Genomic DNA, 226,636 nt, shown 5'->3' with positions numbered 1-226,636 from the left:
TCGGTCATCGGGCGTTCGGCTTTTGCGGGGGCGGACATGGCGGGGGTTCTCCAGGCGGGAGATATCTTACGATCCATGGCTCAAAGTGCATGCACATTTTTTGAACATTCGAGCGACCTAAGTGCACACAATCTGGAGCTGCCTGCTTCTCCAGCTTCGGCTAGGTTGCCAAGGCTGAATTGGACGCCATGACCGCCGAGCCCGCCTTCGACCTGATCTTCCGCAACGCGCTGTTGCGCTCATCCGCCGCACCCGTCGATATCGGCGTGAACGGCGGCCGCATCGCCGCGATCGAGCCGAAGCTGACCTGCGAAGGGCTTGGCTGCGAGGCCGTCGAGGTCGAGATCGGCGGCCACCTCGCCCTGCCCGGCTTTGTCGATACCCACATCCATCTCGACAAGGCCTGCCTGCTCGGCCGCTGCGGGCACAATCACGGCAGCGTCTCCGAGGCAATCCGCGCCGTCGCCGGGATGAAGAAGGATTTCACCGTCGAGGACGTCTACGCGCGCGGCGCAAGAGTGCTCGAACGCGCCATCGTGCACGGCACCACGCGCATGCGCACGCATGTCGAGATTGACCCGCGCATCGGCTTGCGCGGTTTCGAGGCGGTGAAGGCGCTCAAGCGCGACTACGCCTGGGCGATCGATCTCGAACTCTGTGTCTTTCCGCAGGAGGGCCTGACCAACGATCCCGGAGCCGAGGAACTGCTGATCAAGGCGCTCCGCGAGGGCGGTGAAGCCATCGGCGGCTGTCCCTACATGGACACCGACCCGAACGCGCATCTCGCGCGCATCTTCGATCTCGCTGAGGAATTCGACGTCGACGTCGATCTCCATCTCGATTTCGATCTCGACCCCTCCTGGTGGCATCTCGACGAGGTCTGCCGCCAGACCGAGCGGCGCAACTACGGGGGACGCGTGGCGATCGGCCACGCTACGAAGCTGTCGGCTTTGCCGCCGGAGCCGCTCAAAGCCGCCACCGCGCAGCTGGCAAGAGCCGGCGTTGCCGTCACCGTGCTACCCGCGACCGATCTCTATCTGATGGGGCGCGAGGCGACCCACAACGCGCCGCGCGGACTGACACTCGCCCACAAGCTTGCGGGCGACGGCGTCCTGTGCTCGGTCGCGACCAACAACGTGCTCAATCCCTTCACGCCGTTCGGCGACGCCTCGCTGCTGCGAATGGCAAATCTCTATGCCAATGTCGCGCACGTCTCGGTGAGCGATTTCGACACCTGCCTCGATCTCGTGACCGAACTGCCGGCCCGGCTGATGAACCTTGGTGATTACGGCATCAAGGTCGGCAATCCCGCCGACCTCATCGTGCTCGATACGCAAGACAGCCGCTTCGCTGTCGCCGAGCTACCCGATGTCCTGATGGGCTTCAAGGCCGGCCGACAGACATTTGCGCGGCAGCGGCCTACCCTGTTCAGTCCCAGGAGCTGAGAGCGGTTCCGCCCTTCCAGCGGTAAGATCGTCGGGAGACCCGTCTGGCCGTGGAGCTACTCAGCACCGGCTCGGGGCCCACCCGAGATCGGTAGAATCCCGGACCGTAGCCAAACGCGTTGCGAGGCCGGCGACGCCGACCATAACTGCGGACCGCACTGACCATCTGCGTTCAGTGGGGAAGTATCGGTATGTTCAGCGCATTCAGCAGCATTGATGATGAAACCACCGATACGGCGGTGAAGCGGCTCGACGGCATCGGCCACGTTCTTTCGGGTCTCGATATCTTGGCGATCCAGACGCAGGACGACATGAACCGCACGCTCTGGACGCTCGACGCCGCCACAAAGTGCGTTCGCGCCGTGCTGGCGGAGTTCCGCACGCAGCCGGCCACGGAGCAGTTGGTCCGCAAATCCAGAAATCTGATCGACCTGATCGAACGCGCCCGCGATCAGGTCGTGAGCTTTCAGACCAGCGGCGCGGTCCTGAGCTGATTACTTGGTGCGGTTGATCTTTGCGAGGATTCGGTCCGCCTCGGTCCGCCAATCCGTGCTGCGGGCGAACTCTTTCGTGCCCCTGGCGCCGAACAGCCCTTCATCGGCGAGATCAGCCACCCAAGCCTGCCGTTCGGCAGTGCCTTGCGCGGACCATGGCGTCAAACCCGCCTCGCGCACGGTTTCGGCGACCTCACGCACCTCCTCGGCGCGGCGACGGCCGTGCTCGATCACGCGCTGGAAGCAATAGGCGCCCTGTTTCTCCCAGTCGATGCCGGGGAACGTCTCCGCGAGCGAGGCCAGCACCGCGTCCTCGACACCATAGGCGCGCGCGGTGGTGAAGCTTTCGATCACCATCGCCTCCAGGCCCTTGATCATGATGCTGCGGCACATCTTCACCGCAGAGGATACGCCGAGCCTGTCGCTCGCAACCTTCGCGGCAAAGCCGATCGCGTTCAACAGCGGCTCCAGCTCCCTCGCACCGGGCCCGCCGAGCAGCAGCGGCACCTTGATGCGATAGGGCGGCACCGAGGTCATCACCGCGCCCTCGACATAGCGCCCGGCAGCGCCGTCGATCAGGGCGGCGGCGCGCTGCTTGGCGCCCGGAGAAGCCGAATTGAAATCGAGAAACCAGGTGCCCTGATTGATCGCCGCAGCACAGGCCTTTGCGACCGGAACGGCCTGGCTTGCGGTGACGGCGGAGATGATGAAATCGGATTTCGCGGTCAGTTCGGCGTGCGAATCCGCGAGCGCCACGCCGAATTTTGCCGCATGCTCCTTCAGCAACGCGCCCTGCTCGTTTCCGAGCTTGATATCGTAGGCTGACACCTTGATATCTTGCTGGCGCAAATCCTCGGCCAGGATCCGCCCGACCTCGCCATACCCGACCAGCCCGATCTGCCAGCGCTTCGGATCCGCCATCAGTTCAATCCTCGTGTCGTCTCGTCGAACAGCTCCTCGACCGCATAGCGGCGCGGAATCAGCGCCTGTTGGAATGCGTAGTCGATGATCAGCTCGAGCGGCCTCCTGTTCGCTTCGATCCCGAACGGGATAAGGTCGGGCGTCGCCGCGGGCCCTGCCCGCTCCTTGCTCCGCTTCAGCAGATCATAGACGCCCGCGACCACGTCGGGCCGCGATTTGGCAAGCTGCTCGGTCACGACCACGAGATGGTTGACCGGCACGACGCCACGACGGGCGTACCATTTGGCGGCCTCGGCGGCGGGATCGGGGAATAGCGGCTTCAGCTTGGGATTGTCAGAGGTTTCGCCGAGCACGGCATCGAGCTCGCCGTCGATCAGCATCTGGAGAATGTTCTTGTCCTTCGGCGCGCGCTCGGTGGTGTCGACATATTCGGCCACGTGCGGATCCTCGAAGGTCACCCAGCGGATCCTGTCGAGATTGACGCCGTAGTCGTTGGCGAGGATACCCCTGATCCAGGCGCCCGTCGTGGTCGTGAAGGAGCGGATACCGACACGCTTGCCTTCGAGATCGGTCGGCCCGAGCCTCCCCCTTTCAGGATTGTAGAGCGCGTAGGCATGCTGGAAGCGTCCGAGCATGGCCGCCGGCAGCAGTACCAGCGGCTTGCCGTGCGCCTTCGCCATCAGGTAGGTGACGATCGCCATCTCGCAGACGTCGAAGGCCTGCTCGCGCACCATCGGCTTGAATGCCGTGTTGGTCGGCGTGTACGTGATGAAGTCGAAATCGAAGAGATCAGAGCGGAGCTCGCCGCTCTTCACCGCCTGGACATGAGGGTGGCTGCCGAGAACGGCTTTCAGCTTGAGACGATCCATCCGCCCGCTCCGCTTCCCTGTTGCTTCAGACGTCCTCGGGATTGTCGACATACACCAGTCCGGCCTTCGTCAGCGCCTCGCGCATGCCGTACATGTCGAGGCCGAGCTCGCCCGAGGCGAGCCGCTTGCGCTTGCCGCCCTCGTCCGCGTTGCGCTTCTTCGCCCTCTCGGCCACCTCGGCCGCATAGCGCTTCGGCACCACCACCACGCCGTCGTCATCGGCCACGACGATGTCGCCGGGATCGACGTTGACGCCGGCGCAAACGACCGGGATGTTGACCGAGCCGAGCGTGGCCTTCACCGTGCCCTTGGCCGATACCGCGCGCGACCACACTGGAAAGCGCATTTCGTGCAGCGCTTTGACGTCGCGACAGCCGGCGTCGATGATCAGCCCCTGCACGCCGCGCGCCTGCAGCGACGTCGCAAGCAACTCGCCGAACATGCCATCGGTGTTGTCGGTGGTGCAGCCGACGACGAGGACGTCGCCCGTCCTGCATTGCTCGACCGCGACATGGATCATCCAGTTGTCGCCGGGTTGCGCCAGCACGGTAACCGCAGGCCCCGCAATCGCCGCGCCCGGCCAGACAGGACGCAAGTAAGGCTTCATCAGGCCGATGCGGCCGTACGCCTCGTGCACGGTTGAGACGCCGTACACCGCCATGCCGGCGGGGTCGGCGCGCTTGATGTTGCGAACGACGATCGGCCTCATGCCAGCACCTCCTCGACTGTCGGGAACAGGCGCTGATAGGCCTCGCCATAGGTCATGGGCACGCCGGTATTGCGGCTGCCCTGGATGCCGCGGTTGAGCGCGACGCGCTCGTAATAGCCCCAGAGATGCTTTTGCGCGGCCAAAATCTGGAACGCCTCGTACTTCTCCTTCCAGACCTCGTCGATCTTCAGGATCAGGTTGGGCTTGTAATTGCACTGCTCCGGCTGGTGCGGCTCGAACAGGAACACCGGCGGCGCGGAATATTTGTACTGCGCGCCGGGCTTGTGGCCCATCGCCTGCGCGACCACGCGCGTCTCCTGCGCGAAATGCGCCGCATTCGGATGGTCGAAATTATAGGGATCTTCCAGCGCGTGCGTCAGCACGAAGCCCGGATTGAGCTCGCGGTAGATGTCGACCATGCGGTCGAAATGCGCCTCGGTGAGCTTGAGCGGATAATCACCGCAGTCGAAGAACTCGATCTCGGCACCCAACAGCTTTGCGGCCCGCTCCGCCTCATCCTTGCGGCCGGCCTTGACCGATTCAAGCGTCGCGCCTTTCTCCTTCCAGGCGAACTGGCTCTCGCCGCGCTCGCCGAACGACAGGCAGACGATTTTGATCCGATAGCCCTTCTTCGCGTGCAGTGCGATGGCGCCGCCGGCGCGCCAGACGAAATCGCCGGGATGCGCGGTGACGACGAGACCTGTTTTCATGGGTTACTCCTTTCGTTCACATGCATTGGCCGGCGCAGCGCCGGCAACGGATTCCCGCACAGCCTGTCGATCGCGAGAACGCCGTCACGCCTCGAACCCGAACAAGCGCGCCGGATTCTCGACAAGGATCTTCTCCTGAAATTCCGGCTCCGGCGCAAACAGCGGGATCAAATCGACGAGGTCGCCGTCATTCGGCATCACCTTGACGTTGGGATGCGGCCAGTCGGTGCCCCAGATGACGCGGTCGGGCGCGGTCTCGACGATCTTTCGCGCGAACGGCACCGCATCCGCAAATGGCGGGCCAGCCGAGGAGACCCGTTCCGAGCCGCAGATCTTGACCCAGCACTTCTCGTCGCGCTGCATCAGCTCGATCAAGATCCTGAACGGCAATTGATCGAGCCCGTTAGCAGCCTTCACACGGCCCATATGATCGATGGTGTAGCTCAGCGGCAGCTTTGTCAGCATGTCGGCATAGTCCGGCAGGTCGATCGCATCGAAGTGCAGATCGATGTGCCAGCCGAGCGGCGTGACCATCGCGACGATGCGGTCGAAGACGCGCTTGTCGGGAACACCGCCGAGATGGCGCACGAAGTTGAAGCGGCAGCCCCGGAAGCCGCCGTCGTGCAGCACGCGAAGCCCGCGTTCGGTGATGGTGTCGTCGATATTGGCGACGGCACGGTAGGCGCCGTTGCTCTGCGCGATGGCATCGAGCGCCACCGTGTTGTCGGTCCCGTGCACGCTGGCATTGACGATGACGGCGCGCTCGACGCCGAGCTTGGCGTGCAGGATGCGGAAATCCTCCAGCGGCGCGTCGGGCGGCGTGTAGGAACGATCCGGCGCGTAAGGGTATTTCGCGCCGGGCCCGAAGATGTGGCAATGCGCGTCGCAGGACAGCTTCGGCAGCTTGAACTTCGGCGTGCGCGTGTTTGGATCGGGCGGCGGAATGGTCGGCGTGTACATCATCGTCATCAGGTGAACCGCCGAAGCGAGACCGCGTGCTTCAAGTCTTGCTGCTGACGACCGGCCGCCGCCGCGCCGGCGCGACCTGGTCCAACGCCGGCGCCTGCAATGCGGCGACAGTCGCCTGCACCAATTGCTCGATGGCGCCTGCGGCATCGCTGCCGTCGGCCTCGCCGCGCGACAGGCGCGAAACGCGTTCCGGCGTCACCAGCGAATAATAGAGCGCACCGAGCAGAAAGTGGCTGCGCCAGACGATATCGGTACGCGGAATATGCGGCAGGCTCTCGTGGATCGCGTCGACGAAGGCATGGCTGGTGTCGTCGAAGGTCTGCGCGATGATCTTTCGCGCGACCTCGTTGCCTTCCGCCGACATCACCGCGCGCAGCCGCGTGAAGCGCGCCCCCCCGCCGGCAAGGTCGCTGCCCGAAGTGAAGGCCGGCACCACATAGGCGCGCACGATCGCCTCCAGCCGGTCCTGGAGATCGCGCACACGCCTGGCGGCGGCAAGCAGTTCAGAACGGCGCAGGTTCATCGGCCCGCAATGTCGCCGGTAGATCTCCAGCAGCAGACCGTCCTTGGTCTTGAAATGATATGTCACGCTGCCCGGATTGGCCCCGGCGGCATGCGCGATATCACGCACCGACACGGCATTGAAGCCGTTGGTGGCGAACAGCTCCTCGGCCGCGGCGAGGATCGCCTCGCGCATGTTCGGCTTGCGGGCCGTTTCCTTGCTGGTGGGCTTGCGTATCATGTGATTTGTACTATCGTACAAAAGATCAGGTCTCGTCAACAACAACGATGGCAGGGTTCAGTCGGGCTGTAAGGAGCGCCGCTGGAACGCGCATGCCGTCTATCATGCCGTCTATGGAGTGCTGGAAATATGCTGGGTTTGAACAAGAAGATCGGCCGCCTGCTGCTGGGCACCACTCTGCTGCTGGCAGCGAGCGCCGCTCGAGCCGACAACTATCCGAGCAAGCCGGTCCACATCTTGGTGCCCTATGCAGCGGGTGGAGCAGTCGATGTGCTCGCGCGCACGCTGGGCCAGGCGCTGGCCAAGACGTGGGGGCAGCAGCCCGTGATCGACAATCGTCCTGGCGCGGGCGGCATCGTCGCCTCTCAGACGCTGACAAAGTCTGCACCTGACGGTTACACGCTGATCCTGGTCGCGAGCGGCCATCCGCTCAACCAGTTCATCTATCCAAGCGTGCCTTACGACACGTTCAAGGATTTCACCGCGATCACCGAAGTCGCCTCGTCCCCGCTCGCGATCGTGGTGGCCAAGGACAGCCCGTACAAGACCCTCGGCGATCTCCTTGCCGCCGCCAGGAAGGAGCCGGACAAGCTCTCCTACGGCATGTCTGGCAATGGCACCTCGGCACATCTCGCGGGTGAGCTGCTGAAATACATGTCCGGCACCAAGATCGTCGCGATCCCCTACAAGGGCGGCGCACCGGCGCTGACGGCTGTGATCGCCGGCGAGATTCCGCTCAGCATCAATCCGCTTGCCGAAGCGATCGGCCAGCTCGAGGGCGGCCCGGTGCGCGCGCTGGCGGTAACCTCCGCCGAACGCTCGAAGGCGCTGCCGGATGTTCCGACCATCGCCGAGGCCGGCGTGCCCGGCTACGACGTCTCGGTCTGGTGGGGCGTTCTTGGGCCGGCAAAAATGCCGCCGGAGATCGTGTCCAAGCTCGAAGCCGATCTGAAGGCCGCGCTGCGGGACCCCGGCGTGCTATCGACGCTCAGCAAGATCGGCGCGGCACCGGTCGGCTCCTCCGCCAAGGAGTTCGACGCCTACATGCACGCCGAGGCGACCAAATGGGAGCCGGTACTGAAGGCCGCCAACATCCGCGCGCAGTAAGGCTCTGCACCCTTCCAGGTGCATCGCGCGCACCGCCCTGCTTGCATCTTAAGTCGTTGCTTCGCTTGCTGCGCCCGCCCGCGCTGACGGCGAAGCAAGGCGCCTGGCGGCGGACAGCAGGCCGGCTTGACCAAGGCAGAACGCGAATAGGTCGCATTCGCTAGATGCTCCACCAGTAGCTGGAGATGTCAGATGACATCCGGCCAGCTTGCGCGCGGTTGCTGTAAATCAACGCAACAACATGGACAAAGCGTCATTTGTCTTCGCCATGCTGCACGAGCACGATCGCAGGATGAAGGAGATGACGAATGAGCAAGCCCGCAATGCTGACTCTGCATCGCTGGATCACCTTGGTGTTCGCGCTGCCCCTGCTTGTCATCATCGTCACCGGCTTGATCCTGTCGTTCGAGCCCATGGTGCAAGTCAGTCGCACCGGCGGTCCGGCGATCGAGTCTTCTCGCGTCATCGGACTGATGAAGCGGTACGATCCCGACAACAAGGCGCGCGGCCTCTCGTTCGATGCATCCCTCCAGCGGATGACGCTGCAAGGCGCAGGCGTGCCGGCGATCGACCTCGCGACCGGCGAAGCTGCTGTCAGCGGCTCCGCCCTCTCCGATCTCTTCCTTTGGGCACGCGTCACGCACGAGCGGTTGCTCGGCCGGGCCTGGCTGGTGACGACGTCGACCGTTGCCCTGGTCGTCATCATGCTGCTGGGCATTCTCATGGGACTGCCGCGGCTGCGCAACACGCTGTCCGGATGGCACAAGGGCACCGCATGGTTCGCGCTGCCGCTGATCCTGCTGAGTCCTTTGACGGGCCTGTGCATGGCCTTTGGGCTGACCCTGCAGGGCGGAGCCGCTCCGGCGGACGGCGGACGTCCCGTTGCCCTGCCGGAGGCGGTTCGCATGGTCGCAGACCAGCACGACCTCTCGCATGTGATCTCGATCGGTACGCGCGGCGGTCGCGTGATGGCGCGACTCAACGAGGACGGAGAACTGCGCGCTTACGCCGTCAATTCGAGCGGGGTCGCGCCGTTGCCGCGCAACTGGCCACGGCTGATCCATGAGGGAAACTGGTCGGCCTTGATCGCTTCGCCTCTCAACGTCATCACCTCGATCGCCCTTCTGACGCTGCTGTCGACGGGGCTCCTGATCTGGGCCCGGCGGAAGCTGCGCAAGCCGAGCCGGCGCGCGGATCGGCCAGCCGACGCGGCCGTGGTCGGCGCCGGCTGATCGCGGAGTCAATTGCGCCCGCCTGCCCGCATCTTCTCCGGCGGCGTGACGCGCCGCGCGAAATCAGCATCATCGCCGCCAGACGGGATCAGGATCGCGCGTTCGCGCGGCAGCGCCTCCGGCATCTCGTCGCGGATGAAGGCCACCAGCTTCTCCCTCATCTCGCAGCGGAGGTCCCAGGACTGCGGTGCATTCCTGGCGCTGACCAGCGCCCGAAGCTCGATGGTGCGCGCATCGGCATCGATCACCTGGAGATTGACTACCTCGCCGTCCCACAGCTTTGACTGCTTCACCGCCTGCTCCAGCCAGTTCCTGATGCGTTGGACGTCGGCACGATAGTCGACATGAAGCGCGATCACGCCGATGAGGGATGCGGTGTCGCGCGTCCAGTTCTGGAACGGCTTTTCGATAAAATAGGACAGCGGCACCACCATGCGGCGCCAGTCCCACAGCCGGATCACGACGTAGGTCGAGGCGATGTCCTCGACCCAGCCCCATTCGTTCTCGATGATCACGGCGTCCTCGATGCGGATCGGCTGGGTGATCGCGATCTGCAAACCCGCGATCAGGTTGCTCAGCAGCGGCCGGGCGGCAAGACCGACGATGATACCGGCCGCGCCGGCCGAGGCGAACAGGCTGACGCCATACTGCCTCACCGAGTCGAACGTCATCAATGCCGTCGACACCGTGATGACGACAATGATCGTGTCGGTGACGCGCTTGAACACGCGCACCTGCGTGACATGCTTGCGTGCGATGAAATTCTCGGTGACGTCGCGAAAGTTCTGGAGATAGCGCGCCGCACTCATGTCGACGATCCGGATCGAGATCCAGCCGATCAGCGCGATGAAGGCCACGACGAACAGCCGCATCAGCGGCGTGCGGATCGCATCGTCCAGCGGCGCGAGCGGCAGCACCAGTGCGACGGCAGCCAGACAAAGAGCGAGCTGGGCCGGGCCCGCGGTTCGATCGATGAACACGCTCAGAATGGAAAAACGGGTTCCGAATGCGCGGCCGAGCAGCCATATGGCAACCCGATAGGCCAGCAGTGCGAGCAGAATCGCGCCGGCAACAAGGCTAAGGCCGATGAACCATGAAGGTATCCAGCCGAACATCCTGTCGATGTCGGCCATGAGGCCCTGCCAATTCATTGCCGTCCCCGTCATTGCATGCGTACCACGGCGCTCAACGCCTTCCGGCCGGCTTGGCTCCCCCGTTCAGTGCAACGCAGCATTCCGCTGATGCAAACGTCCCCGAATTGCGCTAGATTCGGCAGTCCATGACTCGACGAACCGGCAGCGCCGATCTCCCTCTTCACACCGGACGGGTTCCGCCGTGGCTGGCGAGTCGCATGTCCTCGCTGGGCGCGATCGTCACCCAGGCGATCGTGCATCATTACGGCCGCGATGCGTTCCTCCAACGGCTGTCGCATCCGTTCTGGTTCCAGTCGTTTGGCGCCGTGATGGGGATGGACTGGCACTCCTCCGGCATCACCACCTCGGTGATCGGCGCACTGAAGCGCGGGCTCGGACCGCTTCAGGACGAGCTCGGAATTTATGTCTGTGGCGGCCGAGGTCAGCATTCGCGCAAGACGCCGGACGAGTTGTTGCAACTCGCCGAACGCGTCGGCTTCGACGGCGCAAAGCTGACGCGCGCCAGCCGTCTGGTGGCCAAGGTCGACAGCGCCGCGGTCCAGGACGGTTTCGACCTTTACCTGCACGGCTTCTTCGTGACGGCCGACGCCAAATGGACGGTGGTGCAGCAGGGCATGAACGGCGACAAGCGGCAGGCGCGACGCTATCACTGGCATTCCGAGGCGCTGAAGAGCTTTGTCGATGCACCGCACAGCGCAATCGACGGGCCGCAGCAGGGAGAGATCGTCAATCTCACCGATCATCGCGCCGACATCTCTCGGACAGCGCAGCTCGAACTGCTCTCCGGTCTCGGCCCGGATCGCATCGTCTCCGAATTCGAACGGCTCATCGGGACCGGGGCCACGCCGGCACAAGGCACGCTGCCGCATCTGATCATGCCTGCCCATCACGACGTCCGTCCCAAGGACGTCTTCGCGCGCCGCCTGCACGGCACGCTGGCCGCAGCGGCCGAGCGGGGCCCGGTCGATTTCCCGGAGCTGCTGCTGACGCCGGGCGTCGGCGCGCGCACCGTGCGCTCGCTCGCGATGGTCGCAGAGGTCGTGCACGGCGCGCCCTATCGTTTCAGGGACCCCGCGCGTTTCTCGCTCGCCCATGGCGGCAAGGACCGGCATCCCTACCCCGTTCCGATCAAGGTCTATGACGAGACCATCCGGGTACTGAAGGGCGCGATCCAGAACGCGAAGCTCGGACGCGAGGAAGAGATGCACGCGATCAAGCGTCTTGACGAACAGGCGCGACGGCTGGAGCGGACCGCCCGCGGTCCCTCGGTTGAGACTTTCATCGCTGGTGAGCGTGCGGCCTCCCCGGATCTCGATGGCCGTTCGGTGTTCGGCTGGGAGCGCGATCTTGCGCCCACAAAAAAGCGGACCGGCTGAACACCGGTCCGCGAGTTGGCGGGAGGAACGTCCCTCTCAGGTCTCGTCGGTCTCCGGCGTCCCGTCGAGCCGGTTCGCGGCGTGGTCCTGATATTGTTCAGTCTGGATCGACTTTCCGTCCATGCCACGAATGTCCGAATGCTGTTTCTTGTCACGGTTGGACAGCACCATGTTGTCGCCGATCATATCCTTGGGTACGTCGGTCAGTCCGCCGGTGCCGTCGCCCTTGCCGTGCATGCCCGATCTGAAATGCGTTTTGCTGCCATGCCCACTTGGCATTTGTCTCTCCTCTTGCAGTGACCTTCCAAAGACTTAGTGCTTCTGTTGCGCCGGCATCGGTTTCGGCTTGTGCCCGCTCTGACCGGGATCGTTGTGCTTGTCGTGATCGCGTTCCCGGCGGCTTCTTAACCCTCCAATGGCGCCTTGGCTTTCTCATGCGAGGCCCCGGGTCCGCCCTGACGGATGCTGTTCGGGGTCGTGGTGGATGTCGAATGGAATGTCGCTCTCCTCAACGATCCTGCTGGTAGCCTTGATTGGTCGTGTTCTGCTTGATGTTGCCCTGCTGTCCCTGCTGGTCCGGATTCTGAGCACGTTGCTGGCCGTGTGGCGCCTGATCGGCGGACGTTTGCTTGCTGTCGCCAGTTCCCTTGCGGCTCTGATTGTCCGGCGGAACAGGTGGCATTTTGCTGGTCATGATCTTGTCTCCCGTTAAGACGTCGATCTGCGACATGCACGGCCAAGGAATTCACAGCCGCGCGTCCAAGAGACAACAGGTCCAGCGGCACACCGTTCCTGACTGATCGCGCGCGGCAAAGTTTTCCGAAGGAACGCTGATCTCAACTCGTCGCGGTGAGGGAACGCTCAAGGCTCGCTCCTGCCCGCCCCGGTGTTCCACGGCTCTCAGCCGTGACGGGAAGTTTCGCGATCGCGCGCAAGCCCGGCCGCCTGCGCCAATGGACCTCGGCGGGATCGACGGCAAGACCGAGTTTCGGCCATCGCACGAACAGCGCCTCCAGCGCGCAAGCCGCCTCGATGCGCGCGAGTTGATGGCCAAGACAGAAATGGATTCCCGTGCCGAACGAGATATGGCGGTTCGGCTTGCGTTCGAGATCGAGGCGCTCGGGACGATCATGCACCGCCGGATCCATGTTTGCAGCGGCAAGCATCACCATGACGCGGTCGCCCTTCTTCAGGCGCACGCCCTCGACCTCGACGTCGCGGCGCACATAGCGGGGTTTGGAGAATTGCACCGGCGAAACGAACCGCAGGAACTCCTCCACCGCAAGCCCGACGCGGCTCCAGTCCTGTTCCAGCCAGTCACGCAAGCCGGGATTCCTGAGAAGCTCATGCACCGAACCGCTAATGAGATGAGTGGTCGTCTCGGATCCCGCCGCGAGCAACAGAAACACCATCGAAACCATTTCGTCCGGCGTGATCTGACCGCCCTCGCGCTCGACCTGGACCAGTTCGGCAATCAGACCCTCGCCGCCATGCGCGCGTGCAATCTGCAACTGCTGTTCGAGGTAGACTCGCATCTTGCGGAACGTGAACAGCAAACGGAAGAAGCTGACGACATTCGTCAGCGAGGACATCTCGTTGGCCCAGGCGATGAACTTCGGACGATCGGCCGGCGGCAGGCCCAGGAGCTCCGAGATTACCGCGAGCGGCAGGATGCGCGCGTAGCGCTGGACGAGATCGGCCGGGCTTCCCGCTGCGAACAGCTCGTCCGCAAGCGTGTCGGCGATGGCACGGATGCGCGGCTCCATCGCAACGATCGCGCGGCGGCGAAACGCCTCGTCCACGATGCTGCGCAGCCGCGTGTGATCCGGCTCGTCCATCGTCAGCATGTTGTTGGCGATGGTCCTGACATATCTCGGCATCCACCAGCGCAGACCCGCGACGTCGCCGTCCTCCTTGCGCAGCGTGAAGGTCGCGCCGTCCTTCAGCACCTGTGCTGTCGCGTCATGGGTCGTGGTGATCCAGACATCGCCGACGATGGGGAATCGCGTCGCAACCACAGGGCCGGACATGCGCAAGGTAGCGATCGCCTTGGGCGGATCGCGAAAGAAGGCCTCGTTGGTGAAATCGAGCCTTGCTGTCATGGGATCACCGGGGCGATTGGTGGCGTATCACCGAGATGGTGCATGGTGCGGCCGCCGCAAGGGGCCGCCTCCTCATCGACCGCAGACGTGGAGAGATGCGCCTATCCGCCCCCGGGCGAACGCTGGCCAGTCTTGCGCTGCTGGGTGTAGGCGTCCCAATGGCTCCAGCTGCCATTGCTGAGGCTCTGCAGGTCGGTTGCGAGCGGACGGCGTGTGCGCTTGTCGTGATCGGCGATCGCGCGCTCCGATTGCGCGATCTTCCGCTTGAGTTCCGCGACCGCCTTCTGGGTTTGGCCATTCCGCTTCGATGAGGCGATCTCGCCCATCGTGAAGCGCGCGGTCTCCAGCGCCTTCAACTCGGCGCGGTTCTTCTTCAACTGAACCCGGTGCCAGGCGATGTTGCTGTCGCTGTCCGCAACCATGTGGGAACTCCGCTGATTCGCTTCCACATAGTATCAAGCGCCGAATCGGCGCCGCAACGGGCTCCAGGCGGCGAAAATACGATCTTATTGCGCAGGAATTCCGTGATTACCGCTCGGCGAAGGCCTTTTCGACCACGAACTGGGCCGGCTCGCCGTGATTGCCCTCGACGAAGCCGCGCTCGCCCAGGAGCACGCGGGTGTCCGCCACCAGCGCCGGGCTGCCGCAGATCATGACGCGATCCCGGGCTGCTTCCAGCACCGGCAGGCCGATATCGGTGAACAGCTTGCCCGACGTGATGAGGTCGGTGATACGGCCGCGGTTGCGGAAGGGATCGCGGGTCACGGTCGGGTAGTAGATCAGCTGATTGCGAATATACTCGCCGATCAGTTCGTCCTTCGGCAGTTGCTCGGTGATCATCTCGCCATAGGCGAGCTCCTTCACGTGCCGGCAGCCGTGCAGCAGCACGACCTTCTCGAACCGCTCATAGGTCTCGGGGTCCTTGATCACGCTCAGGAAAGGCGCGAGGCCGGTGCCGGTGCCGATGAGGTAGAGGTTGCGCCCTTCCTCCAGATTGTCGATCACGAGCGTGCCGGTCGCCTTGCGGCTGACGATGATCTCGTCGCCTTCCTTCAAATGCTGAAGCCGCGAGGTCAGCGGGCCGTCCGGCACCTTGATCGAGAAGAACTCGAGCGTGTCCTCGTAGTTGGCGCTGGCGACGCTATAGGCCCGCAGCAGCGGCTTCTCGCCGACCTTGAGCCCGATCATGGTGAATTCGCCGTTGCGGAAACGGAAGGTCGGGCTGCGAGTGGTCTTGAAGGAGAAGAGCGTGTCGGTCCAATGGTGGACGCTCAAAACGCTTTCCTGATTGAAATTGCTCATCACACCTTCCCTGTCGCGTCATTGCGGTTACGAGGCGGGCAGCTATGCGTCGTTAGTACACGATCATTCGTATACTAATGAATAATCCTGCTTGATCCCGCGGTCAAGGCTGCCCAAGATCGAAAGCGCTGCAATTAAGGACAAGGACCTCTTCCATGGCGCATGACGCACCCCAGGCCACCGGACCCTCCAAGCTCGTGATCCGAAATATCGGCCTGATCCTGTCCGGCGCTTTGGAGAAGCCGATCCTGGACGGCGACACCATCGTCGCCGAGAACGGCAAGATCACCGCGATCGGCCGCTTCAAGGACGTCAACATTGAAGGCGCGACCACCATCGTCGATGCCCACGGCACCACCGTCGCGCCGGGCCTGATCGACAGCCATGTCCACCCCGTTGCGGGTGACTGGACTCCGCGCCAGAACCAGACCAACTGGATCGACAGCTATCTCCACGGCGGCGTCACCACCATGATCTCCGCCGGCGAGGTCCATATGCCCGGCCGGCCCCGCGACGTCGTCGGCCTCAAGGCCATGGCCGTGTTCGCCCAGCGCGCGTTCTGGACCTTGCGTCCCGGCGGCGTGAAGGTTCACGCCGGCGCGCCGGTGATCGAATGCGAGATGGTCGAGGAAGATTTCAAGGAGATGGCTGCCAACGGCGTCAAGTTGCTCGGCGAAGTCGGCCTCGGCGGCGTCAAGGACGGCCCGACAGCACGCAAGATGGTCGGCTGGGCCCGCAAATACGGCATCCAGAGCACCATCCACACCGGCGGCCCCTCGATCCCCGGCTCCGGCCTGATCGACAAGGACGTGGTGCTGGAGGCCGACACCGACGTCGTCGGCCACATCAATGGCGGTCACACCGCACTGCCCGATGACCAGATCCGCTGCATTTGCGAGGGCTGCAAGCGCGGTCTCGAGCTCGTCCACAACGGCAATGAGCGCTCGGCCTTGTTCACGCTGCGCACCGCGCGCGAGATGGGCGATCTGCATCGGGTCATCCTCGGCACCGATGCGCCCGCCGGCTCCGGCGTGCAGCCGCTCGGCATTTTGCGCATGGTCTCGATGCTGTCCTCGCTCGGCGATCTGCCGGCCGAGCTCGCCTTCTGCCTTGCCACCGGCAACACTGCGCGGATGCGGCAGCTCGATTGCGGCCTGATCGAGGTCGGCCGCTCCGCCGACTTCGTCATCATGGACAAGGCGCAGCACTCGCCCGGCAAGAACATCCTGGAGAGCGTCCAGCTCGGCGACCTCCCCGGCATCGGCATGACCATCATCGACGGCATCGTGCGGACGCAACGCAGCCGCAACACGCCGCCTGCCGGGAAGGTGCCGGAGGTGGTGGCGAAGTGACGCCATTTGCCGCCATTCCGGGGCGCGCGTGAGCGCGAACCCGGAATCCCGAGGTTGTGGTGCAAGATTCCGGGTTCACGCGCGACGCGCGTGCCCCCGGAATGACAGAGACATTCACCTCAACTTATTCAGGAGCACCATCAGCAGCTCGCGCTCCTTGGGCTCGAGCGGTGCCAGCGTCTCGCGCGTGATCGCCAGCGCATTGGGCGCCAGCTTCTCCGCAAGCTGCTGACCCGCGCGCGTCAGGCTGACCAGGAGCCGCCGTCCGTCATCGGGATCCTGGCTCGTCTCGGTCAGGCCGCGCGCGGTGAGACGATCGATCACGCCCTTGATGGTCGCGACGTCCATCGCCGTCAGCCGCCCGAGCTGATTCTGCGAGCACGACCCGGTCTCAGCCAATTTCGACAATGCCGCCCATTGCGTCGGCGTCAGATTGGTGCCGATGTCGCGGGCGAAGATCGAGCTGTGGCGCTGCCAGACCTGGCGCAGGATGAAACCGACCTGCTCGTCGAGCACGTAAGGCGGCCTGTTAAACGCTTTGGCCGGTTTGACGTTCTTCTTCGCCGTCACGCTTCTCGCCATCCGTTCCCCGCCCTCACAACGACAGATGCGCGTCGCGGATATCCGGACGCGCGTCGAGCTCGGCCATGGTGCCGCCGAAGCAGATGCGACCGCGCTCGATGATGTAGGCGCGATCCGAAATCAGCCGCGCGAAATGCAGATTCTGCTCGGAGACGACGATGCTGACGCCTTCCTTCTTCATGGTCAGGATGGCATCGACCATCTGCTCCACGATCTTCGGCGACAGGCCCTCCGAAGGCTCGTCGAGCAGCACCAGCGAAGGATTGCCCATCAGCGTGCGCGCGATGGTGAGCATCTGCTGCTCGCCGCCGCTCATGCGGCCGCCGGGCCGGTTCTTCATCTCGCCCAGATTTGGAAACAGCGCGAACAGTTTTTCGCGCGTCCAGTGCGGCGCGTTCGGGCGCTTCGGCTGGCGGCCGACTTCGAGATTCTCCTCGACGGTCAAGTCAGTGAAGATGCGGCGCTCCTCCGGAACGTAGCCGAGGCCCTCGCGCACGATCTCATGTGTCGGCTTCGCCGAGACATCCTTGCCCTCGAACATGATGCGGCCGGAGCGCTGCGCGACGAGGCCGACGATCGAGCGGAACGTCGTCGACTTGCCCGCGCCGTTGCGCCCAAGCAATGCCACCACCTCGCCCTCACCGACTTCGAAGCCGATGTCGAACAGGATATGGGCGGGACCATAATGGCTGTTGAGGTCTTGCACCGTGAGCTTCATGCAGATGTTCCCTCCCGGTGGCGGGCATCGTAGACGAGGCCCTCGCCGAGATAGACCGCCTGTACCTGAGGATTGCCGCGCACCTCCGCCGGCGAACCTTCGGCGATCAACGTACCGCGGTTGAGCACGATGATGCGGTCGGCATGCTCGAACACCACGTCCATGTCGTGCTCGGTGAAGAGGACGCCGATCGATTTCTCCCGCGCGATGCTCGCGGTCAGCCGCATCAGATCGACGCGCTCGCGCGGCGCCATTCCCGCCGTCGGCTCGTCCATCAACAGCAGCTTCGGCTGGTTGGCGAGCGCGACCGCAAGTTCGAGCCGCTTCAGATCGCCATAGGCAAGCTCGCCGCAGGGACGGTCCGCGTAGCCGCCCATGCCGACCAGCTCGAGCAGGCGGCCGGCCTCCCCGCGATCGAACTTCGGCGCGGAGCCCCAGAGGTTGTAGAGCTGCTTCTCATGCGAAATCAGCGCGACCTGGACGTTCTCACGCACGGTCATGGTTGCGAAGGTCGCGGTGATCTGGAACGTGCGCCCGACGCCGAGCCTCCACACCTCACGCGGCCTCCTGCCTGTGATCTCTTCGCCGAGCAGGCGGACATGGCCGGTATCCGGCTTGTTCTGACCGTTGAGCATATCGAAGCAGGTGCTCTTGCCGGCGCCGTTAGGGCCGATCAGCGCCAGGATCTCGCCCGCGCGCAGCGAGAACGAGACGCCGCGCACCGCATGGATTCCGCCATAGGACTTGGTCAGCCCTTCAACCGCGAGAAGTGGGGGTGCAACGCTCATTCGGCAGACTCGATCGGCTTGGCAAGCAAGGGAGAGCCCGGCGGCGAAGACTTTCGCCGGCGCTGCGCCAGCATCTCGAGCATGCCGACGATGCCCTTGGGGAAGACGACGACGATCAGCATGATGAAGCCGCCAAGCACGAGCTTCGACAGATCGGTCTGGCTCACCAGCCAGATGTTCAAGGCCTTGTAGACGATGGCCCCGATCACCGCACCGGACACCGTCTCGACACCGCCGAGCAGCACCATGACCAGCGCGTCAACCGACAGCGAGATGCCGAGATTGTCGGGGAAGACGCTGCCCTTGAGGTAGGCGAACAGCGCGCCGCCGATGCCGGCGGTCGTGCCGGCGATCACGAAAGCGGTCCACTGGATCCGCTTGGCATCGATGCCGATCGCTTCGCTGCGCAACAGCGAGTCGCGCGTTGCACGGAGCGCGTAACCGAACGGCGAGAACACCATGGCCCGCAACGCGATGGTCACCAGCGCCGCGACGCCCAGCGCAAGCCAGTAGAAATGCGACGGGCTCGCCGCCCAGCTCGACGGCCAGAGGCCGAGGATGCCGTTGTCGCCGCCGGTCACGCTCACCCATTGGAATGCGATCGACCACACGATCTGCGCGAAGGCGAGCGTCAGCATCGCGAAATAGACGCCGGAGAGCTGCACCGCGAAGAAGCCGAACACGGCGGCGCCCATGCAGCCGAGCAGCGGGCCGAGCAACAGACACACGATCATCGGCAGCCCCGCCATCTTGGCGAGGAAGGCGATGCCGTAGGCGCCGAGCCCGAAATAGGCGGCATGGCCGAAGGACGCGAGGCCGCCGACCGACATCAGGAAGTGCAGGCTGACCGCGAAGATCACGAAGATCGCGATCTCCGAGCCCACGGTCAGCAGATAATTGCCCGCGAACAGCGGCAGCGTCGCGGCGACGACGAACGCCGCAAGCGCCGCAAGCCGTTCGTTCGACGTCAGCGGCCGCCAGGGATTGACGGTGAGGCCAGGCGTCCTGCGCGCGGCCGCCTCCGGCTTTCCGAACAAGCCCCAGGGCCGCACGATCAGCACCGCCGCCATCACCAGGAAAACCAGAATGATGGAGATCTTCGGGAAGATCAGGATGCCGAATGCATTGAGCTCGGAGACCAGCACGGCCGCGACGAAAGCGCCGACGATGCTGCCGAGGCCGCCGATCACGACCACGACGAACACCTCAACGATGATGCGCAGATCCATGGCGTGATGCACGGCATCGCGCGGGATCTGAAGCGCGCCGCCGAGGGCTGCGAGGAAGACGCCGACCGCGAACACTGACGTGAACAGCCATTTCTGGTTGACGCCGAGCGCTGCGACCATGTCGCGGTCCTGCGTCGCCGCGCGCACCAGCACGCCCCATCGCGTGCGCTGGAACAGCAGCCAGAGAATGCCGAGCACGACGGGTCCGAGCACGATCAGAAACAGATCATAGCTCGGGATGTTCTGACCGAAGAAATCGATGGCGCCCCTGAAGCCCGGCGCGCGGCGACCGACGAGATCGTCGGGCCCCCAGATCAGGACCACGAGGTCCTCGACCATCAAGGTCAGGCCGAAGGTCGCGAGCAGCTGGAACAGTTCGGGTGCATGATAGATGCGGCGGAGCAGCACCATCTCGACGATGACGCCGATCAGCGCCACCGCGAGCGCCGCAAGCACGATCCCGCCCCAGAAGCCAAACGCGCCCGAAAACCGCTCGGTGAGCGTGAAGGCGATGTAGGCGCCGATCATATAAAAGGCGCCATGCGCGAAATTCACGATTCGCGTCACGCCGAAGATGATCGACAGGCCCGAGGCCACCAGGAACAGCGACGCTGCGCTGGCGAGACCGGTCAGAAACTGTACGACGTAAAAGGCCATCGGCGGTCCGGGTTGGTTGGAACTCAGTGCTGGGCTTCATCCTTCGAGACGGCGCTCCGCGCCTCCTCGGGATGAAGTCCGGGACCCTCATGGTGAGGAGCGCGGCAACGCCGCGCGTCTCGAACCATGGAGGCCCCGGTCTCTCTTGCATCAATCCTTCGGGCGCAGCTTCGCGACTTCGGCATCGCTCGGCAGATAGTCCGCGCCCTTCTTGTAAGACGAGTCCACCATCAAGCCCTTGCCATCCTTCAGTTTGGTCTTGCCGACAAAGGCTCCGAGCGTCGACTGGTGGTCGATCTTGCGGAAGGTGATCTCGCCGAACGGCGACGGCATCGAGAGCCCCTCCGCCGCGGCGATCAGCTTCTCCGGATCTGTCGAGCCGGCCTTGGCGAGAATGGCGGCTGCCGACTTGATGGTCTGGTAGCCGACGATCGAGCCGAGACGCGGATAGTCGTTGTACTTGGCCTGGTAGGCCTTGAGGAACGCGTCATGTTCGGGCGTCTTGATCGAGTACCAGGGATAGCCGGTGACGATCCAGCCCTCCGGCGTCTCGTCCTTGAGCGGGTCGAGATATTCCGGCTCGCCGGTCAGGAACGAGACGACCTCGCGCCCCTTGAACAAGCCACGGGTGTTGCCTTCGCGCACGAGCTTGACGAGATCGGCGCCGAAGGTGACGTTGAGGATCGCTTCCGGATTGGCGGCGGCAACCGCCTGCACCACGGGACCTGCGTCGATCTTGCCCTGCGGCGGCCACTGTTCGTCCACCCACTGGATGTCGGGGCGCTTCTCCGACATCAGCTTCTTGAACACGGCGACTGCCGACTGGCCGTATTCGTAGTTCGGCGCGATCGTGGCCCAGCGCTTGGCCGGCAGCTTCGCAGCCGCCTCGACCAGCATCGCCGCCTGCATGTAGTTGGAGGGACGCAGGCGGAAGGTGTATTTGTTGCCCTTGGACCATGTGATGGCGTCCGTCAGCGGCTCGGCCGCGAGGAAGAACACCTTTTTCTGGTTGGCGAAGTCGCTGACCGCCAGGCCGATGTTCGACAGGAACGTGCCTGCGAGCATCGCAACGCCCTCGCTCGAGACGAGCTCGTTGGCCGCGGTCTGCGCATCGGCCGGCTTGCCGCCGTCGTCCTTGGAAATGACGACGAGCTTCTTGCCGTTGATGCCGCCTGCCGCATTGATCTCCTCGACCGCAAGCTGCCAGCCCTTGCGATAGGGTTCGGTGAACGCCGGCAGCAGCGAATAGCTGTTGATCTCGCCGATCTTGATCTCCTGCGCCAGGGCCGAATGAGCCATGCCGCCCGCCAGAAGCGCGAAGGCCGCGCCGACGAAGTAATTTCTTGCTCGCATCCCAACCTCCAGTTTGAAACTCGCTTGCGTCTACTATCTCAGACCGTCTTCGCCCTTGATCTCCGCGACCGTCAGCCCGCCGACGCGCGGCAGCGGACGGCCGCTGTCGGTGACGGCGACCGCGACCATGATCTCGTTGGCGCGCGGCGCGTCGTTGATCTGCACCTCCATGCCGTCGAAGTGACTGCGCACGAAGGCAGCATCCTTGTGCCCGAGCGGAATGTCCAGCGTCGTGCCCGGCCCGCTACGCTTCTTCGAGGAGGGGATCAGAGCTGCGCCCTTGCCCAGCACCTTGCGCACCGGCGCGCCCATCTTGGGGTGGAGGATGGCGGCGGCATGCTCCAGTTCGCCGTTCTCGCCGACGGCGGCGGCCTTGCCGTAGCTCTGCACCTTCGCGCCATCGATACCGAGCGCGGCCACCGCGCGCTTCGACAAGAGCTCGCCCAGCTCCTCGCCGATCGCGATCAACGGCGACAGATCCTCGACGTATTTTCCGGCAAAAGGATTCTCGATGACGGCAATCGCAGCCGCACGCCGGGTCGGCGGCGAGACCTGCCGGCCCATCTCCATCTGCGTCTCTTCGACGACGGTGACGATCTTGCGGATGATCGCGCTCATGATTGTGTCCTCAGGCTCTTCCCTGTTCAGGCGTGAACCGCGTTCTCCGGCTGACGCGGGCGCGCTTCTTGCCGTTCAATATCTTTCGGTCCAATGACAAGCATATCACCACAAAGCTGCAACACGGCACCCTCGATCAGTCCGCGATCGAACAATTGCCGTGCACATTCCGCGCCAGATTCGAGCGCGGCGACGATCTCATCGTGAGACAGCTCGCCGACATCGCAGGTAACGAGGCGCGCGCCCAGATCGCTGTCGGGTTGAAGCTCGTTCGCAGGCTTGCGGATGATGGCGGGATGCCCGGGCAGATCGACGGCATTGGCGATGATCGTCGCTGCCGCGTCGGCTCGCGATGCAGTCGCCGCCAGCACCGTCACGCCATCGGCGATGCCGAGCGAAAAGCTGCGGCCGTGGCGTCCGCTGGTCGCGACGCCACGCACAGGGTCATCTGCATCGATCCTCATCGTCCGCATCACGCCGTCGCGGTCGGGCCGATCCATCAGGCCGACCGAAAAATGCGCACCTTCACCGAGATGAAGCGCGATGTCGCCACCATTGTTGACGTAAGCGCGATCAAGTGTCGCAACGCGCAGCATCGCCCCCAGAATCTCCTCGGCCACGCTGCCGGCAACAGCCGCCATCGGCGTGATGAAGCAATCAGCGGCATAAGGCGCTACAGCAGCGTGCATACGACGCGCGACGGCGCCGGTCAGCGAAGTCCGCGTCGCAGCATCCGTACGCAGTTCAGTCAGTTCCGCGCAGAGCTCGTCGAGAAGCCCGGTGAACCGGCGCGCCGCAGCCTCATAGGCCGCGCGCACCTCGTCCGCACGTCCCCTCGCCTCCACGATCAGATCAATCGGTCCATCCTGCAAATGCAGCCGCCGGCCATCAGACAGCAATGCGATTTGCGGGCGCCTCGTCATGTCCGGCGCCCCGGAATCGGGTGATGCCAGGGCAACTGGCGGACATCGTCGCCGTTCTGCACCTCGGAGAGCGGCTTCACATAATCCATGTGGCCGCCGAGCGCGGCATAGTCGGACAGCGTCATGGTGAACTCGATCGGCGCGACCAGGGCCGGTGTCGGCACATAACCGAACGCGCCTGACGGCATCTGCGTCACGTCGACCATGTAGGTGATGCCGCCGCCGGGCCAGACATAGACCGGCGCGCCGCCGCTGGTGACGCGCGTCAGCGCATCCTTCACCGAACGCGTCAGTCGCACCGGATTGTCGGTGACGCCTGCGCGCAGCGAACCGCCGGCGCCGGCCATGAACAGCACCGTGCACAGCGCAGGCTCGCAGTTTTCCTGGATCCGCTCGACCGAGAATTTCAGGTCGGCCGGCATCTCGGTCTCGATCGGCTTCAAGGCTTCGTCGAGCACGTAATACGACGAATGCTCGCCCGTGGTGGAGACCATCAGCATGGTCAGACCGGGCTTGGCTTCCTTGGCATCGAACGGCCCGAGGATCGACAAGGGATCGGAAATGTTGGTGCCGCCCCAGCCCGTGCCGGGATCGGCGACCTGGAAATAACGACCGGGCGTCGAGCGCCGGCCCTTCATCTTGATGCCGGTGTCGGCGATGTCGAGAAGCTTGCCGGCCTGATGCTCCGAGAGCACGCCGGTGATGTGGTCGTCGACCACGACGACCTCGTCGACCTTGCCGTGCCATTGCTTGGCGAACATGCCGATCGTCGCCGAGCCGCAGCCGACGCGCATGCGCTCTTCTTTCATGCCGTTGACGATCGGCGGCTGCCCGGCCTGCACCACCACAGTGGCGCCGCCGTCAATGGTGAGCTCGACCGCCTTGCAGTTAGCAAGATCCATCAGCGTGTCGCAGGTGACACGGCCTTCCTTCTTGGAGCCACCGGTGAGATGATGCACGCCGCCGAGCGACAGCATCTGCGAGCCATATTCGCTGGTCGTGACGTGGCCAACCGCCTCGCCCTGCGCCCGCACGGTCGCAGTCTCCGGACCAAGATAGCGATCGGTGTCGATCTTCACCTTGATCCCGCAATAGGAGAAGATGCCCTCGGTGACCACAGTCACCATGTCGACGCCGTCGACCTCCGCGGAGACGATGAACGGCGCCGGCTTGTAGTCGGGATAGGTCGTGCCCGCGCCGATCGCGGTGACGAAGGTCGAGGGTTCGTGGACGATCTTGCCGTCCCAGTCTTCGGTGCGACTGAACGGGACGAGCTTGCCGCCATGCGAGACCGTGCGCTCCAGGATCACATGCGGATCGACACGGACGAGCTTGCCGTCGTGATTGGCGTAGCGGTCGCAGGCGCCCGCTGCGCCCGGCTTGATGTAGCACATCACCGGACAAGCATCGCAGCGGATCTTGTCGATGACGGCGCTCGTCGTTTCAGTCACCATGTCGGAGCCGGCGGCCACTGCAGTTATCATTCGTATACGAACAATGTTGCGCGCGGTCCCCTGGCGCTGTCAAGCGGCGGTGCAGCGCAAAAGATGCGGCTGCCGCATAAAACCTCATTTGCCTATCGGCTCTGTCCACAAAGAAGGCAGTCGCGCTGCAGTGCGGCATGCCCGCCTTGCACGTTTGTGTACAAACGGTATCGTCGCGACGTAGAGTTATACGCGGGCTTGGGAACGAGGATGATGCAAACACCGATCCGCCTCACCGTGAACGGCAGGATCCACGAAGTCACGGCGGAGCGCCAGACGCCGCTGCTTTATGTGCTGCGCAACGATCTTGCGCTCAACGGCCCGAAATATGGTTGCGGCCTTGGCGAATGCGGCACCTGCACTGTCCTGATCGACGGAGTCGCGGCGCGCTCCTGCGTAATTCCAGTGAGCGGGTGCGCCGACCGCGACATCGTGACGCTCGAAGGGCTTGGCACCCGCGACAAGCCCGATGTAGTGCAACAGGCGTTCATCGACGAGCAGGCCGCGCAATGCGGCTATTGCCTCAACGGCATGATCATGACCACCAAGGCGCTGCTCGCGATCAATCCGCGGCCGACCGAACAGGAGGCGCTGGCGGCGCTGCGCTACAATCTCTGCCGCTGCGGCACCCACGTCGAGATCCTGCGCGCGGTGATGCGGGCATCCGGCCAGCTCGCCGAGGCCGCGGACTGATGGCCTCCCCTGTTTCGAACGGAGCTGAGCGGCCATCGGGTTCGCTCGTCGTCGCCCGCACGGTGGATGAGATCACATCCGAGACCTTCGTCCGCATCACCGCGGACGGCTCGGTCACGGCCTACAACGGCCATGTCGATCTCGGCACCGGCATCCGCACCGCCCTCGGCCAGATCGTCGCCGAAGAGCTCGACGTCTCCTTTGCGCGCGTCGTGGTCGTGCTCGGCGACACGTCGGTGGTGCCGAACCAGGGCGCGACGATCGCCAGCGAAACCATCCAGATCACCGCCGTGCCCCTGCGCAAGGCCGCGGCGCAGGCGAGGCACTTCCTGATCGCGCGCGCGGCCGAGCGGCTGGAGCTGCCGGCCTCCGAGTTGCGGATCGAGGACGGCCTCGTGCGCGGGCACGACAACCGCAGCGTCAGCTATGGCGAGCTGATCGGCGGCGAAGAGATCCGGCTCGAGCTTGCCGAAGATGTCGCGGTCAAGCCTGTCGGCGACTACGCGATCGTCGGCCAGTCGATGCCGCGCGTGGACCTGCCCGCCAAGGCTACCGGCGAGCTGACTTTCGTGCACGACATCCGCGTGCCCGGCATGCTGCACGGCCGCGTGGTGCGGCCACCCTATGCCGGCGTCGATGCCGGACCGTTCGTCGGCACCAGCCTGCTCGCGGTCGATGAATCCTCGGTGCGCGACATTCCCGGCCTGATCGCGGTGGTGCACATCGGCGATTTCGTCGGCGTTGTCGCCGAGCGCGAGGAGAATGCGATCCGCGCGGCAGAGCGGCTCGAGGTGCGCTGGAAGCCGACGCCCACCCTGACCGACCTTGCCGACGTCGAAACCGCGCTGCGCGCCAATCCGTCGACGCCGCGCACGCTGATCGACAAGGGCGAGGTCGACAAGGCGATATCGGGCGCGGCCAGGCCGATGCAGCGCACTTACGTGTGGCCGTATCAGATGCATGCCTCGATCGGCCCGTCCTGTGCCGTCGCCGACTATAGCGACGGCAATATCCGGGTCTGGTCGGGCACGCAGAACCCGCACGTGCTGCGCGGCGATCTTGCGTTCCTGATCGAACGTCCCGAGAGCGAGATCGAGGTGATCCGGCTGGAAGCCGCCGGCTGCTACGGCCGCAACTGCGCCGACGACGTCACCGCCGACGCGCTGCTGCTGTCACGCGCGGTCGGCCGACCCGTGCGCGTGCAATTGACACGCGAGCAGGAGCACGCCTGGGAGCCCAAAGGCACCGCGCAGCTCATCGACGTCAATGGCGGGCTCGATGCCGACGGCGGCATTGCCGGTTACGATCTCGCCACGCGCTATCCCTCGAACGCCGCACCGACGCTGGCACTGCTCCTGACCGGCCGCATCTCGCCCGATCCCGCGGTGCTTCAGATGGGCGACCGCACCGCGATCCCGCCCTACGACTACGACCACCTGCGTGTCGTTGCCCATGACATGCCGCCGATCGTGCGCGCCTCTTGGTTCCGCGGCGTCTCGGCACTGCCGAATACCTTTGCGCATGAATCCTATATCGACGAGGCCGCGACCGAGGCAGGCGTCGACCCGATCGAATATCGCCTGCGCTATCTCAAAGACCAGCGCGCCGTCGATCTGGTCAATGCAGTGGCCGAACGCGCGGGCTGGACGCCGCGGCCGGTCCGTGAGGAGAAAGACGGCGAAGTCGTGCATGGGCGCGGCTTTGCCTACGCGCTTTATGTCCACAGCAAGTTTCCCGGCTATGGCGCGGCGTGGTCGGCCTGGGTCGCCGACGTCGCGGTGAACAAGACGACCGGCGATGTCAGCGTCACGCGCGTCGTCGCGGGACAGGACTCCGGCCTGATGATCAATCCGGACGGCGTGCGCCACCAGATCCATGGCAACGTCATCCAGTCCACCAGCCGCGCGCTGATGGAGGAGGTTTCGTTCGAGCGCGGCGCGGTGGCGGCGCGCGAATGGGGCGCCTATCCCATCATCCCCTTCCCCGACGTGCCCAAGATCGACGTCCTGATGCTGCCGCGTCAGGATCAGCCGCCGCTTGGCGTCGGCGAATCCGCCTCGGTGCCGAGCGCGGCCGCGATCGCCAATGCGATCTTCGATGCCACCGGCGTGCGCTTTCGCGAGCCGCCGTTCACGCCTGAGCGCATCCTGAAAGGGCTGCACGGCGATGCACTGGCGACACCACAGGCCCTGCCCGCTCCCGCGGCGTCGCAGCCGGCCCGCATCTGGCAAAACCCGTTCGCAAAACGCACCGGCATCTTCGCGACCATTGCGGCTCTCTGCACAGCTGCAATCGGCGTCGGCGCGGCGCTGCTGCCCGGACGTGCGATTGCACCCATCGCGCGCCCCGACGCGTCAGTCTATTCCGCGGCGACGATCGCGCGCGGAGAGCTGCTCGCCGCGCTCGGCAATTGCGCGGAGTGCCACACCTCGACCGGCGGCGCGCTCAACGCCGGCGGTCGCGCGCTTGAAACGCCGTTCGGCGCGATCTACGCGACCAACATCACGCCCGACGTCGAGACCGGCATCGGCGCCTGGTCCTATCCCGCCTTCGAGCGCGCCATGCGTGACGGGCTGCACCGTGATGGGCGGCAGCTCTACCCCGCCTTTCCCTACACGCATTTTGCGAAGACCAGCGACGCCGACATGCAGGCGCTCTACGCTTACCTGATGGCGCAACCCGCGGTGCGCGCGACCGCGCCAGCAAATGCGCTCACATTCCCGTTCAATCTTCGCCCGCTGCTCGCGGGCTGGAACGCGCTGTTCCACCAGAGGCGCGAGTTCAAGCCCGATCCCGCCAAATCCGAGCTTTGGAATCGCGGCGCCTATCTGGTCGAGAGCCTCGGCCATTGCAGCGCCTGTCATTCGCCGCGCAACGCGCTCGGCGCCGAGCAACGCGAAGCCTATCTCGCCGGCGGCTTTGCCGAGGGCTGGGAGGCGCCGGCGCTGACCTCAGTCTCGCAGGCACCGATCCCGTGGAGCGAGGATGAGCTTTTCGCATACTTGCGCACCGGCCATTCGCGCTATCACGGAGTCGCGGCCGGCCCGATGGCACCGATCGTCCGGGACCTCAAGGCGCTGCCCGACCACGACATCCGTGCGATGGCGGTCTACCTCAACTCGTTCAACGACGCCGCGCCCGACCGGCAGGCGCAGGATGCGCTCGCCACCAGGCTCGAGAACGCGACACGGGTCGCCGTCGCATCCTCTACCGGCGCGCGCCTCTACCAGGGCGCCTGCGCCGTCTGCCATGAGGTCGGCGGCCTGCCGCTGTTCGGCACGCGCCCCTCGCTCGCGCTCAACAGCAACCTGCACAGCGGAACGGCAGACAATCTCGTGCAAATCGTCCTGCACGGCATCGCCGAGCCTGTCTCGAGCGACCTCGGTTACATGCCGGCATTCAAGAACAGCATGAGCGACACGCAGGTCGAGGAGCTCGTCACGTTCCTCCGCAGGCAGTTCGCATCCGACAAGCCGGCATGGACCAACGTGCGCGAGACGATCGCGCGCGTGCGTGGGTCGACGGAAGCGGGTCATACACCTCTCCCGTAGGGAGAGGTCGGATCGCATCGAGCGATGCGATCCGGGTGAGGGGTTACAGTCTCACTGATTGTTGCGGCCCCTCACCCGGATTGCTTCGCAATCCGACCTCTCCCCGCTGGGGAGAGGTGGACCCAGCCGAATGACCATGCCCTCATCTGGCTCCAATCAGCCGTGCTTCTTCACCTCCACCGGCGGCGTGCCGTGGGTATGGAAGGACTCGATCGTCTTCAATCCCCAGGCCTGGCCCTTCTTGCGCTCCTCCTCGGTCCACACGATCGGCTTCCAATCGGGCGCGAGAATGAGACGCGCGCCGGCATTGGCGACCTCGACGCGGTTGCCGCCGGGCTCGTAGACGTAGAGGAAGAAAGTCTGCTGGATCGCGTGCTTGTGGGGGCCGGTCTCGATGTGCACGCCGTTCTCCAGGAAGATGTCGGCAGCGCGCAGAATCTCCTCGCGGCTGTCGAGGGCGTAAGTGACGTGGTGGAAGCGGCCGGGCACGCCAGAATGGTCGAGCGAGTAGGCGAAGTCGTAGCTCTTGTTCGACATCGTCAGCCACATCGCAGCCTCGCGGCCGTCATTGAGCACGATCTGCTCGGTGAGACGGCAGCCGAGATAGGTCTGGAAGAACTCGCGGTTGGCCTTGATGTCGACAGCGAGGCAGTTGAGATGGTCGAGACGGCGGACGTTGACGCCGCGGGCAGGAAAGCGCTGCGCCTGGTTCTTCAGCGCGGGCTTGAGCTCCGGCGGTGCCTGATACCATTCGGTCTCGTAATAGAGCTCAACGATGTGGCCATCGGGATCGCGGCAGCGGAAGGTCGGCCCCTGCCCCATGTCGCCGTCGATCCAGCCGATGTCGAAGCCGGATCCTTTCAGCGCGGCGACCCGGCGCTCCAGCGCCTGCTGGCTGCGCGCGCGCAACGCCATGTGGCCCATGCCTGACGTCTTCGACGCCGTGAGCTTGAGCGAATAGCGCTCGTAATCGTCCCAGCCGCGCAAGTAAACCGAGTCGCCTTGTCGTCCGCTGACGGTCATGCCCATGACATCGACGAAGAATTTCAGGCTCTCGTCGGGCTTCGGCGTCAGCAGCTCCATGTGGCCGAGATGGGCGAGATCGAGGATCGGTTCGGGTTGCATGATTTCCTCCAGGGACGTCGCTGCGATCCGCCTCACCGGACGGCGCGATTTGGACGCGGGGCACAACGACGCGCGCCCCGCATGGCGGCGATGGCAGTGATTTCATTTGCACTAATGTACAAATGATTAGGTCCCGTCAACAAATCAAGCCGCCGCGCCCGCTGCAAATGGCGGCCCGGCCAGGACCGGCCCACTTTCCAAACGGACGGTAGCCCGCCTGAATGGTAAACTCTTCCTTAAGGTCGGACCGGCGCATTAGCCTGGAAAAGCAGCAATTTCCCGGCGATTCTGCCCATAAGTATGCATCAGGAACAAACTTGGCGGCCGGATTGTCGCGGATTTAACGGAGCGGGCACGCCCGGCGTTTAACCCTTTGTCCAGCGACGGCCGCGCATAGTCCGGAGCAATCCCTTGCTCTCGCCGGGTTCATTCATCGTGACATCCTTTGGACGCGTGATTTCGGTTCGCGGCTCGCTCGCCCGGGTCGGGCTATTGGCGGCAAGCCAAATGCCGATCTCGGAGGTTCGGGCGACCGTCGGCCGTTTCGTCAGCATTCGCTGCGCCAGCTCGGTCATCGTTGCGATGATCACCGAGGTCTCCTGCGAGAATCTGTCGAGCTCCGACGGCTACATCGCCATCGCCTCGGTCGACCTGCTCGGCGAGATCCTCAACGCCGCGGACAAGGCCAAATTCCAGCGCGGCGTCACCAATTATCCGACCATCGGCGATGCCGTCGACCTGATCACCAGCCAGGAGCTGCGCACGATCTACGCGCCGACCGGGTCGGATCAGATCAATGTGGGTTTCCTCCAGCAGGACCGCTCCGTCGTCGCCTACGTCGATGTCGAGGAGATGCTGTCCAAGCATTTTGCCGTGCTGGGCTCGACCGGCGTCGGCAAATCGACGGGCGTCTCGCTCCTGCTCAACGAGATCCTGAAAGCGCGGCCGAACCTGCGCATCTTCCTGCTCGACGTGCACAACGAATACGGCCGCTGCTTCGGCGACCGCGCGCTGGTGCTCAACCCCCGAAACTTGAAGCTGCCGTTCTGGCTGTTCAACTTCGAGGAAATCGTCGACGTGCTGTTCGGCGGTCGCGCCGGCGTGCCCGAGGAGCTCGACATCCTCGCCGAGGTGATCCCGCTCGCCAAGGGCGTCTACACCCAGTACCAGAACGCCGACCGCATCGGCCTCAAGCGCATCGACCCCAAGCAGATCGGCTACACGGTCGACACCCCGGTACCCTATCGCCTGGTCGACCTGTTGTCGCTGATCGACGAGCGCATGGGCAAGCTCGAGAACCGTTCCTCGCGCATCATCTATCACAAGCTGATCTCGCGCATCGAAGCCGTGCGCAACGACCCGCGCTACACCTTCATGTTCGACAACGCCAATGTCGGCGGCGACACCATGGCCGAGGTGATCAGCCATCTGTTCCGCCTGCCGGCCAACGGCAAGCCGATGACGGTGATGCAACTCGCCGGCTTCCCGGCCGAAGTCATCGATTCCGTCGTCTCGGTGCTGTGCCGCATGGCCTTCGACTTCGGCCTGTGGAGCGACGGCGTCTCGCCGCTGCTGTTCGTCTGCGAGGAAGCGCATCGCTATGCCTCCGCCGACCGCAACGTCGGTTTCGGGCCGACCCGCAAGGCGGTGTCGCGCATCGCCAAGGAAGGTCGCAAATACGGCGTCTATCTCGGCCTCATCACCCAGCGTCCGGCCGAGCTCGACGCCACCATCATCTCCCAGTGCAACACGCTGTTCACGATGCGTCTGGCCAACGACCGCGACCAGGCACTGCTGCGCGCCGCGGTGTCGGACGCGGCCGCGAACCTGCTCTCCTTCGTGCCGTCGCTGGGCACGCGTGAAGTGCTGGCCTTCGGCGAAGGCGTTGCCCTGCCGACGCGCCTGCGTTTCAAGGAGGTGCCGCCGCACCAATTGCCGCGCGGCGAGGCCACCATCAGCAGCGTACCCTCCGTCACCTCCGGCCACGACATGCATTTCGTCAGCGCCGTACTCGAGCGCTGGCGCGGCGCCACCTCGCAGCGCGACGTGCCGAACGACCCCGTGTTCTCGGCACCGCCGGCCAAGACGATGTCCAGCGTCGAAGCCCCGATGCTGCAACCATCGATGGGTCTCGATCCAGACCGCTTCTCGCTGTTGAAGAAGCCGCTGCGGTAAGCTTCGCTCCGCCCACATCGTCATGGCGACGCAAGATCGAGCGTCGTTCACAACTGGCGCTTCCGTCGCAGCCAGCTCGGCCCGCCAGATTGAGCCCGCCACCCGCATCGACTATGGTTGCCGGCCCCAAGCCGGAACCATGCCCATGACAAAAGCCCCGCAACGCTTCCCCGCACCCGCCCTCGACACGCTGCCCGAGGACATCCGCACGCGGCTTCTCGCCGTGCAGGAGAAGAGCGGCTTCGTGCCGAACGTGTTCCTGACGCTGGCCTATCGTCCCGACGAGTTCCGCGCCTTCTTCGCCTATCACGACGCGCTGATGGAGAAGGACGGCGGCCTCACCAAGGCCGAGCGCGAGATGATCGTGGTGGCGACTTCGGCGGCGAACCAGTGCCAGTATTGCGTGATCGCCCACGGTGCGATCCTGCGCATCCGCGCCAAGAACCCGCTGATTGCCGATCAGGTCGCGGTGAACTACCGTAAGGCCGACATCACGCCGCGGCAGAAGGCAATGCTCGACTTCGCGATGAAGGTCTCGACCGACGCGCAGCGGATTTCCGAGGACGATTTCGCCGCGCTCCAACCGCACGGCTTCAGCGACGACGACGTCTGGGACATCGCCGCGATCGCCGCCTTCTTCGCACTGTCGAACCGGCTGGCGAATTTCACCGGCATGCGCCCGAACGAGGAGTTCTACCTGATGGGACGACTGCCGAAGAGGTGACGGGCAAGACATGACCGAGCTGGACTGGTCCGAAATCCTGCTTCGCCTCGGCGCAGCGACGCTCGCCGGCGGCGCGATCGGCCTCAACCGCGACCTGCACAGCAAGCCGATCGGGCTGAAGACGCTCGGCATCGTCGGGCTCTCCACCGCAACCGTCGTGCTGCTCACAGTCCAGTTCGCCGAGCCCGGCAAGATGACCGACGCGGCGAGCCGTGTGATCCAGGGCATCCTGACCGGCATCGGCTTTCTCGGTGCCGGAGTCATCGTCCACGAGAGCGACCGCTTTCGCGTGCGGGGCCTGACCAGCGCGGCCTGCACCTTTCTCGCCGCCTGTCTCGGCATTGCCTGCGGCGCCGGGCAATGGAAGATCGTCCTGGTCGCGCTGGCTGTCGCCTTCGTGCTGCTCACGATCGGCCGCCGCATCGAGCGCTGGCTGCATCGCGCCCTCGGCGGCAAGGAGGATCCGCACCGGCCGGAGACCACGCCGCCTACGGGTCCCCGGGATAGCGGCTAGAACCGAAGCCGCCGGCCCCATATCGGTTTCAGCAATTCGAGCACCGTGATCAGCAGCAATCCCGCGCCGAGCGGGATCATCAGGTCGTCCAGGTGCAGGGGACCGAAACGAAAGAGACTGGACGCCGGCGGCCAGAACAGGGCTGTGGCGAGAACGAGCGCGATCGACAGGAAGATCCAGAGCAATGCCGGGTTCGGGCGGAAGAAGGCCGACAGGAAGGATGCGCTGAAGGACCGGTTGACCAGGACCAGCGCCACGATACAGACGACGAGCGCAATGAATGCGAGCGCGCGCGCCTCGTCCGCCGGAACGCCGGAACGAAGCGCCACGACGAAGATCACGGCGATCGAACCAAATGCCATGACGCCCTGCAGGACGCTCCAGCCGACCAGGGCCCACGAGAACAGCTCTGCATCGGCGCGCCGCGGCGGGCGCGCCATGACATCGCGCTCCTCGCGCTCGGCTTCGAACACCAGCGAGCAGACGGGGTCGATGATGAGCTCCAGAAATGCGATATGAACGGGACCGAGAACCAGAGGCAGCCCGAAGACCAGGGGAAGCAGGGCAAGCCCCGCGATCGGAACGTGGACGGCGAAAATGAAGGCCATCGCCTTGCGCAGATTGTCATAGATCCGGCGTCCCAGGCGGATGGCTGCGACGATGGAGCCGAAATCGTCGTCGAGCAGGACGATCGAGGAGGCCTCGCGAGCGACGTCGGTGCCCCGGCCACCCATCGCGATCCCGATATGGGCGGCCTTCAGGGACGGTGCGTCGTTGACGCCGTCGCCGGTCATCGCGACAATCTCGCCGCTGCGCTTCATCGCCTGAACGATCCGCAGCTTCTGCTCCGGCAGAACCCGCGCGAAGACGTTGACGTTGCTGACGAGCGCATCGAGCTCGCTCTCGTCCGCGAGCTTGACCTGCTCGCCGGTGACGACCTCGTTGACGTCGAGCCCGGCCTGTCTTGCGATCGCGATGGCGGTCGCCGGATAGTCCCCCGTGATCATGACGATGCGGATACCGGCCGAACGGCATTCAGCCACCGCCTCGAGGACGCCCGGACGAAGCGGATCGGCTAACCCGACGAGACCGATGAAGCGAAAAGCGAAGCCTTCCTGGGACGGCGGCAGGTCCTCGTCGTCGCAAGTTGCGGCGGCCACGCCCAGCACGCGAAGACCATCCTTCGCCATCGCTGTGACCGCAGCCTGCATCGCCTCATGGTCCGCCCCATCCAGCTTGCAGAGCCGCGCAATTGCCTCGGGGGCACCTTTCGTCGCGGCGAAAATTCCCTGCCGATTCGACGATCGCCAGACCTGGGTCATCGCCAGCAGTTCGGGACGCAGGCCGTAGGTGCGTATCAAGGTTCGATCGCCCTCGGTCTGGCCATCCTCCGGCAGACCGGTACGCACGAACGTGTGCAAGGCCTTCTCCATGGGATCGAAAGGTTCTGGCGAGCTCGCCAGAACGCTGCAACGCGCCAGCTCGAAAAACTCTGCTCCGACAGGACCCGGCTGCGTGGACGCAGGGCGCACGCATGCGCCGTCGCGCAATCTCAGCTCCGCAACGGACATGCGGTTCTGCGTCAGCGTGCCGGTCTTGTCGGTACACAGCACCGTGGCAGAGCCGAGCACCTCGATGGCTGCGGCGCGCCGCGTCAGCACGCGCACCTTCGAGATCCGCCAGGCGCCCATGGCCATGAACACCGTGAGGACGACGGCAAACTCCTCAGGAAGCATGGACATGCCGATTGCGATGCCTCCGAGCAACGCTTGCAGCCAATCTCCGCGCAACATTCCGTAAAGCAGGACAGCGGCGAGGCTGATCGCCACGCCGCCGAGGAGGCAAAGCCGTACGAGTCGTGCGGTCTGCTGCTTTAGCCGAGGCGGCTCCGGCTGCAAGCCATGCAGCGACAGTCCGATCTTCCCGATCTCGCTGCGAGGTCCGGTGGCCTCGACCACGGCCAGGCCCTCACCTCGCACGACAAGTGAACCCGAATATACGAAGGGCTGGTCATCGCCGCCCGGGCGATGATCGGCCGAGGCCGATTCCGCGGCCGGCATCTTGACGGGCTGCTTGCGAACCGGGACCGACTCTCCGGTCAGCAGGGACTCGTCGACAGCCAGATCTCGCGCGCTGGCGAGCACTGCATCTGCCGGAACCCGATCGCCTTCGGAAAGAACGAGGAGATCGCCACGGACGACGTCGCGGCCTGCGATCCGCCGGCGTTCCCCGTCCCTGACCACGAGCGCTCGCGGACTGGTCAGCTCTCGCAATGCTTCCAGCACGCGTTCGGTGCGTGCCTCCTGCACGATGGTGATCACGATGGTGATGGCGCCGAACGCGAGGAGAAGCAGTGCCTCGCGGAGATCGCCGAGCAGGAGGTAGACCACCCCGCCGCACAGGAGGAGCGCGAGCATCGGCTCGCGCAGCACCTCAAAGACGATGCGCAGCGGAGTGCGCCGTTCGGGCCGAGGTAGCTCGTTGTAACCTTCCTGTTGCAGCCTCAGTCGGGCCCCGGCTTCACTCAGGCCGGCCGAACTGCCGCGTTCTACCTCGCTCACGTCTTCCGCCGCAGGCTCCAGAGACTTCCAACGCCCAGAATAGCGGTCACGAGCAGAATCGCAACGAAGGTCTGGATGATCGTGAAGTTCAGGGCATCGCGCGCAACGAACAGCGCGGTGACCGCGCCGGCGATGATGAAGAGGATGCGAAAGATGATGCTCATGGCCATGTCTCCAGTCGGCATGACCTGGAGCCCACCTCGCCCTCGACATCGGGACGCAACGCTGCTTCGGCAATCATGCAGGCGGACCATAGCCGCCGGCCGCCGCCGCAATTTTGCGGAAGATCAAGCCTGCCCGGGCAGCCGCCAAGCCGCTAGCGCTTTGTCATCAGCTCGAGCGCCGGGGCAAAACGCTCGGCAAATGTCAATGTCTTGGCGTGGTGAACTGCGGCAAACGATGCCGAAATCCCTGCTGAGGCGACGGCGAGCAAGGCAATGGCAAGAACCAGACGGCGCATTCCGGCCTCCTGTGTGAGCTCGATAGCCCAAAGAGATGGGGTGCCCCTGTTTCAGGACCGCTTCATGGAGACGGGAAAGTGATTTCGCTCAAGCGACCGTGATTGTGGTGCGGTTAGTGGTGCCGAAGGGCGCCACGGCCCTAGTCATCGTCCTCCGGACCGCACCAGCCGGGCAGATAGATGGCGTTCTTGCTTCTGGCGGCGGCCATCGCCTTCTCGATCGCCCTGTCGAAATCGGACTCCACCACCTTGCGCGAGACCTGTCGGCGCAGGAAATCGGCCCACAGAAATTCGGAGAACGGCGTGGTGTCTTTGGCGAAGCCGCCCATGCGGCGCAATTCGCCGGCAAGGCTGCGAAACGGATCGTCCTTGAGGTCGGCGACCGATTTCGGCAGGTCGCGGAACGATCGCCGCTCGCCCTTGGCGTCGTAGGGATAGGCCCAGCGCTTGTTGTCCATGACGCCCCAGAAGGCCTTGCGCTCGACCATCCTGAGGTCGCCGATGATGGTCACCAACACCTCCTTGACGCCTTCGTCGTGCAGCGCGCGGCCGAGATGATGATGGTCGATCACGTAGTAGCGCGAGTCGGGGCCGTAGACGACGGGGATCATGTGCTTGCCGAGCAGTTCAGCCTGCTTCTTCTTGTCTTGCTCGCGCCAGCGCTTGCGCTTCTCGCTGACCTCGCGCATGCCGACCGTCATCTGCGTCGGCCGGAGCGACAGGATCGGGACAGGATGCACTCGCGGCTCGCGCGGATTGGTCATGATCGATAGGCCCTCACATGGTTGCAACTGACGGTCCGGGTTCCCGCGACTATGCCATGGGCCTCGCGGCGACAAAATGCGTTCGGAAAGGACGCGGAGATCACAAGTCGATACCGGCGGGGCGAAGGGGGCGAACTCCGTGGCTTTTGTTATCCCTGTCTTGCAGCGCAACCCGCACACCACCGCCGCGACGGCCGGTTCCGGGACCGCTCCACACCGGCCCATGCACAAATAGTGCAAACGCACAAATGCACGCGAGCATTGAGAAGATTTTCTGCAACGCGTTCGTCACGTATGCTATCTAAATCGCTGCTTCGGAGTGATCCCCGCCCCATGAACAACCAGCGGCCCATAAGCTCGGATGACGAGCACCGGGTGCTCCAGTTCAGGCCGCGCACCTCGCCTTCCTCGGCGGTCCAGCGCGGCAGCGGCACCGTACAACCGTTGCGCGTCGCGCCCGAACGGCTGGACCTGTCGCGCTATGAGCAGCCCCGCGCCGAACCCGACAATTTCCGCCAGCGCATGCTTGCCAACATCGCGGCGCTGGCCTTCACCATCGCGCTGACCGCAATCGGGATCTGGCTCGCGGTCAACATCGCCGACCTGCGCCGGACCCAGGATTGCGTGCTGATGGGCCGCCGCGACTGCGTCAAGATCACGACGCCGCATATCTAGGACCGGCCCGCCCGCTGGCCGCGCAGTGGAAGGGTCCCGGCGGACATCCCCAGCCTGTCCCTTTGCGATCCCCTTGGCCTGCCCGGCTCCATTGAACTCAGGGCGGCGCTCCGATATACGGGCTTTCGACCCGGCCAGAGGGGGGGTTGAGGGCGTCATTCGGGGCGCGATGCCCACCCACCGTGCCACTCTGGACAATCTGACAAATACCCGCAATATATCAAAGGCTTAGTGATGTCCTCCACATTCGATCAGGTCGCTACGATCATCGCTGAAACCTGCGACATCCCGCGCGACACGATCACGCCGGATAGCCATGCCATCGATGACCTCGGCATCGACAGCCTCGATTTTCTGGACATCGCGTTCGCGATCGACAAGCAGTTCGGCATCAAGCTGCCGCTGGAGAAGTGGACTCAAGAGGTCAACGACGGCAAGGCGACCACCGAGCAGTATTTCGTGCTGAAGAACCTGTGCGCCCGCATCGACGAACTGGTTGCGGCCAAGGGCGCGAGCGCCTAAGGGCGCAGTCATGCAACTCGAATACTTCCACATGATCGACCGCATCGTCGACCTCAAGGTCGACGAGAAGACGATCGTCGTCGAAGCGCAGGTCCCGAAGGAGAGCACCATCTTCGAGGGGCACTTCCCGGGCTATCCCCTGATGCCCGGCGTGCTCCTGATCGAATCGATGGCGCAGGCCTCGGGCTGGCTTCAGCTCGGCGTGTTCAAGTTCGAACGCATGCCGATCCTGGCCGCCGTGAAGGAGGCCAAGGTCCGCGGCTCGGTCTTCCCCGGCGATCTCATGAGCATCGAGGCGCGCCTCACCTATGAAGGCTCCGGCTATGCGATGACCGAAGCCAAGATCAAAGTCGGCGGCAAGCTGCGCGCCAATTCGGCGCTCACCTTCACGCTGATCCCCTTCCCCAATGCGGATCTGCGCTCGCACATGGACGCGATCGCCAAGCGCGTCGGATTTCCGCAACAGGCCGTATCGACATGATTGACACTCCCGCTTCGAAGCCTGGCCAGACCGAGGTCTGGATCACCGGCATTGGGTTGGCCACCTCGCTCGGCGAGGGGCTGGACGCCAACTGGGCCGCGCTTCAGGAGAAGCGCATCAATGTCGACGAGAAAGGCTTTGCGCCCTACATCGTGCATCCGCTGATGCCCGTTGCCTTCGACAGCCAGATCCCGAAGAAGGGCGACCAGCGCCAGATGGAAGCCTGGCAGCGTATCGGCACCTATGCCGCCGGTCTTGCGCTCGATTCCGCCGGGATCAAGGGCAACAAGGACATCCTGTCGAAGATCGACATGGTCGTCGCCGCCGGCGGCGGAGAGCGCGATCTCAACGTCGACAGCGGCGTGCTGACGGCCGAGGCCAAGGGCGCCAACGCGCCCGGCTTCCTCAACGAGCGGTTGATGAGCGATCTCAGGCCGACGCTGTTTTTGGCCCAGCTCTCCAACCTGCTTGCCGGCAACATTGCCATCGTGCACGGCTTGGGAGGCACGTCGCGCACTTTCATGGGCGAAGAGGTCGCCGGCGCCGATGCCGCCCGCATTGCGCTTGCGCGCATCGCCTCGGGCGAGAGCGACATCGCGCTGGTCGGCGGCTCGCACAATGGCGAGCGCAAGGACTTGTTGGTCCTCTACGAATTCGGCGACTTCAACCTCAAGGGCAAGTTCGCTCCCGTGTGGGCGCGCAAGGACCACGCCGGCTTCGCGCTCGGCTCCGCCGGCGCCTTCCTGGTGCTGGAATCGAAGGCGCATGCGGAAGCGCGCGGCGCAAAGCCGTTCGCAAAATTGTCGAGCGTCGTCGCAGACCTCGCCAAACGCAAACGGCCCGGCGACATGGCCGCGACACTGGAGAAGCTGTGGGCCAAGCTGCCGAAGCGCGAGGGCAAGGGCGCCATCATCACCGGAGCGACCGGTGCGGAGCCCGCGACCTCGGAAGAGCGCGGCTTCCTCAAGAGCCATGCCGACTTTCCGGTGCGCTCGACCGGCACGGTGTTCGGCCACGCCATGGAGACGCAATTCCCGCTCGGAATTGCGCTCGCTGCGCTGTCGATCTCGCGTGGTGCGCTGTTCCCGCCAAACGATTCGACCGGGACCGAGATTGAAATGCAGGGGGCGCCCACCCAGATTGTGGTGGTGGGAGCTGGACACTGGCGCGGCGAAGGCATGGCGCTGGTCGAGGCAGTTTAGTTAGCTCAAGCGGGGATCGACATGACTGCAGCACGCGACAAATTCGGGCGCCCCGTCGTCGTCGTCACCGGCATGGGCATCTTGACGTCGCTCGGTGCCGGCAAGACCGACAATTGGGCGAAGCTCGTCGCCGGCGAATCCGGCATCCGCACCATCACGCGTTTTCCGATCGACGGCCTGAAGACCACGATGGCGGGCACGGTCGATTTCGTCAGCGTCGATCCGTTCTCCTCCACCGCCCTGTCCGAACGGATGGCCGAGATCGCGACGCAGGAAGCGCTGGAGCAGGCCGGCATCGGTGCCAAGGCCGATTTCCCGGGTCCCCTTTTCCTTGCCGTTGCACCAGTGGAGGTCGAATGGCCGCAGCGTCGCGAGCTGGGTCGCGCCGTCGGCCAGCTCGACATCAACTATGACGATTTGCTGCGCATTTCCGGCGGCGGCAAGTACAGCGCCTACCATCATCGCTTCATGTTCGGCTCGGTCGCCGCATCTCTCGCCGAGACGTTCGGCACCAAGGGTTCGCCGATCTCACTGTCCACGGCCTGCGCCTCGGGTGCGACCTCGATCCAGCTCGGCGTCGAGGCGATCCGCCGCGGCGAGACTGATGCTGCGCTGTGCGTCGCGACCGACGGCACCGTGAACCCGGAAGCGCTGGTGCGCTTCTCGCTGCTTTCGGCGCTGTCGACCCAGAACAATCCGCCGCAGGCGGCCTCCCGCCCCTTCTCCAAGAACCGCGATGGTTTTGTGATGGCCGAAGGCGCCGGCGCGCTGGTGCTCGAAAGCTACGAGGCGGCGACTGCGCGCGGCGCGAAGATCCTCGGCGTGATCGCCGGCTGCGGCGAGCTCACCGATTCCTTCCATCGCACCCGCTCCTCGCCCGACGGCAAGCCGATCATCGGCTGCATGAACAAGACGCTGGCCGATGCCGGCATGACGCCGGACCAGATCGACCACATCAACGCGCACGGCACCTCGACACCCGAAAACGACAAGATGGAGTTCAACACGACATCGGCCGTGTTCGGCGAGCTCGCGCAGAAGATTCCGGTCACCTCCAACAAGTCCATGGTCGGCCACACCATCTCGGCCGCCGGCGGGGTGGAGGCGATCTTCTCGCTGCTGACGCTCGAGCATCAGCGCATTCCGCCGACGATCAACTACGACATTCCTGATCCCGCGATCCTGTTCAACGTCGTCGGCAACAAGGCGCGCGACGCCCGCGTTACCGCCGTGATGTCGAATTCGTTCGGCTTCGGCGGCCAGAACGCCTCGCTGATCCTGACCCGCGAACCGGCCTGACCGGACGCATGGCGCTGCTTCCTGCGAGCATGAAGGCCCGCGCGCGGGAGGCTGCCAAATCGCTCGGCGGAAGCCTGATCGGCGCCGCGACGGTCGCGATGCTGCGCACCACGCGCTATTTCGATCCGGTCAAGACCTCGGACTTTTTCGCGCGCGCCGTAAAGCTGATCGGCCCGCGCCTGCGCGAGCACCGCATCGGCCGCGCCAATCTCACCGCCGCCTTTCCGGAGAAATCGCAGGAGGAGATCGAACGGATCCTGATGGGCGTCTGGGAGAATCTCGGCCGCGTCGGTGCCGAATTCGCCCATATGGACCGCGTCTGGGACTACGATCGCGAGCACCCGGAGCGAAGCCGGATCGAGTTGTCGCCGCGTAGCATCGAGCTGTTCGACCAGATCCGGGACGACGGCAAGCCGGCGCTGATCTTCGCCGCGCATCTGGCCAATTGGGAATTGCCGGCGCTCGCCGCCGTCGCGCATGGACTGGATACCGCGATTCTCTATCGCCGGCCGAACATCGCCTCGGCCGATCGCATCATCCAGGAGATGCGCCAGGTCAACATGGGCACGCTGATCCCGGCGGGCCGCGACGCGCCGCTGCGACTCGCGCAGGCGCTCAAGGACGGCAAGCACGTCGCCATGCTGATCGACCAGTACCTCACCGCCGGCGTCGAGGTCACGTTCTTCGGCCGCAAGACCCGCGCCAACCCGATGCTGGCGCGCCTGCTCCGCCAGGTCGAATGCCCGATCCATGGCGTGCGCATCATCCGCCTGCCCGGCGGCCGCTTCCGCGGTGAGCTGACCGAAGAGATCAAGCCGGTGCGCGATGTCGACGGCAAGATCGACATCCAGGGCACGACACAGGCGATAACCACCGTCGTCGAAGGCTGGGTGCGCGAGCATCCCGAGCAGTGGCTTTGGCTGCACCGCAGGTGGCGGTAGCCCGCCGTCTGACGGGTGCCTTCTCTACCTTCCCGTCTTCACCTTGGTCCAGAGCCGATTGATGATGCGCTGGGTCGCCGGATCGCGCGCGGTGATGACGAACAGTTTCGCAAGCGTCGCCTCGTCCGGATAGATGTTCTTGTCGCCCAGGATCTTCGGGTCGACCAGCTTCTGGCTGGCGAGGTTGCCGTTGGCATAGGACAGGAAGTCCGAGTTCTTGGCGGCAACGTCCGGGCGATAGAGGTAGTTGATCAGCTCGTAGGCTTCATTGACGTTCTTGGCGTCGGCGGGGATCGCGAGATTGTCGAAGAACATCTGCGCGCCTTCCTTCGGGATGGCGTAGCCGATCTCGATGCCGCTTTTGGCTTCCGCAGCACGAGCGCGGGCCTGCATGATGTCCCCGGACCAGCCGACCACGAGGCAGATCTCGCCGGTCGCGAGCGCGCTGAGATATTCGGACGAGTGGAACTTGCGCACGAAGGGACGGACCTTCGCCACGGCATCGGCGGCCTTCTCGAGGTCGGCCTGCTTGGTCGAGTTCGGATCGAGCCCGAGATAGTTCAGCGCCGCCGGAAAGATGTCGTCGGCGGAGTCGAGCATGTGCACGCCGCAGTCTTTGAACCTGGCGAGGTTCTCCGGCTTGAAGACGATGTCCCAGCTGTCGATCCTGGCGTCGGGTCCCAGGATCTGCTTCACCTTGGCGACGTTGTAGCCGATGCCCGTCGTGCCCCACATGTAGTTGGCGGCGTAGACGTTACCGGGATCGTAGATGGCTAGGCGCTGCGTCACGACGGGCCAGGCGTTGGCGAGGTTCGGCAGCTTCGACTTGTCCAGCTTCTGGAAGATGTTGGCCTTGATCTGGCGCTGGAGGAAATAGGCCGTGGGCACCACGACGTCATAGCCGGACTTGCCGGCCATCAGGCGCGTCTCCAGCGTCTCGTTGGCATCGAACGTGTCGTAGACCACCTTGATGCCGGTCTCCTTGGTGAAGGCTTCAAGGACATCCGGCGCCATGTAGTTGGACCAGTTGTAGAAGTTGACGACGCGCTCCGCGGCCCCTGCGGGAGGCGAAAGCAACGTCAGCGCCGCGGCGATTGCAAGTCCGAGGCAAAACCCGGAGCGGCTGACGCTCGTCATCTCTCTCTACCTCTTGCGCCCGCGCACCGCGTCGGACAGCCGCTCCAGCGCGGTGTCGAGCGTCTCGTCCTTCTTGGCGAAGCAGAAGCGCACCACGGAGGTTACCGGGTCCTGCTCGTAGAAGGCCGAGACCGGAATCGCCGCCACCTTGTAGTCTTTCACGATGCGCCAGCAGAACTCGGTGTCGCTCTCGTTCAGCCCGAGCGGCGACAGGTCGACGGTGAGGAAGTAGGTGCCTTGCGACTTCAGCACGGGGAAGCCGAGGCTCTCCAGCCCCCTGGTCAGGCGGTCCCTGCTCCGCGTCAGATCCTTGCGCATCGACAGGAAATAGTCGTCGGACTTGCCGAGACCGTAGGCGACGGCGGCCTGCAGGTTCGGCGCGGTGGTGAAGGTCAGGAACTGGTGCACCTTGGCAGCCACGCGCAGCAAGGGCGGTGCGGCGCAGACGAAGCCGATCTTCCAACCGGTCAGCGAGAAGATCTTGCCGGCCGAGCCGACCTTGATGGTGCGCTCGCGCATGCCGGGAATGGTGATGAGCGGGATGTGCTTGTGCTCGTCGAAGGTGACGTGCTCCCAGACCTCGTCGCAGATCGCGATGACGTCGAACTCCTGGCAGTAGCGCGCCAGCAGCTCGAGATCCTCGCGCGGATAGACCACCGCGGACGGATTCAAGGGATTGTTGAACAGCACCGCCTTGGTCTTTGAATTGAAGACGCTTTTCAGCATGTCCTCATTCAGCCGCCAGTGCGGCGGCTCGAGACGGACCAGGCGCGGAATGCCGCCAGCCTGGCGGATGATGGGCAAATAGGAATCATAGACCGGTTGGAAGCAGACGACCTCGTCACCGGGCTGGACCACCGCGAGGATCGCCGAGGTCAGCGCCTCGGTGCCGCCGGAGGTGACCATCACTTCGCTCATCGGATCGAGCTTGAGGCCGTGCCAGTGGCCGTAATGGGTCGCGATCGCCTGGCGCAGCTCCGGCAGGCCCATCATCGACGGGTACTGGTTGTAGCCGTTCAGCGAGGCCTCGGCCGCGGCGCGCCGGATGTCCTCGGGGCCAGGATCGTCGGGGAACCCCTGGCCGAGATTGATGGCATTGTTGTCGCGGGCGGCCTGCGACATCGCCTCGAAGATGGTGACGGGAAGGTCGGCAAAGACCTTGTTCAGGGCCGAGCTCTTGTTCAGGGACGAATTGGACATCGGGCCGATCAGCCGCCGACCTTGCTGGGGAGCCCGGCCGCCTTCCAACCCAGCATGCCGCCGGCCAGGTGCTTGTTGTACGGCAGGCCGGCTGCCTGCGCGGCCAGCGAGGCCGTCACGGAGCGCTTTCCCGAGCGGCAGGCGAATACGACCTCCTTGCCGGCGGGATCGGGAATCGCCTTGGGATCGAAGGTCGAGAGCGGCACCACGACGCCGTAGGGATAGGCCTCGGCCTGAACCTCGTTCGGTTCGCGAACGTCGACGAGCAGATAGCGCCCTTCCGCGACACCCTTGGAGACCTCGTCCGGGGTCAGATCCTGTACTTGATTTGCCACATCATCCTCCAACGTCACAGCCCGCGCCGGGGCGATCCCGGCGGGCGGCAACCTCGCCTCTCGGGAGGCGAAAATCAAGCGCTACAAAGGCTTGAGCCCCGCGGCGCAAGTTAAAGCTAAATCGCAGCGAGTTGAAGTCCGCTTCGAATCCCGGCCCTAGATCGTCACCTGCGTACCGACCTCGACCACGCGGCCTGAGGGGATCTGGAAATAGTCGGTGGCGTCGTTGGCGGAGCGGCTGAGCGAGATGAACAGCCGGTCCTGCCACCGCGGCATGCCGGAATGCACGGCGGGCTTCAGCGCCCGGCGCGACAGGAAGAACGAGGTCGACATGATGTCGAACTGCCAGCCCAGCTTGCGGGCGATCGCCAGCGCCTTTGGCACGTTGGGAGATTCCATGAAGCCGAACTTGAGCGTCACCTTGGAGAAGGTCGGTGAGATCTGCTCCAGCCTGACGCGCTCGGACGGATCGATGCGCGGGGTCTGCGCGGTCTCGATGGTGAGAATGACGTTCTTCTCGTGCAACACCTTGTAGTGCTTCAGACTATGCATGAGCGCGGTCGGCGCGCTGATTGGGTCCGACGTCAGGAACACCGCGGTCCCGGGCACGCGCTGCGGGGGCCGCTTCTCCAGCATCGCGACGAGGTCGGCGAGCGGGAACTCGAGCTTGCGCGACTTCTCGAACAAGAGTCGGCTGCCGCGCCGCCACGTGTACATCAGGATGATCATGAGCGCGCCGAGCGCCAGCGGCACCCAGCCGCCCTCGAACACCTTGAGCAGGTTCGCCGCCAGGAAGGTCAGGTCGAGGAACAGGAACGGTGCAATCAGGGCCGCGGCGGCGATCGGCGACCAGCGCCAGACCTTCCAGATCACGACAAAGCCCATCATCGCCGTGACCACCATGGTCCCGGTGACCGAGATGCCATAGGCCGACGCCAGCGCGCTGGACGAGCGGAACAGCAGCACCAGCAGCACCACGGCCAGCAGCAAGAGCTGGTTGATGCGCGGAATGAAGATCTGGCCGGAATGGGCTTCAGAGGTATGGCGAATTTCGAAGCGCGGCAGCAGCCCGAGCTGGATCGCCTGGCGCGTCAGCGAATAGGCGCCGGTGATGACCGCCTGGCTCGCAATGACGGTCGCCATCGTGGCGAGCACGACCATGCAGCCGCGGATAAGACCTTGCGGGAAGAGCTGGAAGAACGGGCTCACGATCGCGCCGGGGTCGCTGAGGACCAGCGCCCCCTGCCCCAGATAGTTCAGTGCCAGCGAGGGAAGCACGATAGAGAGCCAGGCGAACTGGATCGGCCGCTTGCCGAAATGGCCGAGGTCGGCATAGAGCGCCTCGGCGCCGGTCACGGCCAGGAACACCGCGCCCAGCGTCACGAAGCCGATGATGCCGTGGTGGAACATGAAGGACACGGCATAGAGCGGGTTCAGCGCAAACAGCACCTGTGGCTGCTGGATGATCGGGTGGATCGCCGCCGCCGCGAGGACTGCGAACCAGACGCACATGATCGGACCGAAGAAGGCGGCAACGCGGGCGGTGCCGCGGGATTGCACGGCGAACAGAGCGACCAGGATCACCACCGTCAGCGGAACGACGTAGGGCTCGAACTTGAGGGTGACGTCCTTCATGCCTTCGATCGCCGACAGCACCGAAAGCGCCGGCGTGATCACGGCATCGCCGTAGAACAGGGCACCGGAAATGATGCCGAGCAGGACGATGGTCGCCCCGCGGGTGCCAACCGCCCGCTGGGCCAGCGCCATCAGCGCCAGTGTGCCGCCCTCGCCATTGTTGTCGGCGCGGAGCAGGATCACGACGTATTTGAGCGTCACCACGATGATGAGCGCCCACAGGATCAGGGAGAGCACGCCGAGCACGGCCGCCGGGGTCGGTAGCCCCTCCGCGCCCGAGGCCGCCATCACCGCCTCGCGGAAGGCGTAGAGCGGGCTGGTGCCGATATCGCCGTAGACGACACCGATACTGCCGAGCGTCAGCGCGCCGAAACCGGCCGTGGTATGGGCCTCGCCACGTCCGTTGGCCGCCGCCGTCTCCGGGGCGGGAACTGCTACGTCACTGGTCATGGAAGAGCCTAATGGCCTCTACAATGCTTCACGGCACAACGGCTGAGGAGCGCGCGGCTTATAGGCTTGCGCTGCCGGCATAGCCTAGGCCGATTCCGGACCATAGCCATGCTAATTTTGCATAGGTTGGCCAGTTGCGTTCAAATAGTGACTTGGGTTCCGACTTCAACCACCCGCCCTGTCGGAATCTGGAAATAGTCGGTGGCATCGTTGGCCGACCGGCTCAGCGCGATGAACAAATGGTCCTGCCACAGCGGCATGCCCGACTGTGCGGAGGCTTTCAGCGACCTTCGCGACACGAAGAACGACGTCGACATGATGTCGAACTGCCATCCCTGCTTGCGCGCGATGGCGAGCGCCTTGGGCACGTTCGGCTGCTCCATGAAGCCGAAGCGCAAGCGAACCTTGGAGAACTTGTCGCTGATCTTCTCCATCCTGAACCGCTCCGAAAGATCAACTCGCGGCGTCTGCGCGGTCTCGATGGTCAGGATCACGTTGTGCTCGTGCAGCACCTTGTTGTGCTTGAGATTGTGCAGCAGCGCGGTCGGCACGAAGGCGGGATCGCTGGTGAGGAACACCGCAGTGCCCTTGACGATGTGCGGCGGCCGCTTCTCCAGGCTCCGGATCAGATCGTCCAGCGGCACTTCGATCCGTCGCGTCTTCTGGATCAGAATTCCGGAGCCCTTGCGCCAGGTCCAGATCGTTCCCGCCATGACGATGCCGAACAGCAGCGGCACCCAGGCGCCTTCGAGCAGCTTGAGCAGGTTGGCGCTGAAGAAGCTCAAATCGACGATGACCAAGGGGACAATCACGGCCGCGGCCGTCGCGGCACGCCAGTTCCACAACTTCCAGATCACGACGAAGCCCATGATGCCGTCGGCGACCATGGTGGTGGAGACCGCAATGCCGTAGGCCGAGGCCAGATTGCTGGGGGTGTGGAACAACAGCACCAGCAGCATCACGCCGATCAGCAGCAGGCGGTTGACGCGCGGCAGATAGATCTGGCCGGCATGGGATTCGGAGGTGTAGCGCACCTCGAAACGCGGCAACAGGCCGAGTTGCACGGCCTGGTAGACCAGCGAATAGGCGCCCGTGATCACCGCCTGGCTCGCGATCACGGTTGCGGCAGTCGCAAGTCCGACCAGCGGCAGCACCAGGCTCTCGGGCACCATGCGATAAAAGGAGTGCTCGATCGCGCTGGGATCGGACAGCACCAGCGCACCCTGCCCGAAATAGTTGATCAGGAGCGCGGGCAGCACGAAGAACATCCACGCCGACTGGATCGGCTTGCGGCCGAAATGGCCGAGATCGGCATAAAGCGCCTCACCGCCCGTCACCGCCAGGAACACGGCGCCGAGTGTCACGAGGCCGATCACGCCGTGCGACAGCACGAACTGCACCGCGTAATAGGGATTGATGGCCGCCAGCACCGTGGGGTCGTCGGCGATGTGGACGGCCCCCATCACGGCGAGGACGGTGAACCAGACCACCATCACCGGCCCGAAGGCTGAGGCGACCAATGCGGTCCCCTTGCTCTGGACCGCGAACAGCAACACCAGAATGAGGACGGTGAGCGGCACGACATAGTGCTCGAGCGCGGGGGTTGCGAGCTTCAGGCCTTCGACCGCCGATAGCACCGAGATCGCCGGCGTGATCATGGAATCGCCGATGAACATGGAGGCGCCCACCACGCCGAGCGCGAGCAGAACCCAGCTTCGCCGCCCGAGCGCGCGCTGGCCGAGCGCCATCAGCGAGAGCGTGCCGCCCTCCCCGTTGTTGTCGGCGCGCAGCAGCAGCAGGACGTATTTGGCGGTGACGACGATCAGGAGCGCCCACAGAATCAACGAGAGCACGCCGAGCACGATGACCCGCGAGACCGGTTCGCCATGGGCCGCGCCCTTGACGGCCTCGTGGAATGCATAGAGCGGCGAGGTGCCGATATCCCCAAAGACGACGCCAATGCTCCCGAGCGTAAGGGCCCAAAAGCCTGATGTGACCGGCTGCCCGTCCTGGGTCTCGGTCGATGTGATGCTCGCCGTCATGTGGGTGAGAAACGCTTCGTCCCTGAATTCGATCCGGCGCCTTTTGACGCTTCCGGCGCGCCTGTCAATCGGCCCGGCACCATAGCAGGCGCCGGAACAGAAGCTGTGACGTCGCAGCAACGTTCATCGGCAGCGCGACGACATGCCTCAGGTAGAACGGTAACGCAAGGGGGGCTACGGCTTCAGATTCGGCGGCAGCGGTGGATCTTCACGCATCAGGGTGATGGTCACCCGACGGTTGGCCGCGAGCGAAGGATCGTCCGGAAACAGCGGCTGGGTATCCGCCTTGCCCGAGACGGCGAAAATATGCGACGGCGGAAGGCCTTCGCGTTCGAGGATCTGGCGCACCGCGTTGGCGCGGTCGGCCGACAGATCGAAGGCGCCGTAGTCGCTGCGGGTCGGTACAAATCCTGCCGCGGTGTGGCCGGCGATGGACACGCGGAGCGGCGTGGCCTTGAGCGGGATCGCGAGCTTCTCGATCAGGCGCCGGGTACGGTCATAGGGCACCTTGGAACCATCGGCGAACATCGAGCGGCCGTCCTGGTCGACGATCTCCAGGTTGAGGCCCTGCTTGGTCTCCTCGAACATGATGTGCTTGGACATCTCGGTCAGTTCCGGCATGTCCTGCAACGCTTGGCGCAGCGAGGCCGCGGCCAGCGCGAAATTGCGGTCGACCTTGATCTTCGCCCCCGACGTGCGGTCGCGGTCCTCCTGATCCGGCGTCGGCGTGTTGGAGGCATCCTCGGGCTGGATGTGATCGACGTTCTTCAGCCGCGGACGGGTCGGCAGGCCGTCGGATTCGACGATGCCGGAGTAGCGCGCTTCGCTCTGAACGCCGAACGCCTCGCGCATCGAGCCCGCGACGATCTTCAGCTTGTTGGCGTCCTGCGTGGAGAACGCAACCAGCATCACGAAAAACGCCAGCAGCAGCGCCATCAGGTCGGCGAAGGTCACGAACCAGCCGTGACCGCCGCCGTGAGCATCGCCGCGCTTCTTCTTGGCCATCTCTCAAATCCCGGCGCGGCCTTACGCCGGCACCGGCTCTCCCTCGGTGTGACGATGCTTCTCAGGCAGATAGGCCAGCAGCATTTCGCGCACGAGCGTCGGGCTCTTGGAATCGCGGATCATCAGGATGCCGTCGATGATCAAGGTGCGGTTCGTTTCTTCGTCGAGCAGCTTGCCGTGCAGCTTGTCGGCAATCGGCAAACAGATCAGGTTGGCGACGACCGCTCCATACAGCGTCGCGAGCAACGCGGTGGCCATGAACGGGCCGAGCTTGGAAGGGTCCGACATGTTGGAGAACATCTGCACCATGCCGAGCAGCGTGCCGATCATGCCGAAGGCCGGGGCGCAGTCGCCGACGGCGCGGTAGATCTTGCTGCCTTCGTCGAGATGCATCAGGAAGTTGTCGCGGTCGCGCTCCAGATTGTCGCGAATGAAGTCGAGGTCGTAGCCGTCGGCGACGTAGCGGATGCCCTTGGCAAGGAACGGCTCGTCAGTCTCGACTTTTTCCAGCCCGACCGGCCCCTGCTTGCGAGCGATTTCGGCGATGCGGGCGAGTTCGTCGACGAGGTCGTGGGCCGAAAGGCGGCTTAGGGTGAAGGCAAACTTTGCGCCCAGCGGCAAGCCGTGCACCATGGCCGACAATGGAAAGCGGATCATCGTTGCGGCGAACGAGCCGCCGAAGATGACGATCACGGCGTGGATGTCGTAAAACATCCCGAAGCTGCCGCCCATCAAGATCAGCGTCGACACAACAGTGGCGCCCGCGGCCAGGCCGACGAGTGTTGCTATATCCATTATCGACTCCAACGCGCACGCGACAACGGCCGTCCTGGCCGCTGGTGCGGCCCGACCCCGAACCGCGTTGGAAACCCTAGAGGCCCGCCCTTAAAGCCGCGTAAAGGTTAAGTCCGGACAGTACGCCGGGCCGCTGCTGCGAGCTGCGATTGCCCTCCAGCGACACGAATTTCAATCATTCGCTAACCATGACCGGCCCCGCCGGAATGACTCTCCTGCTGCGGCCCTGCGCCACATCGAGGCAGAGGATCATTTGGTATCTTGTAGGGTTGGGCATGCTCATGGCCCGGAGCCATCGCGATGTTGACGCTGTTCAGTCTTCTCACCGCGCTGCCCGCGGTGCTGGCGCTCCACCTGCTCGAGCCGGAACTCGTCCTGCCGGCCTTCAGCCTCGTGCTCTTTGCCGAGGCCGCTTTCGCGGTGATGGCAGCGCGTTTGATTCACCTCCCGGACAATGCGGAGGGTATCACGCTATGGGACCTTGCCGGCGGCTTCACCCTGATCGGATGCGCCGCCGCAGTGTTCGGCGAGCCGGATCAGGCGGTCCTGTTTCTGACGGAACAAGGCGACCCACGGCCGGCGTCGCGGCCGTAAGGTCTTTCAATCGCGCGCTTAGTGAATCTCCGCCGAGCGCTTCAGCGCGGCCTTCAGCTTCTCCAGCGAGAAGTCGGGGCTGCGGGCGATCTCCAGGATCGGCGTCTCGCGGCGGCCGCACAGTTCGGCGGCTTCCGGCAGCTTCGCGGCGACGTCGAGCGGGATCACGATGGCACCATGCCGGTCGGCGTGGATCAGATCGTCGGACTTCACGGTCATGCCGGCGACGCGCACTTCGCCGCCAAAGCTTTCCGCATGCACCCAGGCGTGCGACGGGCCGATCGAGCCGGCCAGCGCCTGGAAGCCCGGGGCCCATTGCGGGATGTCGCGGATCGAGCCGTCGGTGATGACGCCGAGGCAGCCGAGCGCCTTGTGCACGTTGCTCTGCACCTCGCCCCAGAACGCACCGTAGCCGACATCAGGACCATCGATGTCCTGGATCACCGAGATGCGTGGGCCATGGCCGGTGCCGACATACTCGTAATAGTCGATGCGACGCTTGGACTGTTCCTCGGCCGGGAGCGACGATTTCAACACCGAGCGGATCGTAACCGTGCGGGCATAGCCGACGATCGGCGGAAGGTCGGGAAACGGACAGACCAGTTGCTTGGTGGTGTAGCCGATCAGTCGCCGCTCGGGGGCCACGATCTCCATGGCATTGCAGATCGTCGGCGTGTCGTAGCGGCCCAGCGCCTCGATGACGGAAGCGGGCAGCGGCCCGGTCGCGGAATTGGTCACGGCGTTCTCTCCCAGATTGGCGGCGGTTGATTGCGCGATGCCGCCGGCTCAAGGGCGATATAGCCGAGATCGGGCCTCCACCCAACTCAGGCAGGCCTCATGGCAGATATCCGCGAAAAGCGCTCAGTGCAGACGTCCGGGCCGGTCGTCATCCTGCGGCGGCTCCGACAAATTCGCCAGCGTCGGCGCCGAAGGCGGTGACGAGACCTCGCCTCCTCCCGGCGCGGCGGCTTCCATCGCGCGCGCCTGGTCGCGATAGGATTTGTAGCCGAGCGGCAGGCAGAGCAGATAAAGCGCCGTGCCGATCGACAGCACGTGCCAGGGATAGGCGATCAAGAGCGCGATGAAGACGATCACGGCGACGAACGCCGGCAGCACCAGCTCCGGCGGCACGCGCATGCGCTTGGTCTTGCCGGAGAACACCGGCAGACGCGACACCATCAGAAACGCGATCAGAAGCGTATAGGCCGCCGTCACCGCCGCAGGGGTGCGGCCGAGCTCGAGGAAGGCGATGTAGATCGGCAGCAGCACCGTGATGGCGCCGGCGGGCGCCGGCACGCCGGTGAAGAAATTCGCCGCGAAGGCCGGCTTGTTTGGATCATCCATGGTGGCGTTGAAGCGCGCGAGCCGCAGGCCGCCGGAGATCGCGAACACCATCGCGGCGATCCAGCCGGCATTGCCGAGCTCGTGCAGCTGCCAGAAATACAGCATCAGGCCGGGCGCCACCCCGAAATTGACGAAATCGGCGAGGCTGTCGAGCTCGGCGCCGAACTTGGACTGGCCCTTGATCAGGCGCGCGATGCGGCCGTCGATGCCGTCGAGCGCGGCCGCGAACACGATGGCGTAGACGGCGAGCGACATCCGCCCCTCGATCGACAGACGGATCGAGGTCAGGCCGGCGCAGATCGCCAGCAGCGTGATGACGTTGGGGACCAGCATCCGCACCGGGATCGGTCGGAACCGCCGGCGGCGCGCATCGGGATCTTTGAAGTCATAGGGCGTCATTGCTCACCTCGAGGCGAGATATAGCAAGCCGCGCCCCCCTCCGCCATTGCGGCGGAAGGCCCGCAAGCACGACTATTGGTCAATTGGCGCGGTAGGCGCGGCTCGGATCGTCGCCGGCAAGGTCGGCCAGGATCGTCTCTCCGGCGATCGCGGTCTGCCCTTCGGAGACCAGCGCCTTGGTGCCCACGGGCAAATAGACGTCGAGACGGGAGCCGAAGCGGATCAGGCCGAAGCGCTCGCCGGCACCGATCGCCTGCCCTTCCTTCACAAAGCAGACGATGCGCTTGGCGACGAGGCCGGCGATCTGGACCACGCCGATCCGCGCCGCCGGCGTCGTGATGACCAGCGAGTTGCGCTCATTGTCCTCGCTCGCCTTGTCGAGCTCGGCGTTGATGAAGAGACCGGGCCGATAGGCGATACGATCCACCCTGCCCGCGACGGGCGCGCGGTTCACGTGGCAGTTGAACACGCTCATGAACACCGAGATGCGCGGCAGCGGCCGGTCGCCAAGCCCGAGCTCGGCCGGAGGCAGTGCCATGGTGATCATCGAGACGCGGCCGTCGGCTGGCGACACAACCAGCCCCTCACGCACGGGCGTCACGCGGACGGGATCGCGGAAGAACAGCGCGCACCACACGGTCAGGATCGTGCCGATCCACCCCAACGGCGACCACAGCCAGAACAGGACCAGGCTTGCCAGCGCAAAGCCGCCGATGAAGGGATAACCCTCCTTGTGGATCGGCGGGATCTGGCGCTGGATCGAATCGAGAATGGACATCGCTATCTGCCGCTGGAGGGGTTGACGGCGCGGGCTGCCCCCGCGCGGTGGAGTTGTTTAGGCCAGACTTGGGACCGGAGACAAGATCACTCCACCGCCGCGGGCGTCGTCAGGATGTCATCGACCGGCGGCGGCTCCCGGTTGGGCGCCGCGCTGGTGTCGGCCATCTTGGCCAGTTTCTCGCGTGCCGCCTCGGCCTCGCGCTGCCTGTTCCACATGCTGGCATAGAGGCCGCCCTGCGCGAGCAGTTTCGCGTGGGTGCCGCGCTCGGCGATGCGGCCCTGGTCCAGCACGATGATCTCGTCGGCGCCGACGATGGTCGAAAGCCGGTGCGCGATCACCAGCGAGGTGCGGTTCTTCGCCACACGCTCGAGCGCACCCTGGATCTCGTGCTCGGTGTGGGTGTCGAGCGCCGAGGTCGCCTCGTCCAGCACCAGGATCGGCGGCGCTTTCAGCACGGTGCGTGCGATCGCGACGCGCTGCTTCTCGCCGCCCGACAGCTTCAGGCCGCGCTCGCCGACCTGGGTTTCGTAGCCCTTCGGCGCCATGCGAATGAAATGATCGATCTGCGCCAGCCGCGCCGCCTCCTCGACCTCGGTATCAGTCGCGTCCCAGCGACCGTAGCGGATGTTGTAGCGGATGGTGTCGTTGAACAGCACGGTGTCCTGCGGCACCATGCCGATCGATGCACGCAAGCTCGCCTGCGTGACGTCGCGGATGTCCTGGCCGTCGATCAGGATCTTGCCGCCGGAGACGTCATACAGGCGGAACAGCAGCCGCGAGATGGTCGACTTGCCTGCGCCCGACGGGCCGACGATGGCGACGGTCTTGCCGGCCGGCACCTCGAAGCTGATGCCCTTCAGGATCGGGCGCGTCGGCTCATAGGCAAAGCGCACGTCCTCGAAGCGCACCCTGCCTGCGGAGATGACCAGCGGCTTCGCGCCAGGCGCATCCTTGATCTCGGCCTCGCGGCCCAGCACATTGAACATCTTCTCGATGTCGATGATCGCCTGCTTGATCTCGCGATAGACCATGCCCATGAAGTTCAGGGGCTGGTAGAGCTGGATCATCATGGCGTTGACCAGCACGAAATCGCCGACGGTGTTGGTGCCATTGCGCACGCCGATCGCGCACATCAGCATGGTCGCGGTCAGGCCCAGCGTGAAGATCGCGGCCTGCCCGGTGTTGAGCACCGCGAGCGAAGTGTAGCTGCGAACGCTCGCCTCCTCGTAGCGCTCCACCGATTTGTCGTAGCGCTGCGCCTCGCGCGCCTCGGCACTGAAATATTTGACGGTCTCGTAGTTGAGCAGCGAGTCGATCGCCTTGGTGTTCGCCTCGGTGTCGGAATCGTTCATCTTGCGGCGGATGCCGATCCGCCACTCGGTCGCGATGTAGGTGTAGTACATGTAGAGCGTGACCGTGATCAGGGTAACGACCACGTAACGCCAGTCGAACTGCCAGAGCAGCACCGCCATCAAGAGCGAGACCTCGACGATTGTCGGGATCAGCTGCAGGATCACCATGCGCACGATGACCTCGATGCCCTCGCGGCCGCGCTCGAGCACGCGCGTCAGGCCGCCGGTCTTGCGCTCGAGGTGAAAGCGCAGCGACAGCTCGTGCATGTGAATGAAGGTGATGGTGGCGAGCTTGCGCACCGCATGCATGGCGACGCGGGCGAAGATGCCGTCGCGCCATTGCGTCAGCACCGCCATCAGGATGCGCATCGCGCCGTAGCTCGCGGTGAGCAACAGCGGCGAGGCGACCACCCAGAGATGCCAGTTGTCGGCCTGCACCGGCGCGGTGTTGGCGCCGGTCAGCGCGTCCGTCGCCCATTTGAAGCTGAACGGCACGGCCAGCGTGATCAGCTTGGCGGCGAGCAGCAGCACCAGGGACCAGACCACCCGCATCTTCAGATCGGAGCGATCGCCCGGCCAGATATAGGGCCATAGATGCGCCAGCGTGCCCATCAGCGTGGCCCGCTCCAGCGGTCCTCCGGAAGGATCAGGAACGTCGGCGCCGTCGAGCGATTGAGGTTGGTCCATCAAGAAACCTGAAAGCCCGCCGGATGCGGGCGCAACTGCGATTACGATTTTTCGTCCGTCATATAGAGCCTTCCCGATGCCAGCGCACCCCGCCAGATGGCGAATCTTTGATTGTTTATCGTCATTTACCGGTAGATTTCCGGGAGTATCGAATCACCGATTGGGCTTGACGCCTCTTCGCTGCAATGCATCATGGCACCAATGAGCACGATCAAAACCGTCTGTGTCTATTGCGGCTCCGGCCCTGGAACCAGTCCCCGCTTCACCGAAGGCGCCAAGGCGTTCGGCAAGGCGCTCGCCGAGAACAACGTCCGCCTGGTCTATGGCGGCGGATCGCTCGGCCTGATGGGCGCGGTCGCGACCTCCGTGCTCGATCACGGCGGCACCGTCACGGGCATCATCCCCGAATTCCTGCGCAAGCGCGAGAATGCGCTGACGCGCGTGCAGGAGATGATCGTCACCCCCGACATGCACGAGCGCAAGCGCTTGATGTTCGAACGCTCCGACGCCTTCGTGGCGCTGCCGGGCGGCGTCGGCACGCTGGAGGAACTGGTCGAGCAGTTGACCTGGAAACAGCTCGGCCGTCACGCCAAGCCCGTGCTGCTCGCCAATATCGACAATTTCTGGGAGCCGCTGTTCTCGCTGCTGTCGCACATGCGCCAAACGGAGTTCATCCGCGCCGGCCTGTCGGTCGACATCCTCAAGGCCGATCGCGTCGACGAGATCTTGCCGAAGCTGAAGGCCGCGGTGGCCCAGCTCGCCGAGGCTGAAAAGCAGCTCGCCCCGGAAGTCGCGCGCAAGCTGTAAGGTCCTACTCTGCCGGAAACGTCACCGCCTCGATCCGGTTGCCGTCGGGATCGGTGACGAAGGCTGCGTAGTAGCGCACGCGGTCGTGCGGGCGGATGCCGGGCGCGCCGTCGGAGCCACCGCCGGCGGACAACGCTGCGGCGTGAAACGCATCCACTTCGCTCGTCGTCTTCGCCCGCAGGCAGATATGCACGCCGCTCTCCGGCGGCACACGCCGCATGCCTTCGCGTAAGTTGATCCAGAACTCCGGATAGGCCTTACCAAAACCGACCGTGCGCGGCCGCGTGACGAGGCGCGCGAGGCCGAGCGATGCGAGCGTCGTCTCGTAGAATTTTGCGGCGCGTTCGAGATCGCTGACCCCGACGGAGATGTGGTCGATCATGGCCCCCTCACCAAGTCATTCCGGGGCACGCGAAGCGTGAACCCGGAATCTCGAGTTTCTCAGGTGCGCAACTGCGCACCATAGTTCGATGCTTCGCATCGCCCCGGAATGACGAAACAAAATCTACGCCGGCGCACCCGATTTCACGAGCTTGTAGATCACCGAATCCATCAACGCCTGGAAGGAGGCGTCGATGATGTTCGGGGAGACGCCGACCGTAATCCAGCGGTCGCCGTTCTCGTCCTCGCTCTCGATCAGGACGCGCGTGACCGCGCCGGTGCCGCCGTTGAGGATACGAACGCGATAGTCGATCAGCGTCAGGCCCTCGATGTATTTCTGGTACTTGCCGAGGTCCTTGCGCAGGGCGACGTCGAGCGCATTGACGGGGCCGTTACCCTCGGCCGCCGAGATCAGATGCTCGCCGGCAACGTCGACCTTGACCACCGCGAGCGCCACGGTGACCCGCTCCCCCAGCGCGTTGTAGCGCTGCTCGACATTGACGTCGAACTGCTCGACCTCGAAATAATGCGGCACCTTGCCGAGCGTGCGGCGCGCCAGGAGCTCGAACGAAGCATTGGCGGATTCATAGGCATAGCCCGCGGCCTCGCGCGCCTTCAACTCCTCGACGAGGCGCGTCAGCTTCGGATCGCTCTTCTCGTAGGGAATGCCGGCGCGGTCGAGCTCGGCGATGACGTTGGAGCGGCCGGCCTGGTCGGACACCAGCACCTTGCGGTGATTGCCGACCAGTTCCGGCGACACATGCTCGTAGGTCTGCGGATCCTTCATCACGGCGGAGGCATGGATGCCGGTCTTGGTGACGAAGGCGCTCTCGCCGACATAGGCGGCATGCCGGTTCGGCACGCGGTTGAGCATGTCGTCGAGCGTGCGCGAGACCTTGACGAGCGTTGCGAGCTTCTCCGCGGTGACGCCGATCTCGAAGGCGTCGGAAAACTCCTTCTTCAATTTCAGCGTCGGGATCAGCGAGCAGAGATTGGCATTGCCGCAGCGCTCGCCGAGACCGTTCAACGTGCCCTGGATCTGCCGCGCGCCGGCGCGCACCGCGGCCAGCGAATTGGCCACCGCCTGCTCGGTGTCGTTATGGGCGTGGATGCCGACATGATCGCCGGGAATGTCTTTCGTCACCTCGGTGACGATGGCCTCGATCTCATCAGGCATGGTGCCGCCATTGGTGTCGCACAGCACCACCCAGCGCGCGCCCGCCTCATAGGCCGCCTTGGCGCAGGCCAGCGCGAAGCTCGGATCCTCCTTGTAGCCATCGAAGAAATGCTCGCAGTCGAGCATCACCTCGCGGCCGGCGGCCTTCGCGGCGGCGACGCTGTCGCGGATGGAGGCGAGGTTCTCCTCTTTCGTCGTCTCCAGCGCGACGCGCACCTGATAGGCGGACGATTTTGCCACGAAGCAGATCGCGTCCGCCTTCGCCTCCAGGAGCCCAGCGACGCCGGGGTCGTTGGAGACCGAGCGCCCTGACCTGCGCGTCATGCCGAACGCAGTGAAGCGCGCATGACTGAGCTTCGGCCTGGTCGCGAAGAATTCGCTGTCAAGCGGATTGGCGCCGGGATAGCCGCCCTCGACATAGTCGATGCCGAGATCATCGAGCATCGCCGCGATGACCTGCTTGTCGGTCAGCGTGAAATCGACGCCGTTGGTCTGCGCGCCGTCGCGCAGCGTGGTGTCGAACAGATAGAGGCGCTCCTTCTTTGCCGAGTTCATCGCGAGCGTCCGTTCTTGTTACCTCCCCCCTTGTGGGGGAGGTCGGCGTCACGCAGTGACGCCGGGAGAGAGGTGCCACACGGGCGGTCCGAGTTCGGGGCTACCCCCCTCCCCAACCGCCCCCCGCAAGGGGCGAGGGAGTGGAAGGAGGATCGCGTGTGGCCAGGACGCTGCTTGTTCATTGCGGCGCTCCGAGCGTCTTCTTCATGGTGGTGTTGGCGAGCCATTCGTCATTGATGGTGACGCTGTTGCGCTGCTGGGCTGTGTAGCCGCGCTTGGCGAAGAAGCCCTGCGCGGTGTCGCTGGCATCGACCGAGAGGCTCTTGGCGCCACGGCTGCCTGCGAGCTTCTCCAGCGCGTCCACCAGCATGGTCGCGATGCCCTGCCCGGCCACTGCCGGATGGACATAGAGCATGCGGATGTGATCGTTGCCGCGCAGCGAGGCGAAGCCGACCGGCGAGCCCTCGAGCGTCGCGATCAGAGTGAGGTCGGCCGCAAGCCGCTTGCCGAACTCTTCGCCTTCCGCCGCCTGCATCCAGGCTTCCTGCTGCGCCTCGCTATAGTCCTCGCCGGTCAGCTCCTCGATGCTGGCGGTGAAGATCGCGGCGAGCACCGGCACGTCGTCAGGCAGGAAGGGCCGCAGGGCGGGCTTTGGCAAACTCTGTCCCATCGTCTTCACCACATCCCATAGAGCTTGAGCACCAGCGCCACGGCGCCGGCGAGCAGCGCGATCTTCAGCGCGATGTAGTAGAGCCAGTGCCGCGGGAAAGGCGTATCGGGCCGCTTCATCGCGCGATCTCCCAGGTCGTACCTTCCTTGGAGTCCTTGATCGCAACGCCCATCGCGGCGAGCAGATCGCGGATGCGGTCGGATTCCCTGAAGTCCTTGCGGCTACGGGCGGCCGTCCGCTCGGCAATCAGGCGCTCGACTTCCGTGGCATCGACGCCGCTCACCTGCTGCTTGCGCCCTTCCCACTGCGCCGCGCTCTCGGTCAGGAATCCGAGCAGCCGCAACGAGCCCGACAATGCAGCGGCATCGCCACGCAGGCCGTGCAGCGCCGCGATCACCTGCGGCGTGTTGAGGTCATCGAGCAGCGGCTCGATCACGGACGCGGCCGGCTCTGTGGCCGCGACATCGGCCGCGACGCGATACCAGTCATCGAGCGTCTTGGCGCTCTCCTCCAGCGACTTCACGGTCCAGTCGATCGGCGAACGATACTGCGTCTTCAGCATGTTCAGCCGAAGCACCTCGCCCGGCCAGTCCGCCAGCAGCTCATGGATAGTGATGAAGTTGCCGAGGCTCTTCGACATCTTCTCACCCTCGACCTGGAGGAAGCCGTTGTGCATCCAGGTGTTCGCCATGCGCTCGCGGTGGAAGGCGCAGCAGGTCTGCGCGACCTCGTTCTCGTGATGTGGAAACACGAGATCAATGCCGCCGCCATGAATGTCGAAATGCTCGCCGAGATGCTTCCAGGCCATGGCCGAGCACTCGATGTGCCAGCCCGGACGCCCCTCCGCCTTGATGCCGGCCGGCGACGGCCATGACGGCTCGCCGGGCTTGGACGGCTTCCACAACACGAAGTCGGTGCTGTCCTTCTTGTAAGGCGCGACATCGACGCGGGCGCCGGCGATCATCTCGTCCAGCGAGCGGTTGGAGAGCGCGCCGTAGCGCGGCAGCACCGAATTGGCCGCGTTCATCGCCTGGGGCGAGAACAGCACATGGTCCTCGGCGACGTAGGCAAAGCCACCGGCGACCAGCCTCTCGATGATCTCGCGCATCTCGCCGATATGCTCGGTCGCACGCGGCTCGACGGTCGGACGCAAGCAGCCAAGCGCATCGACGTCGGCATGAAACTGCTTGCCGGTCTGTTCGGTGACCTTGCGGATCGCCTCGTTCAGCGGCAGGCCGGGGAAATCCCGCGCGGCGCGGTCGTTGATCTTGTCGTCGACGTCGGTGATGTTGCGGACATATTTGACATGCGCTTCGCCGTAGAGGTGGCGCAGCAGCCGAAACAGCACGTCGAACACGATCACCGGCCGCGCATTGCCGATATGGGCGAAATCATAGACGGTCGGTCCGCAGACATACATGCGGACGTTGTTCGCATCGAGCGGCACAAAGGTCCGCTTTTCCCGGCTCAGCGTATCGTAAAGACGCAATTCCATGGCAACCCATCCCCCTCGGCCGGGCGTCCAAGGCTCTCAATGCATTTGAGAAAAGACGGCTCCAGCCAGCGAATCGCTAGCTCGTAATCTCGCGGCAAATGGCGCAGATGGCGAGGAGACCGTTCATGAGGCGACATATGGGCTATGAGGCGGCCCCACGTCAAGAGAGCCGCGAAAACGCCGTCATATCTCCGCAAAGCGCGCGGCTCGCCCTGATGGTTCATGATCCCCTAACCATTTGAGGCCATTCTGGAACCCGCGGTTCCATATTTTTTGCCCCGGTATTTTTCATGCGATCCTTGCTCGCGTTCATTTCCTGCGCCTTCACCCTTGCGGCATCCAGCGCGTTCGCCGAGACCCGCGTCTTCATCATCGCCAATCAGGTAGACGGCCATGGCAGCGACCAGTGCCTGGCCAGGGGCGAGAAATGCGGCGCCTCCGTCGCGCGCACCTATTGCCAGTCACGAGATTTTGCCCAGGCATCAAGCTATCGCCGGGTCGATCCCGACGAAATTACCGGCTCTGTCCCCAAAACCGGCGCAAACTGCTCTCAAGGCCGTTGCGACGAATATGTCGCAATCACCTGCCAGCGCTGAATTCGCTCGAAGCTGGCGGACCTTAGGCCCAATCTTTGGCCCTTGAAACGACGTGACGATGCCGCAGGAAGAGGCTATTGGAGGGCGCGCTTCGGCCCCCCAAAGTCACTTGGAACGTCACATTGGGCCGTGACCTCGCTAGAATGGCGGATATGCCTGAATTGTTGTCCCTGCCCCGTGCCCGCTTCCTCGCCTGCACCGTGCTCCTGAGCGCGGTCATGCTCGCCACCGGCGCATTCGCGCAGGCCGGACCGCCCGGGCCGCCGCCTCAGCCCGGCCAGAACGGGCTCGGACCGAACCCGATGTGCGTGCGGCTGGAAGGCCAGCTCGCCGCGCTCGATCGTGGCGGCGGCGGTGATCCCGCGCGAGAAGAGCAGATCCGCCGTTACCAGGATTCCCAGGCCAAGCAGCAGGCCGAGCTCGACCGCGTCACCATGCAGGCCAAGCGCATGGGCTGCGACTCCTCCGGCTTCTTCTCGCTGTTCAACGGTCAGTCGGCGCAGTGCGGCCCGGTCAACACCCAGATCCAGCAGATGCGCGCCAATCTGGACCAGATCACCGGCAGTCTCGAGCGGCTGCGCGGCGGCGGTCCCGGCGGCTTCAGCCCGGAGCGCGACAACCAGCGCCGCTCGGTGCTGATGGCGCTGGCGCAGAACAATTGCGGCCCGCAATATGCCAATGCCGCGCAGTCACAAGGAGGCGGCAACTTCCTGAGCAATCTGTTCGGCGGCGGCAACAACCCGAATAACCCGGAAGGGGCGCCGCCCTCCGATCTCGGGCCGCAATCCGGCACTTACCGCACCGTGTGCGTGCGCACCTGCGATGGCGCTTATTTCCCGATCTCGTTTGCGACGGTGCCGGCGCGCTTCCCCGACGACGAGAAGACCTGCAAGACGCTGTGCCCGGCTGCCGAAGCCGTGCTCTACACCCATCGCAATCCCGGTGAAGACATGAATTCGGCGGTCTCCATCGGCGGGCAGCCCTACACCGCGCTACCGACCGCATTCAAATTCCGCACCGAGTTCAACCCGTCCTGCTCGTGCAAGGCGGCGGGCCAGACCTGGGCGGATGCGCTGAAATCGGCCGACGACAAGGCCGCGGCCGAGCAGCAGGGCGACATCATCGTCACCGAAGAGAGCGCCAGAAAGATGCAGCAGCAGCGGCTCAACAAGGGCACGCCTGCGAACGCGAAGAAGGGCGCAGCTCCTGCGCCGACGACGGCGAATGCGTCGGCTGCGGCACCGCCGGTGGATACGGGCACCGCTGCGAACTCCGAGAACAAGCCGATCCGCTCGGTCGGCCCGACCTTCCTGCCGCAGCAGCAGAAGTAGCGTAAGGCGCCTGCTCCAATCTCAACTGTCATGCTCCGCGCAGGCGGGGCATCCAGTACTCCGCGGCGGAAGTTGGTTTTCACAATGTCCGCCGCGGAGTTCTGGATCATCCGCCCCAGTGCGCAAGTGCGCACAAGGCGGATGATGACAGCGGAATGAGTAGCGAGATCGCCTGCCTCGCCCCCGCAAGCATCTTTGAAAGCTCACCCCTCGAACGCGTCGATCGACGCCCTGCTGCCGCGCGAGACCAGCGTTTCGTCAGGCGCGGGCACCCCCTCGCCCCGGTCGCGAAAACGGTTGGTGATGGGATAGCGGCGGTCGCGGCCGAAGTTCCTGGCCGTCACCTTCACGCCGGGCGCGGCCTGGCGGCGCTTGTATTCGGCGACGTTGAGCAGATGGTCGATGCGGGTGACGATCTCGCGGTCGAAGCCGGCGGCAATGATCTGGTCCAGCGGCTGCTCGCGTTCGACCAGGCGCTCCAGGATGGCGTCGAGCACGTCATAGGGCGGCAGCGTGTCCTGGTCGGTCTGGTTCTCGCGCAGCTCCGCTGTCGGCGGCCGCGTGATGATGTCAGGCGGAATGACCTCGCCCGCAGGGCCGAGCGCGCCTTCCGGCTTCCAGCCGTTGCGCAACGCCGCCAGGCGAAACACCTGCGTCTTGTAGATGTCCTTGATCGGGTTGAAGCCGCCATTCATGTCGCCATAGAGCGTGGCGTAGCCGACCGACATTTCCGACTTGTTGCCTGTGGTCACCACCATCAGGCCGGTCTTGTTGGAGATCGCCATCAGCAGCGTGCCGCGAGTGCGGGCCTGGAGGTTTTCCTCGGTGATATCAGGCGGCAGATTCTTGAAGATGCCGGACAGGATGGCATCGAAGCCGTTCACAGCCTCGGCGATTGGCAAAACCTCGTAACGAATGCCGAGATGGCCGGCGAGCTCGCCGGCATCGGCGATCGAGTGTGGTGCGGTGTACCGATAAGGCAGCATCACGCCATGCACCTGGTCGGCGCCGAGCGCGTCGACCGCGATCGCCGCGCACAGAGCGGAATCGATGCCGCCGGAAATCCCGAGCAGCACGCCGGGAAAGCCGTTCTTGGTGACGTGGTCGCGCAGGCCCAGCACGCAAGCGGCGTAGTCGGCCTTGTCGCCCTCGGGCAGTTCGGCGATCGGGCCCGTGCAGCGCCAGTCGTCGCCGTTACGAGTGAAGTGCAGCGTGACGATGCTCTCCTCGAACGCCGGCAATTGCGCCGCAAGCGAGAGATCGCCGTTGAGCGCAAAGGAGGCGCCGTCGAACACCAACTCGTCCTGGCCGCAAACCTGATTCAGATAGACCAGCGGCAGTCCGCTCTCGGTCACGCGCGCCACCGCGACCGACAGGCGCACGTCGTTCTTGTCCCGGGCATAAGGTGAGCCGTTCGGCACGAGCATGATCTCGGCGCCGGTCTCAGCCAGCGTCTCGACCACGTTCTCGTAATCCTCGGACTCCTCCAGCCAGATGTCCTCGCAGATCGGCACGCCGATGCGAACGCCACGCACGGTCACCGGCCCTGCGGCGGGGCCGCGCGCAAACAGTCGCTTCTCGTCGAACACGCCGTAGTTCGGCAGGTTGCACTTGTAGCGCAAGCTCGCGATGCGGCCGCCGTCGAGCAGCGCGCAGGCATTGTAGAGCCTGCCCTCCTCGACCCAGGGCGTGCCGACCAGCATGGCCGGACCACCGTCCGCGGTCTCGCGCGCGAGGCTTTCGATCGCGATGCGGCAGGCGGCCTGGAAGGCCGGCTTCTGCACCAGGTCCTCCGGCGGATAGCCGGCGATGAACAATTCCGGAAACAGCACGAGATCGGCGCCATCGGACTTGGCCTGCGCACGCGCGGCACGCGCCTTGGCGGCATTGCCCTCGATGTCGCCCATGGTCGGGTTGAGCTGGGCGAGCGTGACCGCGAATTCAATGAGACGTTCGGTCATGGCGCTCCCATTCCCAGGCTAGAGGAACCCCAGCCGCTCGATGATGGCGATGATCCAGAACGCGCCGGCCATCAGCAGCGCGACGCCGACCGCGGCCGAGCCCATGTCCTTGACCCGCCCGATCTGCTTGTCGTGATCCATCGTCAGCCGATCGGCGAGCTTCTCGATCGCGGTGTTGAGCAGCTCGACGACCAGAACGAAGGCGACGGAACAGACCAGCTCGACCGCGCGCATCGCGGTCGCGCCGATGAACCAGGCGAGCGGCACCGACAGCAGGAGCGCAAAGATCTCTTCGCGGACGGCCTGCTCCGATCGGAACGCAAAGGCCAGACCGTTCCGGGAATTGATCGTGGCCTTCCAGATCCGCAGCAAGGTTTTAGAGCCCCGCTGCGACCGGAATCGGCTGGGCCTTGCCGGCGCGCTCCTGCTTGAGGAGCTCCGCGATCAGGAAAGCCATGTCGATGGATTGCTCGGCATTGAGACGGGGATCGCAGACCGTGTGGTAGCGGTCGTTGAGGTCCTCGTCCGTGATCGCGCGGGCGCCGCCGAGACACTCGGTGACGTTCTGGCCGGTCATCTCCAGATGCACGCCGCCGGCGTGGGTGCCTTCGGCCGCGTGGATCGCGAAGAACGACTTCACCTCGGACAGGATGCGGTCGAACGGCCGCGTCTTGTAGCCGGACGTAGAGGTGATGGTGTTGCCGTGCATGGGATCGCACGACCAGACCACCACCCGGCCCTCGCGCTTCACGGCGCGGATCAGGTTCGGCAGATGCTCGCCGACCTTGTCGGAGCCGAAGCGGCCGATCAGCGTCAACCGGCCCGGCTCGTTGTCGGGATTGAGCACGTCGATCAGCTTCAAGAGCTCGTCGGCCTTCAGCGAGGGGCCGCATTTGAGCCCGATCGGGTTCTTGATGCCACGGAAATATTCGACATGGCCGTGATCGAGCTGACGGGTGCGGTCGCCGATCCAGATCATGTGGCCCGAGGTCGCGTACCAGTCGCCGGTCGTGGAATCGACGCGGGTCATGGCCTGCTCGTAGCCGAGCAGCAGCGCCTCGTGGCTGGTGTAGAAATCGGTGGCACGCAGTTCGGGATGGCTCTCGAGATCGAGGCCGCAGGCGCGCATGAAGTTGAGCGCGTCCGAGATGCGGTCGGCCAGTTCCTTGTAGCGGCGGGACTGCGGTGAGTCCTTGAGGAAGCCGAGCATCCATTGATGCACGCTGCCGAGATTGGCGAAGCCGCCGGTGGCGAAGGCGCGGAGCAGGTTCAGCGTCGCCGCCGACTGGCGATAGGCCATCAGCTGACGCTGCGGATCCGGCACGCGCGCTTCCTTGGTGAAGGCGATGTCGTTGACGATGTCGCCGCGATAACTCGGCAGCTCGACGCCGTTGACCTTCTCGGTCGGCGATGACCGCGGTTTTGCGAACTGGCCGGCAATGCGGCCGACCTTCACCACGGGAACGGCACCGGCATAAGTCAGCACCACCGCCATCTGCAGCAGCACGCGGAAGAAGTCGCGGATGTTGTTGGCGCCGTGCTCGGCAAAACTCTCGGCACAGTCGCCGCCCTGGAGCAGGAAGGCCTCGCCCGCCGCAACCCGCGCCAGCGCCTTTTTCAGACTGCGCGCCTCGCCTGCGAACACCAGTGGCGGAAACGTCGCAAGCTGCGCCTCGACGTCGGCCAAAGCCTTGGCGTCGGGATAGTCGGGCACCTGTAGCACCGGCTTGCTGCGCCAGGACTCGGGCGTCCACCGCTCGGACATCGCAATCTCTCCGTGAAGCAAAAAGCACAACCTGATCTGTGGGTTGCGAGGGCCGCCTTATACACAGGCTGGCTTCCGACCGCCAGTTGTAAATCCATTTCGCAGCGCAAACCCTTGCGGGAACAGCTGAATTCGAATTTGCTCGGGGCAGGCAAAGAAACTGGCAGGATACTGACCGCCCATGGATGCGGCACCGGACGACGTTTTCATCGACGAGATCAGCTTCCCCGCGACCGACGGCTATGCGCTGACCGGCACCCTGTTCCTGCCGCGCGGCGCCAAGCGCCATGCGGTCCTGATCAATTCGGCGACCGCCGTGCCACGCAAGATCTATCGGGGCTTTGCCTCCTACCTCGCCCGTCGCGGCTGCGCGGTGCTGACCTACGACTATCGCGGCATCGGCGACTCCCGGCTGCCGGCGATGGTCGGCTACAACCGGCCCAAATCGCTGGTCGGCTTCAAGGCCTCGATGTCCGACTGGGCCGAACTCGACGTCACCGCTGCGGTCAGCCGGATGCGTGAACGCTATAGCACCCTGCCGCTTGCCTATGTCGGCCATTCCTTCGGCGGCCAGGCGCTCGGACTGATTGCGAACAACAGCGAGATCTCGCGCGCCGCGTTCGTGGCCTCGCAGGCGGCGACGTGGCGGCTAATGACCTCGCCGGAAAAATACCGCGTCTTCGCGTTCATGAACCTCGTTGGCGTACCGCTAACGCACGCGCTCGGTTATGCTCCGGGCTGGGCCGGCGTCGGCGAGGATTTGCCCAAGGGCGTCTTCCTGCAATGGGCCGAATGGGTCTCGAGCCCGCGCTATCTGTTCGATTCAAGACTGCCGGCGCTGGAGAATTTCGCCCGGTTCAAGGGCGAACTGCGCGCGCTGTGCTTCTCCGACGATCCCTGGGCCACGCGCCCCGCGATCGAACTGCTCGCGAGCGGTTTCTCCGCCATCATGCCGGAGGTGCTCACGATCAAGCCGTCCGACGTCGGCGCCAAGGCGATCGGACATTTCGGCTTCTTCCGCCCCGAGCACCGCGACACGCTGTGGCGCGGCGTGGCGGAATGGATTCAGGGCGAATGAGGCTGCGTCAACGGATGATCGTCGTAAGAGACGAGTAACGCCGGTTCGGCTTGGCGTCACCCGGCGCGAATTGCGCGAAGGCGTCGCTGACGCGGACTGCCGGCGGCGTGTCGCTCGCGAACCGAAATTCCTTCGGCCGCGGCGCGTAGAAGCTGGCGCGGTAATATGAGTCGTCGAAGCGTGCCTCGCCGACGCCGAACAATGCGTCGCAGACGAACAGGAGCGCGTAGACTCCTGCGACCGCTGCGATGATCTCCCTGAGAATTGACATGCTGATGCCCTGCCCTTTTGCGGGCAGGATGCAGACCGGTTCCAAAATCGAGGTTTAAGGCAGCGCGGTTCTTGTCCGCTGGGTTTGCCGCCGCTGAACGGACAACAGACAATTTTATCGATCTCGAAAAGAGAGCCCGCCGGACCGGACGATCAGGCGGGCTCCAGGTTCGGCCGCTCGGGAGGTATCAGGCGGCCAGGTCATCAATCGTGGCCGGTCTCCCGGCGATGGCCGCTCTCGCTGAGGCGGTCGACCCAGGCGATGCCGATCGCCGAGACAATGAAGGTCATGTGGATCAGGACCTGCCACATCACGCCGCTCTCGGTGAAATTGCTGCGGTTGGTGCCGAGATTACCGGCCTCGATGAAGGTCCTGAGCAGCGAGATCGAGGAGATGCCGATGATCGCCATCGCGAGCTTGATCTTGAGCACGCTGGCATTGACGTGACCAAGCCATTCCGGCTCGTCGGGATGGCCGCTGAGGTTCAGCCGGGAAACGAAAGTCTCGTATCCGCCCACGATCACCATGATCAGAAGGTTCGAGATCATCACGACGTCGATCAGCCCGAGCACGACCAGCATGATCTGCTGCTCGCTGGCGTCGAACGAGTGCAGGACCAGGTGCCAGAGCTCCTTCAGGAACAACAGCACATAGACGGCCTGCGCGACGATGAGGCCGATATAGAGCGGCAATTGCAGCCAGCGCGAGCCGAAGATCAGTTTCGGAAACAGGCCGATCGGCGGCCTTGGCGCGGCCAGCGCCGAAGGTGCCTTGGGTTCAGACGTCATGGGTCGCTCCGGATTGCAGACAGGAATACGCTTCAGAGACTCGCGATGACAGGCGCGAGCTCGAGCGAGCCCCGATAGATCATCTCGAAGGCGACGTAAATGATGATGGCGAGGCCGACATAGGCGACCCAGCGCTGCTTCTGGAGCACGCGGCCGAGCAGATCGGCGGCGACACCCATCATCGCGACGGACAGCAACAGGCCGAAGGCGAGGATGTAGGGATGCTCGCGCGCGGCGCCCGCCACCGCGAGGACGTTGTCGAGCGACATCGAGACGTCGGCTGCGACGATCTGCACCGCCGCCTGGCCGAAGGTCTTTCGCTGTGCCGGCGAGGCATCCGCGCCGCCGCCATGGCTGAACGCGAGCTGCTCGGAATGCGTGGCCTGCTCGCGCAGCTCGCGCCACATCTTCCAGCAGACCCAGAGCAGCAGCACGCCGCCGGCGAGCAGCAGGCCGATCACTTGCAGGAGCTGGGTCGCGACGCCCGCGAAAACGATGCGCAGCACAGTGGCGGCGGCGATGCCGACGATGATGGCGCGGCGGCGCTGCTGGGCCGGCAGGCCCGCCGCGGCGAGGCCGATGACGACGGCGTTGTCGCCGGCGAGCACGAGATCGATCAGGACGACTTGAAACAGCGCGGTCAGCGCCTCGGCGGTGATGAATTCAGTCATGTTTGATCATTCTTCGATGTCGACGGATCGAGCCAATGCGGCTTGCGGCGCTCGATCCAGTCGAAGACCTTGGATCGGGAGGAGCGTAGCGCGGGTACGTCCTCGGCGAGCAGCGCGAGGCCGAGCGGCAGCATCCAGACGCCGAGCAGCGGCAGGATGGATAGTACACCGCCGGCGACCAGCAGCGTGCCCGAGGGGATCCTGACCCAGCGGCTGGACGGCCTGAGCAGATAGGTGAAGGCGTCGCCCATGCGCGGCGGCAGGCGGTCGACGAGCTTGGCCAGGCGCGGATCTCCACCGGCAACCTCGCCGGTGGTGCCCTCGGCTTCCGTGGCGCGCTGGTCCGAAACTGTGCTCATGCTTACTCCTTCAGGGCGGCCTGCAGCTCGGCGCCCGCTGCACCCGGCACGACCGGCTTCGCGCGCGGCAGCACCAGCGTCAGCAGACGCAACAATTTGATCGCCTGGACTTCGTGGGGATGTACGTCCTCGTCTGCGGCAGCGACGCGCTCCGACAGTTCCATCAGATGAGACGAGAGCGACAGGTTCGAAACCGGCCGCAGCGTGTCGATCACGACGTTGGCAAAATCCGGCTCCTCGAGCCGTTCGGCGAGGTCATCGAACATCGCATAGAGCCGTTCGTCTGAAATGTGCGGCGCCAGCTTGCGGTCCCTGATGAAACGGATCACCTCGTCGCGCTCGACCGGCGAGACGCGCCGGTCGGCAACCGCAACCAGCGCGCCCACGATCACCAACGCGACCGCCGCCTGCTCGTTCAGGCTCGACGGCTCCGTGATCTCGATTTCCATCGGATTTGAGGTTCTGGCGTCAGACATCGTAGCTCCCTTAACTTGCGAAATGGCCGCACGGAGCTGCGATGGGGACGGATAGTCGGAGAGAACGAACAAAGGCCCGACGATCGGCCGATCCATCGCATTCGCGCGGGACAGGTCATCCGACATCACGAGGTTTGCCGACATGGTCGGCGTCCTCGCCAGAGGGGCCCGGATTCTTGTTCTGCTCAGACATAAAGGCGGCTCTGTCGGAATCAAGGCAACATGACTGCGACCAGCCGCCGCATCGGTTCCATAGCGATGAAACCGCGTCCGCGGCGCGCTGCAACGCTCTTCGCGTTCTGGCGCAGAGCCGGGATCCGAAGGCGATACGCTCCGCCTATCGCGAAAGCGGCGACGACATCGCAACCGTGTCACGATTGATCGCTACATCTACATCTCGGGAACGAGCGTCTGCGCCGCCATAGCGGTCGCGCAAGCTTCGGCAGCGAAGATGTCGCCCTTGAATCCGATGAGCGCGGAGAAGCGCATGAATCGCACCATATCCTGCACCGGCTGCGGCCATGCGCTTGTCCCGATGCTGACGGCCAAAGGCCGCGCGGAACCGAGCTGTCTCTGGTGCGAAGGCCTCGACGCCCGCACGCTGGACATGGCGAAGTGGGCGGATAGCCCGTCCGGCAAGCCCGACCGGAGCGCCCGTCCGTCGTTCGAATGAGCCGCTTCAGACGCTGAGCCGCCGGCATTTGCCTGTCGCCGCGACCTGCACGGCCGCATGCCCCTGCAGGACATGCCGACAAATTAGACAAGATACGTCGCTCCACCGAGCTTGCGGACCTGCGCGGAAAGGTCAGGCGGGTTGGCGAACCCGTTGTCTAACCTTTGGTGCAATCTCGCTTTTCCTACGCGCCGCGTGCGGGCGGCGAGCCTGCACGCGCACTGCGCGCCGACTGGCCCAAAATTCGCAAGACAGCATTTGGCCCAATTCCCTGCCCGCCCACGATAGAGAGCGGAAAGCTGCGTGCGCCCGGCTCCGGGATGGACGGCCCCAGATCGGAGAATGCCATGAACGTGCATGCTGCCGGAGATCTCAAATTCACTGGTCTCACCCATCCGAACGGCGCGCGGCTGCGCCTCAATGACCAGGATTTCGTGGCGATCGATCGCGACCGGGATGCGAAGTTCGAGGCGACGTACCGGCCGCAGGCCCTCTACAACCGCGCCAACGAAGGCTTTCACGCCAACAACGAGACCTTCCTGCTGCACGAGGTCGCGACCAATCTGCCGATCTACCGGCCCGACACCGGCCCCACCGATTTTCATCTTCATCTTCCGCCGGGCGGCTTTCAGCTCGTGCTGGTCACCTCGGGCGCGTTCACCTTCGACTATGACGGACGCTTCTACAATGTCGGCCCCGGCGCGGTGATGCTGCAAAGCGCGATCGTCCACCGCCAGCTCTTCTACACCTGGTCGGGACTGTCGACCGAAGAGAACCTGAAGACGCCGCAGACCGTGGTGCCCGATCCGATCTCGATGGGCTATTCGGGCAAATTTCTCGAAGCCTTCATCACCGATCCGACCACGTTTCCGAACCCGACCATCGTCGGTCCGGACCAGATCAACGAGGCCGAGACGCCGCGCGTGGCCTGGAGCCACCCTCTGCACAACCGGCCTGCCGATGCAGGCTTCTGGCTCCAGGACCCCCTGGCGCTGGATGCGCTGTTCAAGCCGCTCACCGATGGTGCAGTCAAATCGGCCATGCCGGTCCACGTGCGCGATATCGGCATCGAGGTTCCGAGCGGCCATCTCGTCACCGGTCACATCATCGCAACCGACCCGCGCGGTCAGTCGCTGCTGCCGAAGAGCACGTCGATCGCCGCGGACGCGAGCTGTTTCGCCAAGGGCGAGGTCGTGATCTATCGTGTCATTCGCGGCTCGGCCGAATTCGAGAGAAAGGCCGGCGAGAGCTTTGAACTTTCCGCCGGCGACGTGGTGACGGCGGGCAAGGATTCCATCCGGCTCACGGGTGTCGGCGAAAACACCCAGGTGCTGCGGCTCGGCCTGCTCAAGGGCATGAACGAGCTGCGCAGCTGGACGCCGACGCAGCGTGACGAGATCGACGGCCTCGCCGGCCGGATCATCACCCACAAGGATGTCCGTCCCCTGCGCACTGAAGGCAAGCCGGTCGGGTATCTGTACGGCTGAGCGCCGAGCTTACTCCGCTGCCTGACGCACGTGGCGCGCGGTCGGCGTACGCATGGTGACGAGCTCTTCGGCCGCGGTCGGATGCAGCGCGATGGTCGCATCGAAATCGGCCTTGGTCGCCTTCATCTTCACCGCGATCGCGACAGCTTGCGTGATCTCGGCGGCGGCATCGCCGACGATGTGGCAGCCGAGCACGCGATCAGTCGCGCCATCGACGACCAGCTTCATCAGCACGCGGGTGTCGCGGCCCGACATCGTCGCCTTGATGGGGCGGAACGTCGTCTTGTAGATGTCGACGTGGCTGAATTGCGCGCGCGCCTCGGTCTCCGTCAGACCAACCGTGCCGACCTCCGGCTGCGAGAACACCGCGGTCGGGATGTTGGCGTGATCGACCGTGACCTCACGCTTGCCAAACACGGTGTCGGCAAAGGCATGGCCCTCGCGGATCGCGACCGGCGTCAGGTTGAAGCGGTGGGTGACGTCGCCGATCGCATAGATGCTGTCGACCGAGCTCCTGGAGAAATGATCGACGGCGATGCCGCCATTGTTCGGGTTGATGGCGACGCCGGCCTTCTCCAGGCCGAGATTGGCGACGTTGGGATGGCGGCCGATGGCGAACATCACCTGATCGGAGCCAATGCTCGATCCGTTCGACAGATGGGTGGTGAAGCCCTCGCCGTGGCGATCGACCTTGGTCACCGTGCAGCCGGTGAGAATGGTGATGCCCTGCTTCTCCATCTCGCTGCGGACATGGGCCCGGACATCCTCGTCAAAACCGCGAAGGATGTTGTCGCCGCGGTAGATCACGGTGACGTCGGAGCCGAAGCCGGCGAAGATGCCGGCGAATTCCAGCGCGATGTAGCCGCCGCCCTGGATCACAATCCGCTTCGGCAGTCTCGCAAGGTGAAACGCCTCGTTGGAGGAAATCACGTGCTCGATGCCGGGAATCGCGGCGCCGTGGTTGGGCGCGCCGCCGGTGGCAATCAGGATGTATCTTGCGGTGATCCTCTTGTCGTTCTCGAGCAGGCGGACGGTGTGCTTGTCTTCGATCACCGCGCGGCTCTTGATGATCTGCGCGCCCGACTTCTCGACATTCGTCGTGTAAGCCGCCTCCAGCCGCGCGATCTCCTTGTCCTTGTTGGCGATCAGCGTCGGCCAGTCGAAGCTGGCCGGAGGAACGGTCCAGCCGAAACCCGCGGCGTCCTCGAGGTCCTGACGAAAATGCGAGCCGATCACGAACAGCTTCTTCGGCACGCAGCCGCGGATCACGCAGGTGCCGCCCATGCGGTACTCTTCCGCGATCATCACGCGGGCGCCGTGTCCGGCCGCGATGCGGGCGGCGCGCACGCCGCCCGAACCACCACCGATGACGAAGAGGTCGACGTCGAATTCAGCCATTGTCCACTCCGACCCCTATCAGGGAATTACTGATCAGATAGGTGCTGTCAGATCTCCTTGCCACGCTTGCGCATCTCGGCACGGAAGGCGCCCATCACAGTCTCGGAGAAGTTCTGGGCCCAGGAGTTCATGAAGGCCATGCTGAGACCGATGGCGCGCGGCTCGGCCTCGATCAGCTTCTTGCCAAGCGGCGACCTGTAGAAGGTGACGAGGTCCTTCAGCTCCTGCTCGGTGAACTCGCTGGCATAGATCTGGGCCATGCCTTCGCCGATCTCGTTCTGGCGGCCGTTGAGCTGCTGGGCCACGATCGGGGCGACCTCGTTGAGCTCCTTCTGGTAGTTGAGGTTCTGCTGGATCAGCGCGATCTTGGTCTTCTCGACGACGCCGGGCACGGCACCGGCATACATCGCGGTGGCGTTCTTGATCTGCAGAATCTCCCTGGCCGCCGCGATCGCGGCCGGCGATGCCTTCGGCTGGGCCGGTGAGGCGGCAGCCTTGGGCTGGGCCGGCTGCTGGGCGACGGCCGGGGCGGCCGAAACGGCCAGTCCCACAGCGAGAGTCGCGGCCGGCAAGAATTTCAACACGTTCTTCATTCCTGGTCTCCTTTCGGCTTGCGCCGTTCAATCACGCGAATTCCTTCGCCGCCCGCCAGAACGGCCGAGCTGGCCAAGCCGATGAACAAACCATGCTCGACCACCCCGGGGATGGCGCTCAACGCCTTGGCGAGACCGGGGGGATCCACAATACGTCCGAGCTGGGCATCGATGATCCAGTGGGCACCATCGGTGACGAAAACGTGGCCGCCTTTGTCCTTGCGGACCGCCATTTGCCCGGAAACGCCGCATTCGGCAAATGCCTTTTCGATCGCCCGGCGCGTCGCACCAAGCCCGAACGGGACGACCTCGACCGGCAGCGGAAACTTGCCGAGCGTCGGCACCCACTTGGTGTCGTCGGCAATCACGATCATGCGATCCGAGGCGGCCGCCACGATCTTTTCGCGCAGCAGCGCGCCGCCGCCGCCCTTGATCAGATTGAGCTCGGGATCGATTTCGTCGGCACCATCCACGGTGATGTCGAGATGGTCGATCTCATCCAACGTCGTCAGCGGCACGCCGCAACGTTCCGCATCAGCGCGCGTCGCTTCGGAGGTTGGTACGCCGACCACCTTGAGCCCGGCGGCGACTCGCTCGCCGAGCAGCTCGACGAAATGCTTGGCAGTCGAGCCGGTGCCGAGCCCGAGCTGCATGCCGTCGCGCACCTCCTCGAGGGCGCGCGCAGCAGCCTGCCGCTTCAACTGGTCCATGTTCACGTGTGCGCCCGCCCCTGAATTCGGAGGATGAGCCGCCGATCGCGGCCGCTTTCGGCGGCCTATGTAGCCTCGTTTTCCTCGCGGGAACAGGCCTATAAGGTGATCTTATGGGCCCGCCCCTTGCGCGGATACGACCGGGCCGGTAGCGCTTGGATCATGACCTCCTTCAAAGGGACTTGCCCTCACACCATCGTCTTCGATCTCGACGGCACGCTCGTGGATACGGCGCCCGACCTGATCACCGCCCTGAACTACGTGCTCGACCGCGAAGGTCTGCCGCCCGTGCCGATGGCCTCGGCCCGCAACATGATCGGCGCCGGCGCCCGCAAGCTGATCGAGCGGGGGCTGGAGGCCGAGGGCCGCGCCGTCACACCCGCGGACATGGACCGGATGACCGCGGATTTCATCGCCTATTACGCCGACCATATCGCGGTCGAATCCCGTCCCTTCGAGGGGCTCGAGGCCGCACTCGACCAGTTTTCGGCGCGAGGCCATCGCCTTGCGGTCTGCACCAACAAGCTGGAATGGCTGTCGAAGCGGCTGCTGGACCAGCTCGACCTCAGCCGCCGATTCGCGGCGATCTGCGGGGCGGACACTTTTGGCGTCCAGAAGCCCGATCCGACCATTTTCCGCGAGACCGTGGCCCGGGCCGGTGGAGACGTGAAAGCCAGCATCATGGTCGGCGATGCAGGCACCGATGTCGGGGTCGCCCGGCGGGCTGGAGTGCCCGTCATCGGGGTCAGCTTCGGCTACACCGACGTGCCGATCGCCGAGTTGAAGCCGGACCGGCTGATCCATCACATGCGCGACCTGCCGGCGGCCGCCGTCAGCCTGATGACGGCTTCATCCGTCGCAACCAGCTGATACGACTAGGTTATTTCGCAGCACCCCTGCATTAACCATCTATTATCTATGCGCCGCGCGCCAATTGCCTGCCCCAAACGACACTCTTAAGGTCGCCCCGGGGATGTGGCGGTTCGTCGCAATAGAAGTGGATGGTTCATGCGTCGTGTCATCGCGATTGCGTTAGCGGGAGCGAGCCTGGGTGGCTGCTCATCAATGTCTTGGGATATGTTCAAATCGGCGCCGCCGACCGTCCAGGTCAGGCTCGAATCCAATCCTCCCGGTGCTGACGCCACGACCTCACTCGGTCAGGGCTGCAAGACCCCCTGCTCGGTCTCGGTTCCCGCCCCCGATGCGCCCTTCACGGTCGCTTTCGCCCTGCCCAAGTACCAGCCGGCGAGCGTGCCGGTGAATGTGGTCAGGAATCCCGGCGATTTCACCACCCCCGCCTCCGTCACCACCGATCCGAATCCGGTGTTTGCGGAACTCCAGCCGGCGGTGCCGCCGAAACCGGTCCGCAAGCCGCACCGGCCGAAGAAGCCCAAACCAGCCGCGCCCGCCGTAGCGCCGGCCGATGCTGCGCCCGCCGCGGCCTCGCCGTTCCCCGATCCGAATGCGGGCAAGCGCTGATCTGCCCCATACCACCCGATTGTCCTAGCCGCGTCCGATGCTTAGATTGCTTTCTCAGCACCGCTGAAGCAAAGGTGCGCCCGTCGCCGTAAGTGACAAGGCATTTGGTATGAACGGACTTTCTGCGAGCCCCCGTGCCGCGCTGTCGGGCGCGATGACCGATCCGTTCGGGCGGACCATCAGCTATCTGCGTGTGTCGGTCACCGACCGCTGCGATCTGCGCTGCTTCTACTGCATGTCGGAAGACATGACGTTCCTGCCCAAGGCCGACCTCCTGACGCTGGAGGAACTTGACCGGCTCTGCACGGCCTTCATCGCCAAGGGCGTGAAGAAGCTGCGGCTCACCGGCGGCGAGCCCCTAGTCCGCCGCAACGTGATGACGCTGGTGCGCTCGCTGTCGCGGCATCTTTCGACCGGCGCATTGAACGAGCTGACGCTGACCACCAACGGCACCCAGCTTGCAAAACACGCGCGCGAGCTCGCCGATTGCGGTGTCCGCCGCATCAACGTCTCCCTCGACACGCTCGACCCCGGGAAGTTTCGCGAGATCACCCGTTGGGGCGAGATCGACAAAGTGCTCGAGGGTATCGAGGCCGCGCGCGCCGCAGGGCTCGCGGTGAAGATCAACGCCGTCGCCCTGAAGAACCTCAACGAGGACGAGCTGCCCGAACTGATGCGCTGGGCCCACGGCAAGGGCATGGGCCTGACGCTGATCGAGGTCATGCCGATGGGCGAGATCGGATCGGGACGGATCGACCAGTATCTGCCGCTGTCGCTGGTGCGCGCCCGCCTCGCCCAGCAATTCACGCTGACGGATCTGCTAGAGAGCACCGGCGGTCCGGCCCGCTATGTCAGCATCGCCGAAACCGGCGGCAAGCTCGGCTTCATCACGCCGATGACCCACAATTTCTGCGAATCCTGCAACCGGGTGCGCGTCACCTGCACGGGGACGCTGCACACCTGCCTCGGCCACGAGGACGCCTCCGACTTGCGCAAACCTCTGCGTGCATCTCCTGACGACCTGCTGCTTGCGGATGCGATCGACCGCGCCATCGGGCTGAAGCCCAAGGGGCACGATTTCATCATCGATCGGCGCCACGACCGACCCAGCGTGTCCAGGCACATGAGCGTCACCGGCGGCTAACACCGTCGGACTACGGCCTTATCCCCCTTAATTATCAACAAACTTCCGATTGACTGGCGGCACGCCCGCTGGTTTGGTGCGGCTGCCTCATGCCTGCGCGGCGAGACAAGCCACGCGCCATCTCGGCGCAGTCAAGACGGCCGGGGCACAATCGGGGGAGGACCTATCGTTGCAAGCGCTCCTTAAGCTGAGCAGCAGGATCGACGCGTTCACGCGCTGGACCGGCAAGCGTGTCGCTTGGCTGATCGTGCTCGCCGTGATCATCTCGGCAGTCAACGCGATCATCCGCAAGACGTTCGACACGTCGTCGAATTCGTGGCTCGAGCTGCAATGGGTGCTCTTCAGCATCGTCTTCCTGCTCTGCTCGCCCTGGACGCTGCTCGACAACGAGCACATCCGCATCGACATCGTGAACAACGCGCTGCCGAAGAAGACCCGCAACGTGATCGACGTGGTCGGTCACCTGTTCTTCCTCATTCCGATCTGCATCGTCATGATCATCACCGGAGTGCCGTTCTTCCAGCGCTCCTTCCACATCAACGAGCAATCCGGCAACGCCGGCGGCCTGCCGCAATGGCCCGCCAAATCCCTGATCATGATCGGATTCGCTATGCTGCTCGTGCAAGGCATCTCCGAGCTGATCAAGCGGATTGCGGTGATGCGCGGATTGATGCCGGACCCGCATGAATCCCAGGTGTCGGCGCTGGAGGCGGAAGTCGAGCATCTCGTCGAAGCGATCGAGAAGAAGTAGCGGTTGGCGACGGTTTAGGGGAAATCATGACCGCATTCATCATCGCCAATATGGCGCCCATCATGTTCGTGTCGCTGGTCGTCGTGCTGCTGCTCGGCTATCCCGCGGCATTCTCGCTCGGCGCCGTCGGCCTGTTCTTCGCCGTGATCGGCGTCGAGCTCGGCCAGTTCCATCCCGACTTTCTCCAGGCCCTGCCGGAGCGGGTCTACGGCGTGATGAACAACGACACGCTGCTCGCCATCCCGTTCTTCACCTTCATGGGACTGGTGCTGGAGCGCTCGGGCATGGCCGAGGACCTGCTGGACACGATCGGCCAATTGTTCGGTACCATCCGCGGCGGCCTTGCCTATGCCGTGATCTTCGTCGGCGCGCTGCTCGCCGCGACGACGGGCGTGGTCGCCGCCTCCGTGATCTCGATGGGTCTGATCTCACTGCCGATCATGTTGCGCTATGGCTATGACCGTCGCGTGGCATCCGGCGTCATCGCCGCGTCCGGCACGCTGGCCCAGATCATTCCTCCCTCGCTCGTCCTGATCGTCATGGCCGACCAGCTCGGCAAGTCCGTCGGCGACATGTACGAGGGCGCTTTCATCCCCGGCCTCGTGCTCGCCGCCCTCTACGCCTCCTATGCCTTCCTCGTCAGCATGATCTTCCCGAAAGCCGCTCCGGGCCTGCCCAAGGAGGCCATTGGCTTCCGCGAAGACGACGGCGGCCGCGGCCTCGTCTCCCTCGGCATGCTGTTCCTCGCGAGCTGCGTGTTCGGATGGTTCATGATGCGCAATTCGAGCACGCATGGCGCCGATTACGTCGTGCTCAGCATGTTCTACGGCATCGTCTTCGCGTTCGCCGTCGCCGTGCTGAACTGGGTAATCGACAAGCTGACCGGTTTCCGTTTCCTCTCGAAAATGGCGCAGCAGACCACCTTCGTGATGGTGCCGCCGCTGTTCCTGATCTTCCTGGTGCTGGGCACGATCTTCATCGGTATTGCGACGCCGACCGAAGGCGGCGCGATGGGTGCCGCCGGCGCCCTCCTCCTCGGCGCCGCGAAGCGCCGGCTGAGCTGGGACCTGATCCGGCAAGCCACGGAATCGACCGCCAAGCTGTCGGCTTTCGTCGTATTCATCCTGGTCGGCGCCCGCATCTTTTCGCTCACCTTCTACGGCGTCAACGGCCATGTCTGGGTCGAGCACCTGCTCACCTCCCTGCCCGGCGGCCAGGTCGGCTTCCTGATCTTCGTCAACGCGCTTGTTTTCGTGTTGGCCTTCTTCCTCGACTTCTTCGAGCTGGCCTTCATCGTGATCCCGCTGCTCGGACCTGCCGCCGAGCACCTCGGCATCGATCTGATCTGGTTCGGCGTCATTCTCGGCGTCAACATGCAGACTTCGTTCATGCATCCGCCGTTCGGCTTCGCGCTGTTCTATCTGCGATCGGTCGCGCCGAAGGAGCGATACACCGATCGCCTCACCGGCAAGAGGATGGATCCCGTCACCACGGGCCAGATCTATTGGGGCGCGGTCCCGTTCGTCATCATCCAGATCATCATGGTCGGCCTGGTGATCGCATTCCCCGCGATGGTGATGCACTACAAGGGCGTCCAGTCGAACATCGACCCCAACACGATCAAGATCGAGGTGCCGCAGATCGACCTGCCGCCGCTCGATCTCGGCCCGCCGCAGAAGTAGCAAAGGATGGCGCGACTGCTGCCCTCTTACCCTCCCCTGGAGGGGGAGGGTAAAGAGGCCACCTCGTTCGCCGGCCGAAACCGCAGCGTGAACTCCGCGCCGCCGCCGGAAAGGTTTGCCACCGCGATCGTCGCGCCGTGATCGTCCGCCACCGCGCGCACGATCGAGAGCCCCAGGCCTGCGCCGTCGCTGCGCCTGCGGTCGGCGCGCCAGAAGCGCTGGAAGATCAGCTCGCGCTCGGCTTCCGCGATGCCCGGGCCGCAATCGCGCACGCGCACCGAACCGTCCTCGCGCACCTCGACGTCAACCGAGGTGTCCTTCACCGTGAACTTGATGGCGTTTTCGGCGAGGTTGAAGATGGCGCGCTGGATCATCTCGGAATTGCCATGGATCAATACCGGCGCGTCGGTGCCCTTCAGCGCAATGTCCTTGTGCTGCGCGATTGCAAAGGGCGCGATCGAACCGACCACCTCGGCGCAGACAGCGCGCAGATCCGCGATCTCGCCGGGATCGCGCACCAACGTGTCGAGCTCGGCGATCTCCAGGAGCTGCGCGACGAGCCGGCTCATGATTTCGATGTCGGCATGCAGCGCCTGCTGTGCCGCACGATCGTCAAGCGTCTCAATCCGCGTGCGCAGGATCGCAAGCGGTGTGCGTAGTTGATGCGCGGCATCCGCCGTGAATTGCCGCTGCAGCCGAAAGCCCTCCTCCAGGCGGTCGAGCGCCTGGTTGACGGCGGTGACGAGCGGCATGATCTCGCGCGGAATCTGCGCCGTCGGCAGGCGGATGTCGATGCGCGCCGGGCCGATATTGCTGGCCTCCTCCGAGGCCTTCCACAGCGGCGCAATCGCTCGGCGGAAGATGATGATGTCGGTGGCAAGCAGGACCAGGAGGATCGGAATGGTGATCCACCCCACCCGCCGGAAGAAATTCGAGACGATGTCGTCGGTGATGACGTCGCGGTGCGCGAGGTCCTCGGCGACCCGGATGCGCACCGTCTTGCCGGCAATATGCCGGGTGACGCCCGCACCGGAGATGGTTTCCGAGAAGCGTGGTTGCGCCACAGCGGCCGGGCGACGGTGGGAGGAGAACAGCAACCGGCCGTCGGCATCGCGAATGTCGAACTGGTAGCGGCCGTAAGCGTCCGAATAAAGTCCCTTGAGGCTGTCGGGCAGGTTGAAGCTCAACGTGCCGTCCGGCTGCGCGACGATGTGCTCCGCCAGCACCTCGGCCTGCGCGCGCATGGCATCGCGATGCAGCTGCTCGATCTCGGAATTGAGCAGCCAGAACAACACCAGCGGCAGGAAGATCGCGACCACCGCGACCGCGACGATGTGCAGGAACACGATGCGCGAGATCAGCGATTTGAACGTGAGCGATCTGGCATGCCCCACCGCGGGCACGCTATTTCTCCTCATTCATGAGGTAGCCGACGCCCCGGATGGTATGGATTACAACCCTGGCTCCGTGTTCAGCCAGCTGCTTGCGCAGCCGCGAGACATAGACCTCTACCGCATTGGAGGCCACTTCGCCTTCGAGCCCAAAGATGTGGTCCTCGACGTTCTTCTTCGGCACCACCCGACCCTGCCGGCGCAGCAGGATCTCGAGCACCGAGGTCTCGCGCGCGGAGATGATCCGTGGCTGGTCGTCGACGAAGATCTGGCGGCTCTCGGTGTCGTAGACGAGGTTGGCGAGACTGAGCGAGCGGCCGAGCAACTGGCCGGGCCGGCGCAGGATGGCCTCCAGCCGCGCTACCAGCTCCTCCATGGCAAACGGCTTTGCGAGATAGTCGTCGGCGCCGCTGCGCAGGCCGGTGACGCGGTCCTGCAGGCCGCCGCGAGCGGTCAGCACCAGGACCGGCAGCGGCTCCATCTGCTGCCGCAGCTCGCGCAGCACCGACAGGCCGTCGTCGTCGGGCAGGCCGAGGTCGAGGATCATCGCGGCATAGCGGACGCTGCTCACGGCCTCGCGCGCCGCGGCAGCGCTGCCCACGATGTCGCTCTCGTAGCCGGCTGCGGCCAGTCCGCCAGCAACGAGCCGCGACAGTTCGGCATTGTCCTCGACGATCAGAAGGCGCATCGATATTCTGGTGTCACCGCACGGCTCGTGCCGAAATCTTCGCCGCTCTTTTCCAGCATTCCGGACGGCTGGGCCAGCGAAAAAATGCGCGGTGAGCCGATCGCCCCGATGTCAGGCTCGTGTAAGCCGATCGGACTCGCAACTCACGAGGCCTGGAACGGCGGGCAGGCATCCCGCGCCAGTTCGATCTAGGCACCAACTTCGACGCGCGCAAACGGATTGCCGTACACGGAATAGGCCAGCCAGGTCAGTTCCTTCCGGCTTTTGGCTGCCTCGCGAGCCGTTCGGACGGCTTCCACCAGCACGTTTCCGTCCTTGAGCGAGCGATAGAACGCCTCGGCAAAACTGTAGGCGAGCTTGTCGTCCACCGACCAGAGCGCTCCGACCAGCGCGCCCGCGCCGAGTTCGGAATACGGCCGCAGGAATGCATCGACAAAACCGGCGACACCTCCACCGATACCGCGTCCCGAGCGCCCGGTCTGGCAGGCATTGATGAAAATGGTTGGTCTCGGTCCGCTTTCCGCGAAGCGCGCAAAAGCCTTGACCTGATCCGCCGATAGCGAATCCTGCGCAAAGCCGCCGTCCACCTTGGATCCGGCCATCAACAGGTCAGCCGTCATGACCGCCCGCTGCGCCGCCTCGCCGTGGCAGGCAAAGTGCAGAACGTCGCAGTCCCTGGCATGCTGTTGGAGGAAGTCCGTCACCGAGATGCTGTCGGCCGGGACCTCGCGGGGATGGCCGAACAGCTTGGCCAGCATCTCGCGTTCGGCACCGGCGCCTTCGAGCCGCAGGGCGGGATCGAGATAGGCCGGGATCACGTAGTTGACGCGATCATTGCGCATTGCAAGGCTCGGACCGGGCCATGGCGTGCTGTGCAGCCAGCGGACCAGCCCCCATTCGGCGAGGAAGCCCTTGCCGGCCTGTCCGGACTTCCGATCATTGATGTAGAGCAGCTCCCAGGGAATGAACGGCTCCTCCGAGATGACCTGGATCGCGCGGATCGCCTCGCGATGGGTCCACAACGCCTCGCGGACCTTGTCCGGCAACAACTCGTTCGCCATGACAATTCCGTTTGCCTGCAGGCGCGACAGGAACTGGTCATACAACCGGTTCGTCGCGAGCCAGGAAGTCTCGATGCCCTTGAAGATCTCCGCAACGTAGACGTCGCGAGAGAACCCCCCGGGAAGGGTGCGCGATTCCGAAACTGCGATGTTGGGATCGACGCAGGCAAGGTCGAAGCGGAGCGTCACCTTGCCGCTCTCCACGATCTCGTAGATCCTCAGCACCGCCGGCTCGTTAGGGCGTGCCGCCATGGCCAGCCCGACCTGGCTCCGGCGCAAGGTCTTGCTGTCTGCATCGACGAATACGGGAGCCAGGGTGAAGGACGCCAGAATGCGCGGACCCTGCCGCGCCTCGACGAGAATGTCGGCGGCGCCCTCGGCAACGCCTTCCACGACGAACCGCAGCGCCTCCGCCCGTCGTTCCCGCGGCACGTCGATATCCGCGCTGGCCTCGCCGATGACCCGGCAATTTCTGCGGGCGATGACTTCAACGACGATGGCGCGGGACGCGTCGATGTTGACCGGGGTATCCGAGGCGCTGGACGTTTGTGTTTCCGCAGCCTGGATCCTCTCACGCGAAACCGTCACAAACAGCGGGACCGGCTTCCTGGGCGGCGGATGAGACTCGATCTCTGCCGCAAAATAGCAGGCAGCGGTTCTTGAATCAGGAGAAGGTGCCAAGGGCGGCATCTCGGCTGCGACGGACGCCTGGCTCGGAACGGGCGATGCGGCCGCAGGAGCCGCACGTGTTGGCATCCGCCGCAGCGTAGTTGTGTCCGACATCGAGTCGGCTTCGAGGTTCTCCAGATGGGGAGAGGGCAGAACGGCTCCCAGCGAGTGTTCACCGTGGGACGCCGCTCTCCGCGTCGCCCGGCGCGATACTGTCCGCGCCAGGTCAAATTGCTCGCCGAGGCGAGCTGCGCCAACGCCCAGCCATTCACTCAATTTCAACGGAACGACGTCCGTCGCAAAATAAGTGGTGTGAAAGACGTCGTCCGTATTGCCGAAGGCAAAGGTCGCGTCGCTGGCGAGGCGCGAGGCGCGGGTCCCGAACGAGGTCATCGACGAGGTATCCACCACCAGATCGTTGTCGAGCCGGAACAGGCGATTTGTCACGCGATCGGCAATGAACTCGGCGAACTCCCTCGTCACCCCCTTGCTGGGTTCGACCTGCGCGACGAAATTCGAAGTGATCGCATAATAGGTCGCGAGCTTGTCGAGAGGACCGGCCGCCCCGTTCAACTCCCTGACGAGATCGCTCGTGGGCCGCATCGCCGCAAGTCCGGGCACTCTTTGCTCGTCGATGGCGACTTCCGAAAATGCCTGGACAAAGCGACCGACAGTCTTGATCCCCTGCGCCACGATGGGGCTCAACGCAGCCCCGCCCGCCAGGTATGAAACCGCACGGACGCCGGCCATGATCCCGTTGGTGTAGAGATCGATCATCGCCGCCCAGTTCTCGGGCTCGGCAAGATGCGTCCCGGCGTTCGTGCAGCCGACAAAGATGGCCTTGCCGAGCCGGATGTCCGGTCGTTGCTCCGCAAGCCGATTTTCCACCACGCGATAGACGAGTTCCCCGCGGCTGTGGACGACCGCGTCGATCGACGACTTTTCCGGGATTCCCAGCGCCTGCAGCGCCGCAACAAGAGCGGCTGCATTCTGGCCGGGCGTTGCGATCAGGGTCTTGTGGTCGAAGCCGAGCACGGCGTCGTAGTGCTGGTTGGCTCTCGAAAGAAATGCCTGCCCGCTCTCGGAACCGGCAAGCTGCGCGAAGCCACCCGCGGTCGACGAGAACGTGCCGTGCACCATGAGCAGGATCTTGAGCGGGCGATCTTGCGGCAAGCGAGGCCGCTCCGATCGCGACGGGGTCCATGCTGCCGGATCGAGCCCGGTCATCATCACGATCCCCTCCTCCCGGTCTCCCTCGATGTAGTCGGTCGCCGCATCGACGGCCGTTCTGGCGACGAACTTCAGCACATAGGCGCGGACCGGATCGATCAGCTTGTCGGAGACCCAGTCGAGAACCGGGCCACGCTTGCCGCGTGCCGTGGAGATTCCGCGGGTGCCGCTCGTTTCCGCCGTCAGCGGGAACACCAGAACTTGTCTACCGCCGCGTTGCCGCGATGGACGGGCAACCTGCTGCGGGTAGCTCCAGGCATAGACGCCACCTGCCCCTTCGATCAGCACCATCGCCCGTTCGGACGGTCCGACCTCGACCTCGATCTGAGTCGGCGTCTGCGCGTCCCGTCGCAGGGCGCGCGTTCCGGGCCGCGTCGGCGCCATTTCAACTTCGGCCGCGATCGTGAAGTCGGACGCCGACAGCGCCCTCTTGAGTTGATCGGTGCCCCTCATCTGGCTCGTGGAGGCGCGGCGCAATCCCCGGCGGGCAGCGCCGTCCTGAACCACCCTGACCTCGACATCGTCGGGACTTTGAACCACGATCCCGTCTGCTATCTCGATTACAGCCATGTCCTTCCCCCTGTGCAGATGCGTTCTTCGTTACGTCCTTCAAATGCCGCGGGGCGCACGTCGCGCGCCCCTCCGACAGCGCGAGGTCAAGGCTTGACAGTCGACTGCGACGCAGGCGCGGCCCAACCGAGCAGATTGCCATCGAGCGCCGACGACTTCCGGATCAGCTTGTTGGATTCGATGTAGGCTTCCGCCGTCGAGGGCACGAGGTATCCGACCACGAAGCCGAGAACTCCGAAGGACGCGACGATGCCAGCGTACCACGACAACGGGATGGTCGGCATTTCCAGACCAAAGGCCCTGGTCACCAATACGAAGCTGACGAGAAGGCTGAACATCAGCGACGCCATGACCACCGCATGGGCCGCGCCGTCCTTCAGTCTCGCCTCGTGATAATCCAGCCGATCCGCCCTCAGCCGCACGTCGAGAAGAATGCTCAGGACCAGCGTGTTGACCAGGAAGATCAGGGAGAACAGCGAGCTCGCCGCAAACGGATGATTCTTCGCCAGCCAGCCTTCAGCGATCGGAATCGTGCTGTAAGTCAACCATAGTATGAAGTTGCCCGCCAGATACGAGCACGCCCCGAAGACCACGTAAGAGCTCCAGGGCAACGCGTACAGCGAGGGGCGCGCGAAATTCGTCGAGGCCTTCGGATAGATTGCAAAGAAGATCGAGATCGTCAGCGCGACCGCGTGTGCGAGGGACGAGAGGCCTCCGGCCAGCGAACCAACCGCAAACTTCTTCGGTAGATCAAGGAAGAACAGCGGCGCGACAGAGACCGCGAAGTCGAGGACGAAGATCGTCACCAGGGGTGCAAACGGCAATGGCTGGGGCAGAACGGTCTGATACCCGAAGCTGGATATCAGCTCCGTCCGGGAATCGCGCCTGTCGACGACCGACAAGGTCGCCTCGGCCAGACGACGCTGGTATGCGACCCGCAAATCCTCACACTCTTCCGCAATGAAATCGGAGATCTCGAGCACCAGCTCCCGCGCGTCGACATCCGACACCATGATGTCTTCCGTCAGCAGGAGGGCCCGCGCCGACCGTCGCAGCATTCGCCGATACTGCCTCTCCAGCTCGTCAAACGCGGCTTTCCGCGCGCGGAAGAACTTCTCGAAGCGCGGGTTGCCGCGCAGTTCGACGAAACTGGTGTGAAGCGAAGCAACCTGCATGATCATGGCCGTCGCGCCGACGGCAAGCACTTCGTCATCCTGATTGAGCGCCTTCTCGATCAGCCTCGCGGGAACGCCATATCCTTCGAGCTCGCGCTGCAACTCCGGCTTTGCCCGCTCCGTCACCCGGATGGGCGAACGCGCGATGGCCACGATGACGGTCTCCACGGCCTGCGGGTAGCGCGCCAGCGTCTGCATCATGGTTCTCAGAAGTCCGATCACCCGAGATAGGATCGGCAGGTGCGGCGCCAGCACCATGAATGCGATCGTCGCCGGTACGGCAACGAGCAGGCCGGCGCCGAGTCCGGGATAGATTTGATTGGTCAGCCAGCGGACTTGGCTGACCATGAACACATAGAAGACCACGGCGATCGTGACGTAGGCGAGGACCGCGAAATAATAGCGGTCGCGCATCACGGCATAGCGGATCTCCACGGTTTCGAAAGGAGCGTGAAAGTCGATCGCACTGACGATGCAGATCGCGATCGCACCGAGGCCGAGAGCAACGACGGACGGGTCAAAGCCGTACATTGATGAACATCCGCTAGGGTACAGCCCGGTCCACGAAAATTTCACCGTCGAGGCCGCGCATGTAGAGAACCGGAGAAATCCATTCGGCGAAGTGGCGCGCCTTCAATTCGGCCCTCGTATGCGCCAGAGCGGCCTGAATCGATACGTTGTCGGCGAGATACGTGTAGAACGTATCGGCGAACGCGAGCCCCATGTTGTCGCTGATCTCGAACTGCATGGCGATCACCGCAGGGACGCCGCCCTGAATGAGCTCGGCAGCGGTGCTCGAGAACAGGGGACCGTCGGATTGCGCCCCGCTGCAGGAGTTCAGAACGACGAGGCTCGGCGTTTGGCCGGGCTGGGTAAGGAACACTTTCAACGTGTCGGCATACAGCCGAATCCCGCTCGATCCGCCCTCTTCCTGCACCACGATGAAGCCCATCTGCCGATCCGGATCGTGCCCGCCGTGACCGATGAAGTGAAACAGATCCCACCGTTTGCCGTCATCTCCCCTCAGGAAACGACGGTTGAGATCGCGCGCCTTTGCCGAAGGAATCCAGGACAGCTTCAGTCTCTTGCCGTCGTTCAAATCGTTCAGTGCCCTCTTGATCGCGACCTGCTCGGCGTCGACCTCGATCTCATCCAGCGGGAATCCGTTCAGAACCTTGACCCTCGCAGCCATGCCCAGCACCCGTATCGGCCTTGCAGCGCTCATCCGACGTTCTTCGCCATAGTCGTCGACAGCACGCGTGAACGGTGTGCTCTGGGAGGTCGTCACATAGATGCGGTTCTTCTTGTCATACATCGTTTCCCAGGGCACGTAGGCGAGCGTGGGATCGCTGACTCGCAAGCGGATCAGGAACGGCTCGTCGTCTCTTCGCGCTGCCTGGAAGCATTCCTGATAGAGTTCGAGGATCTTTCGCTGAAAGATGAAGTCGAAGAGTTGCGAACCGATTTCCTGGACAATTCGCTCGTCCGACCCCGAAGTCAGAGCGCCGGCAGCATCACGGATGGCGGGTCTTGCTTCATTGCCGCCATTTGCCGCGGCCGCATCCGGGTTTCGCGGGCGTAGCGCGGCCTCGGCGCTGCGCGCGGCAGGACTCTGAAGAATCGCTTCCTGCAGCGGTCTCAGGTTCTGGCGAAAACTCGGCTTGAGCTTCTCGACTTCGATCTCGCGGCTCGACGAATTGTATTCCGCAACGATGCGGCAATGGTCTTCGCCACAATCCTCGATGGTCAGATTGAAAACGACCTTCGCCACGACGCAATCCTCAGCCGCGCACTATCCGCGCAAAAAGGCGCCTTGCAAAAAAGTCCCTGGCGGTCAGCAAGGCCCACATCGCATGTGGAGGGCGTCGTGCCACGGTATTTCCGCGCTCCGCACCTTAGAAGCGGTGCAGGCCACAACCGCTATTTCGGATATCACTCTCCGTATCTTGGCAGCCGGCGTTCTGCCCGCCAGGACGCACAGCTCGGGGTTCGGGCGGGCTTTCTTCTTGACCTCGGTCCTGATCGCAGCGGCGCACCGCACGGCATCGGTCGGCGCAATCAAGGAAAGCTCGCTAGCTTCCCGGAATTTCTAGCGAATTTCTCTCGACGTGACTGTGAACCGCTTCACACCTCTCGCTTTGGTGATCAGTGTGAAGCGGCGTTTGCGATGCGGTCGATGCCCGTTTCGGCGCTAGCCTGACTTCGTATGATGCTTCCGGAATGCGACTCTCAGTTCAGCCAGTTGGTCGCTTGTTGCTCCCAGCTCTGCCTCAGCGCGACTTGTCGGCAGATCCTTGTAAGCGATCGGCTGATCGAACTGGCTCGCCGTGAAGTCATACCTCCGGCCTTCGATCCGGTTGTAGAAATGGTCGCCGGCCGGCAGAGGCGTCTTCAGCAAATCACCGCCGAAGAGTTCTTGAACGAGCAGAGCAGTGACGTTGCATTGCCCGGCCGCGGGATTGTTCGCCGTCCATTGGCGTGCGGTTGACAACGACCATGCCTTGCGCAGCGTTCTTTGAACATCGTCGGGATCGAAGCTCATCGTCGTCTCCAGGCTGGCATCGACGAACTCGATTTCGGATTATTCGATGATTGCTTTCTACTCCTGTTTTGCCCGACAGGTCAAACTGCTCCTGGTCGAGAAGCCGCCGGGCGAAACGATCCATCGATCGGCGGGCTCCGGAGCCGACTTCTCCCGCACACCGCAGCATCCGGCCCCGCCTCCGCAAGGGCTGCTTGTACCGCCGATTTTTTCCGCGACTTATCAAGCCGTTGGCTACTGTGCATGGGGTTGTTTTCCATGTTCTTGATTCCAGCCCCTGCAAACAGCAACGCCCCGGAGCCTTCGCTCCAGGGCGCTGCCTGCGACGGATCGTGCGATCAGCTCTGCGAGCGCCGCGCCATGAAGATGTCGTAGCCAACCTCGGCGACCTGGAACCAGGCGTAGCCGTCGCTCGTGAACTTGGAGAGCGAGTCGTGCACCTTCTTGAAGTTGGGGTTGGTCGCAGCGACTTCGGCGTGCAGCTCCTTGGCGGCCTTGTGGCAGGCATCCATGATCGACGGCGAGAAAGCATGCAGCTTGGTGCCGCCGGCGAGCAGCTTCTTCAACGCCAACGGATTGGCGTTGTCGTAGCGCGCCATCATGTAGTTGTTGGCGTAGTGGCCGGCCTGCTCCAGCACGCTCTGGTAATATTTCGGCAGCGCGTTCCACTTGTCGAGGTTGACGAAGGCCATCAGCATCGGTCCGCCTTCCCACCAGCCGGGATAATAGTAGTGCGGCGCGATCTTGTAGAAGCCGAGCTTCTCGTCGTCATAGGGGCCGACCCATTCGGCGGCGTCGATGGTGCCCTTTTCCAGCGCGGGATAGATGTCGCCGCCGGCGAGCTGCTGCGGCACCACGCCGAGCTTCTGGAGCACGCGCCCTGCAAAGCCGCCGATGCGGAACTTCATGCCCTTCAGGTCCTCGGGCGTGTTGACCTCTTTCCTGAACCAGCCGCCCATCTGGCAGCCGGTGTTGCCGGCGAGCAGCGAGACGACGTTGTAGCCCTTGTAGAACTCGTTGAGCACGTCCCGGCCGCCGCCCAGCATGTACCAGGCCTGGTTGATGCGCATGTTGGGACCGAACGGCACGGCCGAGCCGAAGGTGAAAGTCGGGTCCTTGCCGAAATAATAGTAGGACGCGGTGTGGCCGATTTCGCAGGTGCCGTTCTGCACCGCGTCGAGCACCTGGAGGCCCGGCACGATCTCGCCGGCCGCGAAGATCTGGATCTGGAATTTGTTGTCGGTCGCTTCCGCGACCATCTTGCACATCATCTCGGCGCCGCCAAACAGCGTGTCGAGCGATTTCGGCCAGCTGGTCGGCATGCGCCATTTGATTTCCGGCATCGACTGCGCGATCGCGGGAGCCGCGAGCGTGGCGGCGCCGGCCGCACCAAGTCCTGTGACCTTGATGAAGTCTCTTCTCTTCATGATTTCCTGCCCTGATGGATCGTGATTGTGGGCCTTCTTGTCGAGGCTTGCCGCAAGCATGGCGCAAGCCGCGGCCGAATGCCATCGTGATCGCACTGCGGCAAAGAAAAAGCCCGGCCTCGCGAGCGAGGCCGGGCCATCCGTCTTACGACTTAAGCCGCAGATCAGCCGCGTGTGCGCGAGCGGATCATGAAGCTGTCGTAGGTATATTCCGCGACCTGCCACCACAGATATTCGTCGGAGCGGTAGGCCTGCATGGCGTCGATCGACTTCTTGAAGTCGGCGTTCTTGGCCGAGATCTCAGCCCACAGCTCGTTGGTGGACTTGAGGCAGGCTTCCAGCACTTCGTTGGTGAACGGGCGAAGCTGGGTGCCGCCGGCAACCAGGCGCTTCAGCGCGGCCGGGTTCTGCATGTCGTAGCGCGCAGCCATCCAGGTGTTGGCATGGGTGGTCGCGTTGGCAAGGATCGCCTGGTAGTTCTTCGGCAGTGCATTGAACTTTTCCAGGTTGGCGAAGGCATGGACGGTCGGACCGCCTTCCCAGAAGCCCGGATAGTAGTAGTACTTGGCAACCTTGGCGAAGCCGAGCTTCTCGTCATCGTAGGGGCCGACCCACTCGGCCGCGTCGATGGTGCCCTTTTCCAGCGCCGGATAGATGTCGCCGCCGGCGAGCTGCTGCGGCACCACGCCGACCTTCTGAAGCACCTGGCCGGCGATGCCGCCGATGCGCATCTTGAGGCCGGAGAGGTCGGCAACGGTCTTGATCTCCTTGCGGAACCAGCCGCCCATCTGGGTACCGGTGTTGCCGCAGGGGAAGCCGATCACGTTCGACTTCTTGAAAAACTCGTTGGCGAGCTCGTTGCCGCCGCCCTGATAGAGCCAGGAATTCTGCTGGCGCGCATTGAGGCCGAACGGCACCGAGGCGAAGATCGCAAAGGTGGGGTCCTTGCCGACGTAGTAGTAGGAGACGGTGTGGCACATCTCGACCGTGCCGCTCGAGGTCGCATCGAGCGCCTGGAGGCCGGGGACGATTTCGCCGCCGGCGAACACCTGGATTTGGAACTTGTTGTCAGTCATCTCGGCGACGTACTTCGCCACCTGCTCGGCGCCGCCATAGATGGTGTCGAGCGACTTCGGGAAGCTCGAAGTCAGGCGCCACTTCACCTCGGGCGAGGATTGCGCGATCGCCGGCGAGGCCACCGCGGTCGCCGCCGCGCCTGCTGCCGACACTTTAAGAAAATCACGACGCTTCATATTCAGGTCTCTCCTTGCTGGGGCGTTTCCCCTTAACTTCTCTTATGCCGCCGCTCATTCCGGCGACGCGTCAATGTCGCGTCGAACCGAAGGGGCTTGACTGCCGTGCGCCTTTAACACGGACCGCGCGGTTACGGAACGCGACAATGGCATGACGGGGCTCTACAAAAGTCGCATGTCGCAGGGGGCCCGCGGCCGGCCGGTTCAGGCTGCGGCGATGACGCCCTTCAGCTGGTCCCGAACCTGCCCCGCGATGGCGCGGTAGATCGCCGCATGAGGACCGTCCGGCTCGCTGTCGACGACGGGATTACCGGCGTCCGAGGTGGCGCGAATCGCCATATGCAGGGGGATCTCGCCGAGGAACGGCACCCCGAGCTTCTCGGCCTCATGCCGCGCCCCGCCATGGCCGAAAATGTCCGACTTGGTCCCGCAATGCGGGCACTGGAAGTAGCTCATATTCTCGACGATGCCGAGCACGGGCACGTTGACCTTCTTGAACATGGCAAGCCCCCGCCGCGCGTCGATCAGGGAGAGGTCCTGCGGGGTCGAGACGATCACGGCGCCCTTGAGCGGCACGTTCTGGGCCAGCGTGAGCTGGGCATCGCCGGTGCCCGGCGGCATATCGACGACCAGCACGTCGAGCTTGCCCCATTCGACGTCGCGCAGCATCTGCGTCACCGCCGACATCACCATGGGACCGCGCCAGATCATCGCGGTCTCCTCCTCGACCAGGAAGCCGATCGACATGATGGCGAGGCCGAAACGCCGAAGCGGAATCATCTTGCGCTCGTCGTTCAGCTCCGGCTTGTCGCGCAGGCCCGTCAGGCGCGGCACCGAGGGGCCGTAGATGTCGGCATCGAGCAGCCCGACCTTGAGGCCGAGGTCGCGCAGGCCCAGCGCCAGGTTGAGCGCGGTGGTCGACTTGCCGACGCCGCCCTTGCCGGAGGCGACCGCGATCACGGCGGCAACGCCCGGGATTTCCGATTGCCGCGCCATCGGCGACCCGCCGCCCTGCGGCGGCTTGTGGGCATGGGCCGGCTGCACGCCGGGCGTGCCGCGGCTCGGCTGCGGGGGTGGCGGCGGCGCGGAGCCCGGCTTGCGCTCGGCGGTCAGCGCCACCATGACGGTGGTGACGCCGGGAATAGCGCGCACCGCGGCCTCCGCTTCGGCCCGGACGGATTCCCAGGCCCTTGCCTCGGCGGCATCCACGTTGATCGAGAAGAACACCTTGCCGTCGGACGCGCTGATCGCGCTCAGCACATTGGCATGAGTGAGCGCGACCCCGCGGGGCGACTTGACCTTGGCGAGACCGTCGAGAACCTGTTGCTGCGTCACGCTCAAAGCGCATCTCCTGAACGGAGCATGATCCGGAAAAATATGGAGCGGTCTTCCGACAAGATCATGCTCAAGGCTTTAGGATGCCCAAATAGAGCGGAAACGCCCAAAAGGCTACTGCCTGCCGATATCGTCAGCCTTTTCGGCGGGCGCCGCCCCCTGCTCCCTGGCGGCCTCGTAATTCAGCTCGATCATGACCCCATTGGGGTCGTGGACGAAAATCTGCCAGAGGTCGCCGCCGGGCACCTGGCGGGCCTCGAACTTCATCCCCTTGGATGCCAGCCGATGCTTCATGCCGTCGAAGCCGCGACTGACGAAGGCGACGTGGTGGACGACGCCGGAATCCGGCTTTTGTGGCTCGGCGGTCGCAGAAATGTCGACGAGGTGCACCACGGGCTTACCCTCGCTGTACATCCAGGCGCCCGGGAAGGCGAAATTCGGCCGTGCGCCTTTTTCCAGGCCCAGCACGTCCGCGTAGAAGCGGACGGTCTCGGCCAGATTCCGGGTCCGGATGTTGAAATGATCGAGGACGCCAACGCTCACGCCGCCCATGCTCTCGCTCCCTTTTTTGAAGTCCTTGGGTCCGCCATCCTAGCACAGGGGGCCGCCAAACGAAGCCGTTGCCCTCTGGCCTCAAGGGTTTATGGTGCGCCTCCAATCCGCCCTCACCGCGGAACCCAGGCGCCCTCGCTTGGCAAGAACCCGTAAAACCCAACTACGGACAAGGTACCACACATGGCTAAAGTCGCTTTCCTCGGTCTCGGCGTGATGGGCTTCCCAATGGCCGGACACCTCGTGAAAAAAGGGGGCCATGAGGTCACCGTCTACAACCGCACCGCGGCGAAGGCGAAGGAATGGGCGGACAAGTTCGGCGGCAAGACCGCACCGACCCCGAAGGCCGCCGCCGAAGGCCAGGATTTCGTGATGTGCTGCGTCGGCAACGACAACGATCTGCGCGCGGTCACGATCGGCCCCGACGGCGCGTTTGCCGGCATCAAGAAGGGTGCGACCTTCGTCGACCATACCACCGCCTCCGCCGAGGTCGCGCGTGAGCTGGACGCTGCCGCCACCAAGGCCGGCTTCAAATTCGTCGACGCCCCGGTCTCCGGCGGCCAGGCCGGCGCCGAGAACGGCGTGCTGACGGTGATGTGCGGCGGCGCGCAGGATGCGTATTCGGGCGCCGAGCCGATCATCACAGGGGCCTATGCGCGGATGTGCAAACTGCTCGGGCCCGCTGGCTCCGGCCAGCTGACGAAGATGGTCAACCAGATCTGCATCGCCGGTCTCGTGCAGGGTCTCTCCGAGGGTATCCACTTCGCCAAGAAGAGCGGCCTCGACGTCGCCGCGGTGATCGAGACCATCTCGAAAGGGGCCGCGCAATCCTGGCAGATGGAGAACCGCTACAAGACCATGAACGAGGGCAAGTACGATTTCGGCTTCGCGGTCGAATGGATGCGCAAGGACCTGTCGATCTCGCTGGCTGAGGCCCGTCGCAACGGCGCCAGCCTGCCTGTCACCGCGCTGATCGACCAGTTCTACGCCGAAGTCGAGAAGATGGGCGGCAAGCGCTGGGATACGTCGAGCCTGCTCGCGCGCCTGCAACGCTGAGGCCCTGTTGCGGCCTTGTCCCGGGCCGTGCAGCATCGTGCTTCGTCGCGACCCCGGCCGCGACGAAGTCCAGAACGTGCGAACCGAAATAATCACAAACGACTGGGGGAGCCTTGCTTAGCGTGATCGCCGCCATCCTCGTTGTTGCCTGCGCCGGCGTCGTGCCGGAGCTCCGACCCGGAATCGCCGGAATTGCCGCGGGTGGTGCCTGTCGGCGGGGATCGCGCCTCATTGCTCGCCTGCTCCCGGTCGCGCTCCTGATCCTCGTTGCATTGCCTTCGCAGGCGTTCGCCGCATCGCTCGATGGGGCGAGCATTCACCCGCAGTGGGCGCTCCCCTTCGCCGGCATGCTGCTGTCGATCGCGATATTTCCGCTCGCAGCACCTCACTTCTGGGAGCACCACCAAGGCAAGATTGCCGCGATGTGGGCTGCCCTGATCATGCTGCCGCTCGCCGCCTGGTACGGCCCGCTTCCAACTATCCAGGCGCTGGTTCATACTGCGCTGCTCGAATACATCCCTTTCATCCTGCTGCTCCTTGCTCTGTTCACTGTGGCCGGCGGAATCGTGGTGCGCGGCAATCTTCACGGCTCCCCGGTTCTGAATACGATGCTGCTCGCTTTGGGCACTCTGATTGCGAGCGTCATCGGCACCACCGGCGCGTCGATGGTCATGATCAGGCCGGTGATCCGCGCCAATGACGACCGGCGCCACAACGCGCACGTCGTCATCTTCTTCATCTTTCTGGTGTCCAACATCGGCGGCTCGCTCTCGCCCCTGGGAGATCCGCCGTTGTTCCTGGGGTTCCTGCGCGGCGTGGACTTCTTCTGGACGACGACGCACCTGTTCGCGCAGACTACGTTCGTGGCCTGGATTCTGCTCGCCCTGTTCTTTTGCATCGATGCTTATCTTTATCGCAAGGAAGGCCGCGTCAAACCGGACCCAACTCCGGACAATCCCTTGCGGGTCAGCGGCGGCCTCAACTTCGTTCTGATGGGAGTCATCATTGCTGCGATCCTCTTGAGCGCCAAGCTCGACCTCGGCGGATTTGAGGTTCTCGGCACGCACCTCCAGCTGCAGAACCTCCTGCGCGATGCCGTGATGATCGGCGTCGTGTTCACATCTCTTGCCGTCACCTCGAAGGAGGACCATGACGCGAACGGTTTCTCTTGGGGCCCTATGATCGAAGTGGCAAAGCTGTTCGCCGCCATCTTCATCACCATCATTCCCGTGCTTGCGATCCTCAACGCCGGCAAATCCGGCGCGTTTGCCTCCGTCGTGAACATGGTCACCAACGCCGACGGCACACCGAACAATGCCGCCTATTTCTGGTTGAGCGGCTTGCTCTCATCCTTTCTCGACAATGCGCCGACCTATCTCGTCTTCTTTGAACTTGCTGGAGGCGACGCCGATCATCTGATGACGAATGGCGCGCTGACCCTGGCCGCGATCTCCGCAGGTGCGGTGTTCATGGGCGCAAACTCTTACATCGGTAACGCGCCCAACTTCATGGTGTACGCGATCGCGCGAGCGGGCGGTGTCGCAATGCCGGGATTCTTCGGATACATGGCCTGGACCTCCGTCCTGCTGCTGCCTGTGTTCGCGTTGGTCACGCTCGTTTTCTTCAGGTGAAGGGGCTGCGGGTTCCGCGAGCGGAGTTCGGAACCGGGCATTGGATTAACGCCGGGTTAACGTAATTCTTTAGCTCCTTAAGTCAGCTCTTAAGGATTTCTTGCCAGAGATAGACAATGCAGAAGTCCCGCGCCCGGCGTGGGCAGGAATCGTGTTGCTTGATGAGTAACCCCGCTGAAAAGCCCGAGGTTGTGCAGCTGCCGGCCGAGCCGGTGAGCGCGCCATCGGCGAGCAGCCGAAGGGCTGCGGCGCAGCGGGTGCGCGAGGCGCGGGACAAGTTAACGTCGACCAGTGGAACCCGGCCGGCTTTCGACGCCGAGATGCTGCGGCAATATGCCCAGACGCGGCTATCCGCCTCCTATGTCGTGATGCTGCTGGTGGTGGCCACCGGCGTGCTGTTCGGGCTGTGGATGCAGCCGATCCCGGCCGCGGCCTGGACCGTCGGCATGCTGTGCATCCACAGCGCCATGATCCGCAATTGCCGGCGCTTCCTGACCGAGCCCGCATCGCCCGTGGCAACGCGCGCATGGCGGACGCGTTTCGTCGTGCTCGACCTGCTCTATGGCCTGTGCTGGATGGCGATCCTGATCCATCCCGTGCTCGACATGGTCACGGAAACGCTGATGATGTTCCTGATGCTGCTGGTGATCGCAGTATCGAGCATGCTCGCCGCCAACCTGCCGATCGCAGCACTTGCCGCCACGGCGCCGGTCGCGGTCGCGATGGCGCTGAGCTTCGCAGTGACGGGTTCGCTGGACAATTACATCCTGGCAGCGCTGGCGCTCGCCGCCGAAGGCTATTTCGTCCTGCTGGCGCACCGCCTGCACTCCTCCACCTTCGCCACGCTGGAAGCGCGCGCAGAGAAGGACGCGCTGATCGGCGAGCTGGAGCAGGCCAAGGCGATCTCGGACGAAGCGCGCCACCGTGCCGAAGCCGCCAACGTCGCCAAGTCGCGCTTCCTCGCGCAGATGAGCCACGAGCTGCGCACGCCGCTGAATGCCATCCTCGGCTTCTCCGAGGTGATGAAGAGCGAGATCTTCGGCGCGCACGCGGTGCCGGTCTACAAGGAATATTCCGCCGACATCCATAACTCCGGCGTGCACCTGCTCAATCTCATCAACGAGATCCTCGATCTGTCGCGGATCGAGGCCGGCCGCTACGAACTCAACGAGGAAGCGGTGTCGCTGGTCGGCATCGTCGCGGACTGCCATCATTTGATGAAGCTGCGTGCCTCGAGCCGCGGCATCACCATCCACGAAGTGTTCGAGCAGGCTATGCCGCGGCTCTGGGCTGACGAGCGCGCGATCCGGCAGGTCGTGCTCAATCTGCTCTCCAACTCGATCAAGTTCACCCCGCAGGGCGGCGAGATCTGGCTCAAGGCGGGATGGACCGCCTCGGGCGGACAGTATCTCTCGGTGAAGGATACCGGCTCCGGCATCCCCGAGGACGAGATTCCGGTCGTGCTCGCCTCGTTCGGCCAGGGCTCCAATTCGATCAAGTCAGCCGAACAGGGGGCCGGCCTCGGCCTGCCGATCGCCAAGAACCTGATCGACCTGCATGGCGGCACGTTCACGCTGAAATCGAAGCTGCGCATCGGCACCGAGGTGATCGTCACCTTCCCGCCGGAGCGTGTGATGAGCGCGCTTGCCCCGCTGTCGGATGATTCCCCGCCGCTCCAGCCGGAGAGTTCCGTCCTGCCCGACGAGAAACGCCGGCCGCGCCACAAACCGATCATGAGCGCGGGCACAGGCTCTTAACGAGATGCTTGCAGAGATGTCCGACGATCCCTCACTATGTCCGAATGAGCAAAGAAACACCGTGCGTCGCCGTCTGCATGATGGATCCAAAGACCAAGCTGTGCTTCGGGTGCGGCCGGACCTTGCCCGAGATCGCGCGCTGGCATGCCATGGAAAGCGCGGACCGGCTCGCGATCATGGCCCTCTTGCCGGCGCGCATGACGGAAGCTGGACTTGCGCCGATCGCGGGATCGCCGAAACGCATCTGATCCGCCTGCGGGCCCTCGGGGGCGCAGGATGATCCGCTTCCTGCTCGTTCTGGTCATGCTCGCCGGCACGGCAGGTGCCGTCGTCGCCTATGGCGACCCCGACCAAATCGCGCGGGCTAGCCATAAGGTCTCGCACATTTTCCGCAGACAGACCGCCTCCCCGGCGCCGGCCGTCCAGATCCCACGCGGTCAGGGCGGCGAATTCACGCTGCGTGCGAAGATCAACGGCGTCACCGCGCCGATGGTGATCGATACCGGTGCGACGTCGGTGGTGCTGACCTGGGAAACCGCAAAAGCGATCGGGCTGCCGCTCGAGATGCTTGAATACAACGTCGACCTCGAGACCGCGGGCGGCCACACCAAGGCGGCGCGGCTCACGCTTGACCGTCTCGCCGTCGGCCATCTCGTCGAGAAGTCGGTGCCGGCTCTCGTCGTGCAGCGCGGCCAGATGAAGACCAATCTGCTCGGCATGAGTTTCCTCGACCGCCTTGAGAGCTGGGGCGTGCGCGCCGACAAGCTGATGCTCACCGGCTATCCGGAACTCCAGCGCAGTCATCGCCGCTCGCGCACGGCCGTCGACTAGCTGACTTACGCCGCCTCCGCCGGCGCGCGCGCAGCGACGCGCGCGATCGCATCGCGCAACACCTCGAGACCAGCGCCCGGCTTCACCCCTTGCTCGGCCAGATGACGGCGGAAGGCCCGCGCGCCCGGCACGGCATGGAATGCGCCGACGAAATGCCGCGTGATCGCGTGCAGTCGCGTTCCGCGCGCGAGCTGCTGCTCGATGTAGGGCGTCATCGCCTCGAGTGCATCCTGCATGGTCGCATGCGGCGCCGCTTCGCCAAAGATCTCCCGATCCACGGAGAGGAGCCGCCACGGTTCCTGATAGGCGGCGCGGCCGAGCATCACGCCGTCGACATGTTCGAGATGAGCCTTCGCCTCTTCTAGACCAAGAATGCCGCCGTTGATGATGACAGGCACATCGGGCATTGCGCGCTTGAGGCGATAGACGCGGTCATAATCGAGCGGGGGAACGTCGCGATTCTCCTTCGGAGACAACCCGTTGAGCCAAGCCTTGCGGGCATGCACGATCAGCGCGTCGCAGCCGGAGGCGACCACCGCATGTGCAAGCGCATCAAGCGCCACTTCCGGGTCCTGCTCATCGATGCCGATGCGGCACTTCACGGTGACGGGAATCGCGACCGCGCGCTTCATCGCATCAACGCATCTCGCCACCAGCTCGGGCTCTGCCATGAGGCAGGCACCGAAGCGGCCATCCTTCACGCGATCGGACGGACAGCCGACATTGATGTTGATCTCGTCATAGCCGAACGCCTCGCCGATCCGCGCAGCCTCGGCGAGTTCGCGCGGATCCGAGCCGCCGAGTTGAAGCGCCACCGGATGCTCACACCGATCGAACCCGAGCAGCCGCTGCCGATCGCCATGAATGACGGCGCCGGTGGTGAGCATCTCCGTATAAAGCAGCGCCCGCCGCGACAGATGACGATGGAACACCCGGCAATGCCGGTCCGTCCAATCCATCATGGGCGCCACGGAAAAGCGATAGTCTTGATATTTCAATAAGTTGTCCTATTCTTTCAATGGGCTAGAACGTGAACCAGGTGCACACGTGTGCACTTAAACTAGCCCAAATTGCACACGTTTGTACCGCATTTGATCTCCCGGTGCACACGTAGCGCACACGAAATCGGGGTGGAGTGCACACGCAATGCCGACGTTTACAAAACTCAGATCGGGAAGCTGGCGCGTTCAGGTCAGGAGGAAAAACGAGTACATCGCAAACACGTTCGTGCGACGGCGCGATGCTGAAGAATGGGCGCTTGATGTGGAGCGCTCTATCGATCGCGGCACCCCAATTCGACGTTCCCGGCCTTTTGAGCAGCCTCGAATTTTTTCCGATTTGATCACCCTGCATCTCGACGATCTTGCCCAGGTCGGCAAGCCCGTACGACGATCCAAGTCGATGGTGCTCAAGGCCCTCAAGATCTCGCTTGGACGAACAAACCTCAAAGAGCTGACCAGGGAGAGATTGATTGAGTTCGGGCGAAAGCGAGCTGCTCAAGGCGCTGGACCGGCGACCATTGCGATCGATTTCGCATTCATCCGAACGATCCTGCTTCATGCTGCCGCCGTCCACGGCATCAACGTGTCAGTCGAGAACGTCCAACTGGCTAGAGCCGCCCTCAAGCACTTGGATCTGGTCGGAAAGTCAAACGAGCGAGATCGGCGCCCAACCCAGGACGAACTCGATCGGCTGATCGGATATGCCGAGTCTAACCCGCAACAATTTCTGCCGCTCGGACGAATTGTTCGCTTCGCTGTCGCCACGGCAATGCGCCAGGCCGAGATATGCCGGATCGAATGGTCCGATGTCGATATGACGAAGCGAACTGTCACCATTCGCGACCGCAAAGATCCGAGGCGCAAGGACGGAAACCACCAAGTGGTTCCTCTCCTCAATTCGACCGGATACGATGCCTGGCAGCTTATGCTCGAGCAGCGGATTCTCACGCGCGGCCTCGGGCGCGTATTTCCTTACCACTCGAAGTCCGTCGGCGCTGCCTTCCGCAGGTCGTGCAACGCGATCGATATCGATGATCTATGCTTTCACGATTTGCGTCACGAAGGGACAAGCAGACTCTTCGAAGCGGGTTTCTCAATACAGCAGGTTGCTATGGTGACGGGTCATAAGGATTGGCGAATGTTGCGACGCTATACAAATCTCAAGCCCGAGGATCTGCACAAGATGCAGAAAGCCGCTCAGCCGTCGCTGGAGCAGTTCCTGGCAACGCTGGCAGCAAGCTAGAGTGACCACGCCCTGCTCGCTCGCGCGTCCGACTATCTGTCTTCGCCGCTCCGCCGACGGAAGGGATCGGCGACATCGTCGCGGCCGCTGCGGCTGCTGAAGAACATCAGGGCCATCAGCCCGCAGCCGATAACCAGCGAGAAGAAAGCTCCGAGCCCAAGCGCGATCCAGCCATGCTTGCCCATTTCGCCCCCACTGCTGGCTCCCCAGATCGAGACAGCCCAAACGCCGGTCAGGATCAACATGGCTCCCAGAGCAACCAACAGCGCGATCTGGCCGGCACTGATGTTCTTCATGGCTGTTTCCGCTGTGTGTCTAACGAGGGTCAACGGCGAAGAGCGAGAAGGCGTTCCTGAACAATGCCAACCCCTGAGTGGCTCTTCTGAGTTTGGTGCCGGAACGCGCCGGGCGCTGATTCGCGAAGCTTAGGGCGAGTGACTTGCTGCACGGCAGCAACCTCCATCGCAGGCAAGCCGGTCCATCGAATTCATTCAAGAAGGGCCAGATCCGGGCGCGAAGCCTCGAGACGGCGCGCCCACATCGCAAGGCGGCGATGTTCGATCTGACTTAACGCGAGGGCTTATCAGGACACAGCGAGAACGGTGAGGCCCCTGATGCGCTTGTGGGGTGTCTCGAAGTCGATCCGCTGCCCCGGCGATAGGCCGATCAAGGCCGCTCCAACAGGCGTCAGGACCGAGATTCGATTGAGCTCGATGTTTGCCTCATGCGGATAGACCAGCACGATCTCTCGGTTCGCACCCGTCTCGTCGTCGCGATAGGTCACTTTCGATCCCATCCTGATCACGCCTCGCAAGTTGTTCTCGTCCGTCACCGTGGCACGTTCCATCTCTCGAGCGAGAAAATGGGCCACTCGCGGAAACAGATCCATGCTCGAATTGGCCAAGGAACTGAGGCGCCGTGATTCGTCCTCAGTAATCTTGATCGGCGGCAACGCCGACTGTTCTCGCCGGTTCTCAGCTTCGAAATTGCGCATTGGTCGCTCCTATGCTGCAGTTGGTCCGGGGTCGTCATCGAACGGGTTGCCTGACCGCGTCGGCCCTCTTCGGAAGAGTGGGACGACCTTTGAATCCGATGGGGTCAGGCTTTGGACCCTGACGACATTCAGACATCCGGCGACGAAGTACGGCATCTGATCGCCGACCTGCAGTCCGATCAAAGCTGTACCCAGCGGGGTCAACACCGAAATGCAGGCGGGATCCGACCAGCACTCCTCGGGCCAGACCAGTTGCACGGTGCGACGCGGAACGCCCCAATTCGTGCAATGGGTGACCCATGATCCGATCGTCACGAAAGGACGGACGTTGTCCGTTTCGTCCGCGACGATATCGGCGCGGTTGATTTCGCCCATGAGGAAAATCCCGTCCAAATCTCCTTTTTGGACGGCGAGGCGGGCGAGCTGTTCGAGCCGCGGATAGTCTGATGAGGTCAGTGCGATTTTTGGAAGAGGCAGCACGGCGCACTCCTTCTGCTTCAAGACGACCTCTCGAGTGGAGGTCACGAAAGCTGGAAAAGAGCCCGGACGGCGCGAACACCGTCCGGCTAACTGCCTGCTTGGAGGCGGCCGGCGTGAAGACCAAAACGCGCGGTGCGCGCATCAATGTCGATGACATAAGCCATGATGCTCTGACTATAGTAGTTCATTTTCCTGGAAACATTGCGACCAAACCGCACAGCACCTGTGCACGCGACGTATCAAGAGGAACAAAGAAGCGTCGTTGGAGTGAAAGAGTCGGACAATCACGCGGTTTACCTGGCTGCGCAAGAACATGCGTTGAAGGTTACGTCGCGTGGGATGGCCAGACTGGCGTTGCTGCAGGCGATCGCTCTTTCGGCCTGGGCGGCGGTTTGACGTGAATGTGAGCCGTCGTTCTACAGAGCCATTGTTATAGTCGGCGTCGATCGCTTGCACCTGCGATGGAACACTGAACGGGCGCCATGACATGCGATACCGCTCCGAGGTCAGCCCAGCTGAGGACACCGAGCCGATCGAGATGAGTGGCTGGCGGGTGATCGCGCTCTGCGGATTCTACGCGTTGCTCGGCGCTCTCGCGGCCGCCGTTGCCGCTGCAACGGGCACCCTTCCACACTGGATCTGAACCGCTCAATTGCGGAGCCAGTGTCCGCCAGATGGCGTTTTCCGGGCCAAACCATCACAATGGCGCTAAATCTAGCAGTGGAGATGTCGATCCGCCTCGGCTAAGCAATTGAGGATCAGCGAAAGCATCTCTCCACCTCGCAGTCTGGGGCAATGAACGCAAATGTTCCTGCTTGCCGTTCTCGTCCTTCCTTTCGCAGGAAGCTTTATTGCGGCACTCTTGCCGGGCAACGCACGCAACGCAGAGGCATGGCTCGCTGGAGCGGTCGCAATTACAGCTTTTTGCCTCATCGGCGCGTCATATCCGAACGTGACGAACGGCGGCGTTGTCGGGTGGCGAACGGACTGGGTCGCTGAACTTGGACTCGCGTTTGTGCTGAGGCTTGACGGGTTCGCATGGGCCTTCGCCATGCTGATCACCGGCATCGGCTTTCTGGTGGTGCTGTATGCCCGCTACTACATGTCACCCAGTGATCCCGTTCCGCGGTTCTTCTCCCTCCTGCTCGCCTTCATGGGGGCAATGCTGGGAATCGTGCTCTCCGGCAACCTGCTCCAACTGGTCTTTTTCTGGGAGCTGACCAGTCTCTTTTCATTCCTGCTGATCAGTTACTGGCACCACAACGCGGCTGCGAGAGACGGCGCGCGCATGGCGCTGGTGATCACGTCGACGGGCGGGCTTTGCCTCTTCGCCGGCGTGCTGCTGATCGGGCACATCGTCGGCAGCTATGACCTGGAGCAGGTGCTGGCCTCCGGAAACGTGATCCGTTCGCACGGGCTTTATGTCCCCGCACTCGTTCTGATCCTTCTCGGCGCTCTCACCAAAAGCGCGCAATTCCCGTTTCATTTCTGGCTGCCGCACGCGATGGCCGCTCCAACTCCCGTTTCCGCTTATCTCCATTCGGCAACAATGGTGAAGGCCGGAGTGTTCCTTCTGGTGCGGCTCTGGCCGGCAATGGGTGGAACGAATGAATGGCTGTGGCTGGTGGGCTCGATCGGCCTGATCACGTTTTTTCTGGGCGCGTTTCTCGCCGTGTTCCAGCAGGATCTGAAGGGGCTATTAGCCTACTCGACGATCAGCCATCTCGGACTGATCACGCTTTTGACCGGACTCGATACCCCATTCGGGCAGATCGCGGCGATTTTCCATATCATGAACCACGCGACCTTTAAGGCATCGCTGTTCATGGCGGCCGGCATCATCGATCACGAAACTGGCACGCGCGACATCCGCCGCCTTAGCGGGCTATGGACCTTCATGCCGATTACGGCGACGCTGGCCATGGTGGCTGCCGCGGCAATGGCGGGAGTGCCGTTGCTGAACGGCTTTCTGTCGAAGGAGATGTTTTTTGCCGAGACGATCGAGGTCCATGACAATTCCCTCGTCGATCAGGCGCTGCCGTACATCGTCACTCTCGCCAGCACGTTCACGGTTGCCTATTCACTGCGCTTTATTCGCGACGTGTTCTTCGGCCCGGCTCCAGCCGGCTTGCCACGCGTTCCACATGAGCCGCCCCTGTTGATGCGGCTTCCGGCCGAATTGCTCGTGCTGGCATGCCTTATCGTCGGCGTCGCGCCAGCTCTCACCGTAGCGCCGATCCTCGATACGGCTGCCCGGGCGGTTCTTGGCTCCGCGATGCCGGAGTACAGCCTTCGTCTCTGGCACGGAATTACGCCTGAACTTCTGATGAGCATCGTAGCGATGGTCGGCGGGTTGGGCGTGTACGTTATGCTGCGCTCCTACCTGCTCGCGCATGAAGGACCGCCCTTGCTCGGTCGCATCAATGGCAAGCGGATCTTTGACTGGGTGTTGGTGACATTGTCCTGGCGGCTTGCACGATGGCTCGCCACCAATCTCGGCACGAGGCGTCTCCAACCACAATTGAGACTGTTGGCCGGCGTGGCGTTCGTCGCTGCCCTGCTGCCCCTCTACGCCCGCGGCCTCTCGCTGACGGGACCGTCAGGGAGGGAATTCGACCTCGTCTTTGGATTACTCTGGGTGGTCGGCGTTGGCTGCGCGGTGGGGGCCGCGGTCCAGGCCAAATTTCATCGGGTGGTGGCGCTGATACTGCTCGGGACCGCGGGTCTCGTCACCTGCGTCAGCTTCGTCTGGCTGTCCGCTCCCGATGTCGCGCTGACGCAGATCGTCGTTGAGACGGTTACGACGGTTCTCCTGTTGCTCGGCTTGCGGTGGTTGCCGAAACGCATTGCGCGACCAGGCCCGGCCGAGGCGCCCGACAGCATTCGGTGGCACCGCGTTCGCGACTTCTCCATCGCGCTCCTCGCCGGGCTCGGTTTGGCCACCCTTGCGCTGGCAGCCATGCAGCTCGCGGACAATCACAGCATTTCGCGATACTTCGTGGAAAACGCCTACACGAAGGGGGGCGGAACCAACGTGGTGAACGTCATCCTGGTGGATTTTCGCGGGTTCGATACGCTCGGCGAGATCACGGTGCTTGCGGTCGTCGCGCTGACCGTCTTCGCGCTTTTGCGCCGTTTCCGTCCGGCCCCCGAAAGCATTCCCGTTCCCGAACAGCAGCATGCCCAGGATGCCCACGACGAGGCTCATCCCGATCGACAGAAGGGCGACACTGCCAAGGACACGCTGGCTACCGCGGCATTGATGATGGGGCTGCTGTTTCCCGTGATCGGCGTCGTGGCCATTTTCCTTCTCTTGCGCGGGCACGACCTTCCGGGCGGCGGCTTCGTCGCCGGCATCGCAATGGCAACAGCGTTCATCCTGCAGTATATGGCTCGCGGCACGGTGTGGGTGGAAGCTCGTCTTCACGTCATGCCGGTGCGTTGGATGGGTTTCGGCCTCTTGCTGGCAGGGTTTACGGGAGCTGCCGCCTGTGTTTTCGGACACCCCTTCCTGACCTCGTACTTTGCATATGCCGAACTGCCTCTGCTCGGTCGCGTCCCCACGGCCAGCGCTCTTCTCTTCGATATCGGTGTGTTCTCGCTCGTCGTCGGCGCCACGGTCTTGATGCTCATCGCAATCGCGCATCAATCGCTGCGTCGCTATGGCGTGCCGCTCCAGGCGGGGCAACGGGCGCCCGATGAGCGACCGAAAGAGGAGTTGGTGTAATGGAGCTTAGCCTGGCCATCGGCATAGGTGCGCTTACGGCGTCCGGAGTGTGGCTGATCCTCAGGCCGCGCACGTTTCAAGTCATCATCGGGCTTTCGTTGCTCTCTTACGCCGTCAATCTCTTCATCGTGGCGATGGGACGGGTGCGGACGGGAGCGCCGGTGCTGATCGCAAAGGAGATCGGGGATGCAACGAAACATGCTGACCCGCTACCACAGGCGCTCGTACTGACTGCAATCGTCATCAGTTTTGCGACGACGGCGTTGTTCCTTGTCGTTCTCCTCGCGTCGCGCGGCCTGGCTCGCACCGATCACGTTGATGGTCAGGAGCCAGAGGCGTGAGCGGAATCGCAAATCTGGTTGTTGCGCCAATCGTCCTGCCTCTACTCGCCGGCGCAGGCATGCTGCTCTTGAATGGAGAGCGGCACCGCAACATCGTGGCTGCGGTCAACGTCGCCGGAACGGTTGCACTCGTTTGTGTCGCGGTGATCTTGCTCAGAATGTCTGATTCGGATCACCCCGGAATCAGGGAAGTCTATCGCCTGGGCGATTGGCCTGCTCCGTTCGGAATTGTCCTCGTTCTCGATCGGCTCTCCGCCCTCATGCTGCTCCTGACCAGCATCCTGGCGTTGGCGTCGGTCGTGTTCTCTCTTGCCCGTTGGCACCGGACAGGCGCGCATTTTCATCCGCTCTTTCAATTTCTGTTAATGGGCCTCAATGGTGCCTTCCTGACCGGCGATCTCTTCAATCTGTTTGTCTTCTTCGAGTTGTTGCTGGCCGCTTCGTACGGACTTCTGCTGCATGGTTCCGGTCTCGCACGGGTGAAAGCTGGGTTGCACTACATCGTCGTCAATCTGGTCGCGTCGCTGTTGTTCCTGATCGGGGTCAGCCTGATCTATGGCGTCACCGGGACGCTCAATATGGCGGACCTCTCGGCGCAGATACCAACAATCGCTGCGGAGAGCCGCGGTTTGCTCGAAGCAGGCGCCGGCATGCTGGCGGTGGCCTTCCTGCTCAAGGCTGGCATGTGGCCCCTGTGTTTCTGGTTGCCGACGGCCTACGCAGCCGCGAGTCCACCGGTGGCGTCGATCTTTGCGATCATGACCAAGGTCGGCGTGTATATCATCCTACGTCTATCGCTGTTGCTTTTTGGTGAGGGCAGTGGCGCATCAGCGGGCTTCGGCAGTGACTGGCTGTTATGGGGTGGGTTGGCGACGATCGCCTTCGGAGCAATCGGCACATTGGCATCCCAGGACACCGCCCGTCTCGGCGGCTTTTCGGTGCTCGTATCCTCCGGAACCGTGCTGGCAGCCACAGGGACGGGGCAAGTCAGCGTCACCGGTGGAGCACTGTTTTACCTGGTCAGCTCGACCCTCGGCATCAGCGCGTTCTTCCTTCTGGCCGAACTCATCGAGCGCGGCCGCGAACCCGGAGCTGACGTGATCGCCGTCACGCGAGAAGCTTACGGAGGAGACGACGATGCGGACGATACCGAAGAGGAAGTCGGCATGGCCATTGTGGGCACGATGGGATTGCTCGGCGTCGCCTTTATCGGATGCGCACTGGTCATCGCCGGGCTTCCGCCGCTGTCGGGGTTCATAGCCAAATTCGCGCTGCTTACGGCGGCGCTTCATCCTTCAGACATGCATCCGGGTGGTGCCGTTCCCGGCAGTGGACGGGCGCTCCTGTTGGCGCTCCTCGCATCCAGTTTTGCGGCGTTGATCGCGCTGACCCGAGCAGGTATCCGCTCCTTCTGGGCCTCGCCAGATCGCACCGTGCCGCGTGTGCGCCTGATCGAAATGGCGCCCATCTTGTTCCTGTTGATCATTTGCGCGACCCAGACAGTGCTCGCCGGCCCGGTGATGCGTTTCATGCAGGCAACGGCGCAATCGCTGCATGCGCCGGCGGGCTACGTCAGCGACGTCCTGGAGATCAGCGTCCAAGGCAGCCGAAAGGCGGGTGGCGAATGACGCGATTCCTGCCCTTTCCGCGGGTGAGCTTCTGCCTCCTCGCATTGTGGCTGCTGCTCAATCAAGCGGTCACGGTCGGACATGTCCTCCTCGGTTGTGTGATCGCGCTCGTCGGCGGGCGGATCCTCACCGTGCTGGAGCTGCCAAGCACGCACGTCAGGCGACCCGCCGTCCTTCTACGCCTGTTGGGATTGGTAGCGATTGATATCATCCGCTCCAACTTGGCGGTTGGCCAGATCATTCTCGGCTTTGGGCGCCGGCAGCGAAAATCCGGGTTCGTGAACATTCCGCTCGACATGCGCAATCCCTACGGACTGGCCATGTTGGCTTGCATAATCACCTCGACGCCCGGAACGCTGTGGGTGAATTTCGATGCACAGAAGGGCTTGTTGATGATCCATGTTCTCGACCTGGTCGATGAAGCCGAGTGGATCCGCACGATCAAGCAGCGCTACGAACGCCATCTGCTGGAGATATTCGAATGAGCCAGCTCTTGCTAATCTACGCGCTTGTCGCCGCGCAGGTACTTCTGGTGTTGGCTATCGGCTGTGGCGCGGTTCGCATCTTTCGGGGGCCGCGAGCACAGGATCGCGTTCTGGGCTTCGACACGCTGTCCGTGAACGCGATGTTGTTGCTTCTGACGTTCGGGATTCGATCCGGCGAAACGCTCTATTTCGAGGCGGCTCTGGCCATGGCCCTCTTCGGTTTTGTCGGTACGGTTGCGCTGGCGAAGTTTCTGCTGCGCGGCGAGGTGATGGAATGAACGGCATCGAACACCTGCCGCCCTGGGCTGCGGCTCTCACGGCACTTCTCCTTCTTGTCGGCGCCGCCGTCACACTGGTCGGTTCGCTGGGCCTTTTGCGGTTCGGCACATTCTACGAGCGGGTCCACGCGCCGACGCTCGGGACAACGCTGGGCACCGCATTCATTGCAGCTGCTTCAATCGTTTGCTTTTCGGTACTTCAGAGCAGGCCCGTGCTGCACGAAATCCTGATCATCGGGCTTGGCGTGGTAACCACACCTATTGCCTTGACCGTATTGGTGGGCGCAGCGCGATTTCGCGATACCGCCGAAAAGAGTGCGCAAGTTCGCGGACCAGAGGGCAATTAGCGAGAGATGCGCGATTTTTTGCGGCAGATTCCTCGACCGGCCAGTCGGCCAATCCAGGCTAAATGTCGCATTTGATTTCCTGCATCGCATGCCCACCTCTAAGTACATGATGCATGACGCTGAGTAGTAGGCGAGTTCGCCGAAGTCTTTGCATGTTGGCCGCCTGATCGGAGACAATCAGCCCCGAACCCAGTCCATGCCGCGTTCGCGAGGGCTGGAAGCTCGGTGCCCGGCAGAGCAGAGCAATGCACATGCCGCTCGCAAGCGAGCCGCACCGCAAACAGAGGCAGTGATGACTACAACGCTACGACGCCGGATTTATAGGACCCAGCTGCAGATCCGCCGATAACCCGGACGATTCACATCGTCCGGGACGGTTCCTCAACATTTCTGCAACCAAAGCCGGGAGTTTCTCATGTCGGTGTTCTTCGCGCTGCTCGTCCTGACCTCATGGGTCATGTTCATCTGGATTTCAGATCCCGATGGCTTCCGCGAGGCATTCGCTCGCCGCCGAGCGCCAATTCCTCACGATCCTAAAAGGTGACGTTGGGAGGTTCACCTCCGTCACCGCGTACAACAGTTGCTTATGAGCGAGAAAGATATCGTGCGCCGCATGTTCGCGGGGCGCGATGCTTGGTTGCTTCTTGGCTCCAGATCGTCGGTCCAAGCCAACCTGGTGGACTAGACGAATGAAGCCGGCAGCCAACAGCGTCATAGGCCCTCCGCAAGGCAACCGAATTGCCGCGCTGGTCGAGCTTGGCAAGCCATCGGGCTGGCGGCCGTTCGCAATTATAAGGGTTCTTACATGAATATCGTCGCTGCGACAGATTTCTCGACGCGGTCCAATCGCGCTTTGCGGCAGGCCGGCCTCCTGGCGCGCCCCCCTGCTGCAACTCTGCACCTTGTTCATGTCGTCGACGAGGATCAGCCAGCGGAGCTGATCCGCATCGAAGAGCGTGAGGCACAGCGGGTGCTGGTTGAGCAGATCGCATCCATGCCGGAGCTGCAAAACGTTCAGTGCTACCCGACTGTGGTCAAGGGCCATCCCTTTGATGGGATATTGCGAGCGGCTGCAGCAGCCGACGCGGATCTCATTGTAATGGGAGCCCATCGTAAGCAGTTTCTGCGCGACATCTTCACAGGCACCACAATCGAGCGTGTAATTCGCGGAGGAAGGTATCCGGTTCTGATGGTGAACAACGAGGCGCAGCGGCACTATGAACGCGCTCTGGTGCCGGTCGATATGTCGGATACATCCGCCGATGCAATCCGCGTGGGCCTGTCCACCGGACTCTTGACAGAGGGCGCAACAACGATCCTTCACGCCTTCTCGCCGATAACGAAAGCGCGATTGGTCCGCTCCGGTGCGAGCGCGGCCGTCATCAGCGGATATGTCGATAGCGAGCGTCTAAAGGCAACCGAGGAGCTGACGAAGTTTCTGGTGGCGAATAAGCTCGGCACGCAACGATGGTCTCTCCAGGTCGCCGAGGGCGGGCCCATGCAGGTCATCACCCGTGCTGTTTCGGAGAGGCGGCCTGACGTGCTGGTGATGGGGACGCACGGCCGATCTGGATTGCTTCGGGCTTTGATCGGGAGCGTAACGGAAGAAGTCCTGCGTTCGTTGAGTGTGGACGTTCTCGTTGTTCCTCCCGCTCGCTCTGAACGCACAATGTCAAACCGGCCGATCATCGCCGAACCGCAGGCGTGACGCGTACCGCGGCGCGTCGCTCGCGGCGAGCCTTGCCTCACAAGAGACGTCGCCAAGAAATCGATGACGTCGCTTGGTCGCCGTCGGAGCCACGCATCGGCCGGCCGTATTCGCAGGCGAACCCTTTCCGCGATCCTACGGCTCCCACTCTGCCGGGATGATCGATGGACTAGCGGCGTCTTCGTTCGGTGTCGCGCGCACCCGGCTTTGGTTCTCGCTGTTTAGTTGAGCCCCGCGTGATTTTCAGCGGATCGCTGGCCGGAAAGGTTTGCTGCAATTGCCGGTCCAATTCCTCGTCGAGTTCTCGCTTCTCGCGCTGCTCCGATGTTTCCTTATGCTTCGGCATTGATCAGTCTCCGCGTTTGCCGCTCGGTAACCGACCGTCTGCCGGCCAGGCAATTTTGGCGGCAAGTGCCTAGGGATGACGTTACAAGCGAGCGGAATTGAGGTAGTCTCGGTTCCCACGGCAACGCGAACATGCTCGCGCCGAAGCGCTCTGCGACCAACCATGCTCGGTGACTCCGTACGCGCCCGACGCCTGCTTCAGATGACAAACGGCGATGACAGGTTGCACTTGGCGAGATCTGACCTGCCTAGCGTAAGTCTCAAGTTGGCCGCAACTATCTAGGTGCGGAGCAAATAAACGGTTCGGTACCGTTGTGCAGCTGACGATCGGTACAGCATGTCGCGAACCCCGTCGCGCACGATCTCCGCACTGAGCAAGCGTAGGCTAGGCTTCAGCATCTCGCCTCCCCTCCAATTGGCCCCACCTTGGAAAATATCACGCAACGTCGTCGTGGATCAGCCAGTCCGGTCCATCATGGGTGCAACGGAAAAGCGATAGCCTTGATATTTCAACAGTTTATCTTACTCTTCAATGGGATGAACCGCGAACGTGTGCACTCCAAACTAGACGAAATTGCACACGTTTGTACCCGTTTTGACCTCTCAGTGCACACATAGTGCACACGAAAGTCGGAGTGCACACGCGTGGCGACCTTCACACAAATGGCATCCGGAAACTGGCGCGTCCAGGTCCGCCGCAAGACCCGCTATGTGGCCGAGACATTCCGACGGCGCAAGGACGGCGAAGAATGGGCGCTCGAGATGGAGCGCAATATCGACCGCAACGGATTGTCCAAGCCACGCGTGGCGCGAAACGTTCGCACGTTTGGCGATCTGATCGACCTGCACGACGAAGACATGCATGAAGTTGGAAAGCCACCTCGCCGGTCAAAAGCTGCTGTGATGGCGTCGCTCAAGACTGCGCTCGGCAGCGTGAAGCTTCCCGCGCTCAATCGAGAACGGCTGATCGAGTTCGGAAGGAAGCGCGCCAAGGAAGGCGCTGGCCCTGCAACGTTGGCCATCGACTTATCTTTCATCCGGACAATCATAACTCATGCCGCCGCGGTGCACGGTATCGAGGTTTCAGCCGAGGAAGCCCGCCTCGCGCGCGTCGCGTTAAGTCACCTCAATTTGGTTGGAAAGAGCAAAGAGCGTGACCGACGGCCCACACAAGACGAACTCGATGAACTAATCGAATACTTTGAGACGAACCGTCGGCAATTCATTCCGATGGGACGAATCGTCAGATACGCGGTGGCAACGACCTTGCGCCAGGAAGAAATCTGCAAACCCGAGTGGCCGCTGGTTGATATGAAGAAGCGGCTGGTGGTCATTCAGGACAGAAAGGATCCGAGGAATAAGGACGGAAATGACCAGAAAGTACCTTTGCTCAATCTAACGGGCTATGACGCGTGGGAGGTCGTGCTCCAGCAGCGCATTGTGACCCGCGGCTATGGACGGATCTTTCCCCATAACCACAGATCCGTAAGTGCGGCGTTCACCCGAGCTTGCGACGAACTCAAGATCGAAGACCTGCACTTCCACGATCTGCGACACGAGGGAACAAGCCGTCTGTTCGAGGCAGGACTTCCAATTGAAAAGGTAGCATTGGTCACCGGTCACAAGGATTGGCGACAGCTCCAGCGCTATACCAATCTCAAGGTTGAGGATCTTCTTAAGCTGCAATATGCACAGCAGCCGTCGATGGAGGAATTCATCGCGACGTTAGCTGCCTCATAGCCGTTCTAGGCAGCGTGCTGTGTGCACGCAAATCGGTCTTGTTATCTCGCATAAAGTCAGGAACATCGAACGCTGCCGAAACCGAGAGGCGGTGCCCAGCAACAGGCCGTGATTCCGAACGATTCCGCTAGCTGTGACGCAGGGCCGCTGTCGCTCGTCGAAGGGCTCACGAGCGGGTACCGGTGCGCAACGATCGGGCGTCGAGATGTAGCCTATGGGAATGGTTGGTAAAGCGGCATCACACGCCCGGTTCGAAAAGGCTAGGGAGACGATGGCGACAACAATCGTCGCTCCTAGTCGGCCACCACCTTAATCGGCTCAATATGAAAGACCATCGCGACATTTGGCAGATGGTTCTCCGAACTTGACATCAAGAGCAGACGATTGACGGTGTTGTCCTGGATCCCGCCCTGCTGGAACAGACCGGCAATTCGCGCTTGTTTGAGCGGGACATCGGCTTTTTGAAGACTCCGCTGCGCCGGTGTGTGCGTACGCGTGAAGCGGCCAGCCAGCCCCTGCTCAACATTTGGCTTGCGGCCGCGATCGCCGAGTTTCGTTACATACTTGAATGTGTCGCGCATAACTTGATGATACCCGAAAAACGACGTATCCGACGCTAACGCCACGACGTCAGACGCCGTTTGTGGAAACGCAAACACGGACTCACGAATAGCGCGGGCGAGCTCGGGTACCACCATTGTTGGTATGCGTGCCGGCCGGGCTACGGCCATAAGTATTTCTTGCCAGCGAGCCGGACTATCGGTGACGATGCTGGCACCTGTCGCTTGAGCCAAATACATGGCCATCTCAAAATTCGGCGCGAGTTTCGCCATATTGAGGCTAGCCGCCCCCTCACCGCTCTCAAACGGCTCTTGCTGGAGGACGGCCAGCGGATCCTGCTCTTGAAGTCGAAGCATTGCTTTCAGCATGGTCTCGCGTTCAGATTCGTCTTTGTCAGGGAACACCTTTTGCATCTGCGAACGCAAGACCCGCTGCGGCATGGACATGATACCGCGCTGGGCATCCTCCCTCATCAAGGCCTTCGTGCGATCGTCTTCGTACATTCGCGGGTCATTACCGACCGATCGGAATCGCGCCATCTGCCACATCTGGTCGCGAAGATGTTTGTCAAAGTCACACGGATCAGGGATCAGATTGACCAAGCCGCGCTCGACCAACGGCATTACTGTGTAAAAGAACGCAATCGATTTGAGTACCTCCTGACGATAGGCACTCGGATTTTTGACGGGACTAAATTTGGGGTTCAGAATGCGCGCATTGACGAACGGGTGCTGAATGATCAACTCCCCAAAATACAGCGATGCCCCGAGCGCGTAGTCCGCTATCGCGTCGGGGTGAATAGCGCCGGTATAGATCGCCCGCGGCGTCCCGTCGGGCTTCGGGAGGAGCTGTAAAAGGTCGGTCTGCTCCGGCCATAGACCTTCGTACAAATGGTAGATTTGCTTGATTTTCTCGTCGGTCATTTCGCGGCGGATGGTGACCCAGTCTTTTTCCGTTTCGGCGAGCCCGAGAACATGCTCAAGGGCGTTGTAAAACATGATGTTGCGTTCGCGGATGCTGCGCTCGGTCCAAGTTGGTCGCAACGCGGGCGGTCTCGAAGCGCAGCAGTCCTTAAAGCGTTGTCCGTAGCCGCAACCGCACACATCATTGGGCCGAAGGGGTTTGGCGTGGGCCGGCTTCTTCAGCCATTCACGCTCCTTTTCGGTCCTGCCGAACGCGTCTTGGTAATGGACGTGACCGCTCTCGAACTTTGCGAACATCTCGCCGCCATAGTGGAAGAGTTCGTTTTCGGGCGGTAAGAGAACGCGTCGGCATTCATTCCAATCCTCTGTTTCGTCCGGGTACAGCCACTCCTTGCGGCCAGCGGCAATAAAGCGGCGTGCTCTCGCTCGGACAATCCGGTTGATGCGCGCAACATCGAGCGCGGCGAACTTACGCACCCGGATGAAGGCGTCGGTTCGAACCATTGAATTTCGGTAGTTTCGCGCGAAGGTCCGCTTCTCGAGCGGGTTTGTATCGGGTTTCTGGGCATATTCGAGATTGGTGAGGATCAGGCAGAAGTCACGCGAGACCGGAAAAAGAGTCTGCGATGCCTTCAAAGCGATGGACGGGTCGAGCGGATACGCGCAGAGCGCAGCATCGGGCGGTACCGCATGATTATACATGGTGACCGGATGGTCGCTGGTGATGAATTTGATGTCGGAGTCCTCGGCGGACACAATTTCGCGCACGCCCTCGGCCCAGATCGTGCAGTGCATCGAGCGAATGCCTTGCATTTCGAACATGAGATCGTTCTGCGTCAAAGCGGGATACTGTGCCTTCAACCAATCGAGTCCCTTGGGTGTGCGGATTTTCTGCACATCGATGTATTGGAACAGAGTTTGAAAATGCTCGTGCCACTTACCGGGGTCGTTCTCACAAAACGCTCGCACGGCCTGCGCGCCCTTGGCATCGACATCGCCAAACAATCGGCGCTCGATCTCGTCGCTGACGAACGTGCCGAAGAACGTTGAATAGAGATCTTTCTGTTGAAAGCACTGGGTCGTCGGCCAATGGATCAGGGACTTGCCGATCGTAACAATCCGACCGTCATCGAGTGCTTTCCGAGGCGGCGCGAGATCAAAATAGGCGAGCGTATTGCGCCCGGGCTCGAAGAAGCCGGCCTGGTACCATCGCGGAACATAGTGATTGTTTCTTGTTGGCGACATGCCCACCGGTTCGTAGCGCCGCTCCCGAGCGCGAGCTGTAAGTCCTTTTTACGCGCTAATCGAGAGAAGCTTGGCCTCAAGCGCACGGACAAGATCGTCGCGTTCGATCAGAACCAATCACTCAACGATTTTCAAGGACACGCGAAGCGCGCAACATGCGAACGCCGCACGTAAAGCAAGGATTCCAACGGTAAACGTGGGTTTATGGTCCGCTCGGAGGGCGATCGCATTTATTGCGATATCAATGACTTGCCGCTATTTGTCAAACATAAAGGTGCATTTCAGATCCAAAACTACCTTTCAGAATGGCGTCCCAAGAGTGGCTTGCTCGGTAGCCTTTCCAGAGAGATTGCACCGTCCCGCGGCTTCCGAGAAGCTGTCTCCCCGCACGCAAATGTGTCGGGGAGGTACGTTAATTTGAACCGGCGGTCGACTCAGACCAGACATCAGACAGGTGTGTCCAAGCAAAATCAGGCGCGAAACTGAAGCACAACCGGACTACCCCAGTTAACAGATGACTTGACGTAACCGACCCGTTTGATCCTGCCGCGGTTAGCGTGGGCAATCAACATGTGAGCCACGCGGGATGCAGCGGTGTAGTGCTTACCCGCATTCTTGCCAGGCCACCCGTAAGACAGCACCAGCCAACGCCATGTGTTGGGAAATCTTGCCGTAAACCGCGAAATGAAGTCTTCCGTGGTGAACTTGCCGCGGAAACTTAAGGCGACCGACAGCACTCGCTGCGGGATGCGATTGATTGAAACTTTCATTGCTAGATCCTTTGCTCAATGCGGCTATTGAGAATGAGGCAAAGGACCGCCGCCTGCCCAAGCTCACCCGACCTCTGTTCGAGGTGGGCTGAGCGGCAACTCCTCGTTTGGAGTTTGGCTGGGGAGACCAGCTCGGTGGGCGTCCAACGTGACGCCTGAGCGTTCAGCTGGACGGAGAGATAAATCGCAGGGCTCGACATCGCAAGCCGTTGTTTGCCTTTCTTTCTGAGCACGGCCAATCGGATGTGACAAAGTCTTGCCCCGATGAAATAAAGAACATGAACTTCATCTTCTTGAAGCGGTCAACGATGTAGGCGTAACCGCTTTCGACAAACCGTCCGGGGTTGAGGTGGTGCGCCTTCGCAGCTTCATCTAGCAGCGATCCTTCGAGTTCGGAGCGCTTTTGTTCAATGGCGCCGGGAACGCGCATGTACTGGTAAGCGGCGAACTCGGCGAGAATATCAACGTCGGCGTCCGTCAGCGTCCGAGACAAATTGGCAGCTGCGGCCTGCACGTAAGTATCGGCCGTGGCCGCTATGACCTTCTTCACTACCGTGGCGGCTCGCCCCTCCATCGCAGCCAAGATGTCCTCAATCCTGTTGTCAGGTTTGGCCGGGTCTTCCTCATAGAAATAGCTCTGCACAAGAACATTGGCCGGGGTGGTTTTGAACGTTTTCTTGTCATTCAGGTTCTGAAGGTCGTGGGCAGTTGCTCTTCCCTCGTCATCACACCAACCTTGAAGATAAAAGTCCGGAACGTAATGCTGCCTGCGCGTGATGCCATTCTGAGTCATTTGCTCCCCCTGACGCGAAACGCGTCCGCTTTCAGCTTCAATGCTTTCATCTCCTCCCGCATCCAGCGCGGCATCGAACCACGACCGGAGCAGGTAAGCCTGCGGTTCATCTTTGAACGATGAGTTTGCTTTGGTTTCGCCCGCGTTTTCTTCGCCGCCGCCATCTTTGGCGCCCAAATCACGTCTGCCTGTTTGGCTCAGGGCTTCTATCCGGGCAAGCTCACTATCGACGTGAATTTTCCATAGCTGCCTTATCAGGGTTCCTGCTCGGCAGAGGGAACGGCTCTGAAAAGGGTGAGTATCTGTTGGGTAGGTTTCGAGGGCATCGTCGTCAAGCTCGGTCGCATCAGCGGCTTGCGCGAAGTGAATTTGATCTAAGAGAAGGCGAGATAGACGAAACTCAGCGAACTACTTGAAAGGTCGGCTTTGAGAACGTGAACTGGCAGAACCTAGACGACTGCGCCGACACGTTGAATTTCATCCAGAAGAAGGGCACCAAAAATTACCTTCGGCACAGAGGAAAAGCTCAACAGTACGGCCACGGTGAAGCAGGGCATCATTTTGTGGGTTGACCGTGAGCTAGTCCGGGCCGCTCTCCCGGGTGCCGACAAGGGGAGCGCGATCGACGGCCAGCCGGGTACTCGCGCCGCCTGACCCTGTGGATAAACGGGACTACCGGGGGTATATGGCCGCCAAATCTTGCGGGTTCCCCCTTGTTCCCATACTAGTTATACCCATCTGATTCGAGAATTGGCTGAGCTTGGGGCCTCCCAACCATAAGAACAAAATGAGTCTTCTGGGTTCGTTCTCATAGGGGCGTTTATGACCAATGGCGACCGTAAGTCGCGTGGCGTAAAGAGTTCGAGTTCTGAAACAAAACAACTACCTTGGCGGCCCTTCAATGATAGGCCGACCGGCATCTGGATTGACGAGACCGTGGCGCGGATCAAAGAGACCGCCCAGCCGGAGCTGATTGAGTCCCTGTACCGAAACCCGCTTCCCAAGAACGCGACGTTTCGGGTCCTCCGGCATCTCATCACGGTGGACGGCACCAAGCGGCCGGAGGGCGATAACTGCCCCTGCCCGATGTGCACGCCCAATCGTTTCCTGACCGGCTCGCTGGTCTGGTTTCCCGAGCTTCAGTGCTGCGCCTTCATCGGCAACTGCTGCGCCGATGATGATGTGCTGGCCGAGGCCGAGAAGGAGCGGAAGTGGCGCGAGCGGCGGGACTATGAGGAGACCTATCTCCTCGCGGCGTTGCCGTTGGTCGGTCCCAAGCTGACCGTTGTGGAGACGCTAAAGCCGGTGGCCTTTGAGGCCGTCCGGTCTTACCGGAAGATCCGCAACACCCTCCCCCAAGTCCACGAGCAGCTTCGCAAGATGAAGCAGCACCACGGCGGCCAGCTCACCCTGACCGAAATCATCCGGGACGAGTCCGCGGAGAACCAGGACGACTACTACGGTCCGGCGGGGTTCAAGGGTCGTGGGAAAGACGCCGTCGAAACCCGAGACTATACCTTCGGGACCTTCTCCGGCCACATCGCGGTCCACAAGGACTACAACCCGACCAAGGAGCTGGAAGACATCCACCGATCGCTGACATCGGTCGCGGCGGACTCCTACAGCCAGGAGGCTTTGGACTTCATCTGCGAGATGTCGGAAAAGCAGCGTCACGCCGCCGTCGTCATTCTTCAGGATGTCGAGGCGAAGATCGTGAAGTTCAAGGAACGGCTGCGGGATCTGTCGCTGTTCTACACGCGCCAGAACGCGGACCGGTTTCATGGCTTCTTCACGCACGAACTGAACAGCATCTACTACAAGGTCGAGTACACGACCGTGCGCGGTCAGCCGACGCTGCGGTTCAAGAAAGGCGCCAGCAACTATGATCTGATCCGTGGCTCCTGGGCCGACAAGCTGGACTTTGATTGGCCATCGAGTTGAGGGCGAGTCGCGAAGCAGATTCCACGGGCGCAACGGAGACGCCTATGCAGAACCTCTGGGTCGATAAAGAGGCCATCCACAAAGCCCGCATGAGGCGGCACGCCCGGTTGATGACGGCCCTGGTCGTCATGGCATGGGCGATGAGCCTGCACGGAGTTTGGATAATCAGCCACAGAGCCTGCGGCTAGCTTTATCGAACGCCCGTCCGCCGGCGGCGGACCTAAGACCCCACACCGCCCGCCCAATGGGCGCACGAGAGATGTGGGGCCGTAGGCACGGGGGCGACATCTGATACCTTCGCCAGAATCTGCACTGGACGATTTGCCATGAAAGAAAAATTGCTGGGTCTGATGACCCCCTTTGCCTGGAATACAACGGGCCTTCTGCTTTGCCTCGTCGGCGTCATCCTCCTCTTCCGCTACGGCATGCCATACCGCATCAGCACCTCCGGCGGAGGCGACTACATCGTCACCGGGAGCAGCAGCGAACCGGAATGGGTGGACACTATGTACCGCACGCTTGGATGGATCGGCCTGGTTGCCATCACCGCTGGGACCGGCTGTCAGATCGTCGGCGCCTACATCAGCTAAGAGACAGAAGCCCTAGGAGAGGGAAATTCTCCATTTCGGAGACGCTGTCCCCAAACTGTCCCCGACTTGCTGCACCGTGGTGAGTTTCAGCGCCCTCTCCTGCTGATGCAGGAGGCGCTAAGAGCTTGAAAGGACTACGGTGCATGGGCTGTATCGCGGTTTTGTAACCCAATGCTCGCAGATAAAACTTGTTCGCCTACGAAACCGCATCCAACACTAATCAGCGATCAACTTCGCCAAAGGAACTGAGAGCGCTTCTGCAATTCGAGCCATGACAAGCAGGCTGGGGTTCCGTTTGCCCCGCTCAATGCCACCAACGTAGGTCAGGTCTATTCCGGCTTCAAAAGCTAACTTCTCCTGAGTGATCCCTCGTTCTTGGCGGATCGTTCTCACATTTTTCCCGACGATTTTGCGCCAGTCCTGCATTGCAGGATCGAGCATGGTGGGGCATATAGTCTCTAGGGACTATAGTCCCTATCGAGGAGAATTCCTTTGTTGGGCGAGAACTATCTATAAGGGCTTTGCATGCCGCTAGAACGTGAGCATTATCTCAGTCCCTTCGTTCAACTTGAAAAAGCCACGCTGACGGCTGGCTACCGCGATGCCTCAAGTGGAATTTCGATGGCATCAATTGAGCTTCCGGCTGAGCTAATCGAGGCTGTCGTTCTCTCGAACATTTCAATTGAGATAGCATTGTCGGGCGCTGGAGAAATCAGCTCCACCGCCAGTGGTACGATGACGGATTCTTCAGCGGCTACTTCAATCTCGTTGGACAAGCTCGTCGAGGTACTTCTTGAGCAGAACAATATTCGCCAAGAAGAAACGACAGAAAGCGAATTGAGAACGCTACTTGGAAAGCTTGAAAAGTCTGTGCGTGCCGTGCAACAGGCGATCGAACTGCTGAAGACCGCGGCGAACTAGAATATATGGTCAACTTATGGGCCCTCGACTGGCCGTCCGCTTTGTTCTCCGAAGGCTAGGCTCCTTTTCGAGAAATGCCTCAAGCATGAACGGTATCAGTTCAGCTACTTCTTCTTTGTTACCGTAGGTCTCTGCATAGAGCGCAGCATAGTCACGCAGACGCTGCGCCAGGCCTGGCGTTAGCACGATGGTCATCTTCACCGGTGTCCGATCAGGCAGCTTCGCAAGCTTCATCCCTCACCTTCCCTTTGCTGCTGTTTGAACATCCTGGTACTGCCTCAACACCAGATCCTTAGAAACAATCACCCGCAAGGGCCAACCCGGCCGCACCGTGATCGTAGGCTGCACGTCGAGCTCGCGCTCCACCAGGCGTTGCCCCGCACGATTGGTCGTTTGCTGCGTGCTTTCCCGCAGCGCCTTGACGAGATCGCTCTCATCATTGCCGATCGATAACTGTGTCCCCACCCCGATCAGAGTTGCCAAGGCCACGCCCTTGAGCAACTGCCAGGTATGGAAGTCCACCTGGTCTTCGAGCCCGGCATAGCCTGCAACGTCGGTTGCCGGAAGGTTTTCGATCACGATCGAATTGCCGTTCGGCAGGATGAGCCGTGTCCAGATGACCAGCGCGCGCTTCTGGCCGAAAGCCACAACGCTATCGTACTTGCCCACGATCCGCGTCCCCTGCGGGATCAGGAGATGCTCGCCCGTCACCGTGTCGTAGACGTTCTCGGTGACTTGGCCGATGGTGGCGCCGGGTAAGTCTGAATTCAGTCCCGTGACGAGGCTCGCCGGAATGATCGACCCCGCCATCACCGCATAGGTTGAGGGCGCTGGTTTGAGCGCATGGGGATTGGTGGTTTCCGTGTCGGCTTTCGCTCCCGCGAAGGCCAGCTTTCGTGCTTGCGACGATGGAATGATCTCGCTGGAGCGGTCGATCATCGCCTGCGCAGTCTTTGCGAGTTCCGCAGCGGACGGCCCTGTATCGGGCGTTGCAGGCCGGAATGCAGATGGGACAGCAGTCGGCGCTTCAGTCGTGCTTGCCTGCTTGCGCTTGTCCTGTTTCTCCGACAGGCGGACGAACAATCCCGACTCCTTTGCCTGTTGAGCGACCCGCGTCTGCCGGATCCGCTCAGCCCGCTCGGCGTCTTCCTCCGGGTTGGTTCGGAAGCCGCCGTCCGAAGCCACGCCGACCTTCTTCTCGTTTTCGGCAAAAGCTCGGCCAATGTCCCCAGGCGACGGCGGTCCAAGCCGCGGCGTCGATGGCGGCAATTCCTCATAGGACTTTGGCAGCTTGCTCAAGCCCTCGGCGGTCTGCTTACGATCGGTATTGTAGAGCTCTGTCCGCTCAGACTGCTTGAAGGAGTACGGTCGGAGCGCAACGAGTATCGCTCCGCCAACAAACAGCGCTGCGACGGCGCAGCCGATCATGAGAGCGCGCCTGTTGAGGCGCCGCACGGGCCGCGGTCGTGCTCGCAGTTCCAGCGGCTCCGGATCCTGGTCCAATCCTGTCGTCATGAGGCGCTCCCGGTGCTAGAGGCCTGCGACACGGGCCGTGCGTCAATACGGATGATCCGGACGATGCGCTGCGGATCTTCGCCAAGGCGAAGCTCGGCGGCACCGAACATCCGATCGACGATGTAGTAGGAGCCACGGACCCGGTAGTTGACCAGGTTCGGCCGCCCATCGGCTCCGGCGACAAACAAGGGCGGCGCCTCCCCTTGCGACAGGCCGGACGGCATCTGGATGTAGACCTTGCGGCCGTCGTCAAAGGCGCGCAGCGGCCGCCACGGCGGATCATCGCCTTCAATCCGATAGCGGAAATTCAGGCTGTCGAGCCGCACGCCGCGATCGGCGATCCGCTCCTCGCCTTCCTGGGCAACGGCGTTCTGCTTGTGGAGAGCGACGAGCGTATCGGTCGGATATGTCCATGAGATTGACGCCATGTAGGTCTGCTTGGTCGAGACGAGCTCGAGGTGATAGGCCCGCCGATCGGTCAGAACCACGAGGTTGGTCTGAATATCCGGAAGCGTTGGCTTGACCAGGATGTGCACACGCCGGGTGCTCCCCTGCCCGCTCAAGGTATCGCCGACCACCCAGCGAACCGTATCACCGGTGGAGACATCGATCAGTTCCTCGGCGGGTTGAAGCGCAATGGTCGAGACTTTTTCTGGACTGGCATAGAGCCGGTAGAGCGCGCCCTCCGTCCAGGGATACACTTGGATGGCATTGATATACCCGGCGCGCGTCGGCTCCATCCGCGCCGCCTTGTTCGCCTTGGCGATCGCCTGCTCCGGCGGCAGTTTTTCCTCTTTGGCACCCTTCGTCGGAAACGGCTTCAACTGGCCCGGCAGCGGCAGGATCTTGGGCGTTTCGACGACTTGCACCGGCGCGGGCGGATCAGCCTCTGGAAGCGCCTTCTCAAAGGTCATCTCGTCATAGGGCGCTTCGAGGTTGAGCTTGGTGGCGCATCCGGCAAGCCCAAGCGACAAGGCAAGGACGCTGGCCGACGCGAGCTTGGTGAGGGCTTTGGAATTCATTTGGCGTCTCCGATGAGGTCGCGCGACCAGTTGAGGGAATGGACGTAGAGGCCGAGGGGGTTCTTCCGCAGCGTTTCGGCATCTGCGGGCGGCTTGAGAACGGTGGTGACGAGACCGGTGAAGCGCTCGGTCTTCGCGATCGCGCCGTTCTCGTAGGTGTTCTCTTTCCACCGGATCTCGAAGCTGTCGCCGGACGCGCGCACCACGGACGTGACTTCGGCGGTTACGGTCTTGGAGCCGATTTTTGTGAACGGATCGGCTTCGCGTGCGTAGTCGTTCAAGGCTTGCGCGCCGCGATCGGTGACGAAGTCGTAGGCGTGCAGCCAGTTCGCACGGACGATGACCGGATCGATCGACAGCGAGCGGACATTCTCGATGAACCGCGCAAGAAAATGCGCGATCTGAGCGTCCGACGGCTGGTACGCTTCCAGGGCCGGCCCGACGGCACGGACTTCGCCAAGCCGGTCGACCTCGACGACGTAGGGAACGACACCTGAACGCGCGATCTGGGCAAAGATCGCCAATCCAAGGACGCCGGCCAGGCCGATGGCTGCCAGCGCTGCCAGCCGCCAGTTGCTGGCCTGAACACGGGCGGACCCGAGCCGCTCGTCCCAGACCTGTGCTGCCTTCTGATAGGGCGTGACCGGCTCAGGCGTCTCGCCAAAGCGAACGGACACACGCTGAAAGGGGTGACCCGCCATAACCTACTCCTCCCCCAACTTCGGGCCCGAAGAATGCCCGCCTTTGTCACCCTCCTTCAGGGTATGAGCAGCGACCTGCGCTGCTTCCCTTGCGTGTCCACGCGCTGACGACGCCGGCGCACGCCCCGCGCCCGAAGCAGACGCTCCACTCGTTGCGCCGACTGTGCTCGCGCCTGAGAGCTGGTCCATGGTTGAGGCCCGGGCTGAGGTGCCCGCAGCCGAAGACGTCCCGGCGAGCGATGCTGCGGAGCGAACCGCAGCCATTGAACCGCCCGCCGCAAGGCGCAGCCCTCCGGCGGCCGCCGCGCCGCCGCCGATCACGACAGCCGCCGCACCCGCTACCGTTCCCGCGGCTGCACCCGCGCCAAGCTGGGGCGCACCTGAGACCAGGCCCGCCGCGATTCCCGGGCCGAAGATGCCAAGGCCAAACAGCGAAAGGGCCGCAAGCAACAAGCTCATGGCCGATACGATATCGACGGGCCGCGTCAACGTGCTCGCGAGCTGACCGAAGATGGTCGAGCCGATGCCGATGATGATCGCGAGAACCATCACCTTCACGCCTGAGGCGACCACGTTGCCGAGCGTCTTTTCCGCGAGGAATGCGGTCTTTCCCCAAAGGGCGAACGGCACGAGGATGAAGCTTGCAAGCGTTGTCAGCTTGAATTCGATCAGCGTGACGAACAGCTGCACTGAGAGCACAAAGAACGCGAGCACGATCAGGATCCAGCAAAACAGCAGGATCAGGATCGTCGGCAGGTTGGTCAGGACGTCAAAGCCCGAGAATTGGCCGGTCTCCTCCAGAAGAGGGTGAGCCGCCGTAAACCCGGCCGACGCTACAAAGCCTGGCCGCGCCAGGTCGGCGGCGCTTAAGCTCCCGCCGGATGCCTTCAAACCGATGCTGGAGAAGGATGCAAAGACGATATCGGCAAGGCTCTTGAAGTTACCGATAATGAACGCGAAAGCGCCGACATAAAGCACCTTCTTGGCAAGCGTGACCATGATGTGGTCGTCGGCGCGCATGCTCCAGGCAAGCCCGGCGAGCGTCAGGTCGATGCCGATCAACGTTGAACTCAGGAATGAGACGTCGCCGGAGAGGAGACCAAATCCGGAGTCGATGTAGCGCGAGAACGTCTCGGTAAAGCGGTCAATGACGGAGAGATCAGCCATGGCGCCCTCACCTACCTGCCGCCGGTGTAGGCATGGCCATCGCCGATGAAGCGGGTAAATCGCTCCTTCGCCGCCGCCGATGAGGCCTGCTGTTCGGCAGCACGCAACGTGTCCGCGCGCGCCTGGGTCGCCAGAAGTGCCTGGGTCTGCAGCGACTGCTTGATCTGGAAGCCGAGCAGTTCGTTGCCGGACTGTTGAGCCTGTAGCGAGCCGACCGCAGCCGACGAATTGGCCATCAGGGTTCGAAGCGTCTGGCCGTCCTGATCCAGGCTACTGACAATGGCAGATTGAATTGTGAGCGACTGCTTCAGCCCATCGTAGCTATTGTCCCAACGTGATGCCGCATCCAGAACCATCTTGTCGGACGAAACGGCTGCTGCATATTGGCGGGGATACAGGCGTTCAAAATCCTGTTGGGTTTTCTGGACATCGAATGAGATGTTCTTCGCTTGACCGATCAGGCTGTTCATCTGAGTGATCGTCGATGTGAGCTGGCCAACCGCGCTTGTGGGCAGGCTCGTAAGATGCTTGGCCTGATTGAGCAGTGACTGAGCCTGGTTTTCGAGGCTCCTGATCTGATTGTTGATCTGCTCAAGCGCACGCGCGGCGGTCAGGAGATTTTGGCTGTAGTTCGTAGGATCGAAGACGATGTCGAACGCCCCGAGCCGTCGGGATCCGTTCACGGCGATGACGATCGATAGAATTGTCGTTATGATAACTCTTGAGGTTGTGCCCATGAACATGCGACCGGTACTTTCGAGCATGGAAGACTCCAGGGATTGAGGTTGGGGTCAGGCCTTATGGGCCTGTTCGAAGGTGCTGATGAGATTGGCGGCCCAGTTCAGACCGCGTTCGACGAGGTAGCGCTCGGCGAAACGGTGTGGCCCAGTGCGGGCGAGAACGGTGTCAATGGCGCGCTGATCCTCTGGTGAAGAGGCTCCGACGAGCGCGAGCGCCACCGGTCCGAGGCCGAGTTCGAACAGGCGATTGCCGGCGCGGGACTGCAGATAGTAGTCGCGCTTGGGGAAAGCTTCCGCGATCAGGCGGACTTGCGTGTCGTTCAGGCCGAACCGGCGATAGGTCTCGGTCTGGGTCGGCTCCAGCGCACGGGGGTTCGGCAAAAATATCCGGCTTGGACAGGATTCGATGATAGCGGGAGCAATCTGGCTGTCGGCGATGTCTGCGAGCGACTGGGTCGCGAATATCACCGAGACGTTCTTCTTGCGCAGCGTCTTCAGCCATTCGCGAATGCGGCTTGCGAACAGCGGGTCGTCCAGAAACACCCAAGCCTCATCGAGCACCAACAGCGTAGGCCGGCCATCAAAGCGCTCTTCAAGAGTGTGGAACAGATAGGTCAGAACCGGCGCCACCAGGCCGGGCAACGCCATCAGTTCTTCCATCTCGAAGGTCAGCACGTCTGCGCCCGAAAGACGGTCGGAATCTGCATCCAGGAAGCGGCCGTATGGTCCTTCCAGCGTGTAGGGCTGTAGCGCCTGCCGCAGCGCGTCGCGGGCAAGCAGCGCCACGAGCCCGGTCATCGTCCGCTGCGAGACGGGCGCGGACCCGAGGCTCCTCAGCGCCGACCAGAGCGTCTCCTTGACGTCGGGCGTCACAGTCACGCCCTCATGGGCGAGCACGCCGCAAAGCCAGTCTAGCGCCCAGAGCCTTGCTCCCTCCTCCACGACATCCTTGAGCGGCTGGAAGGCGATGCCGCCCTTGGCCCCCAGCTCATACCAGGCCCCCGACAAAGCCAGCGTGGTCACCCGCGCCGATCGGCCCTTGTCAAACGTGATCAGCTGCGCGTTCGGATATCGACGGAATTGAAGAGCGAGCATCGAAAGCAGGACCGACTTGCCCGCCCCCGTAGGGCCGACAATGATGGTGTGCCCGACGTCGCCGGCATGGAGCGACAAACGGAACGGCGTCGCTCCCTTGGTCTTGGCGATCAGAAGCGGTGGGCCATCAAGGTGTTCGCACCGCTCTGGTCCGGCCCATACTGCCGACAATGGGCACATATGCGCGAGGTTAAGCGTGTGAACGATCGGCTGGCGGATATTGGCGTAGGCTTGGCCTGGCAGACCGCCGAGCCAGGCTTCCACGGCGTTAACGCTCTCCCGGATGACCGTGAATCCCCGGCTGTTGATCACCCGCTCGACTGCGCGGATCTTCTCGTCCGCTTGATGCGAATCTTCGTCGCTCACGGTGACGGTCGTCGTGATGTAGCCGAAGGCAACGAGATCGTCGCCAAGCTCGGAAAGCGCCGCGTCGGCGTCGAGTGCCTTGTTGCTGGCGTCGGTGTCGAGCAGCGCAGCCTGCTCGTTGAACATGACCTCCTTGAGGATCGCTGCAAGCGATTTCCGCTTGGCAAACCACTGCCGCCGGTAGCGCGACAGCGTTACGTTTGCCTGCGTACGGTCGAGCGGAATGAACCGGGTCGCCCAGCGGTAGGCAACGCCGAGCCGGTTCAGTTCGTCGAGCAGGCCGGGAAAGGTGACGTGCGGAAAGCCAAGGACGGTCAGAGCACGCAGATGGCTTCGCCCGATGGCCGGCGACAGTCCACCGGTCAGCGGCTCATCGCTCAGGAAGCAATCGAGATAGGCCGGAATCTTGGGAACGCTGACTGGATGGCGCTTGGTCGAGACGCAGCTATGAAGGTAGGTGAGCGTCTCCTCATCATTGAGGGGCCAGATCTCGGGCAAGACTGACGAGAGAAGATCGATGGCCCGGTCGGTTTCCTGGATGAACCTCTGAAGATGATCGCGATAGCCTTTCTGGTTGCTGCCAAATCTCTGCTGGTCGTCAATCTCGCTGTCGCGGACGCCCTCTTGCGCCGGACTTTTGATCGATTGGCCGCGGCGAATGCGCTTCCCCTTTCCACCGACGCTAAGTCTCTCCTTAGGACGCTCCAGAAACAGACCTTCGAGGCGCGAGACCCTTTCGGCAGGCGGCAGGTACATCAAGGTTAGATGCAGCACGCTCTCGAAATGCTGCCCACCGGGGCGAGACGGATCCTCCCATGCCACCCCAGCGGCGCCCGAGAACGCGGCCCGCCGCTCTTCATCGACCAGCCAGGAAACCGGATCGGGAAATTCCGACCGCGGATATTCGCCAGTCGGAATGCGCGTGGCATCGAAGAAGAGAGCCCAGCCTGAACCGAAACGCTTCAAGACATTGTTGACGCGTGAGGTGACGCTCATCAGCTCAGCCTCGGTCGCACTGTCGAGGTCCGGTCCGCGGTAACGTATCGTCCGTTGGAAGCTGCCATCCTTGTTCAGGATGACGCCCGGAGCGATGAGGCAGGCCCATGGCAACCAATCCGCCAGCCGATGGGCATCGCCGCGGAATTCTCTCAGGTTCAGCATGCGAGCCGCCCCTTGTGCTTGGTGTGACGGATGGCGACTTCGACGAAGGCCGGGTCGCGTTTAGCGAGCCATACGGCCGCGCTGTGGCCGATGACCCAGAGGATGATGCCTGCGAGCCAAAGGCGCAGGCCGAGCGCCAGCACGGCCGAGAGGGTCCCGATCAGGATGGCGGCGGCACGCGGGGCGCCGCCGATCAGGATGGGTTCGGTCAACGAGCGGTGGAGCACAAGTTCAAAACCTTCCGCGCGCATCAGATCAGTGCTCCGCCGCCGAACGAGAAGAACGACAGGAAGAAGGAGCTCGCAGCGAAGGCGATAGAGAGGCCAAATACGACCTGGACCATCTTGCGGAATCCCCCGGAGGTGTCGCCGAAGGCCAGCGATATGCCGGTCACTGTGATGATGATGACGGCCACGATCTTGGCGACGGGTCCCTGCACGGACTCCAGTACGCGTTCGAGCGGGGCTTCCCATGGCATGCCTGAACCCGCGGCCTGTGCCGCCGTGACGCTGAGGAGCACGCAGGCCGAGGTCACCGCGAGCTCGACCAGAGGCAATCCGCTGGCCGAACAGAAGCCGCGAAGGCGCGAACGCACGTTGAGAGGCAGTCGAATGGGCATATTACAGTCTCCTTGGGTCAGGGGCGGTGGGAGGTGTTGGGAAGTCCGGGCGGGGTCTCGAGCAGGTAGTCGCCCGACGGATCGAGGCCTTTGAGCTCGGCGACGGCCTCGATGCGCCGTGCGGGTCCCCGCCCCTTGATGAAGACGATCAGGTCGATCGCCTCGGCAATGAGCCGGCGCGGCACGGTTGCGACCGCTTCCTGAATGAGCTGTTCGATCCGGTAGAGCGCGGCTCGTGCCGAGTTGGCATGGACCGTGGCAATTCCGCCGGGGTGGCCCGTATTCCAGGCCTTCAGCATGTCGAGGGCTTCGGCGCCTCTGACCTCACCGACGATGATGCGGTCGGGCCGCAAGCGCAGCGTAGAGCGGACAAGATCGGCAAGGCTCGCTACACCCGGCTTGGTCCGCAGCGTCACGGCGTCCTTTGCCTCGCAGCGCAGCTCACGGGTGTCCTCGATGATGACCACCCGCTCTTCGAGGCCGGCGATCTCCGCAAGAAGCGCGTTGGCAAGCGTCGTCTTGCCCGAGCCGGTGCCGCCGGCGATCAGGATGCTGCGCGCCTCGGTGACCGCAGCGGTCAGTACCTTCGCCATGAACGGCGAGATAATCTGCGCCTTGACGTAATCGGACAGGCGGAATGTGGTCGTTGCGGGCTTGCGGATGGCAAAGCAAGGCGCGAGCGAGACCGGCGGCAAGACGCCTTCAAAGCGTTCACCAGTTTCGGGGAGTTCTGCCGACACGATCGGAGACGAACTGCTCGCTTCGGCCCGCACATGGCTGGCAACAAGCCGGATGATCCGCTCCGACTCCTGCGGCGTCAGAACCACGCCGGTGTCTGCGCGGCCCGTCCCGTGCCGGTCAAGCCAAAGCCTCCCATCGGGATTGACAATGACCTCGACGACATCAGGCTCTTCCAGAGCCAGCGCGATTGCCGGGCCCATCGCGGTCCGCAGCATGCCCCGGCGTCGTTCGCGGGTTTCTGACGAGAGGAGATCAGACATTGCCGACCTCCTCTCGCCCTGCCGGAGAATGCTCCGGCGACTCCCCCGTCGCGCTCTGCGCGCGGGATCCAGTATCGCTGGGTTGGCCGGCTCCCAGAGGGGCGCCCTCCTCGATGTTTCGCATGAAGAGATCCGGCTTGGAGGCGCTGACGCGGTCCATGACGTCGGCGACAAGCCGGCCACCGGAGGCGACGCGTTTGCCGACCTGGGCAACAAACATTTCGAACCGCTCGCGGCCCAGCGCACGCGCTGCATCCTGATCTTGCGAAGGCAGCGGCGGGGTGATGGTCAGGTAATAGCGGATGAATAGTGCGATGGTCTCCGCCAGGACGCTCACGTCGCGGTCGGCTCGCTCCAGTTGCCGGCTCATCCGGTCCAGCCTTCGGATCAGCGCCGCATCGCCGCTGGTGTCCCGCTCGGGGTTGAGAAAGCGATCCAGCGCAGCATCGACAATGGCTGATTTATTGGTCGCCGGGCGCCTGGCCGCTAGCTCAAGCCGCTGCGCCACACTTTCGGTGACATAGGCCGACAGTTTTGGTTTCATCGGGAATGCTCTTCAGAATGAGGGGAGAAGATCGTCATCGTCGCGGGTGACGGCATGGGCTCGGCGTACGGCGCTGGAGGCGGTTGCGGCTCGCTGCATCTGGCTGCGGTCGGCGGCGACGTCGGTCTCGTCGTCGAGCAATCGATCCTCGATGGCGCGAGGCTCGTTCACAGCCGGCGCGGCCTCATCGAACAACGGCAGTTGCTGCTTGAGACCGCCCTCCTCACCGCCCGCCTGCATGAGCTCGCGATACGGCAGGGTCGCTAGACGAAGGTCGGTGGAGCGCACCTGACCATTCCAATTGTCGTGACGTGCCGCCGGCCGGTCGGGATACACGTTGCCCGTCAGGGACGCTGGCTTGCGCAGGCGACGGACGAAATTTGCATCCTCATAGTGCCGCAGCTTGATCGCCCGGACCGGTGCGAGGCCGGAAACCAGGACGATGGCCTGATCGGGAGGCAACTGCATCACTTCGCCCGGGGTCAGCAAAGGACGTGCGGTCTCCTGACGACTGACCATGACATGGCCAAGCCAGGGTGCCAGGCGGTGGCCGGCATAGTTGCGCTGTGCCCGCAGTTCGGTCGCGGTCCCCAGCGCGTCCGAGATTCGCTTGGCAGTGCGTTCGTCGTTGGCGGCGAAGGCGATCCGGACGTGGCAATTGTCCAGGATTGCGTTGTTCTCGCCATACGCCTTTGCAATCTGGTTGAGCGACTGCGCGATCAGATAGGCGCGGATGCCATAGCCGGCCATGAAGGCGAGCGCGCTTTCGAAGAAGTCGAGGCGGCCGAGCGCTGGAAATTCATCGAGCATCATCAGGAGCTGGCGATGGCCACCGCCAGTCACATTGACGTTCAAGGTCTCGGTGAGCCGGCGGCCGATCTGGTTGAGGATCAGCCTGATCAGCGGCTTGGTGCGGCTGATGTCCGACGGCGGAACGACGAGATAGAGCGTGACAGGCTTCTCGGCGCTCACGAGGTCGGCGATGCGCCAATCACAGGATTCGGTGTTTCGGCTGACGACGGGATCGCGGTAAAGCCCGAGAAAGCTCACGGCGGTCGACAGAACACCGGATCGTTCGTTTTCGGACTTGTTGAGCAGCTCTCGTGCGGTCGCGGCGACGACGGGGTGCACTTTCGGCTCGGCCTCGGTGCCGAGGTGATTGGTCGCCAGCATGATCCTGAGCGTCTTCTCAAAGGACTGCGCAGGGTCGGCTAGGATCTCGGTAACGCGGGTGAGCGTCTTCTTCTCTTCCGCGTAGAGAACGTGGAGAATGACACCGACCAGGAGCGAATGACTGGTCTTTTCCCAATGGGTTCTGCGTTCGAGCGCCCCTTCGGGGTCGACAAGGATGTCGGCGATGTTCTGGACGTCGCGGACTTCGGCTGCCCCTTTGCGCACCTCGAGCAGCGGATTGTAGCGGGCGCTTCTCGAGTCTGTGGGGTTGAACAGCAGGCAGTGCGAAAACGTTGAGCGCCAACCGGAGGTCAGTTCCCAGTTTTCGCCCTTGATGTCATGTACCACCGCCGACGACGTCCATGACAGCAATGTCGGCAACACCAATCCCACGCCCTTGCCCGACCGGGTCGGCGCAAAGCACATGACGTGTTCCGGTCCATCGTGGCGCAGATATTTGTTCTCGATACGGCCCAGAAACACGCCCTTGGCTGCGAAGAGGCCGGCCTGCTTGATCTCTTTGGGCGTCGCCCAGCGCGCTGAGCCGTAAGTCGTCACGAGCTGATTTTGCCGCGCCCGCCACACCGAGTTGAGGATTGCAAACAGTGCGCCGGCGATGCCGCCAGCCGCGGCAATCGCCCCGCCCTCTTCGAAGATTTCGGGGGCGTATGCCTCGTAGGCAAACCACCATTCGAATAGTCTCCAGGGCAAATAGACCGGATAACCTGCAACCATGAACCAGGGCGCGCCAAGCCGCTCCTGAAAACCGAGAGCAGCCGCAGTCCATTGCGTTGCTCCCCACGTCGAGACGATGACGATGCCAAAGACGACAGTGATCTGACCGATGTAGATTTTTGCTGGAAACATCTTCCGCCCCACTCACTCGCGTTAGCGAGCGCGGTGAGATGAAAAGCGGGAGAGCTCAAGCATTCAACCGGAATAAAAATCGCGGTCAGCAACGAGATCCGTGTCGATCAAGCTCGTCTGTGAGAGATCGATGATGGGCCAGTTTCAGCGTGGTTGAGGAAGCGCCTCAATAGAAGGTGAGCGGCCTGACCAAACTGGATCAATCGTCTGGCTCAGCTGATTGCTCAGCTCACCGACGTTGCAAGCAAGGAAGCGAGCGCCGAATCGTACGGACTCGTTGGCGCGTCGTTTCTCGAATTTGCGGCATCAACTGAGAATCCGAAGACGGGGCCGGTTATGCGCGTTCTGCGAAACGAATAGTTTCGCGCGAGAGAACGGCCCCTCAGCTATCGCGGTGATGGCCGTTCGGGCGCCACGGCCAAGTGATCGTCGCAACCGACATTAACGCATCGGGGGTTTGGACCCGTGAAGCGTCGGGCGCGAAGTCGTAAAGGAAACCGCAACCATGCCCAAGGTCCTGCTCGATGCGGAGAATAGCCGCTCTATTCTCCGCATAAATTGCGGCGAATTCCCTTGCGGATGCGGAGAATAGCGACCATATTCTCCGCAAGGAGTGCGGAGAATGCCAGGTTATATCCACCAACTAACTGATTGGCCTCGCTTTTTTTGGGATCCGGATGCCCTGGCGAAGCTGCTCGCGGCTGTCCGGCTTCGACAGGGCCAGCTCATAGGCCGAATGCAGACCCTGGGTTTCGCACAGCAGGAAGAAGCTGTCCTAACCACCCTGACGGAGGAAGTCCTCAAGTCCAGCGAAATCGAGGGAGAGAAACTCGACAAGGATGCGGTGCGCTCTTCGCTTGCGCGTCGCCTCGGCATGGATGCGGGCGCCTTGCCGTCGGCAGACCGCAATGTCGAAGGCGTTGTCGAGATGATGCTCGACGCCACGCAGAAGTTCAAAGCTGAGCTCACCGCGGAGAGGCTGTTCGGCTGGCATGCGTCGCTCTTTCCGACAGGCCGCAGCAACCTGAAGAAGATCGCGGTGGGAGCCTGGCGGGATACGTCGGCAGGACCGATGCAGGTTGTCTCAGGCGATTATGATCGTGAGCGCGTTCACTATGAGGCGCCCACCGCCGAAAAGCTCGATGATGAAATGACCGCGTTCCTGAAATGGTACAACACCGAGGAGAAGATCGATCCCGTAATTAAAGCTGCGATCGCGCATCTCTGGTTCGTGACCATCCATCCTTTCGAGGACGGCAATGGACGTATCGCGCGCGCCATCGCCGACATGTCCCTCGCCCGCTCTGAAGGAATTCCGCAGCGCTTCTACAGCATGTCGGCTCAGATACGCAGCGAGCGGAAGACCTACTACGACATGCTGGAGAGCACCCAGAAGGGCGACCTCAACGTCACGCCTTGGCTTGAGTGGTTCCTAGGCTGCCTCGAGCGCGCCTTCACAGGAGCTGAGACCATTCTCGCAGCAGTGCTTGAAAAAGCCGACTTCTGGAAACGGCATGCCGCAGCCCGGATCAATGAGCGGCAGCGCGACATGTTGAACCGCCTACTGGACGGGTTCGAGGGCAAGCTGACATCGAGCAAATGGGCAAAAATCGAAAGGTGCTCGCCCGACACTGCCTTGCGCGACATCCAGGACCTCGTTGATCAGGGCATTCTCGCCAAGGACGAGGGCGGTGGCCGAAGTACAAGTTATTCGCTCGTCGCTTGATGCCGTTGCTGGCGGCGAGCGCATCCCTCGGATCGTCCAGCTTTTCCGGCGATCATTCAACCCGGCAGCCACCGCTCCGCGGGCGCGGAGGCCCCGCCGCGAGTTATACTATTCTCGCGAAGATAGTATAACCATCAAGAGTTTCAGCGCGTTGCACGCGATTGCGAGAGCTTTGCGCGAACCGCCTCGCCGAAGAAATGAGCTGGCCTCCGCCAGCAGCCCAGCGCCCTTAGCGTCCAATTCCGCGTTTGATGCCGATCGACCAGGATATGCCATCTCCGCCCACGCTGCCGGTGACTAACTGCCCGCGGGTCCGCTCCAACACCGGCCGCCAAGGCACCAGCGTGAAGTCATGGGACCGCTCGATCAGCGCATAGCGGCCGCTGTTCAGCGTCAGCATGCGCCGGTAGACACCCGCGATATTGTCGCCGGCCTTGGCGTCGAGATGCTCAAGTCCCGTTCGCGCAGCAATATCTGCGGCTACCCGTTTGAGTTCACGCGCCTCGAGGGTCCGCAACAGATCCCGCGCATATCGCACCTGACCATCCTGCTCGCGCGCAAGCCCCTGCTCGATCAGCCATTGCCGTCTCGCCCGCATGGCGGCCTCGACCTCAGCACCCATTCCGCTCGGCCCCAGCACCTCGCGCGTCTTGGCGACAAGCTGACGATCGAGCCAGGTCGCGCCCACCGCTTGCGGGAGATCCTCAAGCCTCTGCCATGACAGCACGGCAACCCGCACAGGATGGCGGGCGCGCTGGCGGCTCTCATACTGAAGCGCTCGATCAAGGTGATCTTCACCCACCGCCCAGCTCCCGTCACTGAGCCGTCTGACCATGCCCTCCTGCCGCATCGCTTCCAGACGCCGCACATGGGATGCGACATATTCGCTTGAGGCCTGCGGGTCGAACTGGCGATGAAGGTGGTCGCTGTAACGGCCGTCATTGGCGGCGGCGATCTCCGCGATGGTTCGATCGATCTGGCGCGGCTCCCCGGCGCGAGAGCTGAGCTCGACAATCGTGTTCCGGACCGGTGGCTCATCCTGGCCGGAGAGGCTGCCGATCTCCGCATAGTGCGTCCGCCCGTCGATGCTATCCACGACGACATAGCGGCGCTCCCTCAGCTCGTCCGCAAATCCCTCACCGAGGACACGCCCGACCAGCCGTTGGCTGCTCTGTCCTGGATCGAAGATCGTGTAGCCGCCAGGGGCCCGCGACAGTCCAGCCGCGGCAAGCTCGCGATGCATGGTCTTGATGATATCGCCCCGCTCGCCCATGCGCCTGAGCTTTGCCTCGAGGGCCGCATTGATCCGCCACTGGCCGGGGCCGGTCTCCTCCGCAAGTCCCATCCGCTCGAGCGCTCGTAGCCGCCCCATCCGGGCGGCCTGCCAGACAGGATCCCTTGCCGGCATCGCACGGAGTTCAAGGGCGCCATCCGGCGCATCGCGCACGATGGCCCGATCAAGGCGCGTGAACCGCTCGGCCGTCACCTCCTGCTGGAGCTTGCGCGTGGCCTCGATCTCCGTCTCCGGACCGAGCTCCCGCGTGATGAGATCGGCGGCCCGCGCCCGCAGGCCATGAGAGATATAGTCGCGGGCGATCACGAGGTCCTGCCCTTCGTCATCCCTTCCGCGAAGGACGATATGACTATGGGGATGCCCCGTGTTGAAATGATCAGCTGCGACCCAGTCGAGCCTGGTGCCGAGGTCACTCTCCATCTGTCGCATCAGGTCGCGGACGAAGGGCTTCAGGTCGGAGAGTTCCGCGCTATCCTCGGGCGCCACAATGAACCGGAACTGGTGGCGATCTCCCTCGCTCCGTTCCGTGAAGGCCTTGCCGTCGGCACGATCGTTGGCGGCATCGTAGAGCTCACCCGGCTCACCCTCCCGCGTGACGCCGTCGCGCTGCACATAGCGCAGATGGGCCCGAACGGCGCCGGCATTGCCGGCCTTGATGCGCACGATGCGCGCCTTGATCACGACCCGGCGCTGGCCCTTGGCTCTCGCTGACCCGGCCAGCACCGTCCCTTGCGCGTGCCCCCGACCTATTCGGCCACCGGAGAAGTTCGACGCACGGCGCGAACTGACGCCGGCCTTGTCTGCCGCCTGACGTACGCGCCGCAAATAGCTGATTGCTTTCCTGGCTCTGCGATTGCCTATCCGGCCCAGCTTGACTTCGAATTCGTCGTCATCGACGCCGTACATGATCCGGCCTCTCCGCTAGCGAAGGCCGCGGATATGTGAAGCGGACGAACGTTTGCCAAGACGCAGACGTAATCAACGAACGATAGCATTGCCTTCGGCCCTAGCTGCCGCCATCGCAGCCTGCGGTGGCGCCAACTCTTGGATGTGCAGACAACGGCTTAGGCGCTCCGTAGCGCCAGTGCTTTTATCTTGCGCTACAGCTTCGTCCTCATGTGTGTTTGGCCTGACTTTGCTCAAATTGCCATGTTGATCCACCCACTTTCAATCGGAACGACATGAAAATCGAGGCTTTTTGCTCGACATCGAAGAGCACTTCGAGCCCCGATAGCGAGCGCGGACACGTCGCGCTTTTTACTAGATCACGACTGCGGTTCAGGACCATAAGCAATCTTCGCGAGCGCCTTGTTCGCGTCACCACGGCCTCGGTACGTGCCGAGCAACTCGCCCTTATCGACGATTTCTTTGATACGGTACATGGTCCAGCGCTTGTCCTTACCTTGCACGATACGAAACGCGCGGCCATTGCGGCGACAATAGAACGCATCCGACCTCTCGATTTTGGTCCATCCGCAATCGGCGCCCAAGAGAAAACGCTGCTCCAGCCTTACTCGCTCTTCCTCCCTCCATCGGCGGTACTGCTCCTGCTGCTCTTGCCTTAGCCGCTCCTCCTCACTCTCTATGTGCTCTTGCAACGCGCCAATGATCGCGCGCATTTCTGTGCCTGTCGCCTTTTCTGCTTGATACAGCGCGAGACAACCGTCCCTGAGCTCATCCTTTGGTTTTTCCCGATTACAAGGCACCGATCGTGCGCAACGGGGCCGAGGGCGGCGAACTCACGACTGCGCGGTGGGGAATGCCGTCGTCATCAAAAGCGCTGATGGACGCCACCAAGAAACGAGCCGAGAAGCTGCAGGCCAAGGGCAAGACCGTCGATTTCAAGGAATTGGTCAGAATGGAGCCGGACGGGGGCACGACAAACATTCGCAACGTGAGGAGCAAGCACTGGATACGATGGCTGGGGACCGAAAATCGCTGCGTGGTGCCGTTCAACTCCTTCAGCGAGTTCAACAAGGCCGAAGGCGGCGATATCTGGTTCGCGCTCGATGAGACACGCCCCCTCGCCTGCTTCGCCGGCATCTGGACCAACTGGACGTCCGTGCGGAAGGTCAAGGAAGGCGAGACGACCAACGACCTATTCGCATTCCTTACGACGGAGCTCAATGCGGAGGTCGGCGCCATCCACCCGAAGGCGATGCCCGTGATCCTAACCACGGCGGACGATGTCGAGACCTTGATGACCGGCACTGCGGACGAGGCACTAAAGCTGCAGCGACCGCTTCCGGACAGGTCACTTCGGATCGTTGCCCGCGGCCTCAAAGAAGATCTGACCGGGCCGGCGGCATGACCGACGAGAACGAAGGTCAGGCTGCCCCGACGTCGCCACGCATATAAACCGGCCCTCTACTTGTCGGGCAAGCAGAAGCTAGTCGACTCGCCTTGGGAGACGCGAGACGTCAACACCAGCATCTTCAAGACGCTTGGTTGCTGCCGCCATGACGGCGGCCTCGAACCGCTCTCCGTGCCGCAAGACGATCGCCTCGCCGGTGAGCTCCGGCATGTTCCGCTCGATCAGCATGTCGAAGCCTTCCGTGCTCTTGCTAGCCAAGGCCCAGTCGCGGAGCGTCTCGATCTCGCCGACCCGCGCGACCTTCTGCCGTGTGCGCCCCAGCCGCGTAGTTCTGCCGCGCTCTTCGCTGAGCATATGTTCGAAAGCGTGGATAGTGCGCCAGAAATCATGCTCCACGGTGCCTGGCGCCTCCTTAGGGAGAATGTCGATCAATCGGCGAAACGCCGCCTCCTCGATTCCTTTTTGGCGTCCTTTTTGGGCATTCGCAATCCAGCTGCGCAACTTCCCGGCATCATCGCAGACGGCAATGGAAGCTAGAATTTTCGTGAAATCCGTCATTCAGAAATCCTCGAGTCATCGCAACAAAGACACGGTAGCAATTCCACGCAGGTCCCAACAAGAGGTTGTGAACCGGCCCTGCCAGAATACATCTTCACAAAGCTGCGTTAGCGGAAACCGCCATGCCCGTCTCGCTTAACGATCGCAATATTACCGAGAATCGCATTGTCTTTAGCCGAATAAAGCATCGCCGCGTATTGGGTTTTAAGCCCGAATAACGATTTGATCTTGACGGCCAGAGCTAACTTTTACCCATCAGGCGACAGTTGCCCGGACTCAATCTCACACCTTTTCGTATTTACAGCTGACGCTACGAAGGAAGAATGGCATCCCAACGGTGGCCCCACGCACCCGCACAAGGGCGAATACATAATGCTTCAAACCGGCGCTCAAAGCCTTCCCGTACGTCGGCATTGATTTCGATTGTACGGAAAGACCGGGGTGCACATCCCATTATCCCGACTACAGCGTGATCATCTGCGCCAGTTCAAGATAGCGACAGAACGCATTCGCCAGTTGCATCTGGCGCGGTGTTTTGCATTCGGCCTCAAAGATAGCCGGAGACGCGACCATGATCGCGAGACATTTGGCGCGGGAAATCGCAACATTCAGACGATTGGTGCTGTAGAGAAATTCCATTCCTCGCGGCGCGTCGGCGTACGATGATGTAGCTAGAGAATAAATCGCAATAGCGGCCTCTTGCCCCTGGAATTTGTCGACGGTACCGACGTACGCACCGGGAATGCGCTGCTGAACTTCAAAGACCTGCGCGTTGTACGGCGCGATGATGATAATGTCGGAAAGCTCCAGCTCTTTCGTTTTGCCGTCCCTGTCTGTCCACTGCGTTCGTGAAGACAGCAAAGAGGTCACGATCCGCGCAACCGCTTCCGCCTCCTCAATCGAACTGGACTGGTTGCCGCTGTGAGAAACCGGCACGTACCGCAGCCCAGTTCCGAGGAATACCCCGGTGGAGGTTAAGTTCTGCTGCGCGCATTTGAGCACCGCGTGCAGCTTGCTGTCGTAGAAAAGCTCTGAATTGAAGGCAGTAATCGCCGGATGCATCCGCCAGGTCTCTTCAAGAAAGAGCCCCTGATCAGGATCAATCGTCTGGCGACCGGCGAGGATGTGATGAAGCGCCGATACACCGGTGCCGTCGGGATGCGATCCCTGCATAGGCTGGTCCAGCTGCTGGGGGTCGCCCAGCAGAATGACCTGGGGAGCGGCCTGCGAAACGGCCAGGACGTTGGCTAGCGACATTTGCGCCGCTTCATCGACGAACAGAACGTCCACACTCTTCGCCACATCCTCACGGGCCCAGAAGAATGGCGTGCCGCCCAGGACAGCGATTTCGCCGGAGCTCATCGCCCCAATCGCCTTGGGATTATCAAGATAAGCACGTACGAGATCGGTTTCAGAGCCTTTGTCAGGGCATCGATGCCCGGCCTTGACGGCCTGTCCCGCCGCCCGAGCTACCTCAACCGCCTTGTCCATCAGGTTGCGAATGACCTTGTGGCTGTTAGCGGTGACACCCACGCGCTTGCCGTCTTTGAGCAGGCGACAAATCATGTGCGCACCGGTGAAGGACTTCCCGGTGCCGGGTGGCCCCTGGATCGGCAGCACACCGCCTGAAAGCGCAGGAGTGATCCGAAGCGCGCCCTCAAGAGTGCTTTCGTGTTCGATATGCAGCTGTGCAGAACCAAGCCGTGGCGGCAATCGAAGCAGCAGGTCACGTGCGGCCTGGTATTCACCCATGCCCTCGATGCCGTGATCAGCCACGTAGGTGCCGAGGCGCAGAAGCGATCCTTGTTGCTCTTTCGCGGGAATGTGCGTGTGCCCGAAAACGGCATCCGGATGGATATCCATCGTCTTCTTGGACTTCTTGATATCGATCGTGAGATCATCCTGTGAAATAGCGATAACTGACCCGAACTTCTCACCTCCCAGGACATGCAGGTCGGCTTCCTCGCGAATATCCGTGTCTTGCGTGGCAAATCTGTATCGATCTGTGGGAATGCCCTGTTTGCTTCGTTCGACCGTCCCCACGAATTCCAGGCCGCCAAGGCCCGCCTTTTCGTCAAGCAGATCTTCGGCCGTCAGCGCCGCCAAGCGGAAATACTCCCACCAGTTCGCTTTCTCTTCCCTCCGGTGCCAATCGAGCGAATGCGCCAAAATGAACCGACCATGCTGCTCCGGCGTTCGTTCGACAGGGTCGATCGGAACATCGTGCGTTAGCCGCTCGATCAGCTCGTTAATGCGCGCTTCATACTCGGCAATATCGTCGCTGGGACCATCGCTGCCAAATGCAGGCCGCTCAATCGCGGCACCATCTGCAATCGCCTGCGCGCGCAAGCGCTCCAACCAGTTCCGCAAGGCCGACGTGGAATTGCAGTCGTCCCGATTATACGCTGCCACAGCTTGGCGTGCCGTCTCATCGATCGACCTGGCGTCGTCCAGTTCCAGACCCGCCTGAATAGCCGCCAGCGCCGCGTTTGCATCCTGGAGCGGTATCACGCGCGTAAATGCGTAAAAGGGCTCCAGCTTCTTGATCGAGTAGCTCTCGACACTCGCCCTGATTGCATTGCGGACCACAGCATAGAGATCCACCATAACTTTGCCGCGCAGGAGATTATCCACCTCCGTCTGCCGCGTGGCATAGCGCCCCATAAGGCGCTTCAACGCGCCGGGTTCGTAGGGTGCGTAGTGATACACGTGCATCTGTGGAAACTCGGCTCGCCTTGCAATGACGAAGTCAATAAAGGTTTGAAAGATTGCCTTCTCGGACGCGCGGTCGAATGCCCACTGCGCTTCGTAATGGTCGCGGCCCACCGCGTCGCGATAGCAATAGCCGAACAAATATTCGAAACCGCCTTCGCCGATGAACGGGTCTCCCTCGATATCAAAGAAGACGTCGCCCGGAGACGGTAGAGGCAAAAGGTAGAGGCCTGTTCCAGGGTTCAAATCGAGCAGTTCGTAGCGCAAAGTGCCCGTCTCGCGCGCTTCGACCTGAACACGCGCCTGCTCTCGTGCCTTGATGTAGCTGGTAACTGACCCCCGCTTCGGCTTCCATGGCAGAGGAACGGGCATTGTAGAGAGCGCTTTTGCTGTCGCGATACCACTGGTGCGCAGCTCGTTCATCTGCAACGCGGACACGTTGGCCACCAGACAGAGATGGTCATCTGCGCGCCTGCGCGCGTCGCATTGCGGCTCCCACCGACATACGTCACAATGGGTCTTCGGATCGGGATAGACGGTGTCGGCAATGTCGGTGGCGCCATTCACCGCCGTCTGCGCGCCTCGCTGCGCCTTGCGAAAAAACGCCATATAATGGGCAACACGGAATTGCTGCGGATGAAAGTCAGACCACGGCGCAACGACGTAGACGAACTCCGGCTCTACGCCCTGCATGGCGGCAAGAAGCTGTGCGTATAGGCATAGCTGCAAGACGGTTCCGCCCTTGGTTTCGCGGGCAAGCTTGGTATCGATGATCTCGTAGGACCAGTCCCCGAGGTCACTCGGTATTTCCACTCGCCGCAGAATGTCGGCGCGTCCCACCCAGTCCTGGTCACGCACGGCCGCCTGGACGATGATCGCATGGCCGGCCTGCATCGCCTCCCGCGTTTGAGCCACGGCAACATCCGTAACATCGACGCCCTCGATCACGAATAGCTCAAATCCGTTCGCCCTAAGGTGACAGAGGAAGGCCTGTTCGTGTTTCCTGCCGCGCTCACGCAGTATTTCCAGGAGCGGATCCCAGCGCGCAGGTTTAGGCAGCAATCCCTGTGCGACCTTAAGGTCGACGTTTGTCAAGTGAGCGCAATAGAGGTTGCCCACGAGATCGTGGGCACTGAGCACTAGCGCGTCGCCGGCTTTTTGCATGATCCCCCCAAAAGGCGCGAACGCATTCGGACCCGCGCCCGCGTTTAGCCACGCCGGCCTCGTTGCAGGTCGGCATCGTCCCCACTCATGAGAGGCCCTCTTCAACGACAACCCGATCGCTGCGGCGCCGCACCGTAAATCCCGTGTCGTACGGCAATGAATTTGGTGGGAAGAAAAGTTCGTAGCCCATCGACACAACGTCCGCCTTGTTTTCACGGACCGGATAGAGGAGCAAAACCCCGGTGTGCGCCGACTGGAGAGCCTTGGTAGCTGAGTTCGGCGTCATGGGAGTCTTGCTCTTGATTCCGGCAAGAAAGTCCGCGATGTCGCGGTGTCGAGGTTCGCCGAAAACCTGAAAATGGTCACTCTTGCCTCGGCCACGATGTTTTACCGCCAGCTGCCCCACACCATCAATCGAGACGGCTTTTCCAAATGACTCGCTCCGTTGCGGAGCAACAATCAGCCAGTTCGATATCTCATGCTTCTGCTTCGTCAGAAACTCTATCTGAAGATTGACATCCGCAGGTCTGTCGCTTTCCTCTTTGTATTCGGTCTCCACCCATCGATAAGATCCTAGAAGCCGGATCAGCGACTCGTTCGACGATCTGAAAACGAAGGCATCTGCTTCAAACTGTTTCCCACCGGAAAGAGAGCCACCGAGCGCGATCTGCCCGAGCGCGTCCGCACTCGCGAGCAGAGCGGTAACGGCATCGATATTCGCCTTCCGTCTTGACAGCGTTTCCGGGGTCATCGTCAGCATCGAGCGGCGACCGCCAAAATTCTTGTTTTTGATCCTTGCGTTGAACATCTTGTTGCGAGCGGTCGGCGGAAGACTGCCGGAAATCGCAATCAACGGCGGAATGTCTTTCGGGGTGATGCGAGCAGCTCCCTCAACGCGGATGTACCGCTTGATCTCCTCCCGGAAACGCTCCTCCATCTGGCAAACGTCCTTGAAAAGAGCAACGAGATCCGTATCACCCTTCTTGCCCTCCTTCACACCGAGGAAAACCCGAACGAGATCCCGATAACCCGGCCGAAACCCGAACCAGCGCCCCATCTGCATCAGCGTATCAGCGGTGTTGGAAACGCGGCGATAGTAGCTGACTGTCAGCCCCTCGACCGTGTAACCCCGGGACAGCTTGTTTCCGCCGATCAGTATTTTCCAGACCGGCCCCGCGCCAAAGTCCGGCGCATCGTCGGTGTCGCTGTTAACGACACGGAAGGTACGCCCCCCCTCTTCGATCTGCCCTATCGCCTTCGCAAGATGCGGCCTAAGGTCGTCGAACGATTCAGGAAGCGCCTCTCCACTTCCGATCGCCCGGCTCACCTTCTGGTGGTCAACCTCCCACAACCTCTCAAGCTCGCGCAGTCCCTTGGGGCTGTTGAAGGCACATTTTAACCAGAGTTCCTCCACGCGGCTTGCCGTCGTCGCGTGCGCTCCCTTGCTCGTAGACGTGTGCACAAGCATCGTATGGTGGCGAAAGTACTCGCTCTTGTATTGTTGCGGCTTCAGCGCACGTCGAAACAACTTGATGCCGCCGGCCAGCACATAGCTGCGCAGTGCCTTCTGGAGATCATCATCGTCCTGATCGGCAGCAGATTCGACCCGGCGAATATACGCAATTTCAGGTTGCCCATAGTCATTCGGATCCAGATCCTCATAGGCAGATAGTGGGTCAAAGAAGTCTGCCACACCCATATATCCGGGCGGCCGATCCAGCGAGACGATGAAATCCTTCGGATAAAGGTCCTCGGGATCGTCAGGATCGACAAGCGCATTGGCGTACGGTGTCGCCGTATAGCCCACGTACTGTCCGCGCGGGAAAAGCTTGAGAAGCTCGACGATGCCCTGGTTGGTGGGCGCGCGCTTCTTTCCGGTCGCTCGTGGATCAACGGTATTCAGACCGGCCTGGTCCGACTCGTCATCTATGATGAGAACCGGCAGCTCCGCGAGCGATGTACTCAGAAGCGCAAGGTCCTTGATCAGGCCGGAAAGGATACCCGCGTGCTTCTTGATAACCAGAAGTTTGACAGGCAAGGTATGGAGGTTTGACGGATCGTACAGCGGTGCGGCCTTGTTCTTCCTTTCGAACTCAAGATTGTCGATCGCTTGCTTCAGCCTTTTCAGATCGATATCCGGACGCGTCAGTCGCTGCCAGGCATAGTGGCCACGCTCCACAGGATCGCCATCGTGTTCAAGAAATTCTTCCCAGTCAGAGGGCGGCTGCTTTATGTAGGCCTCATCATTCTTGAGTAACTCCTTGCCAAGGAGCTCCTTGTCGAGGCGCCGCTGCGTTTGATTCCGCAGGATGTTCCATGTGCCGGCGAGAACGATGATCAGTCGGTAACCAGCGTCCGCAGCGCGGGCCACGACACCGGCAAAGTTTGCAGTCTTTCCGCTCTGGACATAACCCATGACCAGTCCGCGCGATGCGTATGCTTTTGAGGATTCCGGGTTGCCAAGGCATTCGACGATTGCACGCGTGCTGTTGTCAATGGTCAGGATCGAGACGTCATTCCAGTGACGCTTCTCTCTCAAATACTCGATATATTTGCCCCAGTAGTAATCCCGGATGCCTGCCTTCGGCTCATACCAGTCCTGGTGTTTTTCGGAGACGATCAGCGGCTCTTCGAGGCTGTAGAACGGCAGCAGCAGGTCGATGCGCTTCTCGTCCTCGGCGGTCGATTTGAGAAGTTCGTGAATCGCCTTCCGCCTGGCAGCGCTGTTTCGGGGGGTCTGCGTCCAGTCAACATTCTTTGCGTTATCCCATGAGCGGAGAAGATTCGAGAACCGGACGCGCGCCCCCTCATTCGGGTTGGTGGAAAGGAGCAAGTCGAGCGCTTTGTCAAGATCGGATGCCGCGGCACTTTCAAAATCCGGACCAGGCTTCTCAAGGTACGCGCGAAGGGCACGAGGCCTGAGACCCATCGCGCCGAGCGCCGTTTCGATCCGCATATTGTAATCGCTCATCTGATTTCTCTACATTGTCACGATGGAAGCGCCGTCTCGAAGACGGGTGTGCCGTCCTCATGTTCGAGACCTTCGACATTTACGTCGTAGCGCACCCCCTCAATTCGGGAAGCAGGCGGACCCAGCACGGCCAGAATTCCTGGGCGAGTGATCGCGGGAAACGCCGCATCGACATGGATAATCGCAGTTGGACGTCTGATCGCAAACAGACGCGAATAGTGCACGCTGTCTTCGGAGCGGAATTCGCATCCCTTCAATGCCGCGTTGAACTGCTCAAGCCGGGCCACATCACCGGTAAGGAGACCCGTCAATTCCTCTACCTTTCGGGTCAATGAAAATCCGCCCCCCGCGCCGGGAGGCCCGAGGACCGTCGAGACCAGACAAAGCTTGCAGTCCTTCGACGGAACCAGCTGCTCAATGCCATTGATGGTGTGGATCCGCTGCGCCGAAATGGTGGTCTTGACTTCGAACTCGAGTTTGCCGAGGCGAAAGTCATGAGGTTCCGACATCCAGCCAATCCACCCATCGACCGCGCGCGTCCCGATCCTCTGGATCAGGCGCTCAAGAAACAGGAGCTCCCCGAGCAGACCAATTTGCCTCTCGAGCGCAAGCAGAGGCTTCGTCTCCAGCAGATCAGCAAAGCACCTCAGCTCCAGCGTAACCGCGTCCAGGGGAGGACGCTTCTCAACAATGATCCGTTCGGCGACAGCGACCGAAAAGTGATAGAACTGCCGGTAGAGAGAGACGGTAGACGTCGCCACCTCGATACAATTGTGACCGTTGTGGGTCAGCTCCCGCAATGAGACCGCCGCCAGCCGGGACAATTCGGCGGGAATTTCGCTTCCAGTTGGAGTTTCGACTAAAAGGCCGATCTTGTTTGTGATCCCGTCACCAAATACCTCCACAAGGGGAGCATCCGTTACGCGATGCACTCGCTGCTCTCCGGCGATCAGGACAGTGGATTTGAAGTTCTCCCAGGAAAGATATTCAGGGGCAGTCATTCTGGCGACCTCTCAAACCGAACTGCACGCACCAGTATTCGATTGATCTGTTCAAGCCGTTCACGCATTTTCGCTCCCATCCGTTCGGAAGAAAGCGCGTCTTCAAGCACCAGAAACAGCAGACACTTCAGGACGGGCACGTCCGCGGACGAACCGGCAAGGCCATGTTGCAGCTGTTTTCGATAGGCTTGGTTGATGTAAAGGTTCCCTCCGTCACGGTCGATGTCAAAGAAAAGTTCGTTGTCCAGCTTTCTCCACCCGATCTTCAGATCATGGTGCTTTGTGGTCGCCTTTATCCTGAGTTCCTTATGCAGAAAGGTAACCAGAGTCGCGGGGAGGCCACCTGAGGGTATCAGCGGCAGTTCCCCATCAGTGACGGCTCGCTTTCGATAGGCATCGTTTGCAATTGATATGTACTTCTTGAAGTCGATCCCTGTTGTGGTCTGGGCGCGGAGGAGTGCCTTTGCCAGATCAGGTGGCAGCTGAATCTCCATCTTCTTGACGTCAAGACTAACGTCCACATCCAGCTCGGCCGCAATATCGACCTCAAGGCGAGCGAGAGAAGAATGTGGCTCTGCTTCACGAATACCGTTCCAGCCACCCGCCTGGATCAGGCGGTTGTTCCTGTAGAAATAGAACCCCTGCCGACTATTGGCTCCGCCAGGAAGCCGGTAGGCAGGAGCGGTAGAGTTTGGTGGCCAGATATGTGCGATCACCTTGATCCGGTCGCTGTAGGGTCCGTCTACTGACATCTGAAGCGGAAACGCCGGATTGCCGCTGCGGTCGTATCCAAAGGGATCGAGTGGTCTGACCTGCACCGGCAGGCCCGCCGAGTTCGAGTGCTGATCAAATACGTCAAGAGTTATCGTGAGTTTGCGAGGCCGGCCGGAAAGAAACCGATGAAAGGCAATCGAAAGAAAGTTTTCAAGCCTCTTGAGAAGCTTTTGAGCGAACTCTTCGGCGGTGTCCTGGTGTCGCCGCAGCCGGTAAAGATTAGACCACTTGACGATGGTGCCGGAGCGCTCCAGTGGACGCTCAGGCACCGCATCGTGGACCAGGCGGAAGCATTCCTCCTCATCAAAGACCTTGCATACAAACCCCTGGGCGATGCCATGCTCGGGCCATTCGCGTCCCGAGATCTTCCCATCCTTGCGCGTGACCACCTGGACTTCTCGCGCCTGGCTGAGAGAGGCGAGTTTCAGGCCAAGACCAAACTTGCCAAGACGATCGATGTCGTTCGAAACATCCGCACCAAAGCGCATTGCATCCCGAAGCGTGTCCGGGGCCATACCGTGACCATCGTCCCAGACGAACAAGTCGAGTTGCCCGTCTTTTCTGATGTAGATCCGGACCAGAACGCTAAGTGCACGCGCGTCTATTGAGTTATCGATTATATCGGCAACTGCGCTTTCGAACGTGTAGCCAATAGATCGCAACGCCACTTCGAGCTTGCGGTTGATCGGCGGAAGAATTTCTTCAGTACTCATGAAATCCGGGATTCAGTATGGAGTTGGCTCGCAGTCAGGCCAGCGTGCGAGCATGGGAAAGGCAATCCTTCAGGAAGAGATTGATCTCGTCCGTATCGAGCACCTCAAAAACAATTCCACCGCCGAGCCTGTTCAGTGATCTCATAAACATTCTGAAGTTCTTCTCTGCGTCGGTGACCCACGGCTCTGACTTCATAAGGCCGAGAACTGCGGAAGCAATATTGCGTCTGCTGGTCATCCAGATTCGCTCGACAAAATTACTGCGAATGTCCGCAGTCTTCAGAATGAGGGACAAGGCTTCATCCGGATTATCGGGATTGCAGGTGCGAGCGACCTGGTAATTCCACCACAGCCTCGACAGCGCGTGATCATCACGGATCTTCGTTTGGCCGGATGCAAAGAAATGGTCCTCGACGAGCTTCGGCACGGCCCCGTCCTCGGCCTGCCCTATCCACCGTTCACGCGCATAGGCAAACGCCTCAATGTGTGACAGCCGTACCCAGATGCGTTCCTCGTTAGCGAGTGTGGGTGACAGGTTTGCCAGCGCCTTCCCGACGATGCGGGAATTTGCCAGATCTATTGCAGCGATGGTTCTCGGCGTACTGCGGTCCAGCGTTCCCAGCAAAACCTCGTCATACTCAACGCCCAAGCCGATGTTCCAGCCGGGATCGTCTGCGAATTCCTGAAAGCCGTCTGTCCGGTATCGCGCAACATTAGATGTCAGACCGCTCTTTAGTTGTGCCAAAGCCTTGTCAGAAAGGTATTTAAGCTGGGCGACCATCCTACATAGTCCCCACAACGGCTATCGACTTTCTGATCGGTGCCTTCAAGAGCTTCTGGGCAATCATAAGCGGAGAGCCGTTGCGGTCGGCAGGATTGATACCCAGATCATCGCACTTCGCCTTGAACACCCGATACCAGTTCATGGCGGTTGCGGCAGTGTCTCCGCTCTGCAGCAGCGCAAGGACCTCCATGACCGCCGGCATGTAGACCGAGCTCAACAATATGCTGCGGCCGGCCGGCATGTTCCGCATGTCCGCCAGATCCTTGTGCGTCTTTGGCTCGGCAAGGATGGTGATGCGGTCCCGGAGTGGATCGACATGGACCATACCGGGCTCGATCCCCCCACCCACCGCCAGCTCGAAGATGCTTTCAAATGGTTTGAATTTTCTCTTGTCGATCGAGAAGCGGAATTCAGGCCCAATGGCGATAACTGCACCCTTCGGAAGATTGACCGACGTGCCGAATTCCTTGTGAATGAGGGGGCTACTGAAGTGCTGTACAGGGGCCAGCGTCCACACTGCCGGTCGCAAAGTGACCGCGCCGAACAGCCTTGACCCGTCAAAATGCCTTTCGCTGCGTCCCAGAGGCGCTGGTTGAAGAACGTTGAAGTAGGTACGACGGCAAACGACAAAATAACCGGTCGCAGCCTGCTGGTTCTCGATGAGCTTCCGAAGGTCCTCGGAATCAAGGCTCAGCTCCGCTGTAAGCTTGAGCTCACCCTCCCCTGTCATTTGCTGGACGAAGGAGCATTTGAACTCTCCGGTGACAAAGTCGGAAGAGAATTCGCTCAGGACCGGATGAGGATACCTCATGGTCTCGTTCAGCTTCATGAAGGCGCTCCGTTCGCAAGAGGCACTACCACGGCTGACGTTTCGATGGGACCTGCGTATGAACTGTCAAACTCGACATCAAGCGCGACCCGTTCACCACGCTTGCAGGCAACCTCGATTTTTCCACCGTTCAGCGTACCGCCGGAAACCGCGGCCACGACGAGCTGGTCCGGATTACTGAGGCCTGTGGCCTCCACCGACAGGTTCACCGAGCCCGTAACGGGCGACGTGAAAAAGAGCCTCCGCTTCTTGCCGGAATTGCCGTCCAGCAACACGTTGCGCTCCCCTTGCAGCTCAACGCTCCTCGCCTGCGGCTGCGGTCGCGGTGGCTTCGGACCGGGGTCGGAATCAGGGCCAGGATCGGGGCTGGGCTCGGGCGCAGGCTCGGGTGGCAGCGGGCCTGGACCAGGAATCGGCGGGTCGTCATCTTCGCTCGCGGGACTCGCAGCCCGGCGGGACTTTGGCGGCGATTTCTGGATAACCGTTGGCTTCAGGACGCGCGGGTCGGTTTCAGGGCCGGCATCGTCCCACTCACGGGCCGCGTCCGAAGCAAAAAAATCATTCAGTTCGTCGAGCTCCATGCTGCTGGTCGGCTCGGACTTTGCGAGTTCCCGAATGCGCTGGCGTATCTGCTTTGCCAGCCGTTCAAAGGCCCGTTTTCCCTCCGCTCTAAGTTGAGGATCAGTGATCCGGTCGGCTGAAAGGTCGTCGTGCGCCGGATTCTCCAGGCGCTTGAACCACTCGCTTTCACTTGTCCCGTCAGGCTCGATAACGACCGCAAATTCACGGTGCAGGGGAAAGCGTTTGAAGGGCTCGTTGAACTTGGCGAGATTGTCTGTGATGTACATGCCATTGCGGATAATCCCGATGGTGTAGCCGAGCCCGTCTCTCAGGAGCACACGCATCTGCACCTTGCCGAGGCCTTGTACGTCCAGCGTTGTCAGTGTGGTCTTTTCGTCGATCAGACATCCGTGCAGGGTCCAGGCGGTCTCGAAGGCAACACCTGCGTTCGTCAGCCTGACGGCCTCGATCACATTCGGGTTCTGGAAGAGGGATTGCAGGGTGTTCCTGTTGATCTTGATGGTGCCGTTGTCGATCTCGAATTCCATCTCCTGACGCTCGATGGCGCCGAAAAAGTTTATGATGATGGCTGCGGCCATTTCATATTGCCAGTCAGCGTCGTCATCGCGCACGCAGGCCGAGAAAATCGATGTACCCTGAACATCGCGAAGCAGCCACGCGGGAATCTCTGCCGGATTGTCCAGTGGCAGGTACCCCTCGAGCTTGCCCCAGTAACCCTTGCGCCTCCTTGCGTTCCCTTCCGCATCAGTATGAGAGATGAAAAGCGTCTTACCCATGCATAGCACGCGATCGGAGCCGTCGCTGTCCCGGTAGCGCGTCGAGATAAATGCAGTCTGGACGTCAGAGACGGCGAGAGCAGCATTTTTGCCAATGCCGAATGAGCCTCCAGAGCCGGCGTCCTCCTTGGCACTCACGCTGTCTGACTTGGCGAGCGCATGGAATGGATATCCCTCCTGGCAGGGACCACGAACACCCGTTGTGTTGAAGTCGGCAATCCGGAGAACCCTGATCTTCGGCGCCTCAAGGGCACGTATCGCCTGCTCAAAGAACCCCTTTTCCTTCTCGTTCTTTGGCCGGTCTGCCTTTCGGAGGCACAGTCTTGCGGCCTGCCTGTAGGCAGCGATTGACGGAAAATCATCGGAGCTCATCGAAAGGACGTCGAAAGTCAGACGCACCGGCCTCGTGTGATCCAGCCTCGCATCCCTGCTGTTCTGGCCGGTTTCACGAGCCACCGCTGTAAATGGCTTGTCTCTGAAATTCTCTACGCCAGGATCACTGAGACCTTCGGACTCACCGCCCGTATTCAAAAGAAACTCAAGTCCTATCCCAGACAACCCTGATGCTCCCTGCTGCTGCTCGGCCAGCAATTCCTTTTTGGAAACAATAGGCTGCCTCAACGCCCGGTTGCAAGATGCAATATCCCAGGCACTTCGTCGGTATGGACTCGGCGCTCCGGCGAAGGGCTTCCGATTCGCATGAAATAGTTTGAACCTAACTCACCAACCGATCTCGACATGTCTGAAGGAAAAAGTGCTTGAGCTTCCCAAGGAGGGCCGCGGCAGTTCGAGAGTCGTTCCTGTCGGAACACATGACGCGAACCCGGGAAATGGGAGCTCTGATCCGCAGCGATCATTACGCAGATCAATTTTCCTGTGCGCCATCGGCCGAAATAGAACAAATTAGGAACATTTTAATTGTTCGCTGGGAATCTTTGTGTCAGCGTGAGACTCGCTGACACAGATTCGGGGGACAAACGGTGGCCGGTAAACTGACGCGATTTACAATGCTGTCCCGGCAGGCCGGTCTGTCTTTTGACGAAGCCATTCATTTGATTGGTGTTTCCCGGAGCACCGGGTTCCGGCTCCAGAACGGCAAGAAGACGCTGGAAGGCGCCGAACTGAAGCTTCTCGAGCAGGCCGCAGCAGCCCGCATTGCCGATACTCCCGGCTGGTTCCGGTTCATCGACCTGTTCGCCGGCATCGGCGGCCTGCGGAAAGGCTTCGAGAGCATCGGCGGCCGATGTGTCTTCACATCCGAGTGGGACAAAAACAGCCAGAAGACCTACGCCAACAACTTCCCGGACAATCATCCGATCGCAGGTGACATCCGCGAGTTTTCGGAAAAGCCCGATCTTATCCCGGAGCATGACGTGCTGTTGGCGGGATTCCCGTGTCAGCCCTTCTCCATTGCCGGCGTGTCGAAGAAAAACGCGCTGGGAAGAAAGCACGGCTTCCTTGATGAGACACAGGGCACCTTGTTTTTCGACACCGCGCAAATCATCAAGCATCATCAGCCTTCGGCTTTCGTGCTGGAGAATGTCAAGAACCTCGAAAGCCACGACGGCGGCAAGACCTTCAAAACAATCATGAAGGTGCTGACTGACGAGCTAGGCTATCATGTCCAGCATCGCGTCATAAGCTCAGAGCCCTGGGTGCCGCAGAAGCGGCAGCGGATCTTCATCGTCGGCTTCAAGAACTCGACCACATTCGATTTCAAGGCGCTTCAGTTGCCTTCGGCTGAGAATGGACCGAAGCTCGGCAGCATTCTCGAACCAGAGGTTGACCCGAAGTACACCCTAACCCCTCGTCTGTGGAAGTACCTGCAGGACTACAAGAAGAAGCACAACGCCGCGGGCAATGGCTTCGGTTACAGTGTCTTCGGTCCCGACCAGGTGACACGCACCCTGTCGCAGCGCTATTACAAGGATGGCTCGGAGATCCTTGTTGAGCAGAAAGGCAATCGCCCTCGCCGTCTCACTCCGCTTGAATGCGCACGCCTCATGGGTTTCGACCGGCCAGGCAAGCCATTCATCCTGAAGGATGTGTCTGACACGCAGCTCTATCGGCAGTTCGGCAATGCCGTTGTCGTGCCGGTTGTCGAATTCGTGGCCAAGGCAGTGAAGCCGCATCTCGTCGAGGCCATCAAGCCGGAGCAGGACGCTCAGCGAGCGCTCGACCTGTGCGTCGCCAATGGCTGACGTCGTCTCTCCGGAGGTTCGCAGCCGGATGATGTCCGGCATCCGGGGAAAGAACACAAGGCCCGAAATCTTTTTGCGCAAGGGCCTCCACGCGCAGGGCTTTCGTTTCCGCATCCATGCGTCACTCCCCGGCAAGCCTGACATGGTCTTCCCGAAGTGGAATGCTGTCTTTTTCGTGCACGGCTGCTTCTGGCACGGGCACAACTGCCATCTGTTCAAGTGGCCGTCCTCCCGCCCTGAGTTCTGGCGGGCCAAGATCAGCGGCAATGTCACGCGTGACGAGGCGAACATCACGAAGCTGCTGGAAGCCGGCTGGCGGGTTGGCATTGTGTGGGAATGCGCCATCAAGGGGCGTACGCGGCTTGACTCTTCGCGCGCGATTGAGAGTTGTTCGAGGTGGCTAAAGTCCAGCAGGAAACGCTTTGAACTCTCCGGTGCATAGGATGCAGCGCGGGCTTCTGTCCGATTATTTCGAGGGAGTCGCTGTCAAACGCCTCACCGCTGTCGAGGTCGATCCCAAGCGCTCGCACCAGCACGAATTCCAGGGCGGCCATCTCCGCAAGCTGCTCGGCGATGATGACAGGCTGAAGATCCCTGCCCGGTTCATCTGGCTCAGCGACGAGCAGGAAGCGATCTCCGAAGACAGCGTTGTGAGCTGGTACGACTCCCGCAGGAAGCAGGCGCACAGGTCCGCAGAATACCGCCTCTATTATTACGCGAACGGCGTCACAGCGTTGATGGGCGAAGGCGACACGTTTTTCGTGGCGATGCGTCCCGACGGGACGGCGATGATCATCGTCACGCCCAGGGACAGCACGATCCAGAGCCAGCTTGTTTATCTGTTCGGCCTTGAAGAGCAGCCCGACTTCACATTCAAGGTGAAGGAGATTCCGGAGGACCAGTCATCCCGGCTGGACTTTGCGGCACGGTACATCCTTGACGAGCTTGGGATTGATGCCGAGGAGCCGGAAGCGGACAAGCTCGACAGCATCCTTGAGCCCTTCGGCATTAACTTTCCCGCCACAGCCGACTTCTCGAAGCTGGCGCGGGACTCGCTGACGAGCGTGAGTGCCAGCGACAATGCGGACGCCGTCCTCATGGCGTGGATCGAACGCGAGGAGCTTCTATTCCGGCGGCTCGAGCGGCTGGTTGTGGCCGACCGCCTGCGGGCTGGCTTCCTGGCCGATAAGGTCCCCGATGTGGACGGTTTCATCGCATTTTCCCTCAGCGTGCAGAACCGGCGCAAGTCACGCGCCGGCAAGTCACTGGAGCATCACGTCGCGGCTCTGTTCTCTGCCCGCAAGCTGAAGTTCGAGCGCGGAGTCGTGACCGAGCACCGCAACAAGCCCGACTTCCTTTTCCCCGGCCGTGCTGCGTATCAAGACACGAAATTCGAGGCCGGGAAGCTAACCATGCTCGGCTCAAAATCGACTTGCAAGGATCGTTGGCGACAGGTGCTGTCGGAAGCCCAGCGAATTCCGCACAAGCACCTGCTCACACTTGAGCCCGGCATCTCGGAGAACCAGACCGACGAGATGCGCGCGAAGAAGCTGCAGCTTGTGTTGCCAGCCTCTTTGCACGCCACCTACCGCGAGGCCCAAAGAAGCTGGCTGATGAATGTCGAGAACTTCGTGAAGCTGGTCAAGACGCGGCAGGCGGCAGGTTGACGATGTTCGCCATGTGCCAGGCGAGCGCGTCGAGGTTTGGGGCCATGTCAGGATTGCGAGGCCTGGCAAGCTCCTCGTCATTGAAGTCGGCAAGGTCCGCGTTTTCCGGAAGTCCCGCGATAGCCGGCGTTACGACGACCTTACCGTTCGCGACACCCCACATGCCTTGATCAAACGCCCAATGGTGGGCTCGACAGAGCGCCAGACCGTTACGGGCATCATCGGCACCGAAACGGCTACGAGGGACGATATGTGCCGCTTCAGTCTCTGTCTTGCCGTTCGCTGCCTTCAGACCCTCTCCGCAGAGACAGCATTTCCCATCGTAATAATCCGCCGTCAGCTTCTGGAATGCGCGGGAACGGGCGACCTTCTTTGTCTTTGATTCTGTGATGGCCGCCCTCGGATCGAACATGTTGAAGGGTGAGATCTCGCGTGCCTTCTGCTCGCTCTCCGCTTCGGTCACCTCCGCTTCCGGCAGTGGGGGATTGTGTGGATCCAGCGGCCCGGATTTCTGGCCATTAGCAGCCTTCAGTGCAGCTTTGTGCGCCGCAGTCCCTTGCCGAAGGAGCGTCAGCCGGTAAAGCGAGCGGTCAACGATATTCCGCTCGATGAGAATGATGTCGCCTTTCCTGGAGTCGCCGCGCCAGCTACCGAGATTGCCGGTTATGCGGTACTCTCCCTTCCGCCCCTGCTTCCTGGTCTGAATCTGATAGCGAGTGGTTACTCGCCCGACTTCTTCGTCATCGACAATCAGCACAGCGTTGATGTTGACGCCCGTCGACGCTTCATCCCCGGACAGGACGAGCGTCGGGAAATACTTCCACAGGACTTTCGGAATTAGCGGTCCGGCCTGGTTGTTGTCGCCCTCACCTGAATCGTTTTTTGACAGCACCTTGAAAACGGGCGCGTCGAATTCGGAAATATCTTCCATTGGCATCCTCCGTAGGCGCCAACGGCTATCTGATTCTCCCTGAGGTCGGCCCGGATAGTTGCATTGGTCATTAGTTCAACCCGGCGGCTAAAGCCACCCGTGCTTCTGCAGCCGGGTTCCCGCGGTGGAAAGCGGCCGGCGACAAGCGCATCCACCATCAGTTTCGCGGGTCGGTCACCCGATCGACGCCGCCGCGACAGTCGGCGAGCTGCGCAGGCAGATCCATGTGCACGAAACATTGCTCGATCAACCGCCCTGCCAAGCCAGCTGAGACATGACAACATCCGCCCCTCAGGCTGGCGCCATCGCACTGAGAACTGTCGAGAACGCGAAACTGAGTCCGGGACTTTTCGACCGGGAATCCCGAGATTTGCGGGTTCTGTTCGGTTCGTGCTCCGGGCGAGAAACAGCGGGAGGGCAACAATCTTTAATTCCAGTCAGGCTACGGGGCGCAAGTCGGTCTTGGGCCCAGGATGCGTTTCGCAAGCCACGAAAGGGAGGCTGATTGAAATGGGCGTGGATTACCTCGCCAATAGAGGGATCAGGCGACGCGCTTGTGCGACGACGAAAGTGATCAGCCTTCAGTCCCCTGTGTCACAAGGTCGTTGCCTGAGCCATTTGCGTATCTTGACTGAGCCAGACTTTACGGGTTCCAGGTCCAGAGCGGCCGCGCGACTCCCAGGATATCGCACCGGAGCACCGGACCGAAATAGCGCGAGTCGAACGAATGCGGGTGCGGCTGCAGCAGGAAATATTCTCCCTCCACCAGCCTCATACAACCCTCCCAGGCCGGCAGAGGCCGCCCTTCCCGGTCCTTCTCGAGCACCTCGGCGGTGACCTTGCCATTGATGGAGATGGTGCCGATCGGCGCCTTGGCGCGGCAGATCTCGTCTCCGCCGATCGCCTCGACCCGCTTCAGAAGGGGCACGGGGATTGGCAGGATCTCGTGCGCGATGATCAGGAGCTCGATCCCAGGGGGCGGCTTGAAGACCGCGAGTTCGCCGCGCGCCGGCAGCCGCTGCTCCAGATAGTAGAAGCCCAGCGGCGCGCTGCCAGTAGCATTGTAAATCAGCAGCGGCACCGCGGGCGCGGACGACATCAGAAGGGTGACGATCCCGGCGCACATGGCCGACAGAGTGGTGGCCTGCCGCCACAGTCTCGTGCGATCAATCCGCATCGGAGGTCGACCTCCTCTTGTTCGCATGCGACCATTCGACGAGGTCTTCGATGTGATAGCGGACATAGCGTCCATGCTTGCGGTAGGCGGGTCCCCGCCCCTGCACCCGCATCTTCTCGAGCGTGTTCTTGGTGAGCCGCAACCAGGTGGCCGCCTCCACCGTGTTGAGGAACGGCTTGTCCGGTTCCTTCTCGTCAGTTTTCGTCGTCATCCAACTTTCCTTCCCGCACTCAGCACAACCAGAGAATGCGAGAAGAAGTGTCGTCAGATCGGAGGCGTTTTGGGGAGTGGCGAAGATGGAAGCTTCCGTTTCGCCATCCCGCGGGAGCAAAATTCGTCAAAAAGAGAACGGAAAATTCGATCAGCCCAGAAGATCGCGATAGCCGCCGTTCATCAATTCGGTGCCCTTGGCAACGAGACGTCGGGTGCGATCGCGCAAAAACTGACTATGTCCGTGCCATTCCTCAGTAACTTTTTTCTCTCCGAAGATCGCAATTGCGATCTGTCGGTACGTCTTGCCCTTCAGGCTCTCATCGAGCGCGATGAGGGCGTGATGAAGTCGTTCGTCGCTCGCGAAAGGCTTTTGAATCGCTCTAAAATCGGCCTCGGTGAAGCGTTGCAGACGCTTCAGGAGCTCGGTCTGAGCTGAGAGATCGTCGAGGTTATGCAGTTCAATGACCGGGACAAACGACGCTGTCAGGTTAGAAAGGCCGCTGATTTCGAGAGGAACGCAAATGCCACTGCGCTTCATCATGACCAGCGGGACGCCATCGGCATTGATGACCGCCTGCCGATTTGCGTTGAAGTCGGCGAGCCGACGCACTCTCGCCTCGTCGCCTACGCTCGGCTTCTTCGCATTCAACCTTACCACCTGCTTCAAGGCCTTGGCATGCCAGAACACATTCGCCTTGTGAGCGCAGAGTTTTGGATCGGCAAACGCGTGTAATCCCCACTTCTCGGCGCCCAGAAACCTTCGTCTGAGCCGCAGTAGCTTGGTCCCGTCGCGCAACGTGATGCAGGGTAATTGCTGGGGCACGGAGCTTCGCCAGTCGGCGATGTAGTTCGCATTCCGTCGCAAGAACTCCCACGCCCAATCGCAGCCACCATAATCGGCGCGACCGCAGGAAGCGGCTCGATCATCGGAGCGACCAGGCGTCGAACTCACCGAAGGATTCAAATTGCGCCCCAGCAAAGTGCTTTTCCGGATCGTTCCGGCCAAATGAGGCAAGAGCGCGGCCCCTCCCGGCTACCGCTCTCACGGGATCGCCTGACGGCAATCCGCCGGATTTCCGGGTCGGCGTTATGGCCGGCCGGGCGGCCGAGAAGCGACAGGCTCACAAAAACCTTGCGGCTATCCTTGCCTCGGCGGATCCGGCCCAAGCCGATCCCAGCGGCGAAACAGACGACGGCTCTTCGCGTGCTTGCCGGTCAGCTCCAACGAAAGACATGCGGACATCAGACGGCAAATCGTGAGGATCATGCGCTCGCCCATGCACGAGCTCGGCTTCCAAACAACGGGAGAAGCGACTTGAAAACCTGAACCAGCTCGAGCCTCATGTCTCAATGTCAATCGGACAAATTCGATGTTACACTCTCGACCGTGCTTGCCGATTCCAAGGTCTGCACATTGATTGATTTTGCTTCATGGATTGACGGAGGGCTCATGGCCAAGAAAGCGAAGAAGGCGAAGAAAACCACCGCGAAAAAAGCGAAGAAGACGACCGCTAAAAAAGCCGCGAAGAAAAAGAAGTAGGTCTTTTTCCTGACCTGTCTCGCCTCCAGTCAGGGCCTCCACCGCGATTTTTGAGCTCACGCGAAATCGCATCCAGTCGCTTTGACGGAGGCGTTCAACGCCGATGACTAAGCCGGACTACGTGCGCGGTTTTGCGCAATGTGGTTCGGCTTTTCATTTGGGGATGGTCGATGCTGGACGCCCAAGCCTGCCCACGAATGGGGTCCCCTTCGCCTCAGTTGAGCCCGCCGATCACGGTGGGCATCACCTTCGACAACAGCACCGCCGTCGAGGTCAGCGCCGACAGGCAAACAGCCGCTCGGGCGAGACAAATACGCCTCAGCGCCACCGCCTGCGGTTCGGGAAACGCCCTGAACGGGTCCGCCATCGTCGGCTCCATAATGCGCGCGTATTTGCGCAAGGCCGACCTATAGGATGAGTCGCGGCCACCCTATCCGGCTAAATTTAGGGCTGGCCGGATTGACTCCGAGGCGACTCGGCACGCGCCAAATCGGTGTGCGAAGGCGCCTTCGCGCACCGAATCGAGACCGCCAAGATCTGGTAAACAAAGCGTTAATCGCTCTGCTGGTATAGGCGATTTCGAGCGCCTTGTTGGGTGATGTAATTGCGCGGCGAGAGCGCCCAATATCCGATACCAACCCTCTACGCACCCGCGAATTCGACAGCCGCGCGTAGAGGCGATGCGCTCCTTAAGGAGGCGCGCGACTTCGCGGAAACTGAATCATCCTCCACCGCCGCCTCATGTCAGGCCTGGTTGCGAGGCCGCCCCTCAGTATTCTCACAAGGCGCATTCAGTCATGCCGCAGATCACTGGCATGGCGGACGGTCGACTTGACGGACGGGGCGGCGCGGCGGTCGTCGCCATGTACGACCAGTTCTTCGTGGCCGCAGGACTTTGAGCCACCGGCCGGGCCGATCCTGATTCAGCGGCAGCTATGGCCGCTCCAGTGCGCCGCCCTGTCACAAGAATGCCAGGTCACTCCTGCTCCTGCTCGAAGGGCACCGGGTGAGCCGGAACGTGGACGATATCGTCTGATGGCGCGTTTGCTCCAGCCTCGGCCCGAGACTGGAGCGCTTGCTCCGGAGGAGGAAGCCCCGCCCGGCGCACCGGACGGGGCCTGGAGCGGCGCTCTTAGTCGCCGTTCTTGCGCGGCCGCGACCACAGAAGGGTGTAGCCCTCGCCGGCTTCGTCATCGAACAGGTTCGCGTAGATCGGCGCGTTGAACGAGGGGTCGTCGAGCTTGAGCGAGAGGTAGTCGCGGCCCTCCTCGGAACGCTTCGACCAAGCTGCCCCGATCTCAGCCCGGCCCACGTAGATGCGGTGGCTGGGAGCGTTATCGTTGGATCGGTTGGTCTCGGCGACGATACGGACGCCCTTGGCCTGCAGGCTCAGGGTGACGATCTCGCCCTGGAAGTCGTTGCCGACCTTCTTGAAAGAACCGATGTTAGCCATGTCACTTCTCCTGTTGTGCTTCGAGCCCGCGACCACCGCGGCCTCGATGGCGATCTGCAGGCCGAGGACGATCGGCGACGCACCCGCTCGCGGGCCGAAGCGCAGCGGAGGACGTCGTTGCGGCGACTTTCTTGCCTCGCGAGGAATGGGCGGAGCCCAGGGGAAGAAAGTCGCAGCAACGGCGTTGCGGCTCAGACGATCGAGGCGCAGCCGGTCTTCGGCCAGATCAAGCCATCAAAGAGGCCACGTGGTCTGCGTGCTGAACCGCAATCGTAAGAGAAGACTTGGCTAATCTCGGTTGTGCTGAACAGAGGTGGGTACGATTCGGCGCAGAAAGAGAAACAATCTGCCGCAAAGGACGGTATCGTCCCGGAAGGAACGATCGACCACGGTGCCCGTCCACCGCAGCTATGTGGGCCAGACAGAGATTGGTAGGGCTCACTTTAAGCGGTCTGAGGGGCCATCGCCGTGCTGCAAGACGCCGGCGCCCATCAGCGAGTGCAAGCAGCACAGGTGGATGTAGGAGCGTGCGGATCCGCACGCACGCGTGCGCGCTTTCGAGATCGCGCGTCGAGAGCCGCCGGCCGGCGTTTCACGGGAGGCAGCCATCCGGAAATCGATGACTTGCTGGACTCGATGGGCGACACCTGCCCGGAGTGCCCGCCGGAAGCCGACCAGGCCGCTTCGTCGGCCGCGCTGCGCGCGTCGGGCGCCGCTCGTGTTCGCGCGACCTCAAGCCAAGTCTGGGCCAACTCGATCCAGCGCCGCCGCTCGGCGCCATGGGCCGCCGCGGCATGCTGCATGGCCACAACGGCCTCGCGTTCGGGATCGTACTCGGTGTCCATCGTGGGAGAATGTATTCTGAGAACGTAAACGATCACGGGAGCGCGAGGCCGTAAGAATTTGGTGTCGAAGTTGGTCAGTCAGCTCCCGGGGCGGCCCGCAGCAGCTCACCCGTTGCGGGATCGAACTTCGCCTTCACCGGCACCCCACTCTCCCGATCGACGATGCGGGCTTTGACGACCCCGTCGTCGACCTCGACAGTCCGGATGTCGTAACCGAGGAAGTCGATCTTCTTTTTGAACTCGTCTACCGGCATCGCCAAGCTTGGCGAGGTCTGATGAAGAGAACGATCGGCGTGTTCCGCCTGAGCGGTCGCGGTCGAAGCAGCCAACAGGCTGATGGCGGCGAAAGCAATAATGGGTCTGCGCATTGTTGGTCCTTCGTTTGGATGAGGCGGCTTCCGCCGCATGCGCGTGTGATACTCCGCACGGACAGTCGAGCCGCTGACGGCTCATGTCAGGGACATGTCAGGCTTGCTGCGGATCAAGCCGAGGACGGCATCGTCTCTTTTGACGGGCTGCAATGCGAGAGCAACGCAAATCTTGGAGCGATTGCCGCCTTCAAGCCGCCGAGCTCCGACATCGAGAGCTCCAGCTTCCACCCGTAGGCATCCAGGACGTCCTGCACGATGGCAAGGCCCAGACCCGCGGCGCCACCTCGCTCGTCCAGGCGAGCGCCGCGCTCGATCACGCGCGCAAGCTGGTTCGGCTCGATGCCCTCGCCGTCGTCTTCGATGGCAAGCGACGGCCGGTCGTGATCGGCGGTCACGCGGACCCGTCCTGCAGCGTGGCGGGCGGCGTTCTCGATCAGATTGCCGAGAACTTCCGCAAGGTCGGTCCTGTCGAGCCGCACACGGAGATCGTCGGCGACAAGGTTCTCGAACCTCACACGCCCACCGTCGGGCGTGCGCGACAGGGTAGCGATGATGGAGCCGACGAGCGGGCTGACGGAAGTGGACGCTGCGGGAGCACCTCTTGCACGACCACGAACCCTCGCGCGGGCGAGCTCGCGGTCGACATGGCGAGCCATGCCCTCTCCGACGGCTTCGATATCCCGAGCGATTTCGTGCTCGCCCCGCTCGCGCAGGCGAGAGGCATCGGCCGCGAGAGCAGCGAGCGGCGTCTTCAGCCCGTGAGCCAGATCGGCGGCGCGGCCGCGGGACCGTTCGATCTCGCCTTCCTGGGCGTCAACCAGTGCGTTGACTTCCTCGACGAGGGGATGGACCTCCGCCGGGACCGAGGACGGCAGATGGCGGCTCCGCCCCGCTCTAATATCGGCCACTCCCCGACGTAGCGCGACCAGCGGACGCAGTCCGACGCTGACCTGGATCCACGTCGCAGCGGCCAGGACGCAGCCGAGAAGAACGAGCGCCAGCGCGAGGTCCTTGGCGAACGCCAAGCTCGCCGTCGACACTCTTGCGAGATCCTCGGCGACGGCAATGCGGACGATCACCGGCTTGCCGTCCATCGCAAGTGTGACGGCGCGCTCGGCGACCAGCACGCGCTGTTCTCCTGGACCCGTCGCTTCGTGCTGGTGCGTTTCGCCAGGCCCGAGCCGATCGATCGGGAGCTTCATCGCAGAATCCCACAGGGAGCGCGAGCGCAGAAGCTGGCCGCGGTCGTCATCGACCTGCCAATAGAGACCGGAAAGCGGCTCGGCGAACCGCGGATCGACGGGTGTGTGCATGAGGACCAGCTTGCCTTGCGGATCGACGTCGATGCCCGCGAGAAGCTGCTTCAGATGGATGTCGAGATCTTGAGCCAAGGTGCGCGAGACATGGCGTTCGAAGGCGACAACGAGCGCGCCCCCCGCGACCGCGAGCGCGATCAGGATCGCCACAATGCCGCCAGCGACGAGCCGTAGCTTGAGCGAATGCTGGTTCATGCTGGCTCCTCGGGCATCAAGTAGCCGAAGCCACGCCGCGTCTCGATCGCGTGGGCGCCTAGCTTCTTGCGCACCCTACCGACCAGAACCTCGAGCGTGTTCGAGTCGTGCTCTTCGCCGTGACCGTAAACGTTCTCGTCGATCTCCTGCTGCGACACAACCCGGCCGCGGTGGCGGAGGAGGTGGGCGACGAGCCTGTACTCGAGCGGCGAAAGCGCGATCGGCACGCCCCGTCGGGTCACCTTCATCTGCCGCTCGTCCAGCGCGATCTCGCCCGCCGTCAAGACAGATGAGCCGTGCCCCGCCGACCGCCGCACGATGGACCGCAGCCGCGCCAGAAGCTCCTCCATCCGGAACGGCTTAGGCAGGTAGTCGTCCGCGCCGACGTCGATGCCGTCAACGCGCTCGGCCCAGCTGCCCCTTGCGCTGAGGATGAGAACCGGCATGTGGCGGCCGTTCGCGCGCCAGCGTTTCAGGACTGCGAGACCATCCATGCCGGGCAGACCCAGGTCGAGAATGACGGCGCCGTAGTCCTCGGTATCACCAAGGAACCAGGCGTCCTCACCGTTCGCGACGGTTTCGACCACGTGCCCGGATGCTTCGAGCGTGCGTGAGACATCCGACGCGATCCGTGGGTCATCCTCGACGAGAAGCACGCGCATTACTTCTCCTTGGTCCGCTCGACTTCGCCGCTCTTGGCATCGACGTGGATTTCGAACAGCCGACCCTTGCCGTCGAGCACGCGGAATTCGTAGATCCACGCGCCGGCTTCCCGCTCGAGCTTCACACCGACGACGTCGCCGGGAAGCTTGCCCTTCACCACGTTGAGAATGTCGGCGAGCGGACGGATCTCGCCAGCCTCGACGGCGCGCCGCGCATCATCGTGGTCGCGAGCGAAGGTCGGTCCGCCCCCGACGCCTGCCAGAACGACGGCCGCAAGAAAGATCGATCGCATGATGGAACGAACTTTCGGATTCATGGACAATTTCGATCTTCAATACGCCATGCGTGCCACGCCTGATCTGACAGCTTGCTGACTTGCGCCGTCCGCCTGAGCGTCGCAGGGGTCGCGACTAAGGCTTCATCCGATCAAGAAGGCGGTCGCGCCACGCGTACTGATGTACCAGCGCCGCCGCCGCGTGCAGGCACGCAACAAGGACCGTCAAGTTGGCCGCGAGCTCGTGCCACTCGTCGATGCTGTGCCGGGTTGCGGCGTCGCCGGTTCCCAGCTGCGGCAGAGGCCACGCGCCGAACAGATTGAAGCCGCGATACAGCGCATCGACGACTCCCAGAACGACGACCGCGGCAAGGAGCGCGTACAGCGTGTAATGCGTCGCCTTCGCGATCGCATACAGGATGCCCGTGTCGGACGGAGGAAGAGCGCGCCCGAAATGCACTCGCCAAGCCACGCGCGTCAGCAGGACCGCGCCCGTGATCAATCCGAGCACGACATGGATAGACCACACACCGGTGCGGACAGGGCCGCGCGGCACCCAGTCGGCGGTTTGACCTATCACCCAGAGGACCGCGATGAGGCCGACAGTCGTCCAGTGCAGCCAAATCGTCGTCGGATCGTAGCGAGCGACGTCTCGATCGGTGCCGTATGCGGTTGAAGTAACCATGTTCCCAATCCCTCCGATACTCAAGTATGGGCGCAGCCACCTGACCGGTCGCTGACATGGATCAACAGGCGCTCGTCAGCGGCATTCCGGCAGTCTCCCGCCATTCGCCGGCCGCATGGTGCAGCGAGGCGATGGTCACAAGGAGACCCAAAATGCAGAATTCGTCTTTCAAGATCGGCTCCGCGGTGCTCGGCACGGGCGCCTTGCTCAAGCTCTCCGCCCTGGGGGTCGCGGTCGTGATGCTCGGTGCCGGCGCCACCGCCAACGCCGGCAGCCTCGGCAAGCCGTGCACCTCGGCCCCCGAGGCCCAGTGGTTGCCGATGCAACAGCTTCAGGCCAAGGTCGAGGCGCAGGGCTACAAGGTGCAGAAGGCCAAGCTCAAGAACGCCTGCGGCGAACTCTACACGCTCGACCAGAACGGCAACCGGGTCGAGCTGTTCGTCGATCCCACCAACGGCCAGATCATCGGCCAGATGTGATGGTCCGCACATGACAACCATGAGCAACAAGATCGGAGCCGGCGGCGCGATGCCGCCGGCGATGGTCAAGGTCTGGGATCCGTTCGTCCGGATCTTCCACTGGTCGCTGGCGAGCTTGTTCGTTCTGGCCTACGCCACCGGCGATGAGATCGAGCGGGTGCATGTCGCTGCCGGCTACGCTATCGCCGGCCTTCTGGCGATCCGCATCGTCTGGGGTTTCGCCGGCCCGCGGCATGCGCGCTTTTCGAACTTCGTTCGCCCGCCGCGCGAGGTGCTCACCTATCTTCGCGACGTCGTGCTGCTCAGGGCACCCCGCTACATCGGGCACAATCCTGCGGGCGGCGCCATGATCGTGGGACTCCTGATCGCGCTGGCCGGAACGTGCGGCACCGGCTACATGATGACGACGGACGCCTACTGGGGCTCCAAGCTGCTCGAACATTTCCACGAATTCCTGGCCAATCTGACCGTCGGCCTGGTCGTGGCACATGTCCTCGGCGTGCTGATCGCAAGCTTCGAGTATCGCGAAAACCTGGTCGCGTCCATGATCTCCGGCCGCAAGAGGGCCGCCGAATAGGCAACCCTCTTCAACCTCCCCGAAAAGTCCGTCCAACCTGGAGCGTCCCCGTGCCCGCCACTCCGCACATCGAAAAGCACTTCACCTCCACCGAAAGCGTCCGCGACGTCGTGATCGGGATGGCGGACGGACTAACCGTGCCTTTCGCCCTTGCGGCCGGACTTTCCGCGGCCGTCGCCAACACGGACGTGATCGTCACCGCCGGTCTTGCGGAGGTCGTCGCCGGCGCCATCGCGATGGGCCTCGGCGGGTATCTCGCCGCACGCACGGACGCGGAGCACTATGCGGCGGAGGAGAAGCGCGAGCACCACGAAGTCGAACACCTGCGCGAGCGGGAGATCGAGGAAGTCGAGCACGTCTTCCGCGGGTACGGACTTCAAGGGGACGCGTTGAATTCCGTCGTCAGGGCCATCGCGTCCGACAGGCAGCGCTGGGTCGACTTCATGATGCGCTTCGAACTGGGGCTGGAGCGTCCTGATCCGAAACGGGCACCGATCAGCGCCGTCACGATCGGGGGCTCGTACGTGGTCGGCGGCTTGATCCCGCTGGTGCCCTACATGTTCACCAAAGACATCGGTACGGCCCTACAGATCTCGGTCGCGGCCACCGGCGCGGCCCTGCTCTGCTTCGGAGCGGTCAAGGGGCATTTCACCGGGGTCAGCAAGATCAAGTCCGCGGCGCAAACGCTGCTGGTCGGCGGATTGGCCGCAGGGGCGGCGTATTGGCTTGCGCATTTATTCGGTTAGACGTCGCCCCGGCGGAGAGGCCAGCCAATTGATCAGCGTCAAGCACTGCGCGCCTGGTGGTGACAAACAAGCTCTCGTCGGCTCTCACGGGCTCTTCGGCGACCAAAGAAAATGATCACACGAAAAGGGCCTAAGCTGATCCGCTCGCTGACGCTGACGCATGCGGTGCTCTATGGTCTTGGCGTCACGATCGGTGCCGGAATCTACGTCCTGGTCGGGGCGGCGGCGGCACGGAGCGGCATGCACGCGCCTCTGGCGTTCCTTGCCGCCGCGGTCGTGATGGGCATGACCGCAGGGACCTTTGCTGAATTGGGCACGCGACTGCCCGTCGCGGCAAGCGAGGCGGCTTACGTCCAGGCCGCTTTTCATCGCAAGTGGCTTAGCGGCGCCACAGGACTGCTCGTGGTGGCCGCGGCGACGATTTCAGGCGCCACGATCAGCGCCGGGAGTGCCGGTTATATCGGCGTTTTCGTGCCGCTCCCTCCCGTCTGGATCATCGCCGGCGTCGTGCTCGCGATGGGCGCCATCGCCTGCCTGTCCGCGGTTCAATCCATCAGCTTTGCCGGGCTGATGACAGTCGTGGAGATCGGAGGATTGATCCTCATCGTCGCCGCCGCCGTCCTATTTCAGGGAGGCTCGCTGATCTCCCGGCTGCCTGACCTTTGGCCATCGCTAGATGATCCGGGCGCCTGGATCGGCATCGCGCAAACTTCGCTGCTCGCGGTCTTTGCGTTCATCGGCTTCGAACACCTGGTGAACATCTCAGAGGAGATGAAGAGTCCTCGGCGGACCTTGCCTTGGGCGCTTCTCATCACGCTCGGCTTGACCGCGCTTCTGTACGGGGGAGTCGTGTGGATCGCCGTCGTCGCCGTGCCGCCGGCCGAGCTCGCACGCTCCCCCGCCCCGCTCGCCTTGGTATTTCAGCGATTGACCGGTCTTCCTCTGCAAGTCTTGAGCGCCATCGCGATCGTCGCGACCGTCAATGGGATCATCGTTCACATGATCATGATCGGTCGCGTGCTGTATGGCCTGGCCGACCAGGGGAGTCTTCCCGCACTTCTCGGGAAGGTGAACGCCAGAAGCGGCACGCCGATGGTGGCAACCCTCTTCGGAGTCGGAGCCATCCTAATCCTTGCCCTCGGCGTTCCGCTGACGGGACTGGCGGAGTGGACCTCTCGACTGACGCTCGGCATCTTTGCCTTAGTCAATCTGGCGCTTCTTCGGATCAAGACAACCGAGTTGATCCCTCCTGCCGGCGTGTTCTTCGTTCCGATGTGGGTGCCGGTTGCCGGGCTATTGACGACCGCCTCGTTGCTCCTTGTCGATCTGTTCGGGTAGGCCTCGGCCGGAAGCGCGGCGGGTTTGCAAGCCATGCCGTCGCGGGATCTAACCAGATGCCGAAGGGATGGCTAGGCCGACTTCCGCCGCGCCCCCGCCGACGGCTTCTTCGTCGCCGCTTGGTTCGCGGGCTTCTTGCCGGCGATCGGCATCAGCATCTCTTTCTGGCCTGTCGCCGCGTTGCGCAGCTTCTTGACGAGCTTGCCTGCCTTCACCGGCGTGGGCTCCTTGCCAACGCTCCGCTGCAGCGCCTCCATCAAGTCGACGACGTTGCGCGCCGCCGGCCTCCTCCGGTGTGATCGGCTTGCTGCCGCGCTTCCGGTCGATGAGTTCAAAGGCGGGTGACCTGCAGGCCAAAGGCTTGCTAAGCAACATCGGCACATGTTCCCGCACGGAGACGGCGACTTGCCCACCGCCGCTGCTCCTCAGCAGAAGCCCGCTGAACAGAGGTCACGGGCGGTCTTGTCCGGAAGGAATGATCGAGCACGGCGCACCGCCCCGCCGCAGCTATGTAGGCCAGCAGAGATTAGTCGGGCGTGCATAAAGCGCTCCGAGGAGAAGTGCGGTTACCTCTCGCTCAAGCTCGATGATCCCTCGTTCAACGTGACGCCCCGTGCCGTCTTGCTCGACGGATGATGGCGACGAAGCCTCACCGCTCGTGCGCGGCGGCTCTGAGAACCGGTTCAGGCGCATTCTCCACCGCCCGGCCGACTCCGACGGGCGGGTCTCCGCAAACACGGTCAAACGCGTCCATGCCGTGCCGCCAATGCAAACCGCACCCAGGCCCGCGAAGACCTCGCGCCAAGCCAGCGAAGGCACCCCAATCTGCGACAGGCCAAACACCACATGATAGCCAGCGATTGCCGCAGGGACGGCGAATGCGGCTCCGATCACAACGCGCAAGATCAAGGACCGACTAACGGCGACGGCGAGCTGACCCGCGGCAAGGGTCAGCGTGCCAGAAGCAATTCCGATAAGCAGTGCGCCGAAGACGCCCGCGCCATGACGATATGCCAAAATCCCGGCACTGAGTGCGACGAACAACGGCAGGGCATACACTGCGAGCGCAAAGATCACCCAGCAGAACAGACCGATACCAAGTATGTTGAGAACAAGCCCGAACGCGAGCATGGTGGTGGCTCCATGTGCATGGATTTATCAATCGCGCCTTCCACCACCACCACGGCGCAAGTTCTAATGTAGAAATCGGAAACGAGGCAGAGTTGCGGCAGCTGCAACTCCGCTTTGACGCCGCAGAGGCGAGACGACGGCGCTCACGCGCCGCCGAACCGCCAAACGGGAATGCCGAGCCGCTTCGCTTTGTCGGCGAAGTTGTCCTGAATTCCCGTGCCTGGGAAATGCATGACGCCGATTGGCAGGAGTTCGAGCATGGCGTCGTTGCGTTTGAAGGGGGCTGCCTTGGCATGTTTCGTCCAGTCGGGCTTGAAGGCGATCTGAGGCACCTTGCGATTGGTCGCCCATTTCGCAGCGATCAGTTCAGCGCCTTTCGGGGAGCCGCCATGGAGGAGGACCATGTCGGGATGCTTGGCATGAACCTTGTCGAGGCGATCCCAGATGAGGTGGTGGTCATTGAAGTCGAGCCCGCCGGTGAGTGCGATCTTCGGCCCCGGCGGCAACATGACCTCAGTCTCGGCGCGGCGTTTTGCTGCGATGAAGTCACGGGAGTCGATCATTGCCGCGGTGAGCGTGCGGTGATTGACCAATGATCCCGACCGAGGACGCCAGGCCGAACCGGTGTGGACCTCAAATCGCTCGATGGCCTGATCCCGGAACAGTTCCAGGCAATTGCGACGCTCGATCAGTGAGATGCCTTGGGCCGTCAGGCGCTCGAGTTCGACCGATCGCACTTCCGAGCCGTTCTGCTCGCGCTGGCTCTTGTGCTGCGCCTGCTCGTTGTCATCGAGCTGCCGTTGGACGCGGTCGACGGCCCGATGGAACAGGTTGACGGTCGACCAGAGCAGATCATCAAGGTCCGGCTCAAGCCGCGTGTCGTCGAGGGTCGCAACCAGGGCGTCGAAGATATCGACTACGGCGCCGGCGATCATCTTGCCTTCCGGAAGCGGCCTTGGATCGGGCTGGTCGTCGAAGGGACGATAGCCGAAGAGCTTTGCAAAAAGAGGCTCTGACGAAGGACGCTCAAGCTGACGGCGAGCGAGTAGCGCAGGCACTCGCAACCGGCCACGGGATAAGCCGACCTTCCTGGTGGAGAGGTCTAGACCAAAACGCGCTGCGGCGCCGGGAGCCGGATCGCTCGACGGCTACAACGATGCGCGGAAAGGGTGGTCTCACCTGAGACCGCTCGTAGTTCGCGAAACCGGCGCTGTCCGGCTCAACTAGTTTGCATGGTCCGATCGAGGGGAGGCAGAAGGCCGGTCGGCGAGAGCGTGAGTGAGGCCAGCGCTCCTCGCGGAACCAAAACGCCGGAACTCGGGCCGTACCTCCCCGGCATTTTCCCTTGGGGCTAACCGTAGATCGACCGCCATCGGCCACGGTCCTGACCAGTTGATCAGATTGAGTGCCATTGCGCCGCTTCTGCCCGCCCCCGGGTTGCAATGGAACCCTGGTCGCCCAGGAGTCGGACCCGCCGCCTTTTTTCTTGCTTCAACGTCGATTAAACTCCACTTCCGGTTTGGTGAGCCCCCTCGGAGAGTGACCTGTGTTGAGGCACATGACCCGGCGCCTAGTTCGCAATCGTGATCTTGAGGGGGTAGTGCAAGCTATTCTGGACGATGTCATCGCCTTGCTCGGCTCAGAATACGGCAACGTACAACTTCCTGTTGGCGACGAGTTGGCGATAGCGGCGCAGCGTGGCCTCTCAGCGGAATTCCTCAAAGCGTTCTGGCGTGTCAACAAAGACGATGGCAGCGCCTGCGGCAGAGCACTGGAGCTGCGTGTTCCCGTCATTATTCCCGATATAGAAAAAGATGATGGCTTTGCTGTCTTCCGGCGGCACGCACGCCATGCTGGCTTTCGGGCTGTGCAAAGCACCCCCATGTTCACGAGGGATGGGCACCTGTTCGGAATCGTCTCCACTCATTTCGTCAACGTTCACGAGCCAACGCCAATCGAAATGAATACGCTGAAGGCGTATAGCCGCATCGCGGCTGAATATGCTTGGTTGGTGCTAGACGAGAGCTTTGAAACGCTCGCCGCGACGGCTCAACAGATGAGCGCGGAATTGTACAATCGCACGTTGGCCAAAGACGCACAGAGTGCAGCATCGGCGCGGTGATGCGATCGGATGAAAGTTAACGCAGGGGCTGATCTCTGTCGGGTCTTCGACCTGATGCAGCCGGAACACAAGCGGCCCGTTCGGTCCCGCCAGCAGCTCCACTCGCCTCGGAGATTTCGGACCTTGCTCAGCTTAGAACTCGCATGGCAGAAGAGGAGGCGCCGCGGAAGCCCGCGAAGACCTAAGGAAACATACGTAGGGAGATTTCCTTACGAGTTTTGCCGAACTTTTCGAGCGCTGCCTGTCCGGGTACTTGATCTCCATCAAAAGGAGATTTCGATGCTCACCGCCGCCCTTCAGGTAAACCCGCTTCTCCGCCAGAATTGCGCTCCGGCGCCGCGCGTTTCCGATCAATTCGCTGCCATCGCTGGTCTGATCGCGAGCGAATTTTCCTTCAAGAAGGACGAGGAGATCTTCGGCGAAGGTGAGCCGTCCGAGTACGTCTACCAAGTCGTGTCTGGTTCGGTGAGGACCTACAAGCTTCTGTCCGATGGCCGGCGTCAGATCGGCTCATTTCATGTGCCCGGCGATGTGTTCGGCCTGGAATCGGGCACGACCCATCGCATGACTGCGGAGGCCATCCTCGATACCACCGTGCGCCTGGTAAAGCGCTCCGCAATTGAGAAAGCCACGACAATGGACGTGCAGGTCGCGCGCAAACTGTGGAGCATGACGGCTGCGGAACTTAGTCACGCCGAAGATCACATGCTGCTGCTAGGTCGCAAGACGGCAATTGAAAAGGTCGCGACGTTCCTGCTTGAAATGGACCGCCGGCTCGCCGGCGCGGGCATGCTGGCGCTGCCGATGTGCCGCCGGGACATCGGCGACTATCTTGGCCTAACACTTGAGACAATTTCCAGGGCGCTTTCTCAACTCCACACCGAAGGCGTTTTAGGCTTTTCGGGGGCCAGGCAGATCGTACTGCGCAATCGTCAACGGCTGCGGGACATGGACGCTTAAAGGGCAGCGGGTGCAACAGAGCCGAACTCGGCACCGGCGGCGAACTAGGACAGAGTTCCCCGCCGGTTCAGGGGTCCTCAATGAAGATGGCTGCGAAGCTTCGCCACGATGAGGCGGAGATCGTCGGCATATTCCTCGATGATTTTGAGTGCCTCGTCTCGCCGTCCGGCCGTGGGTTTGGATGCGGGACCCGACCTCTCGTCAGGCTTCCGGGATGGGATCTGTTCTGACCGTTTCATAACCGCAGCATGGTGGATCTTAGAGCAGGAGAGTTGATCCAAATCAGCGGGTCGATCGTCTGACCCCTTCGCCAACGCGCCTTCCTCCGGCGGCCCCCGGCCGAGCCAGCGCTGCGGGAACACGCCAATTGGTAACCGGGAGCCTCGCAGGGGCGTTGAACACGCGCCAACTCTTCGAAGGCTCGCCGACTCCTTCTTCTTGGCTATCAATTGGCAGAACGCATCAACGGCGCCCATCGGGATGCGAAGCGGCATCGGAGCGGCAACCATCCTGGGGATCAGGCCTCAACTCAGTCGCGGTAACGACAAAATTCGTCGCCGTTTTCATATTCAAAGCAGATCTTGACGCGTCGATGCGGCCGATCCTCATCGCGGTATCGCGAGCGACGGTCCATATCTTCATCATCGCGCTGCATCCGCCAATTGCCGCCTGTGGTGCGATGGTCCATATCTTCCATCATACGTCCCATATGCTGCTGACGCATGCGGTCCATACCCGTGCGATCCTCATCGCGCTGTGTCGTCCAGTCTCGCTTAACGCGCCTGTCTTCAGCATTCTTGCGCTCCCTCTCGCGCGCTTGATCGGACTGCTGCGGCGTACGGTCCGGCTGTACAGGAGTGGTTTGAGCTTCGTTTGATCCGGACGCAGTCTCTGGTAGTTGAGCAAAGGTGAAGCCGGAGGCGAGAAAAGAGGAAAGGAACAGAACGGTCGCTAATGCTGACTTACCCATGGTTTATCCTGCTGGCCAATTCTCCTTAACCATGCTGGCCGAGCGATTGTTTCTGGTGAGACCGCACCTTTTTCGAATTGCGGTGCAAGCCGGCGGAAAACTTCTGCCGTGCAATTTGGGCGCGGGGAATTGCCCCGGCGTCAGGCAAAGGGCAGTTTACAGATCCCAGCACGGCAGGCTCTCCGACGTTCTAATCCAACCGAGATCGTCCGCAGGAGGCAAACCTCCGTGCTTCGGGTGAGTTTTGAGGCAGACCATCCCAGCAGGCATACCCATGAACCACTTTTCCGCCATGCTGATCGTCGCCGCCCTGCTGTCTTTCCCGTCGGCGTCTCAACAAAGCTCGAGCTCAGGTGTGGCCGCGCAGTCCACAACGGGCATGAGCAAAGCCGACGACAGAAACCCCATCGGCTTCACGTCCACCCAAAGACAGATGATCGCCTGGAGCATCGCGGGCATCGCCGAGAGGCAGCCTTCGCCGCAAGACTTCCAGCCGAAGCCCGGGCGAAGCTGCGGGACCAGCTGAAACCCGCCCAGAAGCCTGTACGCAGCAACGAGTACCTGATGTTAGAGGACCAGAACCTGCTGCTGGCCAACCCGCAGGACCGGACCATCGCGATCGTGATTCATCTCGACCGCCGTCTCTGAATTCCGTAGCGGCGCTGGGGCGAGTCATTCCGCGTCGAGCGAACGCAGCCAAGCCAACCTCGAGATCGCTCTCTCGGCCAGGTGCTGCAAGGTTTCGACCCGCTCGGCATCGCCGGAGCGCTCGGCATCCTCGAGATAGGCGTCGGCCAGCGCCTCGGCGATCGTCTGCGCGTCCCGCTGCTCGAGGGCCTCCGGAAAGCTTCCGAAATCGCCGACCTCTTCGGCCATCAGCATCGTCTTTTCGCGGAGCTCGCGCGTGCGCACCGCAGCCGCCCCTTCCAGACGCCGCTCGAGAGCCGCAAGGTGCGTCGCGAGACAAAGCTCAAGCCTTCGCGCCTCGATCCACTCCGTCGGCAGGCGCGCCTCGTCTGGCGGCGCTCGCTCGTGCTCTCGACGATAGGCACGGCGCCGTTCCTTCCGCAGCGTCGCCACGTGGCCGAGCTCTTCCTTGGCCATAGTCTCCGACGCCTTCTTGATCTCGGCATCTTTCGAATAGGCGGCGAGATAGGACCAGAAGGCAAAGGCACGCTCCTCGTTGCGCACCGCCAACGCGAGCGCGCGGTAAGGCGTCATCAGGTTCGAAGCCTTGATTTCGGCTGTGGCGTCACGATCGAATGTCTCAGGCGCCTCCCAGCGGACGAGCGCGGGGTCCGGCAACTTCCCGCGGCGCGACTGTGACCAGCGCTGCACGCTATCGACGTGTTCGCGCTCGGCCGCCGCGAGATCGCTGAAAACCGTCAGAAGGTCGGCGCGGTCCTGACGTCGCATCTCTTCGGCGAGTTCCCCGTACTTGGTCGCGGCTTCCTGCTCCATGGCATTAGCAAGCGCGAACAGTTCGTCGAGGGACCGCAGGGTTCCTGCCGGTTCCTTCAAGAGCGTCGTTCGCAACAACGGCATGATCACATTTCCTAGGCTCTTTGATGCAGCGCAAGTTCGAGGCCATTCCTATCATTGTATAGCTCCTCTTGACGCAACTCGATTTGCGTTGGCTCAATGGGTCCGCCCGTCCGGCGTCAATGGCGATCCCGGAACATCAAACTCCAAAATTCGAATCGAATACGCGTGCTCGGGCAGGCCCGTTCCGCTTTGAGGTACTCCATGTTCCGGAGGCGTTTCGCCGTCAAACCACCTGCATCTGCAGCATTTGCGGTCATCTTTGCGATCTGCGCGACGTTGTGGGCACATGCGGCACTCGCGGCCGGCGATCTCGCCAGTTATCTGCCGAAGGTCGCGCCCGCCGACTTCTTCCAAGCAGCCGACCGATTCGGTCCACCGCAGGGGGATCCGCCGATCGTCCCGGTCTACCGCGGCGAGCAGTTGCAAGGATTTGTCTACCTCAATTCTCAGTTCGCCAACGCCACGGGCTATTCCGGCAAGCCGATCCAGGTCCTGATCGGCATCGATACCAAGGGTGTGCTCAAGGGATTTAAGCTGGTCGAGCACAAGGAGCCGATTGTTCTCGTCGGCATTCCGGAGAAGAGGATCCTGGACGCCGTCAACAAGCTGATCGGCGCCGATATGAGCGAAGTGGCGCGCGGCGCCGCGCAGGCGCCCCAAGTCGACATTGTCAGCGGGGCTACGGTGACCGTGCTCGTTTTCGGCGACAGCATCGTCCGTTCCGCGACGAAGCTGATCAAGAGCGGCCGGCTCGGGGCGCAAGGCGGTGCGGCCACGAGCGCAACGCCGCAAGCGTCGAAAGCGATCGATCCCGCAAAGAGCGAGGTTCGCGATTGGCAGACGCTCCTCGGTGACGGCTCGGTCCGGCGGCTCTTCCTCTCGGTTGCGGATATCAACAAGGCGTTCGAAAACACGGGCAACGCCGCCGCGACCGCGCATCCGGAGGCAGGCGATCCCGATGACACATTCATCGATCTGTATGTCGCCGATGTTGCCGTCCCCACGATCGGACGCAGTCTGCTCGGAGACGACGGCTACCAACGGCTCCTGGGCCGTCTCAAACCGGGTCAGCAGGCGCTCGTCGTCGCCGGATCCGGCCGCTACTCGTTCAAGGGAGCCGCGTACGTTCGCGGCGGAATCTTCGACCGCATCGAACTGGTTCAGGAGACCAACAGCGTCCGCTTCCGCGACCGCGATCACACCCGGTTGGGCAGCCTTGCCGCCGAAGGTGCGCCCGACTTTCCGGAGATCGCTCTGTTCACGGTGCCGCCCGAACTCGCCTTCGATCCGGTCGAACCATGGATGCTGCGGCTCCTGGTGCAGCGCGTGGTCGGCGCCCGGGACAAGGCGTTGATCACATTCGATCTCGGCTATACCCTTCCCGAGGCCTACCTGAAGCGTGAGGCGCCGCCGGCGCAGCCTCCACAAGCGGCAGCTTCTAAGGGCTCCGTGACCTCGGTTGCCGAAGCGCGCGAAGTCGGTACGCCGCCGCCCGCGTCCGACGAGGAGCCGCTGTGGATGCGGATCTGGCGCGCCAACACCGTCAAGGTCGGCTTGACCGTGGCGGCGCTCGGGGCGCTCACCCTCATCTTCTTCTTTCAGAACATGCTGGTTCGACATCCAGCCGTGTACGTCTGGGTGCGCCGAGGCTACCTGCTGTTCATCCTTGTCTGGCTTGGCTGGTATGCGAACGCCCAGCTCTCTGTCGTCAACGTCCTGACCTTCGCGAATTCCCTATTGACCGGATTCAGCTGGGACTACTTCCTCTCGGCTCCCCTGATCTTCATCCTCTGGGCATCGATTGCGGCCGGGCTGCTGTTCTGGGGACGTGGACCGTTCTGCGGCTGGCTGTGTCCGTTCGGCGCCCTGCAGGAATTGCTCAACAACGTCGCGCAGGCGCTCAAGGTGCCTCAATTCCGCGTCCCCTGGGGACTTCACGAACGGCTCTGGCCGATCAAGTACATCATCTTCCTCGGCCTGTTCGGGATGTCGCTGTATTCGACCGCCTTCGCGGAGCAGCTTGCCGAGATCGAACCCTTCAAAACCTCCATCATCCTGAAGTTCGCGCGGGAGTGGCCGTTCGTCCTCTATGCGCTGACCCTCCTCGCCGCCGGATTGTTCGTCGAGCGCTTTTTCTGCCGCTACATGTGTCCGCTTGGCGCGGCGCTGGCGATCCCGGGGCGTATCCGGATGTTCGAATGGCTGCGGCGGTGGCCGGAATGCGGCTCGCCCTGTCAGCGCTGCGCCAACGAGTGTCCGGTGCAGGCGATCCATCCGGAAGGCCACATCAACGTCAATGAGTGCATCTACTGCATGCACTGCCAGGAACTGTATTTCGACGACCACCGCTGCCCACACATGATCCAGGTGCGGCTGAAGCGGGAAAAGCGCCAGGCGATGTCGTCGCCATCGATGCGCTCCGGTGGCAAGGGTCCGGACACGGTCATCACCGCCGGCGGGAAACCCGTCCGCGTCTCGCCCGCCGACGTCATCACTCCACCTCCAACCTGAAACCGAAAGCCGAGGAGACCATCATGAGCGACAACGAAAATGGAAAGGGCGTCAGCCGACGAACCCTGCTGGGGACCACTGCCGCGGCTGCGGGCGTTGGAATCGCCGGCGGAGCTGTGATGAAGGACGGCGGCTTCGTCTCGGTCGCCGAAGCCCAGACCAAGGCTGCCGCGCCCAAGGCACCGCCGGCACGTCCGGCTGTGCAGAAGACGGAAGTCGCGCCCGGCGAACTCGACGAATACTACGTCTTCTTCTCGAGCGGCCAATCCGGCGAGATGCGCATCGTCGGCCTTCCGTCGATGCGGGAGCTGATGCGCGTTCCCGTGTTCAACCGCTGCAGCGCCACCGGCTGGGGGCTCACCAACGAAAGCCTCAAGGTGCTGACCGAAGGGCTGCAACCGGCAACCCGCGAATTCCTCAAGGCGCGCGGCGGCACGTTCATGAACGGCGACCTGCATCACCCGCATCTCTCGTTCACCGACGGCACGTATGATGGGCGCTACGTCTTCATGAACGACAAGGCGAACACTCGCGTAGCGAGGGTGCGTCTCGACGTCATGAAGTGTGACAAGATCATCGAACTGCCGAACCAGCATACTGTGCACGGACTGCGCGTGCAGAAATATCCCCGTACCGGTTATGTATTCGCCAACGGCGAGGACGGTGTGCCGCTGCCCAACGACGGCAAGGTCCTCGACGATCCCAAGCAGTATCGTTCGATGCTCAGCGCGATCGACGGAGACACCATGAAGGTGGCCTGGCAGGTGATCGTCAGCGGCAACCTCGACAACGTCGACGCGGACTACCAGGGCAAATACGCTTTCTCGACCTGCTACAACGCCGAGGAAGGCGTCACGCTGGCGGAGATGACCGCAAGCGAACAGGACTGGGTCGTCATCTTCAACATCAAGCGGATCGAGGAGGCCGTGAAGAAGGGCGACTTCAAGGAAATGAATGGCGTGCCCGTGATCGACGGCCGCAAGGGATCGGCCTACACGCGCTACGTTCCGGTCTCGAACAATCCGCACGGCATGAACACGGCTCCGGACGGCATCCACATCGTGGCGGCCGGAAAGCTCTCGCCCACCGTGACGGTGATGGATGTGCGACTGTTCGACCAATTGTTCGACGACAAGATCAAGCCGCGCGACGTTGTCGTCGCGGAGCCCGAACTCGGCCTTGGGCCGCTGCACACCGCCTATGACGGCAAGGGAAACGCTTATACGACGCTGTTCCTCGACAGCCAGATCTGCAAGTGGAACATCGACCTGGCCAAGCGGGCATTCAAGGGCGAGAAGGTCGATCCCATCCTCCAGAAGCTCGACGTACACTATCAGCCTGGCCACAACCACTCCTCGATGGGTCAGACCAAGGAGGCGGACGGAAAATGGCTGATCTCGCTGAACAAGTTCTCCAAGGATCGCTTCCTCAACGTCGGGCCGCTGAAGCCGGAGAATGATCAGTTGATCGACATCTCGGGCGACCAGATGAAGCTGGTCCACGATGGTCCGAGCTTCGCTGAGCCCCATGACGCCACGATCGTGCACCGCTCCAAGATCAATCCGATCTCGATCTGGGATCGCGCCGATCCGATGTTTGCTGACGCAGTCAAGCAGGCCAAGGCTGACGGCATCGACCTGGAAGGTGACTCCAAGGTCGTCCGCGACGGCAACAAGGTGCGGGTCTACATGACCTCGACGGCTCCGGCGTTCGGGCTCGAGCAGTTCCAGGTCAAGCAGGGCGATCAGGTCACCGTCTACATCACCAATATCGACGCGGTCGAAGACCTGACACATGGCTTCAGCATCGTGAACTACGGTATCCAGATGGAAGTCGCGCCGATGGCGACGGCATCGGTGACGTTCAGTGCCGATAAGCCCGGCGTGTACTGGTACTACTGCTCTTGGTTCTGCCACGCGATGCACATGGAGATGAAGGGCCGCATGTTCGTCGAGCCGAAATCGGTCTGATCGGGAGCGGCTCCGTGCATCTTCCGCTACGCATGCTTCCGGCGGCGCTCGTCGCCGCCGGATTGGTCGGCTCCGTCAGCGCGGAGACGCTGACGGCTGCGCTTGGCCAGCCGCTGCAGCCTCTGCTGGATCGCGCCGGTGACGGTGACGTGATAGAACTTGCTTCGGGGGAGTACAACGGCTCGATCCACATCGATCGTCCCCTTGTGCTGACCGGACACCCTGGCACCGTGCTCGAAGGCGGCGGTGCCGGTAACGTCGTGACGGTGACCGCGCCGGATGTGACCATCCGCGGCGTGACCGTCCGGGGCTCCGGGCGCGACCTGCAAGCGATGAATTCCGGGATCTTCCTGCAGAAGACGGCCGAACGCGCGAAGATCGAGGACAACCGGCTGGTCGGAAACCTGTTCGGTGTCTATGTGCATGGCGCCCGGGGCTCCCGCGTCGTCCGCAACGAAATCGAGGGACTGCGCGGCGGGCGTCTCAGCGAGGCGGGCAACGGCGTTTCGCTTTGGAATGCCCCCGACGTCACCATCGCGAACAACATTTTCCGCTACGGCCGCGACGGCATCTTCTCGATCTCCAGCAGCAAGGACCGCTTCCTCGACAATCGCTTCGAGCAGGTCCGCTTCGCGGTCCACTACATGTACACCAACGACAGCGAAGTCAGCGGCAACGCTTCGATCGGCAACCATGTCGGTTACGCCATCATGTATTCGAACCGCCTGGTGATCCGCGGCAACTCCTCCGATCACGATCGCGACTATGGATTTCTCTTCAACTACGCGAACTATGCCCAAATCGAGGACAACCGGGTCACGGGCGGCCCGCTGAGCCCGATGGCCCAGAGGACGGAGGACAGTCCCGCGGACGAGCGCGGCATGCTTCCGCAAGCCAACCGGGAGAGCACGCTCAAGAGCGGCCCGGAGAAATGCGTGTTCATCTACAACACCAATCACAACAAATTCCGCAACAACTGGTTCGAACGCTGCGCCATCGGCGTGCACTTCACAGCCGGCTCCGAAGGCAACGAGATCACGGGCAACGCCTTCGTCGGCAACGCCAACCAGGTGAAATATGTCGGCACCAGGAACCTCGACTGGTCGACCGGGGGGCGCGGCAACTACTGGAGCGATAATCCAGCATTCGACCTGAACGGCGACGGCATCGCCGACACCGCGTATCGGCCGAACGACCTCATCGATCGCGTGCTGTGGACGGCACCCGCGGCGAAGGTCCTGATCAACAGCCCCGCTGTCCAGGTCATCCGCTGGGCGCAGGCGCAGTTTCCGGCGCTGCTGCCGGGCGGCGTGGTCGACAGCCATCCGCTGGTGTCCCCACCGCAGGCCCGGGCGAAGGAAACGCGATGACCAGCACGGTTCGCGTCAGCGACGTCACCAAGGCTTATGGCCGGATCGAGGCCGTGCGCGATGCGTCGTTCACGCTCGATCAAGGCGAGCTGGTCGCTTTGATCGGCCACAACGGCGCCGGCAAGACCACGCTCATGAAGCTCATGCTCGGCTTGATCCGGCCGACCAGCGGCTCCATCGAGGTTCTCGGAGACAATCCCGCCGCCGGCGAATTCGCAGGCCGGCGACAGCTCGGCTATCTGCCGGAAAACGTCTCCTTCGACCCTGCTCTGACCGGCCGCGAGACACAGGCCTTCTACGCCAGGCTCAAGCGAGAGCCGGTTGCGAAGGGCCTGGAGCTGCTCGACGCCGTCGGGCTGGGAGCCGCCAGCCGCCGCCGGGTGAGCACCTATTCGAAGGGCATGCGTCAGCGGCTGGGGCTCGCGCAGGCGCTACTTGGCGAGCCGCGTGTGCTGCTGCTGGATGAGCCGACCACCGGTCTCGACCCCGAGCTGCGGCAGACCTTCTACGACATCATCGCACGGCTCGCCGCAGTCGGCGCGACCGTGCTGCTGTCGTCGCATGCGCTGACCGAGCTAGAGGAGCGCGCCGGCCGGGTCATCATCATGAACCGCGGCATCAAGGTCGCGGACGGATCGATCGACGACTTGCGTCGTCTCGCCCGGCTGCCGACCAGGATCCGTCTTAAGGTGGCTGGCCTCGCGCTCAGCGAGATGCCGCCCTGGGCTCCTCAAGACGCGACCTGCCGCCGGTTGAACGGCCACATCGTCGAGATCGACGCTGCGCCCGAGCGGAAGATCGAGCTGCTGCATCGCGCGACGGCCGCCGGCAATGCCGTCGAAGACGTCGACGTCGTCCCGCCGACCCTCGACGAGCTCTATGCTCATTTCCTCCGGCAATCGGAGCAGGCGCCATGAACGTCCTCATCATCGCCGCCAAGGAAATCCACCAGGCCATCCGCAATCGCTGGGTGCTTGCCGCAACTCTCCTGCTCGCCGGGCTTGCCCTGTCGTTGACCTTTCTCGGCAGCGCGCCGACTGGAAATGTCGGCGTTCGCACGCTCGACGTTGTCGTGGTCAGCCTGTCGAGCCTGACGATCTTTCTCGTTCCCCTTATCGCGCTGCTGATTTCGCACGACGCCATCGTCGGCGAGATGGAACGGGGAACGATGTTGTTGCTGCTGAGCTATCCGGTCGCACGATGGCAGGTGCTGCTCGGCAAGTTCCTGGGCCACCTCGCCGTCCTCGCCTTTGCGACCTGTCTCGGCTACGGCGCGGCGGTCGGAGCGCTGGCGGCGACGGGCAGCCAGATTGACGGCGACAGTCTTCTCGCCTTCGCGGCGATGGTGGGCTCCTCGGTGCTGCTGGGCGCCGTTTTCGTCGCGATCGGATATCTGGTCAGCGCGCTGGTGCGCGACCGGGGAACGGCCGCCGGCGTCTGCATTGGATTGTGGCTGCTGCTGGTGCTGATCTACGACATGGCGCTGCTGGGCGTACTTGCGCTCGATCAGGGACGCAGCATCTCGGCGGCCGCGCTCAACGCCATGCTCCTGTCGAATCCGACCGACGCCTACCGGCTGATCAACCTCACCGGATTCGCCAATGTCAGCACCTTCGCCGGCATGGCGGGCCTCGCTCAAAGCACATCCCTGACGATACCGGTCCTTCTGGCCGCCCTGCTCTGCTGGACGCTGCTCCCGCTGGGGCTGGCCACGCTCGCCTTCTCGCGGAGGGAGCTATGAGGCGCCGAACGATACTTCTCGCCTTGCTCGTGCCGTTCGCGCTCGCGGGTTGCAACGACAAGCAGGCCGCGCAGATCCCGCCTCCTCATCGGATGACGGCCGAGGACATCGGGCACTACTGCGGCATGAACGTGCTCGAGCACCCGGGACCGAAGGGGCATATCTTCGCCGCGAGCCTCATGGAGCCGGTGTGGTTCTCGTCGGCGCGGGACACGATCGCCTTCACCATGCTGCCGGACGAACCGAAGGACATCCAGGCAATCTACGTCTCCGACATGGGCAAAGCGGCCGACTGGGACAAGCCGGGCGCCGACAACTGGATTGAGGCGCGCAAGGCGCTGTTCGTGATCGAGAGCCGGGTCAAGAGCGGCATGGGCGGCGACGAGGCCGTTCCGTTCTCCGACCGGGCGGCGGCGGAGAAGTTCGCCGGTGAAAACGGCGGCAGGATCGTCGGCTTTAACGAGGTGCCGCGGGACTATGTCCTGGCCTCGGCGAACACTACAGGCGCATTTGCGGCCGACGAGACGGCGGAAGGCCCGCCGGGCGAACGACCGAGGAGGACGCCATGACGCCAACCCTGACGCGGCGACGCTTTATTCATATCAGCGCCGCGGCGGCGGGCCTCGGCGCGCTGTCCGTCGGAGGTCCAATTCGTGCAGAGGTCGCGCCGGTGATCTGGCGCGGCACGATGCTGGGCGCGGTTGCAACGTTGGAGATCCACGACGAAGACCGCAGCCGGGCAGAACGGCTGATCTCGCTCGCCTGCACGGAGGCGCGGCGGCTCGAGCGGCAGTTCAGTCTCTACATGAAGGATTCCGCCCTCGCCGAACTGAACCGGACCGGCATCCTCGTCGGCCCCGCCCCCGAAATGGTCGAACTGCTGGCGGCATCGCAGCGCTACTCGGCGCTGACCGAAGGCGCGTTCGATCCGACGGTGCAGCCCTTGTGGGAGCTTTATGCGGACCACTTTGCACGAGAAGGGGCGGATCCCGGCGGTCCGTCAACGGCGGCGATCCAGGCCGCGCTCCGGCGCGTGGGCCACCGCCGTCTGTCGGTCAGCCGCGACCGGATTGCGTTGCCTCACGGAATGACCTTGACCCTGAACGGGATCGCGCAGGGTTACGTGACGGACAAGGTCGTCGAGCTGCTGCAGGCCCAGGGCATCTCGCACAGCTTGGTGGACATGGGCGAGACCCGCGCCATCGGCGCGCGGCCGGACGGACGTCCCTGGGAAGTGGGCGTCGCCGATCCGGAGGTCGCGAGCCGCACCGCCACGATCGTTCCGATCGTCGACCGGGCGGTATCGACCTCGGGGAGCTACGGGTTCCGGTTCGATCCCGAAGGCCGCTTCAACCACCTGTTCGATCCGGCGACGGGAGGCAGCGCCCATCGTTATCAAAGCGTGACGACCGTCGCTCGAAGCGCCACTGCAGCCGATGCGCTCTCGACCGCGTTCAGCCTGATGCCCAAGGAGCGAATCCGTTCGCTGCTGCCATACGTCGATGTCGAACGCGTCCATCTCATCGATGCGGCGGGCAAGTCATCCGAAATCGCCATCTGATCGACCGACTTCGAACCAAAAGGAAAAGGAGAAATTGATGATCCGGACAGCACTTGTAGCCTTGTTTCTCGCAGCGGGTCTCGGCCAAGCCGGCGCTCAGGATGCCGCCGCGGGCGAGAAGGTCTTCGCCGTCTGCAAGGCCTGTCACCAGGCCGGCGACACCGCCAAGAACGTCGTCGGCCCGGTGCTCAACGGGCTGATCGGACGGAAAGCGGGATCGGTTGAGGGCTATAACTACTCGGAGGCCAACAAGAAATCCGGCATCACTTGGGACGAGGCCACCTTCAGCGAGTACATCAAGGACCCGAAGGCCAAGATCCCCGGCACCAAGATGGCGTTCGCCGGCATCAAGGACGAGCAGAAGATCAAGGACCTGATCGCCTACCTGCACACGTTCGACAAGGCGCCCGTCAAGCTGACGCAGTGAGAGCACTCCAGCCCCAATAGAGGATACGGCAAATAAAAGATACGGCATATGAGCGAAAATTGGCTACCGTCGTTGAAGACCGATACACCCCAGGCCCGCTTCGAACTGGCCGTAAAGCTCTCACGAATGGCGGTGAAGATCACGCAGCCATCGGACGAGGTCCGTACGCGTCTGCGGGCGGCTTATGAGCAGGACTCCGAGCAACTGATCGCAACATCCCAAGTGGTGGCCGTCCACTTTCAGACGGTCGCCGCCGCCAACAATTGGTGGCGTTGATGAGACGCGGCCATCGGGCCTGCACGGGAACCGCCCACACCGCACTCCGGAACGCCTGCTCACGTTCGCGGTTCGCTCAGTCATGGCACGAACAGGTGCAGCGATGAGAGGTCTCAGTACCGGTCAAATCGTCCTGCTGGTCGCCCTGGGCGCCGTATTGATCCTCACAGGCGTCTGGGCCGTCTCCGTGTGGAGTGCGAGCAGCGGCGTCGAGATGGGCAAGCACGGGTGGATCGCGCTGGGGCTAGGCACCTTCTTCTCGCTTCTCGTCGGGTGCGGGCTCATGGCCCTGATGTTCTTCAGTAGCCGCTCAGGTCATGACGACGCCGCCGATCCGTTCCGACGCCGGGAGCACCGCGACCCCTAGCAAAGGCATCACGATGTGCCCGGCGCACGAAATGAACCTCCGAGGACCGCGCTCCGAAGCCTGCTCCCGCGCCATCTGGCAAGGACTTCCGAAGAGCGACCTCTCATTTCCGCGGCTGTGCGGCTAATCATCCAACTACGGCTGCAACGAATTTCTGCCTTCGATCTCGTCCAGGCCTCGACCGATAAGGCGAGGCAAGCAAAGGAAGCCCGGGAGGACGCCGATGTGGGACACAGCCGCCGAGGCACTGCGCCGCTGGTCGATACTTGTGATCGGCCTGGTTCTGATCGTCGGCGGCTTTTGGCTAGGTCAGATGCTCTACTCTGCGGATCGCATCAAGCCGCAGAACCAGACAGTTTCCGCCGAGAAGTCGCCGCCCGACACCGGTCATCAGAATGCGCACAGCCCGCCGCCAGATCAGTCGGCTCCAAGAGCCAACGCCGACCCGCAGCGCGCTACATCCTCGCCCTCTACGGCCACGCAGACAGCTCAGACCGCATCGAAGCAGAATGCAGAGACCGAAGCGGCGAAACCGGCTCAAGCGCCCCACGACCCGCAGATGACGCCCACGCCGGCACCGACGACGAGCGGCCAGGCCGCTCCGGGCTCCAAGTCCCCCACGTCAGCCGCAGCGGCGCCGATCCCCACTGGTGGTGATGCCGCAGCCGGTCGACTTGTCTTCCGCAAGTGCCAGGCCTGCCACTCGCTTGATGCCGGGAAGAACATGCTGGGCCCCTCGCTCGCTGGGGTGATCGGCCGAGAGTCCGGTACGGAGCCCGGCTACAACTACTCACCGGCGATGAAGCAATCGAACCTCACCTGGGATCCTCCGACGCTCGCCCGGTATCTTGAGGATCCAGCAAAGGTCGTGCCGGGCAACAAGATGCCCTTCCCCGGCCTGAAAACGGATCACGACCGGGCCGACGTCATTGCCTACCTAGCAGAATCAGGTGCCGGCCAGAGTGCCGCCGGAACATCGGCCGCCCAGGCGCAACCGGCGCCGGCAGCGTCTCCGACTGGCGCGCCGCCCCCGAGCCGGCCGCAGAGCGCCACCCGCGCTGACATCGGCTACATTGCCGATGCAAAGTACACGCTACGGTCGGGCATCGCCGAAGGACGCATGGTCTATATCGGCGTCGGCGGTGCGATCGAGGGCAAGGTCAACCCGGTGCTGACCGCTTCCGAAGGTCAGGTGGTCCAACTCACGCTGATCAACGGCGAAGGTGCCGAGCACGATATCGTCTTTCCAGACCAGGACACGAAATCACCGCGCGTCACCGGCAAGGGCGCGAGTACCACCATCGCATTCAGGGCCACCAAGTCGGGCGACTTCACCTACTATTGCAGCGTTCCCGGACATCGTCTGGCGGGCATGGTAGGGCAGTTTATCGTTACGCCGAGACCATCACCGCAAACCGTCGTCGAGGCCGACATCTCGCGCGAACCGGGCGATCTGCCGCCCCCCATCGGCAAGCGTGATCCTCAGACGGTGCGAGTGGATCTGTTAAGTGTCGAGGTTGAGGGCAGGCTCTCCGAAGGCACCACGTTTGGCTACTGGACTTTCAACGGCAAGGTGCCGGGCCCGTTCATTCGCGTCCGCGTCGGCGACACGGTCGACATCCACCTGAAGAATTCCGCGGATAGCGCCATGATCCATTCCGTCGACTTCCATGCGGCGACCGGTCCAGGTGGCGGCGCAGCCGCGCTGCAGGTTGACCCGGGCGGCGAGAAATCGATGACCTGGAAGGCGCTGGTGCCTGGACTGTATGTCTATCACTGCGCCACGCCGATGGTCGCCGAGCACATCGCAAACGGCATGTACGGTCTCATTCTCGTCGAGCCGGAAGGCGGGCTTCCGCACGTTGACCACGAGTTCTATGTCATGCAGGGCGAGATTTATTCCGACATCGCCTTCGGCCAGCACGGCAGCGCCGAATTCAGTGTCGACAAGCTTCTCAACGAGCGACCCGAGTATTTCGTCTTCAACGGCTCAGTGGGAGCGCTCACCAAGCTGCATCCGCTCGAGGCCAAGGTCGGCGACACCGTGAGGATCTTCTTCGGCGTCGGCGGCCCGAACTACACCTCGTCGTTCCACGTCATCGGCGAGATCTTCGACAAAGTCTATAATCTCGGCGGCATGACCACACCCCCTCTCGAAGGCAACCAGACGGTATCGGTGCCGCCAGGGGGCGCGGTCATCACCGAGTTCAAGCTCGTCGTACCCGGCAACTATACGCTCGTCGATCACGCGCTCGCCCGTATGGAGCGCGGCCTGCTTGGCGTGCTCCACGTGGAAGGCTCGAAGAACCCGGACATCTACAACGGCGAGGTCATGCCGGGGATGGGTCACTGAGACGCCGCCGTTCGACATTCGATGAGCGACATTGGCTTCCTTCGCTGACACCGACCTTGCAGGCGGGCTTCAACCTGGCCGTCAAGCTTACCAGGAAGGAAGTGAAGACCATGCGGTCCTCGGCGTGATCGCGGTGCACTTGCGCACCGTCGCGGCGGCTAACAATTGGTGGCGCTGACGTCGCTCGCGGCTCTCGCCCAGCAGTCTTTGCTCTCCCATCAGGTTCCGAGAAGGATTGTCAGAAGGAGCGAGGAATCTTCGATGCCCTTTAGCGAATGGATCTCGCCGCCCGTGAGGTAGACCCACTCGCCCGAACTCAATGTGATCGAAGAATCCGTCAGACCAAGCGATATGCGCCCTTCCAGGCAATGAAGCATGATGTTGCCAGGCACCTTATGCGGCGGGATTTCCATTCCGGCCAGAACGATCAGCCGAACTGCCTCAAAATGCTCGGATTTGATGATGGCCGCAGTTTTCGCGTCCTTCAACTTGCCTCCAAGGGGTCGTAAATCGACGATCTCTCCTGGTTTCGCGTGTTGCAACGCCACGATGTACTCCCTGGTTCTGCCACTGGATGCGGACGCGCCGAGAACCCACAATTGATGCTATCGTTCCCGGCGACCAAAACTAGGTCGAACGGGACAGCTTGGACTGACAAGTCCGGCCTTGGTGGCCATTGCCGCCGGGCCCGGTCATGTCTCCGGGCCGACCGGCGGTTTCAGCCGACTATCGGCCCACTTGAGGGCCGCCGGGTCGTGCAGCGGATCGAATTCGCAGCGCGAACAGACGTAGTGATCATGACCGCCCGGGTCGGGCACTAGCTGCATAGGCCTCCCGCAAAGGGCACGCCTTCCGGATCGCCTGAAGGACAGACATCTGGCTTCCCCCTACCGTTCCATCTTAGTTGCGCGCCAGCCTCCAGCACAAGCCTTCCGCGGAAGGCCGTCGTGCGAAACGGACGTAGCGGGCCGCCGCACAGCCGCTTGGCGGCGTTTCCGGCATACCGATCCAGTGGTTACGCGAGGGTGGCGTCATGCAAGGGTCCTAAAGAGTTTCGCGCAGCGGCCGCGTGTTATGGCGGAGAAGGCACACCCGTTCATCAGACGCCGAAGCTCGCCCGCTCTCCGGGCGGGTCGCAGCGCCTAAGCCAATTCCTCGACATCTCTACGGTGAGGTGCCGCCGCTGTGGCCGGACAGCCAAGCCTACCGTTCGACGAATCGATCCGCTGCGGACACCGTGCTGCCGGTCTCATCTCGCGCGGTGAACACGATATCTCGCTGCCCGGGTTGCGCCGCCGTCAAGGTGAGTCGCAGCTGCCCCGACGCATCCGGCGCGACCTCGACCGGAGAGAGGCTCTCGTTGCCGACAATAGACAGCTTCGCGTCAATCCCGCCGACGGACAACGTGTACCGATGGGCACTCGCCGACTTGTTGAGCAGCTTCACCGTGTAGGCATTGCGTACCGAGCCGTCCGACAGGCGGACGGCGACCGGATCGCGGTCGTGCTGGACCGAAAGCGTCGCGGTGGTCTTCGTGCCGAACGCGACGCCGATCGTGCCCGCCAGCGCAACGCAGGCCGCGGCCAAACCGATCGTCTTCGGCCGCAGCAGATGGTTGCGAGAGGCCTCCTTGCTCCGCCCTCGCTCGATGTTGGTCCAGCTTTCGTAGTCGATCAGGCCTCGCGGGCGCCCGAGCTTCGCCATAACGCTGTCGCACGCATCGACGCAGAGACCGCAGTTGATGCAGGCGAAGTTCGGGCCTTCCCGTATGTCGATCCCGATCGGGCAGACAGCCACGCACTGGCCGCAGTCCACGCAATCGCCTGCCGGCTCCCCGCGGAGGCGCAGCTCGGCCGCCTTCTTCGCCGAAATCCGCTGCTCGCCTCGGTAATCGCGGTAATTAACGGTATAGGCTTCGGGATCCCAGATCGCACCCTGTAGGCGTGGCCATGGGCACATGAACGTGCAGACCTGCTCGCGCGCGAACCCCGCAAGTCCGTACGTCGTGCCAGCGAACACCGCGACCCAGGTGAGGACGTTGGCCGATACGTCGCCCACCATCAGACCGCTGAGCAGAGCCGGCGCGTCAGTAAAATAGAAGATCAGCGTGCCGCCTGTCGCCAGCGAGATCAGAAGCCAGGCCGCGTGCTTGGCGACGGTCTGTAAAGCCCGCTTCGCCGTGAGAGGCGCTCCGATCTTCTTGAGACGCTGGCGCCTGTCACCCTCGATCAAGCGCTCGACGAGCAGGAACAGATCGGTCCAGACAGTCTGAGGACATGCAAAGCCGCACCACAGGCGCCCCGCAAGCGCATTCGCAAGAAACAGGATGGTCGACGCGAGCACCAGAAGGCCGGTGACGAGATAGAGATCCTGCGGCCAGATCTCGACGAAGAACGCGTACAGACGCCCATTCGCAAAATCGAGCAACACCGCCTGGTCGGGCGCGTTCGGCCCGCGATTCCAGCGGATGAACGGCGTGACGTAGTAGATCGAGAGCGTCAGCAGCAGGATGGCCCATTTGAGCCTCCGGATCGGACCCTTGACGGCCTGCGGCACGACCGGCAGTCCGACGGCCGCAGCAGCCTTGGCCCTCGTCTTCGCGTGATCGATCTCGATGGTAATCGCCATCGCGCGCCGTCAGTTCACTGCCGCAAAGCCGAGCGAAGCCCGGACTGCCGGCGCGATGAGGTCGGGGGTCCAGGCCGGCGCGAAGGTCATCGTCACGTCGGCGGAAACGACCCCTGGGACGGCGGATGCCGCCGCCTTCGCCCCTTCCTTCAGGAAGGAGGTCGCTGGACATCCCGGCGTCGTGGCGGTCATCGTGATGCAGACTGCACCGCCTGCGACCGCAATATCGTAGACGAACCCGAGATCGACGATGTTCTCACCGAGCTCCGGATCGATCACGACGCGCAGCGCCTGGCGGACGCATTCGACCAGATGGTCCGTCATGATGGGGCCCTCACCGTGAGTTCGTAGGTAGCCCCGTCGGGTGCGAATCCGCCAAGCCAGCGGAAGCCACGCTTTTCGAGTTGCGGAAACAGGAACACCGGCTCACGCCGCAGAAGCGCCGAGAGCGTCTCGCCGGGGCCGAGCTGATCGGCCGCGGCCAGAATCCGGACCATCGGCTCCGGGGGCTCGAGGTCGCGATTGTCCAGTTTGACGCGGGGATCGGGCCAGGCGCCGAAGTCGAAGCCATTCGACGGGGCCGCAACTTGCGCGGCCTTCGCTGCCGCAGGCGTGAACAGCACTTCCCATTCGCCGCCTTCCATCGCGCTCGCCGAATGAGCGAAGCCCTTGTCGGCCATGACGGCGAACAGCGGGACCGGCTTGAAGGTCGCGTAAAGGCGCAGGCCCTGCCCTTCTTCCAGACGCTCGAGCGCAGCCATGATAACCGAGAACGGCTCTCCCCCGGCGCGTAGGATCGGACGGACATCGACGTCCAGGTAAGCGGTCATTGCGATCTCCTCATGTTTTGGCGAACAACAGATGCGGCGCGACGGCGCCCGCCGGCAGGCGCAGCGACGACGCCACGTCTTCCAACCGCCGGATTCGAATGATTTCGTGGATGATGCCGACGACGCCAACTGACATCGCGGCCGCGGCAAGCCGGAACGCGCTTGGATCTCCTGCCAGCAGCGCGATCGTACCCGCCCAGACGGACAGGTAGTAGATCGCGAACCACTTCGTCGCCCTCTTCTCCGCGGTCAGATCCTGAACGCGAGGCGTCGCCGCGCGTCCCATCACCGCCCCGTAGGTCTCGAGCCAGGTGAGAAACGCGACGATCTTGTAGAGCTTGGCGAGCACCAGACCGGACAGCCAGCCGAACACCGTAAGGAAGGCGAACGCGCCCAAATGCAGGAGCAGCGTCCCCATCGAAACGAGTGCGATCCCCAGCACGGCCGTCCCCGCCAAGCTGGCGAACGACAAGATTGCCATCCGCATATTGAGCTCAAGCTGCCGCCGCTTCCGATTCCGGAAGATGCCGGCGAGATCCCGCCCGTAGAGAGCGGCGCAAGACAAGCCGAGAATCGCGGCGACGGACAGCACGACATTCAGCCTCATCGCAAAACCGATCATCACGGCTCCGCCGCTCACGGTCGCCGCGACGGCAAGCGCGCCGGCCGCGAGCGTGAGGCGGCTCTGGCGGTCCTCCACATCAGGCGCCAACATGAACATGGCCAGCAATCGATAGCTGACGCCCATCGCCGTCAGCGTAAGCCAACCGCCGAGCCCGGCGATCGCGTGCAGCGGGATGCCGCGCGCCAGGACGGCCTCGCCCATCCGTCCCGCCCATCCACCCAGCGCGAACGCGAACACCGCACCGAACACGACGGTCACGCAGAGAGACGCGAGACCGGCGATGACGAACCGTGCAGATCCCGTCGGACGCCGCAAAGCCGTTAAACCCAAATCCACTACAACGAAGCCGAAGCCGCCGACGAGCAGCACGGCCCCGAACGGTAGGAGCCAGGGGGCGGAAGGCAGACGGCCGTTCAAAGCCATAAACCCCGCCAGCAGCGAGACCAGCCCCGCCGTCAACAAACCCAGCGCCGGTAGCGCCCATCGCTCGGAGTACAAGGGCGTTGCGACGAGGACAGGGACGAATTGGAACAGCGCTCCGCACATCGCGGTACTTAACCACCCGATACAGATCACATGCACCAGGACTAGCGTGTCCGGAGCCGCGACATCCGCTGCAGGATGACCAATGCCGGCGGCCATTAGCCCGAGCGCGGCAAGCAACCAGGTCAGCGCCGCGGCGAAGTAGGTCATGGTCCACCGGGAGATCTTGCCGCCGATCATGATCGTCTCTTCATCCGTCTGTCCGGCGCGGCAACGGCGCGCCTCAAAAGCCCCGTGCGTCCGGCGTGAGCGATTTCCGGACTTCCTGGCGGCAAGCTAATGGAGGCCCCGCGCAGATCTTTGCGATGTCGCAAAGACCGCAAGGTTTCGCAGCGCAATATGCGCGTGTGAAAATGTCGGAGTAGGGTGGATGAGAATTTTCGAAAGACTTCGGACGCGCGTCCGAGTTCCCGTGCACGAGGTTGGTCTTGACGAGTGCGAGCGCAGGAGGGAGGCAAAACGAGCAGAATCCTCGTTCTATTCGGCTTCGCACGAGCGCAACGAAACAGAAGACCCATGGGAGTCGATTCGCGACGTAGCTGAACAGTTACCCTTGCTCGGACATCAGGGGAGCCTTATCTCTTCTCTCCCTCGGCAAGCTTCTGGTGCCATCTGCGAGACCTGAGATGCGTCGGCCGGCGCGCTCTCCGCCTCGACCTCGCCACGCTCTTGCAGGCAGACGCAGAGGCACTTTGATCTTCCCCCAAAAAAGTGGACATGGATCAAGCCGATTTTAGCTCCATCTCGACCGGGCTGATATAGCCGATGGCCGAGTGTCTTCGGGTCTGATTGTAGAAGCCTTCGACGTAAGCGAAGATGTCGCGCTCGGCTTCATTGCGGGTCTCATATTGACGGTGATGGATGTTCGGTCTTGAGGGTGTGGAAGAAGCTTTCCATCGGGGCATTGTCGTAGCAGTCGGCTCTGCGGCTCATTGAAGGCCGGAAGCCGGCGGCTTGCAGCGCCTGGCGGTACTCGGTTGAAGCGTATTGTGTGCCGCGATCGGAATGATGGATCAGCCCGGGACCTGGTCTTTGCCCCTTGATCGCCATTCGTAATGCGGCGAGCGGCAGTTCTGCGCGCAGATGGTCCTCCATCGCCCAGCCCACGATACGGCGGCTGTACAGATCCATGACGGCCGCCAGATACAACCAGCCCTGGCCGGTCCAGACACAAAGGTGATGTCGGCGAGCCAGACCTGATTGCGCATGGCGGCCGAGAAGTTCCGGCCCAGCAGGTTCGGCGCGATCGGGAAGCCATGCCCGCTGTCGGTGGTGCGGCATCGCCGCGGTCCGGCGGAGATGGCTCGAATGCCATGATGGCGCATCTGCCGCTCGATCCGGCCACGGCTTGCATGATGTCCCTGGGCTTTGAGTTCGACATGAATGCGCGGGCTGCCATAGCGGCCATGGCTATCGAGATGAACCCGCTGGATGCCTTCCAGCAGCGCTCGATTAGCCAAGGCCCGGAGGCTTTCCGGGCGCGACCGCCAGGCATAGTAGCCCGCGGGCGAGACGCCGAGCACACGGCACATGACCTTGACCGGATAGTCCGTGCGGCGATCCTCGATAAAACGGAACCTCATGTCCGGGGTCCAGCAAAGATCGCGATCGACTTTTTTAAAATGTCGCGCTCCATGCGCAGCTGTTCGTTTTCCCGCTGCAACCGCGCAATCACGTCAGCTTGGTCCGCCGACGGCACCGCCGCTTGCGATGTGGGCGCCACGGCGCTGCCGCCGGCTGCCACCGTGCCCCGCTCCGCCACCCATCGGCTCAGCACGGAGCCGTCAAGCCCGAGCTCCTTCGATACCGACTTCGCCGAGCGGCCGCTCGACAAAACCAGATCAACTGCCTGCCGCTTGTACTTGTCCGAATAAGAACGTCGCTGCCGTTTTCGTCATCTGACACCTCTTGCTGTCTAAGCTATAGGTGTCCACCGATTTAGGGGAGGCTCAACTTTCCGCTTCTCTCAAGCAGGGTCGAGAACGCCGTGCGCGTTGATGCGAGGCGGCGGCATGGCGAAGGCGACCTTCTTCCTCGCTGCCGCACCTCGGGCATCGGAAGCTGACCTCGCGATGCGCCAGGATATTCCTCTGAGAGCCGACCGCCATTGGCCAGGCACCGCACTTGGGACATTTCACCAGCAGATCATTCGTTTCCAGCATCGCGACGGCTCCTCACCCCTGGGCCTCTACGGCGTGCAACGACGTCATGATGCAGCCGTTCCTCCAATCGGGCAGGCCAGGATCGGCGTCCATCCCACTGGCGTCGCAAGGTTCGCGCGTCCAAACTTCGATGCCGCGCGGCAGCATGCCGCTCTTCGCGTGGCGACGTGGCAGGGTAGGATGATGCGGTGCATACTGCGCACCCACATTACCCGCTTATTCCGGACAATGAAGAAATTCATCTGCGAGCAGAACATTGCGAATTTCGAGAGGCTGCTGGCCGAGACGAGCGATCCTTCGCTGCGGCGGACCGTCGATGGACTGCTCGCCTCGAACCGGCGCGAGCTCGCGCTGCTCGTGGCCGAGACGGAGCGGGCGCTGCGGTCCCGGTCTGGGCAGTCCGGCCAAAAAGCGGTCGACGCGATCGGTCTCCGCGAGCAGTTTTTGTCCGATTTCAACCGCTCGCCACATCCCTACATGCTGCTCGATCCAGGACCGGGACTACAGATCGTCGACATCAACGTGGCTTACGCAAAGGCGACGCTGACTGATCGCGGCAGCGTGGTTGGGCGGTCTCTCTTTGAAGTGTTTCCCGACCATCCGGATGAGCCCCTGGCGGACGGTGTCAGCAACCTGTTGCTGCACCACGTGGAGGGCGTGACGGACCAGGTGGCGTCCGAGCACTGATCCATCAACGAGGCACACTCCCGAAGTCGCCCAGCGTCCTGCCCGTCGTGCTGTTGACGAAGTGGAGCGACATGCAGGCCGGACAAGATACCGAGACGTAGCTGTCTTTGGGTTTCCGGGACTCGAGCGCCTCGTCATCGAGGCAAAGCTGGACGTTTATTCCCGTGCGCGGGCACTTGACCACGATCTGGCGCTGCATCGTCCCACTATGCTCCTTCCTGATCGTCCCGAAAATTGCGGATGACTACCTACGGTCCTCTCCGGAAGTTGAGACAGGCCAAAGCGAACTGGAGGGCAGCGTCTAGGATTGAACTGCATCAGGCGGTTCGGCGCCGGTGCGTCGCGAGGGGGAGCACGGACTTCTAGGCACTCCGGTCGCATCTCTCGGTCGCAGTGTCCGCGACCGCGAGGAGAGCCGGCTTTGACAGCGGCTCTGCCGGCGGGTCCTCTGGAACCAGCACTGGTGTTGCGGGTTGGACTGCCACAGCCCCGCAAAGACCAGGATGTTATCGCAACAGGTCCAGCCGGAGCACCGTCATGCCAGCAGACCTCCATCCCGATGACTGGCGCGGTTGGTGAGGTATGCGCTAGAGACGACGCGCGCCACCGCGGTCTGTCCTTTCCATGAAGACGTAATCGTTCGTATCGGCGACGACGCCGCAGAGAGCCACGCCTTGGAGCGGGCCAAGAGAATTCCAAAGAGCGACGGCTCAACTTGGGGTGGGCAAGCTCTCAACGATGAAATTGGACGCCAGCTTGGTGCCGCTGCGGACGGCTGCTGTCCGAAGTGCCAGGCCGCCCAGGGTACCGGCGCCTAACGGCCCTCAGAAGTCCCCTCGGAACCCCCAGAGCTGAACCCGTTGTTCTGAGCTGGACGAGGAGGAGTTTTGACATGTCTGTACGACTTCAGATCGCGGCGATGCTCTTTATGAGCGTCCAGGCAATGATGTTCGGAACAGGAATGCTTGTGATCCTCCTCACTCCGATCCAATCGAAGGCGATGGCGGCAATTCCGACGATGATCGCCGTGAGCGTCGTTGCGTCGGCCGCGATCGCATGGCTGATAGCGCCCAGGCTCCGCCAGCCTTATTGGCGCGCGAGAGGCGCTCCCGGCGACGCGATTTCCGGCTAGCCGTTGACTCAGCCGAGCGCCTGCCCCGCCAATTTCCCCTTTCTGCTCCGAATGGAGCGAGCGGACAGAGCCGGCAACGCCGTCGCCAATGAAGGTCCCATGCCGCGCTTCATCGTCAGCTTCATGAAGAAGGTCCTCGGCGAGAACGGTCAGATGGACGAGGGCTGCCAAACGACAGTCGAACTAGCTAGGGCGCGGACTCATTAGCGCTCAGCCAAACGCGGATTGATGCGAGTTTGACGAATGCTAGGTAGTTGGCCGCGAGTTTGTCGTATCGGGTCGCGACACGTCGACATTGCTTGATCTTGTTGAAGAACCGTTCGATCAGGTTTCGTGAGCGATACAGGTACTGGCTGAAGCAGATCGGGTCCTTTCGATTTCGTTTCGGCGGAATGTTCGCCCATCCTCTTTGCTGGTGGGCAAGCTCCCTGATCCAATCCGCGTCATATCCACGATCCGCGAGTAACATCGTTTGAGGGAACATCGTGCTGAGGAGAACCGAACAAAGCCGTTTATCGTGCGCCTCACCGGGCGTGAGGGCGAGATAGACTGGCAGCCCGTGGGTATCTACGACCGCGTGAATCTTGCATGACAGGCCGCCTCGCGACCGGCCCACATCTTGCTGATTGCCATTAGCGATGCAAGCTCCGTGCTGGTGCACGCGCACGATGGAAGTATCGATCATCTGCACCGTCGGGTCATGACCGGCGGCCAGCGCATCCATGATACGGTCCCAAATGCCGGCCTGCCCGCCACCGAACGAAGCGATTATAGAGGACCATAGGTTTCCGGCAGATCGCGCCAGGGAGCACCTGAGCGTAAAACCCAAAAGATGCCGTTCAGGACGCGCCGATCGTCAACACGGGGAATACCACGCGGTTTGTTTGGAAGGAACGACCTGATGGCAGTCCATTCAAAGTCAGTCAGTTCATACCGCATGATTCTAGACTCCGGTTTTGGGCACTTGAATCACGTCCAAACGGACGCCTTCAACCGGTAAATTTGGACATCCCGCCTTTCCGAGATTAACTGCTAACCGGATGCCGCCGATGTGCAAAAATCGACGCGATTGACCCGCAACAGACTCGGCCGAGTTCGGCGTCATAGGCAAAGTTGAGGGATCCGCCAGACTAACCACCCAGTTCTCCCGGCGACAATCACCGGTTTATCTCGATAAGGATGGACCGGAACCTATTCGAGCATGGAACCAAGGACGCAGCAGTTGAAAGGTGTACTGTGCTCTGCGCAGGCGCGGCCTAATCGTGCGAAAGGCAAGATCCACAATGATCATCGAATCCTCGGATCGAGTATCTCGCCTGTCCTGGTTCAAGCGGTTTCCCATTCCGCGAAACTTCAAGGTCACGCCGGAATCGCGGATCGAGAAGGGGCGGACATGGCCGGCGCCCGCCTATGCGAAGCGAGTTAAGGCGTTCGAGATCTATCGCTACGATCCCGACGCCGGCGGCAATCCCCATCTCGACACGTTTCATGTTGACGTCGACGACTGCGGACCGATGGTTCTTGATGCATTGTTCTGGATCAAGAACAAGGTGGATTCGACGTTAGCCTTCCGCCGCTCGTGCCGCGAGGGTGTCTGCGGTTCTTGCGCTATGAACATGGATGGCACCAACTGGCTGGCTTGCACGCGGTTCATCTCCGACATGGGAACGAACGCAACAATCTATCCGCTCGCCAACTTGCGGATTATCAAGGATCTCGTTCCCGACCTGACGCACATCTTCGCACAGTATGCAGCGATCGAGCCTTGGCTTCATTCCAAGACGCCAGAGCCCGAGAAGGAGCGGCTGCAATCCCCCGAGGACCGCAGCCAGCTCGACGGTTACTACGAGTGCATCCTTTGCTTCTGCTGCACCTCTGGATGCCCGAGCCACTGGTGGAACGGCAATCGCTTCCTGGGACCTGCGGCACTCCTGCAGGCATGGCGTTGGCTGACGGATAGCCGCGACGAGGCGAAGGGAAAACGGCTCGATGCGCTCGAAGACCCGTTCCGGCTTTATCGGTGCCATACCATTCTTAATTGCACCCGGACCTGCCCCAAAGGATTGAATCCTGGCAAGGCCATCGCTGAGATCAAGAAGGCGATCGTCGAGCGTGAGAAATGATCAAGAACGGGACCACAGATGGCAATTCGACGCCGGCGCGGCCACGCCCGCTTTCGCCCAATATCCAGATCTATCGGCCGCAACTCACCTCGGTGTTGTCGATCGCTAACCGCATCACTGGGTTAATTCTGAGCCTCGGCGCCGTGGGCCTAGTGATCTGGCTAAGCGCTGCGGCGGCTGGTCCCCAGGCCTATGGCGTCGTTCAGAGCGTGATAGGATCCTGGGCCGGTCAGGTCGCGCTGTTCGGCTGCACCTTCGCCTTCTTCTTGCATTTGTGCGGTGGCATCCGTCATCTCGTCTGGGACACCGTCCACGGCTTCGAGCTTCGGTCGATCTACATTTCTGGATGGACGGTCGTAGTGTCCAGCGTAGCGCTCACTGTGATCGCATGGGTGATCAGCCTGTTGATTGCGGGATGGCCCCAATGAATCGCCGTTCGTTCCGCTCGCCGCTGGCTCGCGCCCTTGGGCTCGGTTCGGCCAAAAGTGGCGCTCAGCACTGGTGGGCGCAGCGCGTCTCGGCGATTGCGCTCGTGCCTCTGTGCCTATGGTTCGTCGTGTCAATTGTCACTCATGCCGGGAGCGATTATGCGGTCTTCGTCGCCTGGATCAGGACACCGCTTGCTACGAGCTGCATGATCCTCTTGCTGGTCGCGCTATTTCATCATTCGGCGCTTGGTCTGCAGGTGGTGATTGAGGACTATGTCCATTCGGGTGTCAGGTTCGTGGTAATAATTCTGGTTCGCTTCGGCTGCTACGGACTCACCGTGATCGGGATCGTCGCCACTCTGCTCATCGCCTTCCGCGGCTAAACCCGCAGCCCTTTCCTCATTCCGTTTGGGTATCTTGAGCGGGATAGACCACCGTCCTATCGTTGCGAACAAAGGCGCCGGGTGTGAAGCTCGCCACATCGACATGCGATTTCCCGAGAATGTGTATCACTTGCTCGCCTGCGGCCAGAAGGTAGTCGGCGATGATCCGGCGGTGGCACCGCCACCACACGGCTTCGGCGCACATGACCGCGCATCGGTGCCGACCGCCCCGTTCCCGCAGCCGCGCCAGGCCGGCCGCGAAGGGCGCCGTCAGGGCATAATCTGCGTAGTTTTGAAAACTTTGCACCCGCCAATAAGAATTGGGCGAAGGCCCGGCGCCGCGTGACTTTCCGCGGCGGCCGCCGAGCTCGGCGATATGCTCGTAGCCGATCTGCCAGGGCTCCAGGGTCCCATGGAGTGTTTCCCGATTGAACTGAGGGTTGGTCCGCGACCGGGGGATCGACCTTACGTCGATAACGAAGTCGGCGCCAGATTCCCGCAAGAGATCGGCAAACTCGACGATCGTCCTGGTTGAGTGCCCTATGGTGAAAAAGCTGTTCGTGGCGTCGCTCCAAGCGGCAAAGGCGCGGTGACAGCCCGCCTCACTGTTGGTCCTAAGCGTCTGATGCCCGAAACAGAAGCGCGCGTTGGATTAGTCGAAAGATATTGCGCTTTTAAGGAACTGACAGGAAGTGCACCGGTTGGTGCCTTTGCCGCCAAAGTAATATGCATTCAACGCTAGAATTACCTCTTGGCAGTTCTTTTGCGGCATCGGATCGAACGACCGTGCCGAAGACCTTCAATATCCATGATCGCGTGAGTTGGAACTCCGAGGCGGGGCGCGTCAGCGGCATCATCACCCGCGTGCATACTCGCGAGTTCAAGGTCAAAGGATATACCCATCATGCGAGCGCAGACGGTCCGCAATACGAGATCAAGAGCAGCAAGACGAACCATATCGCCTTTCACAAGGGTGCCGCGCTCACCAAGCTGGACGATTGACGTCTCCATTGTCAGGCGCGCTCGATGACAGGCAACGATCGACCCGTGCCTGCGCGTCCGCCATCTTCGCTGGCTGAGCCACTTCGTGCCAAGCTTAGCGATGCCGACGATCGCATCCACCTCAATCATTGGATGCCTCCGCAAAACGGGATCGCGCCCCGGATCCGCATTGGGCGGCGCTGGATCAACACGCTGTGGGGCCTGCCGATTGCCGCCGCGGCGCTGCTCTGCCTGGTCGCCCTGGCTCAGAGCCTCCGCGAACTTCCCGGAGTAGAGGCCTTTATCCGACAGCATCCCGGCATTGCGCAGGCCGCGCCGTCGGTTGATTCGGGATTCCCATGGTGGCTGCAGCTTCAGCACTTCCTGAACATGTTTTTCATGCTGTTCATCATGCGCGCTGGCCTGCAAATTCTGGCCGACCATCCCCGGCTCTATTCAGCCCGCGATTGCACGCCGGGGACCGACTGGTTCCGCTTTCAGGTCCCGGTGCCAAAAGGGCGTGTCTGGACCGCCAAGGACGATTCCGTGACTCTGCCGACATGGCTCGGCATTCCGGGCCTGCGCCACACCCTCGGGCTGTCGCGCTGGTGGCATTTCTCGGTCAACTTGCTGTGGCTGATCAACGGCGTTGCGTTTTATGCGCTGCTGTTTTCAACCGATCAATGGCGCAGGCTCGTGCCGTTGACCTGGGAGGTCTTCCCGGCCGCGCTGTCAACGGCGATCCAGTATGCGTCACTGAACTTTCCGGTCGATCATAGCTGGACCCGCTACAACGGCCTCCAGCAGCTCAGCTATTTCATCACGGTGTTCGTCGCAGCGCCGGTTTCGATCGTGACTGGTTTGATGCAGAGCCCCGCGATCTCCAACGCGCTGGGTTGGTTCGGCAGGCTGTTCAACCGGCAGGCGATGCGGTCGGTTCACTTCATCTCCTTTGCCTGGTTCGTGGGCTTCATCCTCGCACACGGCGTCATGGTGTTCGTCACCGGCATCAGGCAGAACACCAACCACATGTTCGGCGGAGTGGATAACGCATCCTGGACAGGTTTTCCGCTGTTCGTGCTGGCAATGGCAATCCTGATGATCGCATGGCTGCTGGCTTCGCCCTTCACCATCCGGCATGCCCGTCTGGTCCAACGTGTCGGCGCGTTCATGATCGGCTGGATCATGGAATTAGCCGAAAGCTGGGATGCACGCTCCCAGCTCACGAAGCAGGATATCTCGCCCTATTTCTGGCCCAACGGCACGATGCCGAACTCAAAGAAGTTTGATGATCTCGTCGCGGAGGAGTTCGCCGGCTACAGGCTGCGGATCGGCGGGCTGGTGGAGGCGCCTCAGGAATTGTCTCTCGCCGACCTCAAGGCCATGCCGAAACAGGAGCAGATCACGACGCATTTCTGCATCCAAGGCTGGTCGGGTGTCGCCGAATGGGGCGGCGTTGCCGTGCGCGACATCCTCGCTCTGGTGAAGCCGACGCCCGAGGCTCGCTACGCTGTGTTCTATTCGCTGGCCGACGGCGCCGACGGCGGGCGCTATTATGACGTCCACAAGATTGAGAACATGCGCCACGCGCTGACGATCCTCGCCTACGAGATGAACGGCGCGCCCGTCAGCGTACTGCATGGCGCTCCGTTGCGGCTGCGATGCGAGAATGAGTTGGGTTTCAAGATGGTCAAGTGGATCGAAGCGATCGAATTCGTGCATGACTTCGCCGATCTCGGCGCAGGCCAGGGCGGTTATAACGAGGACCACGAGTTCTACGGTTATCGCATGCCGATCTGATCGCTCCCCGGGATGACGAGTTCATGGCGATATAAAGGAGCTACGCATGGCCCGAGAAAACCCCGATACCTTCAGCGACTGGAACCAGCGTCAACGTGCTCTGTCCAGATGGGACAACGAAGGAGGCGCGGGGCCCGGAGGGCCCGCCACGGATTCGTCGTCGCCCCATACCGATCCAATTGCAGTCCCCGATCTGACCAACGCCGAACTCGTGACGCTGCGTATTCGTGTCATCGCGTTGGAGAATCTGATGATTTCCCTGCTTGCGACAGCATCGGATGACCAACTCCGATTGGCTCGTGAAATGGCAGGCTACATCTCTCCACGGCCCGGCTTTACCCAGCATCCTCTGACGATCCATGCGGCCGCTCACATGGTCGATGTCGTCCAGCGCGCCAATCATTTTCGAGACTCTGGGTCTTGATTGATGCGCCGCTATTCGCGCCAGGCCAACTCGTTCGATAGATGTCTGTTGTTAAGGCACGAGTGAACTCAGCGCGACCAGCCAATTGGTTGCAGAGGGACCACTAGGAAGGAAAGCAGACATGGAGCGGAGAGTCCATTCGAGGCAATTGGCGCTTTACGGAACTGCCGTGATGTCCCACTTAAGTCCGAAATGTGCGTCAAAGCGGATCTCCGCCAACCGCTCTGGCTTTATAGGTTCACGTCCTAGCTAGATGCCCCGAACGGCAGGGCGGCCGAGGAGCAGGCAAAGGAACGGTTTTGCGAGATCCACGCCACCCACGACTGGTCACTGCATGCCGATCGCCTGAAGGTGGATCCCGCAGACTTCCCGTCGTAAGCCCACGGCCGCCGCCGCGCCGGAAGAGCGCTGACCAAGTCATGGAAGGCTGGACATGTCGCAAGCATTCGGATCGCTGGCCACTGCATGTTTCCTGCTCGGCATCGTCATGCCGTCTTTCGCGGCGGACGCCGTCAACGGCAAGGACATCGCCACGCGCTGGTGCGCAAGCTGCCATGTGGTGGAGCGCGCTCAGACGAGCGCCACCGACCAGGCTCCGCCGTTCGCGTACATCGGGAAAACGCCCGACTTCGACCAGAACAAGCTCGCGTTCCTGCTCCTCATGCCGCACCAGAACATGCCGACCTTGTCGCTGAACCGGGCGGAAGTTTGCCGATTTGGCCGACTACATCCGCTCGCTGAAATGAAGCGTCCGCCCGAAGCCGTTAAAGACGTGATGCAGCCGCACCTCTCCTCATTCCAAACGCCAATCCGTGAGTTCGGCCGTCCAGACGGGATGCCAGTTTCCGTCGAGATGCCAGCCGACCTCTCCGCGGAAGGGTATCCATCGGCCATTGCGGAGGCGGTAGTCCGCGAAGCTGCCGCGCCAAGCCGGTCGACGAATCGGCCGGTCTCCATGCGCGGTCTGTCCTTCGCGGAGACCGATCCGATGCGCCCCGCCTCGTCCAGTTGGATCTCGACCGAGATGCGCTCGTGAGCTGACGGATGAGAGACGCGAAAGCCGTCTTCGCGGACCAGCCACTCGAGCGACCGGTTGGGGAGGATCGCGTCCGGCGCCCACCCAAGCTTACCCAGGTATCGCACGATCTGCCCTTTTCGGAGCGCACTCTCGTCCGCCGGCGCGCCGCTTAGACGGAAGGCCAAGAAGCGAAGCTCGGATGCAGCAGCCTCCGAGGAAAGCCGGTCCACGACCGTCAGGCAAGACAGCCGGCCAAATCTGGCTTCCCAATCGAAAGCCGTCCCGGAAGTCTCGATTTCATCGAGGGCACGGAAGCGTATCCAGCGGCTCGGAGGGCCGCTGCTCATTCGCCCGAGTTGCGAGAGGTGCACCACCCGGCAGCTTCCGGTGGCGCCCAGCTTGCGCGCGAGCTCCGCCACCTCCGTTGGAAGCGGGCTGGTCACGACGGCGCCCCTCCGCATCATGGTCGTGCTGCGAGGCGTGGGATGGTTCAGGTGAGTGTCAGGAGTGTCAGGAGTGTCGTCAGACATGTGCCTTCTTGTGGCGGCGCAAGCCGCGGAGCGTTCAGGGCGATGTCCTCGCCTCCGGTGCAAGGATTTGAGAACGAGAGTAACCGCGATGTGCGACCTCGATGCATACCGAGGGTCGGCACATTCGAGCTTGAGATGCAACAAGGCGAACATCTCCGCGGCGGCGTAGAGTTGATTCCGTACCGAGCGGCGTCGTCTCGCGTCGGTGTTGTTACGGTTGCGGAGCTCGGACTTCTCGGCACTCCGGGCTTCGCACCTCAATTTGCGACCGCTATATGGGGCCGGCTCGGAGAGCGGCTCCGCCGAACATGATCGGCGTTGCGGGTCGAAGGACACATCTTGGACTGACAAACCCGGCTTGGCGGCCATTGCCGCCGGACCGGTACGTCCTGGGATCCAAGCGTCGCTTCCCGCCGCGCCGCCTCAGTTCCAACATCCGGAACAAATCTCGTCCTCTGACGTTTAGCCCCTTCATTTACGCAGCATTGGGGTGCCGCGTGCGGATGCGAATTGCGATGGCAGGGGTGGGGCTGGCGATCTCGGTCCAGACTTTTCCCGTTTCGGCTCAGACACCTGGTCAGCCGCCTGATACCATGGAGGCGCGCGTCGAAGCGTGCTCCCCTTGCCACGGCAAGCAGGGCGAAGGCACCAGCGATGTCTACTTTCCCCGCCTGGCGGGCAAGCCAGCCGGCTACCTTTACAATCAGCTTCTGGCGTTCAAGAACGGTCGGCGGAAATACCCGCCGATGAACTATCTGCTCGAATATCTCGGTGACCCGTACCTGCAGGACATGGCCGAATACTTCGCCGAGCAGCGTCCGCCGCTTCCTGCGCCGGCAGCGAGCGACGCCAGCAAGGAGGTCCTGCAGCGCGGCCAGGCTTTGGTCTCGGGTGGCGACCCGGTGCGGCAAATTCCGGCTTGCGGCAGCTGTCACGGGCCAGGCCTCACGGGCATGGAGCCCGGCATCCCCGGTCTCCTCGGACTGCGCCCTAACTACGTCAGCGCGCAATTGGGCGCTTGGCGCTACGGTACGCGGACGGCGAAAGCTCCGGATTGCATGCAGCAGGTCGCAGCACGGCTGACGGAGGCGGACGTCACCGCGGTGGCGGCCTACCTCGCGAGCCGCCCCGCTCCGATTGTCATCGCTCCCGCTCCCAAGGGCGCCTACGTTCTGCCCCTCGCGTGCGGAAGCGAACCGGATTGAGGAGGCGGCGATGCTCTCACGCGCACGAATCCTTGGTCTTCTGTTCTGGTTCCTAGCGAGTCCGGCTTACGCGCAGCAGCAGCAGAACTCCCCCAGCGACATCGTCAAGCGCGGCGAGTATCTCGCGCGCGCAGGCGACTGCATCGCCTGTCACACTGCTCCGGAGGGCCGCGTCTTCGCCGGAGGGCGCGCGATGCCGACGCCGTTCGGAACGCTCTACTCGTCCAACATCACGCCCGATCGCGACACCGGTATCGGCAAGTGGACGACCGAGGATTTCTACAAGGCCATGCACACGGGCCGCTTTCCGGACGGCGGCCTGATGTACCCGGCGATGCCGTTCGCCTCCTACACCAAGGTGACCCAGGCCGACAGCGCCGCGATATTCGCCTATCTGAAGTCGATCCCGCCGGTGAGCCAGAAGAACCGGGAGCACGACCTCCGCTTTCCCTACTCCAACCGGCAATTGATCCTCGGCTGGCGCACGCTCTTCTTCAGCGAGGGCGAATACAAGCCGGACCCGTCCAAATCGGCCGAGTGGAATCGCGGAGCCTATCTCGTCGAAGGACTCGGCCATTGCGGCATGTGCCACTCTCCGATCAACGCCCTCGGCGGCACGTCGCAGTCGGACGCCTTCAAGGGCGGTCTCATTCCGATGCAGAACTGGTATGCGCCGTCCCTCACCTCCAACCGCGAAGCCGGGCTCGGCGACTGGAGCCTTAAGGACATCGCCGATCTCCTGAAGACAGGGGTGTCCGCGCGTGGCGTCGTCTACGGTCCCATGGCGGAAGTCGTCCACAACAGCCTGCAATACCTGATCGATGAAGATACCAACGCGATGGCAGTGTACTTGAAGAGCATCGCCGAACCAGCGTCGCGGCCGCCGTCGGCGTCTGCGACTTTGCCGACCACCGAGAGCAGCCTTCTGGTCAGCCTTGGCAAGACTGTCTATGACGCTCGTTGCGCGAGCTGTCACGGCGTCCAGGGCGAGGGCAAGCCGCCGCACTGGCCTCCGCTGGCCAACAACCAGTCGATCGAGATGGAGTCCGCCGTCAACGCGATACGGATGGTGCTGAACGGCGGCTACCCGCCGGGCACGGAAGGAAATCCTCGTCCCTACGGGATGCCGCCGTTCGCAGGCCTTCTCTCCGACAACGAGGTCGCCGCCGTGGTCTCCTACATCCGCACTGCATGGGGCAATCGCGGCGCGCCGGTCAGCGCCCGCGACGCCAACGAACTGCGCTCCGCGCCCCTGAACTGAGGCCCAGATGATCAACACGGACCTTCCCGAGCAGACCGAGTCCACCGCGGACGACCGCGTCGATCGCATCGTGGCCGCCGGACCGGGCGGAGCACTGACGGTGGCCGGGATAGCCACGGCGCTGGTGGTGGGAATGTGGTTCGCGTTCTACCTCTTCGTCTTTCTCCCTCGCGGAGCCCTGCAATGACCGTCCAGGACGGCCATCATGGCGCCGAGGTCGCCGCTCGCACGGAGCGCCGCTGGGCGACCATCTCGGTGATCATCATCGTGGTGCTCGCCATGCTGGCGGCGTTCGCCGGCATTCACCAAGTTACCATGCCGCAGGCACGCGTGGAGACCATCGACCCGACCCGGCTGCACCTCTCGGGCGAGTTCGTCGAGTCGAATCTCGGCAGCGTGCTGGAGCCAACCGGCGCGGTGACCGTACGTGCCATCGGCCAGCAGTATTCCTTTACGCCGGCCTGCATCCTGGTGCCGGCCCAGACGCCGATCACGCTGCGCGCCACAAGCGCCGACGTGGTTCACGGGATCCTCGTCCAGGGCACCAACGTCAACACCATGCTGGTGCCGGGCTACGTCTCCGAGCAGCTCATGCGCTTCGAGAAACCCGGCGACCACCTGATGCCCTGCCAGGAATTCTGCAGCTTCGGCCACGAAGGCATGTGGGGCAAGGTCAAGGTGATCGACAAAGAGGAGTTCGCCGCCAAGGCGAAGAGCGGCGGGAGGCTGAGCTGTGTTGGTGAATAGGAAGCTCGTCCTAGCGCATTTCTGGCTGGCTTTCGCCGTGTTCGGGCTCGCGCTCTTCCTCGGGGCATGGCAGATGTTCGTCCGGAGCCCGCTCTACACCTGGATCAGCAATCCGGAATGGTACTATCGATCGCTGACGGCCCATGGGACCGTCATGGGCTACGTCTTTCCGACGCTGGTCGCGATGGGCTTCGGCTACGCGATCTCCGAGTCTGCACTCAAGCAGCCTCTCGTCGGCGTGCGCTGGGCCTGGGCGGGATTCTGGCTGATCGTGGCGGGTAGCGTCATGGCGATGGTGCCGGTCGCGCTGGGCCGCGCCTCGGTACTCTACACGTTTTACCCGCCGTTGATCGGCAGCGCGTTCTACTACATCGGTGTCGTGCTGGTCGTGGTCGGCTCCTGGGTCTGGGTCGCGCTGATGTCCATCAACCTGCGGGTATGGCGGCGCGAACACCCCGGAGAGCCCGTTCCGCTCGCGATGTTCGCCAATGTCGCCGGCTCCTATCTCTGGGCCTGGACCGCCGTCGGAGCCGCGCTCGAGCTCCTGCTGCAGATCATTCCGGTCGCGCTCGGTTGGAGGACCACCATCGACGCGGGACTCGCGCGCGTGTTCTTCTCCTGGACGCTGCATGCCATCGTCTATTTCTGGCTGATGCCGACCTACATCGCCTACTACACCATCGTGCCGCGCGCGATCGGTGGCCGGCTCTACAGCGACACGATGGGGCGGATCGCGTTCATCCTGTTCCTGGTGGTCGCGATGCCGATCGGCATCCACCACACCTTCGCCGACCCGCAGGTCGGCGCCGGCTTCAAGTTCATCCACTCCGCGTTCACCGCGCTTGTCGCGCTCCCGACCCTGCTCACCGTGTTCACGATCTGCGCGTCGGTGGAGATCGCCGCGCGCCTGCGCGGCGGCCGCGGCGCCTTCGGCTGGATCGGGGCGCTGCCGTGGGACAATCCCATCATGCTGGCGGTCGCCTTTTCGTTCGTTCTGCTCGGCTTCGGCGGCGCCGGCGGGCTCATCAACATGAGCTATCAGCTCGACACCACGATCCACAACACTCAGTGGATCACTGGCCACTTCCACCTGATCTTCGGCGGCGCGATCGTGATCATGTACTTCGCCGTCGCCTACGATCTGTGGCCCCATCTGACCGGCCGAGCCTTGCCCGATCTGAAGCTCGTGCGCGCCCAGCTTTGGCTGTGGTTCGTCGGCATGATCGTCACGACCTTCCCGTGGCACTGGGTCGGCATCCTCGGCATGCCGCGCCGCATGGCCTACTACGACTATTACGACCCGGCCATCGCGCCGCAGGCGTTCTCGGTCACGCTGTCGGCGATCGGCGCCTTTGTCCTGCTGATCTCGGGCCTGCTGTTCCTGTACATCCTCGCGACCGCGCATCGCCAGCCGGCTGCGGATGCCGGCGCATACCGCTTCAGCGTGCCCGTTCACCCGGTCCGCACCGTGCCGCTCGCGCTGAATAGCTACGCGATTTGGGTGGCACTGATGATCGGACTGACGGTCACCAACTATGCGTACCCCATCCTGACCCTGGCCGCCCGATCGGACACCTCGGTGCCGGCGGTCTACGTGGGAGCGCAATGATGAGCGCCCGCGAATTGTTCACGTTCCGCAATCCGTACTTTTCCGCTGGAGTCGGCGCCGCTGCGAGCCTGTTCGTGCTCACGGCCTTAGGCGGCTTCATCGTGCTGCCTTACGCGCAAAAGGAGCTCAAATTCGCCGGGCTTTGGGACGCGATCTGCAGCGCGGCGGGCCTGCCCCAGCGCTCCGCCTCCGTTCCGACCGCCAAGGTGGGACCGCGCCTGTCCGAGGCGGTCCTGACACCGACGATGCTGGCGAGGCCCGGCCAGGAATCGATCGGCCGCGGCGCGACCCTCGCCCAGCGATGCGCGATCTGCCACGGTCCGACCGGGATTAGCCGCGCGGCCTCGCCGAACCTGGCCGGCCAGTACGCCAGCGTGATCTACAAGGAACTGCTCGACTTCCGCTCGGGCGCCCGCAGCAACGCCGTGATGTCGCCCTTCGCCGTCGACTTGAAGGACCAGGACATCGCCGATCTCGCCGCGTACTACGCCTATCTGCCGCGGCTGCCGGCCTACCATCCTACCCCCCAGCTGCCGAGACCCCGGATCGTGATCTACGGGGCTCCAGTCCGCGGCATCGCGCCCTGCGGCTCCTGCCACGGCAGCCTGGACAACAAGACCGGCAGTCCGTGGCTCGAAGGGCAATCAGAGGCTTATCTGAAGGCGCAGCTTCAGGCCTTCGCGTCCGGCCAACGCACGAATGACATCAGTCAGCAGATGCGCAACATCGCCCGCGCGATGACTCCCCAGGAGATGGACGATGCGGCGGCCTACTACGCCTCGCAGCCAGCCGAGATCGTGAAGGCGACGGACTGACTTGCGCCCCGTACACGCCGCCGCCGACGCTACACCTGATTCTAATCGCAACGCAGCCTACGAGCACCGGTTGGCTCGCGAAAAATTCGCACGCATCTCGTGAGGTTTTTTACAGCTTGCGAGAAGCAGATCGAGAGTCAAAGTCGAGTCGCTTTAGTAAATCGGCCTCTAGTGGAAGCGAGCGTGATGGGGCTTTTCATCCGGTCTCCTTCCATTCGATGCTCGCATTGAGCGCAAGTAGAATGGTCTGCCCCGCCATGGTGTTGACCAAGTCAACGACGTCGCCGACCCGGATGCCGCTTCGAAAGCGTGCAGACACGCTCGTTGGTGGCACGCCCCTGCTCGACAGCCTCGTTTGCGACCGGGCTTATTCCTGAACCTATCGGCTGATCTCGTTGATGGGGCATGACAGTTCCTCACTCGCCGATGCGACCGACTGAAGTTTCGTGGAGGCTCGCTCGGAGGCAGCCGCAACCACCGTCGTCCGCTCCTGAGAGCGCTCAGCGGTCTTGGTCAGGGTCGAGGCAGACGCTTCAAGCTCTGTGGAGCCGAGGAGACCGTCTCGACAATCTCTCTATGATCGGCATCGAGACACTCGCGATGATAAGAGGACCCAGGAGGAGGAAAGCGTTTTCCCCAATTCAGCATCCGGCGGGGGCTAAATAGCCGCCTGTGGCGATAGGCTCACTGGAGCAACATGCCCAGAGGCGGAGATGACGAGAAAGCGCGCAGCCAACTTCGCAATCATCGGCCAGATGTGGAGTATCGATCATGTTGGAGCCCGGTATGCCTAGGGGGCATCAAGTAGTCCGTGGCGCCGGTACCGGCCAGCGCACGCGGCAGGCTCATCATCGCCCGATCTGCGGGCTACGGCCCGCAGGGCCGGCTTGTTCCACGTCCCGAGCAGTGTGCAATGTCTACTCCATGACCGCAAACCGAGCGGCGATCGGCGAACTTTCGGGGGTAGTGACACGCACTAAAACTTGCCTTCAAACGCCGGAAGGTCAGACGCACTGCGCTCTTCCTTCGTCCGCTGAGGCGAGGTATGGCGATGCTACCTGCTCCGTGAGGCTGTCGCTGGCACCTAGCAACCGCGAAATTTCGTCGGCCGAAACCGGGCGACTGAACAGGAATCCTTGAAATTCATGACAGTTGAAATCTTTTAGAATGGCGCCTTGTTCGGCGGTCTCCACGCCCTCGGCAACAACAGTTAGACCAAGAGCCTGTCCGAGCGCGATGATAGCTACGGAAATAGCGCGGTCTTGAGGGCTTTCACCAATCCCTCCAACGAAGCAACGATCGATCTTAATGGTGTCAATCGGGAAGTTTTTCACCAGCGAGAGAGACGAATAGCCGGTGCCGAAGTCGTCAATTGCCAGACGAACACCGCGACGATTGATGGCCTGCATGACCGCAGTCGCATGCGTGACGTTCTGCATCACCATGCTCTCGGTGACCTCAAGCTGCAGGAGCTCGGGAGCTAAGCCCGTTTGGCGTAGGACCCCGTCAAGAAATCGCAGCAATTCATGATCGGTGAACTGCTTCGGAGAGAGATTGACCGCCATGGAGATTGCCGGCAACCCCAGGGCCTGCCACATGGTGCTCTGGCGACAAGCTGTTTCCAGCACCCATCTCCCTATCGGAATGATCAGACCGCTCTCTTCGGCCATTGGGATGAAGGCTGCGGGGGCGATTATCCCTTGTTGCGGATGCTTCCAGCGTAGAAGGGCCTCCACGCCGACAATCCGGCCCGCCGTATTCACCTTAGGCTGGTAGTGAAGAAACAACTCGTCTTTTTCCATCGCTCGGCGCAAGTCTGCTTCGAGAACCAGGTGCTTGAGCGATTGTGACTGCAATTCCGCCGAAAAGAAGCGGAATGCATTCTTTCCACCTGCCTTGGCCGCATACATTGCGGTGTCCGCCTGCTTGACGAGTTCCTCAGGATCCGAGGCATTATCGGGGAAAATTGCGATCCCGATGCTACAGCTGATGCGGCACTCGTGTCCGCACAGGAGGAAGGGTGACTCGAGTGCTTCCAGAAGCCGGTGGGCGATCGCAGTCGCCTGATCTTTACCGGTCAGCTGGTCAAGCAAAACCACGAACTCGTCACCGCCTAGCCTGGCGAGCGCGTCCTCAGCCCGAATATTCGCGCGCATCCGCTTGGATGCTTCAATAAGCAATTGATCGCCGGCAGTATGACCGAGCGAGTCGTTGATCATTTTGAAGCGGTCAAGGTCTATGAAGAGAACGGCAAGCCGGCGGCCCGGTGCGCCGCTCGCGCGCTGATGCGCATCAGAGAGCATTGTCGTGAACGTCGAGCGGTTCGGGATGCTCGTCAAAGCATCGTGGGTTGCCAGGAAGCGGATGCGCTCCTCGGCCAATCTCTTTGCATCCGTCCGGTCAAAATTCTGGATCGCGAAGGACACGTTTTCAGCCAGCCTGGCCAGTAGCTCGACGATGTCGGAGGTGAAGATGCCTTCGTTGCTGGCCAGGAAGAGCAGGACGCCGATGGCTTCGCCATCGCTGAACAGAGGAAAACTTGCACCAGCGCGTGTCCCTCCTCCTTCCGCAAGCTGGTGCCAATGGCTTGTCCCTGCATCACGCAAGAATTCATTCTTGATGCAGGGCATTTTCGAACGGAACGAGGTGCCGGTTAGTCCCTTACCCTGAGGGTGGTCTGCCAAGACCGAAAACGCGGTGCTGCGAACCCGATCGGCATTCTGTCCTTTAGTGGAGACAATCTTCAAGAAGTGATCGTCCGGCTGTGCCAAGGCAATTGTCGTCGAAGTAAAATGCCCGCCCAAAACCGCTGCCTCGCAAACAAGTTCGTAGAGCTCTTCGCGCGACCCGGCGCGCATCATGGCTTCGTTTGTCTTGCAAAGCGCGATGTACATGCGGTGCAACGCAGCTTCTTTGTTCTCGGCGTCGCGCTGCGCGCGCTCGGCTTCCTTTTGCCGTTCGGCCCCCTCGAAACGTTCGAGAGCGAATGCGACATTCTCGACGACCCGTTCGAGAAGCGCACTTATTTCGCTAGTGATAGACCCGACTGATGCGAAGCAGAATAGAAAGACGCCCATGCTTCGCTCGCGCTGAACAATCGGGACGGCCAGGGTTGAACCGACGCCGCAGGCAATCGAATGCTCTCGCCACGGCTTCAACGTGTCGTCATGAATCACGTCATTGCTGAGAGCGGGGAGCCCGGAGCGATATGCCCGCCCCGCAAGTCCGTGTCCGTGGACCGAAGTCTCATCTACTGAAATGCTGATTTGCGGAATGAATCCCGTCTCGCTCGTTGCAGCAACAACGTCGAGCGATCCCGCATCATTTGGAATAAGGACGGCCGTGATCCGAATGTGGCCGCCGTGGACCGCGGCATCACAAACTTTTTGATAAAGTTCGGAGCTGTTCGCCGAACGTAGAATAGCTTCGTTCGTGGCGTTGAGTGCCGCGAACATGAGTTCGTGGTTCATGTTTTCCCCCACAAACATCCTAGTCAAGCCGGGGAAACAACGGGTTAGAATCGATGCTTTAGGACATCTTAACAGGTGCTGGGTCGTTCGATCGCTTGAGCCCCGCGGCAGTTTACGCATCCGACATAGGCGACCCCGCCAGCCATGTTTCTGCAGGAGCTTGCCGGGGAACCAGCTTTTGCCGCGCCGCCTCGATCCGCTCCGTCAGCAGGCGCGCTTCGTCTGGCCGCTTCCGGTCTTGCTCTTGGCGATAGGCACGGCGCCGTTCTTTCCGCGTGCATACTGACGCGCGATCTCGCGCCTCTCCCCTCGAACTCAGCATTGGCTTGCAGGGAGACCCAGAGGCACTCCCCGTTTCGTTCAAGCAGCGCCGAAACCGCCTTGGACGTTGATCTGCGACGTGGGCATGGCGAAGCCGGCCGTCTTCCTGGCTGCCGCACCTCGGGCATCTGAAGCTGACCTCGGCTGTGCGAGGATGTTCCTCTGAGCGCCGACTGCCGCCGGCCAGGCACCGGCCTTGGGACCCTTCACAAGCAGATCATTCGTTTTCAATCATTGGGACGGCTCCTCACCTCGCCCACCACCTCCAACCACGCCTTGATGCGGCCGTTCCTCGCGACCTTGGTAGGCCAGATTGGCAGCCTGCCGCCCTCGGCCAGCTTGGCGCTGCCGTGGACAGAGGTCGTGCCAATGCGAGGCCGGCTTGCATTCCGGCGCAGCAGCATGCAAGCAGAGCCCCCTCCTCGAACTCACCGTGCTCGGACCCCTTGTAAATAAGGAGTGGAACCAGGAGCCTTGGCATGCCGGTACGACTTCAGATCGCGGCGTTGGTCTTCATAAGCGTCCAAGCAGTGATGTTCGGGGCGAGGAATGCCCGTGATCCTCCTCACTCGGGTCCAGTCGAACGCATGGCGGCGATTCCGGCCATGGTCGCCTTGAGCTTTCGTTGCGTCCCTGCAATCGAGTGGTTGATGGCACCCCGGCTTCGCCAGCGTTATTGGCGCGCGAGAGGCGTTGCCGGCGACGCGATTTCCGGTTGAGGCCGCTGGCCGTCCGTATGTCTGTCATATATGTCTCCCTACTCGAACCGCGCGGCAGCCGGATCTTGCCGCCAGCGTCAAGCTATGAGGCCGAGTGCATGAGAGATGGAAGTTTCGGGTTGGATCGACTTCCGCCCGCCGCTATCCGCTGCGGCCGTCCAATCAAGTAGCCTTGCATTTCGTCGCAGCCTTCCTCGATGAGGAGCGACATCTGGACCTTTGTTTCGATACCTTCCGCAAGGACAGGCACGCCAAGGCCGTGCGCGAGCCCGATGACCGCGCGAACGATGGCCAATGATCGCTCGCTTTGTCCGAGCGAGGCGACGAAAGACCGGTCGATCTTGATCGTGTCGAGAGGGAATGCCTCGACATAGGACAGTGAGGAATACCCCGTCCCGAAATCGTCAAGGGCGATCAGGATGCCGAGATTCTTGAGAGATTGCATCGTTTTCTTGGCGCGCGAGACGTCCTCGATCAGCACGCCTTCGGTGATTTCCAGCTCCAGTCGTGCTGGTGCCAGCCCGCTTTCGCGCAGCACTTTGCGGACCTGAGCATCGAGGTTCTCCCTGCGGAATTGCGCGGCCGAGACGTTGACGGCGATCCGGAGCGGCCGGTCCCATGATGCGGCTTCCTGGCACGCTTCCATCAGGACCCAATCGTCGATCTGCGCGATCGAACCGCTTCGTTCCGCAATCGGGATGAATTCTCCAGGAGGGACGAGCCCGCGGTCGGGATGCTGCCACCGCACGAGTGCCTCATATCCAATGATGTGGCCGTCGCGGTGCTGCTGCGGTTGATAATCCAGATACAGTTCCCCGCGCTCGACCGCGAAGCGCAGATCGTGCTCGAGCGCGCGGCGCTCCTGAAGCTGCTGGTCCATGGCGCTCGTGAACAGGCGGATCGCGCCTCTGCCCTCGTGCTTGGCCCGATAGAGCGCCGCATCGGCGTTCGCAAGCAGAGAGACGATGTTGTCCGCGTCCCTGGGAAACAGCGCCGCACCGACGCAGAGGTCGAGGTTGAGAGCATGACCATCGACTTCGACCGGATGGTCGAATGCTGCCCGCATCCTGGTCGCGAGGAGTTCCGCACTTGCCGACAACGGCACCTGGTCCGTGATGCCGATGAACTCATCGCCCCCTACGCGCGCAACGTAGCAGCCTTGTCCTGCCTCCTGAAGACGCCGCGAAGTCTCGCGCAGGACCGCATCTCCGATAGCGTGGCCGAACAGATCGTTGATCTCCTTGAAGTGGTCGAGGTCGATGCAGAGCACGGCGAAGCCGGATCCGGTGATTTCGGCCCGCTCGACCGCGGCCGAGAGGTGCTGATCCAGGGCAGTCCGGTTGGGCAGTTCGGTCAGAACATCGTGCGAAGCCAGATAGCTGATCCTCTCCTGGGCGCGATTGCGCTCGGTGACGTCGAATGCCACGCAAACGTGCGCTGGGCGCCCTTCATAGTGAAGTGGTCGGGACTCAATGGCGACTTGAATGAGATCTCCGCCAGCGGTTCTGTGCAGTTCAAAATCGGCGGCCCCATCGGATGCTCCGCACTCCAGCTGCGGCTCGCACATGAGGAGAAGATCCTCGCGGTGGTAGCCGTAGTGCCGGCACATTGCGGCGTTCACCGCGAGCAATTGCCGCGTTGCCGCATCGACCACCCACATGGGCAGCGGATTCTCCTCAAACAGCAGACGGAACGAGGCCTCCCTGCGCTTCAGGTCGGTGATATCGATCCGGACGCCGATACTGCCTCCGTCGGCCGTGCGGCGCTCCTCCACGCGTACCCAGCGGTCGCCGGGCAGATGCTGCTCGTGAGAGTATCTTGGCAGGGCATGACGAGCCAAGCGTTCGGCGAGCCATTCGTCCTCCCGCCCGATCGCCTCGGGATATTGCCACCGCGCAAGCCCAGCGCGGAGGATGCTTTCGAACGGTGTGCCCGCCGCGAGGGCTTCCCGGCTGGCAGCATAGAATTCGGCGTACTGCCTATTCCAAAGGACCAGGCGATCGTTCTTGTCGAACAAGGCCAGGCCTTCAGGAACGACCTCGAGCGCTTCGGTGAGATGGGAGTGAGTGGCGCGGGCGGCGGCTTCGGCCCGTTCGGCTGCCCCCTTCGCTTCGGCAAGAGCCATCTCGGTCCGGTGACGCTCGGTGATGTCCTCGTGGGTGGCCACCCAGCCTTTGTCCTCCATGGGTCGATGTCGGATGCGCACGACCCGTCCATTCGTCAGTTCGACGGTCGTGTCCGAGCTCTCGGCGATCACCGGGGCGCTGTTGCGCCAGACCAGATAATCCTGCTTCGGCATCTTCGGGGCGCTGCCGGCCGAATACCTGAGATCGACGATATCTTTCAACTTCATGCCGGGCCGGACGACTTCCGGATCGAGATCATAGATTTCCAGGTATTTCCTGTTGCAGACGATCAGGCGCTGATCCTCATCGAAGAAGCAGAGCCCTTGGGACATGTTGTTCAGGGCCCGATCGAACCGTTCCGCCAGGGCGGTCGCAGTCTGCTCCGCGGCTCTTGCGCGCTCCCCTTCCTGGGTGAGGCTGCTGTGAGCCCGAATGAGTTGCAGGAACGAGCGAAAGTTGGTGTTGATCATCCTGCCGAGCAGCAAGAGGAGCAGCAGCAGATTGATCCCGAGCGAGATCATGATCCCGTCGCCTGACAGGAGCAGCACAGTCCCGATCGGGCCCCCGGCAATGAGCATGGTCAGGAGGGATGCCGGCGGAAAGCTTCCGAGGCAGTAGGCGGTGCCGATACATCCCATGAAGACGAGCAAGGCAACCGGCGCTCGGAGACCAGGATCAACGGCCGCGAACAGCGCCAAAATCCAGAAGACAAACCCTGCATTCAGGACTACTGCGACTAAGCGTGTTCTCCTGAGTTCTCCGTGCGCCTGCTCGGGCGTGACATCGACCGCTTTCAGGCTGATCCACTGAGCCAGGCGGAGCAGGCAAAGCGCCAGAAGAGCCGCCGGCAAGCCGAATCGGAGCCATGCTGAGACGGTCACTGGGAGGACTAACGCTACACTGATACTGTCGACCAGCAGCACGGCGTACAGCACCGGAACCTGCTTTCGCAGGATCCGGAACTGCTCCACGACCAGCGAACGACCGAGCGGATCGGTTATATCGCCCAACGCGAAAGCCGCACGAATTCGCCCGAATAGACCCATCGAGTTCCTACCCCCTCCAGAACCTAAGCGAGAGAGACGAAGGACGCGTAAAGGCGCGTAGTATGTTCGGAGTTAACGGCATACCGACACATTCACCTGAGCAGCCAGCCTGCTGCACCCGGGCGAATTCACGCTGGCTCGATCCGCCTGCTCCAGTGAGCGAGCGGCCGAACCGTCGAAGGTCAGGCCGCCCGCACGCCATCCAGGAACTTACCGACCTCGAGCTTGAGGCGATTGCTGTCGGTCGATAGCGACTGTGCGGCTGACAGTACCTGCGCGGAAGCCGATCCGGTCTCGCCCGCGCCACGCTGGACGTCAACAATGTTGGATGAGACCTGCTGGGTGCCTTGCGCCGCCTGCTGCACGTTGCGAGAGATTTCCTGGGTCGCGGCGCCCTGCTCTTCGACTGCGGCCGCGATGGTGGACGATATTTCGGAGAGGCGCTCGATCGTGCCTGAGATTTCCTTGATCGCGTTGACCGACTCGTTCGTCGCGGTCTGGATGCCTGATATCTGCTGACCAATTTCGCCGGTGGCTTTGGAGGTCTGCTCGGCGAGAGCCTTCACTTCGGAAGCCACCACCGCGAACCCGCGGCCAGCGTCCCCGGCGCGCGCCGCCTCGATGGTGGCATTGAGCGCCAAAAGATTGGTCTGCGCGGCGATCGTATTGATGAGCTCGACCACGTCTCCAATTCGCGCCGCCGCCTTGGACAACTCGCCGACACGGCCGTTCGTCGTGCGCGCCTGATCAACCGCCGCACCGGCCATCCGCGCCGATTCCTGCACCTGACGGCTGATCTCATTGACGGACGAGGACAGTTCCTCGGTTGCGGAGGCGACGGACTGAACGTTCGTCGAGGCTTCCTCGGAAGCGGCAGCGACCAGCGTCGTCAGCTCTTGTGAACGTTCGGCCGTGGCAGTCAAAGTGCCCGCGGAAGCTTCCAGTTCGGTTGAAGCCGACGAGACCGTTTCGATGATTTCTCCGACCGCGCTTTCGAAGCTATTGGCCAGCTTCACCATTTCGGCTTTGCGCTGGACGGCTGCCCGCTTTTCGGTTGCCTTCAATTCTTCTCTGTCAAAGCGCACGATTGACTGCACGGTCTGCAGATTGCGCAGCGCCACGCCGAGTTCATCATCGCGCTCCACGTCGATCCGGTTGTCCAGCTTGCCCTGGGTGACGTTGAGCATAGCGTCGTTGAGCCGCTGCAGCGGTCGGACAACAGCCCGAATGGTTTGCCTGCCGAGCAGTCCGCCAATCACTATGCCCAGCGCGAGCAAACAAGCCGCCACGCCGATCAAGATAGCATACTGACGCTCAGCTGCGTCATACTCGATCTTTGCTTCTTTGATCTGGATCGCCACAAGCTTCTCCAAGTCCGCCCTGGCCAAGTCGTAATGCTCACGCGCTTCGCCCGCCAGCAGAGCGCCAAGCTCGTCGTACTTGCGGTCCGCCAGCAAGCCCAGGCTGGGCTTCAACCCTTTCTCGACATAGGTCATGCGCTTGGGCGTGAAAGATTCGGCAACGCCCTTCTCCTCAGGCGTGAGGTAGGTAGCCATATACTCGTCCCAGACCTTTCGGACCGTCTCAAGGTTGGCGGTGACCTTGGCCACGATATCACCAACCGGCTTGCCGGCGCGCCCGTTCGCGACAGCTTCGAACAGCAGGACCGTATTGTCCTTCATGCGGTCATTGATCTCGAACAGCTGCGCGAGCGGCACAGCCCGATCTTCGTAGATCGACTTGATGCGGATGTTGCTCTCTCGCGTGGCGAGAAGGCCCGCAAGACCGATTGTCAGCAGAAAAGTACCGAGCACGGCAACCAAGGTAACCAGGCGCGCATTCAGCGTGTGCGTAAAAACTGCAATGCGATCCATGAACGAACGGCTGCGGATGATGCCGGCGTCGATCTTGTACTGCTGCGCCTTGTTGGCGCGAAGAAGCGCGTAAACCTGTTCGGCTTCGGCCCGTTGGTCAGCCGGCAGCTTGGTGCGGATCGAGGTGTATCCGGTGATCTGACCGTTTTCCCGGACCGGGGAAGCTGTCGCCAGCACCCAATAGAAATCGCCGTTCTTGCGGCGGTTCTTCACCGCGCCGACCCAGGGCTTCCCCTCCTTCAAGGTTGTCCAAAGGTTGTCGAACGCCTCAGCCGGCATGTCCGGATGACGGATGATGTTGTGCGGCTGGCCCATCAACTCCGCTTCGGAAAACCCCGCAGCGTCGAGAAACTGGTCGTTGAAGTAGGTCAGCCGACCTTTGAGGTCGGTTCTGGAGACGATCAGCGTCTCGTCGGTAATGGGATACTCGACCGTTGTGACCGGAAGATTCGTGCGCATTCCATGCTCCTCGATGCTGCCTGGATTGCGATCGCGGCGATGCGACTGCAAAGCGACTTGGATCTAATCGCGAGAGGATGCGCCTAGAAACTAACCAAATGCCTAGACAACGGGCCCGGAGAATTACGGGACGTCACGGAAAACTACGGACAAGCTGATGCTTCTTGCATCAGCTTCGACGATTTCTTGCAAAACAAATGGTCGATGCGCTTAGATTCGAGAACATAATCTCATGAAGGCCGCCGCCGATGGCCCGAGCGTGATGATTGCAGGCAACCGCGGCTCGTGCAGGCGAATTTGACATGGCGCAAAGCGACCGGCACCGCAGCGTAAAGTTCATTCCGTACCGAGTGGCGTCGTCGTTGCGGGTCGCAACGACAAACGACACAACTTGCTTGGAAGACAAATCCGGCCTTGGTGGTGATTGCCACCGGGCCGGTAATGTCTTGCACTTGGTGGTAATCAACGATCCAGCCGCCGCTCCATCTTCTTTCGGCTGGTGCGGGCGTTCTTTGACGGCCGTCGGCACTGCCGCCTTCGATCGCTCGGTATTGCGCGCTTCGTACCGGTCTCGTAGCCAGTCCGCCGGCCCCCCGGGCCCGATCCTGCTTGCGGACCGGGCTCTTTTGCCTCTTCGCTTGGATCTGTGGAGTCTCCAGGGAACGCAGGGGAAACCGCGGGGTCCGACGCGTCCGGAGCAGCGGCGATCCCCATGTAGTTGGCGTGCCGCTCTCGACGGAAGATGTAGGCAGTTACGCGGTTTGGAACGGAACGAATCCGCCGCTCTGTGTTGAATCCACATGATCCCGTACGGGTGCGACAGCGCGTTTCCCCTCAACGCGATCTAGCGGCTTGGAAGGGGCAGGCCCTGCGCCTTGCACCGGTAACGAGCTGCCGCGTAGGGCACCCTTCCGGCATGTTGTCCTCGGCAGCCCTGCATAGGCGAGCGAGCTCCCACCACCTCAGCGCGGCGGTGATCCATCTCTGTCGTTCTAGCCCATCGGCTTCGGCGGCAAGCTTCATTGCCGCGACGGCCTCGCGCTCGGAGTCGTACGGCGGATCCATGGATGCAAATATGGTTTAAGATCGTAAACGATCACGCACCAGTGGGACCGTAGCAATCCGGGGTCGGCACCATACCCGCGGGCGTCGGATCGGTTTAGCCGTCTAGCCCTCTGGAGTTGCCCCGCCCAATCCGCGCCGTTCCTTAGACGCGCATCCGGCTAAGAAGTGCGGTGCGCTTCTCGCTCCTCGCCTGTCGATTGTGATGATTTCCGGAGACCGCCTGAAGCGTAGATGCGGATTGCGCAGGATACGTCCGTTTTCCATTCGAAGTGTCGGATGACGGTCTCGCGGTTGAACGATCCCGCCATGCTGATCAGTTGAAGGGACCCAACCATTTGCTCGACCCGGCCGTAGCGCCCCAAAGGCAGGAGCAAGCGCTCACAATCGATCGTATGGCCGCCGCTGTTGTAGGTCGAAAACACGCTGTAGATGGCGCAGCCGCTGGTCACGCATTGCTCGGCCGCGGCTAAACCGAACTCCTTCAACGCTGGCGGCAGAACCTCATCCATTGACTTCCCGGCCCAGCTCGAATTGAAGACCTCTCCTACGCTGGCGCCTTGGTAAAGCGCGCGAAATGTGTGCCCTTCTCCCGGACGCTCGACACTCCAGATGATCACTTGTTTTGGGTCATGAAGTCGCGCTTCGGGCCTGAACTGATCTAGCGAAGGGAAGGGCATATCGCCGGCCACGCGTGCCCAGTACCGGCACATGGCCTGCTGACTGATGGACTTCACATCGGCAAATGAACCGTCCGTATATTGCATGGCCCAAAATTACGCGCCACACCGTTAACGAGCCGTAGTCCGAGCAGCCTCTAACCGGCGACTATATGCCCCATATAATTCGGCGAAGTTGGCCTACCGGAGGGGCGCTTTTGCAATGAGGCTAGTTGGACTATCGCCGCCTACACCATCAGGGTGCTCGAGACCCGTTGCGCCGGGCGAAAAGCGGGAAAGCGTTTGCTCTCCGTAAGGGGAAAAAGGCCATCCCAAGTTAAAGGCCACAGCGAGTACGAGCCCCCGCAACGATTGCGCCCGACTAGGACGTCATTCGAGTTGCAACGGGCACTTTAAAAGGTCGAGCGGAATTCCGCGCGACCGCGTCTAAACACACCGACTTTCGATAAATCAAAGCCTTATCGCAGGTGAGATCACCGTTCGGACGCCGGATCAACGGCTCCAAGGCATTCCGACGCAAAAGCGTAGGTTAGCACCGTAGCTAGGGTGCGAAGCTGACTGCGGCTGTCAGGAAACCAATGAAAGTTCAAGCCAGTAGCAACTCGGTTTCGAGGAGCGGTCATCCGCCCAGCGCCGAACTCTGGCGAGGCGCTTCCGAGTTGCAGGTCAAGTTGCAAACCTTTCCCCATCACTTGGCTCCAGGCCCTCGGCGCTTCTCGGGATAGCAATCGACTTCTATCTCGATGGCGATGCCGATCTTCGCTGGATTTTTCTTGATCTCCCGGTGCACACGTCGTGCACAAGCCGCCTTCTAACCGATTGAAAACCCTTAAGTCTCACTCCAATCCATCATGGGCGCGACGGAAAATTTATATTTCATATCAGAGGCTTAGCTGTCCTGTCGGGCCAATGCAACGAAAACCGACTGAATTTTTCCGCTACAAATTCAAAGACATAGTTGCTGGTTCGGATTCCGCACCGCTTTCGGTGTGCCAAAAGTGTGCAACGGGTCTTACCACTGCAACTCATGGAATGCGATTTGGTGTGCCGCGATAAATTTAGTGCCGCTAGGTGCGGGACGCGGAGCCTGCGGAAGCGAGAATCTTCAAACGGGATGCGAGCACGCGCTCGTTTTGGTGCTTGAAGACTTCGGCTCCGAAGCGGAAATCTGATATGCAACGGTGCCAACCATAACCGAGGGTGGCGAACGCCGAAATCCCCCCCGGACGCGACTACCGCGAATCGAAATTCGGAGGCGCCAGTTCAGCGCTTCGGTGGCACCCGACATAGTGGCACGGTGCGACGACATCCAACGTCGGCAATCGCTGCCGACAGACCTCGACGGCCGATGGGCAGCGCTCGACAAAGCGGCAGCCGGGCAGCGGGTCAACCGGACTCGGCGGATCGCCCTTGACGAGATAGCGCCGCTTGAGCTCATCACGCATCGGTCCCGGAGGAGCGGCCGCGGCGAGCAGCGACCAGGTGTACGGATGATGCGGTGCACGGAAGATTTCGGCAGCCGGCGCCTGCTCGACGATCTTGCCCAGATACATCACGGCGACCTCGTCGCAGAATTGCTGTATCACAGCAAGGTCGTGCGAGATGAAGATGTAGGTGAGATTGCGCTCGCGCTGCAACCGCTTCAGCAGATTCAGGATCTGCGCCTGGATCGCGACGTCGAGCGCAGACACGGCCTCGTCGCAGACGATGAGATCCGGCTCGGGCGCAAGCGCGCGCGCGATGCAAAGCCGCTGACGCTGACCGCCTGAGAACTGATGCGGAAACAGGTCCGCGGCCTGCGGCGGCAGGCCGACTTCCGCCAAAAGCTTGCGCACCCGCTCGTCGCGGTCGCTGCGGCTTCCGATGCCGAGCAAATCCAATGGCTCGCGGATCTGGTCGCCGGCACGGCGGCGCGGATTGAGCGCGGAGAACGGATCCTGAAACACGATCTGGAGGTGACGGCGCACGGCACGCAGCGGCTCGCCCGAGAGTTCGGCAATATTCCTGTTTCCGAACACGACCTGACCCGACGTGACCGGGACCAGCCGCATCACCGCCTGGGCGGTGGTCGACTTCCCGGATCCGCTCTCGCCGACAATGCCGAACGTCGTGCCGCGCCGCACGCGAAAGCTGACGCCGTCGACCGCGTGAACAAAAGACGGCTTACCCGATCGGCGGCCGGCCGGGAAATGAACCACGAGGTCGTTGACGTCAAGCAAAACGTCCGATGCGTCGTGGATCTGTGCCGCCTCAAACGCCGTCATGCCGCAACTGCCGCCTTGCACCAGCACGATACGGCGTGACCAGCCGCAATCGGTTCGAGTGTCGGCTGTGGGCTCGACCGGCAGACATCGGCGGCCTTGGCACATCGGGCCAGAAACGCGCATTCGGCCCCGCGCGCACCGAGCGGCGGCACCATCCCGGGGATTTCGCCGAGGTCGGTCCAGGATTTCGGTGCCTGTCCGAGCTGGAGATGCGGCACGCAGCGCAGCAGTCCTCGCGTATAGGGATGACGTGGCTGCGCCACGATCCCGGCTGATGCCCCGGCCTCGATGCAGCGGCCGGCATAGAGCACCAGGATCTCGTTGGCGAGTTCGCCGACGGCGCCGAGATCGTGGGTGATGAGCAGGATGGCCGTCCCAGTCTCACGTTGCAGCTGCGCGAGGAGATCGAATATCTGCGCCTGCACGGTGACGTCGAGCGCCGTGGTCGGCTCGTCCGCGATCAGGAGCTTTGGCTTGCCGGCAAGCGCCATCGCGATCATCACGCGCTGACGCATGCCGCCCGAAAGCTGGTGTGGATAGGCGTCGATGCGCCGCTCCGGTGCCGGGATCTGTACCGCCCGGAGCAGCGCGATGACGCGTTCGCGCACCGCGACGCCCCCGACGAGCCCCTGATGCCAGCGCAGCACCTCGCCGATCTGGTCGCCGACCGTGAACAACGGGTTGAGTGCGGTCATCGGCTCCTGAAAGATCATCGACATGGCACTTCCGCGCAACGCACGCATATCCCTCGCCGGCAGTGACAGAATATCCCTGCCCTCCAACAGGATGCGGCCGCTGGTGACGACGAAATCCTCCGGCAACAGGCCCATCAGGGCGAGCGCGGTCATGCTCTTGCCGCAGCCGGACTCGCCGACGAGGGCGAGCGTTTGCGCCGACGCGACGGTGAACGACAGATTTTCGATGACCGGCACCAGGCGCCCGGCCTCGTTGCACATGCTGACGTTGAGATTGTCGACCTCGAGCAGGGCGCCCATCACGACCTCCGCCTGAGACGCGGGTTGATCGCATCGTTGAGGCCGTCGCCGACCAGGCTGATGGCAAGGACCGCAAGGAAGATCGCCATCCCCGGAAATATGACGGCCCACCAGGCATCGAGGATGTAATTCCGGTTCTGTCCAAGCATCAGTCCCCAGCTCATCACGTTGGGATCGCCAAGACCCAGGAAGCTCAAGCCGCCTTCGAACAGGATTGCGACACCGATCGCCAACGTGGCCGACACGATCACCGCGGGCAGCGCGTTCGGCAACAATACTCGCAGCATCAGATGACGATCGCTGGCGCCGGCCGCACGCGACGCCTTGACGAAATCGAGATCGCGAAGTCGCATGAACTCGGCCCGCGTCAGCCGCGCGGCCGACGTCCAGCTCACCGCGCCGATCGCCACCGTAATCGTCGACAGCTTCGACCCGAACAAGGTCACCAGGACCATTGCGAACAGGAGCGGCGGCAGGATCTGGAAGAACTCGGTAATCTTGACCAGCACCACATCCACCACGCCGCCAAAGAAACCGCTCAAGGAGCCGACCACCAGACCGATGGCGATCGTGATCAGGGCGGCGACAGCGCCGACCGCCAGGGTTGCGCGTCCGCCGTAAATCAGACCCGCCAGCACGTCGCGGCCGAGATAATCCGTACCGAGCCATGCATCCGAATCGGGCGGCATAAACGGCGCGCCAACCAGATCGAGCGGATCGACCCGGTAGAGATGCGGTCCGACCAGAGTCCCGACGATGATCAGTGCGAGCAGGCAGAAGCCGATGACGCCGGACGGGCTCTTCAGGAACTGCCGCATTGCGATTCCAGCTGGCGACGTCGCACGCCTGGCCGGCATGTCGATGGCCGGAACGATGGTCAAAGTTGGTGCTTCCAGGGCCGTCATCGTTGCCCCATTCGGATGCGCGGGTCGACCAGCCGGTAAACAATGTCAGTCAGGATGTTTGCGGCCATGACCATCAATGCAGAGAAGAACAGCACTGCCATCAAGGTCGGATAATCGCGGCGCAGGATTGAATCGAACACCAGCCGGCCCATGCCGGGCCAGCTGAACACCGTCTCGACCAGCACCGCGCCGGCAAACAGATTGCCGAACTGGTGGCCGGCGACCGTGACGGTCGGGATCAGCGTGTTGCGCAGCGCATGCTTGCCGATCACGACCCACTCCGGCAGGCCCTTGGCCCGCGCGGTCCGGACGTAGTCGGCCGACAGCGCGTCGATCATGTTGACCCGCGCGAGCCGACTGTATTGGGCGATGAAGACCAGTGCCAATGTCAGCGACGGCAGCAGGAGATGCTGCGCGACATCGAGCACATAGTTCAGGCCCTGCTTGCGATGCACGACATCGGACATGCCGACGACCGGCAGGATCGGCCACACCGATCCGAACAGAAGCAGCAACATCAATCCGGTCCAGAAGATCGGAGCGGCGTAGCCGGCCAGGGAGAACACCGTCACGGTGTGGCTGAACAGACCATTTGGACGACGTGCGCTGACGACACCGAGGAAAGTGCCGATCACGAGCGCACTGACCAGCGCACAGGACGTAAGATAGAGCGTCGCAGGCAGCCGCTGCAGAACCAGGCCGAGCACCGGCTCGTTGAAATAGTAGGAGTAGCCGAAGTCGCCCGTCACGACGTTGCGAAGATAGATCGAAAGCTGCTCCATCAGGCTGTGGTCGAGCCCGTATTTGGTCCGCAGCGCCGCAACGACGTCAGCC

207 protein-coding genes and 7 pseudogenes (2 of these 214 cut by a window edge) are annotated in these 226,636 nt (G+C 62.5%); 88 read left to right on the top strand and 126 right to left on the bottom strand.

The window, feature by feature from the left end; genetic code table 11:
* Positions 1–38, bottom strand: the beginning of a protein-coding gene (locus tag ACSHT2_RS34640; RefSeq protein ID WP_440639606.1) for a nuclear transport factor 2 family protein. 379 nt of this gene lie to the left of the window's left edge; only the first 38 of its 417 coding nucleotides appear in the window; it begins with the start codon at positions 36–38; the stop codon falls past the left edge of the window.
* Positions 39–188: 150 nt separating this feature from the next.
* Between ACSHT2_RS34640 and ACSHT2_RS34635 the strand changes: the two genes are divergently transcribed.
* Positions 189–1,445, top strand: a complete 1,257-nt coding sequence (locus ACSHT2_RS34635) for an amidohydrolase family protein (protein WP_440639604.1) — start codon at positions 189–191, stop codon at positions 1,443–1,445.
* A 191-nt stretch (positions 1,446–1,636) separates the two neighbouring features.
* The gene (locus tag ACSHT2_RS34630) at positions 1,637–1,939 is read left to right on the top strand and encodes a hypothetical protein (protein ID WP_440639602.1); all 303 of its coding nucleotides are present in this window, start codon (positions 1,637–1,639) and stop codon (positions 1,937–1,939) included.
* On the opposite strand, the gene ACSHT2_RS34625 is transcribed toward ACSHT2_RS34630, so the two are convergent.
* The 6 genes from ACSHT2_RS34625 to ACSHT2_RS34600 all read right to left on the bottom strand — a co-directional run bounded on the left by ACSHT2_RS34625 (position 1,940) and on the right by ACSHT2_RS34600 (position 6,859).
* Positions 1,940–2,860, bottom strand: a complete 921-nt coding sequence (locus tag ACSHT2_RS34625) for a DUF1932 domain-containing protein (RefSeq protein WP_440639601.1) — start codon at positions 2,858–2,860, stop codon at positions 1,940–1,942. It abuts the gene before it with no gap.
* Positions 2,860–3,729, bottom strand: coding sequence for a hypothetical protein (locus tag ACSHT2_RS34620; protein ID WP_440639599.1), 870 nt, complete (start codon positions 3,727–3,729; stop codon positions 2,860–2,862). The genes ACSHT2_RS34625 and ACSHT2_RS34620 overlap by 1 nt, the downstream gene beginning before the upstream one ends.
* Before the next feature lie 25 nt (positions 3,730–3,754).
* The gene (locus tag ACSHT2_RS34615) at positions 3,755–4,438 is read right to left on the bottom strand and encodes a 4-carboxy-4-hydroxy-2-oxoadipate aldolase/oxaloacetate decarboxylase (RefSeq protein ID WP_440639597.1); all 684 of its coding nucleotides are present in this window, start codon (positions 4,436–4,438) and stop codon (positions 3,755–3,757) included.
* On the bottom strand, positions 4,435–5,148 hold the full coding sequence (locus ACSHT2_RS34610; protein WP_440639595.1) for a PIG-L deacetylase family protein: 714 nt from the start codon (positions 5,146–5,148) through the stop codon (positions 4,435–4,437). The genes ACSHT2_RS34615 and ACSHT2_RS34610 overlap by 4 nt, the downstream gene beginning before the upstream one ends.
* Positions 5,149–5,232: 84 nt before the next feature.
* Positions 5,233–6,117, bottom strand: a complete 885-nt coding sequence (locus ACSHT2_RS34605) for an amidohydrolase family protein (RefSeq protein ID WP_440639594.1) — start codon at positions 6,115–6,117, stop codon at positions 5,233–5,235.
* 31 nt (positions 6,118–6,148) lie between these two features.
* Positions 6,149–6,859 (bottom strand): TetR/AcrR family transcriptional regulator, encoded by a 711-nt coding sequence (locus tag ACSHT2_RS34600; protein WP_440639593.1) that lies wholly within the window; start codon positions 6,857–6,859, stop codon positions 6,149–6,151.
* 129 nt (positions 6,860–6,988) lie between these two features.
* On the opposite strand from ACSHT2_RS34600, the gene ACSHT2_RS34595 reads away from it, so the two are divergent.
* Both ACSHT2_RS34595 and ACSHT2_RS34590 read left to right on the top strand, forming a co-directional pair.
* Entirely contained in the window at positions 6,989–7,966 is a 978-nt protein-coding gene (locus ACSHT2_RS34595) for a tripartite tricarboxylate transporter substrate binding protein (RefSeq protein WP_440639591.1), read from the top strand.
* A 308-nt stretch (positions 7,967–8,274) separates the two neighbouring features.
* Positions 8,275–9,198 (top strand): PepSY domain-containing protein, encoded by a 924-nt coding sequence (locus ACSHT2_RS34590; RefSeq protein ID WP_440639589.1) that lies wholly within the window; start codon positions 8,275–8,277, stop codon positions 9,196–9,198.
* Positions 9,199–9,206: 8 nt separating this feature from the next.
* Here ACSHT2_RS34590 and ACSHT2_RS34585 read toward each other — a convergent pair whose 3' ends face one another.
* Entirely contained in the window at positions 9,207–10,349 is a 1,143-nt protein-coding gene (locus ACSHT2_RS34585; RefSeq protein ID WP_440642998.1) for a mechanosensitive ion channel family protein, read from the bottom strand.
* A 128-nt stretch (positions 10,350–10,477) separates the two neighbouring features.
* On the opposite strand from ACSHT2_RS34585, the gene ACSHT2_RS34580 reads away from it, so the two are divergent.
* Positions 10,478–11,728: a DUF763 domain-containing protein gene (locus ACSHT2_RS34580; protein WP_440639588.1), complete on the top strand. Its 1,251-nt coding sequence runs from the start codon at positions 10,478–10,480 to the stop codon at positions 11,726–11,728.
* Between the two features lie 36 nt (positions 11,729–11,764).
* On the opposite strand, the gene ACSHT2_RS34575 is transcribed toward ACSHT2_RS34580, so the two are convergent.
* From ACSHT2_RS34575 to ACSHT2_RS34555, 5 genes are all read right to left on the bottom strand, one after another.
* Entirely contained in the window at positions 11,765–12,007 is a 243-nt protein-coding gene (locus ACSHT2_RS34575) for a hypothetical protein (RefSeq protein ID WP_440639586.1), read from the bottom strand.
* Positions 12,008–12,236: 229 nt separating this feature from the next.
* Positions 12,237–12,422, bottom strand: coding sequence for a hypothetical protein (locus tag ACSHT2_RS34570; protein ID WP_155252159.1), 186 nt, complete (start codon positions 12,420–12,422; stop codon positions 12,237–12,239).
* Between the two features lie 142 nt (positions 12,423–12,564).
* The gene (locus tag ACSHT2_RS34565) at positions 12,565–13,830 is read right to left on the bottom strand and encodes a cytochrome P450 (RefSeq protein WP_440639584.1); all 1,266 of its coding nucleotides are present in this window, start codon (positions 13,828–13,830) and stop codon (positions 12,565–12,567) included.
* Positions 13,831–13,931: 101 nt separating this feature from the next.
* On the bottom strand, positions 13,932–14,252 hold the full coding sequence (locus tag ACSHT2_RS34560) for a hypothetical protein (protein WP_124158689.1): 321 nt from the start codon (positions 14,250–14,252) through the stop codon (positions 13,932–13,934).
* A 106-nt stretch (positions 14,253–14,358) separates the two neighbouring features.
* Entirely contained in the window at positions 14,359–15,132 is a 774-nt protein-coding gene (locus ACSHT2_RS34555; protein ID WP_440639581.1) for a ferredoxin--NADP reductase, read from the bottom strand.
* A 155-nt stretch (positions 15,133–15,287) separates the two neighbouring features.
* Here ACSHT2_RS34555 and ACSHT2_RS34550 point away from each other — a divergent pair, with 155 nt between their 5' ends.
* Positions 15,288–16,484 (top strand): amidohydrolase family protein, encoded by a 1,197-nt coding sequence (locus ACSHT2_RS34550; RefSeq protein ID WP_440639579.1) that lies wholly within the window; start codon positions 15,288–15,290, stop codon positions 16,482–16,484.
* 114 nt (positions 16,485–16,598) lie between these two features.
* Here the strand turns inward: ACSHT2_RS34550 and ACSHT2_RS34545 are convergent, their stop codons facing one another.
* The 8 genes from ACSHT2_RS34545 to ACSHT2_RS34510 all read right to left on the bottom strand — a co-directional run bounded on the left by ACSHT2_RS34545 (position 16,599) and on the right by ACSHT2_RS34510 (position 24,806).
* The gene (locus tag ACSHT2_RS34545) at positions 16,599–17,066 is read right to left on the bottom strand and encodes a MarR family winged helix-turn-helix transcriptional regulator (RefSeq protein WP_440639578.1); all 468 of its coding nucleotides are present in this window, start codon (positions 17,064–17,066) and stop codon (positions 16,599–16,601) included.
* A gap of 13 nt (positions 17,067–17,079) precedes the next feature.
* Positions 17,080–17,784: an ABC transporter ATP-binding protein gene (locus ACSHT2_RS34540; protein ID WP_027571698.1), complete on the bottom strand. Its 705-nt coding sequence runs from the start codon at positions 17,782–17,784 to the stop codon at positions 17,080–17,082.
* Positions 17,781–18,572, bottom strand: coding sequence for an ABC transporter ATP-binding protein (locus tag ACSHT2_RS34535; protein ID WP_440639576.1), 792 nt, complete (start codon positions 18,570–18,572; stop codon positions 17,781–17,783). The genes ACSHT2_RS34540 and ACSHT2_RS34535 overlap by 4 nt, the downstream gene beginning before the upstream one ends.
* Positions 18,569–20,458 (bottom strand): ABC transporter permease, encoded by a 1,890-nt coding sequence (locus ACSHT2_RS34530; protein ID WP_440639574.1) that lies wholly within the window; start codon positions 20,456–20,458, stop codon positions 18,569–18,571. Before ACSHT2_RS34530 ends, ACSHT2_RS34535 begins: the two co-directional genes overlap by 4 nt.
* A 150-nt stretch (positions 20,459–20,608) precedes the next feature.
* On the bottom strand, positions 20,609–21,811 hold the full coding sequence (locus ACSHT2_RS34525; RefSeq protein WP_440639573.1) for an ABC transporter substrate-binding protein: 1,203 nt from the start codon (positions 21,809–21,811) through the stop codon (positions 20,609–20,611).
* Between the two features lie 33 nt (positions 21,812–21,844).
* Positions 21,845–22,429 (bottom strand): amino acid synthesis family protein, encoded by a 585-nt coding sequence (locus ACSHT2_RS34520; protein WP_440639571.1) that lies wholly within the window; start codon positions 22,427–22,429, stop codon positions 21,845–21,847.
* A 26-nt stretch (positions 22,430–22,455) separates the two neighbouring features.
* On the bottom strand, positions 22,456–23,352 hold the full coding sequence (locus tag ACSHT2_RS34515) for a UPF0280 family protein (protein ID WP_440639570.1): 897 nt from the start codon (positions 23,350–23,352) through the stop codon (positions 22,456–22,458).
* Positions 23,349–24,806, bottom strand: coding sequence for a 6-hydroxynicotinate reductase (locus ACSHT2_RS34510; protein ID WP_440642997.1), 1,458 nt, complete (start codon positions 24,804–24,806; stop codon positions 23,349–23,351). The genes ACSHT2_RS34515 and ACSHT2_RS34510 overlap by 4 nt, the downstream gene beginning before the upstream one ends.
* A gap of 240 nt (positions 24,807–25,046) precedes the next feature.
* Between ACSHT2_RS34510 and ACSHT2_RS34505 the strand changes: the two genes are divergently transcribed.
* On the top strand, positions 25,047–25,529 hold the full coding sequence (locus ACSHT2_RS34505; protein WP_440639568.1) for a (2Fe-2S)-binding protein: 483 nt from the start codon (positions 25,047–25,049) through the stop codon (positions 25,527–25,529).
* On the top strand, positions 25,529–29,080 hold the full coding sequence (locus ACSHT2_RS34500; RefSeq protein ID WP_440639567.1) for a molybdopterin cofactor-binding domain-containing protein: 3,552 nt from the start codon (positions 25,529–25,531) through the stop codon (positions 29,078–29,080). Before ACSHT2_RS34505 ends, ACSHT2_RS34500 begins: the two co-directional genes overlap by 1 nt.
* Before the next feature lie 156 nt (positions 29,081–29,236).
* Here the strand turns inward: ACSHT2_RS34500 and ACSHT2_RS34495 are convergent, their stop codons facing one another.
* The gene (locus ACSHT2_RS34495; protein ID WP_440639566.1) at positions 29,237–30,205 is read right to left on the bottom strand and encodes a catechol 2,3-dioxygenase; all 969 of its coding nucleotides are present in this window, start codon (positions 30,203–30,205) and stop codon (positions 29,237–29,239) included.
* Positions 30,206–30,640: 435 nt separating this feature from the next.
* On the opposite strand from ACSHT2_RS34495, the gene ACSHT2_RS34490 reads away from it, so the two are divergent.
* The 3 genes from ACSHT2_RS34490 (at position 30,641) to ACSHT2_RS34480 (ending at position 33,618) form a co-directional block, all read left to right on the top strand.
* Positions 30,641–32,380 carry an ATP-binding protein gene (locus ACSHT2_RS34490; protein ID WP_124158677.1) on the top strand — a complete coding sequence of 580 codons (1,740 nt, stop codon included), beginning with the start codon at positions 30,641–30,643 and terminating at the stop codon, positions 32,378–32,380.
* 145 nt (positions 32,381–32,525) lie between these two features.
* Complete coding sequence (locus ACSHT2_RS34485) at positions 32,526–33,104, top strand: peroxidase-related enzyme (RefSeq protein ID WP_440639564.1); 579 nt, start codon at positions 32,526–32,528, stop codon at positions 33,102–33,104.
* Positions 33,105–33,114: 10 nt separating this feature from the next.
* On the top strand, positions 33,115–33,618 hold the full coding sequence (locus ACSHT2_RS34480) for an MgtC/SapB family protein (RefSeq protein WP_440639563.1): 504 nt from the start codon (positions 33,115–33,117) through the stop codon (positions 33,616–33,618).
* On the opposite strand, the gene ACSHT2_RS34475 is transcribed toward ACSHT2_RS34480, so the two are convergent.
* The 4 genes from ACSHT2_RS34475 to ACSHT2_RS34460 all read right to left on the bottom strand — a co-directional run bounded on the left by ACSHT2_RS34475 (position 33,615) and on the right by ACSHT2_RS34460 (position 37,403).
* On the bottom strand, positions 33,615–36,179 hold the full coding sequence (locus ACSHT2_RS34475; protein WP_440639561.1) for a cation-translocating P-type ATPase: 2,565 nt from the start codon (positions 36,177–36,179) through the stop codon (positions 33,615–33,617). The genes ACSHT2_RS34480 and ACSHT2_RS34475 overlap by 4 nt on opposite strands.
* Positions 36,176–36,343 (bottom strand): hypothetical protein, encoded by a 168-nt coding sequence (locus ACSHT2_RS34470; RefSeq protein WP_319331244.1) that lies wholly within the window; start codon positions 36,341–36,343, stop codon positions 36,176–36,178. The genes ACSHT2_RS34475 and ACSHT2_RS34470 overlap by 4 nt, the downstream gene beginning before the upstream one ends.
* Positions 36,344–36,495: 152 nt before the next feature.
* The gene (locus tag ACSHT2_RS34465; RefSeq protein ID WP_162832029.1) at positions 36,496–36,639 is read right to left on the bottom strand and encodes a hypothetical protein; all 144 of its coding nucleotides are present in this window, start codon (positions 36,637–36,639) and stop codon (positions 36,496–36,498) included.
* A 140-nt stretch (positions 36,640–36,779) separates the two neighbouring features.
* On the bottom strand, positions 36,780–37,403 hold the full coding sequence (locus ACSHT2_RS34460) for a ParB-like protein (protein WP_440639559.1): 624 nt from the start codon (positions 37,401–37,403) through the stop codon (positions 36,780–36,782).
* Between the two features lie 333 nt (positions 37,404–37,736).
* Here ACSHT2_RS34460 and ACSHT2_RS34455 point away from each other — a divergent pair, with 333 nt between their 5' ends.
* From ACSHT2_RS34455 to ACSHT2_RS34430, 6 genes are all read left to right on the top strand, one after another.
* Positions 37,737–38,078, top strand: a complete 342-nt coding sequence (locus ACSHT2_RS34455; protein ID WP_440639557.1) for a hypothetical protein — start codon at positions 37,737–37,739, stop codon at positions 38,076–38,078.
* A gap of 234 nt (positions 38,079–38,312) precedes the next feature.
* Positions 38,313–38,600, top strand: coding sequence for an acyl carrier protein (locus ACSHT2_RS34450; protein WP_007592476.1), 288 nt, complete (start codon positions 38,313–38,315; stop codon positions 38,598–38,600).
* A 10-nt stretch (positions 38,601–38,610) separates the two neighbouring features.
* The gene (locus ACSHT2_RS34445) at positions 38,611–39,081 is read left to right on the top strand and encodes a 3-hydroxyacyl-ACP dehydratase FabZ family protein (RefSeq protein WP_440639555.1); all 471 of its coding nucleotides are present in this window, start codon (positions 38,611–38,613) and stop codon (positions 39,079–39,081) included.
* The gene (locus ACSHT2_RS34440; RefSeq protein WP_440639553.1) at positions 39,078–40,283 is read left to right on the top strand and encodes a beta-ketoacyl-ACP synthase; all 1,206 of its coding nucleotides are present in this window, start codon (positions 39,078–39,080) and stop codon (positions 40,281–40,283) included. The genes ACSHT2_RS34445 and ACSHT2_RS34440 overlap by 4 nt, the downstream gene beginning before the upstream one ends.
* A gap of 21 nt (positions 40,284–40,304) precedes the next feature.
* Positions 40,305–41,582 (top strand): beta-ketoacyl-ACP synthase, encoded by a 1,278-nt coding sequence (locus ACSHT2_RS34435; RefSeq protein ID WP_319331235.1) that lies wholly within the window; start codon positions 40,305–40,307, stop codon positions 41,580–41,582.
* Positions 41,583–41,590: 8 nt separating this feature from the next.
* The gene (locus tag ACSHT2_RS34430; protein WP_440639551.1) at positions 41,591–42,523 is read left to right on the top strand and encodes a lipid A biosynthesis lauroyl acyltransferase; all 933 of its coding nucleotides are present in this window, start codon (positions 41,591–41,593) and stop codon (positions 42,521–42,523) included.
* 24 nt (positions 42,524–42,547) lie between these two features.
* On the opposite strand, the gene ACSHT2_RS34425 is transcribed toward ACSHT2_RS34430, so the two are convergent.
* The 7 genes from ACSHT2_RS34425 to ACSHT2_RS34395 all read right to left on the bottom strand — a co-directional run bounded on the left by ACSHT2_RS34425 (position 42,548) and on the right by ACSHT2_RS34395 (position 51,122).
* Positions 42,548–43,660 (bottom strand): polyamine ABC transporter substrate-binding protein, encoded by a 1,113-nt coding sequence (locus tag ACSHT2_RS34425; RefSeq protein WP_440639549.1) that lies wholly within the window; start codon positions 43,658–43,660, stop codon positions 42,548–42,550.
* A gap of 6 nt (positions 43,661–43,666) precedes the next feature.
* Positions 43,667–44,860 (bottom strand): aminotransferase, encoded by a 1,194-nt coding sequence (locus ACSHT2_RS34420; protein WP_440639547.1) that lies wholly within the window; start codon positions 44,858–44,860, stop codon positions 43,667–43,669.
* Positions 44,861–44,868: 8 nt separating this feature from the next.
* A complete protein-coding gene (locus ACSHT2_RS34415; protein WP_028178566.1) occupies positions 44,869–45,195 on the bottom strand; it encodes a rhodanese-like domain-containing protein in 327 nt (108 codons plus the stop codon).
* Between the two features lie 156 nt (positions 45,196–45,351).
* Positions 45,352–47,280, bottom strand: coding sequence for a potassium transporter Kup (locus tag ACSHT2_RS34410; RefSeq protein ID WP_440639545.1), 1,929 nt, complete (start codon positions 47,278–47,280; stop codon positions 45,352–45,354).
* A 140-nt stretch (positions 47,281–47,420) separates the two neighbouring features.
* On the bottom strand, positions 47,421–49,322 hold the full coding sequence (locus tag ACSHT2_RS34405) for a potassium transporter Kup (RefSeq protein WP_440639543.1): 1,902 nt from the start codon (positions 49,320–49,322) through the stop codon (positions 47,421–47,423).
* Positions 49,323–49,496: 174 nt separating this feature from the next.
* Entirely contained in the window at positions 49,497–50,327 is an 831-nt protein-coding gene (locus tag ACSHT2_RS34400) for a flagellar motor protein MotB (RefSeq protein WP_440639541.1), read from the bottom strand.
* Between the two features lie 21 nt (positions 50,328–50,348).
* The gene (locus ACSHT2_RS34395; protein WP_271529134.1) at positions 50,349–51,122 is read right to left on the bottom strand and encodes a motility protein A; all 774 of its coding nucleotides are present in this window, start codon (positions 51,120–51,122) and stop codon (positions 50,349–50,351) included.
* A 300-nt stretch (positions 51,123–51,422) separates the two neighbouring features.
* On the opposite strand from ACSHT2_RS34395, the gene ACSHT2_RS34390 reads away from it, so the two are divergent.
* Positions 51,423–51,716: a hypothetical protein gene (locus tag ACSHT2_RS34390; RefSeq protein WP_319331222.1), complete on the top strand. Its 294-nt coding sequence runs from the start codon at positions 51,423–51,425 to the stop codon at positions 51,714–51,716.
* A gap of 18 nt (positions 51,717–51,734) precedes the next feature.
* Here the strand turns inward: ACSHT2_RS34390 and ACSHT2_RS34385 are convergent, their stop codons facing one another.
* The 4 genes from ACSHT2_RS34385 to ACSHT2_RS34370 all read right to left on the bottom strand — a co-directional run bounded on the left by ACSHT2_RS34385 (position 51,735) and on the right by ACSHT2_RS34370 (position 56,279).
* The gene (locus tag ACSHT2_RS34385) at positions 51,735–52,454 is read right to left on the bottom strand and encodes an RraA family protein (RefSeq protein WP_440639539.1); all 720 of its coding nucleotides are present in this window, start codon (positions 52,452–52,454) and stop codon (positions 51,735–51,737) included.
* A 123-nt stretch (positions 52,455–52,577) separates the two neighbouring features.
* The gene (locus ACSHT2_RS34380; RefSeq protein WP_440639537.1) at positions 52,578–53,459 is read right to left on the bottom strand and encodes a CDP-alcohol phosphatidyltransferase family protein; all 882 of its coding nucleotides are present in this window, start codon (positions 53,457–53,459) and stop codon (positions 52,578–52,580) included.
* 79 nt (positions 53,460–53,538) lie between these two features.
* Entirely contained in the window at positions 53,539–54,243 is a 705-nt protein-coding gene (locus tag ACSHT2_RS34375) for a phosphatidylserine decarboxylase (protein WP_440642996.1), read from the bottom strand.
* Positions 54,244–54,323: 80 nt separating this feature from the next.
* A complete protein-coding gene (locus tag ACSHT2_RS34370; RefSeq protein ID WP_440639536.1) occupies positions 54,324–56,279 on the bottom strand; it encodes an ABCB family ABC transporter ATP-binding protein/permease in 1,956 nt (651 codons plus the stop codon).
* Positions 56,280–56,480: 201 nt separating this feature from the next.
* On the opposite strand from ACSHT2_RS34370, the gene ACSHT2_RS34365 reads away from it, so the two are divergent.
* Positions 56,481–57,086 (top strand): TIGR00730 family Rossman fold protein, encoded by a 606-nt coding sequence (locus ACSHT2_RS34365; protein WP_319331216.1) that lies wholly within the window; start codon positions 56,481–56,483, stop codon positions 57,084–57,086.
* Between the two features lie 4 nt (positions 57,087–57,090).
* Here ACSHT2_RS34365 and ACSHT2_RS34360 read toward each other — a convergent pair whose 3' ends face one another.
* The 4 genes from ACSHT2_RS34360 to cysS all read right to left on the bottom strand — a co-directional run bounded on the left by ACSHT2_RS34360 (position 57,091) and on the right by cysS (position 61,364).
* Positions 57,091–57,468, bottom strand: a complete 378-nt coding sequence (locus ACSHT2_RS34360) for a VOC family protein (RefSeq protein ID WP_440639535.1) — start codon at positions 57,466–57,468, stop codon at positions 57,091–57,093.
* A gap of 123 nt (positions 57,469–57,591) precedes the next feature.
* Complete coding sequence (gene cimA, locus ACSHT2_RS34355; protein ID WP_440639533.1) at positions 57,592–59,199, bottom strand: citramalate synthase; 1,608 nt, start codon at positions 59,197–59,199, stop codon at positions 57,592–57,594.
* Between the two features lie 178 nt (positions 59,200–59,377).
* A complete protein-coding gene (locus ACSHT2_RS34350) occupies positions 59,378–59,869 on the bottom strand; it encodes a GNAT family N-acetyltransferase (protein WP_440639531.1) in 492 nt (163 codons plus the stop codon).
* 115 nt (positions 59,870–59,984) lie between these two features.
* The gene (gene cysS, locus ACSHT2_RS34345; RefSeq protein WP_440639530.1) at positions 59,985–61,364 is read right to left on the bottom strand and encodes a cysteine--tRNA ligase; all 1,380 of its coding nucleotides are present in this window, start codon (positions 61,362–61,364) and stop codon (positions 59,985–59,987) included.
* Between the two features lie 290 nt (positions 61,365–61,654).
* On the opposite strand from cysS, the gene ACSHT2_RS34340 reads away from it, so the two are divergent.
* Both ACSHT2_RS34340 and ACSHT2_RS34335 read left to right on the top strand, forming a co-directional pair.
* The gene (locus ACSHT2_RS34340; protein WP_440639528.1) at positions 61,655–61,960 is read left to right on the top strand and encodes a hypothetical protein; all 306 of its coding nucleotides are present in this window, start codon (positions 61,655–61,657) and stop codon (positions 61,958–61,960) included.
* A gap of 143 nt (positions 61,961–62,103) precedes the next feature.
* Positions 62,104–63,291: a DUF2865 domain-containing protein gene (locus tag ACSHT2_RS34335; protein ID WP_440639527.1), complete on the top strand. Its 1,188-nt coding sequence runs from the start codon at positions 62,104–62,106 to the stop codon at positions 63,289–63,291.
* A 203-nt stretch (positions 63,292–63,494) separates the two neighbouring features.
* On the opposite strand, the gene ACSHT2_RS34330 is transcribed toward ACSHT2_RS34335, so the two are convergent.
* Genes ACSHT2_RS34330 through ACSHT2_RS34320 form a run of 3 tightly spaced genes read right to left on the bottom strand, consistent with a single transcriptional unit; the run spans position 63,495 to position 67,017 of the window.
* Positions 63,495–65,252: an NAD+ synthase gene (locus tag ACSHT2_RS34330; protein ID WP_440639525.1), complete on the bottom strand. Its 1,758-nt coding sequence runs from the start codon at positions 65,250–65,252 to the stop codon at positions 63,495–63,497.
* 18 nt (positions 65,253–65,270) lie between these two features.
* Positions 65,271–65,624, bottom strand: a complete 354-nt coding sequence (locus tag ACSHT2_RS34325) for a diacylglycerol kinase (protein WP_028179961.1) — start codon at positions 65,622–65,624, stop codon at positions 65,271–65,273.
* A gap of 4 nt (positions 65,625–65,628) precedes the next feature.
* Positions 65,629–67,017, bottom strand: coding sequence for a class II 3-deoxy-7-phosphoheptulonate synthase (locus ACSHT2_RS34320; RefSeq protein WP_440639523.1), 1,389 nt, complete (start codon positions 67,015–67,017; stop codon positions 65,629–65,631).
* A 181-nt stretch (positions 67,018–67,198) separates the two neighbouring features.
* Between ACSHT2_RS34320 and ACSHT2_RS34315 the strand changes: the two genes are divergently transcribed.
* The gene (locus tag ACSHT2_RS34315; RefSeq protein WP_440639521.1) at positions 67,199–68,095 is read left to right on the top strand and encodes an alpha/beta hydrolase family protein; all 897 of its coding nucleotides are present in this window, start codon (positions 67,199–67,201) and stop codon (positions 68,093–68,095) included.
* Positions 68,096–68,102: 7 nt separating this feature from the next.
* Here the strand turns inward: ACSHT2_RS34315 and ACSHT2_RS34310 are convergent, their stop codons facing one another.
* The 5 genes from ACSHT2_RS34310 to ACSHT2_RS34290 form a co-directional block, all read right to left on the bottom strand.
* On the bottom strand, positions 68,103–68,366 hold the full coding sequence (locus ACSHT2_RS34310) for a hypothetical protein (protein ID WP_440639519.1): 264 nt from the start codon (positions 68,364–68,366) through the stop codon (positions 68,103–68,105).
* 203 nt (positions 68,367–68,569) lie between these two features.
* The gene (locus ACSHT2_RS34305; protein WP_440639517.1) at positions 68,570–69,154 is read right to left on the bottom strand and encodes a TIGR00645 family protein; all 585 of its coding nucleotides are present in this window, start codon (positions 69,152–69,154) and stop codon (positions 68,570–68,572) included.
* Positions 69,155–69,186: 32 nt separating this feature from the next.
* Positions 69,187–69,825: a TerC family protein gene (locus ACSHT2_RS34300; protein ID WP_440639515.1), complete on the bottom strand. Its 639-nt coding sequence runs from the start codon at positions 69,823–69,825 to the stop codon at positions 69,187–69,189.
* Positions 69,822–70,184 carry a hypothetical protein gene (locus tag ACSHT2_RS34295; RefSeq protein WP_440639514.1) on the bottom strand — a complete coding sequence of 121 codons (363 nt, stop codon included), beginning with the start codon at positions 70,182–70,184 and terminating at the stop codon, positions 69,822–69,824. Before ACSHT2_RS34295 ends, ACSHT2_RS34300 begins: the two co-directional genes overlap by 4 nt.
* Positions 70,185–70,186: 2 nt before the next feature.
* Positions 70,187–70,660 (bottom strand): TerB family tellurite resistance protein, encoded by a 474-nt coding sequence (locus ACSHT2_RS34290; RefSeq protein ID WP_440639512.1) that lies wholly within the window; start codon positions 70,658–70,660, stop codon positions 70,187–70,189.
* Positions 70,661–71,147: 487 nt separating this feature from the next.
* Between ACSHT2_RS34290 and ACSHT2_RS34285 the strand changes: the two genes are divergently transcribed.
* The gene (locus ACSHT2_RS34285; protein WP_440639510.1) at positions 71,148–71,333 is read left to right on the top strand and encodes a hypothetical protein; all 186 of its coding nucleotides are present in this window, start codon (positions 71,148–71,150) and stop codon (positions 71,331–71,333) included.
* 347 nt (positions 71,334–71,680) lie between these two features.
* On the top strand, positions 71,681–72,820 hold the full coding sequence (locus ACSHT2_RS34280; RefSeq protein ID WP_440639509.1) for a hypothetical protein: 1,140 nt from the start codon (positions 71,681–71,683) through the stop codon (positions 72,818–72,820).
* A 9-nt stretch (positions 72,821–72,829) separates the two neighbouring features.
* On the opposite strand, the gene gor is transcribed toward ACSHT2_RS34280, so the two are convergent.
* The 3 genes from gor to rpiA are packed head-to-tail and all read right to left on the bottom strand — an operon-like array spanning position 72,830 to position 75,527.
* The gene (gene gor, locus ACSHT2_RS34275; protein ID WP_440639507.1) at positions 72,830–74,218 is read right to left on the bottom strand and encodes a glutathione-disulfide reductase; all 1,389 of its coding nucleotides are present in this window, start codon (positions 74,216–74,218) and stop codon (positions 72,830–72,832) included.
* Positions 74,219–74,265: 47 nt separating this feature from the next.
* Entirely contained in the window at positions 74,266–74,811 is a 546-nt protein-coding gene (locus tag ACSHT2_RS34270; protein WP_440639506.1) for a DUF2059 domain-containing protein, read from the bottom strand.
* Positions 74,808–75,527: a ribose-5-phosphate isomerase RpiA gene (rpiA, locus tag ACSHT2_RS34265; RefSeq protein ID WP_440639504.1), complete on the bottom strand. Its 720-nt coding sequence runs from the start codon at positions 75,525–75,527 to the stop codon at positions 74,808–74,810. Before rpiA ends, ACSHT2_RS34270 begins: the two co-directional genes overlap by 4 nt.
* Positions 75,528–75,683: 156 nt before the next feature.
* Here rpiA and ACSHT2_RS34260 point away from each other — a divergent pair, with 156 nt between their 5' ends.
* The 5 genes from ACSHT2_RS34260 to ACSHT2_RS34240 all read left to right on the top strand — a co-directional run bounded on the left by ACSHT2_RS34260 (position 75,684) and on the right by ACSHT2_RS34240 (position 80,577).
* On the top strand, positions 75,684–76,391 hold the full coding sequence (locus ACSHT2_RS34260) for an HAD family hydrolase (RefSeq protein ID WP_440639502.1): 708 nt from the start codon (positions 75,684–75,686) through the stop codon (positions 76,389–76,391).
* A 138-nt stretch (positions 76,392–76,529) separates the two neighbouring features.
* Positions 76,530–77,000, top strand: a complete 471-nt coding sequence (locus tag ACSHT2_RS34255) for a hypothetical protein (RefSeq protein ID WP_440639500.1) — start codon at positions 76,530–76,532, stop codon at positions 76,998–77,000.
* Positions 77,001–77,109: 109 nt separating this feature from the next.
* Positions 77,110–78,144: a GTP 3',8-cyclase MoaA gene (gene moaA, locus ACSHT2_RS34250; protein ID WP_440639498.1), complete on the top strand. Its 1,035-nt coding sequence runs from the start codon at positions 77,110–77,112 to the stop codon at positions 78,142–78,144.
* 169 nt (positions 78,145–78,313) lie between these two features.
* Positions 78,314–78,895: a TRAP transporter small permease subunit gene (locus tag ACSHT2_RS34245; protein ID WP_440639496.1), complete on the top strand. Its 582-nt coding sequence runs from the start codon at positions 78,314–78,316 to the stop codon at positions 78,893–78,895.
* Positions 78,896–78,921: 26 nt separating this feature from the next.
* Positions 78,922–80,577: a TRAP transporter large permease gene (locus ACSHT2_RS34240; RefSeq protein ID WP_440639494.1), complete on the top strand. Its 1,656-nt coding sequence runs from the start codon at positions 78,922–78,924 to the stop codon at positions 80,575–80,577.
* Between the two features lie 26 nt (positions 80,578–80,603).
* Here ACSHT2_RS34240 and ACSHT2_RS34235 read toward each other — a convergent pair whose 3' ends face one another.
* The 10 genes from ACSHT2_RS34235 to ACSHT2_RS34190 form a co-directional block, all read right to left on the bottom strand.
* On the bottom strand, positions 80,604–81,971 hold the full coding sequence (locus ACSHT2_RS34235) for an ATP-binding protein (protein ID WP_440642995.1): 1,368 nt from the start codon (positions 81,969–81,971) through the stop codon (positions 80,604–80,606).
* 10 nt (positions 81,972–81,981) lie between these two features.
* A complete protein-coding gene (locus ACSHT2_RS34230) occupies positions 81,982–82,656 on the bottom strand; it encodes a response regulator transcription factor (protein WP_440639492.1) in 675 nt (224 codons plus the stop codon).
* A 188-nt stretch (positions 82,657–82,844) separates the two neighbouring features.
* Positions 82,845–86,186 carry a DUF7379 domain-containing protein gene (locus tag ACSHT2_RS34225; protein WP_440639490.1) on the bottom strand — a complete coding sequence of 1,114 codons (3,342 nt, stop codon included), beginning with the start codon at positions 86,184–86,186 and terminating at the stop codon, positions 82,845–82,847.
* A gap of 86 nt (positions 86,187–86,272) precedes the next feature.
* Entirely contained in the window at positions 86,273–87,892 is a 1,620-nt protein-coding gene (locus ACSHT2_RS34220; protein WP_440639488.1) for a hypothetical protein, read from the bottom strand.
* A 13-nt stretch (positions 87,893–87,905) separates the two neighbouring features.
* Entirely contained in the window at positions 87,906–89,132 is a 1,227-nt protein-coding gene (locus ACSHT2_RS34215) for a CHAT domain-containing protein (protein ID WP_440639487.1), read from the bottom strand.
* 420 nt (positions 89,133–89,552) lie between these two features.
* On the bottom strand, positions 89,553–89,903 hold the full coding sequence (locus tag ACSHT2_RS34210; protein ID WP_440639485.1) for a YunG family protein: 351 nt from the start codon (positions 89,901–89,903) through the stop codon (positions 89,553–89,555).
* A gap of 338 nt (positions 89,904–90,241) precedes the next feature.
* Positions 90,242–91,330 carry a TRAP transporter substrate-binding protein gene (locus tag ACSHT2_RS34205; RefSeq protein ID WP_319331162.1) on the bottom strand — a complete coding sequence of 363 codons (1,089 nt, stop codon included), beginning with the start codon at positions 91,328–91,330 and terminating at the stop codon, positions 90,242–90,244.
* 164 nt (positions 91,331–91,494) lie between these two features.
* Positions 91,495–92,583 (bottom strand): TRAP transporter substrate-binding protein, encoded by a 1,089-nt coding sequence (locus ACSHT2_RS34200; RefSeq protein WP_440639483.1) that lies wholly within the window; start codon positions 92,581–92,583, stop codon positions 91,495–91,497.
* Between the two features lie 204 nt (positions 92,584–92,787).
* Positions 92,788–93,924: a P-loop NTPase gene (locus ACSHT2_RS34195; RefSeq protein ID WP_440639481.1), complete on the bottom strand. Its 1,137-nt coding sequence runs from the start codon at positions 93,922–93,924 to the stop codon at positions 92,788–92,790.
* 108 nt (positions 93,925–94,032) lie between these two features.
* Complete coding sequence (locus ACSHT2_RS34190; RefSeq protein ID WP_440639479.1) at positions 94,033–94,470, bottom strand: VOC family protein; 438 nt, start codon at positions 94,468–94,470, stop codon at positions 94,033–94,035.
* 183 nt (positions 94,471–94,653) lie between these two features.
* On the opposite strand from ACSHT2_RS34190, the gene ACSHT2_RS34185 reads away from it, so the two are divergent.
* From ACSHT2_RS34185 to ACSHT2_RS34165, 5 genes are all read left to right on the top strand, one after another.
* The gene (locus tag ACSHT2_RS34185) at positions 94,654–95,526 is read left to right on the top strand and encodes an NAD(P)-dependent oxidoreductase (protein WP_440639477.1); all 873 of its coding nucleotides are present in this window, start codon (positions 94,654–94,656) and stop codon (positions 95,524–95,526) included.
* A 239-nt stretch (positions 95,527–95,765) separates the two neighbouring features.
* Complete coding sequence (locus ACSHT2_RS34180; RefSeq protein WP_440642994.1) at positions 95,766–97,157, top strand: sodium:proton antiporter; 1,392 nt, start codon at positions 95,766–95,768, stop codon at positions 97,155–97,157.
* A 161-nt stretch (positions 97,158–97,318) separates the two neighbouring features.
* Positions 97,319–98,914, top strand: a complete 1,596-nt coding sequence (locus tag ACSHT2_RS34175; RefSeq protein WP_440639475.1) for a sensor histidine kinase — start codon at positions 97,319–97,321, stop codon at positions 98,912–98,914.
* A 44-nt stretch (positions 98,915–98,958) separates the two neighbouring features.
* Positions 98,959–99,162 carry a DUF1289 domain-containing protein gene (locus ACSHT2_RS34170; protein WP_319331156.1) on the top strand — a complete coding sequence of 68 codons (204 nt, stop codon included), beginning with the start codon at positions 98,959–98,961 and terminating at the stop codon, positions 99,160–99,162.
* Positions 99,163–99,190: 28 nt separating this feature from the next.
* Entirely contained in the window at positions 99,191–99,745 is a 555-nt protein-coding gene (locus ACSHT2_RS34165; protein WP_440639474.1) for a TIGR02281 family clan AA aspartic protease, read from the top strand.
* Between the two features lie 5 nt (positions 99,746–99,750).
* Here ACSHT2_RS34165 and dusA read toward each other — a convergent pair whose 3' ends face one another.
* Positions 99,751–100,743 carry a tRNA dihydrouridine(20/20a) synthase DusA gene (gene dusA / locus ACSHT2_RS34160; RefSeq protein WP_440639473.1) on the bottom strand — a complete coding sequence of 331 codons (993 nt, stop codon included), beginning with the start codon at positions 100,741–100,743 and terminating at the stop codon, positions 99,751–99,753.
* A 148-nt stretch (positions 100,744–100,891) separates the two neighbouring features.
* Here dusA and ACSHT2_RS34155 point away from each other — a divergent pair, with 148 nt between their 5' ends.
* Positions 100,892–101,989, top strand: coding sequence for a tyrosine-type recombinase/integrase (locus ACSHT2_RS34155; RefSeq protein ID WP_440639471.1), 1,098 nt, complete (start codon positions 100,892–100,894; stop codon positions 101,987–101,989).
* A gap of 32 nt (positions 101,990–102,021) precedes the next feature.
* Here ACSHT2_RS34155 and ACSHT2_RS34150 read toward each other — a convergent pair whose 3' ends face one another.
* From ACSHT2_RS34150 to ACSHT2_RS34140, 3 genes are all read right to left on the bottom strand, one after another.
* Complete coding sequence (locus tag ACSHT2_RS34150) at positions 102,022–102,285, bottom strand: hypothetical protein (RefSeq protein WP_440639469.1); 264 nt, start codon at positions 102,283–102,285, stop codon at positions 102,022–102,024.
* A gap of 287 nt (positions 102,286–102,572) precedes the next feature.
* On the bottom strand, positions 102,573–102,983 hold the full coding sequence (gene rnk, locus ACSHT2_RS34145) for a nucleoside diphosphate kinase regulator (RefSeq protein ID WP_440639467.1): 411 nt from the start codon (positions 102,981–102,983) through the stop codon (positions 102,573–102,575).
* 9 nt (positions 102,984–102,992) lie between these two features.
* Entirely contained in the window at positions 102,993–103,484 is a 492-nt protein-coding gene (locus ACSHT2_RS34140) for a GreA/GreB family elongation factor (protein ID WP_440639466.1), read from the bottom strand.
* A 466-nt stretch (positions 103,485–103,950) separates the two neighbouring features.
* Here ACSHT2_RS34140 and ACSHT2_RS34135 point away from each other — a divergent pair, with 466 nt between their 5' ends.
* The 9 genes from ACSHT2_RS34135 (at position 103,951) to ACSHT2_RS34095 (ending at position 111,977) form a co-directional block, all read left to right on the top strand.
* Positions 103,951–104,106 carry a hypothetical protein gene (locus ACSHT2_RS34135; RefSeq protein ID WP_440639465.1) on the top strand — a complete coding sequence of 52 codons (156 nt, stop codon included), beginning with the start codon at positions 103,951–103,953 and terminating at the stop codon, positions 104,104–104,106.
* Positions 104,107–104,268: 162 nt separating this feature from the next.
* Positions 104,269–107,190, top strand: a complete 2,922-nt coding sequence (locus ACSHT2_RS34130) for a monovalent cation/H+ antiporter subunit A (protein WP_440639464.1) — start codon at positions 104,269–104,271, stop codon at positions 107,188–107,190.
* Complete coding sequence (locus ACSHT2_RS34125; RefSeq protein WP_018458528.1) at positions 107,190–107,531, top strand: Na+/H+ antiporter subunit C; 342 nt, start codon at positions 107,190–107,192, stop codon at positions 107,529–107,531. Before ACSHT2_RS34130 ends, ACSHT2_RS34125 begins: the two co-directional genes overlap by 1 nt.
* A complete protein-coding gene (locus ACSHT2_RS34120) occupies positions 107,528–109,159 on the top strand; it encodes a monovalent cation/H+ antiporter subunit D (RefSeq protein WP_440639462.1) in 1,632 nt (543 codons plus the stop codon). The genes ACSHT2_RS34125 and ACSHT2_RS34120 overlap by 4 nt, the downstream gene beginning before the upstream one ends.
* Positions 109,156–109,644: a Na+/H+ antiporter subunit E gene (locus ACSHT2_RS34115; RefSeq protein WP_440639461.1), complete on the top strand. Its 489-nt coding sequence runs from the start codon at positions 109,156–109,158 to the stop codon at positions 109,642–109,644. The genes ACSHT2_RS34120 and ACSHT2_RS34115 overlap by 4 nt, the downstream gene beginning before the upstream one ends.
* Positions 109,641–109,922 (top strand): K+/H+ antiporter subunit F, encoded by a 282-nt coding sequence (locus ACSHT2_RS34110; RefSeq protein ID WP_440639460.1) that lies wholly within the window; start codon positions 109,641–109,643, stop codon positions 109,920–109,922. Before ACSHT2_RS34115 ends, ACSHT2_RS34110 begins: the two co-directional genes overlap by 4 nt.
* Entirely contained in the window at positions 109,919–110,269 is a 351-nt protein-coding gene (gene mnhG / locus ACSHT2_RS34105; protein ID WP_440639458.1) for a monovalent cation/H(+) antiporter subunit G, read from the top strand. Before ACSHT2_RS34110 ends, mnhG begins: the two co-directional genes overlap by 4 nt.
* A gap of 415 nt (positions 110,270–110,684) precedes the next feature.
* Positions 110,685–110,813 (top strand): hypothetical protein, encoded by a 129-nt coding sequence (locus ACSHT2_RS34100; RefSeq protein ID WP_018458533.1) that lies wholly within the window; start codon positions 110,685–110,687, stop codon positions 110,811–110,813.
* Positions 110,814–111,074: 261 nt separating this feature from the next.
* Positions 111,075–111,977, top strand: a complete 903-nt coding sequence (locus ACSHT2_RS34095) for a universal stress protein (RefSeq protein WP_440639456.1) — start codon at positions 111,075–111,077, stop codon at positions 111,975–111,977.
* A 169-nt stretch (positions 111,978–112,146) separates the two neighbouring features.
* On the opposite strand, the gene ACSHT2_RS34090 is transcribed toward ACSHT2_RS34095, so the two are convergent.
* The gene (locus ACSHT2_RS34090) at positions 112,147–112,323 is read right to left on the bottom strand and encodes a hypothetical protein (protein ID WP_440639454.1); all 177 of its coding nucleotides are present in this window, start codon (positions 112,321–112,323) and stop codon (positions 112,147–112,149) included.
* A gap of 644 nt (positions 112,324–112,967) precedes the next feature.
* On the opposite strand from ACSHT2_RS34090, the gene ACSHT2_RS34085 reads away from it, so the two are divergent.
* Complete coding sequence (locus ACSHT2_RS34085; RefSeq protein ID WP_440639453.1) at positions 112,968–114,062, top strand: site-specific integrase; 1,095 nt, start codon at positions 112,968–112,970, stop codon at positions 114,060–114,062.
* A gap of 293 nt (positions 114,063–114,355) precedes the next feature.
* On the opposite strand, the gene ACSHT2_RS34080 is transcribed toward ACSHT2_RS34085, so the two are convergent.
* The 3 genes from ACSHT2_RS34080 to ACSHT2_RS34070 all read right to left on the bottom strand — a co-directional run bounded on the left by ACSHT2_RS34080 (position 114,356) and on the right by ACSHT2_RS34070 (position 118,531).
* The gene (locus ACSHT2_RS34080) at positions 114,356–116,791 is read right to left on the bottom strand and encodes a DUF4238 domain-containing protein (protein ID WP_440639452.1); all 2,436 of its coding nucleotides are present in this window, start codon (positions 116,789–116,791) and stop codon (positions 114,356–114,358) included.
* Positions 116,792–117,261: 470 nt separating this feature from the next.
* A complete protein-coding gene (locus ACSHT2_RS34075) occupies positions 117,262–117,561 on the bottom strand; it encodes a hypothetical protein (protein WP_440639451.1) in 300 nt (99 codons plus the stop codon).
* Between the two features lie 163 nt (positions 117,562–117,724).
* Positions 117,725–118,531 (bottom strand): DUF4238 domain-containing protein, encoded by an 807-nt coding sequence (locus tag ACSHT2_RS34070; RefSeq protein WP_440639449.1) that lies wholly within the window; start codon positions 118,529–118,531, stop codon positions 117,725–117,727.
* A gap of 645 nt (positions 118,532–119,176) precedes the next feature.
* Here ACSHT2_RS34070 and ACSHT2_RS34065 point away from each other — a divergent pair.
* Positions 119,177–120,295 carry a hypothetical protein gene (locus tag ACSHT2_RS34065; protein WP_440639447.1) on the top strand — a complete coding sequence of 373 codons (1,119 nt, stop codon included), beginning with the start codon at positions 119,177–119,179 and terminating at the stop codon, positions 120,293–120,295.
* A 326-nt stretch (positions 120,296–120,621) separates the two neighbouring features.
* On the top strand, positions 120,622–120,885 hold the full coding sequence (locus ACSHT2_RS34060) for a hypothetical protein (protein ID WP_440639446.1): 264 nt from the start codon (positions 120,622–120,624) through the stop codon (positions 120,883–120,885).
* A 216-nt stretch (positions 120,886–121,101) separates the two neighbouring features.
* On the opposite strand, the gene ACSHT2_RS34055 is transcribed toward ACSHT2_RS34060, so the two are convergent.
* The gene (locus ACSHT2_RS34055) at positions 121,102–121,326 is read right to left on the bottom strand and encodes a helix-turn-helix domain-containing protein (RefSeq protein WP_440639444.1); all 225 of its coding nucleotides are present in this window, start codon (positions 121,324–121,326) and stop codon (positions 121,102–121,104) included.
* A gap of 84 nt (positions 121,327–121,410) precedes the next feature.
* On the opposite strand from ACSHT2_RS34055, the gene ACSHT2_RS34050 reads away from it, so the two are divergent.
* Complete coding sequence (locus ACSHT2_RS34050; RefSeq protein ID WP_440639443.1) at positions 121,411–121,806, top strand: hypothetical protein; 396 nt, start codon at positions 121,411–121,413, stop codon at positions 121,804–121,806.
* A gap of 9 nt (positions 121,807–121,815) precedes the next feature.
* Here the strand turns inward: ACSHT2_RS34050 and ACSHT2_RS34045 are convergent, their stop codons facing one another.
* Genes ACSHT2_RS34045 through ACSHT2_RS33990 form a run of 12 tightly spaced genes read right to left on the bottom strand, consistent with a single transcriptional unit; the run spans position 121,816 to position 133,777 of the window.
* Positions 121,816–122,040, bottom strand: coding sequence for a DUF2274 domain-containing protein (locus ACSHT2_RS34045; RefSeq protein ID WP_440639442.1), 225 nt, complete (start codon positions 122,038–122,040; stop codon positions 121,816–121,818).
* Positions 122,041–122,043: 3 nt separating this feature from the next.
* Positions 122,044–123,321, bottom strand: coding sequence for a TrbI/VirB10 family protein (locus ACSHT2_RS34040; protein ID WP_440639441.1), 1,278 nt, complete (start codon positions 123,319–123,321; stop codon positions 122,044–122,046).
* Positions 123,318–124,343, bottom strand: a complete 1,026-nt coding sequence (trbG, locus tag ACSHT2_RS34035; RefSeq protein ID WP_440639439.1) for a P-type conjugative transfer protein TrbG — start codon at positions 124,341–124,343, stop codon at positions 123,318–123,320. Before trbG ends, ACSHT2_RS34040 begins: the two co-directional genes overlap by 4 nt.
* Positions 124,340–125,044 (bottom strand): conjugal transfer protein TrbF, encoded by a 705-nt coding sequence (gene trbF, locus ACSHT2_RS34030; protein ID WP_440639437.1) that lies wholly within the window; start codon positions 125,042–125,044, stop codon positions 124,340–124,342. Before trbF ends, trbG begins: the two co-directional genes overlap by 4 nt.
* A gap of 3 nt (positions 125,045–125,047) precedes the next feature.
* Complete coding sequence (gene trbL / locus ACSHT2_RS34025) at positions 125,048–126,211, bottom strand: P-type conjugative transfer protein TrbL (RefSeq protein WP_440639436.1); 1,164 nt, start codon at positions 126,209–126,211, stop codon at positions 125,048–125,050.
* A gap of 11 nt (positions 126,212–126,222) precedes the next feature.
* A complete protein-coding gene (trbJ, locus tag ACSHT2_RS34020; RefSeq protein ID WP_440639435.1) occupies positions 126,223–126,975 on the bottom strand; it encodes a P-type conjugative transfer protein TrbJ in 753 nt (250 codons plus the stop codon).
* 27 nt (positions 126,976–127,002) lie between these two features.
* Complete coding sequence (gene trbE, locus ACSHT2_RS34015; RefSeq protein WP_440639434.1) at positions 127,003–129,573, bottom strand: conjugal transfer protein TrbE; 2,571 nt, start codon at positions 129,571–129,573, stop codon at positions 127,003–127,005.
* Positions 129,567–129,824, bottom strand: a complete 258-nt coding sequence (locus tag ACSHT2_RS34010) for a VirB3 family type IV secretion system protein (protein WP_440639433.1) — start codon at positions 129,822–129,824, stop codon at positions 129,567–129,569. The genes trbE and ACSHT2_RS34010 overlap by 7 nt, the downstream gene beginning before the upstream one ends.
* Positions 129,824–130,192, bottom strand: coding sequence for a TrbC/VirB2 family protein (locus tag ACSHT2_RS34005; protein WP_440639431.1), 369 nt, complete (start codon positions 130,190–130,192; stop codon positions 129,824–129,826). Before ACSHT2_RS34005 ends, ACSHT2_RS34010 begins: the two co-directional genes overlap by 1 nt.
* A gap of 17 nt (positions 130,193–130,209) precedes the next feature.
* Entirely contained in the window at positions 130,210–131,193 is a 984-nt protein-coding gene (gene trbB, locus ACSHT2_RS34000) for a P-type conjugative transfer ATPase TrbB (protein WP_440639429.1), read from the bottom strand.
* Complete coding sequence (locus ACSHT2_RS33995) at positions 131,186–131,737, bottom strand: CopG family transcriptional regulator (protein WP_440639427.1); 552 nt, start codon at positions 131,735–131,737, stop codon at positions 131,186–131,188. Before ACSHT2_RS33995 ends, trbB begins: the two co-directional genes overlap by 8 nt.
* Before the next feature lie 12 nt (positions 131,738–131,749).
* The gene (locus ACSHT2_RS33990) at positions 131,750–133,777 is read right to left on the bottom strand and encodes a conjugal transfer protein TraG (protein ID WP_440639425.1); all 2,028 of its coding nucleotides are present in this window, start codon (positions 133,775–133,777) and stop codon (positions 131,750–131,752) included.
* A gap of 622 nt (positions 133,778–134,399) precedes the next feature.
* Here ACSHT2_RS33990 and ACSHT2_RS33985 point away from each other — a divergent pair.
* On the top strand, positions 134,400–135,503 hold the full coding sequence (locus ACSHT2_RS33985; protein ID WP_440639423.1) for a Fic family protein: 1,104 nt from the start codon (positions 134,400–134,402) through the stop codon (positions 135,501–135,503).
* Positions 135,504–135,732: 229 nt separating this feature from the next.
* Here ACSHT2_RS33985 and rlxS read toward each other — a convergent pair whose 3' ends face one another.
* Both rlxS and ACSHT2_RS33975 read right to left on the bottom strand, forming a co-directional pair.
* Entirely contained in the window at positions 135,733–137,703 is a 1,971-nt protein-coding gene (rlxS, locus tag ACSHT2_RS33980; RefSeq protein WP_440639421.1) for a relaxase/mobilization nuclease RlxS, read from the bottom strand.
* 359 nt (positions 137,704–138,062) lie between these two features.
* Positions 138,063–138,416, bottom strand: coding sequence for a hypothetical protein (locus tag ACSHT2_RS33975; protein WP_440639419.1), 354 nt, complete (start codon positions 138,414–138,416; stop codon positions 138,063–138,065).
* Between the two features lie 59 nt (positions 138,417–138,475).
* On the opposite strand from ACSHT2_RS33975, the pseudogene ACSHT2_RS33970 reads away from it, so the two are divergent.
* Positions 138,476–139,108, top strand: a pseudogene (locus tag ACSHT2_RS33970) (SOS response-associated peptidase family protein); the annotation flags it as partial.
* A 78-nt stretch (positions 139,109–139,186) separates the two neighbouring features.
* Here ACSHT2_RS33970 and ACSHT2_RS33965 read toward each other — a convergent pair.
* The 8 genes from ACSHT2_RS33965 to ACSHT2_RS33930 form a co-directional block, all read right to left on the bottom strand.
* The gene (locus tag ACSHT2_RS33965) at positions 139,187–139,669 is read right to left on the bottom strand and encodes a hypothetical protein (protein ID WP_440639417.1); all 483 of its coding nucleotides are present in this window, start codon (positions 139,667–139,669) and stop codon (positions 139,187–139,189) included.
* Positions 139,670–140,131: 462 nt separating this feature from the next.
* Entirely contained in the window at positions 140,132–143,545 is a 3,414-nt protein-coding gene (locus tag ACSHT2_RS33960) for a TM0106 family RecB-like putative nuclease (protein WP_440639415.1), read from the bottom strand.
* 85 nt (positions 143,546–143,630) lie between these two features.
* On the bottom strand, positions 143,631–146,516 hold the full coding sequence (locus tag ACSHT2_RS33955; RefSeq protein WP_440639414.1) for a Z1 domain-containing protein: 2,886 nt from the start codon (positions 146,514–146,516) through the stop codon (positions 143,631–143,633).
* A gap of 17 nt (positions 146,517–146,533) precedes the next feature.
* Positions 146,534–147,517, bottom strand: coding sequence for a PD-(D/E)XK motif protein (locus ACSHT2_RS33950; RefSeq protein WP_440639413.1), 984 nt, complete (start codon positions 147,515–147,517; stop codon positions 146,534–146,536).
* Positions 147,514–149,004, bottom strand: a complete 1,491-nt coding sequence (locus tag ACSHT2_RS33945; protein WP_440639411.1) for an ATP-binding protein — start codon at positions 149,002–149,004, stop codon at positions 147,514–147,516. The genes ACSHT2_RS33950 and ACSHT2_RS33945 overlap by 4 nt, the downstream gene beginning before the upstream one ends.
* 34 nt (positions 149,005–149,038) lie before the next feature.
* On the bottom strand, positions 149,039–149,785 hold the full coding sequence (locus ACSHT2_RS33940; protein ID WP_440639409.1) for a DUF6339 family protein: 747 nt from the start codon (positions 149,783–149,785) through the stop codon (positions 149,039–149,041).
* Between the two features lies 1 nt (position 149,786).
* The gene (locus ACSHT2_RS33935; protein ID WP_440639408.1) at positions 149,787–150,617 is read right to left on the bottom strand and encodes a hypothetical protein; all 831 of its coding nucleotides are present in this window, start codon (positions 150,615–150,617) and stop codon (positions 149,787–149,789) included.
* Complete coding sequence (locus ACSHT2_RS33930) at positions 150,614–152,566, bottom strand: hypothetical protein (RefSeq protein WP_440639406.1); 1,953 nt, start codon at positions 152,564–152,566, stop codon at positions 150,614–150,616. Before ACSHT2_RS33930 ends, ACSHT2_RS33935 begins: the two co-directional genes overlap by 4 nt.
* 389 nt (positions 152,567–152,955) lie before the next feature.
* Here ACSHT2_RS33930 and dcm point away from each other — a divergent pair, with 389 nt between their 5' ends.
* From dcm to ACSHT2_RS33915, 3 genes are read left to right on the top strand one after another with little or no spacing between them, the layout of a single operon-like run.
* Positions 152,956–154,176, top strand: coding sequence for a DNA (cytosine-5-)-methyltransferase (gene dcm, locus ACSHT2_RS33925; protein ID WP_440639405.1), 1,221 nt, complete (start codon positions 152,956–152,958; stop codon positions 154,174–154,176).
* The gene (locus ACSHT2_RS33920; protein ID WP_440639404.1) at positions 154,169–154,618 is read left to right on the top strand and encodes a very short patch repair endonuclease; all 450 of its coding nucleotides are present in this window, start codon (positions 154,169–154,171) and stop codon (positions 154,616–154,618) included. Before dcm ends, ACSHT2_RS33920 begins: the two co-directional genes overlap by 8 nt.
* 1 nt (position 154,619) lies before the next feature.
* Positions 154,620–155,843 (top strand): type II restriction endonuclease, encoded by a 1,224-nt coding sequence (locus ACSHT2_RS33915; protein WP_440639403.1) that lies wholly within the window; start codon positions 154,620–154,622, stop codon positions 155,841–155,843.
* Here ACSHT2_RS33915 and ACSHT2_RS33910 read toward each other — a convergent pair.
* The 11 genes from ACSHT2_RS33910 to ACSHT2_RS33860 form a co-directional block, all read right to left on the bottom strand.
* On the bottom strand, positions 155,818–156,774 hold the full coding sequence (locus ACSHT2_RS33910; RefSeq protein WP_440639401.1) for an HNH endonuclease: 957 nt from the start codon (positions 156,772–156,774) through the stop codon (positions 155,818–155,820). The two genes, ACSHT2_RS33915 and ACSHT2_RS33910, sit on opposite strands and share 26 nt — an antisense overlap.
* A 643-nt stretch (positions 156,775–157,417) precedes the next feature.
* Positions 157,418–157,951 (bottom strand): S26 family signal peptidase, encoded by a 534-nt coding sequence (locus tag ACSHT2_RS33905; protein ID WP_440639400.1) that lies wholly within the window; start codon positions 157,949–157,951, stop codon positions 157,418–157,420.
* Positions 157,941–158,162, bottom strand: coding sequence for a helix-turn-helix domain-containing protein (locus tag ACSHT2_RS33900; protein WP_440639399.1), 222 nt, complete (start codon positions 158,160–158,162; stop codon positions 157,941–157,943). The genes ACSHT2_RS33905 and ACSHT2_RS33900 overlap by 11 nt, the downstream gene beginning before the upstream one ends.
* A gap of 150 nt (positions 158,163–158,312) precedes the next feature.
* Positions 158,313–159,143 carry a DNA -binding domain-containing protein gene (locus ACSHT2_RS33895; protein WP_440639398.1) on the bottom strand — a complete coding sequence of 277 codons (831 nt, stop codon included), beginning with the start codon at positions 159,141–159,143 and terminating at the stop codon, positions 158,313–158,315.
* A gap of 775 nt (positions 159,144–159,918) precedes the next feature.
* Positions 159,919–160,071, bottom strand: a complete 153-nt coding sequence (locus ACSHT2_RS33890; RefSeq protein WP_404516862.1) for a hypothetical protein — start codon at positions 160,069–160,071, stop codon at positions 159,919–159,921.
* A gap of 765 nt (positions 160,072–160,836) precedes the next feature.
* On the bottom strand, positions 160,837–161,157 hold the full coding sequence (locus ACSHT2_RS33885) for a DUF736 domain-containing protein (RefSeq protein WP_246919373.1): 321 nt from the start codon (positions 161,155–161,157) through the stop codon (positions 160,837–160,839).
* Between the two features lie 919 nt (positions 161,158–162,076).
* Positions 162,077–162,370 (bottom strand): PepSY domain-containing protein, encoded by a 294-nt coding sequence (locus ACSHT2_RS33880; RefSeq protein ID WP_440639396.1) that lies wholly within the window; start codon positions 162,368–162,370, stop codon positions 162,077–162,079.
* A gap of 113 nt (positions 162,371–162,483) precedes the next feature.
* Positions 162,484–163,884 carry a sensor histidine kinase gene (locus tag ACSHT2_RS33875; RefSeq protein ID WP_440639395.1) on the bottom strand — a complete coding sequence of 467 codons (1,401 nt, stop codon included), beginning with the start codon at positions 163,882–163,884 and terminating at the stop codon, positions 162,484–162,486.
* Entirely contained in the window at positions 163,881–164,546 is a 666-nt protein-coding gene (locus ACSHT2_RS33870) for a response regulator transcription factor (protein ID WP_440639393.1), read from the bottom strand. Before ACSHT2_RS33870 ends, ACSHT2_RS33875 begins: the two co-directional genes overlap by 4 nt.
* The gene (locus ACSHT2_RS33865; RefSeq protein WP_440639392.1) at positions 164,546–164,863 is read right to left on the bottom strand and encodes a PepSY domain-containing protein; all 318 of its coding nucleotides are present in this window, start codon (positions 164,861–164,863) and stop codon (positions 164,546–164,548) included. The genes ACSHT2_RS33870 and ACSHT2_RS33865 overlap by 1 nt, the downstream gene beginning before the upstream one ends.
* Positions 164,864–164,957: 94 nt before the next feature.
* Positions 164,958–165,506: a cytochrome b gene (locus ACSHT2_RS33860; protein WP_440639391.1), complete on the bottom strand. Its 549-nt coding sequence runs from the start codon at positions 165,504–165,506 to the stop codon at positions 164,958–164,960.
* Positions 165,507–165,745: 239 nt separating this feature from the next.
* On the opposite strand from ACSHT2_RS33860, the gene ACSHT2_RS33855 reads away from it, so the two are divergent.
* The 4 genes from ACSHT2_RS33855 (at position 165,746) to ACSHT2_RS33840 (ending at position 168,646) form a co-directional block, all read left to right on the top strand.
* A complete protein-coding gene (locus ACSHT2_RS33855) occupies positions 165,746–165,985 on the top strand; it encodes a PepSY domain-containing protein (protein WP_440642993.1) in 240 nt (79 codons plus the stop codon).
* Between the two features lie 10 nt (positions 165,986–165,995).
* Positions 165,996–166,562 (top strand): cytochrome b/b6 domain-containing protein, encoded by a 567-nt coding sequence (locus ACSHT2_RS33850; RefSeq protein WP_440639390.1) that lies wholly within the window; start codon positions 165,996–165,998, stop codon positions 166,560–166,562.
* A gap of 50 nt (positions 166,563–166,612) precedes the next feature.
* Positions 166,613–167,308 (top strand): VIT1/CCC1 transporter family protein, encoded by a 696-nt coding sequence (locus ACSHT2_RS33845; RefSeq protein ID WP_440639388.1) that lies wholly within the window; start codon positions 166,613–166,615, stop codon positions 167,306–167,308.
* 111 nt (positions 167,309–167,419) lie between these two features.
* The gene (locus tag ACSHT2_RS33840) at positions 167,420–168,646 is read left to right on the top strand and encodes an APC family permease (protein WP_440639387.1); all 1,227 of its coding nucleotides are present in this window, start codon (positions 167,420–167,422) and stop codon (positions 168,644–168,646) included.
* Positions 168,647–168,717: 71 nt separating this feature from the next.
* Here ACSHT2_RS33840 and ACSHT2_RS33835 read toward each other — a convergent pair.
* Positions 168,718–168,979 (bottom strand): annotated as a pseudogene (locus ACSHT2_RS33835) (Ku protein); the annotation flags it as partial.
* 157 nt (positions 168,980–169,136) lie between these two features.
* Here ACSHT2_RS33835 and ACSHT2_RS33830 point away from each other — a divergent pair.
* Together ACSHT2_RS33830 and ACSHT2_RS33825 are read left to right on the top strand one after the other, a co-directional pair.
* Positions 169,137–169,282: pseudogene (locus ACSHT2_RS33830) on the top strand (DUF736 domain-containing protein); the annotation flags it as partial.
* A 210-nt stretch (positions 169,283–169,492) separates the two neighbouring features.
* Positions 169,493–169,849 (top strand): hypothetical protein, encoded by a 357-nt coding sequence (locus ACSHT2_RS33825; protein WP_440639385.1) that lies wholly within the window; start codon positions 169,493–169,495, stop codon positions 169,847–169,849.
* Positions 169,850–169,920: 71 nt separating this feature from the next.
* Here the strand turns inward: ACSHT2_RS33825 and ACSHT2_RS33820 are convergent.
* A pseudogene (locus ACSHT2_RS33820) lies at positions 169,921–170,775 on the bottom strand (DUF2493 domain-containing protein); the annotation flags it as partial.
* Between the two features lie 560 nt (positions 170,776–171,335).
* On the opposite strand from ACSHT2_RS33820, the gene ACSHT2_RS33815 reads away from it, so the two are divergent.
* On the top strand, positions 171,336–171,899 hold the full coding sequence (locus ACSHT2_RS33815; RefSeq protein ID WP_440639383.1) for a GAF domain-containing protein: 564 nt from the start codon (positions 171,336–171,338) through the stop codon (positions 171,897–171,899).
* Between the two features lie 279 nt (positions 171,900–172,178).
* On the top strand, positions 172,179–172,859 hold the full coding sequence (locus ACSHT2_RS33810; protein ID WP_440639381.1) for a helix-turn-helix domain-containing protein: 681 nt from the start codon (positions 172,179–172,181) through the stop codon (positions 172,857–172,859).
* Between the two features lie 529 nt (positions 172,860–173,388).
* Here ACSHT2_RS33810 and ACSHT2_RS33805 read toward each other — a convergent pair.
* The gene (locus ACSHT2_RS33805) at positions 173,389–173,829 is read right to left on the bottom strand and encodes a hypothetical protein (protein ID WP_440639380.1); all 441 of its coding nucleotides are present in this window, start codon (positions 173,827–173,829) and stop codon (positions 173,389–173,391) included.
* Between the two features lie 274 nt (positions 173,830–174,103).
* On the opposite strand from ACSHT2_RS33805, the gene ACSHT2_RS33800 reads away from it, so the two are divergent.
* On the top strand, positions 174,104–174,355 hold the full coding sequence (locus tag ACSHT2_RS33800) for a hypothetical protein (protein ID WP_440639378.1): 252 nt from the start codon (positions 174,104–174,106) through the stop codon (positions 174,353–174,355).
* A 146-nt stretch (positions 174,356–174,501) separates the two neighbouring features.
* Here the strand turns inward: ACSHT2_RS33800 and ACSHT2_RS33795 are convergent, their stop codons facing one another.
* Positions 174,502–175,374 carry a ferritin-like domain-containing protein gene (locus ACSHT2_RS33795; RefSeq protein WP_440642992.1) on the bottom strand — a complete coding sequence of 291 codons (873 nt, stop codon included), beginning with the start codon at positions 175,372–175,374 and terminating at the stop codon, positions 174,502–174,504.
* Positions 175,375–175,575: 201 nt separating this feature from the next.
* Here ACSHT2_RS33795 and ACSHT2_RS33790 point away from each other — a divergent pair, with 201 nt between their 5' ends.
* From ACSHT2_RS33790 to ACSHT2_RS33735, 12 genes are all read left to right on the top strand, one after another.
* On the top strand, positions 175,576–177,885 hold the full coding sequence (locus ACSHT2_RS33790; RefSeq protein WP_440639376.1) for a 4Fe-4S binding protein: 2,310 nt from the start codon (positions 175,576–175,578) through the stop codon (positions 177,883–177,885).
* 23 nt (positions 177,886–177,908) lie between these two features.
* Positions 177,909–179,855 carry a TAT-dependent nitrous-oxide reductase gene (gene nosZ / locus ACSHT2_RS33785; RefSeq protein WP_440639375.1) on the top strand — a complete coding sequence of 649 codons (1,947 nt, stop codon included), beginning with the start codon at positions 177,909–177,911 and terminating at the stop codon, positions 179,853–179,855.
* A 32-nt stretch (positions 179,856–179,887) separates the two neighbouring features.
* On the top strand, positions 179,888–181,225 hold the full coding sequence (locus ACSHT2_RS33780) for a nitrous oxide reductase family maturation protein NosD (protein ID WP_440642991.1): 1,338 nt from the start codon (positions 179,888–179,890) through the stop codon (positions 181,223–181,225).
* Positions 181,222–182,142 (top strand): ABC transporter ATP-binding protein, encoded by a 921-nt coding sequence (locus tag ACSHT2_RS33775; RefSeq protein WP_440639373.1) that lies wholly within the window; start codon positions 181,222–181,224, stop codon positions 182,140–182,142. Before ACSHT2_RS33780 ends, ACSHT2_RS33775 begins: the two co-directional genes overlap by 4 nt.
* On the top strand, positions 182,139–182,966 hold the full coding sequence (locus tag ACSHT2_RS33770) for an ABC transporter permease (protein ID WP_440639371.1): 828 nt from the start codon (positions 182,139–182,141) through the stop codon (positions 182,964–182,966). The genes ACSHT2_RS33775 and ACSHT2_RS33770 overlap by 4 nt, the downstream gene beginning before the upstream one ends.
* Entirely contained in the window at positions 182,963–183,535 is a 573-nt protein-coding gene (locus ACSHT2_RS33765) for a nitrous oxide reductase accessory protein NosL (RefSeq protein WP_440639369.1), read from the top strand. Before ACSHT2_RS33770 ends, ACSHT2_RS33765 begins: the two co-directional genes overlap by 4 nt.
* Positions 183,532–184,527, top strand: coding sequence for an FAD:protein FMN transferase (locus ACSHT2_RS33760; RefSeq protein WP_440639368.1), 996 nt, complete (start codon positions 183,532–183,534; stop codon positions 184,525–184,527). Before ACSHT2_RS33765 ends, ACSHT2_RS33760 begins: the two co-directional genes overlap by 4 nt.
* Before the next feature lie 37 nt (positions 184,528–184,564).
* Positions 184,565–184,954: a c-type cytochrome gene (locus ACSHT2_RS33755; protein WP_440639367.1), complete on the top strand. Its 390-nt coding sequence runs from the start codon at positions 184,565–184,567 to the stop codon at positions 184,952–184,954.
* A 48-nt stretch (positions 184,955–185,002) separates the two neighbouring features.
* Positions 185,003–185,230 carry a hexameric tyrosine-coordinated heme protein gene (locus tag ACSHT2_RS33750; RefSeq protein ID WP_440639365.1) on the top strand — a complete coding sequence of 76 codons (228 nt, stop codon included), beginning with the start codon at positions 185,003–185,005 and terminating at the stop codon, positions 185,228–185,230.
* Between the two features lie 103 nt (positions 185,231–185,333).
* Complete coding sequence (locus ACSHT2_RS33745) at positions 185,334–185,597, top strand: hypothetical protein (RefSeq protein WP_440639364.1); 264 nt, start codon at positions 185,334–185,336, stop codon at positions 185,595–185,597.
* Between the two features lie 223 nt (positions 185,598–185,820).
* Positions 185,821–187,950, top strand: a complete 2,130-nt coding sequence (nirK, locus tag ACSHT2_RS33740) for a copper-containing nitrite reductase (protein WP_440639362.1) — start codon at positions 185,821–185,823, stop codon at positions 187,948–187,950.
* Between the two features lie 124 nt (positions 187,951–188,074).
* Positions 188,075–188,128 carry a hypothetical protein gene (locus ACSHT2_RS33735; RefSeq protein ID WP_440642990.1) on the top strand — a complete coding sequence of 18 codons (54 nt, stop codon included), beginning with the start codon at positions 188,075–188,077 and terminating at the stop codon, positions 188,126–188,128.
* Between the two features lie 40 nt (positions 188,129–188,168).
* Here ACSHT2_RS33735 and ACSHT2_RS33730 read toward each other — a convergent pair whose 3' ends face one another.
* From ACSHT2_RS33730 to ACSHT2_RS33705, 6 genes and pseudogenes are all read right to left on the bottom strand, one after another.
* Positions 188,169–188,498: a cupin domain-containing protein gene (locus ACSHT2_RS33730; RefSeq protein WP_339036175.1), complete on the bottom strand. Its 330-nt coding sequence runs from the start codon at positions 188,496–188,498 to the stop codon at positions 188,169–188,171.
* A 655-nt stretch (positions 188,499–189,153) separates the two neighbouring features.
* Positions 189,154–190,578 (bottom strand): cytochrome c oxidase accessory protein CcoG, encoded by a 1,425-nt coding sequence (ccoG, locus tag ACSHT2_RS33725; RefSeq protein WP_440639359.1) that lies wholly within the window; start codon positions 190,576–190,578, stop codon positions 189,154–189,156.
* A 9-nt stretch (positions 190,579–190,587) separates the two neighbouring features.
* Positions 190,588–190,902, bottom strand: a complete 315-nt coding sequence (locus ACSHT2_RS33720) for a metal-sulfur cluster assembly factor (RefSeq protein WP_440639357.1) — start codon at positions 190,900–190,902, stop codon at positions 190,588–190,590.
* The gene (locus ACSHT2_RS33715; RefSeq protein WP_440639355.1) at positions 190,899–191,408 is read right to left on the bottom strand and encodes a DUF2249 domain-containing protein; all 510 of its coding nucleotides are present in this window, start codon (positions 191,406–191,408) and stop codon (positions 190,899–190,901) included. Before ACSHT2_RS33715 ends, ACSHT2_RS33720 begins: the two co-directional genes overlap by 4 nt.
* A gap of 10 nt (positions 191,409–191,418) precedes the next feature.
* Positions 191,419–192,756 carry a hypothetical protein gene (locus ACSHT2_RS33710; protein WP_440639354.1) on the bottom strand — a complete coding sequence of 446 codons (1,338 nt, stop codon included), beginning with the start codon at positions 192,754–192,756 and terminating at the stop codon, positions 191,419–191,421.
* 542 nt (positions 192,757–193,298) lie between these two features.
* A pseudogene (locus ACSHT2_RS33705) lies at positions 193,299–194,416 on the bottom strand (IS3 family transposase).
* Between the two features lie 172 nt (positions 194,417–194,588).
* Here ACSHT2_RS33705 and ACSHT2_RS33700 point away from each other — a divergent pair.
* Positions 194,589–195,425, top strand: coding sequence for a hypothetical protein (locus ACSHT2_RS33700; protein WP_440639352.1), 837 nt, complete (start codon positions 194,589–194,591; stop codon positions 195,423–195,425).
* Positions 195,426–196,317: 892 nt separating this feature from the next.
* Positions 196,318–196,557, top strand: a complete 240-nt coding sequence (locus ACSHT2_RS33695) for a hypothetical protein (protein WP_440639351.1) — start codon at positions 196,318–196,320, stop codon at positions 196,555–196,557.
* Between the two features lie 187 nt (positions 196,558–196,744).
* On the opposite strand, the pseudogene ACSHT2_RS33690 reads toward ACSHT2_RS33695, so the two are convergent.
* Positions 196,745–197,496, bottom strand: a pseudogene (locus ACSHT2_RS33690) (IS5 family transposase).
* 344 nt (positions 197,497–197,840) lie between these two features.
* Between ACSHT2_RS33690 and ACSHT2_RS33685 the strand changes: the two are divergent.
* The 3 genes from ACSHT2_RS33685 to sdhD are packed head-to-tail and all read left to right on the top strand — an operon-like array spanning position 197,841 to position 199,491.
* Complete coding sequence (locus tag ACSHT2_RS33685; RefSeq protein ID WP_440639349.1) at positions 197,841–198,680, top strand: succinate dehydrogenase iron-sulfur subunit; 840 nt, start codon at positions 197,841–197,843, stop codon at positions 198,678–198,680.
* Positions 198,677–199,108, top strand: a complete 432-nt coding sequence (gene sdhC / locus ACSHT2_RS33680; RefSeq protein WP_106946586.1) for a succinate dehydrogenase, cytochrome b556 subunit — start codon at positions 198,677–198,679, stop codon at positions 199,106–199,108. The genes ACSHT2_RS33685 and sdhC overlap by 4 nt, the downstream gene beginning before the upstream one ends.
* Entirely contained in the window at positions 199,105–199,491 is a 387-nt protein-coding gene (sdhD, locus tag ACSHT2_RS33675) for a succinate dehydrogenase, hydrophobic membrane anchor protein (protein WP_440639348.1), read from the top strand. Before sdhC ends, sdhD begins: the two co-directional genes overlap by 4 nt.
* Before the next feature lie 16 nt (positions 199,492–199,507).
* Here the strand turns inward: sdhD and ACSHT2_RS33670 are convergent, their stop codons facing one another.
* Positions 199,508–199,993, bottom strand: a complete 486-nt coding sequence (locus ACSHT2_RS33670; RefSeq protein ID WP_440639346.1) for a DUF488 domain-containing protein — start codon at positions 199,991–199,993, stop codon at positions 199,508–199,510.
* Positions 199,994–200,277: 284 nt separating this feature from the next.
* Here ACSHT2_RS33670 and ACSHT2_RS33665 point away from each other — a divergent pair, with 284 nt between their 5' ends.
* From ACSHT2_RS33665 to ACSHT2_RS33655, 3 genes are read left to right on the top strand one after another with little or no spacing between them, the layout of a single operon-like run.
* Positions 200,278–200,493, top strand: a complete 216-nt coding sequence (locus tag ACSHT2_RS33665) for a DUF2945 domain-containing protein (RefSeq protein ID WP_440639344.1) — start codon at positions 200,278–200,280, stop codon at positions 200,491–200,493.
* Positions 200,494–200,517: 24 nt separating this feature from the next.
* A complete protein-coding gene (locus ACSHT2_RS33660) occupies positions 200,518–202,272 on the top strand; it encodes a molybdopterin-dependent oxidoreductase (protein ID WP_440639343.1) in 1,755 nt (584 codons plus the stop codon).
* 46 nt (positions 202,273–202,318) lie between these two features.
* The gene (locus ACSHT2_RS33655; protein WP_440639341.1) at positions 202,319–202,696 is read left to right on the top strand and encodes a hypothetical protein; all 378 of its coding nucleotides are present in this window, start codon (positions 202,319–202,321) and stop codon (positions 202,694–202,696) included.
* A 570-nt stretch (positions 202,697–203,266) separates the two neighbouring features.
* On the opposite strand, the gene ACSHT2_RS33650 is transcribed toward ACSHT2_RS33655, so the two are convergent.
* Entirely contained in the window at positions 203,267–204,175 is a 909-nt protein-coding gene (locus tag ACSHT2_RS33650) for a DUF6544 family protein (RefSeq protein ID WP_440642989.1), read from the bottom strand.
* Between the two features lie 584 nt (positions 204,176–204,759).
* On the opposite strand from ACSHT2_RS33650, the gene ACSHT2_RS33645 reads away from it, so the two are divergent.
* From ACSHT2_RS33645 to ACSHT2_RS33620, 6 genes are read left to right on the top strand one after another with little or no spacing between them, the layout of a single operon-like run.
* Positions 204,760–205,449, top strand: coding sequence for a c-type cytochrome (locus tag ACSHT2_RS33645; RefSeq protein WP_440639339.1), 690 nt, complete (start codon positions 204,760–204,762; stop codon positions 205,447–205,449).
* Between the two features lie 10 nt (positions 205,450–205,459).
* Positions 205,460–206,710, top strand: coding sequence for a cytochrome c (locus ACSHT2_RS33640; RefSeq protein WP_440639338.1), 1,251 nt, complete (start codon positions 205,460–205,462; stop codon positions 206,708–206,710).
* Between the two features lie 7 nt (positions 206,711–206,717).
* Complete coding sequence (locus tag ACSHT2_RS33635) at positions 206,718–206,897, top strand: hypothetical protein (RefSeq protein ID WP_028133722.1); 180 nt, start codon at positions 206,718–206,720, stop codon at positions 206,895–206,897.
* Positions 206,894–207,457: a cytochrome C oxidase subunit II gene (locus tag ACSHT2_RS33630; RefSeq protein ID WP_440639336.1), complete on the top strand. Its 564-nt coding sequence runs from the start codon at positions 206,894–206,896 to the stop codon at positions 207,455–207,457. The genes ACSHT2_RS33635 and ACSHT2_RS33630 overlap by 4 nt, the downstream gene beginning before the upstream one ends.
* Entirely contained in the window at positions 207,444–209,066 is a 1,623-nt protein-coding gene (locus ACSHT2_RS33625; protein WP_440639335.1) for a b(o/a)3-type cytochrome-c oxidase subunit 1, read from the top strand. Before ACSHT2_RS33630 ends, ACSHT2_RS33625 begins: the two co-directional genes overlap by 14 nt.
* Positions 209,066–209,881 carry a c-type cytochrome gene (locus ACSHT2_RS33620; protein ID WP_440642988.1) on the top strand — a complete coding sequence of 272 codons (816 nt, stop codon included), beginning with the start codon at positions 209,066–209,068 and terminating at the stop codon, positions 209,879–209,881. The genes ACSHT2_RS33625 and ACSHT2_RS33620 overlap by 1 nt, the downstream gene beginning before the upstream one ends.
* A 199-nt stretch (positions 209,882–210,080) precedes the next feature.
* Here the strand turns inward: ACSHT2_RS33620 and ACSHT2_RS33615 are convergent.
* From ACSHT2_RS33615 to ACSHT2_RS33575, 9 genes and pseudogenes are all read right to left on the bottom strand, one after another.
* A pseudogene (locus ACSHT2_RS33615) lies at positions 210,081–210,454 on the bottom strand (methyl-accepting chemotaxis protein); the annotation flags it as partial.
* Positions 210,455–210,885: 431 nt separating this feature from the next.
* Positions 210,886–213,351: a bifunctional diguanylate cyclase/phosphodiesterase gene (locus tag ACSHT2_RS33610; protein WP_440639333.1), complete on the bottom strand. Its 2,466-nt coding sequence runs from the start codon at positions 213,349–213,351 to the stop codon at positions 210,886–210,888.
* A gap of 1,122 nt (positions 213,352–214,473) precedes the next feature.
* Positions 214,474–217,563, bottom strand: a complete 3,090-nt coding sequence (locus tag ACSHT2_RS33605; RefSeq protein ID WP_440639331.1) for an EAL domain-containing protein — start codon at positions 217,561–217,563, stop codon at positions 214,474–214,476.
* 182 nt (positions 217,564–217,745) lie between these two features.
* A complete protein-coding gene (locus ACSHT2_RS33600; protein WP_440639330.1) occupies positions 217,746–219,896 on the bottom strand; it encodes a methyl-accepting chemotaxis protein in 2,151 nt (716 codons plus the stop codon).
* 1,223 nt (positions 219,897–221,119) lie between these two features.
* Positions 221,120–221,725: a hypothetical protein gene (locus ACSHT2_RS33595; RefSeq protein ID WP_440639328.1), complete on the bottom strand. Its 606-nt coding sequence runs from the start codon at positions 221,723–221,725 to the stop codon at positions 221,120–221,122.
* Positions 221,726–222,870: 1,145 nt separating this feature from the next.
* The gene (locus ACSHT2_RS33590) at positions 222,871–223,902 is read right to left on the bottom strand and encodes an ABC transporter ATP-binding protein (RefSeq protein ID WP_440639326.1); all 1,032 of its coding nucleotides are present in this window, start codon (positions 223,900–223,902) and stop codon (positions 222,871–222,873) included.
* Positions 223,899–224,897 carry an ABC transporter ATP-binding protein gene (locus ACSHT2_RS33585; protein ID WP_440639324.1) on the bottom strand — a complete coding sequence of 333 codons (999 nt, stop codon included), beginning with the start codon at positions 224,895–224,897 and terminating at the stop codon, positions 223,899–223,901. Before ACSHT2_RS33585 ends, ACSHT2_RS33590 begins: the two co-directional genes overlap by 4 nt.
* A complete protein-coding gene (locus ACSHT2_RS33580) occupies positions 224,897–225,754 on the bottom strand; it encodes an ABC transporter permease (RefSeq protein ID WP_440642987.1) in 858 nt (285 codons plus the stop codon). The genes ACSHT2_RS33585 and ACSHT2_RS33580 overlap by 1 nt, the downstream gene beginning before the upstream one ends.
* 44 nt (positions 225,755–225,798) lie before the next feature.
* Positions 225,799–226,636 carry the 3' portion of an ABC transporter permease gene (locus ACSHT2_RS33575; protein ID WP_440639323.1) on the bottom strand. It continues 143 nt past the right edge of the window, so the window shows 838 of its 981 coding nt (coding positions 144–981); the start codon falls outside the window, past its right edge — the gene reads right to left on this strand; it ends in the stop codon at positions 225,799–225,801.

Origin of the sequence: Bradyrhizobium sp. PUT101 (assembly GCF_052043945.1) — a bacterium.
Classification (GTDB): domain Bacteria; phylum Pseudomonadota; class Alphaproteobacteria; order Rhizobiales; family Xanthobacteraceae; genus Bradyrhizobium.
This window is presented reverse-complemented; position numbering and strand designations above follow the sequence as displayed.

Excerpts from the sequence above, each read along its gene's own strand:
- ACSHT2_RS34190 (WP_440639479.1), bottom strand. The coding sequence starts at position 94,470 with ATGGGCGGCGTGAGCGTTGGCGTCCTCGATCATTTCAACATCCGGACC.
- ACSHT2_RS34050 (WP_440639443.1), top strand. The coding sequence starts at position 121,411 with ATGCCGCTAGAACGTGAGCATTATCTCAGTCCCTTCGTTCAACTTGAA.
- ACSHT2_RS33745 (WP_440639364.1), top strand. The coding sequence starts at position 185,334 with ATGAGAGGTCTCAGTACCGGTCAAATCGTCCTGCTGGTCGCCCTGGGC.
- ACSHT2_RS33610 (WP_440639333.1), bottom strand. The coding sequence starts at position 213,351 with ATGAACCACGAACTCATGTTCGCGGCACTCAACGCCACGAACGAAGCT.
- moaA (WP_440639498.1), top strand. The coding sequence starts at position 77,110 with ATGAACGGACTTTCTGCGAGCCCCCGTGCCGCGCTGTCGGGCGCGATG.
- ACSHT2_RS33765 (WP_440639369.1), top strand. The coding sequence starts at position 182,963 with ATGAGGCGCCGAACGATACTTCTCGCCTTGCTCGTGCCGTTCGCGCTC.
- ACSHT2_RS34480 (WP_440639563.1), top strand. The coding sequence starts at position 33,115 with ATGACCGAGCTGGACTGGTCCGAAATCCTGCTTCGCCTCGGCGCAGCG.
- ACSHT2_RS33955 (WP_440639414.1), bottom strand. The coding sequence starts at position 146,516 with ATGAGCGATTACAATATGCGGATCGAAACGGCGCTCGGCGCGATGGGT.
- ACSHT2_RS34580 (WP_440639588.1), top strand. The coding sequence starts at position 10,478 with ATGACTCGACGAACCGGCAGCGCCGATCTCCCTCTTCACACCGGACGG.
- ACSHT2_RS34550 (WP_440639579.1), top strand. The coding sequence starts at position 15,288 with ATGGCGCATGACGCACCCCAGGCCACCGGACCCTCCAAGCTCGTGATC.
- ACSHT2_RS34395 (WP_271529134.1), bottom strand. The coding sequence starts at position 51,122 with ATGGATATAGCAACACTCGTCGGCCTGGCCGCGGGCGCCACTGTTGTG.
- ACSHT2_RS34315 (WP_440639521.1), top strand. The coding sequence starts at position 67,199 with ATGGATGCGGCACCGGACGACGTTTTCATCGACGAGATCAGCTTCCCC.
- ACSHT2_RS34630 (WP_440639602.1), top strand. The coding sequence starts at position 1,637 with ATGTTCAGCGCATTCAGCAGCATTGATGATGAAACCACCGATACGGCG.
- rlxS (WP_440639421.1), bottom strand. The coding sequence starts at position 137,703 with ATGTACGGCGTCGATGACGACGAATTCGAAGTCAAGCTGGGCCGGATA.
- ACSHT2_RS34040 (WP_440639441.1), bottom strand. The coding sequence starts at position 123,321 with ATGACGACAGGATTGGACCAGGATCCGGAGCCGCTGGAACTGCGAGCA.
- nosZ (WP_440639375.1), top strand. The coding sequence starts at position 177,909 with ATGAGCGACAACGAAAATGGAAAGGGCGTCAGCCGACGAACCCTGCTG.
- ACSHT2_RS33635 (WP_028133722.1), top strand. The coding sequence starts at position 206,718 with ATGATCAACACGGACCTTCCCGAGCAGACCGAGTCCACCGCGGACGAC.
- ACSHT2_RS33770 (WP_440639371.1), top strand. The coding sequence starts at position 182,139 with ATGAACGTCCTCATCATCGCCGCCAAGGAAATCCACCAGGCCATCCGC.
- rnk (WP_440639467.1), bottom strand. The coding sequence starts at position 102,983 with ATGCGCAATTTCGAAGCTGAGAACCGGCGAGAACAGTCGGCGTTGCCG.
- ACSHT2_RS34635 (WP_440639604.1), top strand. The coding sequence starts at position 189 with ATGACCGCCGAGCCCGCCTTCGACCTGATCTTCCGCAACGCGCTGTTG.
- ACSHT2_RS34425 (WP_440639549.1), bottom strand. The coding sequence starts at position 43,660 with ATGACGAGCGTCAGCCGCTCCGGGTTTTGCCTCGGACTTGCAATCGCC.
- ACSHT2_RS34600 (WP_440639593.1), bottom strand. The coding sequence starts at position 6,859 with ATGATACGCAAGCCCACCAGCAAGGAAACGGCCCGCAAGCCGAACATG.
- ACSHT2_RS34225 (WP_440639490.1), bottom strand. The coding sequence starts at position 86,186 with ATGGCTGTAATCGAGATAGCAGACGGGATCGTGGTTCAAAGTCCCGAC.
- cysS (WP_440639530.1), bottom strand. The coding sequence starts at position 61,364 with ATGGAATTGCGTCTTTACGATACGCTGAGCCGGGAAAAGCGGACCTTT.
- ACSHT2_RS34280 (WP_440639509.1), top strand. The coding sequence starts at position 71,681 with ATGAACGTGCATGCTGCCGGAGATCTCAAATTCACTGGTCTCACCCAT.
- ACSHT2_RS34060 (WP_440639446.1), top strand. The coding sequence starts at position 120,622 with ATGAAAGAAAAATTGCTGGGTCTGATGACCCCCTTTGCCTGGAATACA.
- ACSHT2_RS33780 (WP_440642991.1), top strand. The coding sequence starts at position 179,888 with ATGCTTCCGGCGGCGCTCGTCGCCGCCGGATTGGTCGGCTCCGTCAGC.
- ACSHT2_RS34620 (WP_440639599.1), bottom strand. The coding sequence starts at position 3,729 with ATGGATCGTCTCAAGCTGAAAGCCGTTCTCGGCAGCCACCCTCATGTC.
- ACSHT2_RS34205 (WP_319331162.1), bottom strand. The coding sequence starts at position 91,330 with ATGAAGAGAAGAGACTTCATCAAGGTCACAGGACTTGGTGCGGCCGGC.
- ACSHT2_RS34435 (WP_319331235.1), top strand. The coding sequence starts at position 40,305 with ATGACTGCAGCACGCGACAAATTCGGGCGCCCCGTCGTCGTCGTCACC.
- ACSHT2_RS34135 (WP_440639465.1), top strand. The coding sequence starts at position 103,951 with ATGCGATACCGCTCCGAGGTCAGCCCAGCTGAGGACACCGAGCCGATC.
- ACSHT2_RS34110 (WP_440639460.1), top strand. The coding sequence starts at position 109,641 with ATGAGCCAGCTCTTGCTAATCTACGCGCTTGTCGCCGCGCAGGTACTT.
- ACSHT2_RS33800 (WP_440639378.1), top strand. The coding sequence starts at position 174,104 with ATGAACCACTTTTCCGCCATGCTGATCGTCGCCGCCCTGCTGTCTTTC.
- ACSHT2_RS34165 (WP_440639474.1), top strand. The coding sequence starts at position 99,191 with ATGATCCGCTTCCTGCTCGTTCTGGTCATGCTCGCCGGCACGGCAGGT.
- ACSHT2_RS33850 (WP_440639390.1), top strand. The coding sequence starts at position 165,996 with ATGACAACCATGAGCAACAAGATCGGAGCCGGCGGCGCGATGCCGCCG.
- ACSHT2_RS34290 (WP_440639512.1), bottom strand. The coding sequence starts at position 70,660 with ATGTCTGACGCCAGAACCTCAAATCCGATGGAAATCGAGATCACGGAG.
- ACSHT2_RS34350 (WP_440639531.1), bottom strand. The coding sequence starts at position 59,869 with ATGGGACAGAGTTTGCCAAAGCCCGCCCTGCGGCCCTTCCTGCCTGAC.
- ACSHT2_RS34080 (WP_440639452.1), bottom strand. The coding sequence starts at position 116,791 with ATGTCGCCAACAAGAAACAATCACTATGTTCCGCGATGGTACCAGGCC.
- ACSHT2_RS34500 (WP_440639567.1), top strand. The coding sequence starts at position 25,529 with ATGGCCTCCCCTGTTTCGAACGGAGCTGAGCGGCCATCGGGTTCGCTC.
- ACSHT2_RS34305 (WP_440639517.1), bottom strand. The coding sequence starts at position 69,154 with ATGACGTCTGAACCCAAGGCACCTTCGGCGCTGGCCGCGCCAAGGCCG.
- ACSHT2_RS34220 (WP_440639488.1), bottom strand. The coding sequence starts at position 87,892 with ATGTACGGCTTTGACCCGTCCGTCGTTGCTCTCGGCCTCGGTGCGATC.
- ACSHT2_RS33960 (WP_440639415.1), bottom strand. The coding sequence starts at position 143,545 with ATGCAAAAAGCCGGCGACGCGCTAGTGCTCAGTGCCCACGATCTCGTG.
- ACSHT2_RS33750 (WP_440639365.1), top strand. The coding sequence starts at position 185,003 with ATGAGCGAAAATTGGCTACCGTCGTTGAAGACCGATACACCCCAGGCC.
- ACSHT2_RS34380 (WP_440639537.1), bottom strand. The coding sequence starts at position 53,459 with ATGACGCCCTATGACTTCAAAGATCCCGATGCGCGCCGCCGGCGGTTC.
- ACSHT2_RS34270 (WP_440639506.1), bottom strand. The coding sequence starts at position 74,811 with ATGAAGAACGTGTTGAAATTCTTGCCGGCCGCGACTCTCGCTGTGGGA.
- ACSHT2_RS33585 (WP_440639324.1), bottom strand. The coding sequence starts at position 224,897 with ATGGGCGCCCTGCTCGAGGTCGACAATCTCAACGTCAGCATGTGCAAC.
- ACSHT2_RS33660 (WP_440639343.1), top strand. The coding sequence starts at position 200,518 with ATGACAGGCAACGATCGACCCGTGCCTGCGCGTCCGCCATCTTCGCTG.
- ACSHT2_RS34285 (WP_440639510.1), top strand. The coding sequence starts at position 71,148 with ATGAATCGCACCATATCCTGCACCGGCTGCGGCCATGCGCTTGTCCCG.
- ACSHT2_RS33865 (WP_440639392.1), bottom strand. The coding sequence starts at position 164,863 with ATGAATCCGAAAGTTCGTTCCATCATGCGATCGATCTTTCTTGCGGCC.
- ACSHT2_RS34535 (WP_440639576.1), bottom strand. The coding sequence starts at position 18,572 with ATGAGCGTTGCACCCCCACTTCTCGCGGTTGAAGGGCTGACCAAGTCC.
- ACSHT2_RS34465 (WP_162832029.1), bottom strand. The coding sequence starts at position 36,639 with ATGCGCCGTCTGGTTCTTGCCATTGCCTTGCTCGCCGTCGCCTCAGCA.
- ACSHT2_RS34115 (WP_440639461.1), top strand. The coding sequence starts at position 109,156 with ATGACGCGATTCCTGCCCTTTCCGCGGGTGAGCTTCTGCCTCCTCGCA.
- sdhC (WP_106946586.1), top strand. The coding sequence starts at position 198,677 with ATGATCAAGAACGGGACCACAGATGGCAATTCGACGCCGGCGCGGCCA.
- trbB (WP_440639429.1), bottom strand. The coding sequence starts at position 131,193 with ATGTCTGATCTCCTCTCGTCAGAAACCCGCGAACGACGCCGGGGCATG.
- ACSHT2_RS33655 (WP_440639341.1), top strand. The coding sequence starts at position 202,319 with ATGGCCCGAGAAAACCCCGATACCTTCAGCGACTGGAACCAGCGTCAA.
- ACSHT2_RS34100 (WP_018458533.1), top strand. The coding sequence starts at position 110,685 with ATGTCGGTGTTCTTCGCGCTGCTCGTCCTGACCTCATGGGTCATGTTC.
- ACSHT2_RS33760 (WP_440639368.1), top strand. The coding sequence starts at position 183,532 with ATGACGCCAACCCTGACGCGGCGACGCTTTATTCATATCAGCGCCGCG.
- ACSHT2_RS34320 (WP_440639523.1), bottom strand. The coding sequence starts at position 67,017 with ATGTCCGAGCGGTGGACGCCCGAGTCCTGGCGCAGCAAGCCGGTGCTA.
- ACSHT2_RS34570 (WP_155252159.1), bottom strand. The coding sequence starts at position 12,422 with ATGACCAGCAAAATGCCACCTGTTCCGCCGGACAATCAGAGCCGCAAG.
- ACSHT2_RS33885 (WP_246919373.1), bottom strand. The coding sequence starts at position 161,157 with ATGGCTAACATCGGTTCTTTCAAGAAGGTCGGCAACGACTTCCAGGGC.
- ACSHT2_RS34200 (WP_440639483.1), bottom strand. The coding sequence starts at position 92,583 with ATGAAGCGTCGTGATTTTCTTAAAGTGTCGGCAGCAGGCGCGGCGGCG.
- ACSHT2_RS34510 (WP_440642997.1), bottom strand. The coding sequence starts at position 24,806 with ATGGTGACTGAAACGACGAGCGCCGTCATCGACAAGATCCGCTGCGAT.
- ACSHT2_RS33600 (WP_440639330.1), bottom strand. The coding sequence starts at position 219,896 with ATGCGCACGAATCTTCCGGTCACAACGGTCGAGTATCCCATTACCGAC.
- ACSHT2_RS34005 (WP_440639431.1), bottom strand. The coding sequence starts at position 130,192 with ATGCCCATTCGACTGCCTCTCAACGTGCGTTCGCGCCTTCGCGGCTTC.
- trbJ (WP_440639435.1), bottom strand. The coding sequence starts at position 126,975 with ATGCTCGAAAGTACCGGTCGCATGTTCATGGGCACAACCTCAAGAGTT.
- ACSHT2_RS34440 (WP_440639553.1), top strand. The coding sequence starts at position 39,078 with ATGATTGACACTCCCGCTTCGAAGCCTGGCCAGACCGAGGTCTGGATC.
- ACSHT2_RS34055 (WP_440639444.1), bottom strand. The coding sequence starts at position 121,326 with ATGCTCGATCCTGCAATGCAGGACTGGCGCAAAATCGTCGGGAAAAAT.
- ACSHT2_RS34130 (WP_440639464.1), top strand. The coding sequence starts at position 104,269 with ATGTTCCTGCTTGCCGTTCTCGTCCTTCCTTTCGCAGGAAGCTTTATT.
- gor (WP_440639507.1), bottom strand. The coding sequence starts at position 74,218 with ATGGCTGAATTCGACGTCGACCTCTTCGTCATCGGTGGTGGTTCGGGC.
- ACSHT2_RS34495 (WP_440639566.1), bottom strand. The coding sequence starts at position 30,205 with ATGCAACCCGAACCGATCCTCGATCTCGCCCATCTCGGCCACATGGAG.
- ACSHT2_RS34595 (WP_440639591.1), top strand. The coding sequence starts at position 6,989 with ATGCTGGGTTTGAACAAGAAGATCGGCCGCCTGCTGCTGGGCACCACT.
- ACSHT2_RS33840 (WP_440639387.1), top strand. The coding sequence starts at position 167,420 with ATGATCACACGAAAAGGGCCTAAGCTGATCCGCTCGCTGACGCTGACG.
- ACSHT2_RS34370 (WP_440639536.1), bottom strand. The coding sequence starts at position 56,279 with ATGGACCAACCTCAATCGCTCGACGGCGCCGACGTTCCTGATCCTTCC.
- ACSHT2_RS33935 (WP_440639408.1), bottom strand. The coding sequence starts at position 150,617 with ATGAAGCTGAACGAGACCATGAGGTATCCTCATCCGGTCCTGAGCGAA.
- trbL (WP_440639436.1), bottom strand. The coding sequence starts at position 126,211 with ATGGCTGATCTCTCCGTCATTGACCGCTTTACCGAGACGTTCTCGCGC.
- ACSHT2_RS34430 (WP_440639551.1), top strand. The coding sequence starts at position 41,591 with ATGGCGCTGCTTCCTGCGAGCATGAAGGCCCGCGCGCGGGAGGCTGCC.
- ACSHT2_RS33875 (WP_440639395.1), bottom strand. The coding sequence starts at position 163,884 with ATGAACCAGCATTCGCTCAAGCTACGGCTCGTCGCTGGCGGCATTGTG.
- ACSHT2_RS33915 (WP_440639403.1), top strand. The coding sequence starts at position 154,620 with ATGCAGCGCGGGCTTCTGTCCGATTATTTCGAGGGAGTCGCTGTCAAA.
- ACSHT2_RS34625 (WP_440639601.1), bottom strand. The coding sequence starts at position 2,860 with ATGGCGGATCCGAAGCGCTGGCAGATCGGGCTGGTCGGGTATGGCGAG.
- ACSHT2_RS34540 (WP_027571698.1), bottom strand. The coding sequence starts at position 17,784 with ATGAAGCTCACGGTGCAAGACCTCAACAGCCATTATGGTCCCGCCCAT.
- ACSHT2_RS33880 (WP_440639396.1), bottom strand. The coding sequence starts at position 162,370 with ATGCGCAGACCCATTATTGCTTTCGCCGCCATCAGCCTGTTGGCTGCT.
- ACSHT2_RS34560 (WP_124158689.1), bottom strand. The coding sequence starts at position 14,252 with ATGGTTGCGGACAGCGACAGCAACATCGCCTGGCACCGGGTTCAGTTG.
- ACSHT2_RS33580 (WP_440642987.1), bottom strand. The coding sequence starts at position 225,754 with ATGCCGGCCAGGCGTGCGACGTCGCCAGCTGGAATCGCAATGCGGCAG.
- ACSHT2_RS33715 (WP_440639355.1), bottom strand. The coding sequence starts at position 191,408 with ATGACCGCTTACCTGGACGTCGATGTCCGTCCGATCCTACGCGCCGGG.
- trbG (WP_440639439.1), bottom strand. The coding sequence starts at position 124,343 with ATGAATTCCAAAGCCCTCACCAAGCTCGCGTCGGCCAGCGTCCTTGCC.
- ACSHT2_RS34405 (WP_440639543.1), bottom strand. The coding sequence starts at position 49,322 with ATGACGGCGAGCATCACATCGACCGAGACCCAGGACGGGCAGCCGGTC.
- ACSHT2_RS34410 (WP_440639545.1), bottom strand. The coding sequence starts at position 47,280 with ATGACCAGTGACGTAGCAGTTCCCGCCCCGGAGACGGCGGCGGCCAAC.
- ACSHT2_RS33685 (WP_440639349.1), top strand. The coding sequence starts at position 197,841 with ATGATCATCGAATCCTCGGATCGAGTATCTCGCCTGTCCTGGTTCAAG.
- ACSHT2_RS33650 (WP_440642989.1), bottom strand. The coding sequence starts at position 204,175 with ATGCGGAGGGGCGCCGTCGTGACCAGCCCGCTTCCAACGGAGGTGGCG.
- ACSHT2_RS34455 (WP_440639557.1), top strand. The coding sequence starts at position 37,737 with ATGAACAACCAGCGGCCCATAAGCTCGGATGACGAGCACCGGGTGCTC.
- ACSHT2_RS33810 (WP_440639381.1), top strand. The coding sequence starts at position 172,179 with ATGCTCACCGCCGCCCTTCAGGTAAACCCGCTTCTCCGCCAGAATTGC.
- ACSHT2_RS34450 (WP_007592476.1), top strand. The coding sequence starts at position 38,313 with ATGTCCTCCACATTCGATCAGGTCGCTACGATCATCGCTGAAACCTGC.
- ACSHT2_RS33860 (WP_440639391.1), bottom strand. The coding sequence starts at position 165,506 with ATGGTTACTTCAACCGCATACGGCACCGATCGAGACGTCGCTCGCTAC.
- ACSHT2_RS34090 (WP_440639454.1), bottom strand. The coding sequence starts at position 112,323 with ATGCCGAAGCATAAGGAAACATCGGAGCAGCGCGAGAAGCGAGAACTC.
- ACSHT2_RS34075 (WP_440639451.1), bottom strand. The coding sequence starts at position 117,561 with ATGAAAGTTTCAATCAATCGCATCCCGCAGCGAGTGCTGTCGGTCGCC.
- ACSHT2_RS33990 (WP_440639425.1), bottom strand. The coding sequence starts at position 133,777 with ATGTTTCCAGCAAAAATCTACATCGGTCAGATCACTGTCGTCTTTGGC.
- ACSHT2_RS34230 (WP_440639492.1), bottom strand. The coding sequence starts at position 82,656 with ATGCGCCTTCTGATCGTCGAGGACAATGCCGAACTGTCGCGGCTCGTT.
- ACSHT2_RS33590 (WP_440639326.1), bottom strand. The coding sequence starts at position 223,902 with ATGACGGCGTTTGAGGCGGCACAGATCCACGACGCATCGGACGTTTTG.
- ACSHT2_RS34360 (WP_440639535.1), bottom strand. The coding sequence starts at position 57,468 with ATGATCGACCACATCTCCGTCGGGGTCAGCGATCTCGAACGCGCCGCA.
- ACSHT2_RS33640 (WP_440639338.1), top strand. The coding sequence starts at position 205,460 with ATGCTCTCACGCGCACGAATCCTTGGTCTTCTGTTCTGGTTCCTAGCG.
- ACSHT2_RS34520 (WP_440639571.1), bottom strand. The coding sequence starts at position 22,429 with ATGAGCGCGATCATCCGCAAGATCGTCACCGTCGTCGAAGAGACGCAG.
- ACSHT2_RS34155 (WP_440639471.1), top strand. The coding sequence starts at position 100,892 with ATGCCGACGTTTACAAAACTCAGATCGGGAAGCTGGCGCGTTCAGGTC.
- ACSHT2_RS34420 (WP_440639547.1), bottom strand. The coding sequence starts at position 44,860 with ATGTCCAATTCGTCCCTGAACAAGAGCTCGGCCCTGAACAAGGTCTTT.
- ACSHT2_RS34150 (WP_440639469.1), bottom strand. The coding sequence starts at position 102,285 with ATGAAGAACATCAGTGCCGGCCAGATCGCGCTGTTGGTTGCTCTGGGA.
- ACSHT2_RS34095 (WP_440639456.1), top strand. The coding sequence starts at position 111,075 with ATGAATATCGTCGCTGCGACAGATTTCTCGACGCGGTCCAATCGCGCT.
- ACSHT2_RS33945 (WP_440639411.1), bottom strand. The coding sequence starts at position 149,004 with ATGAGTACTGAAGAAATTCTTCCGCCGATCAACCGCAAGCTCGAAGTG.
- ACSHT2_RS34505 (WP_440639568.1), top strand. The coding sequence starts at position 25,047 with ATGATGCAAACACCGATCCGCCTCACCGTGAACGGCAGGATCCACGAA.
- ACSHT2_RS33920 (WP_440639404.1), top strand. The coding sequence starts at position 154,169 with ATGGCTGACGTCGTCTCTCCGGAGGTTCGCAGCCGGATGATGTCCGGC.
- ACSHT2_RS34445 (WP_440639555.1), top strand. The coding sequence starts at position 38,611 with ATGCAACTCGAATACTTCCACATGATCGACCGCATCGTCGACCTCAAG.
- ACSHT2_RS34335 (WP_440639527.1), top strand. The coding sequence starts at position 62,104 with ATGGCGGATATGCCTGAATTGTTGTCCCTGCCCCGTGCCCGCTTCCTC.
- ACSHT2_RS33620 (WP_440642988.1), top strand. The coding sequence starts at position 209,066 with ATGAGCGCCCGCGAATTGTTCACGTTCCGCAATCCGTACTTTTCCGCT.
- ACSHT2_RS34300 (WP_440639515.1), bottom strand. The coding sequence starts at position 69,825 with ATGACTGAATTCATCACCGCCGAGGCGCTGACCGCGCTGTTTCAAGTC.
- ACSHT2_RS34125 (WP_018458528.1), top strand. The coding sequence starts at position 107,190 with ATGGAGCTTAGCCTGGCCATCGGCATAGGTGCGCTTACGGCGTCCGGA.
- ccoG (WP_440639359.1), bottom strand. The coding sequence starts at position 190,578 with ATGGCGATTACCATCGAGATCGATCACGCGAAGACGAGGGCCAAGGCT.
- ACSHT2_RS34185 (WP_440639477.1), top strand. The coding sequence starts at position 94,654 with ATGGCTAAAGTCGCTTTCCTCGGTCTCGGCGTGATGGGCTTCCCAATG.
- ACSHT2_RS33995 (WP_440639427.1), bottom strand. The coding sequence starts at position 131,737 with ATGAAACCAAAACTGTCGGCCTATGTCACCGAAAGTGTGGCGCAGCGG.
- ACSHT2_RS33710 (WP_440639354.1), bottom strand. The coding sequence starts at position 192,756 with ATGATCGGCGGCAAGATCTCCCGGTGGACCATGACCTACTTCGCCGCG.
- ACSHT2_RS34610 (WP_440639595.1), bottom strand. The coding sequence starts at position 5,148 with ATGAAAACAGGTCTCGTCGTCACCGCGCATCCCGGCGATTTCGTCTGG.
- ACSHT2_RS34340 (WP_440639528.1), top strand. The coding sequence starts at position 61,655 with ATGCGATCCTTGCTCGCGTTCATTTCCTGCGCCTTCACCCTTGCGGCA.
- mnhG (WP_440639458.1), top strand. The coding sequence starts at position 109,919 with ATGAACGGCATCGAACACCTGCCGCCCTGGGCTGCGGCTCTCACGGCA.
- ACSHT2_RS34460 (WP_440639559.1), bottom strand. The coding sequence starts at position 37,403 with ATGACCAATCCGCGCGAGCCGCGAGTGCATCCTGTCCCGATCCTGTCG.
- ACSHT2_RS33595 (WP_440639328.1), bottom strand. The coding sequence starts at position 221,725 with ATGCAATATACGGACGGTTCATTTGCCGATGTGAAGTCCATCAGTCAG.
- ACSHT2_RS33805 (WP_440639380.1), bottom strand. The coding sequence starts at position 173,829 with ATGGGTAAGTCAGCATTAGCGACCGTTCTGTTCCTTTCCTCTTTTCTC.
- ACSHT2_RS34255 (WP_440639500.1), top strand. The coding sequence starts at position 76,530 with ATGCGTCGTGTCATCGCGATTGCGTTAGCGGGAGCGAGCCTGGGTGGC.
- ACSHT2_RS33910 (WP_440639401.1), bottom strand. The coding sequence starts at position 156,774 with ATGGAAGATATTTCCGAATTCGACGCGCCCGTTTTCAAGGTGCTGTCA.
- ACSHT2_RS33755 (WP_440639367.1), top strand. The coding sequence starts at position 184,565 with ATGATCCGGACAGCACTTGTAGCCTTGTTTCTCGCAGCGGGTCTCGGC.
- ACSHT2_RS34530 (WP_440639574.1), bottom strand. The coding sequence starts at position 20,458 with ATGGCCTTTTACGTCGTACAGTTTCTGACCGGTCTCGCCAGCGCAGCG.
- ACSHT2_RS34365 (WP_319331216.1), top strand. The coding sequence starts at position 56,481 with ATGAGCACGATCAAAACCGTCTGTGTCTATTGCGGCTCCGGCCCTGGA.
- ACSHT2_RS34330 (WP_440639525.1), bottom strand. The coding sequence starts at position 65,252 with ATGACCGAACGTCTCATTGAATTCGCGGTCACGCTCGCCCAGCTCAAC.
- ACSHT2_RS34575 (WP_440639586.1), bottom strand. The coding sequence starts at position 12,007 with ATGCCAAGTGGGCATGGCAGCAAAACGCATTTCAGATCGGGCATGCAC.
- ACSHT2_RS33720 (WP_440639357.1), bottom strand. The coding sequence starts at position 190,902 with ATGACGGACCATCTGGTCGAATGCGTCCGCCAGGCGCTGCGCGTCGTG.
- ACSHT2_RS34390 (WP_319331222.1), top strand. The coding sequence starts at position 51,423 with ATGTTGACGCTGTTCAGTCTTCTCACCGCGCTGCCCGCGGTGCTGGCG.
- ACSHT2_RS33940 (WP_440639409.1), bottom strand. The coding sequence starts at position 149,785 with ATGGTCGCCCAGCTTAAATACCTTTCTGACAAGGCTTTGGCACAACTA.
- ACSHT2_RS33985 (WP_440639423.1), top strand. The coding sequence starts at position 134,400 with ATGCCAGGTTATATCCACCAACTAACTGATTGGCCTCGCTTTTTTTGG.
- ACSHT2_RS34045 (WP_440639442.1), bottom strand. The coding sequence starts at position 122,040 with ATGAAGCTTGCGAAGCTGCCTGATCGGACACCGGTGAAGATGACCATC.
- ACSHT2_RS33900 (WP_440639399.1), bottom strand. The coding sequence starts at position 158,162 with ATGACGACGAAAACTGACGAGAAGGAACCGGACAAGCCGTTCCTCAAC.
- ACSHT2_RS34470 (WP_319331244.1), bottom strand. The coding sequence starts at position 36,343 with ATGAGCATCATCTTTCGCATCCTCTTCATCATCGCCGGCGCGGTCACC.
- ACSHT2_RS33795 (WP_440642992.1), bottom strand. The coding sequence starts at position 175,374 with ATGCCGTTGTTGCGAACGACGCTCTTGAAGGAACCGGCAGGAACCCTG.
- ACSHT2_RS33775 (WP_440639373.1), top strand. The coding sequence starts at position 181,222 with ATGACCAGCACGGTTCGCGTCAGCGACGTCACCAAGGCTTATGGCCGG.
- ACSHT2_RS33975 (WP_440639419.1), bottom strand. The coding sequence starts at position 138,416 with ATGCGCGCGATCATTGGCGCGTTGCAAGAGCACATAGAGAGTGAGGAG.
- ACSHT2_RS33695 (WP_440639351.1), top strand. The coding sequence starts at position 196,318 with ATGTCTGTACGACTTCAGATCGCGGCGATGCTCTTTATGAGCGTCCAG.
- ACSHT2_RS33950 (WP_440639413.1), bottom strand. The coding sequence starts at position 147,517 with ATGACTGCCCCTGAATATCTTTCCTGGGAGAACTTCAAATCCACTGTC.
- ACSHT2_RS34210 (WP_440639485.1), bottom strand. The coding sequence starts at position 89,903 with ATGAGCTTCGATCCCGACGATGTTCAAAGAACGCTGCGCAAGGCATGG.
- ACSHT2_RS33855 (WP_440642993.1), top strand. The coding sequence starts at position 165,746 with ATGCTCGGTGCCGGCGCCACCGCCAACGCCGGCAGCCTCGGCAAGCCG.
- ACSHT2_RS34260 (WP_440639502.1), top strand. The coding sequence starts at position 75,684 with ATGACCTCCTTCAAAGGGACTTGCCCTCACACCATCGTCTTCGATCTC.
- ACSHT2_RS34585 (WP_440642998.1), bottom strand. The coding sequence starts at position 10,349 with ATGAATTGGCAGGGCCTCATGGCCGACATCGACAGGATGTTCGGCTGG.
- ACSHT2_RS34400 (WP_440639541.1), bottom strand. The coding sequence starts at position 50,327 with ATGGCCAAGAAGAAGCGCGGCGATGCTCACGGCGGCGGTCACGGCTGG.
- trbE (WP_440639434.1), bottom strand. The coding sequence starts at position 129,573 with ATGCTGAACCTGAGAGAATTCCGCGGCGATGCCCATCGGCTGGCGGAT.
- ACSHT2_RS34010 (WP_440639433.1), bottom strand. The coding sequence starts at position 129,824 with ATGCGCGCGGAAGGTTTTGAACTTGTGCTCCACCGCTCGTTGACCGAA.
- ACSHT2_RS34485 (WP_440639564.1), top strand. The coding sequence starts at position 32,526 with ATGACAAAAGCCCCGCAACGCTTCCCCGCACCCGCCCTCGACACGCTG.
- ACSHT2_RS34240 (WP_440639494.1), top strand. The coding sequence starts at position 78,922 with ATGACCGCATTCATCATCGCCAATATGGCGCCCATCATGTTCGTGTCG.
- ACSHT2_RS33605 (WP_440639331.1), bottom strand. The coding sequence starts at position 217,563 with ATGGGTCTATTCGGGCGAATTCGTGCGGCTTTCGCGTTGGGCGATATA.
- ACSHT2_RS33815 (WP_440639383.1), top strand. The coding sequence starts at position 171,336 with ATGACCCGGCGCCTAGTTCGCAATCGTGATCTTGAGGGGGTAGTGCAA.
- ACSHT2_RS34310 (WP_440639519.1), bottom strand. The coding sequence starts at position 68,366 with ATGTCAATTCTCAGGGAGATCATCGCAGCGGTCGCAGGAGTCTACGCG.
- cimA (WP_440639533.1), bottom strand. The coding sequence starts at position 59,199 with ATGAACTCGGCAAAGAAGGAGCGCCTCTATCTGTTCGACACCACGCTG.
- ACSHT2_RS34170 (WP_319331156.1), top strand. The coding sequence starts at position 98,959 with ATGAGCAAAGAAACACCGTGCGTCGCCGTCTGCATGATGGATCCAAAG.
- ACSHT2_RS33825 (WP_440639385.1), top strand. The coding sequence starts at position 169,493 with ATGATAGCCAGCGATTGCCGCAGGGACGGCGAATGCGGCTCCGATCAC.
- ACSHT2_RS33645 (WP_440639339.1), top strand. The coding sequence starts at position 204,760 with ATGGCAGGGGTGGGGCTGGCGATCTCGGTCCAGACTTTTCCCGTTTCG.
- nirK (WP_440639362.1), top strand. The coding sequence starts at position 185,821 with ATGTGGGACACAGCCGCCGAGGCACTGCGCCGCTGGTCGATACTTGTG.
- sdhD (WP_440639348.1), top strand. The coding sequence starts at position 199,105 with ATGAATCGCCGTTCGTTCCGCTCGCCGCTGGCTCGCGCCCTTGGGCTC.
- trbF (WP_440639437.1), bottom strand. The coding sequence starts at position 125,044 with ATGGCGGGTCACCCCTTTCAGCGTGTGTCCGTTCGCTTTGGCGAGACG.
- ACSHT2_RS34545 (WP_440639578.1), bottom strand. The coding sequence starts at position 17,066 with ATGGCGAGAAGCGTGACGGCGAAGAAGAACGTCAAACCGGCCAAAGCG.
- ACSHT2_RS33790 (WP_440639376.1), top strand. The coding sequence starts at position 175,576 with ATGTTCCGGAGGCGTTTCGCCGTCAAACCACCTGCATCTGCAGCATTT.
- ACSHT2_RS34605 (WP_440639594.1), bottom strand. The coding sequence starts at position 6,117 with ATGACGATGATGTACACGCCGACCATTCCGCCGCCCGATCCAAACACG.
- ACSHT2_RS33890 (WP_404516862.1), bottom strand. The coding sequence starts at position 160,071 with ATGGCGGACCCGTTCAGGGCGTTTCCCGAACCGCAGGCGGTGGCGCTG.
- ACSHT2_RS34065 (WP_440639447.1), top strand. The coding sequence starts at position 119,177 with ATGACCAATGGCGACCGTAAGTCGCGTGGCGTAAAGAGTTCGAGTTCT.
- ACSHT2_RS34295 (WP_440639514.1), bottom strand. The coding sequence starts at position 70,184 with ATGAGCACAGTTTCGGACCAGCGCGCCACGGAAGCCGAGGGCACCACC.
- ACSHT2_RS34555 (WP_440639581.1), bottom strand. The coding sequence starts at position 15,132 with ATGAGCAATTTCAATCAGGAAAGCGTTTTGAGCGTCCACCATTGGACC.
- ACSHT2_RS33870 (WP_440639393.1), bottom strand. The coding sequence starts at position 164,546 with ATGCGCGTGCTTCTCGTCGAGGATGACCCACGGATCGCGTCGGATGTC.
- ACSHT2_RS33905 (WP_440639400.1), bottom strand. The coding sequence starts at position 157,951 with ATGCGGATTGATCGCACGAGACTGTGGCGGCAGGCCACCACTCTGTCG.
- ACSHT2_RS33700 (WP_440639352.1), top strand. The coding sequence starts at position 194,589 with ATGGCGAAGGCGACCTTCTTCCTCGCTGCCGCACCTCGGGCATCGGAA.
- ACSHT2_RS33630 (WP_440639336.1), top strand. The coding sequence starts at position 206,894 with ATGACCGTCCAGGACGGCCATCATGGCGCCGAGGTCGCCGCTCGCACG.
- ACSHT2_RS34175 (WP_440639475.1), top strand. The coding sequence starts at position 97,319 with ATGAGTAACCCCGCTGAAAAGCCCGAGGTTGTGCAGCTGCCGGCCGAG.
- ACSHT2_RS34525 (WP_440639573.1), bottom strand. The coding sequence starts at position 21,811 with ATGCGAGCAAGAAATTACTTCGTCGGCGCGGCCTTCGCGCTTCTGGCG.
- ACSHT2_RS33965 (WP_440639417.1), bottom strand. The coding sequence starts at position 139,669 with ATGACGGATTTCACGAAAATTCTAGCTTCCATTGCCGTCTGCGATGAT.
- ACSHT2_RS34590 (WP_440639589.1), top strand. The coding sequence starts at position 8,275 with ATGAGCAAGCCCGCAATGCTGACTCTGCATCGCTGGATCACCTTGGTG.
- ACSHT2_RS34565 (WP_440639584.1), bottom strand. The coding sequence starts at position 13,830 with ATGACAGCAAGGCTCGATTTCACCAACGAGGCCTTCTTTCGCGATCCG.
- ACSHT2_RS34515 (WP_440639570.1), bottom strand. The coding sequence starts at position 23,352 with ATGACGAGGCGCCCGCAAATCGCATTGCTGTCTGATGGCCGGCGGCTG.
- ACSHT2_RS34615 (WP_440639597.1), bottom strand. The coding sequence starts at position 4,438 with ATGAGGCCGATCGTCGTTCGCAACATCAAGCGCGCCGACCCCGCCGGC.